We start from the raw sequence: 230,686 nt of genomic DNA, 5'->3' as shown, positions 1-230,686 counted from the left end.
CGACCGACTCACGGGTGTCGCCCAGATACTCGGCATGATCGACCCCGATACTGGTGACCAGCGCCAGATCCGCATCCACTAGATTGACCGCGTCCAGACGACCGCCCAGACCGACTTCCAGCACCACTGCATCGAGCCGGGCCTGCTCGAACAGCCAGAACGCCGCCAGCGTGCCCATTTCGAAATAAGTCAGGGTGACATCGCCGCGCGCCGCTTCGACCGCAGCGAAGGCGTCGCATAGTTCCAGATCGGTTGCCTCGGCGTCCTGCACTTTCACCCGCTCGTTATAGCGAATCAAATGCGGGGAGCTGTAGACACCAACCTTCAAGCCCTGAGCCTGCAACAAGGCAGCGACAAAGGCGCAGGTCGAGCCCTTGCCGTTGGTGCCCGTCACCGTGATCACCTGGCGCGCCGGGCGTGTAAGCCCCAATTGCAGCGCCACCTGTCGAGACCGGTCCAGGCCCATGTCGATGGCCGACGGATGCAGTTGCTCCAGATAGGCGAGCCAGTCACTCAGGGACGTAGAGGTCATATCGTCGCGGGTGCCGGCGGGACGACGATTGGCTCGATGACGGGTGCGACAAAGCGAGGGGTCGGCAGATTCATCATCTGTGCCAGCAGGTTACCCAGGCGCGGACGAAGCTCACTGCGCGAGACGATCATGTCGATGGCACCGTGATCCAGCAGGAATTCACTGCGCTGGAAGCCTTCAGGCAGCTTCTCGCGAACCGTTTGCTCGATGACCCGTGGACCGGCAAAACCGATCAGCGCCTTGGGCTCGGCGACGATGACGTCACCCAGCATGGCCAGGCTGGCGGAAACGCCACCGTAGACCGGGTCGGTCAGCACCGAGATGAACGGCAGCCCTTCTTCGCGAAGACGCGCCAGAACAGCCGAGGTCTTGGCCATCTGCATCAGCGAGATCAGCGCTTCCTGCATGCGCGCACCGCCGGAAGCGGCGAAGCAGACGAACGGGCAGCGATTTTCCAGCGCATAGTTGGCGGCACGTACGAAACGCTCGCCGACAATGGCACCCATCGAACCACCCATGAACGAGAATTCGAATGCCGAAGCCACCACCGGCATGCCCAGCAAGGTGCCGCTCATGGAAATCAGCGCGTCCTTTTCACCGGTCTGCTTCTGCGCAGCGGTCAGGCGATCCTTGTACTTCTTGCCGTCGCGGAATTTCAGACGGTCGACCGGCTCGAGATCGGCACCCAGCTCTTCGCGCCCTTCGACGTCCAGAAAAATGTTCAGACGTGCACGTGCGCCGATACGCATGTGGTGGTTGCACTTGGGGCAGACGTCCAGGGTCTTTTCCAGCTCAGGGCGATACAGCACCGCCTCACAGGACGGGCATTTGTGCCAGAGGCCTTCGGGAACCGAGCTCTTCTTGACCTCGGAACGCATGATCGATGGGATCAGTTTGTCTACCAACCAGTTGCTCATGCTTTATATCTCCAGTACCGGTGTGGCTCGAACGACTGACAAATCAAACGCCAGTCGCATGCCCTCGGATAAATTCGTATATGGACGACGATGAAAGGATAGCGATCGACTCATGGCCGGACCTGCGCGCCCCTCACCCCGATTTTTCACAACGACGGCGTTGCTCAGTGGCACCGCCGCTTACTCGATTCGACCCGTTTGCCTCGTGGCGGGAACAGGCTTATGGACGGCGGCCGATCAATAGCCGTCACATCAGGTGCCGTGCACCGCACTCATGAACGCCAGGATCTTCTCCCGATCCTTGATGCCCTTGCTCTTTTCAACGCCGCCGCTGACATCCACTGCATAGGGCCGGACTTGAGCGATGGCCTGCGCCACATTGGCGGACGTCAGCCCGCCCGCCAGGATGACCGGCTTGTCCAGGTCGTCCGGAATCAATGCCCAGTCGAAGGTTTCTCCGGTACCGCCGGGCACCCCTTCAACGTAGGTATCGAGCAGCACGCCGCGTGCATTGCGATAGGTCCGGCAAACCCCGGCAATGTCATCACCGGCCTTGACCCGCAGCGCCTTGATGTACGGGCGATGATACCCATCGCACTCATCGGGTGTTTCATCGCCATGAAACTGCAGCATGTCCAGCGCGACGGCATCCAGCGTCTCGTTGAGCTCACAGCGACTGGCGTTGACGAACAGGCCAACGGTGGTGATGAACGGCGGCAACGCGGCAATGATGGCACGCGCCTGCAATACCGTCACCGCACGCGGGCTTTTCGGATAGAACACCAGACCGATCGCGTCGGCACCTGCCTCGGCGGCAGCCAGTGCATCCTCTATGCGGGTAATCCCGCAGATCTTGCTGCGAACGGCTGACATGTCGTGAGTAACCTCAAGCCTTTCGGAAAGTCCCGGATGTTAGCAAATGCTGCCGGGATCGTCAGCCGTCCAATTCCGCAAAGCCCGTAAGAAAATGAGGACCGATATAGCGCTCGGGCAACGGGAACTCATCACGGTACTCGACCCCGACCAGGTACAGCCCGTAAGGATGGGCCGTGACACCACCGGTACGCCGAATCCGGCTTTCCAGCACCTCCCGCGCCCACTCGACCGGACGCTCGCCGGTGCCGATGGTCATCAGCACTCCGGCGATATTGCGCACCATATGATGAAGAAAGGCATTGGCGCGCACATCGATCACGATCATCTTGCCGTGGCGGGTCACGCGCAGATGGTGCAACTGCTTGACCGGCGACTTGGCCTGACACTGACCGGCGCGAAAGGCACTGAAATCGTGAGTACCCACCAGGTATTCGGCAGCCTGCGCCATGCGCTCGACATCCAGCGGGCGGTGGTTCCAGGTAATTTCCTGATTCAGGTGCGCCGGGCGGATCTGATCGTTGTAGATCACATACCGATAACGCCGGGCGATGGCCTTGAAGCGCGCGTGAAAGGTGGCCGGCATGACTCTGGCCCAGGTGACGCTGACATCATGGGGCAGATTGATATTGGCGCCCATGACCCAGGCCTTCATGGTGCGCTCGGCCTGGGTGTCGAAGTGCACCACCTGACCACAGGCATGCACCCCCGCGTCCGTGCGACCGGCACACATCAGTGACACCGGTGACGCGGCCACTTTTGACAAAGCGTCTTCAAGGGTTTCCTGCACGGTCAGCACGCCGGACGCCTGACGCTGCCAGCCGCAATAGCGCGAGCCCTTGTACTCGACGCCCAGCGCGATTCGGGAAAAGCCCTCGGCCGCCATCTCGGCGGCCGGGTTATCTATGTTCGCCAAAGTGGTACAGCCTGTCGGTTCGCGAAAAGTCGGCCATTATACGGCCGCAAAAAAAACACGCTACTCAAGCCGGACATCTGAAATGCAAACGGCCGCATAAGCGGCCGTGTGCAGGTTGCCGGGGTTGAATCAGGCCAGCCGCGAAAGCATCTCCCGCGCTTCGCTTTTCTGACCGTCATCGCCCTCGGTGACGACCTCATCAAGAATATCCCGAGCGCCGTCCGCATCGCCCATGTCGATGTAGGCACGCGCCAGATCAAGCTTGGTCGCCGCCTCGTCAGTACCAGCCATGAAGTCGAAGTCCGGCTCGTCATCCAGCGCTGCCGCATCCTCGGCGGTGAATCTTGGCTCATCGAGCGGCGGATGTTCAAGATTCTGCGAAAGACGCTCAAGCTCGGCGTTGACGTCGTCGATTTCAGTCGCGAATGCCTGGCTTGCCTGATCGGTTTCAATCTCGTCCGCCAGCGACAGGTCGAAATCCTCTGGAAGCTCGAGGTCATCAGTGACCGGTGGTGTAGGCGAGGTTTCACCCAAATCCAGCGGATCTTCGCCAAGGCCGAGCAGGAAATCATCTTCGCTCTTGAGGGCCGGGTCTTCCTCGGACAAGTCCAGATCGAAGTCGGCGAGGTCCTGCGGCGTTGCCGCTGCACGGGCCTCTTCCTGCTGCTGCATGACAGACTCGAAGCTCAGCTCTTCGTCATCCGCTACCGCCGAGACCTTGGGCTCGTCGAGCATCAGGTCATCGAGATCGTTAACGGTAGAGACTTCAGGCACAGACGGTTCTTCGAACTCGTCCAGGCTCAAGTCAAAATCGTTATCAAACGGGTCTGCCTCTTCGACAGGCTCTGCGGCCAGCGGAGCGGTGACTTCCGGCTCAGGCTCAGGCGTTGCAACAATTTCAGGCTCAGGCTCCTGCTCTGCCGAATCATCGGCCAGCAGCTCTTCAAGATATTTGGCATCGAGCTCTGCAACCAGTGCGGCCGTTGTAGCCGCCGCGGCGGCTGCAGCGACGGCAGGAGCAGCCGATGCAGTAGAGGTTTCAGAAGCCAGCGGCGCAGCAACAGGTGCCACCGGCTTCAGGGTCGAGTTAAGTTCTTCCCGCTGCTCGACCTCAGCTTCAAGCTTTCCCGCAGCCACCAGTTTACGTTCGTGGGCGGCATAGGCTTTGTTGTTACCCTGCTCGGCGTAGATTTCCATCAGTTTCAGACGGATATCGTCGCGCTTGGGGTCTTCGTTGACGGCTTCTTCCAGCAGCTCGATCGCCTGATTCATACGACCGTAAGCGATATGGATCTCGGCCTGAACCAGCGGATCGGCAGGACGTTCACGACCGGCAACGGCTGCTGCGGCGCCTCCCATGCGCACGTTGGGCGGCGGCACATCAAGCCCGTCGAAGCTGGCGGGCGGTGCATTCATGTCCATGTCCGAGACGAAATCCGACTCCTCGGCCAGCGCACGCGCCATGCGCTTGTGCTTCTCGGCTTCGGCCTTCGCCGCGCGACGACGCGCCAGGAACAACAACAGCAAGGCCAGAATCAGCAGTACCGCCCCGCCGATCAGGCCAAGCAGTACAGGGTTGTTGATGATTTTCTGCAGCGCGTCCTGGTCTTCGTCTGCTGCAGCAACCGGCTCCACCGCCAGCGGCTGCTCTGGCGCCGGCGTCGCAACTTGGGCAGCACCGGCAGGCAATGCATCTTCAGGCGCAATCTCGCCAGCCGGTTTGACCGGAGCACCGTTGGCATCGACCAGCGAGGCAGGCACCGCCGCGTTGGCCGGCGTTGCAGCTTCCGGGGTAGCGGCAGGTGGAGGCACGGCTGCGCCAGCGGCCTGCATCTTGGCCAACTGACCGTTTTTCAACTCGATCAGACGCTGCAGCTTGTCGAGCTGGCTTTGCAGGTCGTTCATGCGGCTTTTCAGCTCGGCATTATCACGACGTGTGGTATCCAGCGCTTCCTGAGCCACGGCCAGCTTGTTGCCCAGATCGCTGTCGCCCGCCGCACCTTTTGCCGCCGGCTTGCCGCTTGCCGAAACCAGACTGAGGTTATCGGAGGTATCGACTTTGGAAGGCGCAGCACCCGCGCGGTCACGACGGGTAGCATCGACCTGACGTGTACCGGCCGGCAGACGGCGACCTTCACGCCAGGCACTGTATTGCCGGGAAACTTCTGCCACTGCCTGTGATTGCGGCAGCGCGGTGGTCTGCTGCGGCGTCGGAAGGCGCAGCACCTGCCCTTTCTTCAGGCGGTTGATGTTGCCACCAATGAACGCATCCGGATTCAACGCCTGAATCGCCAGCATGGTTTGCTGGACAGTCCCGCCATTGCGCACCTTCGCAGCAATTTCCCACAAAGTGTCGTTATTGGCGGTGACGTACTGCGACTGCTTGTCGGCGGCTGGCGCCGGCAACGTGGATGTGTTGGCTGCCGGTGCTGGCGCTTCGGCTGCCGGCGCTTCAGCCGACGGGGCTACCGTTGCCAGTTGCGCAGGCGCCGCGGGCGCCGCAGCGGGGGCCGGAGCTGCAGCCGCAGCGGCTGCCTCGGGAGAGAATTTCGGCGGATCGAGCAGAAGGCTGTACTCACGCAGCAACCGGCCATTGGGCCAGAGCACCTGAACCAGGAACTTCACATAAGGCTCGCGCACCGGCTTGCTGGAAGTAATGCGCAGAACACTTTTACCGCTGGCATTGATAACCGGGGTAAAGGTGAGATCGTTGAGAAATGCCTGACGGGTCACACCCGCCTGCGCGAAGTCGGCCGTGGTGGCCAGGCTGGGCACAACTTGCGTTGCGTTGAGCCCCTGAGCCTCGGTCAACTCGATTTCCGCTACCAATGGCTGATTCAGGGTCGACTTGACCGACAATTCCCCGAGCCCCAGCGCCTGCGCCATACCCGATGACAGCGCTGATGCCGCAGCGATTGCTAATACCAGTTTACGAACCTGAACCATAGCCCATCCCTTGTTTAAAGATTCCCCGAGATCCGGGGAGGTAGTCCTGCATTTGGGTGTAAGGCGTATCGCCGCTAAAACAATTATTCAAATTGTTGCCAAGTATCTTTTACACATAGTCTTTTATCAACAATTCGCCAACCTGCACAGCGTTGAGCGCAGCGCCTTTGCGCACATTATCCGAGGTCAGCCACAGATTGAGCTGCTCGGAATCGTCGGTCCCCGCCCTGACGCGTCCCACATAAACCACGTCCTGGCCCACCGCATCGCCCACCGGCGTAGGGTAATCCCCCGCATCGACCAGTTCGATTCCGTCTGCAGACTCGAGTGCAGCATTGACCGCCGCCACGTCGACCGCCCCGGCCGTGCGCAACGCTACCGTGAAGCTGTCACCAAAGAACACCGGTACCTGAATGCAGGTCGCAGACACTTTGAGCGATGGCAGCGCCAGCAGTTCGCGCAGTTCTTCGACCAGACGCCGTTCCAGCGGCAGGTGCCCCGACGCGTCTGGTGTCCCTACTTGCGCCAGCAGGTTGAACGCCATCTGACGATCAAAAAACCGCGCTTCCAGCGGGCGAACATTCAATAGCTCGGTGGTCTGACGAGCCAGCTCACTGACGCCTTCACGCCCCAGTGCCGATACAGCCAGACACGCCGTTACCGCCACCGACTGTATATCGATCAGGCCGAGCAACGGCGCCAAAGCCAGGGCAACCGCAGTGGCAGAAGCACTGGGACTGGCAACCAGACAAGGAGCGACGCCACGGTTGTGCAAAAGCGTAGCATTTATTTCCGGCACGACATTAGGTGCCTGGACTGCGGTAAATGCGCCCGACAGGTCGATGACCGTGCACCCCGCCGCTACCGCCTTTTCGGCGTGACTGCGACTGACCGCAGGTCCTGCAGCGAAAAACGCCATGCGCGCCGTGCTGAAATCGAACTCGTCGACTTCACGTACGCGCACATTCTTGCCTCGAAACGGCACCGAGTGGCCTGCGGATTCGATGCTGGCCAGCAGGTACAGATTGCCGACCGGGAAATTGCGCTCCTCCAGAACCTGCACAACGGTTTCGCCGACAGTACCGGTTGCGCCGACTACGGCGATATCAAAGGACTGGCTCATGCAAAAACCTCAGGAAAATCAGGGAGCGGCACTTTAACCGCCGCATTGCCGACAGGCAATTCAAGCCGGCAATCAGGTGTGTATTTCAAGGCTCGAGCCCTATCGGGAAGAACACGCCATGGCTCCAGACGCCCAGCCAGCGCTGTTCATCTATATCGCGGGAAACGGCCAGCTCGACCAACTGATAAAAAACATTGCGGTGAATCAGCGCCTCCAGATTGCTCCGCACGTGAATGTAGGGCGCCGGTTCCTGGGTATCAGGGTCGGTTACAACGCGTAAAGGGTGTTCCGGTCCCGCCTCGGCCTGATCCTCTACATTGGTCAGAAAGCGCAACACCTGGCCCTCACCCTCCCCCAGCACCTCAAGGCTGACGGCGACAAAAGGCGCATCATCAACCGTGATGCCGACCTTCTCCACAGGAGTGATCAGGAAATAGTCGTCGCCGTCGCGGCGCATGATGGTCGAGAACAACCGGACCATCGGTTTGCGGCCAATCGGCGTACCCAGGTAATACCAGGTACCGTCGCGAGCGATACGCATGTCGATATCGCCGCAGAAATCCGGATTCCACAAATGAACAGGCGGCAACCCCTTGGTTTTGGGGATCTGTGCAAACAGATCACCCGCCTTGTTTGAATCGGTCACTCCACTCTCCTGATGCGAGCTTTAGCTCTAGCGTTCGACACCCAATAAGGTACGAGCGTAGTCCTCAAGAGGCGGCCCCAGCAAATCCTCGGGGCTTTTGTCGTAAAGCGTCAGCAATCCGCCACGGCTGCGAATGCGTGCGCTGTCGATGAGGTAGCGGGTGCCGGTCTCGATCAGCATCAGCTGAATGACGCCGCTGTCGACGCCCAGACGATCCACCGCTTCCTGATCGGCCCATTGATCGCCATTGCCGATTCGGTCGTCAGCCTTGGCGAAACGCGCATAGAGCAAATAATGTGCGCCCGCAGCACGCGCCTCGACCATGGCTTCATCCAGCCCCAATGGGCCTCGGGCACGACGGACCATCGGGAAGTACTCGATAAAGCCCTTGAAGGCTTCTTCAGCCACCACGTTGGGGCGCGGATAGGCATTGCCTGGCGGCACGAAGGCGCCCTGAGCGATGTAAATGAACGAGTCAGGCTGCACGCGCCAGTTGGCAGTACGACGGGTTTCGCTATGGTCGAGCAGACCTGCGTCGCTGAATTGCTCGCGAACACCTTCGCCCATGTCACTGACTTTCATGCAGCCACTCAACGCCAGAAGCGCGAGCAGCATAACCAGGCTACGCATTATCCCCTCCCAAATACCGGTGACGGAAAACCGGCGAATGGTCATCGGATGCAGCTTCCGCGCCATATCTGGCACAGCCGCCATCAAAGCCTTGAAGCTGGCGCTCAAGACCGGGCTGGCGGGTTATTCGGCGGCGGGATCCGGCGTGGGCTCAGCGCTGAAGTCGCCGTCGCGCTTGCGCTTATTACCCATGCGTACGCCGATATCCATGAGGAAGTGGAAGAAGCCTTCCTGGTCTTCCAGCACGTTGCTCCAGAACGGCGAGTGATACAGCGCAACGGCGCCATGCACCAGCGCCCAGGCAGCACAGTAATGGTAGTAAGGCGGGACATCTTCGAGCTTGCCTTCACTGATGCGGCCTTTGATCAGCAGCGTCAGGTGTTCGAAGTTGGAAGCGCGGATCTTGTGCAGCTCTTCGACCAGCTCAGGCACCTGATTGCCCTTGACCACCTTCTCTTCCAGGCGGTCGAACAGGCGATAGCGCTGCGGGTCACGCATGCGGAATTCGAAGTAGGCGCGCGAGAGCGATTCCTTGTCCTTGTCGACATCGGCCGAATGCAGCAGCTCGTTCAGGTCCCGCTCGTAGTCGAGCATCAGGCGCAGGTAAATTTCCGCCTTGGACTTGAAGTGCTTGTAGATGGTGCCTTTGCCAATGCCGACGGCGTCCGCGATCATCTCGACAGTGACGCTGTCTTCGCCTTGCTCGAGAAACAGCTTTAGCGCGGTGTCGAGAATTTCCTGCTCACGGCGGCGAAATTCACGGACCTTACGAGGTTCTTTCTGCATAGAGAGGTCTGTCAGGATCGAAATCGAAGCGGGGTATTATGCCCAATCGGCGCTAAATTGCACGGTTCATCCATACTTGTCGACCTGCATGAACGATTCGCACGGGAAATCCGCACCGGTCATCGCGCGCCCGCTAGCATTCCGCTGCGCTGGAAATCTAGTGCGCTGGCAACGCGGGGGCAGCGACGACAAATTCCAGATAACCCGTGATTACCACATACAACGTGAAGTAGGCAAAGATCAGCGCCGAGGCTATGTAAGACCAGCGCAACATTCGCTCGCCCATGAAACGCCCTCCCTGGTGAGCCAGCGCACACAGCGAGATCGACCAGACCACGCCTGCGGCGACGAACCCGGCAAGAAAGGTCGAAGCGCTGGCAAGATCAGAGCCTTGCCGGGCAATCAGCGCTCCGCCGACTGCGGCAAACCAGAGGATGGCGCTGGGAGAGGACATCGCCAGAAAGATCCCGCGCAGGAACAGCGCCAGGCTGGATTTTTCCGATGCAACGTCCTGGCTGCCGAGACCGGTGCTGACGGCGGTTGCACTCATGACCATCCTGAAGCAGAACCAGGCCAGCACCGCAGTGCCGCCAATCCAGAGCACGTAGCGCACGGCTTCATATTGCAGCAGCACGGCCATGCCGAGCATGGCCAGGATTGCGTAGGCCAGATCCCCAACGCAGGTTCCCAGGCCCAGCCACAGGCCTCTGGAAAAACCGCGCTGCATGGACAGCGTAATCATGGCGATGTTTGCCAGACCGATGTCCAGGCACAAGGAAAGACTCAGCAGAAAACCATTGGAAAACTCCACCCCACCACTCCATTACTGCGACACCTTGGTATTTCGCCCGATGAGAGTGTTCATCGAGCACTCAAGGATCGCTTTAGTATTCCAAAACTGTTTAAAAAACGACCAAAAGACACTGGACGCTACGCCGTCCTGAACAATACTTAAGCTGCTGACGCGTCATCATTCCCCAAATGACTCGGCAGTAGAGGTGCCAAAGGAAGAGCGCGCCTTTGTTTTACTCCTAATGGTCTTAACCCGGCTTCACCCCCCAGAATCCGGGTTTTTTTTGCCTGCGATTTGCCTGCCCGTCGACGTCCGTATCCGTCAGCGCTGAACGTGCGCCAGCGGAAACAGGCGAGCGAAATTGGCTGTGGTCTGCTCGGCAAAGCGCTCATAGGACTCGCCTCGCAGCATGGCCAGAAACTCGGCAACCTCACGTACGTACTGGGGCAGATTCGGCTTGCCCCGGTACGGGATCGGTGCGAGGTACGGGGAGTCGGTCTCGACCAGCAAACGATCGGCGGGCACCTGCCTGGCAACGTCGCGCAGGGCATCGGCATTGCGAAACGTCACGATACCGGACAGCGAAATGTAGTAACCCAGGTCCAGCGCGGCTTTGGCCATCTCCCAGTCCTCGGTGAAACAGTGCAGGACACCGGCGTGGGGCAAGGCGGCTTCGCGCAACAGGCTGAGGGTATCGGCACGTGCGCCCCGAGTGTGGATGACCACTGGTTTTTCAGTGATTCTGGCTGCCTCGAGATGAACCCGGAAAGACGCCTGTTGCAGCTCGGCCGCTTCAGGTTCGTAGTGATAGTCCAGACCGGTCTCGCCAATCGCTACCACCCGCGGGTGATCCAGTTCCTTGAGCAACCAGTCCAGGGGCGGCATTTCGCCGGGCTTCACGTCCAGCGGATGAATGCCCACCGAGCAATCGACATCCGCGTAGCGTTCGGCGAGTGCCTTGACCGCACTCGCATTGTCGGCGCTGACACCGATGCAGAGAAAATGCGCGACGCCTCTGCCACGGGCGGCATCGAGGGCTGCATCCAGAGAGCCTGCGTGCTGGGCAAGGTCAAGGCGATCGAGGTGACAATGGGAATCTACAAGCATGGGTTAAAACACAACTACATCGTATGGGTTGGACGATCGGACTTGAGAGCGCCGACCAGGTAAGTTTCGATCAGATTGCGGGCGGTGTTGTCGCCGTCATTGAACTGCACGCCCACGCCAGCGGTGCGATTGCCCTGGGCGCCTTTTGGCGTGATCCAGGCAACACGGCCGGCTACCGGAACCTTTTCCGGTTCGTCCATCAGATTGAGCAGCATGAACACTTCATCGCCCAGCTTGTAGCTTTTGCTGGTCGGAATGAACAGCCCGCCGTTTCTGATGAACGGCATGTACGCAGCGTAGAGAACGGATTTGTCCTTGATGGTCAGGGACAGAATGCCATTACGTGGACCTGTGCTCGGCGGCAAACTCATGACAACACCTCAACGGTTCCGGATAACGCAGAGTCTACGCCTGTCCCGGCAGGCCTGCCCACTGCACCAACAACGCTTCAAGCAGCAAGACCCTATTGAGGTTGGCCTTGGACATGACTTTCTGACGCTGCGCCAGAATCCAGTCCTGAATATCCAGCACTTTGGCGCGAGAAGACTTCTGCGCCAGGTACTGAATCACCTTGCGCATGTCACCCAGGCCAAGGCCTTCCTCGTCCTGCGTCATCTGATAGCGCAGGATCAGATGCGACCAGTCACAGAACCAGTCGAACAACAGTAACAGCGTAATATCCTTCCAGCCTTCGGCCAGCTGGGTAGCCGACTGTTGTTGCTTGAGCAGCTTCTTGACGCCGTCGACCACCAGCGCGCGCTGTTCGCGAACGCCCTGCGTATGCAGCGCCACCGCAGCCAGCGGCGAACCGGCGGCCAGCGTCAGCAACTCGAAACGCTCGTCCTGGGTACAATCGGGCAAGGCCCCGCTCAGCCAGTCGAGACTCATCTGCTCGCCAGGCAATGGGCAGGCCTGCTGCACGCAGCGGCTCTTGACCGTTGGCAGCAAACGACTCGGTTGATGGCTGACCAGCAACAGAACGGTATTGCCTGACGGCTCTTCCAGACTTTTCAGCAAGGCATTGGCGGCGTTGGTATTCATCGCTTCCACCGGCTCGACGAGCACCACCTTGCGCCCGCCCATCTGGGCGGTCTGCACCACGAAACTGACCAGATCACGCACCTGATCGACCTTGATCGGTTTGTCCGCCTCTTCCGGTTCAAGCACGTAATTGTCAGGATGGCTGCCAGCCGCCAGCAGCAGGCAGGACTTGCAGTGCCCGCAGGCATCAAGCCCTTCGGGCGTCTTGCACAACAGGCTGGCCATCAGCCGTTCAGCCAGGGCGCGCTTGCCGATACCCGCCGGCCCGTGCAGCAGATAGGCGTGAGCATGCTGGGCGCGACCGGCCATCTGCTGCCAGAGCGAAGCCTGCCAGGGGTAGGCTTCAGCCACGTTGCAGCTCCAGCAACTGAGGCAGCAAGGTATCGAGGGAAGCCTGAACATCGGCCAGGGTCTGTGCGGCGTCTACCAGACGATAGCGCGCAGGTTCAGCCTTGGCGCGCTCCAGATAGGTGCTGCGCACGGCGTCGAAGAACGCCCGGCCTTCCTGCTCGAACCGATCCAGCCGACCGCGTGCAGCGGCACGTGAAAGGCCGATCTCAACGGGCAGGTCGAACACCAGCGTCAGGTCAGGTCGCAGGTCGCCTTGAACGAATTGCTCCAGCGCTGCAATACGCTCATGGGACAGGCCGCGACCGCCGCCCTGATAGGCGTAGGTCGCATCGGTAAACCGATCACAGAGCACCACCTCGCCACGCGCCAGCGCTGGACGAATGACTTCGGCCAAATGCTGTGCACGCGCGGCAAACACCAGCAGCAGTTCGGTGTCGGCGCTCATGCACTCGTCGCTGGGCGCCAGCAACAGCTCGCGAATACGCTCGGCCAGCGGAGTGCCGCCCGGTTCGCGGGTCAGCAGTACCTGAATACCCTGCGCACGCAATTGCGCCGCCAAGTAGTCGCGGTTGGTGCTTTTGCCTGCACCTTCCGGGCCTTCAAGAGTGATAAACAAGCCAGTCACAGGTCATCCTTAATCGTCATCATTGCGCACTCGGCTCGGACCGCGGCGCATCCGGAGCATCCGCAGGCACGGTTTCCGAAGAGGGCGAGTCAGTTGCCGGTGCCGGTGTAGCCGGTGCTGCAGGTGCCGGGCTGGAGCGATAATCCGCGCGGCGCTTGAGCTGATAGTCACGCACGGCCGCATTATGGGCATCCAGGTCGTCCGAGAACACATGGCTGCCGTCACCCTTGGCCACGAAATACAGGCTGCTGCCGTCCACCGGATTGAGCGCAGCATGAATCGCTTCGCGCCCCACCAGCGAAATGGGCGTCGGCGGCAGGCCGGCGATCATGTAGGTGTTGTAGGGTGTTGCTTCCTTGAGGTTGGCGCGGGTCAGTTTGCCGTTGTAGCGCTCGCCCATGCCGTAGATGACGGTCGGGTCGGTCTGCAACTGCATGCCCAGCTTCAGGCGACGCACGAACACACCGGCTATCTGGCCGCGCTCCTGAGGTACGCCGGTCTCCTTCTCGACCAGCGACGCCATGATCAGCGCCTGGTAAGGGTTTGAATAGGGAGCCTCTGACGACCGCGCATTCCATTCCTCGTCGAGTACTTCTTCCAGGCGGCTATAAGCCTGCTTGAGCAATTCGGCATCGGTCATGCCGCGCACGTAGCGGTAGGTGTCGGGAAAGAAGCGGCCTTCTGGAAACACATCGGGATGGCCGATTTTCGCCATCAGCTCGCTGTCGGACAGACCTGTCAGCGTTTGATCGAGCTTGGCCTGCTTGGCCAGCGCAGCACGCACCTGGCGGAAATTCCAGCCTTCGACCAGTGTCAGGCTGTATTGCACGACCTCCTTGCGCTTCCAGACGTCGAACAGGCCCTTGACGTTCATGCCCGGCACCATGCGGTATTCACCGCTGTGCAGCGCCTGCCCGGACAGGTTGAAACGCCAGTAGAGACGCAGCCAGAAAGCGTCCTTGATCACGCCATCGGCCTGCAATCGATTGAGTACGCCGGTCGGCGTTGAACCAGCAGGAACGTCCAGCAGTTGTTCCTGAGCCACCTCAAGTGGCTGGTTCAGCGCCTGATACTGCTGCCAGAACGCAAAGCCGAGCAGCAAACCTGCCAGGACAACCGCTGTTTCCAGCAACACCAATATTTTTCGGATCAAAATCAGATATCCAGAAGGGTGCGGGCAATACCTTGCAGTTTACGGGTGAGCGGCCCGACCGGCCAGTTCAACGCTGCAAAGCTGCAAACCGGCCAGACGCCGTACACGCTATTGCATAGAAACACTTCGTCCGCCGATTCAAGGTCAGACATGTGCAGGTCACGGATATCGACAGCCAGCCCCAGCTTTGGTGCCTGATCCAGCAACTCGGCACGCATCACACCGGCGACCCCGCAGCGGCTGAGATCGGCAGTCAGCAGACGACCCTGACTGACCAGAAACAGGTTGCTGTAGACACCCTCTATCAGTCGCCCGGACGTGTCACGCATCAAGCCCTCGGCGTGCTCGCTGTCACTCCACTCGGAGCGAGCCAGTACCTGCTCCAGACGATTGAGGTGCTTGAGTCCAGCCAGAAGCGGCTGTTCCGCCAGACGCGTCTGGCAGGCAAACAGGCGCACGCCCTGCTCGGCATGCACACCCGGATAGGCTGGCGCAGGGCCGCCCTGCAGGATTCGACGCGATTGGGCATTGGGGGCTGGAGCGTAACCGCGCTGGCTGTCGCCGCGGGTAAGGATCAGCTTCATGACCCCATCGCCAAGCTCTGCAGCGAAGCGGGTCATTTCTGCACGGATAAGCGCATGATCGGTTGCGATCGACAAGCGCGCGCATCCGTTTTCGAGACGCTGCAGATGGCGCTCCAGGAGCAATGGCTGCCCGGCCTTGACGACGATGGTTTCAAACAGTCCATCGCCGTAGGCCAGCCCCCGGTCCTTGAGGGACAAGGCGTCTGCGGGGCAGCCATCGACCCAGGCGGGCATTACTCGGCGAACCGACGGAATACCAGCGAGCCGTTGGTGCCACCGAAGCCGAAGGAGTTCGACAGAACGACGTCGATCGGCATGCGGCGCGCTTCGTGGGGCACGAAGTCCAGATCGCAGCCTTCGCTTGGCTCATCCAGGTTGATGGTCGGCGGAGCCACCTGATCAACCATTGCCAGCACACTGAAGATCGCTTCGACAGCACCGGCGGCGCCCAGCAGGTGGCCGGTCATCGACTTGGTCGAACTGACTGCCAGCTTGTAGGCGTGATCACCGAATACCGATTTGATAGCAGAAGCTTCGGCCAGATCGCCTGCAGGCGTCGACGTACCGTGTGCGTTGATGTACTGCACCTGATCGGGATTGACCCTGGCATCACGCAACGCATTGACGATGCAGCGCGCAGCACCGGCGCCGTCATCAGGTGGCGAGGTCATGTGATAGGCGTCACCGCTCATGCCGAACCCGACCAGCTCTGCATAGATGGTCGCGCCACGCGCCTTGGCGTGCTCAAGCTCTTCGAGCACCATGGCACCGGCACCATCTGACAGGACGAAACCATCGCGGCCTTTGTCCCAGGGACGACTGGCGCGGGTGGGGTCGTCGTTGCGGGTCGACAGCGCACGCGCTGCACCGAAGCCGCCCAGACCGAGGCCGCAGGCGGCCATTTCGGCGCCGCCAGCGATCATCACGTCCGCTTCGTCATAGGCGATGTTGCGCGCGGCCATGCCGATGCAGTGGGTTGCAGTGGTGCAAGCCGTCGCGATGGAGTAATTGGGTCCCTGAGCGCCCAGATGGATCGACAGGAAACCGGAAATCATGTTGATGATAGAGCCAGGAACGAAGAACGGTGAAATCCGTCCCGGACCCTGCTCGTGCAGCAGACGACTGCTGTTTTCGATATTGGTCAGACCACCGATGCCCGAACCCATGGCAACGCCGATGCGCTCACGGTTTGCATCAGTGACTTCAAGGCCGGCATTACGCACTGCCTGGAAGCTGGCCGCGAGGCCATACTGAATAAAGAGATCGAGGCGGCGCGCTTCTTTGGGCGCGAGGTATTCTTCGACGTTGAAAACCTTGACCGAGCCGCCGAAGCGGGTGGTGAAGGCTGACAAGTCCGTGTGCTCGATAAGGCCAATGCCACTGCGGCCCGCCAGAATGCCTTGCCAACTGCTGGGCACGTCATTGCCCAGTGGCGAAAGCATGCCCATCCCGGTGACCACGACGCGTCTACGCGACACAGGACTCTCCTTCTCTCTTGTTTACGGAACAATCACAGCGTTTTTTAAAGAAAAAACCGCACGCCGATTAAAGCAGTGCGGTTTTCCCGTGACAGCAGTCAGCGACTACAAATCTTAAGCCTGATGGTTAGTGACGTAGTCGATTGCTGCTTGAACGGTAGTGATCTTTTCCGCTTCTTCGTCCGGGATTTCGGTCTCGAATTCCTCTTCCAGAGCCATTACCAGCTCGACGGTGTCCAGGGAGTCAGCGCCCAGGTCCTCAACGAAAGAAGCAGTGTTGACAACCTCTTCTGGTTTGACGCCAAGTTGCTCTGCAACGATTTTCTTGACGCGCTCTTCGATGGTGCTCATACCTAGTTTTAACTCCTAGTGGAAATGTTCAGGCATCTGGCCAGTGGGTAAGTGTATAGAAGAGGTTTTGCGAATTTCAAGCTTAACGCTCTCCCCTTATGCCCAACCGTACCTTCGCCCATTCATAGATTGCAGCTTTATAACGGATTTTAGACAGCTCGTATGACATTTTTTTGAAACAGGTCGTCACATTAGCTCATGTACATGCCGCCGTTAACAGGGATTGTGGCCCCGGTAACGTAGCCTGCGCCTTCGGACGCAAGAAAAGCGACTACGTGCGCAATCTCTTCGGCTTGCCCCAAACGGCCCAGGGGTATCTGGGTAATCAGTGACTCACGCTGAGCCTCAGGCAGCTCACGCGTCATGTCGGTGTCGATGAAACCCGGTGCCACCGAATTCACGGTGACCGCCCGCGAGCCCACTTCACGGGCCAGAGCCCTGCTGAAGCCTTCCAGACCGGCCTTCGCGGAAGCATAGTTTACTTGACCGGCGTTGCCCATGGCACCCACAACCGAACCAATGCTGATAATACGTCCCCAACGCGCCTTGGTCATGCCACGCAAAACGCCCTTGGAAAGACGGAAAAGGCTGTTCAGATTGGTGTTGACGACGTCATACCATTCGTCATCTTTCATGCGCATCATCAGGTTATCACGGGTGATACCGGCATTATTGACCAGAATCAACGGTGCGCCAACGCGCTCCTGAATGGTGGACAGGACCGAATTCACAGACTCGGCATCACAGACATCCAGCATCAGGCCAAAGCCTTCGATGCCGTTTTCCTTGAACGTCGCACTGATGCGCTCGGCGCCGGACTCTGACGTCGCGGTGCCCACGACAACAGCACCGTTGCGTCCCAATTCCAGAGCAATGGCTTGACCAATGCCGCGACTTGCACCGGTTACCAGTGCCACTTTACCTTGAAGGCTCATGCAGGCTTCTCCTAATCAGGCCAGTGCCGCGCGCGCGGCGGCAAAGGCGTCCGGGGTATCAAGGTTGTAGGTAATCACGCCGTCGGCGCAACGCTTGTTCAGACCGGCCAGCACTTTGCCCGGACCGCACTCCACAAGTTGGGTCGCACCGCGACTCGCCAGACATTGAATGGATTCGACCCAGCGTACCGGCTTGTACAACTGCTCCAGCAAATCACGCTTGAGCGTCGCCAGATCACTGACAGCACTGGCACTGACGTTTTGTACCAGCGCGATTTCCGGCGCCTGCCATTCGATGGCCTCAACAGCCTCGGCGAAACGTTCCGCGGCCGGGCGCATCAGTTCGCAGTGCGATGGCACGCTGACCGGCAACGGCAAGGCGCGCTTGGCACCACGGGCCTTGCACAGCTCCATGGCACGCTTGACGGCCTCGGCGGAACCGGCAATCACCACCTGACCCGGCGAGTTGAAATTCACGGCACTGACGACTTCGCCCTGCGCCGCTTCGGCGCAGGCTGCGATAACGTCGGCATCATCCAGACCCAGAATGGCGGCCATGCCGCCCTGACCCGCTGGCACCGCTTCCTGCATCAACTGGCCGCGACGCTCGACAAGCTTCACGGCGTCGGCCAGGCTCAGGCTTTGCGCGGCCACCAGTGCGCTGTATTCACCCAGGCTGTGACCGGCGACGAACGCAGGAACCGCACCGCCCTCGGCCAGCCACACATGCCACAAGGCAACGGAAGCGGTGAGAATGGCCGGCTGGGTCTTGTCGGTCTGATTGAGCAGCTCGGCAGGACCGTTCTGAGTCAATGCCCACAGGTCGTAGCCAAGGGCTTCGGAAGCCTGCTCGAAAGTGTCGAGGATCAGCGGATGCTGTGCGCCTTGCTCGGCGAGCATACCGAGCGATTGCGATCCTTGACCCGGAAAGACGAATGCGAGGGATGCAGACATTTGACAAGCCTCTGAATTATTGTCGCCAAAATGGGCGTCCGGACAGGCCGAACGCGAGAATTCTAATTTACATGACTGATCGGTTGGATGACTGACCAGTCTGATGCGTCACATTTTCAGGTTCGGCCGTCCTGAAACATCGCTTCAAGCCGCCCCTTCAAACGCTCTGGCAGGTTTTCACGGGACTCGACGACCGCTCGCTGAATCGCACTCTGAAAACCTGAAACACTGGCAGAACCGTGGCTTTTCACCACGACCCCCTGCAACCCGAGCAGGCTCGCACCATTATGACGGGCGGGTGCCAGATCGGTCTGCAAGCGCTTCAGCAAGGGCAACGCCAGCGCGCCGACTGCCCTGCTGAGCAGATTACGCTGGAACAGCGCCTCGATTCTGGCTGCAATCATGGTCGCCAGCCCCTCACTCGACTTGAGCAATACGTTGCCGACGAAACCATCACACACCACCACGTCAGCCTCCCCCCTGTACAACCCGTCGCCTTCTACATAACCAATGTAGTTAAGTCCCGACGCAGACTGCAAAAGACCGGCAGCACGTTTGACCTGCTGATTGCCCTTGATGTCTTCCGTGCCCACGTTGAGCAAGGCCACTCTGGGCGTTGCGACACCGAGGATCTCGGCAAGCACCGAACCCATCACTGCAAACTGATAGAGCGCCTCGGCACTGCAATCGACGTTCGCCCCCAGGTCCAGCAGTTGGCAATGACCCGAGCAAGTGGGAATGGCTGCGATCATTGCCGGGCGGTCGATCCCTGGCAAGGTCTTGAGCACGAACCGGGAAAGCGCCATCAGCGCACCGGTATTGCCGGCACTGACACAGGCCTGGGCCTGACCGCTGGCCACCAGCTCGAGAGCAACGCGCATGGAGGAGTCAGGTTTGCCACGCAACGCCTGAGACGGACGCTCGTCCATCGCAATCGTTTCACTGGCATGAATGACACGCAGGCGCGAACGGTCCACGGCTTCATGAGCAGAGACGAGTTCTTCAATAAGGGGAGCTTGGCCGACAAGGGCCAGGTGAAGCGAGGGAGTAGCTGTCAGGCACGCGAGGCTTGCCTGAACAATGTTGCGGGGACCGAAGTCCCCGCCCATTGCGTCGATCGCGATGATCGGAGCGGACAAGAAATTACTCGTCAGCGCCCTTGTCGATCACTTTACGACCACGGTATACGCCTTCTGGCGATACGTGGTGACGCAGGTGAACTTCACCAGTGGTCTTTTCTACCGACAGAGTGCTTGCCTCAAGAGCGTCGTGCGAACGACGCATGTCACGGGCAGAGCGGGATTTTTTGTTCTGCTGAACAGCCATAATTGATTAACTCCTAAACGTTTGGGTCACGCTTTAACTGCGCCAATACACTGAACGGGTTGGACCGCGTTACCTCGTCCACGCTCGGTTCGGGCTCATCGAGACCCGCCGGTTGCTGGCATTCTTCAGGATGATGAGCAGGCACAATGGGCAAGGCGAGCAATAGCTCCTCCTCGATCAATGCCAGCAGATCCAAAGGATCTTCGCCCAGTTCCAGCACGTCATAACCTTTCGGTAACGACTGGGTATTCGCACCCTCCTTCACCACGGCGTAACTGCATTCGCTGTGGATCGGCAGGGTCACCAGCTCAAGACAACGCTGGCAAACCATCTTGACCGGGACGTCTATCGAACTGTGGATAACCACAGAACGGCGTTCGTCACGCTCAAAAACGAATTTCGCCTGCACCGTACCGACAGTGTCGGCCAGCGGGTCGCAGAGTCTCTTCAGATCGCCCAGCAGCACTTCACCCTGAAGGGTAGTGCCGCGATCGGACAATTTGCGCGGGTCAACGTGAGATGGAATCGGGTCATTCAACATAGGCGCAGCATTCTAGGGATGCCCCCCGGGCATGTCAAAGGAAATTCAGGCCTGTTCGTCACTCCGGCCACTCTTTAGAATCAACGCTCAGCCTACGGAGAACCGCATGCCATCCCTGCTCCTCGCTTCCAGCTCCTCATACCGCCGCGAACTGCTCGCCCGCCTGCGCCTGCCATTCACCTGCAGGTCTCCGGATATCGATGAAAGCCGGCGACCGAACGAGGCCGCATTCGACCTCGTACAGCGCCTTGCCCGGGAGAAGGCCCAGGCGCTGGCCGCGGAACATCCACACCACCTGATCATCGGTTCCGACCAGGTCGCCGTTCTCGACGAACAGGTCCTGGGCAAACCGCACAGCTTCGAACGCGCACTGGAACAGCTGACGGCAGCGAGCGGCAAAAGCGTGACCTTCCTGACCGGTCTGGCCCTGCTCAACAGCTCGACCGGCGAGTGCCAGGTCGACTGCGTGCCTTTTACAGTACACATGCGCGAACTCGACCGGGCCAGCATCGAACGCTACCTGCATGCTGAACAGCCCTATGACTGCGCAGGCAGCTTCAAGGCAGAAGGCCTTGGCGTCAGCCTGTTTCGCAGCACCGAAGGCAGCGATGCGACCAGCCTGATCGGCCTGCCGCTGATACGCCTGGTGGACATGCTAATAAAGGAAGGCCTCAGCGTACCCTGAGACTCAGACAAAGAACCCGGCCATCGGCCGGGTTCTTTATTTCCGCATCAAGCCATCAACGCAGGCTTGGGCCGTTGAAACCGACCAGCATGGCAATTCGCTCGGCGATACTGGTGCCGAGTTTTTTCGAAAAGCGATCAAAAGGCGACTCTTCGACGGTGTACTCGACGATGTCCTTTTCCTTGATTACGTCACGCGCAACATAACTTGCACTGCCCAGACCATCCACCAGACCCAGCGCAACAGCCTGCTCGCCGGTCCAGATCAGCCCGGAGAACAGCTCCGGGTGATCCTTGTCCTTCAGCCGGTCGCCACGACCCTGTTTGACACTGGCGATGAACTGGCGATGAGTCGTGTCCAGCACACCCTGCCAGAACTGCGTTTCATCAGCCTTCTGCGGCTGGAACGGATCAAGGAATGCCTTGTGCTCGCCGGAAGTATAGGTACGGCGGTCAACGCCGAGCTTATCCATGGCACCGACAAAGCCGAAACCTGCTGCCGTCACACCGATCGACCCCACCAGACTGGCCTTGTCGGCGTAAATCTGGTCAGCGGCACTGGCGATGTAATAAGCCCCCGAAGCACCGAGATCGGTAATGACCGCATACACCTTGATGTCCGGCTTCGCCGCGCGCAGACGACGGATTTCGTCGTAGACATAGCCCGACTGCACAGGACTGCCACCCGGGCTGTTGATTCGCAGAATCACACCCTTGGTCTTTTCATCCTCGAAGGCCTTCTGCAGCGCAGTGACAATGTTCTCGGCACTGGCCGCTTCCTTGTCGGCAATCACGCCCTGCACATCGATCAGCGCAGTGTGGCTGGAACGACGAGAAGTGCCGCCCTCGAAATCCAGCATCGGGACGATCACTGCAACAAACAGGAACGCGAACGTCAGCAGCTTGAAAAAGATCCCCCAGCGACGCGCGCGGCGCTGCTCCTGAACACTGGCCAGCAGCGTCTTTTCAAGAAGCTTCCAGCTCTTCGCCTCTTCCCTGCCATTGATGCCCTCGTCCGCGCCTTGCGAAACGGGTGCCTTCCATTCGTCAGACATGTTCCAATCACTCCAACCCGAAAACTAGACGCTGCGCCCGTTCAACCAGGTGCGCAGCTCGGAAAAATGCTCGATAGCCAGCCGCGGCTCGAACTGACGCAGCGACTCCAGCGGCTGAGCGCCATAGCCCACCGCAACCGAATCCATACCGGCGTTGCGAGCCATCAGCAGATCGAACGAAGCATCGCCGATCATCAGCGAACGCTGCGGCGTAACCTCACAGTGCGCCATGATCTCGTTCAACATCAGCGGATCAGGCTTGCTGGCGGTCTCGTCGGCTGCCCGGGTGACATCGAAGTAATCCTGCCAGCCATTGGCCTTCAGCACACGATCAAGCCCACGACGCGCCTTGCCGGTAGCGACCGCCAGACGATAGCCGTCCTCGCGAAACGCCTGCATCGACTCCACCACACCGTCGAACAGCGGCGACGGCACGTTATCCATCGCCATGTAACTGTCCGCGTAGTGCTGCCGAAAATCGATCAGCTGGTTGCCGCTGATCTGCGGATACAGGGTTCGAATCGCCTCGGGCAGCCCCAGGCCAATAATCCCCTTGATCGCCGTATCGTCGCGAACTTCAAGGTCGGTCTCGATGGCCGCCGTGCGCATGGACAGGACGATGCGCCCGACCGAGTCGGCCAGTGTGCCGTCCCAGTCGAAAATCAACAGATCGTAATCACGGCGCACTCAAACGCTCCACTGTTTTGACCCACATGTCATCGACAGGCGCCTGCACATTAAGCTTGCTGCCATCGGGCATCGGCACCGTCAGCATGTAGGCGTGCAGAAACAGACGCTTGCCGCCCAGATCGCGAATTTCGCGACTGAAATTCTCGTCACCGTACTTGGTGTCACCTGCAATCGCATGACCCGCGTGCAAGGTGTGCACGCGGATCTGGTGGGTACGTCCGGTGACCGGCTTGGCTTCGACCATGGTGGCAAAGTCGCCAAAACGACGCAGCACCTTGAAAATCGTCAGAGCCTCCTTGCCCTGTTCATTCACTTCGACCATGCGCTCGCCGGAGCGCAGGTTGCTTTTCATCAGCGGCGCACGCACCTGCTTCAGGGCCGTTGCCCAGTTACCGCGGACCAGCGCCATGTAGCGCTTGTCGACGCCGTCGCCGCGCAGGGCTTCGTGCAGATGACGCAGCATGCTGCGTTTCTTGGCAATCATCAGCAGACCGGACGTGTCGCGATCGAGACGGTGCACCAGTTCGAGCTCCTTGGCATCCGGGCGCAACTGGCGAAACGCTTCGATCACACCAAAACTCAGGCCGCTGCCGCCATGCACGGCGATACCTGCGGGCTTGTTGAGCACGATAAGCGCCTTGTCTTCGTAAACGATCGCAGCTTCGAGACGCTGCAACAGTGCCTGCGCGACCGGCACAGGCTCGTCGCGCTCAGGCACGCGCACAGGAGGAATGCGCACGATATCGCCTGCCTGCAACTTGTACTCCGGCTTGATCCGCCCCTTGTTCACACGCACTTCGCCTTTGCGCAAAATGCGGTAAATCAAGGTTTTGGGTACACCCTTGAGATAAGTGATCAGAAAATTATCGATGCGTTGACCGGCAAGTTCCGGGGCAACCTCAACCAGCTGGACGCCGGGGGTTGGGGGGGCAATATTCGTCATGCCGCAAATGATAACAATTTTTTATGGATTTGAAGCACTTAATGATTGCTGCTATAGTCGCGAACGCCGCCAAAAGCGGCCGGACAGCGGACCAACGGTTGACAACCGGCCCTGACCAACGCAATTCACAAGGACGGGAGGCCGTCCTACGCAGTGTTCGGTGACAACGGAGCACGCTGAAAACGTAACAAGCGCAGGTGACATGAGGCCGGAAACACGCCTGACAGCAGAGCAGACAGCTCGCGGCCAGTGCGGACAGTTCATGGCCAGTTCACAAAGTGCAGTCGCTTTCAGACGCTACGAGCGAATGCTTCGGGAACAACGCCTCAAGCCATGATGCGCGACCTTCCCTATCGAAGGTCGCGGTAAATGCCAACCCGCTGCGGATTCTGCGCGCGGCAGCACCCGAATTATCAGGGATACGTGTAGGGTGGAGACGCACAACCATCGGACTGTGTAGCACAAGGCTTGTTCTAGACGCTTCATCTCGTCCGCTACCGATGGTCGATTCCTCCTCCTGACAAAGCTTTTGCTGAAAGGGGTGTCTTATGCCACCACAGCAAGCAGGAAACGTCGTCGCGACCCTCCGCCCCCTCTGGGCGAGGACCTCGCTAGACACTGGAGTGTCCAACCACTCCTGACGTGCCCTGACACCGACCGTGAGAAGTCGTGTGTGCCGAACGCCGTTTCCGGCAGCCCGGAAACCGACGGTACTACATGAAAAGAATGCTGATTAACGCAACTCAACCCGAAGAGTTGCGTGTTGCACTGGTAGACGGCCAGCGCCTCTACGACCTGGACATCGAGTCAGGTGCACGCGAGCAGAAGAAAGCCAACATCTATAAAGGCCGAATCACTCGCATCGAACCCAGCCTCGAGGCTGCCTTTGTCGATTTCGGCTCTGAGCGCCATGGCTTCCTGCCCCTCAAGGAAATCTCCCGCGAGTACTTCAAGAAAGCCCCTGAAGGCCGCGTCAACATCAAGGACGTTCTGAGCGAAGGCCAGGAAGTCATCGTTCAGGTCGAGAAAGAAGAGCGTGGCAACAAGGGCGCAGCCCTGACCACCTTCATCAGCCTCGCAGGCCGCTATCTGGTTCTGATGCCGAACAACCCTCGTGCCGGCGGTATCTCGCGCCGTATCGAAGGCGAAGAGCGCAACGAACTGCGTGAAGCCCTCAACGGCCTGATCGCGCCAGCCGACATGGGCCTGATCGTTCGTACTGCCGGCCTGGGCCGCAGCAGCGAAGAAATGCAGTGGGACCTCGATTACCTGCTGCAACTGTGGACCGCCATCAAGGAAGCGTCCCTCGATCGCTCCGCCCCTTTCCTGATCTACCAGGAAAGCAACGTCATCATCCGCGCCATCCGTGACTACCTGCGTCAGGATATCGGTGAAGTCCTGATCGACAGCATCGAAGCCCAGGAAGAAGCGCTGACGTTCATCCGTCAGGTGATGCCGCAGTACGCCAGCAAGATCAAGCTGTACGAAGACAGCGTTCCGCTGTTCAACCGCTTCCAGATCGAAAGCCAGATCGAAACCGCCTTCCAGCGCGTAGTCGAACTGCCTTCCGGTGGCTCCATCGTCATCGATCCGACCGAAGCCCTGGTGTCTATCGACATCAACTCGGCGCGCGCCACCAAAGGCAGCGACATCGAAGAAACCGCCCTGCAGACCAACCTTGAAGCGGCTGAGGAAATCGCCCGTCAACTGCGTCTGCGTGACATCGGCGGCCTGATCGTCATCGACTTCATCGACATGACGCCGGCCAAGAACCAGCGCGCCGTGGAAGAGAAAGTCCGCGAAAGCCTGGAAGCCGACCGTGCCCGCGTGCAGATCGGTCGCATTTCGCGCTTCGGTCTGCTGGAAATGTCCCGTCAGCGCCTGCGTCCATCGCTGGGCGAAAGCAGCGGCATCGTCTGCCCTCGCTGCAACGGCACCGGCATCATCCGTGATGTTGAATCGCTGTCGCTGGCCATCCTGCGCCTGATCGAAGAAGAAGCCCTGAAAGACCGCACTGCCGAAGTGCGCGCTCAGGTGCCGATTCCGGTCGCGGCTTTCCTGCTCAACGAAAAACGCAACTCGATCACCAAGATCGAACTGCGCACCCGTGCGCGCATCATCATTCTGCCGAACGATCAGCTGGAAACGCCGCACTTCGAAGTTCAGCGTCTGCGTGATGACAGCCCTGAAGCGCACAGCAGCCAGACCAGCTATGAAATCGCTGCTGCCGCTGCCGAAGTGGAAGAAATTGCACCACTGGCCGCCGCAACCCGCACCCTGGTTCGTCAGGAAGCGGCCGTCAAGACTGCTCCGGCTCGCGCCAATGCGCCGGTCCCGGTAGAAGCCGCTGCCCCTGCGGCAACGCCTGCACCGGCACCTGCCGCTCACGAGCCAAGCCTGTTCAAGGGTCTGGTGAAATCCCTGGTCAGCCTGTTCGCGACCAAGGAAGAGCCTGTCGCTCCGGTTGTGGTTGAGAAGCCTGTTGCAGAACAGCGTCCAGCCCGCAACGAGGAACGCCGCAACGGCCGCCAGCAGAGCCGTGGCCGCAACAATCGCCGCGACGAAGAGCGCAAGCCTCGTGAAGAACGCGCCCCCCGCGAAGAGCGTGCAGAGCGCGCACCTCGTGAAGAGCGTGCTCCGCGTGAAGAACGTGCACCTCGTGAAGAGCGCACCGTTCGCGAACCGCGTGAAGCGCGCGAGGAGTCGGCACCGCGCGAAGAGCGTCCAGCCCGTACCACCCGCGAGCGCAAGCCGCGTGAAGCGCGCGAAGATCGCCCGGTTCGCGAACTGCGCGAGCCTCTGGATGCAGCCCCTGCGGTGAACCTCGCTCGCGAGGAGCGTCCTGAACGCGCACCACGCGAAGAGCGCCAGCCGCGCGCCCCTCGTGAAGAACGTCAACCACGCGCCGAACAGGCCGCGGCTGCCGTGAGCGAAGAGGAAGTGCTGCTCAACGAAGAGCAGATCAATGACGAGAACCAGGAAGGCAACGACGGTAGCGAAGGCGACCGCCCTCGCCGCCGCTCGCGTGGCCAGCGTCGTCGCAGCAATCGTCGTGAGCGTCAGCGCGATGCCAATGGCAACGTGATCGAAGGCTCCGAAGAGAACGGCAACGAAGAAGAAGGCAGCGCCACCGACCTGTCGGCGGGTCTGGGCTTCACCGCCGCAGCTTCCGCTGCCAGCAGCGTGATCAGCGCGCCTGCCGAAGCCGACGCGCATCAGCAGGCCGAACGTGCCAACAGCAACGCCGCCGCTGCAGACGCCGAGCCAGCGCATCAGGCAGCTGCTGCCAAAGCATCTGCGACCGAAGCGCCTGTGACTGAAACGCCAGTAGCTGAAACGCCAGCCACCGAAGCACCGGCTGCCGAAAAAGCACCGACCGTTGCCGAACCGACTGTCGAGGCACCTGCCGTTGAAGCCCCTGTAGCGGACGATGCTCCTGTAGCACAGCCTGCTCCAGAGGTTGAAGTTCAGCCAGCAGCGGTCGAAGCCCCGGCCATTGCTGCGCAGTCCGAACTGTTCGAAGCACCTCACGCAGAACGCGTAGTGCCGTTCAAGCCGACGCCAGAGCCAGCACCACAGGCGCCGGTCGAAGCGGCGGCTCATGAGGAAGTGCCAGCCACCGAATCATCCGAACTGCCAACGCCTGCACCTGCTGCTGCCGTCGAGCCGGTAGCCGTGAAAGAAGAGCCTGCTCCTTACGTCGCGCCTCAGCCGGTCGTTGAAGAACAGGCACCTGCCCCACTAGAGCAGGCACCTGCGGCTGAAGAAGCAGCGCCTGCACCAGTGGTCAGCAGCACGGGCCGCGCACCGAACGATCCTCGTGAAGTTCGTCGCCGCAAGCGTGAAGAAGAAGCACGTCGTCAACAGGAAGCCGCTGCTGCCAGCGCTCCAGTCGTCGAGGCAGCGCCTGCTGCCGCTGAAGCAGAATCGGCCCAGCCTTCACCGGCAGCCGGGGAAAAGACCGAAGAAGCGGACACTGAGCAACCAGCAGTCAAACCGCAACATGAAGCCGAGAAAGAAAACGAGCCTAAACCACTCGCCTAATCCCGGCCCATGAAAAAGCCCCGCCTGTTTGCACAGGCGGGGCTTTTTCATGCCCGTTGATTGAGGGCTGCACTGCGTTCATCTTCAATACACAGCGCTTGATCTGATCCCTTCGCGAGCAGGATCGCCCCACAAGAGACCATCTTCAGGCTATCAGTAGAGGTTCGGCTCCATCTCCAGCTCGACACCGAAACGTTCGGCGATGTCGGTCTGGATACGGCGCGCCAGACTCAGCAGCTGCAAGCCACTGGCCTGCCCATAGTTGACCAGCACCAGCGACTGAAGCTTGTGCACGCCAGCATCACCATCGCGATAACCCTTCCAGCCCGCCTGCTCGATCAGCCATCCGGCCGCCAGTTTCACCCGGCCATCGTCCAGCGGGTAGCCTACGACACCTGGGTGTTGCTGTTTGATCGTTGCGTACAGTTCGGCAGGGATAATCGGGTTTTTGAAGAAACTGCCGGCATTGCCCAGCACCGCGGGGTCAGGCAGCTTTTCACTGCGAATGGCGCAGATCGCACGGCTGACATCGAACGGCGTCGGCCGATCAATACCCAGCTCGTCGAGACGCTGACGAACCGGGCCATATTCGAGGTGCAGGCGAGCTACGCGACTGAGCTTAAAACGCACACGCAGGATCAACCAGCGCGCGACCTGATGCTTGAACACGCTGTCGCGGTAGCCGAACGCACAGTCCTGCAGAGAAAACTCGCGCAATTCGCCGGTTTCACGATCCAGCGCAGTCAGGCTATGGAAGACATCCTTGATCTCGACGCCATAGGCACCGATGTTCTGCATGGGTGCCGCACCAACGGTGCCTGGAATCAGACTGAGGTTTTCCAGCCCCGCCAGCCCTAGCTCCAGACAGGACTGCACGAACGGATGCCAGGGCTCGCCAGCCTCTGCCTCGACAATCGACTCGAGACAGTCCTCATGCACGATGCGAATGCCGCGGCTGACCATGCGTACGACCAGTGACTGCACGTCAGCGCTGAGCAGCAGGTTGCTGCCACCGCCAATCACCAGCAGTGGCACATCGTGCTCGGCCGAATAGGCCAGCGCCTGGCGAACATCGTCATCGCTGTGCGCTTCGGCAAATAGCCGGGCTTGAACATCCACACCGAACGTATTGAACGGTTTGAGGGAAATCGCGGATTGCACCTGCAAGGTCATACCCTCGCCTTCCCGAACCAATGGACGCAGCGCATCAACCCTCCAGCAAGCGCCTTACGCGCTCCAGGTCTTCAGGCGTATCAACGCCACCGGGTGGCGCTTCAAGCGCGTCGGCAACGTGAATCCGCACGCCATTCCACAGCGCACGCAATTGTTCCAGGCTTTCAGTGTTTTCCAGCCAGCACGGCCCCCAACTGACGAAGTCATGCAGGAAGCCCGCACGGTAGGCATAGATACCGATATGCCGACGATAAGGCACACCGGCAGGCAATTGGTCACGATTTGCTGCGAGCGCATCGCGCGCCCATGGCAAGGGAGCCCGGCTGAACGTCAGCGCCAGGCCGTTGATGTCCGTAGCCACCTTGACGATGTTGGGGTTGAACAACGCGGCCACGTCGTCGATAGGTTCGGCCAGCGTAGACATGCCAGCTTCGGGATGGGCGGCCAGATTGGACGCCACCTGATCGATCACCGCAGGCGGGATCATCGGCTCGTCGCCCTGCACATTGACGACAATCGCGTCAGCCGCCAGGCCCAATTGCGCGGCCACCTCAGCCAGACGATCGGTGCCGGAGTTGTGATCGTCGCGCGTCAGCAGCACTTCGGCACCAAAAGCCTGACAGGCTTCGACAATGCGCGCATCGTCAGTGGCAATCACCACACGTTCGGCGCTGCTCTTGCACGCCTGCTCCCAGACCAGCTGAACCATGGGTTTGCCGGCAATGGTTTTCAGCGGCTTGCCCGGAAAGCGACTGGAGCCGTAGCGCGCCGGAATGACAACGGTAAACGCTGCGGTCATTTTTCCAGCCGCTCGTCGGTGCTCAGGGTACGAGCTTCGCTTTCGAGCATCACCGGGATGCCGTCGCGCACCGGATAGGCAAGACCTGCGCCCTTGCTGATCAGCTCGGTCTTGTCGGCGCTGAGCTTCAATGGTCCCTTGCAGACAGGGCAAGCGAGGATATCGAGTAGTTTGGTGTCCATAGGAGATCCTGAAGCAATCATGGAGAAAGACGTAGAAGTTGCTGGTCGAACCAACCGACAAAGGCATCGGAAGGTAGTGCATCCACTGCCAGATACCACCAGTCATCAGCGGCAAAGGCACGGCATTTCACCGCATCCTTCTCGGTCATGACCAAGGGCAACGCAGGTGCAAATGTCAGCGCCTCGGCGCTGTAGACAGCATGGTCGGCGAACGCGTGAGTCACCGGTTGCCAGTGTAATCCTTCGAGGGTATTGAAGAAACGTTGGGGATTGCCGATTCCGGCGACCGCATGCAGCGCCTGACCGGCCGGGAAATAATCCACCGGCTGACGTTCGCCACTGCGCAGATTGATCAGCGCCGAAGGCTTGAGCCTGAAGGCGTAGCCGTCGTTCCTGTCAGCCGTCGCGCCGTTATAAAGCAAGGCGTCGACACTGCTCAGCCGCTCGACCGGTTCGCGCAACGGCCCGGCAGGCAGACAACGGCGATTGCCCAGACCACGGGCGGCATCGATCAGCACCAGTTCCAGGTCGCGGGCCAGACGGTAATGCTGCAAGCCGTCGTCGGAAAGAATCACATCCAGTGGTTCGGCAGCGAGCAAGGCCTGTACAGCACGACTGCGATCCGGATCGATCATCAGTAGCACGCCGCAGCGCTGAACGATGAGCAGGGGCTCGTCCCCTGCCTCGCTGGCACTTTGTTCAGGCAGGACGCGCCACGGCAGGCTTGGCGGCGTGGCGCCGTAACCGCGGCTGACCACACCGACACGCAGGCCGCGACGGCGGCAGTGCTCGATCATCCAGAGAATCAACGGCGTCTTGCCAGTGCCACCGACGGTGATATTACCCACCACGATAACCGGCACAGGCGCGCGGTAGATATCCCCCTCGCCCGCCAGAAACCGCGCCCGTTTGCGCTCTACGACACGCCGGTAAAGGCCTTCGAGCGGGCGCAACAGCGACAGCGCAGGGTGGCCCTTGTACCAGGCGTCGAGCAAACGGTCAGTGAATGCCATCAGTTAGCCGGTGTGGCCTCGACAGTGGTCATGCGCAAGTGACTGAAGCCCAGCTTGCCCGCCGCATCCATGGCCGTGATGACCGACTGGTGCGGGGTCTTGCCATCGGCACTGATCGACAGCGGCAGACTGGTATCGCCCCCCGACTCGCGCTGCAGCGCTTCGATCAGCGTTGCCAGGTCGTTTTTCGGCAACAACTGATTGTTCAGCGAGAAAATCCCGTCGGCGTTGATGGCGATGTCCAGCTGTTTGGCGCTGGCGTCCACGTCCGGCGTTCCGGTAACGGCCTGTGGCAGATCCACCCGCAACTGGGTTTCGCGAGTGAAGGTGGTCGTCACAATGAAGAACAGCAGCAGGATGAACACCACATCAATCAGAGAGACCAGATTGATGTCGATGTTTTCCCGGGGTCTGCGACGGCGAAATTTCACTTCTTCTTGCCCCCGCCCGCTCTGGCCAGCGACTTGAGATCGATCTTGGCGTCGATCAGATCGACATCGCGGTCGCCCTGCACCACTTCAACCAGACGAATGGCCTGTTGCTCCATGCCGACCACCAGCTCATCGACGCGGCTCTGCAGAAAGCGATGAAAGAAGATCGCCGGGATCGCGACGATAAGACCCGACGCCGTACAGATCAGCGCCTTGGAAATACCACCTGCCAGCACACCGGCGTTGGCGGTGGCCCCGGAGCTGTTGAACGAGCCGAAGATATCGATCATGCCCAGCACGGTGCCCAGCAAACCAAGCAGCGGCGCCATGGCAGCGATCGAGCCCAGTGCGCTGAGGTAGCGCTCCAGCTCATGAATGACCCGCGCAGCGGCTTCTTCGATGCATTCCTTCATGATCTCGCGACCATGCCTGGAATTGGCCAGACCTGCGGCCAGGATTTCACCCAGCGGCGAGTCCGCGCGCAGCTGCTTGAGCTTTTCGCTGTCCAGCTTCTTTTCCTGAATCCACTGCCAGACCTGCCCGAGCAGGTGCGGTGGGGTGATACGGCTGGCACGCAACGTCCACAGGCGCTCGATGATGATGCCGGCGGCGGCGATGGAGCTCAGAATAATCGGCAGCATCATCCAGCCGCCAGATTTGACCAGTTCCCACACAGTGATCACTCCCTCGAAAAATTGGCGCCACTCTACCATAGGGTCGCCAAGTGCCGAACGCCGAGATCGATATCCATTCACTCAATCACGCCAGAAGCGCCGTTGCGCGCGCTCGGCCTGTGGCGTTCCGAACGTCCCCAGTTGCAGGCGGACCGCACCCAGCTCGGCACTGTCGTAACTGGCGATGCCCAGGCCTCGATAGCGCGCCATGACCAACGGATGCGGGTGACCGAACGCGTTATTGCGACCACGGGAAATCAGCACGCCTACCGGTGCCACGGCGCGCAGAAACGCTTTGGACGACGAGGTTCGGCTGCCGTGATGTGGCGACTGCAACCAGTGAGCACGAAGGTCGAACCCGCTGTCGATTGCCGCGCGCTCGGCGTTCACATCGATATCGCCGGCCAGCAGCAGACGCTCGCCCCCGGCGTCGACGCTGAGGATGCAGGAGGCTGGATTGCCATTAGGCCCCTGCTCCCAGCGCCACGTGGAAAACACCACGCCATCCCACTCCCAGCGTGCACCGCTCTCGCACAATCGGGCATCGAGTTGCGGCGCGAGTCTGGCCAGCTCGCCACCCAGCACCCGGCTCACCGGAAAGGCCTGATGAACCGCCGCCGCACCTCCGGCATGGTCTGCGTCGGAATGGCTGATCAACATCAGGTCAAGATGGCGGACACCTGCCTTGCGCATGGCGGGCACGACCACGCGCTGACCGATATCGAACTCACCGAAACGTGGACCTGCGTCATACAGGAGTGTGTGGTTGCGGGTGCGCAGGAGAATCGCCAGGCCCTGCCCCACATCCAGTTGCAACACGTCTACCTGGCTTTCAGGCACTGATTCGAGTGGCGGAAAAACGCACAGCAACAGCAACGGCCAGCCCAGCGGCCGCACGGGTATGCCCTTGGGCAGCAACAAGAGCAAGGCCCCGAGCAGGCTCAACCACCATGCCCAGATTGGCACCGCACTGGGTAACCAGGCCGGCAATGCGGCAGCCACCGCGTCGAGGAACACGAACAGCCACTGCAGCGCCCCGCCCGCCAGCCACAACAGACCTTCCCCGACCACAGGGACCGGCAGCAACAGCGTTCCGAGCAATGCCGGAGGCAGGACGATCACGCTGACCCAAGGGACGGCAAGCAAGTTGGCAAACGGCCCACTGAGGCTGATCGGCAGGTTCAGCGCCAGCAGGATCGGCAACAAGCCGACGGCGATCAGCCATTGCGCCCGTGTCCAGCTTTGCCACCAGTTCCAGGCGCCGAGACGTCCGCTGAAAATCAGGATCAGAATGCCGACCGCTGCGAAGGACAGCCAGAAACCCGGCTGCAGCGTCACCAGCGGCTCGAAGATCAGCACCGTGTTGAAGGACAGCAACAAGGGCCAGACCACGCCCAGATGGCGAAAACGCAAGCGCCACAGCAGCACCATCGCGACCATCACACAAGCGCGCCGGACCGGCACCTCGAAACCGGCCAGCAGTCCGTAGCCCAGTGCAGCGCTGAACGCCAGTGCACACGCCCACGGCAGCCAGGGCAAAAAGCGCGGCCACAGCCCCCAGCGCGCCAGGCCTGCGACCAAGGCGTAAATCACCCCGGCCAGCAACCCGATGTGCTGACCGGAAATGACCAGCAGATGCACAGTGCCGGTATCCTGCAACACCTGCCAGTCGGTGCTCGATAGCCCTGAGCCATCGCCCAGCACCAGCGCTGCCAGACCACCCTCCCGGCCCTGCGCATCGACCGCCAGCAGGCGCTGACGAATGGCATCGCGCCAGGCGGCACGCGCGGGTGCCAATAGCTGACCATCCACTACCGTGCCGGTCGCACCGATGCGCTGCGCCAGCAGCCAGGCTTCATAGTCGAAAGCATCCGGATTGACCAGCCCGGCCGGTCGCTTGAGCTTGACCGCCATACGCCAGCGCTCGCCGCTGCTCACCGGCTGGCCGCCGTACCAGGCCACCCTGATTCGCGCGGGCAGCCTGGCACGTCGTGACGTGGCACCTTCCAGCTCGAAACGCACCACACCTTCGGCGACACTCGGTAAACCGACCACCTTGCCCTGCACCCACAGCGTCTGACCATCGAGACGCGGCGCCAACCGGTCACTCAACGCCCACTGCGCCGACACGCAGGCCCAAGTGAAACCGAGCAGGAACAACGCCAGTGGATAGGTACGGAACGGCAGCAGCATCGACGCCAGTATCGGCATCAACAGCAATAGCCAGGTCGGCGGCAACGCCGGTAGAAAACGCAGGGCAAGCAGCCCGAGCGCGAGCGCGATCATCCCTGTGCGCATGACGGTTCCTTGCAGCGGAAAGCCTAAAGGATCAGCGCACCGGGGAAATGTCGGAAGAGGTGGTGTGTTGCAGAATCTAAACGGCCGCTCCCGGCCAGCGCTCGACCCGCCAGCCTGGCGGGTCGAAGCCAATGTGTTACTGACGCATACCGCGACCGCTCACCAGCAACCTGGCGCAGCCGATATACAGCACGAAGGTCGCCACGATCATGAACGCCAGAGCGATGCTGATCTTGATGTCGGAGACGCCCAGAATGCCGTAGCGGAAGGCATTGACCATGTGCAGGACCGGGTTGGCCAGCGACACGGTCTGCCAGAACGGCGGCAACAGGTTGATCGAGTAGAACACGCCACCCAGATAGGTCAGCGGGGTCAGGACGAAGGTCGGAATGATCGAGATGTCATCGAAGTTGCGTGCAAACACTGCGTTGATGAAGCCCAGCAGAGAGAAAATCGTCGCGGTCAACACCACCACCAGAATGGTCACGCCCAAGTGGTGCACTTGCAGGTCGGTGAAAAACATCGACAGCATGGTGACGATGAAACCGACCATCAGACCACGCAACACACCGCCCAGGGTGTAACCGACCAGAATGGTGTGCGGCGAGACCGGCGAGACCATCAGTTCTTCGATGGAGTGCTGAAACTTGGCACCGAAGAAGCTCGAGACCACGTTGCCGTAGGAGTTGGTGATCACCGACATCATGATCAGCCCCGGCACGATGTACTGCATGTAGGTAAAGCCGCCCATGTCGCCGATCTGGCGACCGATGAGGTTACCGAAGATGACGAAGTACAGAACCATGGTGATGGCTGGCGGCAGCAGGGTCTGCGGCCAGATCCGCATGAAGCGGTGCACTTCACGGTAAACGATGGTTTTCAGGGCAATCAGGTTGGGGCGCAACTCGCCGTTGGCTAAGGTCATACCGCCACCTTCGCGAGGTTTTTTTCCACCAGGGACACAAACAACTCCTCAAGGCGATTGGATTTATTACGCAGGCTCAAGACTTCGATGTTCTGGAAGGCCAACTGGCTGAACAGCGCAGTGATGCCGACGTTCTTGTCGACCTGCACTTCCAGGGTGTGGCTGTCGAGCAGGCGGCAAGGGAAACCGGGCAGTTGTGGCGCGGTCTGCCAGGAGGCCTTGAGATCGAGCACGAAAGTCTCGACGGTCAACGTGCTGAGCAGCTGCTTCATGCCGGTGTTCTGCACGATCACCCCGTGGTCGATGATGCCGATGTTGCGGCACAGCTGTTCAGCCTCTTCCAGGTAGTGCGTGGTGAGGATGATGGTGATGCCTTTGCTGTTCAGCTCGGTCAGAAAGGTCCACATCGAACGGCGCAACTCGATGTCCACGCCTGCAGTGGGTTCGTCGAGGATCAGCAGGCGCGGCTCGTGAATCAGCGCACGGGCGATCATCAGACGCCGCTTCATGCCGCCGGACAGCGAACGTGATGGCACATCGCGTTTTTCCCAAAGCCCCAGCTGCGTCAGGTACTGCTCGGCGCGCTCTTTGGCGATTTTCGCCGGGATGCCGTAGTAGCCCGCCTGAGTGACGACGATGTCCAGGGTCTTCTCGAACTGGTTGAAGTTGAACTCCTGCGGCACGACACCGATGCAACGCTTGAGCGCAGCGGGCTCGCGATCCAGGTCGTGGCCAAAGATGTTCACCGTACCGCTGGTCTTGTTGACCAGCGTCGAGATGATGCCGATGGTGGTGGATTTGCCAGCGCCGTTGGGGCCCAGCAAGGCGAAGAAATCACCTTCGGCGACGTCCAGATCGATGCCATTCAAGGCCTGGAAACCGTTGCCGTAGGTTTTGGTTAGCTGCCGAATGGACAGAGCGGAAGACATATCGGGAAAGGTACTCATCAGAAAAAGGAATTGAAGATGACTGTCACCAGCCGCCTGCCGTGACGACCCAGCCGCGCAATGGTGCTTGGCTGCGCCGTTCAAGTACAGACACATCTGTTAATAGTAAATATCGAGCGCCGGACATGCGCCCGATCAGCCCTATCACCTGTTCACATCACATGCTCAGGTTAAAGGGGTCATGACCGCCTTGCGATAAGCCGGGCGAGTCTTGAGACGCTCATACCAGGCTTGGAGGTGAGGCAGCGGCGGACGTTCAATCGGCATTTCAAACCAGCCGTAGGCGAAGCATCCCAAGGGAATATCACCCATGCCGAACGCATCGCCAGACAGATAGGGCTGTCGCGACAGCGCCTCGTCGGCCACCAGCAGCAGGCTGTGCAGCGTCTTGATGCCTTGCTCGATGGCCGGCCAGTCCTGTTTATCGGCGGGCGTGCGTATTACCCCCCAGAACACCGGGCTGAACGGCGCGGCGATGGTCGAGGTGGTCCAGTCCATCCACTTGTCTGCGTTGGCACGGGCCTGCAGATCTGCGGGGTATAAATCAGAATCGGGGGCATGGCGGGCGGCCAGATAGCGCACGATGGCGTTGGACTCCCACATCACGAAGTCGCCGTCTTCGATCATCGGAATCCGGCCGTTGGGGTTTTTCGCGCGATAGGCCGCTTCGTTGACCAGGCCGAATGCACCACCGGCGTCCTGCGTCTCGTAGGGTACGCCCACTTCCTCGGCAATCCAGAGTGCCTTGCGCACATTGCTGGAATTCTTCCGCCCCCAGATCTTGAGCATTGCGTTCCCCTCGCAGTCGCTGATAAATAAAGGCTCACAGTCTACCCCGAAGCGGCGGCAACTTCCTCGTCAACCAGGGGTCACTATCGATGTCGCCTCACCACTGCCCGGCGACCAGTTTGATCGCCGCCACAGTGGCGGTCATCACGGAGGAATATTTATGCTGTTGTTGTGGATTGTTGTGCTGGTCGTCGGCATTGCCTGGCTGGCTCATCGGCGAACCGCCCCGCTCCCGGCGCTTGGCGTGGTAGCTGTCTACCTGCTGGCCATGGGCATTTTCAGTCACGCGCCAGGATGGCTGCTGACGGTGTTCTGGTTGCTCTGGCTGGCAGTATTCATACCGGTAATGCTGCCCGATCTTCGCCGCAAGCATTTCACTGCGCCTATGTTCAGCTGGTTTCAAAAAGTCCTGCCGCCGATGTCGCAAACCGAGCGTGATGCGATCGATGCCGGCACGGTCTGGTGGGATGGCGAGCTGTTTAGCGGGCGCCCGGACTGGGACAAGCTGCTGGCCTACCCGAAAGTCCAACTGACCGAAGAGGAACAGGCCTTTATCGATGGGCCGACCGAAGAACTCTGCGCGATGGTCAGCGACTGGGAAATCGGCCAGGCCATGGACCTGCCGCCTGAAGCCTGGGCGCACATGAAAGCGCACGGTTTTTTCGCGCTGATCATTCCCAAGGAATTCGGTGGCAAGGGCTTCTCCGCCTACGCCCACTCCCAGGTAGCCATGAAGCTGGCCACCCGCAGCGGCGACCTGGCGTCCACGGTGATGGTGCCCAACTCTCTCGGCCCGGCCGAATTGCTGCTGCATTACGGCACCGACGAGCAACGCAATCATTACCTGCCACGTCTGGCACGCGGTGAAGACATCCCCTGCTTCGCGCTGACCGGTCCGCTGGCCGGTTCCGATGCAGGCGCGATGACCGACACCGGGATCATCTGCAAGGGTCAGTGGCAGGGCGAAGAAGTCATCGGTCTGCGCCTGACCTGGGAAAAACGCTACATCACCCTCGGCCCGGTCGCCACCCTGCTGGGTCTGGCCTTCAAGGCCCACGACCCTGAGCACCTGCTCGGCGAAAAAGACGATCTGGGCATCAGCCTGGCGCTGATTCCGACCGACACGCCCGGCGTGGAAATCGGCCGCCGTCACCTGCCATTGGGCGCAGCGTTCATGAACGGCCCCAACTCGGGCAAGGACGTGTTCATCCCGCTGAGCTACCTGATCGGTGGTCAGCCGATGCTGGGCAAAGGCTGGATGATGCTGATGAACTGCCTGTCGGTGGGTCGTTCGATCTCGCTGCCGGCAGTCGGCACCGGCGCAGCCAAGTACACCAGCCTGGTCACTGGCCAGTACGCGAAGGTGCGTGAGCAATTCAACGTGCCTATCTCGGCGTTCGAAGGCATCCAGGAAGCGCTGGCGCGTATCGGTGGCAATGCCTGGCTGATGGACAGCGCGCGCATGCTGACCGCCAATGCGGTCGACCTGGGCGAGAAGCCTTCGGTGCTCTCTGCAATCCTCAAGTATCACCTGACCGAGCGCGGTCGCGAGTGTATCGGTCACGCCATGGACGTGCATGGCGGCAAGGGCATCATCATGGGCCCGAACAACTATCTGGGTCGCAACTGGCAAGGTGCACCGATATTCATCACGGTCGAGGGCGCCAACATCCTCTCGCGCAACCTGATGATTTTCGGCCAGGGCGCGATTCGCTGCCATCCCTTCGTGCTCAAGGAAATGGCCCTCGCCGGGCGCGAAGACAAGCAGCAGGCGCTGATCGAGTTTGACAGCCTGCTGCTCAAACACATCGGTTTTGCGGTGAGCAATGCCGCCAGCACCTTCATCCTCAACCTGGGCTTCGGTCATTTCGAAAGAGCGCCGGGTAACGGCTTGAGCCAGGGCTATTTCCGCGCGCTCAACCGTCAGGCAGCAGCGTTCGCGATGCTCGCCGACTTGAGCATGATGCTGCTGGGTGGAGAATTGAAACGCCGCGAACGCCTTTCGGCCCGCCTGGGTGACGTGCTCAGCCATATGTACCTGGCCTCGGCAGCGCTCAAGCGTTATCACGACCTCGGTTCGCCGGACCATATGAGCCCGTTGTTCCGCTGGGCCATGGAAGAAAGCCTGGGGCATTCGGAACGTGCGATGGACGAGATCCTCAGCAACTTCCCCAACCGCATACTGGGTGGGGTGCTGCGTGCCGTAGTGTTCCCGTTCGGTCGCCGGCACAAGGGACCATCGGACAAGCTTGATGCGGAAGTTGCCCAGGTGCTGGGCCGCGCCAAGGGCGATCCGACGCTGGAAGAGTTGCTGGCAGGCTGCTATCGCCCGCAATCGGCAGACGATCCGGTCGGCGCGCTGCAACACGCCATCGACCTGCTCAGCGCTGCGTATCCGCTGCACAAGAAGCTGCAAGTGGCAATCAAGAGTGGTCAGGTCAAGCCGGACGCTGGCGAGCCTGTCATCGACGCCGCGCTGCGCATCGGTGTGTTGCAGGCCGACGAAGCGCAAACCCTGCGTACCGCCGAGGCAGCCCGCCGCAAGGTGATTGATGTGGATGATTTCGACAAGGAAGAACTGACCCTGGCAGCCGGCAAGATTCGCTGATAGTCAGGTCGCACCACACAGCAGGCGCGTAGAGCTTTATACTCTCGCGCCTGTTTTTGCATTTGAGGATTACCCAATGGCCGACGCCACTCTCGATCACCAACTTGGCCTGCTGGCACACCTGCGCAGCATTCTGGTCGCGCTGGGCGAGGCCGAGCAGGTTCCGGAAGAAAGCCACGCGCTGTTCATGGAGCGTTTCGACGAACTGGTCGAGCTGTTGCCGCAGGACCCCATCGAAAGCCAGTACCTGGGTCAGGACATCCTCTGCCAGGTCATCCAGCGCTACCCGCAAATCGCGCATCTGGTACCGCGCGACCTGCTGTGGTTCTTCGCCGGTGACTGCCTGCATTTCATGCCGGATGATGAAATCGAGCTGTATCAGGCGCTGGAAGAACGCCGCTACGAAGCGGAGCAGAACGAGGAACCGTTCGACTGGAATCAGGAGAAACAGCTGCTGAGCATGTCGACACAGGGCAGCAAGCACTGAGCATCCTCTGGCTTCAAGCCTGCCCCGGAGATCATTCCGGGCAGGCTGCCTGTCACTCCGCGCCACTGCGTCATGCAGCGCAACCTATCGACCAATACGATCATTCTGTCCCGGCATTCGAATAAATTTATCGAATGGACAGGCATACCATGACACTTCGTATCACCTGATAAGGAGTGCTCTGTCTCCCATGACTCAATTTCGTAAAGTCCTGTCCATTCAAGCGGGTCAACCAGCGTCCGATGGCGCGGGCGTCAAGCTGACGCGCGTCTTCGGCGGACGTGGCGTGGAGCAGTTCGATCCGTTTCTGATGCTGGACGAGTTCGGGTCAGACAAGCCGGATGACTACATCGCCGGTTTTCCACCTCACCCGCACCGTGGCTTCGAAACGGTGACCTACATGCTTGAAGGCCGTATGCGTCATGAAGACCATATGGGCAATGTCGGCCTTCTGCAGAGCGGCGGTGTGCAGTGGATGACGGCGGCACGCGGGATCATTCACAGCGAAATGCCTGAACAGGAAGAAGGCACCATGCGCGGCTTTCAGCTCTGGCTGAACCTGCCGGGCAAGAACAAGCTGAGCGATGCCAGCTACCAGGACATCCAGCCGGAAAACGTTCCGAGTGTCACCACCCAGGCCGGTGTACAAGTGGTGGTATTGGCCGGGCATTTCGACGATGGCCAGGTTCGCCAGGCCGGGGCAGTACAGCGTCCGGACACCGAGCCGTTGTACTTTGACTTTGATATGCCTGCCGGCAGCCGTATCAGCCCGCACGTACCCGAAGGGCACCTTGTGCTGCTGTACGTCTATGAAGGCAGTGTCGAGCTGGAAGGCAGCACCCAGCCGATCGGTAAACGCCAAATGGCACGCCTGTCCGACATCGGTGAGGTGCAGATCAGCAGCGCCGCTGGTGCGCGGCTGTTGCTGATTGCAGGCAAGCCCCTGCGTGAACCGATCGTGCAGTACGGCCCCTTTGTGATGAACACCAAGGAAGAGATCGAGCAGGCGATTCGTGACTTCCGGGAAGATCGTCTGACGGCGTGACAACTTCGCTCACTGAGCCCTGCGCACGCTGATCAAGAGACAGAGGCCCCGCCTCTGTCTCGCCGAGTTATTCCAGACGCAGAAAGCGCTTCAGTTCGGCACCCTGAGCAATCGCGTCGTGACGCCCCAGTTCGATCAATTCGCTGCAATAACCTGACTCGAACAGCAGATAGCTCAGCACACTGGCGCCGCTGCTCTTGGTCGCACCCGGCCCGCGCAGGAACGTGCGCAGTGCGGGGGGCAATTCGCGGCGGTGGCGGGCCGCAATCTCATCCAGCGGACGGCTCGGCGAAATCACTAGCACTTCCACCGGCTCCATGCCCGGCTGCCTGACCTGATCCTCGGGCAGCAACGCACTGGCGGTGTTCAAGCGTTCGAGCAGCTCGATATCGCTTTCCAGGTTGTCGATGAACGTGCTGTTGAGCATGTGGCCGCTGATCTGCGCCAGGCTTGGCTGAGCGCCGCGTGGCGCGCGGGGTGCCGGTCTTTCGGCTTTAAGGCCGCGCGGGTTGCCGCTCACGCCGACCACCAGAACACGATTGGCGCCCAGGTGCAGCGCCGGGCTGATCGGTGCCGACTGACGCACGGCCCCGTCGCCAAAGTATTCCTCGTCGAGCATCACGGGGGCGAACAGCAAGGGAATGGCTGAACTGGCGAGCAAGTGATCCACGGTCAATTGCGTCGGACGGCCGATACGGCGATGGCGCAGCCAGGGTTCGATCGTACCGCGGCCCTGATAAAACGTGACCGCCTGACCCGATTCGTAACCGAAGGCAGTCACCGCCACTGCACGCAAATGATGAGCGTCGATGGCGGCTTCGATTCCGGACAGATCCAGCCGCTCATTGAGCAGATCACGCAGGGGCGAACTGTTGAGCAAGGCAACCGGGATGTTTCGTCCAAACCCCAGCAGACTGCGACCGAAAAAACGGCTGGCCTGATGAATCACCCCGGACCAGTCGCTGCGCAGCACCTGATGGCTGCGAAATGACTGCCAGAATTCGGTCAATTGATGGATGGCAATCCGAAAATGCAGCGCGCCACTGGCCAGCTTGACGGCATTGATCGCGCCAGCCGACGTACCGACGATGACCGGAAAGGGATTGGGCGAACCGGGCGGCAGCAGGTCGGCAATGCCTGCCAGTACGCCGACCTGATAGGCCGCACGCGCCCCGCCACCCGATAAAATCAGCCCGGTTACAGGCTCGACACCACTTACTGCACTGCTCGTTACTGCGCGATCCTGCATCTACGACTGACCTCGGTGATCAACGACGCTTTTTATCTATGCTTCTCATATAGCTTCTGTTCACCGGCTGGTCGACTTTTAAAGCGTCGATGGGCCCAAAGATATTGTTCCGGGCATTCAGTGACGGCTTTTTCCACCCATTGATTGATGCGCAGGCAATCGGCTTCGTCGCTCTCACCCGGAAAGTTGTCCAGCGGCGGATGAATCACCAGCCCGTAACCGCTACCGTCTGCCAGACGCCGCTGAGTGAAGGGCACAACCTGCGCACGGCCCAGGCGGGCGAATTTGCTGGTGGCGGTCACGGTCGCGGCCTGGATGCCGAACAGCGGCACAAAAATGCTCTGTTTGGCGCCATAGTCCTGATCCGGCGCGTACCAGATCGCCCGACCGGCGCGCAGCAACTTGAGCATGCCGCGTACGTCATCGCGCTCGACAGCCAGTGAATCAAGGTTATGGCGCTCGCGTCCGCGACGCTGGACGAAGTCGAACAACGGGCTCTTGTGTTCGCGATACATGCCGTCAATGGTGTGCTGCTGGCCCAGCAGTGCCGCGCCGATTTCCAGCGTGGTGAAATGCAGCGCCATCAGAATCACGCCCTCGCCTTTTTCCTGGGCACTCTGCAAATGCTCGAGCCCTTCGACGTGGGCAAGCCTGGCCAGACGTTTTTTCGACCACCACCAGCTCATGGCCATCTCGAAGAAGGCAATCCCGGTGGAGGCGAAGTTTTCCTTGAGCAGACGCTTGCGCTCGGCCGCGGACAAATGTGGGAAGCACAGCTCCAGATTGCGTGACGCGATTTTTTTTCGATCAGTGGCCACACGGTACATGATGGCGCCCAGTGCCCGACCTATGAGCAGCAGAACGCGAAATGGCAATTGAACAATCAGCCACAAGAGCCCCAGCCCCAGCCATAGCGGCCAGAAACGGGGGTGAAGGAAACTGGCTTTAAGACGCGGGCGATCCATTTGGGCTTCCGTCAGAACAAAGGCCGCGCATTCTACAACGGTTCTGGCCGCTTGCGGCTCGCGGGCGTTCTCGCTATAAGTCTCGGCACTTTTAGCGACAAGCTGTTGTGTATATCAACCATGAGCCAGATTGAATCGCAAAACCCGGAACCTGTATTTCAGCTCAAGGGCAGCATGCTCGCCATCACCGTGATGGAGCTGGCCCGAACCAACCTTGAAGCGCTCGACAGGCAGTTGGCGGCCAAGGTGGCACAAGCCCCCAACTTCTTCAGCAATACGCCGCTGATCCTGGCTCTGGACAAACTCGCACCGAACGAAGGCCCGGTGGATCTACCGGGTCTGGTGCGTATCTGTCGCCAGCATGGCCTGCGCACCCTGGCGATCCGCGCCAACCGCATCGAAGACATTGCCGCAGCGATTGCCGTCGACCTCCCGGTGCTGCCGCCGTCCGGCGCACGTGAGCGCGTGATCGACCCGGTCGAGGCCGAAGCACCGAAAAAAATCCCGGAAAAACCGCCAGAGCCACTGATCAAGCCGACCCGCGTGATAACCGCTCCGGTACGCGGCGGTCAGCAGATCTACGCTCAGGGCGGCGACCTGGTGGTAGTCGCGCCGGTCAGTCCCGGTGCGGAACTTCTCGCCGATGGAAACATCCATGTCTACGGCCCGATGCGTGGCAGGGCACTGGCGGGAATAAAGGGCGATACCAAGGCACGGATCTTCTGTCAGCAGTTGAGTGCCGAGCTGATTTCGATTGCCGGGCAATACAAGGTGTCCGAGGACTTGCGCAGGGACCCGTTATGGGGCTCGCCGGTCCAGATCAGCTTGTCAGGTGATGTGTTGAACATCATTCGTCTTTAACGGATACTGCCGCAATTTTCAAAGCATCTCTGATTCGTCGCGAAATTGTCGTGAAGGCGGCAGGAAGTTCTGAAAAGCACTGCTTTTCAGCGGGTATATGAGTCGAAAGTAATAGCTTAGTGCTAGCTTTCCGGAATCAGACCCCAGGATTTCCAGAATGCTTCGGCGGGCGCGGCGCCAGGAGATGCCTTTCAGGGACTCAATGTCCTTTTCCTCTAGGGGTGATACACCTTGGCCAAGATTCTCGTTGTTACATCCGGCAAGGGTGGTGTGGGCAAGACCACCACCAGCGCCGCCATCGGTACCGGTCTCGCACTGCGCGGCCACAAGACAGTCATCGTCGACTTCGACGTCGGCCTGCGTAACCTCGACCTGATCATGGGTTGCGAACGTCGTGTCGTGTATGACTTCGTCAACGTGGTCAATGGCGAAGCCAACCTGCAACAGGCGCTGATCAAGGACAAGAAGATCGAAGGCCTGTTCGTGCTGGCCGCCAGCCAGACCCGTGACAAGGAAGCACTGACCAAGGAGGGCGTTGAAAAAGTCCTCATGGAGCTGAAGGAATCCTTCGAATACATCGTCTGCGATTCGCCGGCCGGTATCGAAACCGGTGCTCACCTGGCCATGTACTTCGCCGACGAAGCCATCGTCGTGACCAACCCTGAAGTCTCGTCGGTACGTGACTCCGACCGCATGCTGGGCCTGCTGGCCAGCAAATCGCGTCGCGCCGAACGTGGCGAAGACCCGATCAAGGAACACTTGCTGCTGACCCGCTACAACCCTGAGCGCGTCAGCAAGGGCGAAATGCTCGGCGTGGAAGACGTCAAGGAAATCCTTGCCGTTACCCTGCTCGGCGTGATCCCCGAATCCCAGGCTGTACTGAAAGCCTCCAACCAGGGCGTGCCGGTCATTCTCGATGACCAGAGCGATGCGGGTCAGGCCTATAGCGATGCGGTTGACCGCCTGCTGGGCAAAACACTTGAGCACCGGTTTCTGGATGTGCATAAGAAAGGATTCTTTGAACGCCTGTTCGGGGGTAATTAATGAATATTTTTGACTTCTTTCGTGACCGCAAAAAAGGAAGCACGGCCTCGGTCGCGAAAGAGCGTCTACAGATCATCGTTGCTCACGAACGCGGCCAACGCAGTACCCCGGACTACCTTCCTGCGCTGCAGAAAGAGCTGGTGGAAGTGATCCGTAAATACGTCAATATCGAGTCTGACCAGGTACAGGTCGCTCTGGAAAGCCAGGGCAGCTGTTCGATTCTGGAACTCAATATCACCCTGCCCGATCGCTGATCAGGCAGTCGCTCGCGGCGGTATCGGCGCACTTCTACGGAAGCTGCGCCCTTGCCGCCGTTGGCGTTTCTAGCGTTTCGAGGCCGTTGCATGCCGTTGTCGAACATCCGCATCATTCATCAGGACGCCGCCGTTCTGGTGATCGATAAGCCTACCCTGCTGCTTTCCGTTCCCGGCCGTGCCGACGATAACAAGGATTGCCTGATTACCCGCCTGCAGGAAAACGGTTACCCTGAAGCGCGTATCGTCCATCGCCTGGACTGGGAAACCTCGGGCATCATTCTGCTGGCCCGTGATGCCGATACGCATCGAGAGCTGTCGCGTCAGTTTCATGACCGTGAAACCGAGAAAGCCTACACCGCACTGTGTTGGGGCCAACCGTCCCTGGACAGCGGCAGTATCGATCTGCCATTGCGCTATGACCCCCCCACCAAGCCCCGGCATGTGGTGGACCACGAGGGTGGCAAACACGCGCTGACGTTCTGGAAGGTTGTCGAGCGGCATGACACTTACTGTCGCGTCGAGCTCACGCCGATCACTGGCCGCTCGCATCAGTTGCGTGTGCACATGCTGTCGATCGGGCATCCGTTGTTGGGTGATGGTCTGTACGCGCATCCGGAAGCGCTGGCGGCGTATCCGCGTCTGTGTCTGCATGCCAGCATGCTGAGCTTTACCCATCCGGGGACCGGCGAGCGATTGACCTTCGAGTGCACCGCGCCGTTCTGATCTGAATGACACGCTGAATATCGTGCAGATGCTCCGCGTCATACAGCTGCTCTGACTATCGTTCCCACGCTCCGCGTGGTAATGCCGTTCGTGACGCTCCGCGTCACGCAGCGGTTCTGCGACTTCAGGTGGATTTAGGGTCGACTCAGGTCACCTTTTCGCCCCTCGGCGAGTTACTTTGATGGGGCCAAAGTAACCAAAGCCCCCCGCTCCTGTTTCCGGCCCGACTTCGTCAGGCCCTTCGCGGTCGAAAAGCGTTTCTGTGGCAGCGGCAACGACTGAGCCAATGCGGTAAACTCGCGCCATTGCTGTCTGGAGCTATTTATGCGCGCAGAGTTGAACAAAGGCCTCATCGATTTTCTGAAGGCTTCTCCTACCCCGTTCCACGCCACCGCCACCCTCGTGCAACACTTCGAAGCCGCAGGCTTTCAGCGGCTGGACGAACGTGACACGTGGGCAGTAGAAACCGGGGGCCGTTATTTCGTCACCCGTAATGACTCTTCCATCGTCGCTTTCCGGATGGGTCGTCAGTCGCCACTCACGGGCGGCATTCGCATGGTTGGCGCACACACGGACAGCCCGTGCCTGCGGGTCAAGCCGCAACCGGAACTGCAACGTCAGGGTTTTTGGCAGCTGGGCGTCGAAGTCTACGGCGGCGCCTTGCTGGCCCCCTGGTTTGACCGTGATCTGTCGCTGGCCGGCCGTGTCACTTTCCGCCGCGACGGCAAGGTTGAAAGTCAGTTGATCGACTTCAAACTGCCGATCGCCGTGATCCCCAATCTGGCGATTCACCTGAACCGCACTGCCAACGAAGGCTGGGCGATCAATGCGCAAAACGAACTGCCTCCCATCCTGGCGCAGGTCGCCGGTGACGAGCGCGCCGACTTCCGGGCATTACTGACCGACCAACTGGCCCGCGAGCACGGCCTCAATGCCGATGTGGTGCTCGATTACGAGCTGAGTTTCTACGACACCCAGGGCGCCGCTGTGGTCGGCCTCAATGGGGACTTCCTGGCAGGCGCACGCCTGGACAACCTGTTGTCGTGTTTCGCCGGGATGCAGGCACTGCTCAACACCGAGAGCGACGAAACCGCCCTGCTGGTGTGCACCGATCACGAAGAAGTCGGCTCGTCTTCCGCTTGTGGCGCAGACGGTGCGATGCTCGAGCAGATCGTCCAGCGTCTGTTGCCAAGCAGCGAAGACTACGTGCGCACGATTCAGAAGTCGCTGCTGATATCAGCCGACAACGCCCACGGCATTCATCCCAACTACGCTGACAAGCACGACGCCAATCATGGTCCCAAGCTCAACGCAGGGCCGGTGATCAAGGTCAACAGCAACCAGCGTTACGCCACCAACAGCGAAACCGCCGGTTTCTTCCGCCATCTGTGCATGGCCGAAGAGGTCCCGGTACAGAGCTTTGTAGTACGCAGCGACATGGGTTGCGGCTCGACCATCGGACCGATCACTGCCAGCCATCTGGGTATTCGCACGGTAGACATCGGCTTGCCGACGTTCGCCATGCACTCGATTCGCGAACTGGCCGGTAGCCATGACCTGGCGCATCTGGTCAAGGTATTGAGTGCGTTCTATGCCAGCCACGAGCTGCCATAACGGCTGAGGCGATAATCGATAACGCGGGGGTGACCTGTTGCTCCCGCGTTTCGGTGTTGACGCTCGCTAAAGTGCCCATTGAAAGAAATAAAATGTCTCTCATCATAACGATAAAAAAGATACTTTTGCCTGCGCCATTTTGAACCACCTCGTACCGGACAACAGGTCATTTGTTTATAAAGGGACTTCATGTCCCGAATTCCATCGACGCGCCCTGTCGATGATTCAGTCGTGGAGTGCTTGAATAACGCGGGCTACTTTACCTCTATCCAGTCATCGTCCTCGTCGGGTTTATCGACAATATCGTCATCTTCGTTCACGTAATACGGTATGTCGGCCTCAACACCGTTCTCACCCGTTCTGGCGACCAGTTGCCTGTACCTCTTCCCGTCCCAGAGTCTGAAAATTAGTGTGGAGTCTTCTCCAGCCGAGAGCGTCGAGCCTTCACTGCCAATAAGTTTGCTACGAGCGCCTGCCGTCAAGACACTGTTCTTACCAGCGGTCAATCTGCTTTGGTCTCCCGCCATCAGGGTGCAGTCATGCCCGCCGGTCAGTTTGCTTCTATCGCCGGCAGTCAGATAACTGTTATTACCGGCCAGTAGTTTGCTGCGGTCACCCGCGGTCTGATTACTGTCTGCACCGGCAATCAACCGGCTGCGATCACCCGCCAGTTGTACACTGCCCGCACCGGCAATCAGCGTGCTGCGAAAACCTGCTGTCTGCGAGCTGCCCTTGCCGGCGATCAGCATGCTTTTATTTCCGGCGACCTGAATGCTTTCATGGCCTGCAATCAACGAGCTGCCGTAACTTGCAATCTGGTTACTGCCATAACCCGCAGTCAACGTGCTGCGAATGCCCGATGTAAGACTACTGCCATAACCGGCGATCAAAACGCTGCGAAGTCCGGCGATCAGCGTACTGCCATAGCCTGCCGTCAGAAAACTTCTGATTCCGCTGGTCAGGGAGCTGCCATAGCCGGCTATCAATGAACTGTCCTGCCCGGCCGTTGCAGTGCTGCCGTAGCCCGCAGTGAGTGAGCTTCCATACTCTGCAGTCTGAGTACTGCCGTAACCGGCCGTGAGGGTACTTTTATAGCCGGCTGTCTGCGTACTGCCATAACCGGCGATCAGCGAGCTGGCAAAGCCGGCTGTGGAGGTACTTCCGTACCCGGTGGTGAGCGAGCTGTTTTCCTGTGCGGTTTGCGTGCTGCCGTAACCGGCGGTCAACGTGCTCTCATAACCCGCAGTCTGCGTGCTGCCATAACCCGCAATCAGCGAGCTCGCATAGCCGGCGGTGGAGGTACTTCCATAACCTGTCACCAGATCACTGCGCTCCTGCGCGGTTTGCGTACTGCCGTAACCGGCGGTCAACGTGCTCTCGTAGCCTGCCGTCTGCGTGCTGCCATAGCCGGCGATCAAGGAACTGGAATAGCCCGCAGTCGACGTGCTTCCGTAGCCTGCGACCAGGTCGCTGCGCTCCTGTGCCGTCTGGGTACTGCCGTAACCGGCGGTCAGTATGCTTTTGAAGCCCGCCGTCTGAGTGCTTCCATAGCCGGCGATCAGCGAACTGTTTGACCCTGCCGTTGAAGTGCTGCCATAGCCTGTGACAAGGTCGCTGTGTTCTCTGGCGGTCTGCGTACTGCCATAACCGGCGGTCAGCATGCTTCTGTAACTCGCGGTCTGGGTGCTGCCATAACCTGCGATCAGCGAACTGCCCGAGCCTGCGGTTCCCGTACTGCCATAGCCCGCAATCAGGTCGCTACCGTCCCTGGCCGTCTGAGTACTGCCATAACCAGCGGTCAGGATACTTTTGTGGCCCGCTGTCTGTGTACTTCCATAACCCGCAATGATGAAACTCTCGTGACCCGCGGTACCTGTACTTCCGTAACCGGTGGTGAGGTTACTGGCAGCCCCGGCCGTTTGCGTACTGCCATAGCCTGATGTGAGTACGCTGCCCTGCTGTGCGGTCTGGGTACTGCCATAACCTGCCGTGAGCGAGCTTTCACTGCCCGAGGTTTGCGTGCTGCCGTAACCGGCGATCAGCGAGCTGTCAGCGCCAGCTGTTCCGGTACTGCCATATCCGGCCGTCAGGGTGCTGCCCTCACGGGCAGTCTGGGTACTGCCATAGCCTGCGGTAAGCGAACTTTCGCTGCCTGACGTCTGCGTGCTGCCATATCCGGCGATCAACGAACTGTCGGCACCTGCCGTGCCAGTGCTGCCGTAGCCCGCCGTCAGGTTGCTGCCTTCCTGGGCCGTTTGCGTGCTGCCGTAACCCGCTGTCAGCGCACTGTCACTTCCCGAGGTCTGCGTGCTGCCATATCCGGCGATCAACGAACTGTCGACACCTGCTGTACCCGTGCTGCCGTACCCCGCCGTCAGATTGCTGCCTTCCTGAGCCGTCTGCGTACTGCCGTACCCCGCCGTGAGCGAGCTGTCACTGCCCGAGGTTTGCGTGCTGCCGTAACCGGCGATCAGCGAGCTGTCGGAACCTGCCGTGCCGGTGCTGCCATACCCAGCAGTGAGATTGCTGCCTTTCTGGGCCGTTTGCGTGCTGCCATAGCCTGCGGTCAGGGCGCTGTCACTTCCCGAGGTCTGCGTGCTGCCGTATCCCGCGATCAGAGAGCTGTCGACACCTGCTGTACCCGTGCTGCCGTACCCCGCCGTCAGATTGCTGCCCTCCTGGGCCGTCTGCGTACTGCCGTAGCCCGCGGTCAGCGAACTGTCGCCTCCCGAGGTTTGTGTACTGCCATAACCGGCGATCAACGAGCTGTCCGAGCCTGCCGTGCCGGTGCTGCCATACCCAGCGGTGAGATTGCTGCCTTCCTGAGCCGTTTGCGTGCTGCCGTAACCCGCTGTGAGTGAGCTGTCCCCGCCCGAAGTCTGAGTACTGCCGTAACCGGCGATCAGCGAACTGTCCGAGCCTGCCGTGCCGGTGCTGCCGTACCCTGCCGTCAGGTTGCTGCCTTCGCGGGCGGTCTGGGTGCTGCCGTAACCCGCTGTCAGCGCGCTGTCCCCACCGGCGGTCTGGGTGCTTCCATAGCCAGCGACCAGCCAGCTGTCGGAGCCGGCGGTGCCTGTACTTCCATAACCGGCAATTAGATCACTGTGGTTGCCAGCGGTCTCGTTACTGCCATAACCGGCAATCAGACGACTGTGATTGTCGCCACTCAACGTGCTGCCGTAAGTGGCGGTCTGCACATTCTGCGGCGTCGTCACCGGCAGGGTGTTTACTGGGGCGGCAGCCGCGCTGACCGACGCGACATCGAACACTTCATGACGGGCCTGTTCGGCCACCGGTAACGTGACACTTGCTACGGCAGGCATGGGCGTGGGTATGGCAGTGGGCATTGGCGTTAACGTTGATGTTGATGTTGATGTTGATGTTGACGCAGGGTCGGCCTGACGTGCCGAAATGAAGTGTGATGCGCTGATCCTGTCGCCGACATGAACCACCTCGGCCCGCGGAAACTTGACCATTCCCGGCTCTTCCAGACTGATGATGTCTGCAACGGCAACTTCACAGACAATCCATCGAGCATCGGCATGCACGCTTAGAAAAGCGCTGGTTCCAGCGCCCCACAGTAAACCGACCAGACCATTCTCATGCCGCCTGGTTGACTGCCAGTATCTGGATTCCACCGTGCCGGACGCGGGCCATATAAGGCCGCAGTGATCGGCCATATTATTTGCACAGGTACGCAGCACCAACGCCTTGTCGAGAGTCATTACAGCATCCTCATAGATCCTTTAAATAAAAGCAGCCGCACTTATCAAGCATTGCTTTATAGGACAACTGCCATGTCAACCTTAATCCAAACATGGAACGATCGTGCAAATAAAACCAACTAACCAGTGCTTATCCTTCCACACCAAAAACCTACCACACCCCATTAACAAACATTAATTAATATTAAGATTTTTCTTAAATCCGCTGAAAACTAGAATAATTACTCTGGGACATTTCATCAAAAAAACCAACTAATTTAACGCCACCCCGCCAGCAAAAATAGAATAACGCTCATTAATTTTTTTTGTTAATCAAATGTATGCATTACACAAAACCTATTAAACAGGCTGTACATTGCACACATTCTTATCAACGAAATGAGTATTTATTTATAGAAAACAGCGAACTAACGGTGGCACAGACCGCGCTTGGGAAGTGGGTTTGCCACACCGGCATTCAGTCGCCGTTCACCTCTGCGCGCACATGAATAGCATCATGACGCCAGTATTCGAGGTCACAGTCGATCAACCGATCTTTCCGATCATAATTGACACGTGCAATGCGCAGGCCCGGGCTACCCAGTGAAACCTTCAGTGCAGCGGCTGCTTCGCTGTGCAGCGCCGTGGGGACCATGTCGAAGCGCACCCGACCGTAATGAATGTCATAGCGGCGGGCGTAGAGTTCACTGAGCGATTCGTTCAGGTCGTGTTCGAGAATGCCGGGGAACAACTCCGGTCTCAGGTAGTGCTCGACATACAGCACCAGACGCTGATCGATCCGTCGCGCGCGACAGATCTGGATCACGCTCGACAGCGCCGGCAGTTCCAGCATTTCGCAGATCATCGCTGAAGCAGGTTGCAGGCGTGCAGACAGAAGCCGGGTGTGCGGCACCCTTCCCTGGGCACAGACCATTGCGTGGAAATGGCTACGCCTGATCAGGTCATAGGCCAGTCGCGGCGGCGAGATGAACCAGCCACGCCGCTCTTCCCGATAGATCAACCCCTGCGCCTCAAGCTGCAACAGCGCTTCACGCAAGGTGATGCGGGTGGTGGCGAATACCTCGCTGAGCTTGCGCTCTGCAGGCAACTTGCTGCCATGCGGCAACAAACCATGTTCGATCTGCTCCTGCAGCGCATGGCAAATGGTTGTTACCGCCCGTGGCACATCTTCGCGCATTCCGGTATCCGTCTGGACTAGACCAGCCCTGTTACGAGGCATACATCAGTGCAGCCAACGCCGTTGACTCCCTTGCCGTGAGCCTAGGCCGGGGACATGACTGTACTGTTACAGGACAAATCACGTTGCATGCCAACTGCGCCGAAAAGAGCCCATAACCCCCTGCCCAACAGGCCCATTGCGATGGTCTACGCTTAGCGCCAGGCACTGCCGGGGCCCGTGAAAAACGCTTTTGTCCGTGCAACACGACACGAAAATGTCATGCAAAAAGCCTAACTTGGCTCAGGTATTGCTGATCTAGACCAAATAATCCGCAACGAACACTTTTCTCAAGAAGTGCACTAGGAGCTCCGAATGAAACATCTTTTGTTGGCATCACTCCTCGGTTCAGCCATGGCAATGAGTTCGCTGGTCATGGCTGCGGACACGGATCTTAAAACGCTGGAGGCTGCGGCCAAGGCTGAAGGCGCGGTCAACAGCCTCGGCATGCCGGATGACTGGGCAAACTGGGGCGGCATCTGGAAAGACCTGGAAGCCAAATATGGCCTCAAGCACATGGACACCGACATGAGTTCGGCCCAGGAGATCGCCAAGTTCGAGGCGGAGAAAGACAACGCCAGCGGTGACATTGGCGACGTAGGCGCAGCGTTCGGCCCTATCGCCACAGCAAAAGGCGTTACCCAGCCTTACAAGCCAACTACCTGGGATCAGATCCCGACCTGGGCCAAGGACAAGGACGGCCACTGGGCGCTGGCCTACACCGGCACCATCGCCTTCATCGTCAACAAAAACCTGCTGCACGGCTCTGAAATCCCGAAAAGCTGGGCTGACCTGAAAACCGGCAAATACAAGGTGTCCATCGGCGACGTGAGCACTGCGGCTCAGGCTGCCAACGGTGTACTGGCAGCGGCCATCGCCATGAAAGGTGACGAAACCAACATCGCACCGGGCCTAGCACTGTTCACCGATCTGGCCAAACAGAAGCGTCTGTCGCTGGCCAACCCGACCATTCAGACCATCGAGAAAGGCGAAATCGAAGTCGGTGTGGTCTGGGACTTCAACGGCCTGAGCTACAAAGCCAAGATGACCAAACCTGATGATTACGTCGTGCTGATCCCTTCGGACGGCTCGGTGATTTCCGGCTACACCACCATCATCAACAAGTATGCCAAACACCCGAACGCCGCCAAGCTGGCGCGTGAATACACCTTCAGCGACGCGGGTCAGATCAATCTGGCCAAGGGCAATGCACGCCCGATTCGCGTAGAACACATCAAACTGCCTGAAGATGTTCAAGCCAAACTGCTGCCGCAAGACCAGTATAAAAACGCCAAGCCAATCGAGAACGCAGAGGCGTGGGAGAAAACTTCCAAAGCGCTGCCGCAGATGTGGAACGAGCAGGTCATCATCGAGATGAACTGATCCTCTCCTGCGGCTCAGGGATGAAGTCGTGTACTCCGGGCGAGCCAGTCTCGCCCGTTCTTTCAAAGCGAGTCGCCCATGAAACACAACGTCATCCTGATCGTGCTGGACGGCCTCAATTACGAAGTCGCACGCCATGCGATGGGGCACCTGCAAGCCTGGCATGATGCGGGCCGGGCCGCGCTCTACAAGATGGAATGCGAACTGCCCGCCCTCTCACGCCCCCTTTACGAATGCATACTGACCGGTGTCGCGCCCATCGACAGCGGCATCGTGCATAACAACGTCTCGCGCCTGTCGAATCAGCGCAGCATCTTTCACTATGCTCGCGACGCCGGGCTGAGCACTGCAGCAGCGGCCTATCACTGGGTCAGCGAGCTGTACAACCGCACCCCGTTCGACCCGGCACGCGATCGCCATACGGAAGCCACGGATCTGCCGATTCAGCACGGACTGTTCTACTGGGCCGATCACTACCCTGATTCGCACCTGTTCGCCGACGCCGAAAGCCTGCGCCTCGGGCACGCCCCGAACTTTCTGCTGATCCACCCCATGAACATCGACGACGCCGGGCACAAGCACGGCCTCGACACTGCGCAGTACCGCAACAGCGCCCGCAGCGCAGACATCATTCTGGCTGACTACCTGCAACGCTGGCTGGATGCGGGTTATCAAGTACTGGTGACGGCCGACCACGGCATGAACAATGACCGCTCGCACAACGGGCTGTTGCCGGAAGAGCGTGAGGTGCCGCTGTTCGTCATCGGTGATGCCTTCAGCCTGAATGTCGACGCCGCGCCGCGCCAGATCGATCTGTGCGGCACCGTCTGCGAGCTGCTTGGCGTGCCGCACGACAAACCGGTCTGCCGGGAGATTCTCAATTGACAACCTTTTCCCGAGGCAAGTGGCTGGGGCTGTTGTGCCTGCTGCCCTTCGCCGTATTTTTCATCGTGTTTCAGATCGCACCGCTGCTGTGGGTCGCGATCCACAGCCTGCAAAGCGATGCCGGCTGGGGCTGGGAAAACTTCATCCGGGCGTTCAGCTCGAAGTTCTACCGGCAAGCCATTCAGTACAGCCTGGAGATCAGCTTCTGGTCGAGCCTGTTCGGCATCATCATCTCGATCCTGGGTGCCTATTCGCTGCGCAAGGTGGATTCGCGGCTGCGCGATTTCGTCAACTCGTTCGCCAACATGACCAGCAATTTTGCCGGCGTTCCACTGGCGTTCGCGTTCATCATCCTGCTGGGGTTCAACGGCGCGCTGACCCTGATCCTCAAGCAGACCGGGATCATCGATGACTTCAACCTGTATTCCAAGACCGGACTGATCATCCTTTATACCTACTTCCAGATCCCACTCGGCGTGCTGCTGCTCTACCCCGCATTCGATGCCGTGCGCGAAGACTGGAACGAGTCGGCAGCATTGCTGGGAGCCAGCAGCTATCAGTTCTGGCGCTACATCGGCCTGCCGGTGCTGACCCCGGCGCTGCTCGGCACGTTTGTCATTCTGCTGGCCAATGCGCTGGGCGCCTATGCCACGGTCTACGCGCTGACCACCGGCAATTTCAACGTATTGCCGATCCGTATCGCGGCGATGGTCGCGGGGGATATCACGCTGGATCCGAACATGGCCAGCGCGCTGGCGATGATTCTGGTCGGGCTCATGACCCTGGTCACCGTGGTCCATCAGTGGTTGTTGAGAAGGAGCTACCATGTCACGCGTTGAACGAGGGCCTGCGAGCATTTATCACAAGACGGTGGTCTACCTGCTGTTCCTGATCCTGTTGCTGCCACTGGCCGGCACCTTCCTGTACTCGGTCGCGACCAGTTGGTCGGCGACCATTCTGCCCAGCGGCCTGACCTTCAAATGGTACGTGGCGCTGTGGAGCGACCCACGCTTTCTGACGGCGTTCGGCCAATCGTTGCTGGTCTGCGTCGGCGCACTGGTCCTTTCGGTGGTGCTGATTCTGCCCCTGCTGTTCGTCGTGCATTACTACTTTCCGCGCCTCGACGGGCTGATGAACATCCTCATCCTGCTGCCGTTCGCCGTGCCGCCCGTGGTCTCCTCGGTCGGCCTGCTGCAGCTGTATGGCTCAGGCCCCATGGCGATGGTCGGTACACCGTGGATTCTGATTGGCTGTTATTTCACGGTCGCCCTGCCCTTCATGTACCGCGCCATCACCAACAACCTGCAGGCCATCAACCTGACAGACCTGATGGACGCCGCCCAGTTGCTCGGCGCCAGCACCTGGCAGGCGGCGTTCATGGTCGTGCTGCCCAACCTGCGCAAGGGCCTGATGATTGCCCTGCTGCTGTCGTTCTCGTTCCTGTTCGGCGAATTCGTGTTCGCCAACCTGCTGGTCGGCACGCGCTATGAAACCCTGCAGGTCTACCTCAACAACATGCGCAACAGCAGTGGTCACTTCAACAGCGCGCTGGTGATTTCCTATTTCCTCTTCGTGCTGGTGCTGACCTGGGCCGCCAATCGACTGAACAAGGACAAAGACTGAGATGAGTTTTGTCAGTATTGAAAACCTGCAGAAAAGCTACGCCAGCACGTCAGTGTTCAGCGACATCAACTGCAGCATCGCGAAGGGCGAATTCGTTACCTTGCTGGGCCCGTCGGGCTGCGGCAAATCCACGTTATTGCGCTGCATTGCCGGGCTGACCCCGGTCAACAGCGGGCGCATTCTGCTCGATGGCAGCGACCTGGTGCCGCTCACGCCGCAAAAGCGCAACATCGGCATGGTGTTCCAGAGCTATGCGCTGTTTCCCAACATGACCGTCGAGCAAAACGTTGCCTTCGGGCTGCGCATTCAGAAAGTCGGTGCCGACGAGAGCTCAAGGCGTGTTGCCGAGATTCTGCGCATGGTCGAGCTGCACGATTTTGCCACGCGCTACCCGCATCAACTGTCCGGCGGGCAATGCCAGCGTGTGGCGCTGGCGCGCTCGCTGGTCACTCGCCCGCGTCTGCTGTTGCTCGATGAGCCGCTATCGGCGCTGGACGCGCGGATTCGCAAGAACCTGCGTGAACAGATACGCGCCATTCAGCGCGAGCTGAGCCTGACCACTATTTTCGTGACCCACGACCAGGAAGAGGCACTGACCCTGTCAGACCGTATCTTCCTGATGAACCAGGGCCGGATCGTGCAGAGCGGTGACGCCGAGACACTGTACACCGCGCCGGTGGACGTTTTCGCCGCAGGCTTCATCGGCAACTACAACCTGCTGGAAGCCGACGATGCCACTCGCCTGATGCAGCGCCCGATCAACAACCGTGTGGCGATCCGCCCTGAGTCGATCCAATTGAGCCTGACGGGCGAACTGGAAGGCGAAGTACGCAGTCACAGTCTGCTCGGCAACGTCATCCGCTACCGGGTCCAGGCGCGTGGCGTAGACCTTGTGGTCGACGTACTGAACCGCAGCGCCGACGACCTGCACCCGGACGGAAGGCGTGTAACACTGAACATTGAACCGTCGGCACTCTGCGCCTTGAACTGAGCGTTGCCTTGAACTGAACGCGCCGTGAACTGAATTCGTTCTGCACGCATAACGCCACGCGCTTGCCGATCAAGACGCCATGCGTGAAGCTGACAGCCGACTCAACAGACTTTAGGAGAAACGCACATGCCCCTGGCAATTTTCGACCTGGACGAGACCCTGATCGGTGGTGACTGCGCCACGCTCTGGAGCGAGCAGATGGGTCGCCTGGGCTGGGTTGACTCGACGTCGTTCATGCAACGCAACGACGAACTGATGGCCGCCTACAGCGAGGGCAAGCTCGCGATGGAAGACTACATGGCCTTCAGCCTGGAACCCATGGCTGGCCGTACCCCTGAAGAAATCGACCATCTGGTCGGCCCTTGGGTCGAGGACGTCATCGAGCCGATCATCTACAGCGACGCCTGCACATGCATTGCAAAGCACCGCGCCAAGGGTGACCGCATTCTGGTGATCTCGGCGTCGGGCGTGCACTTGGTCAAGCCGATCGCCGAACGCCTCGGGATCGACGAAGTGTTGGGTATCGAACTGGACGTGCAGCACGGCGTCTACAGCGGTGCAACCGTCGGCGTGCTGACCTATCGGGAAGGCAAGATCACGCGCCTGATGGAATGGCTGGATGCCGAGGGGGAAAATCTTGAGGGTGCGAGTTTCTATTCGGATTCGCGCAATGACCTGCCGCTGCTGCTCAAGGTTGACCACCCTAACGTGGTCAACCCCGATGCCGTGTTACTGGAACACGCGCAGAAAGCCGGCTGGCCGGTGCACGACTGGAGCTGAGTCCAGAGGCACCGCCTGATCAGACCAGGCTTTCGTCGATGACCAGCACGATCTTGCCGGACACCGTGTTGGTCGCCAGCTCTTCGAACGCCGCCTCGGCATCCTTGATCGCAAAGGATTTCGCCAGTTGCGGCTTGAGGCGGCCCTCAGTGAACAGCGGCCAGACGTGCTGGCCCAGGTCGCTGAGCAGGTCGGCCTTGAACGTGTCGTCGCGACTGCGCAAGGTCGAACCCATCAGCCGGATACGCTTGCCCAGTACGTGAGCCAGATCCACCTGCGCCTCGCGACCGCTCATGACGCCGATCAGCACCCAGCGACCGTCCAGGGCCAGCAGTTTGACGTTGAGCTCGGCATAGCTCGCCCCCACCGGGTCGAGGATGACGTTGAACGGTGCAAAGTCGTTCAGGCCTTCAAGGCTTTCGCTGCGTACCACACCGCCCTGAGCACCCAGTTCGACGCAATAGGCCAGACGTTCGGTCGAGCCGACACTGACCCAGACCGGATTGCCAAACGCCTTGCAAAGCTGAATCCCGGCTGAACCAACCCCACTTGCGCCAGCGTGCAGCAAAACCTTCTCGCCAGGCTTGAGCCCGGCGAGCTCGAACAGGTTCAACCACGCGGTGGCATAGACCTCAGGAATGGCGGCCGCCTCGTGCAGCGACAGACCTTCCGGTACCGGCAGCACGTGTCGCCCATCGACCACCACCTCTTCGGCCATCGCCCCGCCCGCCAACAGCGCGCAGACGCGGTCTCCGACCACCCAGGAGGTACCCGGACCGACTTCGGCGATCACGCCCGAGCACTCCAGACCCAGCGTCTGAGTGACGCCGGGCGGCGGCGGATACTTGCCTTCGCGCTGTAACAGATCGGCACGATTCAAACCTGCCGCAGCCACTTTGATACGTACCTGCCCCACATCGAGGGCCGGACTCGGCTCCTCGACCCATTCCACATGTCCTTCAACGCCTTGCAATGCCTTCACGGTGCCTCCATAGTGAGTCCAGACTGAGCCCGTGGCTGTTTTGCCCGGGCTTTTGCATTATGCGGCCGGGTCCAAAGGAACCGGCGACCTCAAAGACGGCCTAATATGCGTTATCAATTGTCCTCGCGTCGAATCAGCATGAAGCAATTATTCCCCAGCACTGCCCTCGCACTGTTTGTCGGCCTTAGCGTTTTGCCGATGTCAGCCAGTACCTTTGCCGCCAACAGCTGGGATAATCTTCAGCCGGACCGCGACGAAGTGATTGCCAGCCTCAACGTGGTTGAGCTGCTCAAACGACATCACTACAGCAAGCCGCCCCTGGACGACAAGCGTTCGGCGATTATTTACCAGAGCTACATCAAGCAACTGGACCCCTCGCGCAGCTATTTCATGGCCAGCGACATTGCCGATTTCGACAAATGGCAGTTCCAGTTCGACGACTTCCTGAAAAGCGGCGACCTGAACGCCGGCTTCACCATCTACAAGCGCTATCTGGACCGCGTCAATGCGCGTCTGAATTTTGCGCTGGCCGAGTTGGGCAAGGGCGTCGACAAGCTCGACTTCAATACCAAGGAAACCCTGCTGGTCGACCGCAAGGACGCCGCATGGCCCAAGGATACTGCCGAGCTCGACGAACTGTGGCGCAAGCGCATCAAGGATGAAGTCCTGCGTCTGAAGATTGCAGGCAAGGACCCGGCGAAGATTCAGGAAACCCTGACCAAGCGCTACAAGAATCAGCAGGCGCGTCTGAACCAGACCCGTGCCGAAGATATCTTCCAGGCCTACATCAACACGTTCGCCATGTCCTACGACCCGCACACCAACTACCTGTCACCTGACAGCGCGGAGAACTTCGACATCAACATGAGCCTGTCGCTGGAAGGCATCGGCGCCGTGTTGCAAAGCGACAACGACAACGTGAAGATCGTGCGTCTGGTCCCGGCAGGTCCGGCGGCCAAGACCAAACAGGTCGCTCCGGCCGACAAGATCGTGGCCGTTGCCCAGGGCGACAAGGAAATGGTCGACGTGATCGGCTGGCGCCTCGATGAAGTGGTCAAGCTGATTCGCGGTCCGAAAGGCTCGGTGGTACGCCTGGAGATCATCCCAGCCAGCAATGCACCGAACGACCAGACCAGCAAGATCGTCGCCATTACCCGTGAAGCGGTGAAGCTTGAAGAACAGGCGGCCAAGAAGTCGATCCTGCACCTCAAGCAGGACGGCAAGGATTACAAGCTCGGGGTCATCGACATTCCAGCCTTCTATCTGGACTTCAAGGCCTACCGGGCTGGCGATCCTGAATACAAGAGCACCACCCGTGACGTGAAGAAACTGCTCACCGAATTGCAGGCCGAGAAGGTCGACGGTGTGGTACTGGATCTGCGCAACAACGGTGGTGGTTCGTTGCAGGAAGCCACCGAGCTGACCAGCCTGTTCATCGACAAGGGCCCGACCGTGCTGGTGCGTAATGCCGACGGCAAGGTCGACGTCCTGGAAGACGAAGCCAAGGGCGCGTTCTACAAAGGCCCGATGGCATTGCTGGTCAACCGCCTGTCTGCGTCGGCGTCGGAGATTTTCGCCGGGGCGATGCAGGATTATCACCGCGCGCTGGTGATCGGTGGCCAGACCTTCGGTAAAGGCACCGTGCAGACCATTCAGCCGCTCAATCACGGCGAACTGAAACTGACACTGGCCAAGTTCTATCGGGTTTCCGGTCAGAGCACCCAGCATCAGGGCGTGGTACCGGACATCACGTACCCATCGCTGATCGACACCAAGGAGATCGGCGAGAGCGCGCTGCCCGAAGCCATGCCGTGGGACAGCATCAAACCGGCGATCAAGCCGGCAATCGACCCGTTCAAGCCGTTCCTGGCTCAATTGCAGGCGCGTCATGAAGCACGTTCGGCAAAAGACGCCGAGTTCGTGTTCATTGAGGATCGCCTGGCGCTGGCCAAGAAGCTGATGAACGAGAAGACCGTCAGCCTCAATGAAGCCGACCGTCGTGCCGAGCATGCGTCTATCGAAAGCAAGCAACTTGCGCTGGAAAACACCCGCCGCAAGGCCAAGGGTGAAGAGCCGCTCAAAGAGCTGAAGAAGGAAGATGAAGACGCGCTGCCGGTAGAAGACGAGAAAACCAAACCCGAGGACGATGCCTACCTGGCAGAGACCGGGCGCATTCTCATCGACTATCTGGGTCTGAGTGCGGCTGTCGCGAAAAAGTAACGCAGGCTCATTGATGGCCAGTTAGCCGCAACGTCATCAAACAGTCATGAAGCTGTCGTGAAATACGGGGCTGAACGCGAAAGCGCTCAGCCCTTTTTCATTCTCTCCGAGACGACCATGACCATAACAGAGCAGCTGAGCGCACTGAGTTCCATTCTGGCTCGTGGTGATTTGCACAGCTTGTTCCAACCCATCGTCTCGCTGTCGGAGCACCGGATTCTGGGCTATGAAGCCTTGACCCGCGGCCCGTCCAACAGCGCCCTGCACTCGCCCCTGAATCTGTTCGCCATCGCCCGCCAGGCCGGGCGTCTGAGCGAGCTGGAGTTGAGTTGCCGAGACAGCGCCTGCCGACGTTTCAGTCAGCAGAAGTTGCCGGGCAAGCTGTTTCTCAACGTCTCCCCCGAATCGCTGCTCGAAAGCTCTCATCCTCCGGGTCGGACGCTGGAAATGCTGCGCCGATACCACATCGCGCCGAAGGACGTGGTCATCGAACTGACCGAGCAGATGCCTACCGACGATTTCGACCTGCTGTACAACGCCTTGCATCACTATCGCGACATGGGCTTCTCCATTGCGTTGGACGATCTCGGTGCCGGTTATTCGAGCTTGCGACTGTGGTCGGAGCTGCGCCCGGACTATGTGAAAATCGATCGGCACTTCATCGACGGCATTCATCAGGATGCGGTGAAGCGCGAGTTCGTCGGCTCCATGCTACAGATGGCCAAGGCTTCCAGAGCGACGGTGATTGCCGAAGGCATCGAATTGCCCGAAGAGCTGGCGACGCTGAAAGACATGGGCGTGAACCTGGTTCAAGGCTATCTGCTGGCGCGCCCTCAGGAGCGCCCGCCGCGCGACACTCGCGCCATGCTGCCCAGGACAGAGATCGCAGTGACGCCGCTCAACGAAGAAGCGGCCGACCTGTCTGCCCTGCTCAACCCGCAGCCATCGGTCAGCCAGTCAACTCCCACTGCTGAAGTGCTGGAAGCGTTTCGCAGGCAGGCCAACCTCAACTCTTTGGCGGTGCTGGATGACGACGCCCGACCGTGTGGCATCGTCCACCGGCACTCATTGTCCGAGGCCCTGCTCAAGCCCTTCGGCACCGAGCTGTTTGCCCGCAAACCGATCAGCCGTCTGATGAGCAGTGACTTTCTGGCCGTGGAAGTCAGCCAGTCGCTGCAACAGGTCAGCCGGCTGTTGACCAGCCGTGCCCGGCAACGCATCGAGGAGGATTTCATCATCACCTCGAACGGTACCTATCTTGGGCTGGGCCGGGTGATCGACGTGCTCAAGCTGATTACCGAAATGAAGATCCAGCAGGCACGTTACGCCAACCCGCTGACCCTGCTGCCCGGCAACGTCCCGATTCAGCAGTGCCTGACTCGACTGCTGCAGCAAGGCCGCGCATCGATGATCTGCTACGTGGACATCGACAGTTTCAAGCCCTTCAACGACATCTACGGTTATGCCCGTGGCGACGAGGTGCTGCTGTGTCTGGCGCAATGCCTCAACGACCGCATCGATCCGGCCAGGGACTTTGTCGGGCACATCGGCGGAGATGATTTTCTGATGGTGCTGGGCTTTGATGACTGGGAACGACGCCTGAAAAGCCTGCTGGATGATTTTCAGAATCAATGCCGTCGTTTCTACCGCGCAGAACACCTGGAAGCCGGGTGCTTCATCGCCCTCAACCGGCAGGGCCAACGCCAGGAATTCCCACTGCTGTCGCTGTCGATCGGCGTGGTGCACTTGCATGAAGAAAGCTGCACGTTGGTCGATGCCAGCCAACTGGCCGACCTCGCTTCACAGGCCAAGCACTTCGCCAAGGATGTCGCCGGCGCAAGCATTCACGTCATAGATTCGACGCGGCTGGATTTGTTGATGCAGGCGTGAGGGCCGGTGCCACTCCCCTACTGCGCTTCAACTTCCGGATAACTGTATTCGAACACCCGAACCACTTCCGAGGCATGCCATGAGGCTGCCGCGACGCCGTCCGAAGGTCCGGAGAAACGGCCCAGGCGTTCGGCACACTCGAAAAAACCAGGACGCGGCAGGCGGCTTGCGCCCTGACTGATGACCAGCGAACTGCGCAAGGGTTGTTCAGCGCGGGCATCCATGGCGGCGAGGTGCTCAAGAGCCGCCGTCAGGGTCTGCATGGCCGGACTGGGCAGTTGCAGGCGTTCCACCAGCGCGCGATAGGTCAGCAGATGCCGTTGGCGACGGGCCAGATCGAGCTCATTGAGCAGCCCGTCCCAATGCTGACGACTGATGCGCACGCTCACGACTCACCTCGCCAGCCCGGCACCCCAAGCTCCCACGCCAGGCTGCGCTTGATCGCGCCGTCCGGCTCACGAGTACCGTTCTCGATCAATTCCAGATAGGACGGGCTGATCCCGACGGTACGCGCCAGGCTCGCCGCTTCAAGGCCCTTGGCCTCGCGCAGTGCACGCAACTCATCGAACCCTGGAAGCTCACCGGCGGTAGTGCCGGAAGTCGATACAGCTGGCTCGCTGGACGGTTTGCCGGCCAGTCCGGCAGCCTTGAGCAGCGCTTGATACTGCGCCCAGGGCAGCACTGCATATTCAGGCTCCCCGTCACGGGATATCACTTGAAGATCCATAGAGTCACCTTGTACTACACGACCGCATACTGATCAGGCCTGATCCATAGGCAGGCATCTTAACAGCGGAACGCCAGGGCTGGTGTTCAATCCGTGAGACTTACACCTTACCCCGCTCTTGCTCCAGCAGTGCCTGAGTCTTCGGCAGTTGCTCGACCACGATGAGTTTCTCGGGCGATTGCTGCGCCCGCCATGCACGAAAGGCATCCAGTTCATTGCTCAAGTGCTTGGTAACCCATGCAAGCACGGCGATGTCATCGAGCATGCCGAGGCCGGGTATCCAGTCGGGGATCGCATCCAGCGGGCTGAGGAAGTACATCAGACCGGCGACGATGGACAGAATCGCTTTGGGGCTGATGCTGCGGTATTCGCCCCGCCAGTAAGCCAGGCACAAGGCCTGCAGCAAACGCAGGTCTTCCTTGAGCTTGCCGAGACGATTACCTTCACTGTTGCCCTTGCGCGCGACAGCGAACAATAGCCCTGGCAATCGCCCGGCTGCCAGCAGACGCCGGGCTCCGGGCAGATAACGGATAAAATTCCACGGTGCTTTCATACCCACTCCCGCTCAGCAAAATGTCGTTCGATAAAAGCAGGTCCGCTGGACCTGCCTGGCCAAAGCCACAAGGTTATCCACAATAATTGTGGATAACCTTGTGAACAGTGGCTTTTTTCCAGCCTCAACCCCCCGTTTTCGGGGGGCCACAGTCAAATCGGGCGTTTTTTACTCACAAAAAAACTACAAACGTGTGAACCCGACACCCTCTATGAGACGAGTGCCTTGATCCTGCCGGACTGTCGGACAATGCTTTTGCATGCATCCATGGTAGTGGGACTGCCCGAATGGCCAAGCGTTCGGGAAATAAGCCGGACACAAAAACGCCCTGTCGAGACAGGGCGTTTTCTGTAGCCAGGTAGAGCGTTACTTCTTGGCCGGAGCCGAAGCGGCAGGGGCTGCCTCTTCTTCTTCGTCGGCATCAGCACCTGCAGTCGGTGCCGCTGCAGGGTCTTTGATACCCAGCAGTTCGAGATCGAACACCAGTACCGAGTTGGCCGGGATCGCCGGGCTCGGGCTCTGTGCGCCGTAAGCCAGATCACTCGGGATGAAGAGTTTGATCTTCTCGCCGACGTGCATCAGTTGCAGGCCTTCGACCCAACCCGGAATCACACCGCCAACAGGCAGGTCGATCGGGCTGCCGCGCTCAACGGAACTGTCGAAGACCTTGCCGTCGATCAGCTTGCCTTCGTAGTGAACAGTCACAACATCGGTAGGCTTGGGCTGAGGGCCGTCGGCTTTCTTGATGATCTGATACTGCAGGCCGGAAGCGGTGGTGACCACGCCGTCCTTCTTACCGTTCTCTTCGAGGAATTTCTTGCCAGCGGCAGAAGCCTCTTCGCTCATCTTCGCCAGACGCTCTTCGGAACGCTTTTGCAGCGCGGAGAAGGCTTCAACCAGCTCTTCGTCCTTGAGTTTCTGATCTTTCTTGCCGACAGCGTCTTCGATACCCAGGGCTACAGCCTTGGAATCCAGATCATCCATACCTTCCTGAGCCAGGCTTTTGCCCATGTTCAGACCGATGCCATAAGACGCTTTTTGTGCTGGGGTTTTCAGCTCAACGGTGCTGGCTTGCTTGTCACAACCTGCGAGTACCAGACCGACCAGGGCAATCGCCGCTGCCAACCGATGCTGTTTCATGCTAATTCCTTGTTCATGCGCCAAAAGGGCAAACGAGTAAAGCCGCGAGCTTATCAGGCCGCCGCGATCAATGGCTACCGGCATGAGAGGGAGAAAACGCCGATAAGTTCAGGTATCCAAAGGTTTTCCCGGACCTGTACCGCATTGTTCAGTTGCAGTTCAGTTTGTGATTCGCGACGGCAAGGCGCCGGCACGCTGCACAGGGCTCAGCCCACGGGACTGATCACACCGGCATCGGGCCAGCGCTCACTGGTCTGCAGCACGCGCAGATGCCCGGCCCGCGCTACCCGAAGGACGAAATCCTGCACGCTGAGGGTACCGGCCGCGAGTTGCGCCTGAATGGACCCGCCCCCCGAATAGACACGCGATACGCTTTGCAACAGTTGAAACTCCTCGTCGGACTGGCTGGGTGTGTAACAAAGCAGTGCGCCGTCGGCTGCCGAGAAATAAACGGCGGACATTTCGAAACCATAGCGAATCGGCATGCCTTTGCGGCGCTGGGCCGGTTTGTGCCGATAGCTGAACATCCGATGCAGGTCATCCGGCTCGAAGAAATCGTTCATCACTTCACGCCCACCCTCGACGGCCAGATTGGCTGAACAAAAATACATACCGTCCACACGATAGCCGTCAGGCAATGCAGGCCGGTAATACGCATCGGGATGGAACGCCGAACACGGCGCATACACTGGCATGCCGTCATCGAGCGTCGGCTCGGCAATCCGATAGGCTCGGGTGACCGGATTGAACAGAAGAAAACCGATGATCTGTGAATGAATACGACTGCCGATACGGCCATGTGCGTAGCGTGCAGCCTCGTCGGCGCTGTCGAACGGCGCGCTGAGGCTCAAAGATCGGGGCGGCCATTGCACGTCGCAGCTTGCGGGCGATTTGACCGGCGCCGCGCGAACAGCGGTTGCGTCAGGATATGGGTGCCAGTCGGCCAACACTTTGCCCGCCCGCCCCCACAGGAGGCTGGGCACTATCACGCGCAGATCCCCGGCACCGGCCAGCAGACGAACCACATCACTGGGCATCATGCTGAGGTTCTGCAACGCCTGGTGGATCTGGCTGAGTTCACACAGGTGCGGCATGCTCGGCGGACCGGAGACGCGCGCAAACAAGGCGTCTTCGGCGGCAGAGCGAGACAGTGTGTATTTGATCAGGGAACCGTCAGGCCCGGAAAGATAGGTCGCCGAACACACCTTCTGATCATCGATCACTGCGTAAATGTCGCCGACTGAAAGGCTGTTCGGGTAAGTAACCTTTTCACTCTCCGGCCACTCGTCGAGCCCGGCCTGCAGTGACGGGTGAGAATGGTAGACCGCATAGTCGTCATGCCCATGCGGGTAGAGCACATAACCTTCCTGCTCGTTGCGCGGGAAGACTTCATTGGGATCGAAGCTGAACTGGCTGCCATTCATGGGTTCGGTCGCGATGTATTTGCCATCCCTGCGAACCAGAATGAAACCGCCGTATTCGCGATCACGCCGGTCGCCGATCCGCTCATGAGCATAACGCGCCGCATCATCAGGATGATCGAACGGCGCGCTGAGCGTCGGCATATCGGGGTGGTGATCGATGGATCGCTTGAAGAGTCTTTTTCTGGGGTGCATGCACGGTTCCTTGAAAGCCTGACTGATTGAGCCATGAGCGTAAGGAAACCCGAGACAGCGAGTGACATAGATGAATATGACGTTATGTAGATCGGCCAGCGCCGAACAACATGAAATTAAAGATAATTTTTAAGCGTTCCGGGATGTGCTTCGATCCGCGGCGTGGGTGAATCGGCCCAGACCCTGCGTCGACCATCGCGACTGGCGACCAGGGCTTACGCAGTTTGTCGTGCTCAGGAACATTTTTATGCAACCGACCACTCGTTTTCGCTCAACGCGCTCGACAGCTCGCCAATTGGCAAGCCTGGCCTTGATCGCCACAGCAGCCCTGTTGCCGGTCAGCGCAGCCTATGCCGCCAAGAAGCCGCCGTTGGTTGTCACTGAGGGCATCAAGGCCTACCGCCTGTGCACAGGCCCCGACAATCTGTCACACGTCATCGAGGGTTCGATCGATCAAAAAGCCATGACCGATGTCAGCACCCTGCACTTCAAGGAAACCCCGGCGCACTCCACCTATGACTGGCATCCGGCACCCGAAGAGCAGTACGTGATCACCCTGTCCGGCACTCTGGAATTTTCCACCACCGGCGGCGAGAACTTTGTCCTGCACCCCGGAGAAGTGTTGCTGGCGCAGGACACCACCGGCCCTGGCCATCGCTGGAAACTGATCGACGACCAGCCGTGGCGACGCGCGTACATCATCACCAAGCCAGGTGACAAAGGCGCGTTCGTGCCGAAAGACGGAGCGCCTGCGAAGGGCTGCTGATGCAGTGATGCAGCCGCCCTCATAGAGTGCGATTAAATCGACACATCCGCCGCTGGCTCGGAAATTTCGATCAGGTTCAGATCCGGATCACGCACATACACCGACCAGATCGGCCCGGTAGCACCGGTGCGCTCGACCGGGCCTTCGACGATCGGCCAGTCCTGCTCCTGCAGGTGCACAATCACCTGCTCCAGCGGGATGGTGGCGATGAAACACAGATCCAGCGCACCCGGAACCGGCAAATGGGCCTTGGGCTCGAACTCCTTGCCGCGTTCATGGACATTGATTTTCTGATTGCCGAAGCGGAATGCCAGACGCCCCTGACGAAAGCGTTCAGGGGTCATCCCCAGAACGCGTACGTAAAAGTCCTTGCAGGCGTCGATATCGGCAGTGGTCAGTACTAGGTGGTCCAGATGATCAATCACGGGATCAGCTCCGTTTGAAATAGAGTTCTTTTTTACGACAACGGCCACGTTTCGGATCAGATAATGCCAAGCCGACGCCATTCGGCACGTGTAGCAGCGTCTATACCATGCGCTTCAAGCACGGCATCGGTGTGTTGACCGAGTGTTGGCGCGGACGATGTTACCTGACCCGGCGTGGCTTGAAGTTTAGGCACAATCCCCGGAAGGGTGACGGGTGTTCCGTCGTCCAGCGTGCCCTGCAACAGCATGTCCCGCGCCTGATAATGCGGGTCACTGGCAATGTCGGCAGCGTCGTAGATCTTGCCTGCCGGAATGCGTGCTTCGTTGAGCGACGCAAGGACTTCGTCCATCGGGCGTTCGGCGGTCCAGGTCGAAATGGCCGCATCGATGCGCGCAACGTGCCTGACCCGCCCGTCGTTATGCTGAAGTTCGGGGTCGCTGGCCAGGTCCATGCGGCCGATCTTTTCCATCAGGCGCCGGAAGATGCTGTCGCCATTACCCGCGATCAGCGCGTACTTGCCGTCATTGCAGCGGTAGGCATTGCTCGGAACGATGCCAGGCAGACTGCTGCCAGCCGGCTCGCGGACAGTATCGAATACCGAATACTCGGGAATCAGACTTTCCATCATGTTGAACACTGACTCGTACAACGCGACATCTATCTGCTGCCCCTCGCCACCGTTCTGCTCGCGGTGACGAAGCGCCAGCAGAACGCCGATCACACCGTGCAGCGCAGACAGCGAATCGCCAATCGATACGCCGACACGTACTGGTGTGCGCCCTGCCTCACCGGACAGATGACGCAAACCGCCCATCGCCTCGCCGATCACGCCAAAACCCGGCCGGTCGCGATACGGGCCGGTCTGCCCGTAGCCAGAGACACGCAACATGATCAGTTTCGGATTGAGGGCGTGCAGCGCTTCCCAGCTCAACCCCCAGCCCTCAAGTGTGCCGGGGCGGAAGTTCTCGACCAGTACATCGGCATCCCGGATCAGCCGCCGTACCATTTCCTGCGCCTGAGGCTGGCGCAGATCGAGGGTCACGGACTGTTTGTTGCGGGACTGCACCGCCCACCAGACGGACGTGCCGTTATGCAGCAAACGCCATTTGCGCAGGGGGTCCCCGGTCAGCGGCGGCTCGACCTTGATGACCTCGGCACCGAACTCGGCGAGAATCTTCGCCGCGAACGGCCCGGCAATGAGCTGACCCAGCTCCACCACCTTGATGCCCTGAAGAGGCAGGCTCATGACACGTCCTTTCTTGTTGGGAGGTAGAGGAATGATCTGCGCAAATGCGCTGGATGGAAAGCCGGACGGTGCGCTGCCAGATCGGACCGCCGTAAAAAACCCCGCACCAGGCGGGGTTCATTGAATCAATTACTGCAGGCCAACTGGAAACTCATCGAGGCATCACCCGAGGCTCCCCGTTTGCCGACCATAAGCCCCAATACATTGACCTGCTCTGTTGTTGCAGCGCCGCCCAACTTGGCGTGCCCGTAGAACAACCGCTCATGATCACTGGTATCGATGGAAGATACCGAGCAAAAACCTGGAGACTTTTCAAACTGCCCTTCCTTGAAGAGCACTTTATAAGTCGCGAAGTAGTCTTTCTGACTGCTGTAACTTACAGACTTGATCCACGGCGACGACTGAGCAACGACATTGCCGTGCTGGTCGATGGTTGCGGTGTGCAGTCCTGGCGTGGCCAGCGCGCCCGCAGAGAGGATCAAGGCTGTGGTGCCTGCAAGCAGTTTAAAACGATTTTTCATAGTTATCCCTTAACTCACTACCGTATCAGACCGCCTCGATTCGGCGGTCGGCTTGGATTAATTATTCTGGGTAATCAAGAGCACTCCTGATGCCTGAATACCCGATCAACCCATGCAGCTAATACCAGCAAAGAGGATAAATCAAGCGTTCACCGGAGCTAACTAACAAGCCTGGTTTTAACTTCAATATTTAAGGAAATTACTTACATTCGCGAAGAGTAATTCTTACAGAACTTCAATAGAACTGCCGCAGGGGCATTGCACGAGGAGGGTTGGGATTTCCAGACGACAAAAAGCAAAAAGCCCGCACTAGGCGGGCTTTCTGTTTGCTTCAAGGAGTTCAAGGGCCTTGAAGCGGAATATGGCGCAGCGGACGGGATCATAACTCACCCTCTAAATCGTTGAAAGCTTTAGGTTTCCATAGTCTAGCGTGTCGCTGATGGACTTGATTATGTACTTCTAATGAGCGGCTGGCAATCTGAGGACCGTACCGTTTTTATGCAATGCCGAGTGTATCGAGAACCTCAAACCTCTATGGCGAGCACAATTCTGAATGAGCACGGCTGGGACCCGGAGTTGGTTGAGGTCGCGTTAGCGCATGTCGATAGTGACGAAGTTCGAAGCGCTTACAACCGAGCGGATTAAATCGAACGCCGGCGGCCGATGATGGCGTGGTGGAGCGAGTACATCCAGAAGGCGGCGAACGGCAGCCTGTCAGCGTCTGCCATCAACCGAACCAAGGAACGAAACGTCCTTTCAATACTCTAGGCGTGGATAGCTTGGCGACAGCGGGACAATCCGCGTAATCAGCGTGCTGTACCGCGACAGAGGTGGCGACTTTCGCCAAATCGCGCCCATGCGCACGCGGCACTCCACCCGGCAAGCCCTGATCCTGGGAACACCCATTGCTGGCTGAGCTACTGCGAAGCTAAGGGTATGAGGCCAAACATCGAGGACCTTCCGGCATCACAGGATAGCGTTAGCTTACCGCCACGCGACAGTCCGGCAACGCACGACCTTCTCCTTTATTATGACGCTCGAGGTGTTGAAGATGCCCGAGTGAGTCGTTCTGCGGAACGGTATCATTTCCCGCATAATCTTTCCGCAGGCAAAGGCCATCAATCAATTCTGCCGAGTTATCGCTTAAGGCCATGCTGACTGCTGTTACGAAGCGATTTAGCCCAGATTCAGACCGATTTCGACAATTGGATATTTTACATCCCGTTCCGGCCGCTAGTACTCACTGGAAAGAAATAGAATAAACCGGCTTTGCCCAAGGCGCGCGAGCCAACTCAAACAATTAAATGAAGAGTCATACGACGAATTTATTTACCATATTTTGCAGTTGAACGCCCAATCGGGCCAATTCCACACTCGACGATGCAGTTTCATTACTGGCGAAAGCGTTCTGTTCGGAAATATCCCTAACACTCAAAATACTGCGATTTATTCCTTCTGCGACCGCACTTTGCTCTTCGGCAGCCGCCGCAATCTGGACATTCATCGATTCGATGGTCGAGATCGAGTGGCTGATACTCATGATGGACGCTCCGGCATCGCGTGTCAGTTCTACGCTGTTGTCACTCAACGCTCGGCTGTTATCCAGGATTGCTGCAACCTGTTCCGTCCTGCTATGCAAACCACTGATCAGTAATGCGATTTCCTCTGTAGATAATTGGGTGCGTTGGGCGAGGCTTCTCACCTCGTCCGCCACCACCGCGAATCCTCGTCCGGCTTCACCAGCCCGAGCAGCCTCGATGGCGGCATTGAGAGCCAATAAGTTGGTTTGCTCTGCCACCGCCTTGATCACATCCAGCACCCCACCGATCTTGTTGCTCTGGGCTTTGAGATCGTCCATGGCGGTTTTGGAGTGACCAACCTCGATCGCTAGCCTTTCGATTCGTAGGATCGCTTTTGAAACAACGTCGCCACCCTCCCGAGCCTCCAGTGAAGCGCTGATCGCCGCCCGGGAAGCTTGCTCAGCGTTCCTTGCGACTTCCTGCACAGTGGCAGCCATTTCGTGCATGGCCGTGGCGACCTGGTCTGTTTCGCTCTTCTGGCTGTTGACGCCATGGTTAGTCTGCTCTGTCACCGTCTGAAGTTGTTCAGCAGCGCTAGATATCTGAACCACACCGTCACGCAGACCGCCAATCAACACGCGCAAGTTAGCCGTCATCTTATGCATGCTGGTCTGCAATCGCCCCAGTTCATCCTGACGAGTAGTGGTCTGTGTGTCTGTCAGGTCACCATTCGCTACCTGCTCCGCGACCTCTAAAGCATCGAGTAGCGGTGTAACGATCAAGCGGGTAATGATCCAAGCGATCAAGATGCTCATGACGAGAACGACGATCAGCCATAGGACAAGGTATTTTTCCGCCTGCCGGATATCACTGACCCGCAAGGCTTCCTGGTTCTCAGTCAATAGTGCAGTGGACGAAAGCAGGCTGGCAATATTCTGGCCGATACCGGTCTGGGCATCCTCGACAGCCACCTGCGCATCGCCAAACTGGGAAATTGCATCCTGATACGCATTTAACGACGTTTGGAGAGTTTTCACCGTATTCGCTTGTAATTCGAACCCCTCCAGATTGTTGATATACCCGATAGTCGTGGCGACGGAAGAACTCGCCACTTTTTTGGTCTCGGCATTCAGAGAGTAGGTATAACCGCGCACATCGAAACGCATTTTTTGAAACAGGCTGAGCGCCTGTGCCGTTGCAGCACGCTGAGCAATATTCCCTTCCGAGGAGTTCGCGAAATCGTCCAGGTCATTCAACGCATCGGTCGCTATTTCAGCCTGGCGCCCCGCCGCTGCACGATTGGCGACCATCGCGGCAGTGCCACGAATGATGTCGTTGTAGTAGTCCCGCGATTGTTTCAGGGCGGTGGTTGCTGCCTCCAGATGAGGAGCATCGGACTCGGAAACAAGTACTGAACGTACATAAACCAAATGGCTCTCCAGATTTTCTAGGCTGACCAGCCAACTGGCGGCATGATCAGCATCGTAGTTGATCGCGTAGGATAAGCGGCCAATCAACATGTCCCTCGTCAACACACCGAGCGTTCCAATGTCTGCAATTTTTTCGCTTCTCTGGCTTAACGTTTGAATACCGCTCCAACCGGTAAAGGCGACCAGAACGGTCAGGACGATAACCATCGTAAAGCCGAGTATCAGTTTCGACCTTACGGCGATATTCAGCAGCGCATTGGTCAACATAGCGCGTCCTTGCAGGGCGAACCCACGTTGACCCGGCTGAGTAGGCCCTGAACAGTTTCAGTTGAAAGACCCAGAGCCTCGATCAGGTCATTGGCCGTGAGCAACGCTTCGCCGACAATCAGCCCGGCTGTGGCAACAATGGCCTCTGTGGCTGGCATCGCGACGTTAGCGATGCGCCCAAGCGCCAGCGTAAATAACAGGCCGTAGGGAACGTCCTCCCAGACATAACGCGTCTCTATGCGGGTGGGGCCGGCGGGGCCGCCTCGTTTTCGGTGAAGTTCCTCGGCCACGTCAGCTAACTCGACCGATTCAATGTTGAAGGACTGGCGCAGCTTCTGGGCAAAGCTGGGGAGACTCCAACCAAAGACACTGGCGAGCGAACGGCGCTCGGCATCCAGCGCGTTGATCACCTCTGCTGTGCTGGACGTCATGTAGTAGTACTGCGGCCAATCTTCACCGCGTTCGATTCGTGTCCAATTGAACAAGGCCAGCGGTACATGGCCGACAGCACTGGTGTTGGAAAGCATCGAACTCAGAGGGTTTTCTTCAGTTTTAAAGTCACTCCCGAACAGTGATTTACAGACGTCCAACGCAAGCCCCCGTTGCGAAACGGGTAAACAGGAAACCCCTAAACTCGGGCGCTTCGTCATGATGTGGACATTTACCGGCCCCTTGCGTCGGGCCGTCAATGCAGTTGTACCAAAGCTCGCAACAGTGATCTCAATGCCACGCTTAAGCGCCCCCTCGTACAAATAAAGTGAGGAGAGAGAAGCCATGGAACTAACAATTACAATCTGCCCCGTTCGTAGATGCGGTAACAGCGCGTCCATGACTACGCGGTGCCCATTGAGTGGCAAGGCAATGATTATCACGTCAACGCCAGTGGCGAGTTCTTCTGCACTTAATGCGTAACTGACTTGAAACGCCTCCTCGAGCAATCCTGTTGCTCGCAACGGCTCACTTTGTAGCAATTGTGCACTGCCTGTCTGAGGCGACCAGACGGCAACATCATGTTGGCTATGTGAAATCCAGGCCGCATAGGCGAGACCTATCGCACCAGAGCCAGCTATTCCAGTTTTCAAGCGAAGCATTTATAGACCCCACAGTTCTGTGTCTACGATGCGTAGTACCGCGCTCGCACGGCACTACTTGCATCGCATCGTTTTAGATATGATTCGTTACTTCAGCTCAACTTGTCCTTGCGACTAAGTTTCATACACCGAACATCAATTCACTTCCACTCGTCTCCCGGCTCCATGTAAAAGTGATTGGGCCCGGCCTGATGGTAGGTCCTGACCGCAGGCTCGAAGTCATGTGACTTGTAGGGGGTATGCAGTTCGCGTGGAACCAGGTGTCGAGTCTGACGGCGCGCCGGATCAGGGACCGGGACCGCTTCGAGCAGACGACGGGTGTAAGGGTGTCGCGGATTGCTGAAGACCTCGGCGCGGGGGCCTATTTCGACGATCTCACCCATGTACATGACGGCAACGCGATGGCTGATGCGTTCCACCACGGCCATATCATGGCTGATGAAAACGAACCCCAGTCCCATCTCTTGCTGCAATTCCAACAGCAGATTGACGATCTGAACCTTCACCGATACATCGAGTGCTGAAACCGCTTCATCCGCTACGATCGTTCCAGGCCGCAACGCCAGTGCGCGGGCAATACAAACGCGCTGGCGCTGCCCGCCTGAAAACTCATGGGGCAGGCGCAACACTGCATCGGCCGGCAACCCCACCCTTGCCAGCAAATCCACTGCCGCCTGTTCGCAGTCGCGCGAACTGGCCAGCCCATGCACCCGCAACGGTTCGATGAGTGCCTGCGCAACACTCTGACGTGGATTGAGGCTTGAGTAGGGATCCTGGAAAACCATCTGGATTTTCCTGGCGCGCTCCATCGGGGCGATGCTCCCAATGTCTTGACCCTCGACCTTGATCTGGCCGCCCGTTGCGGATAACAGGCCTGTAATCAGTCGCCCTGTGGTCGACTTACCGCAACCGGACTCGCCGACGATAGCCAGCGTCTCACCACGTCGGAGATTGAAGTTAACGTTCTCTACCGCATGAACACGCCCGGTCACGCGCTTGAAGAAAGACGAACGAACGTCGAAACGCGCGACCAGGTTCGATACTTCCAGCAAGTACGGAGCGTCATGTTGAACGCTGTCGCTGACCTGTGGAACGGGGGCGGTCGCGCCGGTTTTGATGTCATAGATCGGGAACGGCTGGGGAAGATTGTGCGCATTCATGGAGCCCAATTCCGGAACAGCCGCAATCAGCGCCTTGGTATAAGCCTTCTGCGGGCGCGCAAAAATGTCAGCGGTGGCTCCGGTCTCAATCTTGTCACCGCGGTACATCACCAAAGTGCGGTCCGCGATCTCCGCTACAACTCCCATGTCGTGTGTGATGAACACCACTGCCATATGCTCTTGGGTTTGCAGTTCTTTGATCAGTTCCAGTATCTGTGCCTGGATGGTCACATCAAGCGCCGTGGTCGGTTCATCGGCGATGAGTACCGATGGGTTACACGCCAACGCCATCGCGATCATGACGCGTTGACGCATGCCACCCGAAAACTGATGAGGGTAATCGCTGAAACGCTGGTTACTTGCCGGAATTCGGACTCGATCCATCAGGCGCAACACTTCGGCGCGTGCCTCGGCGTGATTCAGTCGGCGATGAAGGAGCAGGGGTTCCGCAATCTGTTCCCCAATGCTCATGACCGGGTTGAGCGAGGTCATCGGTTCCTGAAAAATCATGGCAATCCGATTACCGCGCAGGGTCGCCATTTCAGGTTCTGAAAGGGTCAACAACTCGCTCCCATCCAGACATATACTTCCTTGGACGCGGCTGCTTTTAGGCGACAGAAGTCCCATGACCGCCATCGCTGAAACGCTCTTGCCGGAACCTGACTCGCCGACGATCGCAAGGGTCTCGCCCCGCGCAACGCTGAAATCCAGGCCATTGACGACTGAGGTCCATGCTTCGCCCCGGCGAAACGCTACATTGAGCCCGCTGACCTGCAGAACCGCTTTCTGGCGCCCGGCCGATGCAGTGGCGCTGATAAGAGTGTCATTCATAGGGGGCCGAATGCTCCGAGGGCTGGAGGTGATGATGCTGTGCGTATTCATGAGCGCTCCGATCGTGTTTTGGGATCTATGGCGTCACGTAGCGCATCGCCCAGCAGACTGAGCGCCAGGACCGTCAGTAGAATCGCGATGCTCGGGCAGACCGTCAGCCACCACGCATCCATAATATTTTCAAAGCCTTCACGGATCATGCTGCCCCATGTCGGCGTGGGTGGCGGCGCACCCAGACCAATGAAGCTCAGCGACGCCTCTGTGCGAATCGCGGTCGCCATCCACAGGGCGCCCAGCACGACGACTTCTGAAATCATGTTGGGCAGAATGTGGATACCCATCAGGCGCATCGGCCCGTATCCCAATGAGCGGCCCGCTTCAACAAAATCCCGTTGTTTCAATACAATGGTCGGTGCGCGGGCGACGCGTACGAAAGGCGCAATTTCGGTGATGGCGATCGCGATGATCAGGTTTTCCAGACTAGCCCCTAACATGGCAGCCACCATCAGGCCGAGGAGCAAGGTCGGAAATGAAAGCAACACGTCAACCAGCCCCATAATGAACCGGTCCAGTACCCCGCCTATATAGCCTGCGAGAACACCCAGTGCAGAGCCGATGATCATGGCAATCATGACCGCCACGAAACCGACAAGCAGTGACACACGTGCGCCATAAATCAGTCGTGACAGGACATCCCGTCCATAACTGTCTGTGCCCAACCAGAACTCTGCGGACGGAGGCTCAAGTCGATAAGCAATGTTCTGCTGCAAAGGATCGTAGGGCGCCAACAGCGGCGCAAACACGGCAATCAATATGATCAGTAACAGCAATCCGATACCGATCCATGCCATTCGATTGGTAGCCAAGGCCTGCCAAAGCCCATTCGGCCTGGCGGCTAATGGTACGGCTAAAGAGGTCATTTGAATTTCACTCGAGGATCAACCAACCCATAGACAAGGTCGGTCAAGATGTTGACGACAATGACACAGCAGGCAAACACCACCATCAAACCCTGGAGCAAGCTGTAATCACGAGTATTTAATGCGCCAAGAATCAACTTACCCAGCCCTGGTCGGTTAAACACAATCTCAGTCAGTACAGAGTTACCAATCAACGTACCGAAATATAATCCGACCACTGTCACGATGGGGATCAGTGCATTGCGCAAGCCGTGCCGCAAGACCAGGCGCATCGCGGGGACACCTTTGGCTTTGGCCGTTCGTATGTAGTCTTCACCCATGACACCCAACATAGATGAACGGGTAACGCGCATCACATAAGCCGTCATGATCAGGCCAAGGTTGAACGCCGGCAGTGCCAACGCATGCGACTGCGCCAGCCATCCCCCATCTACGGCACTGCCTATCACCGGGAACCACCGAAGATGAATGGCAAACACCAGCAACATCAGAATCGCTGATACAAACGCTGGAAATGACAATCCCACCAGCGACAGCACTCGGCCTAGGTAATCCGGCCAAGCGTTACGCCGCAGTGCCGCCCAGACGCCCAAAGGCAAGCCCAGGATCAGCCCAATCACAATCGACGCCAACGTCAGTTGCAGCGTCCAGGGAAGCACCAGGGCCACTTCTTGCGCCACGGTCCGGCCGCTGGACATGGATACACCGAAGTTGCCAGACAACATATCGCCAAGAAAATGCACGTATTGAATGTAAATCGGTTGATCCAGGCCGAGTTGAGTGCGCATAGCACTCAGTGACTCGGCGCTGGCCTGATCGCCGAGCATCACCGTTGCCGGATCGCCCGGGACCAAGCGCACCAATACAAACACCGCCGTCAACATGGCAATCAACGTAGGTATGGCTAGTAGGAGTCGTTTGATCGCAAATTGCATCATGACTTATCCTCATCGATATTAAGCGACGCCAACTCACCGAGCGTCAGCGGCTTCAACGGTGGGCGAATACGAAAATACCCCACTGTCGCAACAGACTGTTTTTGTTCCGCTGCAATGATGTTCGCGACCGTGTATCCGCACTGGCGGCCCTGACAGGGCCCCATGCCCGCCCGGGTAAACGCCTTGAGTTGATTGGGGCCAGGCAAAGCGATCGCAGCGGCCTTGCGAATATCGCCTGCGGTCAGCTCCTCACAGCGACACACAATGGTGTCGTTGGATGGCGCGAGAATGCTTGCCCGAGGTGGATACAACGCATCAAGCATTGGCCGCAAACGCAGTAACGAATCCAGCTTGTCGAGAAGTTTTGTTTTCCTGGCGTTCGCTGCGTCTGCAGTGATACGTCCGGCACGCATGCCAATGCCCAGCGCAACAATTTCACCCCGTACACACGCCGCTTTCGCACCGCCTATTCCCGCGCCATCACCGGCCACATAAATACCGGATTCGGTCGTTTGGCCCCACTCGTCAAGGTCAGGCGAGAGGCACGACTGTTGCTCGCTCCAACTATGTTTACAGCCCGACGCCTGCGTAATGTGGATGGAGGGCACAATGCCCTCGTGGGACAGCAGCACACTCGCCTCGACACGAACCGACTTACCGTCGGACTGGACGTATTCCAATGCCTCAAGGCGTCCTTCACCCAGCGCTCGCAGGGCAGTCGCTCCGCGCACCCGGCGAACGCCGGCGCTTCTGATTTCATATAACCATTTAAGGCCCTTGCCGATTTCCTTCAGGTCGGCCAGCGCTGCACCCGCCCAAGGTAATGCGCGGCGCCATCCACCCGGGGGCGAAGTATCAATCCACCCGGCGATACTCCCTCCTGCACGCAATAGCTGCGCCATATACAAGAGTGGCAGCGGACCGCAGCCGACCACCCACACAGGTTGTGAAGGCACCTGGCTTGAGGTCTTCAACAGGATCTGGGCTGCGCCGACGGTCAACACGCCCGGCAGCGTCCAACCAGGAAACGGCGCCGGTCGCTCTTGAGCGCCGGTGGCCAATACAACCTGTTCAGCACGCACCGCCTCGACCTGCCCGTCGCGCTTAAGGAACACCCTCCACGTTGGCTCAATCTTCCAGACCTGCGTCTGTGGTTCATAAACCGCGCCGCATCCTCGAAATCGCGCGACGAGCTCGGTACCGGCGCGGTACTCATTACCAAGAATCGCACCTGTCGGGGTGGGCGCAACGGCTTCGACTGCGCGCCAGATTTGTCCTCCCGGTGCAGGTTGCTCATCGACCACCAAAACGCCAAGGCCAAGCTCGCGCATGCCGATCGCCGCGCTCATGCCGGCGGGACCGGCACCGATCACGACCACATCAAATTTACGCGTCATGCCGTCACGCTCCGCCGACCATATTGGCGTTCCACCTGCATGCCCTCTTGCACTGTCACCAGACAGGATTGCGTGGAGGCGACACCATCGATGACCGCGAGGCAATCGAAGCAAACGCCCATCATGCAATAGGGTGCCCGTGGGGTGCCCTGCACCGGAGTTGTGCGGCTAGCCAGCGCTTCCTGCCGCAACAGCACAGCGGCGACCGACTCGCCTTCAGCCGCTGCAACGGGTTTGCCGTCAATAAACAGCGTCAACGTAGCGGCTGGCGACTCAGGCAGTCTTTTGAACATTGAAACGCCCATGATGAAAGATCTCCAAAGAGGCAGGCAGTACCCCGTCAACCAGCGCCTTGGCGTAGGCGCCCGCATGAAAGGGAGCCAAGGTCACGCCGGAATGGCATAGCGCGATATCCGCGCCTGGATGGCTGATAGATTTCGCATAGACAGGATTGCCGTCCGGTGTCATGACCCGCAGGCAGGACCATTGGCGGACCAACTTCGCTTTCGCCAGATCCGGAACAATCCTCAGGGCTTTGCGCACCATGCGCGCGGCACCCTCAGCAGTCGTGGCCAGGTCGAACCCAACGTCTTCCTGGGTGACACCGATCATGACCGTCCCTTCGCCTGTTTGACGCAGGCCGCTTGCGGGAACGGGCAGCAATGGGGCGATTCGCTCGGTCACCAGGATTTGCCCCCGCTGGGGACGCAATGGCACATCTAGCCCCACCATCGGCCCAAGCGCTGACGATCCGAGACCCGCCGCAATCACCACACGCTCAGCGCGCGCGCGGAGCGTCCCGGCCACCACTTCGAATCCGCCACCCGGCAGTTTGTGAATGGCCTTCACGGCCTGATTGCTGCGCAGTGTCCCTCCCCTTTGCAGGAATGCCTTGTGCATCGCCGCCATCACCCGAAGAGGGTTCGCTTGTCCATCCAGTTCACCAAAACTAGCGCCTGCCACCTCCTTTCCCAAACGCAGCGAGGGGAAGCGCCGGTTGAGCTCGGCCCGATCCAGCATTTGAGTTGTGGGGGCAAGCTCCGGGGTCTGGGCGTGCCATCTGGCAATGTGATGCGTGCGGGCGTAGAACTCATCCTCGCTCAGGCAGAAGTTCAATCCTCCGTTACACTCATACGCCAACTCCATGCCACTTTCCGCCTCAAGCTGCATGACGAACTGTGGCCAATCTCTTGCCGCCTGAAGTGACATGCGCTGGTAAGCAGGGTGACCGAAGCCTTTACCATGGGCCCATACCAAACCAAAGTTGGCCTTCGCTGCACGAAAATCCGTATCCGCCCCATCCAGCATGAGCACCCGGCGACTCATTCCGGCTAACCCATACCCAATGGCGGCACCGACCATTCCGCCGCCAGCGACGATCACGTCATATTCGAAGGACATTTAGCGCCCACTCCCGGTAACCGTCGTGAGTTCAGTAATCGGCGGTTGCAGGTTCAGCGCACCCTTCAAGTCGTAGCCGTAGTTCACGCGATCACTGTGCGCCCAAACTTGCTTCAGGCCAAACAGGGGGATGGCGCAAACATCGTCGTGAATCTGCGACTGGGCCTGCTTCCACAGGGCTAGTTGCTCCTGCGGATTGGCTTCAACGCGAGCTTTACGAATGGCCTCGTCAGCCACCGAACAGTGACCGAAGTTGGACATCGCTCCAGGAGCGCCAATCGAAGCCGAGGAGTCATAGAACTCGGTCAGCCAGTAATCGGCATTTGGAAACCGCGCAGCGCCGTAAAAGACAATCGCACTCTGATCCTGGCGACTCTTGGCTTGATAGGTCGCATGGTCGACGACTTCCATGTCCAGCTTGATTCCGACCTTGGCCAACTGCGCCTGGACGACTTCCATGATGGGTTGCTGGGCAGGCGCGTTGGATACCACCACTTTAAGAACAATGCCGCTCGCAAAGCCCGCCTCCGCCAACAGTTTTTTTGCGCGTTCCATATCGTATTTATAGCCATCCGAAGCGCAGTCCACACCGAGGTAGCCATTGGGTATGACCGAGCAGCCTTTGTCCGCTACATCCTTGCCCACATAGCGCACGATTTCGTCCAGGTTGACGGCGGCGGCAATTGCCTGGCGCACTTTCAGGTTGTCCAACGGCTTGATCGCTCGATTTAGGAACAGCGTTCGAAATTCGCCGGGTTCAAATACATCGACCTTCATGCCACGACTTCTTGCGCGCTCAACCCAACGTTGCTCACGTTTACCAGCGGTAAGGTCCAACTCGTTCGACGTAAACGCGAGATCCCGAGCACTATCTGAAGGAATCATCCGATAAGTGATCCCGCCGATTTTGGGCTTGCCCAGGAAATAGGCGTCGTTGGCTACCAGCTTTACGTATTGCTGAGTGACATGCTCACCGAATACGAACGGTCCGGTGCCAATGGGCGATTGGCCAAACTTGTCGCCCAATTTTTCCGCTGCGGCTTTGCTGATGATATTGCCGCCGTGATAGTTAGATACGCGACCAAGGAATGCTGCATCTGGGTACTTCAGGGTGATTTGCACCGTGTAGTCGTCCAACGATTCAACCTTGTCGATGATGGCGAAGTTAGCTGCGAAGCTTGAACGGCTAGGATCTCCGGCGCGCTGGATCGAATACACGACATCGGCCGCTTTTAGTTCGCCGTAGCCGCCATGAAACTGAACGCCTTTGCGCAGGTGAAACGTCCAGATCCGGTTATCCGCTGACGCCTCCCACTTCTCAGCCAGGTCGGCCTGCAATTCCTTGGGGTCGGCGCTTCCTGGCGGGAAACGAACCAAACCATTGAACAGTTCGGACACGACCCCTTTATCCCCCAACAATGTCGCACGGTGTGGATCGAGCGTAGTGATGTCAGAAGCGCCCGAGCTGACGGCGATAAGAGAACGGGCATCGTCCTGGGCGAACACCGCAGGACTTGAACCATACAACGCAAGCAGGACTGCTAATGCACTCGAACGAATCGTCAAACGATGAGATGTCATCGAAAGGCTCCTTGAATATTGATAAGACCACATCAGGACTTTCCGATGACTGCGTGGATAGCTTAGATAGCGATCAACTATTCCACGTACCGCAGCATCGTTAGCCTTACACCATGTTATTTTGCAATGCCCGGGCCATAGATATTTAACCTACTGATTAATAAGCATTTTTAATTTAGTATTACCGAAATATAAAGCCTAATGATATGAAAGCATGCTTAAATGCTATGTAGTTGCAATCCTATGGCTGAAAGCTTGCCCGACGGCGGTGCGCTTGCTACCCAATGTAGTGCAAAGCCTCTGCTACCGACCTTGATTCGCTACCTGAGGTAACACTCCGAAGCAGGTTGCGATGGATCAGATTCCGCCCCGCTGATACAGATGACCATGTGTCGAAATGCCGCCTTGCAGTAGTCGAACAGCGAATTTAATGGTGTGAAAACACAACAGCCCCGGACAATGACACACAGTGATGTGCCAATGTCCGAGGCTGGAGCCCTGCATTGCGAAGTTAGTTAAATTAAAAAATCAGCGTTACACTAGATGGATATCTTTTGCGCACTACCAAAGTGCATAGGTGTAATTTATATAGAACCGGGTTTGATCCTGATCCTTCACGATGGTCTCTGGAAGGTCAGTCCTGAAGTTTGCGCGACGCAGCGAGAAGTTCAAGTTCTTGAAAGGCCCACTCTGCAGGGTATAGTCCAACCGGACGCCCCGCTCCCACTCATCATAACGTCCAGTGGTTGCGTTACCCGTGCCGCGCACGTCTCGACCGCTCGCATAGTAGATGGACGGCTTTAAACCGGGCACTCCAAGTCCGGCAAAGTCATAGCTGTACATGCCGAACGTAGTGTTTTCGCCTGCCCTGGCAAAGCTGTTGATTGTCAGGTCGGTGTACAAATAAATACTGGCGCCCCCCTCACCCTCGTTACGCCCGCGGCCATCCACAACGTTGGCATTGTTAACGTACGCCATACCACCACTGTCGCTGACTCGCTGATGTCCCAACGTGAAAACGTTCCCGCCCAGAGTATAGATGAAGGCAGCAGACCACGTGTCATTGTCCACCTTACCTAAGCCGCCGGCGTTGTAGCCATTCTTGTATTGGTAGTTTACGTCGCTACCGTTTTTTCCATCTGATTTGCTACTGAAGTACCGTAAGTCTGTCTTGAAGGTTTGATTGGGTGCTATTTGGAAAACATGAAGCAAGCCAAAGAAATTCTGGCGATAGTAGTCTTCGAGTTGTGAATGGTAGTACTGCAGCGTGAGGTCCTTCGTCACCTTCCAGTCGGCGCCTGCGAACCGGAAGCTGTCAGAGCCCTTCCGACCACCCGCAGCGATGCCAGACCAGTTAGAGGATGCTCGCCCGATGACTCGATTCAGTTCACCGACTGTCAGAGTAACGTTATCAATCTCATCCGAGGTCAGAATGGCACCCTGAAAAGCGGTTGGTACAAGACGACTATCGTTCGCCACCAGAATCGGCAAATTAGGCGACAGCGCGTTACCTACGTTCAACTGGGTCCTAGAGTATTTGACCTTGGCGTTAGCGCCCACACGACCCCACGCACCAACGGGTGTGCCATCCGTATCAAGGGGAGAAACTGTGTTAGTCGTCGTAGTCCCGTGCGGTGAAGTGCCACCGCCCAGGGTAAAGCCCTGAACCCCTTGCAGATCTAAACCAAAGCCTACTGCTCCTTGAGTGAAGCCGGACAGAAAATCAAACTTGAGACCGGTGACCGTTTGGCGCTGATCAATACCGCCAGGGTCACGCTGATCGCTATCAAAATACAGAGTACGGGAACTGATGGAGGCTTTACTGTCTTCAATGAAGCCGGCGGCACTGACGTGTTGGGCAAGAATGCCCGTGGCAACAGCTAATGCCAGGGTGCTCTTTTTCAATTGTTATCGCTCCTATGTAAATTATTTTTTTAACGTGCTCCAGAGCAAGGCCTCAATGTGTCGCTACGCCACCATATCGAACCCTTGAGCCGAAACACCCGTATTGCTATGGCATCCACACCTCTATCAGTGTTAAATCTAATGAGGTTTGGTCCATACGATGCTTTTTAGCAATAGGGGTGCCATAGGTATTTATGCCATTGATTTATAAGCATTAATTATTTACAAAAACAGATTTAAATGTCGATATACTATTAGCCTATGTTGCAATGCTATTTACAAGGGAGAGATTTGTGGAAAATCGAATCACACTGCGTCACCTTGAGGCGTTTCGAGCCATCATGGTGCGAAAAACTGTTACGGGCGCAGCAGAGATGCTTGAAGTCACACAACCCGTCGTGACGCGCCTTATCGCCGACCTGGAAGACCGAATTTCTATTTCTCTCTTTACCCGTATCAAAGGGCGTTTGTTGCCTACGCCAGAGGCGGCAATTCTATTCAAGGATGTCGAGCAATCCCTGATTGGCATTGAGCGCATTGCGAATGCCGCATCCAACATCAAAACGTTGAAACTCGGTCGCCTTGAGATTGCTGCGGCACCTAGCATGGCGCTGTCTTTTTTGCCCAAGGCCATTGCGAGCTTCACGCTTGAGCATTCAGATGCTGTCGTTTCCATGCATATGCACAGTTCGGCAACAGTGCTGAATATGGTTCAGCAGGACCGATGTGATTTAGGTTTCGCAATGTTCCCTATGAGGGCCACACGACTCGGGAACAGTGAGACGCTGGTGACAGCGAAAATGGTAGGAGTGGTTCCCGTAAATCACCCGCTAGCGCGTAAGCGTGTATTGCACCCGGAAGATTTCGAAGGCGAGCGCTATATTTCGCTTCTCCCCCTAATGGAGATACGAATGAAAATTGACTCTCTTATGCTATCATATGGAGTGAAACGAAGGATAAGTGCCGAAACGCAAACAACCATAGCAATACTAAAATTAGCCGAGGCAGGATTAGGAGTATCGATTGTCGACCCATTGACAGCCAGTGGCTACACGGGAAACTTGCTAAAGTTTATTCCATTTGAGCCTGCAATCATAAATGACTACTCAATAGTAATCTCGCAGCGAAACTCATCCACGCTTATTTTAAAACCCTTCATAGATCATGCTCGACGAGAAATACGAAACATGGTTCCTGCCAATCTGATTGTCCGAGCCTAGTTCAAACTCTTAACTCCCAGAGCGAATCAATTTTTCGCATGCGCAAATCAAACACGAAGCTAGCTGCTACCTTCTCACTAGAGAGAACTACAACTCTGCTTTCCACAGACCGTCAAGGCTTTGGCATCGGAGATAGGCGTACAGCATGTTGCCCTATAATGAACCAGGTGATGATACTCGGAAAAAACCATCGTACCCCATCGAAAAATGGAGACATAGCTAAACCAATTTTCCAAATCATACTCGGCTTTTGAGTTGGCAAACAAATGTAGACACTGCAATTATGCTCCATCACAGATCGTGTCCCCGGAAGTGGTGTAACTGAACCAACCAAAGGCGCCCCGATGGCGAAAGAGGATGGTCATCGTGGTTCTTGGCTACTGTTGAGTTTGCGAAGAACAAACACTCACCAGAGAAACCACGATGACCAAGCCCACTATGGCATTGACCGAGTTGGTTGAGAAAGGGACAGACGCTGATCTGCTCAAGCAAATGATCCAGTTCGTCGCCCAGCGGATGATGGAATTCGACGTCGAAAGCCTGTGTGGCGCCGGCTTCGACGTCAAAAGTCTTGACCGTACAAACAGTCACAACGGTTACCGCGACCGCCTGTGGCAAACCCGTGCCGGCGACGTTGATCTGAAGATCCCCAAACTGCGCCAAGGCAGTTAACTTCCCAGGGTTCCTAGAGCCGCACAGAACCGCCGAGAAGGCAATGGCGGCAGTGATTCAGGAAGCCTATATACAGGGCGTTTCCACGCGCTCAGTCGACGAGCTGGTCAAGGCCATGGGCATGACCGGCATCTCGAAAAGCCAAGTATCCAGGCTCGCGGGCGAGATCGATGAACGCGTCAATGCGTTCCTGGATCGACCCCTTGAGGGCGACTGGCCGTACCTCTGGATCGACGCCACCTACGTTAAAGTGCGTGAGGCAGGCCGTATCGTTTCGATCGCGGTAATAATCGCCGTGGCTGTGAGCACCAATGGCGGTCGGGAAGTTCTGGGCATGCGGGTAGGACCTTCGGAGGCTGAACCGTTCTGGACGGACTTCCTGCGCAGTCTGATGCGTCGCGGTTTGCGCGGGTAAAGCTGGTGATCTATGACGATCACGAAGGCTTCAAGACGGCTGTCGCCAAGGTCTTCCACACGACCTGGCAGCACTGCCGGGTGCATTTCATGCGCATCGCGATGGCCCACGTCGGCAAGGGTCAGCGCAGCATGGTGGCGGCGTTGTTGCGCACAGTCTTCGCTCAGGACAGTCACGTTGAATGCCACCAACAATGGCGTCTGGTGGCCGTCAGTTGCGTGAAAAATATCCGAAAATCGCCGTGCTAATGGACGGCTGCGAGGATGAAGTACTGGCTCACATGGCCTTCCCGAAGGCGCACCGCCAGCAGCTACACAGCACCAACCCGCTGGAGCGGCTGAACGCCGAGATCAAGCGCCGCACCGATGTCGTGGGCATCTTTCCCAACGATCCGGCAATTACGAGGCTGGTCAGGGCGATGCTGCTGGGGCAGAACGACGAATGGTGCCTGCAAAGGCGCTACATGCGGTTGGAGGCCTTCGAGGCGGTCAGCGATAATCCGCAGGCCAAGCTGTCGGCCGTGATCAACTAAACGGCAAACTCAGTGGCCAGAGCCGTGATGAGTTACACCACTTCCTGGGACACGATCCCATCACAACAGATGGGCTATTAATCAGTCACATATTAAAATAACATCAAGTTATTGGAAAATGGCATAGATTGTCGAATCCAGATCTGAAACCAGTTATCAACCATTAGACAAACCCTTAATAATAATTTTCTTGTTACTTTGAACCCACTCAAAAATAAACTGTCTGCAAAAAATGCTCTGTAGGCTGCCGTCATATGAATTCTTGAACAACACAGGCTACAAGGGCCCATTTCCAAATTCAAAATAGGCTCTCGATAAGAAATATACGAAAACAACATCGAGCAATAGGTAAATGGAATGACCTCGCAACGCTAAAAACCCGAGTAAACAGCCACTGCCATCAGCTAGGTTGGTATACAGGTATTCGGCGAGAGGCCTATCCAATAGGAATGGAGGTCCATCGCTATCATGTCCTTTTATGCTTTTAATCCGCATTCCAAAACCTTCTATCGCCCAATCGACGCAGCATTGCGTTGGTGCAATCTCATCCATTACGAAGCACAGATAGTCCAAGCAACATGGTCACGTCCCGAAGAGCTTACCTCCCTATTTCCGCAATGGCCCTTTCAAACTTTGCGTTGAAGCAATTTCAGCAGTTACGTGACGAAACGGGATATACCGATTTTTGCTTTCCCGGCAACGCCGGTAATAATCATGTCGACACGAAAACGGTTAGCAAGCTTATTGGTGACCGTCAATGTCGTTTCAAAAAGCGTAAAAAGCCTCCTGTGGGGCGGCACCACGACGATTCATTAGTGCTCTCCGGTGGCGCGAAGGGCGAATGGACTCCCCATGACCTGCGTCGTACTGGTGCTACTACAATGCAAATGCTCGGTGTGCATCTTGAGATCATCGACCGCTGCCAAAACCATGTGCTCAGTGGGTCAAAAGTACGGCGACATTGTCTCCACCATGATTATGAGCACGAAAAGACACATGGTTGGAGGCTACTTGGCGACTATCTGGATTCGGTGTTGCAAACTGGTGGAACAACCAGTAACTCCAACCAATGATGGGTGCGCCAATACCATCCTAAGCGGCTGATTTCAATCAAATAATCTTAGGCTACGATAATCCACTAGCTTTTTTTCCGATCCTTGCCGAGGTCGTCCCTCAGTTCTTCATGCGCGGCTGGTTGCGGTCGTGGATTCGACCGATAGACAGACTGGGCTTATCGTATTCGGGGGATGGAACCGCAGACCATGTCCATCATCCTCCTAGTCTAGAACATTGGCTTCCCTGCCGGTTGCGGGCCACCTGGGCAATATCTTAAGCTATCGCGGTCAGTATCTGCGCCGCTTGGATGGCGTTCACGGTGATCGTCGCACCGGGCGCGAGAAATTCCTCGCGATCGAGCGTGTAGCCGAGCAGATACTCGTCCGGCTCGACCTGGCCACCGGTGTACTGGGCTACACCAATCCTGCCAATGGCCGCTGCGTTCTCAATACCCAATGCAACCTGGCGGCTGATGCCGGCATCTCGGCGCCGGTGCTGTGCCGTCTGCTCAAGACGCTGGATGAAGCCGGCTACGTTTACCATCGCATCGAGCGCGTGCGCCCGGATGAAAAAGACGAAAACGGTTTGCACTTGCTGCATAGCCGTACCCTGGTGCGGTTCACCAAACTGTCCTGGAAGGACCTAGGCCTGGCCTACGTATATGAACGCGTACAGAAGTCGGCCAAGAAGCGTCGCGAGGCGCAGCTGCGCGACATTGGTCAGATGCGCCTGGCTGAAATGGAGAAGCACTCCCTGGAGCTCAAGCATCGCGAGATGTCTCGCCAGCGCTGGCAGGCAAAGGAAGCGCGTGAAGCAGCCGAAGCCCAGGGCATGAAACCTGACGATCGATCGTCGCCGCCTGAACGCAGTGGCGCACCCAAGGCCGCTGGAGCCGTGCTCGGCGCGTTGGATCGCTTGGCCAGCTCGATGAAGGCCCGCAAGGCCAAGTAATACCTACCTTTAGCCTTTCTGCCTGTAAAAAATGCATCCACCTGCCCGGAGGCCTCGTCACGCCTGGGATTTATGGGGCATTTGGGCCTGAGCCCCGCTCGCGTGAAAGCGGGGCTGAGCGTTCAGAAGCCGTCAATTTCCAGCCACGGGCCCGCCGTTCGATACGCGCGCGCCGGCGGCGCCAAGAGCTTTTGGATTAGGTAGAATTTTATACCCCATTCAGTTACCCCTCCGGGTAATAACAGGGCTTTACGAGGTGAAACACCTCATACAACAGTAATACCCACGCATTTCGTGCCTACGGCACGGCGTGGAAGCGGCGCACACCCGAGCGAGCAAAAGCCCGTCTAAGCAGCGCAGGGCGATGAAGCCGCCCTGCGGGCCTACGGCCACCCTACGGGCGCTAAGACCCGGATAAATCGCCCAAGGGGCTCAACCGGGCGCGTGCGCGCGGGCTTGCATTATCGATGGCGACTGAACAACCGTCTTGTGCCTTCGGTGAAGGCATGCGTTTTGGCCACTTCCGCGTTGTGCCTATCCACCCTGCGAATAAGCGGCCTGCTTATACTGATCACTCCACTATCTGAGGTGCTGTATGTCCCGTCTTGCCGAATTTCGTCACCTGGAACTAGAACTGTCCCCGGCAAATGGCTGAGCTCGAGAAGCTGAAAAGCGATGAGGGCCTCAAGCGCGAAATCGAGTTCGAAACCAAACTGCGCGACCTGCTGGCCGAGTACAACTTCAGCCTGAAAAACATCATCACGCTGCTTGATCCACAGTCCGCCTCCCGTGGGATACAGAAGCAGCCTGAGCAGAAACCAAAACAGACGCGCCGACTGCGCAGCATGAAAGTCTATAAAAATCCGCACAGCGGTGAGTTCGTGCAGACCAAGGGCGGGAACCACAAGACCTTGAAAAGCTGGGAGGCTGAGTACGGGGCCCAGAAAGTTGATTCCTGGTTGCAGTGAATGCTCGAACAGGATCGCCAGGGGTTCAGGGCAACATTGGAAGAACCACGCAGCATCGGTGAATGTAATGAATGTCCCCTACCTTCCCCTGGCGCACTGGAACCGCTTATGGGAATTCGAGGACTTCGCGGTCGGTGCAGGACCTGCGGCAATCTCCAGCCGGCCTCCAAACTCCGCAGCCCTTTCATGCATCATTTGGACTGCAAGGCCCGCAGACCTGTGCAGCAGTATTTGCTGCGCGAGCAGCATCAGATATTTCAAGAAAAGGCACGGCTGGGATTCTATGAGGGAGGCCCCGCAGAATGAGCGACTATGAGTACGTCATGTGCCTTCAGTGAAGCCATGTGTTTTAGCGGCTTGGGTGCGATCAGGTCAAGCTCTGGAGCTACGGCTGTTGATAGATAGATGATTGCGCATAGCGTTTTGCCGCGATTCAAGCTCGACTAACCGTCGATGGGGATGTTGTCCCTCGGGATTCAACTCCAAGCTAGGTCTGCCGTTCGCCTTGTCGTGCAAGGTGACGTATTTGCACGCAATAAGCACCTTCAGTTCGTGAATCTCCGCGCCGCCGATTGCCGCCCACTGTTGGCTCCGTATCAGATTCATCAACCGCAAATGCTTCGAGTCGTAACTGTTCATTCTGATCGCTCGGGCCTGGAAAGTGGCATAGTGCCACTTTATCCCCCGCATCACCTTAGCAGCGACGAACAGCATCTACCGCCTATCTGGTGAGCCACCGAAAGCTGCATGGAGAACGACAGGGACGCATGGTCGAGCAGCCCAACCATTCACACCAGCCAACGTTGCGTGATCGCGTTCAGGTTTGATAAGTCACATAGAGCTCTGGTAGCATTGTCTACAGACATTGCTGCCTCGGCGCTCTGCGTAAGCGTTAACGTCAACCAACGCACACATGGGACTTCTTCGTTCCTTTGCTGTGCGTGGTATCCATGACTACTCCCTCAGCGGCCACTCGTGCCGGACATTCTGTTTTTAACGTTTCCTTGCTGATCGGTATTTTGCTCATTGCCGCTAACCTGCGCGCGCCTATTACATCCTTGGGCCCGGTGCTCACTGAGGTTCAGCAGTTCTTCGGACTGACCACGGCCGCAGCGGGGCTGCTTAACGCATTGCCGCTGTTGATATTCGCGTGTGCCTCGCCATTGGCGCCGTGGCTGACCCGGTCTTTGGGTCTTGAACGCGCCTTGTTCGGCGCCCTGTGCCTGATTGCGGCGGGATGCCTGATTCGTTCTTCTGGCAGTTACAGCGGACTCTGGTTGGGGACGCTATTGATCGGTACGGGCATCGCGGTGGCCAACGTGCTGGTGGTGCCGTTGGTGAAGCGTGATTTTGCGCATCACACCTCACTGTGCGTTGGACTATATGCGGCAACGATGGCACTGATTGCAGCTCTGGGAAGCGGGCTGGCAGCGCCGCTCTCCAAGATCGGCGGCTATGCCTGGAAGCTCTCGCTGGGTGTGTGGTTCGTGCTCGCGATGGCGGCCATGCTCTGCTGGTGGCCGCAGCTCAAGAGCAGCAGTGCACTGGCGGTCTCCCAGCCTGAAAGGAAGGGGCGAAGCGTATGGTTGAGCCCGATCGCCTGGCAGGTCTCGATGTTCATGGCGCTGCAGACGGTGGTGTTCTACACACTCATCGATTGGTTTCCAGCCATGGCTGCGTCGGCGGGCATCGGCGCCGCGCAGGCAGGTGCTTATCTGTTTGCTTATCAGGCCATTGCGGTCGTCGCCAACTTGTCTACGTCGGTTGCCATCAAGCGCCTGAGCGACCAGCGCCTGCTGGGGTTCATCTGTTCGCTGGCCATTGTGGTTGGGGTGTCCGGGTTGCTCTATGCGCCATCGCAGTCGCTGGTCTGGCTGCTCTTCGCTGGGACAGGGGCCGGAATGTCGATGGTCACCTGCTTGACCTTGTTTGGCTTGCGCGCCCGTGATCATCACCAGGCCAGTGCCTTGTCGGGGATGGGTCAATGCATTGGGTACGGCCTTGGGGCGAGCGGGCCTTTTTTCGCAGGATGGCTGCACGAAACATGGGGTAGTTGGAAAGCGCCTCTGGCGGTGCTCCTCGTTGCAGCATGCCTGCAGGGGTTCTTTGCAGTCCTGGCAGGTCGTGATCGATTTGCCAACTAGCGCACCCGCCAAGGCCTAGTGATCCTTCTGCGCTGATGTGGGTGCCCCCGATGATGCAAGCCAGGCCCGCCATGGGCTGGGTCACCCATCGCTATTTCACTCTCAAGTAAGCCACCGGCACGCCGATGCCCTTTGATGAAGGTCTACCGCTAAATCACTAACGAGTACAGCTCATGTCCTGGCTTACCGCCCTAAAATTGAAATCCAAACTGCTGATTTCTTTTGGTTTATGTGCACTGATCACCGTAGCCGTGGCGATTCTGGGACAGTTTGGCGTTGCCAGGCTCTATGGCCAAATGCAGGACTTGACCAGTAACAGCTTAGTCTCGATTCAGAAAACGGATGCTGTAAAACTCAATACCTTAGCTACCAACCGTGACTTGTTCAAGCTTATCGTGTTGACTGCGGCAAACGCCAATGCTGACGATATCAATGCTGCTATCCAGTCATACCGTGATAATCAAGCTGACGCCATGTCTTCATTCAAGGCGTATCGCGCGACCCCGCTGGAGAATGATGAACGAGCTGCCGGTGATGATTTTGAGCGTGACTGGCCACTCTACATTGCGGCGGCTGACTCAAGCCTTGCTGCTTTGAAAAACGGGGATGTGGGGCTAGCGCGAAAAATCGCGCTCGACACCGTGACGCCGGCGTACAAGAAGATTGGCAGTGAGTGGAAATCATCCTTGAGTCGAATTCCCGCCAAGCCAATGAGATGACCCGAAAGGCGGCGAGTACGAATTCGCAGGTTACCTGGATGTTAATTATCGGATGCCTGATTGCCATTGCTGGTGCCATCACACTCGGATTGATCGTCACAGGCATGATCACTCGCCCGATCTACCGATCGGTGGAAGGTGCGGGCAGGGTCGCCGGAGGTGATTTGACGCACTCCATCGAGGTGCGTGGGACCGACGAAACCGGCCAGCTGCTGCAGTCCCTTTTCGACATGCAAGGAAACCTCAAAGGCACGGTTAGGAAGATTGCTGATGCTTCAGACCAACTGGCCTCTGCTGCGGAGGAACTGACCACCGTTACTGAGAACAGTCAGCGCGGCCTGGTGACACAGAATGACGAAATCCAGCAAGCGGCAACAGCGGTCAATGAGATGACTGCCGCCGTGGAAGAAGTGGCCCGTAATGCAGCCAGCACCTCGCAGATATCCAGCCAAACCGCCGAGGATGCTTCCAAAGGTCAAAAACAGGTGCAGCAGGCAGTAACTGCCATCAATGCTGTGACTTTGGAGATCACTGATTCTACACAACGAGTGGAGGCGTTGGCCGGACAGATCCATGACATCACCAAGGTCCTGGAGGTCATCCGAGGCATTGCCGAACAGACCAACCTGCTCGCCCTTAACGCAGCGATCGAGGCGGCAAGAGCAGGTGAGCAAGGTCGAGGATTCGCCGTGGTAGCCGACGAGGTCCGTGCGCTGGCCCACCGCACATAGTCATCAACTGGTGAAATCGAAGCGATGATCAACCGAGTGCGGAACGGTGCCGACGAAGCCGTGCAAGCCATGGGTAAAAGCCGAACGCTTGTGCAGAGCACGCAGTCACTGGCCACTGAAGCCGGCTTGGCCTTGGAGCGAATCAGCGACGGCGTCAGTCAGATCAACGAGCGCAATCTGGTAATTGCCAGCGCTGCCGAAGAACAGGCCCAGGTAGCTCGAGAGGTAGACCGTAACCTGGTGAACATACAGGATCTGTCGACGCAGACGGCTGCGGGTGCGAAGCAGACGAGCGCTTCAAGCCAAGAGCTATCGCGGCTAGCCCTGTCCTTCAATACCTTGGTCGGGCATTTCAAACTTTAAAATGGGAGTTGAGCTGCACCCTGTCGTGCAGCTCTAAAATTCGCAGGCATTGCGCCGTCTGCTGGAGGTAGGCAACGGCGTCATGCCAGCCATTGATCGTACAAGGCCAATCACTCCCTTCATTGCATTCGTTCTAAAATCCTATTCCTTGCCCGTTGTAGCTTCGGAAATCGTGGATGTTTACGCTGACGAAAATATCCAGATCCAGTGATTGGACACTGCTGCAGCACACCACGTCAAAACCTTGGTCCAATGTAAAGTAGTGTTTCAGCCATGCCAAACGCGCGGTCAGGTGGTCAGGTGGTCAGGTGGTCAGGTGGTCAGGTGGTCAGGAGCAGACATCACCCCTGTGCTGATGACAACTATCTGAAACGCCTTGGCAAGCTCATGGAGAGCTTCGCGACTCCCGGATCGTGGGGCAGCGTGGGAAAAAGACAACGCTTGCCCGAACCGGGCCTCTTCCGTTTTGAGATAGCTGTCCGTTTGTGTCAGAGCACCATCCATGAACGAGCCCCATGAAAGACAGGACACCGTTCCCCCCTTAAGATAAGGGATAGGCAAACGGGTATGTATATGACTAACAGCAACGATAAGGGTGGCGAGTTGCTCGGCCAGGAACGCCGGCGCCGCTGGAGTACCGAGCAGAAGTTGGCCATGGTTCGCGAGAGCCTTGAACCCGGACAAAGTGTGTCCGTGGTGGCTCGACGCAACGGCATCAACGCCAACCAGCTGTTCCTGTGGCGCAAGCTGTATCAGGACGGAAGCTTGTCGGCGGTCAGTGCTGGCGAGGCCGTTGTACCTGCGTCGGAACTGACCGACGCGCTCAAGCAGATCCGCGAATTACAACGGATGCTGGGCAAGAAGACGATGGAAGCCGAAGTCCTCAAAGAGGCCGTGGAGATCGCCCGGTCGCGAAAATGGATTGCGCACTCACCCTTGTTGCCGGGGGACGACCAGTGAAACTGGTCAGCGAATGTCTCGGTGTGTCGCGCTCGCAATTAACGGTTCGGATCAAGCAATCGGTATCGCCCAAAGTACGGCGACGTCGGCTCGTGAACGATACGGAGTTGGTCGCTGAGATTAAGCGGCAAGTCAGCGAGTTGCCGAGCTATGGCTACCGTCGTGTTTGGGGCTTGTTGCGCCGCGAGCGTGAAGTCCAGTTATTGGCCCCGATCAATGTGAAACGGGTTTACCGTGTCATGCGCGACCACAATCTATTGCTGGAACGACGCATCAAGCAACCTGGCGTGCAACGCCGGCATGAAGGCCGAATTGCCGTTACTACCAGCGATACGCGCTGGTGCTCGGACGGCTTCGAGTTTCGCTGCGACGACGGTGCGAAGTTGAGCGTGACTTTTGCCCTGGACTGCTGTGACCGCGAAGCCATCAGCTGGGTCGCCAGCCCGACGGGCTACAGCGGTGACGACATCCGAGACTTGATGCTGGAAAGCGTGGAGAAGCGATTTGGCGATCAACTACCGAGCACGCCCGTCCAATGGTTGAGCGATAACGGTTCGGCCTATATCGCCGAGCAGACGCGTCTGTTTGCTCGCCATATCGGCTTGCAGCCGGTGACCACACCGGTACGCAGCCCGCAAAGTAACGGCATGGCAGAGAGCTTCGTGAAGACGATCAAGCGTGATTACGTGGCGCACATGCCTAAACCGGATCGAGAAACCGCGCTGCGCAATTTGACGATTGCCTTCGAGCATTACAACGAGCAGCATCCTCACAGCGCCTTGAAATATCGGTCGCCGCGAGAATTTAGGCGTTTGGCAGCAGCATCAATTTAACGGGGAGTTGGTGTCTGGTTTGGTAGGGGCAAGTCCAATCCATTTCTATGCCTAGCCGATATTTTCGCATCTGACACCCTTGCTATAAGGATTCAACACTACCTCTTGGGACTCTCAGCTAATCGTCCAAGAAGTTCTGATACTTGTATCAGGGCTTGGCGCTCATAGGGGGTCAGGACATCTTCCATGGCTTGAGTGAGCCATTGGTCTCGATCATGTCGGCTCTTGGCGAGAAGCTGATGGCCAGCAGGCGTTAGTACCAACCGAGTAACTCGACCGTCCTGCAGATCCGGGGTCCGACTTATCAAAGTGGCTGTTTCCAACGTGCGCAGGACTGCCGCCAGATTTGACGATCGCAACCCCTCCTGAGTAGCAATTGCAGTTGGGGTGGCTTCAAACCCAAGTCGGTCGATAGCGCTGATGACGAGCATTCGCGTCCAGGATTCAGGGTCGTTGTGCCCTTTTTGTCTCAACCGCCTCGATAGCCGCGTCAGATTGGTACGAAAACCTGTGACGTCATTCATCATTTACCTACTACCAAATAGCTATATTCTGATAGCCTAATCTCATAGAAGGCCGCCGTCCAGAGGGTTGCCACTGAGAGGTCAAGATGCCAAGCAAAAACCCCCTGTTCGATTGTGTTCTGCTCACGAACGATGATGGTATCCATGCGCCCGGTCTGAGCGTTTTGGAAAAAATCGCTACCGAGTTATCTCGAGAGGTCTGGGTAGTGGCGCCGGCTCATGATCAGAGCGGCGTTTCTCACGCCACTAGCATCCACGAGCCTCTAAGGGTGGAAGAGCTGGGTGAGCGCCGTTTCGCTGTCCGCGGCACACCAGGCGACTGTGTGATCCTCGCGGTGAAACACCTGATGAGTCGGCGACCGTCCTTGATTCTTTCCGGCATCAATAGGGGGGCAAACATCGGCATTGAAACCATTTTCTCCGGCACTGTCGGAGCAGCCATGTCTGGCATGCTACTTGAGGTCCCCTCCATCGCAATCAGCCAAGCCATCTCACCGCAAACGCCAGTTATGTGGGACACGGCCTTGAGCACCGGTCCCTCTGTTCTCATGGAGGCATGCGAGGCTCCTTGGGCTCGAAATTGTTGCCTGAATATCAACCTGCCGGCGTGTTCGCCCGGTAAGTTCAGAGGAATATCGTTCACTGCGCAAGGGCGTGGCAGACTCAACGACGGCGAAGTCCATGCTCGACGCGACCCGCGGAATCAGGAGTATTTTTGGCTCAATCTCGCTCGGACGGATAATCAGGACGACGCGGGGACTGAGACGTTCGGTGTTTTGAATGGGTACGCTACAGTTACGCCCTTGTCCTTTGAGCGCACCCACTCTGCTGCTCTTATAGCTATGACAGACCGTCAAAACGATTGATAGCTTTGAGCTTCACAGCTTGTGTCGGATGTTCGCCACGCTCGAGCGCGATCAGTGGATGCTGCATTTTTAAAAATGCTGCTGACGGTCATTCCCGGCCAATAACGTTTGCACAAGGCTCAGAAAAAATTGAGCATTCGTGTTCCATGTGGGTCAGTACATTACCGTTGCAGTCGACACGCAGCGGTATCTGCTCCAAATCTTCAGCGCCCCCGCCTACCCCCAGGTTTTTTTTTGGCCCGGTTTTTCCACCCGTCGCGCCGATTGCTCGAAAGTCATTCAATCCCTGTCCATTCAAGGAGATATGGCTGCAATCCGTCGTATTACATACTTACTCAAAAGGGCCAGGTTATGAGTTTGATCATCCTTGTTGAGGAAGAGCAGGATCTTCCCATGCTCATAGAAGAGATTTTGGTCATGGCTGGGTATGACGTGCGAACGTTCGACAAGGCCGGATCCGTTTGGGATTAAATCTGTCAGCGCGGCTTCTATGCCTACCTGCTGATCACGGATGTGGAACTGGCAGGGGAGCCGACCGGCCTGCAGCTGATTCACAAGCTACACCTGTTGCTCCCTGAGATCCCGGTGTTACTGACTTCTGGGTATGGCCGCGAATTAACGAACCTGGATCACCGGGTGTTTCGGTTACCCAAGCCCTATTCAATAGACCAGCTTGAGGCGATATGCCAAGAGCTGACGTCCAATGACTGAGCCCTGCAAGCGTTGGGCTTACCAGATTTCGCTGTGTCCTGATGCTCAAGGTAGCCTGCAGGCTAAGGGGTTCGGGGGGCCTGACGTGTATCGAGTTCGATCAGCGCAATCAGAGCATTTTGCTGACGTTGGGTCAGCAGGCGAAACTGCATCAGCAGCTCGCGTTCGTTGAGGGACAACTCGGCTTCGTTCAGCTTCATGAAGGCGTTATTCAGCATCCCGTCCTGAACCAGACTGGTCCAAGCGGATGACGATCTCGGAGTTCATGCTGCGGTGATTTCCCTGTGCCACCTGCGAGACGAGCTCACGCATTTCTTCAGGAAACCGCACCACGAATTTTTCTGATTCTCGAGTCATAACCGTGCCAGCCCTCGGCATATTTGCCTCCAATATTCGTATTCAAAGCCTTGTACTTAAGACGACGTTCGTCGGGAAATCCAGTGTGGTCTTTTTCAAAATGAAATCATCAGTCTTCTGAATGTCACAATTTTGTGAGGCAAATCAGGGGGCTAAGATCGAACGTACAAAAAATTTGTACGCTCATCAAACACATGACCGATGGGCAAATGAATTGAAAGAGGCCGTGGAAGCCTGGAGTGTGGCGCGCGATGCATTCGATGCCATGCCCAAGGATGCAGCGCTGAGTGAGCGGATGAGCGCGCTCAAGCGTGTCGAACGTATGCAGCTGCAGATTGCGCATCAGGCCAAGGTCCTGATACGCGGGCTTTCTTCAGATTAAACCTGCAGGCGGAGAAGAGGGTTATGGATTCGATTATCGTTGTCGAGGACGAGCAGCAGATTCTCGAGTTAATGGTCGATATTTTGGAAATGTACGGCTACAAGGTCAGAGCATTCTCAAACGCCGATGCGGCCTGGCGCTACATCGATGCTCACAGTGGGGAGCTCAAGCTGTTGATTACTGATTTACGCATGCCTGGCGACATCGATGGTGTGGACCTGGTGCAGCGGGTCCATGGAAAATTTCCAAACACTCCCGTCGTGGTCGCCTCCGGCTTCCACAGTGAGTCAGATTCACTGTACGGGGATCGGGTGTTCTGGTTACCTAAACCGTTCACGATCGACGAGCTGCACGTCACATGCTAGCAGCTGGCTCCTTTGAAATGAATCCTTGATCAATATCACTCGGTGAGCCTTCGGACAGGCATCGCTACTACTATCGCAGGCCTTTTCTATGGCGACTCACCCCAACAATGTCGGTAACCAGTTCACCGGCGACATCAGTGGCTCGGACCACAACATTTTCTTCGCCGCGGTCGAGACCACCCGCATGCCCATGATCGTGACCGATCCGAATCTGCCGGACAATCCGATCATCTTTGCCAACAACGCCTTCGTCAACATGACAGGTTATGAAAGCGAGGAGATCGTGGGAAGCAATTGCCGCTTCCTACAGGGACCGGAGACAGACCGTTCGATCATTGCCCAGGTACGCGCGGCCATTGCTGCGCGCCAGGAAATTTCGGTGGAGGTCGTCAACTACAAGAAAGACGGCAGCACCTTCTGGAACGCCCTCTTCATCTCGCCGGTGTACAACGATTCCGGCGAGCTCATCTATTTCTTCGCGTCACAACTGGACGTCAGCCGCCGGCGCGACGCTGAAGACAAACTGCGCCAGGCGCAAAAAATGGAGGCTCTGGGGCAGCTCACGGGCGGTATCGCGCACGACTTCAATAATTTGCTGCAGGTCATGATCGGCTACCTGGACATGATTCAGCGCAACGCCGAAAAGACCGAACCGGATCTGCAGCGCATCGAGCGCAACGCTACCAGCGCCCGTCAGGCCGCGGAGCGGGCGGCCACGTTGACCCAGCAGCTGCTTGCCTTTTCACGGAGGCAAACCTTGCAGGGTCGGGTGATCAATCTCAACAGTTTGATCAAAACCTGCGAGGAGATGGCTCAGCGGACATTGGTGGATACCGAGCTGAACTACCACTTGGAACAGGATCTGTGGAACTGTCGAGTAGACCCGACCCAAGCCGAGGTCGCGTTGCTGAATATCTTCATCAACGCGCGTGACGCGATGAAGGGCAAAGCCAAGCGTGTTTTGACGATCGAGACCCGAAACATCCATGTGCAGGAGGCCATGGTGTATGACGATTTGATGCCCGGACGGTATGTCAGCGTCGCCATTACCGACAATGGTTGTGGCATCCCACCTGCCATTATCAACCGGGTCATGGACCCTTTCTTCACGACCAAAGAGGAAGGCCAAGGTACGGGACTGGGTCTGTCGATGGTCTATGGGTTCTTGAAACAATCAGGCGGTACGGTTCGCATCTATTCGGAAGAAGGTCTTGGAACCACGCTGCGCATGTATTTTCCGGTTGATGATGGCCAGCTTAATTCTGCCATCAGTCCGCAGCTCGACCATGCGCGTTCGGGCAACGAGCGCATTCTAATTGTCGAGGATCGTCCGGACGTGGCCGAGCTCGCCAAGGTCGTGCTGGAAGAGTATGGCTACGACTGCAAGCTCGCGCTGGGCGCCGAAGAGGCACTGGCAAAGCTGGAAAAATATAAGTTCGACCTGCTGTTTACAGACCTGATCATGCCTGGTGGGCTGAACGGTATTATGTTGGCTCGGGAAGCGATGCGCCGCAAGCCTGGGATCAAGGTGCTGCTGACCACGGGGTACTCGGAAAACTCGCTTGAGCGTACGGATGCCGGCGGAAATGATTTCGAGGTGATTTCCAAACCGTACGTGCCGACGGAGCTGGCCAAAAGGATCCGCCGGATCCTGGACGGTCCCAACGGTATCAGCTAGACGTTAAAAAGCCACCCTGACAGGTGCTCACTTTTGACTATCAGAGCTTCTTTCAAGCCCTCATTCTGAGGGCTTTTTTGTCGGAACCAGGCAGGGAGCAAATCTTCAGCGTTGAGACATGTGTCAAATGGTACGGTGAAGCCACTCTATCAATGGGTCAATAGGAACAGTTGTGCCGGATATCTATGCAGCCCTAAACCGTCTTCAGCCGCCCATCAGCTACCAACTCGACCAAGAGGGGGAACTGTTCACGCTCATGTTGAGCGATACGAAGTTGGGGGTTCAGGCGATTCGGTCCATGAGCCCTCAGGAATACCAGAATCCTGATCAGCTACGCATCATCGTGCTGTATGCCATCAACGAGATGCGGGTGAAAGGCTCGGTAGTCCTGTTCGCGGCTCTTCCTTTTTGGGACTGAGCCCGGTAGAACTTTAGGCGCTCGGCAATCCCCTCAAGTATCTGCGGCGGAATCACCGCTCGAGAGTAGTTCCGCCTGCAGCGCATCGGCTTGGGCCATCGCTTTCTGATTGAGTTCGTGGCACGTCTGCTCCTGGATCAAACCGCAGTTGAGCAGGCTCTGGAAGTATCCCAATGCACCCAGCAAGGCCTGGTCGAGGGTATCACGGCTGGTGGCAGATCTAATCAGATCGCGGTATTCCTGCGCGTGCCGACGGGCCTCGGCTTCATCGGCAGAAGGTGAGTGACTTTCAGGTTTCATCGGTTCGGTCCCCGTCCGGCCTGGCGGCCGCGGCTAATGGATCGTTGCGAGTGGTTCGGGTATCAAGAGCGGCGTAGCGTGCGACGAGGGTTAGTCATCATTACCTGGAATGGTGGCATGCTTAGACATGGCGAGCTTCGATGGCAAGGCCACGCATGCAGATCAGATGCGGAGAGGTCATATGGCCTAGCCCTTAATGGAACTGTCTGAATAACCAGTATGAAGTAACATGGATCGCAAGTCGATTATGTCCAATTTGGTATTGCAGGCTTCAGTGCCTGGCTTTGTTCTGGCACTTTCTTGATGTGATCTGGGTGGCTATCTACGCGGTGGTTTACTTACAAGGATTGACCTTATGAACGACGAACATGGCTATTGACAGGCGTCGGGGCGCTGCTCGCCACAGTTCTGACCGCCGGACCCGCCGCCTTGGTGCTCTGGGCAAAGCTGTCGCCACGAGTGCTGCTGGCGCCAGTGCTGCTATTGGCGCTGCTGCAGGTCGCCGTGCATCTGCGCTGCTTTTTGAATCTGAGCCGAAAAAAGCCGCGAGCAAACCGTGCTGCTCGCCATCACGGCCTTGATCATCGTGCTGATGATCAAGGCACACTGGCGGTGCTTTTCGATCAGATGCAGCGCATGTAGCTCGGTCTTCCGAACGCATCGTGGCTGATCGCTTGCATCTAGGGGGCAAAACCGATCAAACCAACACCTTTCGCGACGGCTCAACTGCCAACTCTAAACAAGTCAATGGAGGCCTAAGATGAAGGTAGTGGTTTTTCACAACGTCGATGACACCCGGCTCGATAACGTTCCGCACCTGAGTCTCCAAGCGCCCACCGACGCCATCGTCCGCATCATCACTTCGGTCGTCTGCGGCACCGACCTGCATTTTATCTGCGCAAGCTTACTCGATATCCAGGTTTCGACAACGTCCCCATCGTAGGCACAAGTGAGCAGGCGACATGCCTTTGGATTTTCCATAATAGGTAAACGATACTTTCAGGTCTTGAAGCGCGCGACCATCTGATTCAAGTTCACCGCCAACTGCGACAGTTCATTGCTGGCGACCAGGGTTTGCTGAGTGCCTTCGCTGCTCTGCAGGGCCAGATTGCGGATGCTCACCAGCGCGCGGTCCACTTCGCGGGCCACATGGGCCTGCTCTTCCGAGGCGGCGGCGATCTGCTGGTTGCGGTCATTGATCAGTTGCACCGAGTCGGCGATGACTTTCAGCGACATCCCGGCTTCGTCGGCGGTGCGCTGCGTGTTGTGCACCTCGATCGTGCTGCTGCTCATCGAATCCACCACCTGTGACGTGCCCGCCTGGATGCTTGAAATCATCTGTTCGATCTCTAGCGTTGAGGTTTGCGTGCGGTGAGCCAGGGCCCGAACCTCATCGGCCACCACGGCGAAGCCTCGGCCTTGCTCACCCGCCCGGGCCGCTTCGATGGCGGCGTTCAAGGCCAGCAGGTTGGTCTGCTCAGCGATGGCGCGGATCACGCTCAGCACCTTGCTGATGTCCTGCGCCTGGCCGGCGAGGCCTTGCACCTGTTCGGAGGTCATTTCCACGCGGTCGGTGAGGCTGCGCATGGCATGCAGGGTTTCGCCGACTTTCTCGTTGCCGGTGGCGGCCGCGCGGGTGGAGTCCTTGGCAGCTTCGGAGGTGGAGTTGGCGTTGCGCGCGACCTCGTCGACGGCGGCGCTCATCTGGTTGACAGCGGTGGCGGCCTGCTCGATCTCACTGTTCTGCTGCTCCAGGGTGCGGCTGGCGCTCTCGGTGATGGACGTCATCTCTACCGCAGCGGAACTGAGCTGTGCTGACGCATCGGAGATCTGCCCGATGGTGCTGCGCAGGTTGCCTTGCATGGTGTTGAGGGCGCGCATTAGCCGCGCCGATTCGTCATTACCCTTGACCTCCAGAACAAGACGCAGGTCGCCGTCGGCGATTTCCTCGGCCATCTTCAGCGAGGCGCTCATAGGCTGGACGATGCTGCGGGTCAGCAGGGTGGCGAGCACCAGCGTCAGCACCAGCGCGGCGAGTACCACGCCGTCGACGATGGTGATGCTGTGGGCATACACCTCAGTGGCGGTCACGCCTGCTGCGGCGGCGCCGTCGGTATTGTGCTGGCGCAACTCATTGAGTTTGGCCTGATAAGCCCCGGCACGGTCGCGTTGCTCAGTGTTGGCGAAGGTTACGGCCTGGTCATGCTGGGTGGCCTCAAGGTCGACGATGCGCTGCAGGCCGTCGAGATAGGTCTTCATCTGCGCCGCCGCGGCCTCGAATTTGGCCCCTTCTTCAGGGTCGGAAATAAGGTTCTTGCGGTAGAAATCGGTGCGTTCGTTGAGCATGCGCTTGGCGTCTTCAAGGTGCTGCACGGCGGCCGCCTGCTCCTGGGGATTCGAAGTTGCCAGTAGACGGATGCTCTCCAGGCGCGCGCCGAGCAGCGCGATCTGGATGTCGTCGGCGGTCTGCACGCTGGCCAGCCAGTTCTTTTCGATGTCCTGTTCGGTCCCACGCAGCTTCCCTAGCTGCACGTAGGCGAAGCCGCCGAGGGCAATGACCAGCAGTGTGATCAAGCCGAAACACAAGGCCGCGCGGGGCGCGATGTTCAGGGAACGTAGATTCACGGTGCAACTCCGAAGGACAAACGCAAAGACTTTCTGCGTCCTGTACGGAGGCCATCGGCAACAAGACTCATATATTTAGCAAAAGATTCGATCAATAAGCCTGCGTATCTGGGATTAGGTGACCGCCGGTGCTGGCTGAGGGCATGTGCTTTTCCAAATACCTTGCCAAGGCTTCGAAGGTGTGGATCCCGAGCTTCTGACCGGGATCCACAAGCTCATGCTGGACATGCAGCAGAAAGGTCGCGAGAAGAATTATCTGAGCTGCTGGTACCTCGGAGCGGAAGAAAGCGAGGGCATATGGGAAGAGTTTGGCAAGGATGGCGTCATCCTGATCGGCCAGGAGTGGGCGCTGATGAGCGCGTTTGCCGAGCCCCTGGAACACGCCATCAATGGCGATGCAGTGACCTACAGTGACGAGCTCAAAGCTGGTGCGTTGGATGAACCCCTGCGTATGAAGCATGCAAAGTTTCATGCAGAGAAAGAGTTCCGCGTCGTCTTCAATCTCACCAAATACTCGATGCTCAGACGATCGTGCAAGCTGATCTCGAGCTCGATCTTTGGATAGGCCCTCATGAAGTCTGCCCACACAGGCGCAAGGTGCAAGATTTTAAGGCTCACAGGTGCATTCACTCTAAGCAGTCCGCTTGGCTCTGGCGCCGCTGACGACACAGCGTCCTCAGCCTCATCCAACATCGCCAGGACTTTTGTGGCCTGGTGATAGAACTGTCTGCCCTCGTTAGTCAGAGAAAGGGGGCGAGTTGTCCGGTGAAGCAACCGCGCGCCTACGCCCGCCGCTCATCGCAGGCTTAGGTATCGCCGCGTTCGCGCAACTGAGCGGCATCGAGATAATGATCTATTACGCCCCCACCTTCGTGAAGAACGCCGGCTTCGGCGCATCGGCGGCGCTGTGGTCTGCCCTTGGCGTGGCCGTGACCTATCTGGTGATGACTTTCGTGGGCAAGATAGTCATCGACCGCACCGGGCGTCGAACCCTGAGCCTGGAAATGATCCCAAGCGTCGTGGTGAGCCTGCTGGTGCTGGGTGCCGTGCTGCACTTCAATCTGGCAGGTGACAATCAGGCGTGGTGGATCATTGGTTGCCTGATCGTGTTCATAATTTTCAAATCCGCCGGCATTCAGGTCATTGGCTGGCTGACAGGTGCTGAGATTGCTATCCGAGACCAAGCCATCGGCCTGCACGCTGCGACGCTCTGGGGATCGAATCTGTTGCTCATCGGAACCGCGTTGACCATAACTACTGGCTGGGCGTCGGCGGCGCCATGTGGATATATGCAGGCCTGAACGCGTTGGCATGGGTGTTCATGTTCTTCCTGGTTCCCGAGACCGGCGGGCGCAGCCTAGAAGACATCGAGCGTAGCTTGCGCAATGGCACTTTTCTGCCCAAGCGCTCATGAAAGCCGAGGTGTGCTCCCCCGGCGACAACCGGTTACGCGAATAGCCCGCTCATCTGAGGTTGATAGCAAGGAGCTTGGCTTGGGCTCTTTGCATCAACCTACGCGTCGCCAGGGTGTTTACGTTAGTCGCCTGCCTTCAGATCCCCGACCAGTTGCAGAGAGTCATTAAGCCTTGCAGCGCTCAATTTGAAGTCAGCCGTGTCGGCCCACACGATTGGCGCAGTGGTATCCAGCACCATGTCCGTAATAGCCGGCGCCTCCCCTCCCTTGACCATCTCCAGAACCGCCGTGGTGATCAGCATCGCACCACCGGCCACCCCGGAAACCATGCCAATGACCAAGGCGGCTGCGGCTATTGCAGTGCCTCCGGACACGACCGCAAGCACCACCATCGCGACCAGCGCGATTACACCCAAGACCTCCTCGGCGATCGTGATTCCCTCGGAGGTGGTATTCCATTTGTTTTGAATCGATGGCCTGGCCTCAAAGAACGTGAGGGTCTGCTCGCCGTCAGGACGGTCAACCAGCTTAACGCCCAGGAAGTTCTGAGTTTGACAATAGGCCTCGATGCCCGGTGACACATCGCTTTTGGTGACCGCTGACATCTGCAGCTCAGTCGCCTCCACGGTTATCGTCAACGATTGCAGATGTGAGGACGTCTTGTCCTGCGAGCCATCTGACTTTGTCGTAGTCACAGTAAAGGGGATGCCCGCATCGCTGAGCGTCGAAATAGATTCACCATCGGCAGCCAATGAGAAATCTGCCAGATTGCTGCCCCCGAACACCTGAGGCATCGTCGGCAACACAAGATTGCTCAATAACCGCTCTTTGGATATCAAGAATGCGGCGGTCAAGTTCGCTGGAATGACCTGGGTCGACAGTTGCTGGATAAGCCCTGTCGCACTCCGTCCTTGGGTCATGCAGAGGACACCCAGAACGCCGTCACCAGGTGTTGTAGCATCGGAGTAGGCATATGCCACAGAAGTCGGTTGCAGCCACTGAAATTGCTTCTTGTCCGCCGTGCGATTGAGATCAACAGTCGCGAAGACGTGTTCAAAATCTCCAAGATTGGCGTTCAGCCACGTATCCAGCAAAGCGGACAGCGCCGCCAGGCCAGTAAACTCAGGAGGTGCCTGGCTGTATGAGACCGACAGTACTGAAACGACGGGGAACTGCTGTGAGACCGCGTCGGTTCTAACGCGCAGCTCGTGTACCGCCGTATCGATGGTCTGACGAGGCAGGAAATTCAACCTCACCTCGACCAGTGCAGTTGCGGCTCCTGAATAAGGGGCCGCCATCGGCACAGTCAGGTTCATCGAGCTGATCGGAATCGACAGTCGAATGAGATCTCCATCCCCGCCGGTCGTCACCTGCCACGGGTCGAACGTGCCTGTCACGTGGACGTCGTCCTGAACATCATCCACCTTAAATGCGCTTGGTGAGCTTCCTGCCTTGATGATCGCGCGATTCACCTCCCGGATGTGGATACCGAAAACGGTATCCCATCCGAAGGTGCTGGCGATATCTGTCGAAGAGAGATCGGCCATATGATCAGGCTCCCGAGTAGGTCAACCCAAACTGGCAGGAACCGTTCAGTTGAGCGGACGCGAGCTTGAACGAAGGCGTGCCGGCAGGCCAAACCACCGCCTTACCAATGGCATTATTGGTCAAGTCAGAGATCTTCGGCATTTCGTCGTACTTAAGATTGGCCACCGCATCGACGATCCCCATGATGGCGGCGGGCGTTCCCGTCAAGAACGACCCCAGCATCGCGCACTTGGCAATCATCGCGAATCGACCGCCCAGCTGAGACATTTCTTGGGGTGTACCAGAAATGATGCCTTTGAGAATCGACACGGTCGCGGTCGCTGCCTCCCCCTCCGCTTCGGCAGTGGTCACTGCAGCTTCGGTAGCACTGGTGACTGCAGACGTGGCCGCCTTGGAAATGGCGCCCCCGACACCACCGACGATGGCGGTGACAATCGCAACAACACCCAAGACGATATTGGCAATCTGAAAGCCTTCACTGACGACCACCGACCCCGACCCACTTTGGGTGGACACGGTCAACCCAAGGATGTCGTGCTCGGCGTCGTAGTTGAGAGTCTGTCGTCCCTCATAGTTGAGATGCACGTTGATGCCAGGGCTGAACTCGAACTGCATATCGCTGATGTTGATCACTAGTTCCGTGGTGTCAATCTGCAACGTGAAGTTAGAGGCTGACACTGTTGGGGTCACGACCTTTCCGTTTTCCAGCTTCGTAGGAACAAGGGTCAGATCGTTGGTGTTGATGATACGAGTGCCCGACGCGTCGATTTTGAAATTCTGCGATGGCGGGGTATCGGTAATACCCTTGAACATCAGCGGCGTACTCGCAAGAATCATGTGGGTCAGACACACCTGAGGGGATAGCAGAAACCCTGCGTCTGATTTATCCGGGATGGAGAAGGGAGAGACCTGCAAGGACAGCCCGCTCGTATCCGTCGAGCCATCTATTAACGTAAGCACCCCGAAGACGGAGTTCTCCAGAGTAGGGTTCAACTCAGGCTCTGCAACCGCGTATCCCAGGAGTGACGGCGTCAGCCATTCAAGCCCGGTGTCGAGCTGAGCATTGAAGTCAGCCACGGCAAATACGTGGTTGAATTCTTGAAGGTTCGCGTTGAACCAGGCGCCCAGCAATTGGCTCAATACCGCATTGGCCAAGTAATCGGTCTGGGCCGGCAACACGCTGCTCACGGTGACCGCTGGTGATGAAGCGCTGTCAGTCACGAGCACCAGATTCTTTTTCGCCGTATCAGTAGGTTGAGGTAAAAACTGTGCATGTACCTCGATGGTCGCGGTGCAGGGGTTCAAAGCAATCTCCTCCGTCCCCATCTTGAATGTGCCCGACTTGATCGGGACACTCATGTAGATGTTTTTCCCGGCGCCTCCCAGCGTCAGCAACCAGTCTCCAAAAGTGCCGGAAACTGCCGCCTGACCGTCTGGAGCTGCCTGACTGAAAGTTGTAGGCGAGGACTTCTGATTGATGATTGCCTTGTTGACATCGGAGTACTTTATTGCGGACACACAGTCCCACCCATTTGTATCGACATATGTATTTCCCATAACAACCTCCTGTTGAAATAGATATCAACGCATACAAGATGCAAACACATACAAGGTTTATCAAGGATGCAAACAACAAACAAGACGAAACTGATCTTATTTAACAGGCCCTTTCAACCACAAGGCACCCGACAACCCTGCCGTATTGGGGGAAAAGCCTCCACGACCACCCCAGCTGACAATATTTGACGATGCGCTCGATATATTCGAAGCACCTGTCATCTGGGATATACCGTTACCCAATTCATTTCCGATCACATTAGTAGTGACCTGAAGAACAATTTCAGCAACCCCTACCGATATGATGTCCAGAAGATGATCGTACCAAGGAATATCGACGTTTTTTGAAAACGTCGGAGTACCCAACACCGTCATCGAGATTTTCTGTGATATAGGGTCAAACTGAATTCCAATATTCGAACTACCGTTGAACGTCATTGAGATATTCATCCCCATGTCGCAGCTGCCCGACACACTCAGAGCCACATGATCAGCCTGCACCGACGCTGTCAGAGAATTGATCTTGGGATAGTAGGTTTCACCTGCTTTGCTGACCGAGGGAAGTCCAATGGTACCGTTATTGGAAAGATGGCCAACGTTGTCTACGGAAAACAACGATGCTGCGACCCCCCATGCGTTTGCGAGACCTGGCACGAACACATTGCGCAGGAAAATCCAAGGTGCGATGGCCAATCCCGCATCGCCGGGTTGGCAAAGGAGAGAATGGTCGACCTTGAGAGGAGCGTTACTGGGGCCGTCCGACGTCATGCTCAGGATAGCGAGCGAGGCACCCTCGCCTGTCGCCGGCGCATAGCAATAGGAGGACTGATGTGGCATCAGCCAAGGAGTAGCATTCGCACCGGAAGGCGTAATGTTAGCGAATACATAGGAAACTTTGGAAGCATTGTTCACTAGACAGGTGGCAACGGCAATGGCCACCACTCTTTCTTGCAGGGGCGTGAGCCTGTGATCAGGATCAATCACGCCGTTAGGACTAACAACACCGTTATCCGGGCTCGGACTGCCGCCAACAGATTTAAAATTGAAAGTTAGTGTTTGCCCTCCAGGTGAAGATGGGGAGGGCAACAACTGAAGTGCCACGCCAAGCTGGACAATTAACCCTGAAATATCGATCGATGATTGCCCAGGTGGCGTTAAGAGACTCGACTTCAATTCGATATTCAGCGCAAGGTTTTTCCCCGAGCCTCCAGCCGCAATAGACCAGGTGCCGAAGGTGCCTTTAGCGTCATAACCTTGCTCGTTGAAATCGAAATTTTCGATTAACGATGCTGTGTTGCTTTGCAGTGACTTATTGATAACTCCAATATCTGCTGCAAATACAATATCCCAGCCGTTGGTATCCATTCCACTGCTTCCTTTCGTGGGTAAATTGGCATGACAACTAAAAGATATGAGGTTTCAAGTGTATCGAGGATCAAAGGATTAGCACGACCATTAAACGGTGTCAAATTTCCCGAGGTAAATTTTTAGCTGACTCCTTAGACACGACATGGCTTTGTGCTATTAAATTTCTGATTATATTGAACATTCGGTGCAGCGACGTACGCATGGTTTTTTGTATCCGCAGGTCAGTGGGATACGCCGCCGAGCGTCCCAATCCCTCGGATCACTTCTGCCCGTCCACTCCGCAGAGTTTGTGCTTCTGGCTATCAGCTCATAGTGGCCACGCAATCAAGGCGTATCAAAGAGTGAGCTCCCTGTGGAAATCCGACGAATGAGCCTAGCCGCAACAACCGTTCGGGTTCTCCGCAAGGTTAGGTTGCGAAGCTTCGAAAAAGCTGTGCTGTATATAACAACAGTACTATTTTTGGATGCTTTTATGGATGCGGGCCGGATCGCCAAAGCGCTGGCGCAATGGAGGCGAGTCTGGATTCTTGCTCCGCCTAGCAAAACCTAGGAGCCCAGTATCGCTATCTGGTGCGCTACGCCGACAAGCTGGAGGCATGCAACGGCATTGACCCGCTGGAGCGATTCGACATGGTGGAAATGGCACAGGCCGCATTTAGCCATTTCGTCGGGGAGGAGCCTCAGGAGCGGAGGCATCCGGCATCCGAGTATGATGTTTACAACGATGCGGGCGCTCGGGTCGGAAGCCTGCGTGGGAGCAGGTACTTTTTGCATGGTCAAAGCGGCAGACCTGATCCAATGGAAACCTTTGCACAGATTTAGGAGAAGGACGGCGAGTACCTCTCATGACTCGAACGTATGCGCCTTATGGTGTACTGCGCGATCGCTACATCCACACTCACGTGGGTCAACGCCTGACGCTGGTGGAAACGGCTCGCATGATCAACGGCAAGTGGAGTGTCCGTATTGATGATCCGGACGTCTATCGAGGTGTGCTGGACGCGTCTCAGGTGGCATTGGAGCAGGAGAACATGGCGGTTTACGTTGACCTTTGGCAGAAGGAACACTTCTCGATCTTCACTCTATATGTTTGCCGTGCTGCGACCGCTTCTATTTTCGGGAAGATTGAACGTGTTGCGAGGGGCGCGGCTTCATCGAAGATCCGCAATGTCCGAGTAGGCCTCCGCCATCCGTGATCGCCCGCAAGAGCCCAGCAACCCATCGTCCAGCGCCGATAAACGATGAACCTGCTCCACACTGATCGCTCCAAAATCAGCACAGGACAAATCTCAGGTGAGCCATGAGGCTGGCCAAAAAGATGCATGAAACACAGGGGGAACGGATGAGCCTGAAACTGATTTTGTTCACCATGATTGCCGCCTGGATGAGCGCGGCAATGTAGTGGTCTACTAACCCCGGGCACCTTTTTAGGCAAAAATGATCGCCACATAGAGGTGTTTGATGAGCAGACAAAGACGTACCATCACCCCTGAATTCAAGCGCGAAGCTGCCGGCCTGGTGCTTGACCAGGGCTACAGCCACACTAATGCAGCCCAGTCGCTCGGGTTGGTAGAATCGGCCCTGCGACGTTGGGTCAACCATCTCTAGCAGGAACGAGGCGGTGCCACACCGACCAGCAAAGCGCTGACACCCAAACAGCAGAAAATTCAGAGCTGGACGCCCGGATCAGCCGTCTTAAACGGGAAAATCCATCTTAAAAACAGGCTACTACGCTCTTGATGTCCGAGGAGGACGAGCGCTTTCGTTAGTCGATCAATTGAGCTCGGAGGAGCAGGTATGTGTTGTGCTCAATCTTTGATGTCACTCGATACTGCTGTTATGCGTACTGCCGCAATTGGCGACCCTCAGATGCCGAGAGGGTAATTTGTCCAGCCTTGTAAACGACTGGTTACGCACAGCCACGGCGGTGAGGGAGCCACTGCATCATGTAGCGTAATGGATCACTTGACAATAATACGGAGATATACCAGCGCTCAGGTAGCTCCCGATCACATTGACGATCAAGCTCATTACAGTCACGTCTATTTAAATCTTAAAATATCATTCTATTATTATTGGGTGTACACGGCCAGCCACCAAAGACCGATATCGCGAAAGCGATCGGCTAATCACTGAAGCCCACCCTCGATGGGCAAGCTAAGCTGGGTTACCAGCAAAGTCACTTCAGCGAATTGAATAATGCCTCAATCTCGCCGTCCAAGTCGACTGACATCTCCGAATGGATGCTCACCCCGTGCAGCACCTCGCCAGAAGTTGAGGCAGCCGTAGAACTTCTCTTCAAGGAAGGCCGTCGGTTGCCGACAATGGCAATACAGTCGCCTTCCTCTACGACCTCTATGAATATAGAGAGTGGTGGGCCCGCAATATCTATGATTTTCATACGAAAGCCTTTCATGCTTAGTCTTGAAATGATCGAAAATTTCAAGGTTGCCAATAGAGCTCGGTGGTGTGCACCGTTGGCCAAGCATCAGCCGGGCGCAGGAGTTTGAGCGATCAACGATGTCCCACCCTGACAGCGGTTGGAGGCAATGCAAGCAATATAGCTAAGCCGCCTGCGAGCATGAGCAGTGCGATAGTGTATATGCCGTTATCCAAGCTGCCTGTCAGATCCTTAATAAAGCCGAGCAAAGCAGGGCTGACGAAGCCACCGATAACGCCAATCGAACTGACTAGACTGATCCCTACCGCCGCAGTCGCATTGTTCAAATACGTAGAGGGTATCGCCCAATAGGCGATGCCGGCACCGAACTGAAAAAAGCCAACAATACTCAAGACCGCGAGGGTTGCCACCAGCGAGTTATTCAAAAAAGGCGTAATGGCGAGGCCGATTGCGCCAAGTATCAATGAGCCGCCAACATGCCATCGACGCTCCCTCCGCCGATCCGAACTGGCCGAGATGAACAACACACCTAAGGCAGCAAAGATGTAGGGGATTGCTGACAGAACCCCGATGTGGGAAACCTCTGTTACACCCAGCCCTTTGATGATCGTAGGCATCCAAAACGTGAAGGTGTAATTCGCGCATGCGGTTGTAAAGTAAATGAACGCGAGCAGCCAGACCTTGATATCACTCAGGGCCAGACGCAGCTTGGTCAACACTCCGACATGACCATTAGCACTAGATGGATCGGTATCTCTTGCCATCGCTTTGATGACAATCTGCTTTTCGTCGGCGCTCAGCCATTTTGCATCTGCTGGACGATTGGCTAACAACAAGTAGCAGAGACATCCGATCACTATGGTCGGCAGCCCTTCGATCAGGAACATCCATTGCCAGCCCTCCAGTTCGTGCACCCCATTCATCGATGACATGATCCAACCCGAAATCGGGCCGCCGATGATACCTGCTACCGGGATGGCAAACATGAATTGGCCTGTAACCTTCCCGCGTCGAGTGCTTGGAAACCAGTAGGTGAGGTACAGAATGATGCCTGGAAAGAAACCGGCTTCGCAGATACCCAGCAAGAGCCTGACAAGATAAAACTGCTCAGGCGTCTTTACCAGCATCGTAGATGCTGACACCAATCCCCAGAGCACCATGATCCGGAGCATGGTGATTCGAACTCCGATGCGCTCAAGCCACAGGTTACTAGGCACCTCGAACAGCAGGTAGCTGATGAAGAAAATTCCTGCGCCGAGCCCATAGACGGCTTCGGAAAAGCCAAGGTCAGTACTCATTTGCAGCTTGGCGTAACCGACATTGATTCGGTCAAGGAAGGCCAGTAGATAAGCCAAGAACAGCAGTGGAACGAGACGGTAGGTGATTTTTCGGTAAACAGAGTTTTCGGCCTTGAGGCTTTCATCCAACGAATGAAGGTCTGGGGAAACTCCCAAAAGTGATCCGAGATTTGCCATGGTCAATCCTCGCGATAATTATTATTGTTTTAGGTAGTTGGAAACACTCAAGGACTCTAACCATAGTCCCCAATGCTTCCAGCGTGGAACGTACACAGTCGCGACCGCAGGCTTAGAAACCCACGTTGCTGGCCCCTTTCAAGCCCAGAATCTGACGTGCTTCATCAGGGGTTGCGATCTCGTACGACAGCTCTTCGAGGATCCGACGGATTTTCCTGACTTGCTCAGCGTTGGTCTTGGCCTTCACGCCTTTTTCCAGATAAATACTGTCTTCCAAGCCAACACGAACATGACCGCCCATAATCGCGCCGACGGTCAACAGTGACATCTGATGGCGACCTGCTCCCAAGATCGAGAACTCATAGCTGCTACGACCAAACAGGCGGTCAGCAACACCCCGGATCATGGCCAGGTTTTCTGGGTCGGGGCCGAGGCCGCCCAGAATGCCGTATATGGACTGAATAAAGAATGGCGGTTTGATCAGCCCTTCTTCGACGAAATACGCAAGGTTGTACAGGTGGCCAACGTCATAGCACTCCAGCTCGAACCGGGTTCCGGACTCACCCAAGTCCTGCATAATGTGCTTGATGTCCTTAAAGGTGTTTCGAAAAATCAAATCCTCCATGCCTTCGACATAAGGCTTTTCCCATTCATGCTGCCAATGGTCGATTTTGCGTGCGATGGGATGAATGGAGAAATTCATGGAGCCCATATTCAGCGAGCACATCTCGGGTCGTGCACGCAGTGGGTAGGCCAGTCGCTCCTGCAACGACATACGGGTACTGCCACCGGTAGTAATGTTGATCACCGCGCCGGTCTGACGCGCGATTTCGGGAACAAATTGATCGAACAATGCAGGGTCTGGCGAGGGCCGGCCATCAATCGGGTCGCGAGCATGCAGATGCACAATGGAGGCCCCGGCCTCAACGGCCTCAATCGCCTGCTGAGCAATCTGCTCCGGCGTGATTGGCAGATATTCCGACAGGGTCGGAGTGTGCATAGCACCTGTTACAGCACAGGTGATGATGATCTTGCGATTCTTATTGGTCATCATACGGACTCAACCACTAGCGTTTTAAGGGCAGGCGTATTGATGGACTCAATGAGTCGCAACGCCAACTGCATACGAACCTGGTCGGCTTGCTCCGGAGTCCAGGAACGAAGTCCTTGGCCCGTGCGCATCCCCTCACGACCTTGGGAAAGGAGCGTTTCCAGTAGGGGATTAGGTGCTTGGTCGTTGCACAAATCAGGAAAGATTACATGGTGTACTAGCTGGGTGAGCTGAAGCCCTACCAGATCAGCGTTTTCCATTGGGCCGAGGAATGGCATGCGCATACCGAAGCTTTGCTTAACTACGGTATCGATGGTTTGCGCATCGCAGACGCCTTGAGAAACTAGCGAGATTGCCTCTCTCCACATCGCGTGCTGAAGCCGATTGCCGATAAAGCCTGCGACATCGCGGTTTACTTTTACGGGGGACTTGCCCAGGCTCTGAAGAAGCTCAAAAGTAGAGTCAAATACCTGTGCGGAGGTGTACTCGGTGCGTACGACTTCGACAAGAGGGACAAGATGGGGGGGATTCCACCAGTGCGTTCCAACCAGGCGAGCCCGTGCATCCATTTCGAGCAGTTCGCCAATTGCAGTGATCGGGATGACAGATGTATTGCTCGCTAAGATCGCATGGCTGGGCGCGAATTCAGCCACCTCAGCAAACAGCTTTTGCTTCAGTTCAAGCCGTTCAGGCGCGGCTTCGATAATGATATCGGCGCCTGCAACAGCAGCCTTCAAGTCGCTAACTAGAGAGATATTGGCAAGAACAGATGCGGAGGCGAGCCCCATCTGATCAAGGTTGTGGGCAATGCGTTGGGGAGCAACGTCGAGGATCGCCCGATCAGGGTCATGGAGGATGACCTTGTGACCAGCCAGGGCAAAGACTTGTGCAATGCCATGCCCCATCAGCCCCGCACCGATGACACAGGCGTTAAGGATTTTTTGCATGATGACTCCGTTTTTATCGAGCCCGTTGGGCTTTCTTGTTGGAGTCATACTACGAGCGAGTCCATAAACTGGTAAGGTTTTGAAAGGACAGCTGCCAGTCTTAATCGGACACCTACAAAAATGGACTCGCCCATGCCTGCACCGAATCAGGTTTTCCTAAATCAGAAAATCTTTGCTCCTTACAAGATCGCCACGCTGGTCGAAACGGTGGCAGATCAAGGCATAACCCCCGACGTGGTTTTAATGGGCACACAGCTCGACGCAAATCAGATCAACGATCCCAACACACTCACATCGATTCATCAGTACATCGAGGCCTGTGACAATGTCATCAGGGCTTCAGCCGACGCCTCCACGGCTTTCCAAGTGGGGTCACGAATGCATCTCTCGGCGTATGGGATGTATGGCTACGCACTGATGTGTAGTTTGACCTTGCGCGACTTTTTCGACTTTGGCGTGAAATATCACGTTCTGGCTACGCCCACCGTGCTCATCAGTTGGCGTGAGGAAGAAGACGCAGCCATCTGGGAGTTCACAGAACTCTATCACCACCTGATGAGTGCAGAGACCCGAGAGTTCCTTATCCGCCAGCAGATGGCCCAGCACGTCACTCACCTCAGGGACGCTGCTGGCAATGAGTGCACACCGGTCAGGGCGCTATTCACATTCCCCACTCCGGCTGACAAAGCCAGGTATGAGCGATTCCTGGGCTGTGAGTGTGTGTTCGACGCTCAGGCAACCGAACTTCACTACCCGCGAGCCATTTTGTCCCAGGCGCCCCAGCTCGCAAATCGATTGACCCGCACTATGCTCCAGGAAACGTGTGACCGATTGATCGGGAGGGCGAAGACCTCCAGGGGAGTGGCCGGAGAGGTCTACCAACTGATGATGTTGACCCCTAGCCAGTTTCCGACCATGGGACAAATAGCTGTGCATATGCAGCTGACTACCCGGACGCTGCGGCGAAAGTTGCTGGCGGAAGATACGGACTACGGAGCGATCCTGGATGACGTCCGCAGTAGCCTGGCCATCGAGTATCTACAAACGACGAAAATGAGCACAGAGGATATTGCAGCAAAGTTGGGTTTCAGCGACAGCACCAATTTCCGTCGCGCCTTCAAACGCTGGACGGGCAAAACCCCCCGCCAATTGCGAGATGAAACGAGGTAAAAACACGTGTCCACTTCAGACCCCTTTGGTGTCACTGGAGACCTCGTATTTACCGGATGGGATTCGTAGTATGACGCAAGGCAGATCCCAAGAGGTCTACAAACCAAATGGCCCAGTCAAAAAATAAGAGTGCCTTCCCATGCTCATACCGGTTCGACGCATTATCACCTTTGATGACGCAAACGGTCGTTCCTCCGTCTTTATCGACGGCCCTGCCACTCATGTCATCGGTGGGTTGACCGAACTGTGGACTACTGGCAAAACACCCCACGACCATGACCTCAGGATTGATCGCGGTGAGCAGTCCAATTCACTGGAGCCCCCCGTCTTCGGGACTGTTTTTCGTTTCTTTCAGATCCCCCCTGAATCCAGCACGGCGCATCTAAGCCCCGATGAAATAGCGAAGGCATGGAGCGACTTGTTTGCCAGAATGAACGCCTCGCATGTTCAGCCAGACACGCGTCGGGGCCCTGGCATGCACAGAAGCGCCACCACGGACTACATCATCCTTCTCCAGGGTTCTATCACACTCATACTCGATGATGCAGAAGTGGACATGAATCCATTCGACGTCGTCATCCAACGAGGCACCAACCACGGTTGGGTCAACAGAGGCGAAGTGGATGCGCTTTTGATGGCCGTGCTGGTTGATGCGAAAGGCGACTAATCGGCATTAGTTCAGGAGACTGAACCATCTTCCCGGGAGTACACCCACCTTGAAATCAAAAGCTATAGGCGTGATCGGCGCCGGAACCATGGGAAACGGTATCGCTCAGGTGTGTGCCGTCGCAGGGTACGATGTTTTCCTGTTGGATATCAGCCAGGCCGCTGTGGATCGGGGCTTGAGCACACTGCGTAAGAATCTTGATCGGCAAGTAGCGAAGCAGGCACTAACCCAGCAAATTGCTGACGACGCCTATGCGCGAATCCAGCCGAGCACCGATTATGAGATTTTGTCTCAAGTAGCCATGGCTATTGAAGCTGCGACAGAAAGTTTAGAGCTGAAAGTTCGAGTGCTCAACCAGATCGCGACATATATTGATTGTGAGTGCGTTATTGCCACGAATACCTCCTCACTTTCGGTAACGCAGTTGGCTGCTGCTATTGATCATCCGGAGCGATTCATAGGCCTGCACTTTTTCAATCCGGTACCGATGATGAGGCTGGTAGAGGTCATTCGGGGGCTCCGGACTTCGGACGCCTGCCATGAGCGTGTGATGGAGGTTGGCAGAGAAGCTTGAGAAGACAGCGATTAACGCAAGCAACCGACCCGGATTCGTTGTGAATCGAATACTAATTCCAATGATCAACGAAGCGATTTTCGTATTAGAGGAAGGCCTGTCCTCGGCACAGGAAATCGATGCCGGCATGCAGCTCGGATGCAACCAACCGATAGGCCCGCTCGCACTCGCAGACCTCATTGGACTGGATACGATGCTCGCGATTATGGAGTCGTTTCAAGAGGGGTTCGGGCACGACAAATACCGGGCCGCACCGCTCCTGAGGGAAATGGTTGCAGCCGAGCTGCTAGGCAGGAAAACCGGTAAAGGGTTCTACGATTACTGCTCCTGCCAAACATTCGAAAAGTCGTAATGATTCAATCTGCCCTCAGCCGCGAAATGAGCATCCTGTCTCTCCAGGCGACCCAATCAGCGAGGCTTCGCGATCCTGCCTCTTTCCTGACGCCCGCAGACAAAACGGCTCTGGTTTCCTGATCAAGCACTGGAGTACCTAGATCAGCCCACCAACTATTGATAGAGGGTGCAAATTTATCCAAAAACTTATCCAGCCCCTGGTCTCCGGCGCCGAGATGGTAAAGAAGACACTGGCCCATTACGCTCCACCGCAGACCTGGGCCAAAACGCACAGCGGCATCCGCATCTTCCACTGAAACCACGCCCTCTTTGACCAAATGGGTGACCTCGCGAAAGAGTGCTGCCTGGAGTCTGTTTGCTACGTGGCCGACGATTTGCTTACGAAGCACAATGTTTTTCTTACCCATGGCCTCGTAAAAATCCCGTGCGGCGTTGATGGTTGCCTCGGACGTCTTGGGGCCACCGACCAGCTCGACCAACGGGAGTAGATGAGGGGGGTTGAACGGGTGACCAATCAGTGTACGTTCGGGGTGGCGCTGATAAGTTGCCTGGATGTCTTGAACGAGCCCCATGAAAGACAGGACACCGTTCCCCCCTTAAGATAAGGGATAGGCAAACGGGTATGTATATGACTAACAGCAACGATAAGGGTGGCGAGCTGCTCGGCCAGGAACGCCGACGCCGTTGGAGCACCGACCAGAAGCTGGCCATGGTTCGCGAGAGCCTCGAACCCGGACAAAGTGTGTCCGTAGTGGCCCGGCGCAACGGCATCAATGCCAACCAGCTGTTCCTGTGGCGCAAGCTTTACCAGGACGGGAGCTTGTCGGCGGTCAGTGCTGGCGAGGCCGTGGTACCGGCGTCGGAACTGAGCGATGCGCTCAAGCAGATCCGAGAGTTGCAGCGGATGCTGGGCAAGAAAACGATGGAGGCCGAAGTCCTCAAAGAGGCCGTGGAGATCGCCCGGTCGCGAAAATGGATTGCGCACTCACCCTTGTTGCCGGGGGACGACCAGTGAAACTGGTCAGCGAATGTCTCGGTGTGTCGCGCTCGCAATTAACGGTTCGAATCAAGCAATCGGTATCGCCCAAAGTACGGCGACGTCGGCTGGTGAACGATACGGAGTTGGTCGCTGAGGTTAAGCGGCAAGTCAGCGAGTTGCCGAGCTATGGCTACCGTCGTGTTTGGGGCTTGTTGCGCCGCGAGCGTGAAGTCCAGTCATTGGCCCCGATCAATGTGAAACGGGTTTACCGTGTCATGCGCGACCACAATCTATTGCTGGAACGCCGCATCAAGCAACCTGGCGTGCAACGCCGGCATGAAGGCCGAATTGCCGTTACGACCAGCGATACGCGCTGGTGCTCGGACGGCTTCGAGTTTCGCTGCGACGACGGTGCGAAGTTGAGCGTGACTTTTGCCCTGGACTGCTGTGACCGCGAAGCCATCAGCTGGGTCGCCAGCCCGACGGGCTACAGCGGTGACGACATCCGAGACTTGATGCTGGAAAGCGTGGAGAAGCGATTTGGCGATCAACTACCGAGCACGCCCGTCCAATGGTTGAGCGATAACGGTTCGGCCTATATCGCCGAGCAGACGCGTCTGTTTGCTCGCCAGATCGGCTTGCAGCCGGTGACCACACCGGTACGCAGCCCGCAAAGTAACGGCATGGCAGAGAGCTTCGTGAAGACGATCAAGCGTGATTACGTGGCGCACATGCCTAAACCGGATCGAGAAACCGCGCTGTGCAATTTGACGATTGCCTTCGAGCATTACAACGAGCAGCATCCTCACAGCGCCTTGAAATATCGGTCGCCGAGAGAGTTTAGGCGTTTGGCAGCAGCATCAATTTAACGGGGAGTTGGTGTCTGGTTTGGTAGGGGCAAGTCCATGTCTCCTATACGCAACCCCGAGGAGCTTGAGGAAATGATGGTATGTGCAGGGGCCAGCTCATCCAGTTCAGCGTACAAATCCAGTTTCCAATCAAGATTCTCGGGGCCGTTTTCTTGAATGAAGTCCGCTTTATTCACTGCCTCCGAAAGGTTCAAAGTGAAGGCAATATTAGCCATGGTACAATCGCTGGGAGCGCCCGCTAACTCGATCAGTGACGGCCATGCGTGCGCGATCGCCGAATGCAAGGCCTTCTCTGCGCCTGGCGCAGGATCCGTAACAATGACCTTATAGCCGTGTGCCAAAAACAGTGCAGCCCAGCTCGCACCGATGACACCGGCACCGACGACGCTGACCGTTTCAATTTTGCGAGTCATGTCTTTATGCCCTCAGGACGCCAGATCATTGTGGACGACTTCACCATTCTCAATGCTGAGATCTGCTACGAAATGCACTGCGGAAAGCACTTCCATTACCGGCAGCTCGTGCATGTCCGAGAAGCAGTGAGGATTCAATAGAAGCGAGGCGCGCCCCGACCATGCTTCCCGTACTTTTACTCGGCCAATCTTGCAGTTGACCAGTTCCAGCACGCGCTGAGTGCCATCCACGTGGGGAATCACTTTCACTAGAAACACCGGTTGGCGCAGTGACTGCTCAATGTCCGCAGGATCCAGTGCTGATGTTTGTAGGCCATGGTGCAGGTCGCTATGCGCTCGCCTTCGTAGTCCAGCGTCCCGACCAACGTGTCGCTGCGCATCTCAAACGTAAGCGTCCGAGCTACACCGCCTTGCAACTCAAACCTTGATCCGTTTAAACCACTGATTCACGCGCTCGCACTCAAATGCTGCTGGATCAAAAGCATCGCCATGCCATTCAACCATTGCGTCATGCTCCGGATGATCGGGGTTGGCCATCGCCTCCAGGAAATCCTCGTAACCAGGCCCGCCACCCACGTCTTCCGGGGGGCACGCATTGGCGCCGTCGATGCAATACGGAACCTGAGGACAGGCAATAGCGGGTAACGTTTTTTCGACCTTGATACTGTGATGCCAGCTGTCACCAAAGTCATAGAGATAATTAAATGTCCGCTTACCACTCAGCGCCCTGATCAGCGTTTTACGAGCTTCCGGGTTAACCGTCGGCCCCCAGCCATCGGGATCGGGCATACCATAACGCTCGCCGGCAATTTCAAACTCATGCAGATGGCTATCACTCCAGCCCATCACGACCTGGATGACATGATGCAGCTTGCCCAAGGTAATATTTTCAGGCACCGCGAACCGACGCCAGATCGTCGGAGTGATCCACTTCAGCTCAATGTGCAGCAGCAACAGGTCGGGGGCGGGTTTGGGTAAACGGACAGTTTTAACCATGAATCAGGCGGCCTCGCAGTGTTCGGTGTGGTTCAAGGACATGTTCCAAGGCAGCAACTCGCTCACCCGATTGATCGGGTGCTCGGCAATGTGCTCAAGCACATAGGTTAGATACGCCTGTGGGTTCAACCCGTTTAGCTTGGCCGAACCGACCAGGCTGTAAATCGCAGCCGCTCGTTCTCCGCCAGCATCGGAACCGGCAAACAGGTAGTTTTTGCGGCCCAGCGCGACGGCGCGTAGCGCCCGTTCGGCGGCGTTGTTGTCGATTTCGATTCGGCCGTCATCGCAGTAACGCGTCAACGCCTGCCACCGGTTGAGGGCATAGAGGATTGCACCGGCCAATGTCGATTTTTTCGACAGTTGAGTCAGCGTCTGGTTAAGCCATGCGTGTAGTTGTTCCAGCAGCGGACTTGCTCGGCTTTGCCGAACCGCTTTTCTTTGATCTGGCGGCTGTCCTCTGATCTCGCTCTCGATGGCATACAGGGCCGCAATCCTTTGCAGCGCCTCGCTGGCAAGTGGTGAGGCCTGGTCTTTGTAGACATCGTAAAATTTGCGGCGGGCGTGAGCCCAACAGGCGGCTTCCTGAATGGTGCCTGTCGCATACAGCTGAGCAAAGCCGGCGTAGCCGTCAGCTTGCAAAATCCCGCTGAAGCCCTTGAGATGAGCGCGGGGATGTTGCCCCTTGCGATCCGGCGAGTAGGCAAACCATACAGCCGCCGGCGTCGCGTAACCGGCAGGTCGGTCGTCCCGAACGTACGTCCATAGGCGAGCCGTTTTGGTTTTGCCGTTGCCTGGCGCGAGCACGCCAATCGGCGTGTCGTCGGCATGGATTTTATGACCGCTCATCACATGATGCTCAAGGGCGTTGATCAGCGGCCTGAGCAATTGGCTGCTCTGGCCGACCCAGTCGGCCAGAGTTGAGCGCTCCAGCTCCACGCCCTCACGGGCGTAAATCTCGGATTGCCGATACAGCGGCAAATGGTCAACAAATTTGGAGACCAGCACGTGGGCCAATAGCCCAGGGCCTGCAAGGCCTCGGGCTATCGGCCGACTCGGTGCCGGTACCTGAGCGATGTGTTCGCAGCAGCGGCAAACCCACTTGGGGCGAACATGGCGGATCACTTTGAAACGTGCCGGAACGTACTCCAGCACTTCGGACACATCCTCACCCAAATGGCGAACCTTCCCACCGCAGCCAGTGCATTGCGACTCGGGCTGATAGACGTGAGTTTCGCGAGGTAGGTGTTCAGGTAACGGCTTGCGCCGAGAGACAGGGCGAGGTGGCGGTTCGGGTGGCGGCGTCAGTTCAGTCTGACTGACTTGCAACTCTTCAAGACTCAGTTGGAGCTGATCGATCATCGCGTCCAGTTGCTCGGAGCTGCGACCGAACTGCATACGACGCAGCTTGGCGATCATCATTTTCAAACGCTCAATCTCTGCCCGCTGGGCAGAGACCAGAGCCTTCAATGCTTGAAGATCGTTAGGCAGGGAGTCGGTCGCGAGAGTCATGACCGAATGTTACTTGGGATTTTTTCAGCGTGGCAAGTCAGACCGCGAGGACGGGTGCTGAACGAATTGGCCTGCGCCAATCAATGCCTTCCAAAAGCATCGACAACTGCGCAGCCGTCAGCGACACGCTGCCGCTGGTTGCTTGCGGCCAGATGAAGCGCCCTTGTTCCAGCCGTTTGCAAAACAGGCACAACCCGTCGCCGTCCCACCATAGCAATTTGATCCGGTCACCGCGCCGTCCGCGAAACGCGAAAATCTGACCGGAGAACGGATCGGCTTCAAGCTGAGTCTGCACCAATGCTGCTAAACCGTCGAAGCCACGGCGCATGTCCGTGACGCCAGCAGCGATCCAGATGCGGGTTCCAGCGGGAGGAGCAATCATCGCAGTAACTTCTGCAGGATGATTTGCAGGGTATGTGGGTCAGGCGTGCCAGTGATGCGCAGCTTGGCTTTTCCCGCCTCAACAACGATCACGGAATGACACTCTGGCGGTGGCTGAATGACTTGCGGTAAATCCATTGGCGCCTCGATCACCTGGACGGGCAAAAGCGTTGTGCTCTGGCTGACGGCGCCGAATGCTCCTTCCTGATATTGATGCCGCCAGCGAAAGACCAAGTTGGCATTGACGTCATGCTCACGAGCGATCAACGATACGGAGGCGCCAGGCTGGAAGGTGGCCTCGACGACTTGGCGTTTGAACGCCAGCGAGAAGTTAGGGCGGCGGCCGGTTCGACGAACGGGGGCAACTGTATCCAAGATAGTGTCCACTAAAAAATGGTGTCCACTATCTTGGCCAATTTTGGAGGCCCTCAGCAGAGGGTGCTGGCCGGACGGTTACTCTCAAACTTCGGCTGCGCCAGTGTTTCAGGGAACCCGTACAGTTCGCGCCCCGAAAATACAGCTGGGGTGTTATTGAGAAACATCCGGTGGGTGTAGCTACCTGGCTTACCTTCGAATGTCACCGGAATCACCTGCCCTGACTCAACGTAATCACCCAGCCCGCTGGAATCGGGCATTTTAATGAACTCGTATTTCACGATAGGCTCGGCTGGCATGAGCGGGGCCGGTATTACCCTGGCCAGCGCCTCGGGATCCGTCCGATAGGTCACGATGAGGTATTCACGGTCTACAAACCTGAACGGGGCACGTGGGTAGACGTTCCCACCCAATGGGCTGCAATAAGCGATATCGCGAACTTGGTCTTCAGTCATTTCGGCAGATCTCATGTCGATGGAATTGGCCGATCAAAAGGATTCATTCGCAGCCCTTTGGATCGGTAAAAAAGTCATCAACATGTTCTGCCGCGAGCAGGGCTGAGTCAAAATCACAGCGCTTATACAGGTATCACTGGCAATTATGGCCACACGCCCTAAGGTCGATTTAAACCTGCTCGAATCCCTCCATGTGCTCCTGAGCGAGCGCAACATCACCTATGCAGCTGTCAAGCTTGGAATCACTCAGCCTGCACTTTCTGCACAGCTCAAAAGGCTGAGAGTTGCTTTTTGATGATCCACTGCTGGTCAAGGCTGAATCCGGGCGGGGAATGGTGCTTACGCCGCGTGCTACTCAAATGACTCGTTCACTGCAAAGCATCATCGAGATGCTGAATCAGGTCGCAGGCGACCAAGGTCAGCTTGAGACCGCGAAGGCTGCGAGGACTTTTAGAATCGCGGCAAATGATTACGCGCTTGATCGACTCGCTCGTGACGTCATCATCAAGGGGGCCGGAGGATCCGAGGCATCGAGAATAGTGTTTGTAGCCCCGAGGTATCCTTCATCCGTAGAGGCGCTGGAAAATGGGGACTTGGATCTCCTGCTGGACACCGATAGAAATATTCCTCAGGGGTTGAAGGCGCGGATATTGATACAGGATGCGTTTGTCGCTGCACACCGGCAAAACCATCCTAGAGGCACCGCCCCTCTGACCATCGACAGCTACTGTCAGATGAAGCACTTAGTGGTTTCAAGCATTCGAGAAAATCTACGTGGGCATATGGACGAAATTTTGATAGATATCGGACGGAGGCGCGAGGTGGTTGGTGTGATGGAAAGCTTCGCCACTATCCCGAAGATCCTAAGCCAGAGTGACTTCATCGCAACGCTCCCCGGTAGGATTTTCGAATCTCATGACCATGATCTCAACACATTCGAATTACCTTTCAAGTGCCCGCCCTACACATTGAGCATGGCTTGGCACCCACGTTCCGATAAAGACGAAGGGTTGAAGCATTTGCGCGAGATCCTCATCGTTGCGAGTGGTCACGCCCTCGGCGGCCTCGGCCAGCACTGAAACTGGACGATAGTGCCAGTTAAGAACCCGCACGCTGCGTTTACAGCACCACGACCGAGCAAGCGAGGAGCGACTGAGGCATCGAGGTGAGTAAGCTATCGACACCGGTAGCATTAGTTGGGGTATTTTACTGGGGCGATTCATGCCTTCTACCGCAATGGTGCACGCAGCGCTAAAGTGTTCGAGTAGCGTCACGCCTAAGACGTCAGCTCAATGGCTATTGGACTTGCCCCTACCAGACCGGACACCAACTCCCCGTTAAATTGATGCTGCTGCCAGACGCCTAAATTCTCGCGGCGACCGATATTTCAAAGCGCTGTGCGGATGCTGCTCGTTGTAATGCTCGAAGGCAATCGTCAGATTGCGCAGCGCTGTTTCTCGATCCGGCTTGGGCATGTGCGCCACGTAATCTTGCTTGATCGTCTTCACAAAGCTCTCTGCCATGCCGTTGCTTTGCGGGCTGCGTACTGGTGTGGTCACCGGCTGCAAGCCGATCTGACGGGCAAACAGACGCGTCTGTTCGGCGATATAGGCCGAACCGTTATCGCTCAACCATTGCACTGGAGTGCTCGGTAATTGATCCCCAAATCGCTTCTCCACGCTTTCCAACATCAAGTCTCGTATGTCATCGCCGCTGTAGCCTGTCGGGCTGGCGACCCAGCCGATGGCTTCGCGATCACAGCAGTCCAGGGCGAAGGTCACGCTCAACTTTGCACCGTCGTCGCAACGGAACTCGAAGCCGTCTGAGCACCAGCGGGTATCGCTGGTACTAACGGCAATTCGGCCTTCATGCCGACGCTGCACGCCAGGCTGCTTGATGCGTCGTTCCAGCAACAGATTGTGATCGCGCATGACGCGATAAACCCGCTTCACATTGATCGGGGCCAGTAACTGGACTTCACGCTCGCGGCGCAGCAACCCCCAAACCCGGCGGTGGCCATAACTTGGCAACTCGCTGACTTGCTGCTTAATCTCGGCGACCAACTCCGTATCGTTCACGAGCCGACGTCGCCGTACTTTGGGCGATGCCGATTGCTTGATTCGAACCGTTAATTGCGAGCGCGACACACCGAGACATTCGCTGACCAGTTTCACTGGTCGTCCCCCGGCAACAAGGGTGAGTGCGCAATCCATTTTCGCGACCGGGCGATCTCCACGGCCTCTTTGAGGACTTCGGCCTCCATCGTTTTCTTGCCCAGCATCCGCTGCAACTCTCGGATCTGCTTGAGCGCATCGCTCAGTTCCGACGCCGGTACCACGGCCTCGCCAGCACTGACCGCCGACAAGCTCCCGTCCTGGTAAAGCTTGCGCCACAGGAACAGCTGGTTGGCATTGATGCCGTTGCGCCGGGCCACTACGGACACACTTTGTCCGGGTTCGAGGCTCTCGCGAACCATGGCCAGCTTCTGGTCGGTGCTCCAACGGCGTCGGCGTTCCTGGCCGAGCAGCTCGCCACCCTTATCGTTGCTGTTAGTCATATACATACCCGTTTGCCTATCCCTTATCTTAAGGGGGGAACGGTGTCCTGTCTTTCATGGGGCTCGTTCAGCTATGATCATTGAGATCTCTAGTAGGGCCAACCTCATATTGCTCATCAGTAACCTTTTCAAGCCATTCAACGTTTTTGCCGTCCAAAGCTTCCTGAACTGCTATGTGGGTCATTGAGGTGGTCGGTGAAGCGCCATGCCAATGCTTGTGTCCAGGCGGGCACCAAATAACATCGCCTGCGCGAATCTCCACGATTGGCTCCCCTTCACATTGCGTCCAACCACAGCCAGCCGTGACGATCAGGGTCTGGCCAAGCGGGTGGGTATGCCAAGCAGTGCGCGCGCCAGGCTCAAACGTGACACTGGCCACAGAAACCCTGGCCGGTTCAGGCGGGAAATTTAATGGATCAATCCGGACGGTACCGGTGAACCATTCTTCAGGGCCTTTCATGGATGGCTGAGATCCTGGGCGTTTGAATTCCATATTGGTTTCCTTGAAAAGAGCAGAATATTGAAGCTAGCTCAACCTTGAGGCTGAGCTAGGGGCAGGATTTGGGGTTTGGGGTTACGCATGCCCCAGTGGGTGATCAGAACCTTTGCCAACCAAAGCCCCGAGGGCTTGAGCTGATGAGTCCACAGATCTTGCGCGCTGGCCGACGCCAAACGCACCATAGGGATACCCACCTGAAACAGGTACGCTCACCTCGTCCAATGCAGACGTTGCGTCCGAGCTCAGCACCAGTTCAACAGCGCCAAGGTTATCGGTAAGGTGCTTAAGCGTACGTGCGCCAACAATCGGCGCCGTTACACCCGGTCGATGGGAGAGCCAACTCAAAGCGACTTGCGAAGCCGGCACGCCCATTTCTTCTGCGATCTCTACGAGCTTGTCAATAGTCGCCCAGTTGCGATCTGAGTCTGCGTACTCGGCGGACGTCCATTGGTATAGCTTGTTGTCCGAACCCGCACGTGTATCAGAGTCCGGCCTGCCGCCGCGATTGTACTTGCCGGTCAGGAAGCCACCAGCCAGAGGTGACCAAGGCAACACGCCAATGCCGTTGTGCAATGCTGCCGGAATGACTTCCCACTCGATCTCACGAGAGAGCAGGCTGTACTGCTCCTGAAGCGTCACAGGGAGGTATACGCCCATAGCCTTAGCAGTAGATATCATCAACTGCAACTGCCAACCCGTGAAGTTGGAAAGCCCGATATAGCTGACTTTTCCCAACCGGACAGCGTCATTCAAAAACGCGAGCGTCTCCTCAACAGGGGTCAAAGGATCCCAGCCATGCATTTGGTAAAGATCGATCCGGTCGACGTTCAGTTGCTTTAGGGACTTGTCCAACGCACGCTGAAGATGGCGACGAGACAAGCCCACATCGTTAACATCCGGGCCTGTACCAAATCGTGCTTTGGTAGCGAGCACAACACGGCCTGTGACCTCGTCCGGCCGGTTGGCAAACCATCGCCCTACGACCTGTTCAGCAGCACCTCCGGCGTAAACGTTGGCGGTATCAATCAGGTTTCCACCTGCCTCGACATACGCATCGAGAATATCGAAAGCATCCTTCTCTGAAGTTTGGTCACCGAAATACATGGTGCCCAGACCGAGCGTAGATACTACCATGCCCGTATTACCTAACCTGCGGTACTTCATGGAAGCCTCCTAGTTGGTAGTTTGAATTTCGGAAAATGCCGCGAGCACAGATGCCCCTGGCTCCTCGGAAAAATTGGGTGACCATTTCGCCGCCAAGCTGATGATCGATGTGGGCAACGCCCCCGCCAGCTCCATTTGGCGTAGTGCCGCTGACTCCGTCCGAGAAGACGCGCTGCCGATAACATCGACAGGGACGTGCACGGTATAACCTGAATTGATAGCCCCCAATGCCGACTCCAATACAGCTACCTCCGTCGCAAATCCACAGATGATCAATGTCTGGCGGCGGTTGTTCGCCAGGCTCGCAACCATCGCCTCGTCAGTGAAGCTTGGAGCCAATAAGCGCTGAGAAGTGTTATGCGCATTCGAGTACGGCCGGAGTTCCGAAATGAGCTCACCAGGTTTTCCTTTGACAGGGACGAGGGAGAAAGTCATCGGTATCCCCAGGAGTCGGGCAATCTTTGCGAGCACTCCGGCATTGTTCCGAAGCGCAGCCGGGGTTATTGAACGGCTACCATGCGTCAACGAATCCTGCAGATCCACAAAGAGAATCTGCACATCTTGAGGCCGGGCCTCGAACCGGCCCATCGACGAGCTGGATCGGCCCGCTGAAGCCGATACGGGCTTGTTTTCAGAGTCTGTAGGCTCCGCCATGACTCGACTTGAAATGCCCGGTATCAAGGTTGCACCAAGCAATGCAGCAGTCACTTTGAGCAGCGATCGTCTCCCGGCTTGTCCACCGTCGGGCCTACCCTTAAGTTGATCAACTTGGTTACCGTGAAAATCTCTCATCAGCCTGAGCTCCTACCTGACGGACTGAGCCTCAGCCCGGTTTTAGATCAAGGTGCTTGCCTACTTCCGTAACCGGATACCAAGGCGGAGTATTCGTCGATCAGGTACCTCCATCACTGAGGCAGTGCGTATGCCACAACGTAGTCTCCCTTCTTCGTCGTAGCGGAGTTCCCGCCCGCGCTGATGACCAGAAATTGCCTGCCGGTTTTCGGCGAGATGTACGTCATCGGCGTTGCTTCTGCACCCACTGGCAAGCGTCCCTTCCACAACTCCTTACCCGTGCGCACATCGAATGCCCTGATGTAGAAATCCTGCGACGCCGCGATAAACACCAGGCCGGTCGACGTGGTGACTGGCCCACCCCGCGTCGGCATGCCGATAGGCATAGGCAGGTGGGTGGCTATACCCAGTGGGCCAGTGTCCTGCGTCGTGCCAAGCGGCATAGACCATGCGACCTTGCGTGTGGCCAGGTCGATAGCGCTTATGGTTCCGTACGGCGGTTCTTGGCAGGGGATCCCCAATGGCGACAGGAAACGCCCCATCTCGATCCCCCATGGTGTACCTGCCTGCGGAGCATTGCCCTCATGGCCGCCCCCTTTGACACCGGCCTCGTCGTAAGCTTTGCGAGGAATCATGCGATTCCAGATGGCGACACGGGTGTCGTTCACGATCAGGTAGCCGAGATTTTCCGCGACGGAGACCGAGCCCCAATTCATGCCGCCCAACCAGCTTGGGTATTGGATCGTCAGGCGCTCGCTGGGAGGTGTGAACTCACCCTCATAGCGAGCCTTGCGAAAATCGATACGGCAGATCAACTGATCGATCGGTGTCAGCCCCCACATGCGCTTCTCGCTGAGGGGCTCAGTGCCGATAGCGGGCATGCCTACGGAATACGGTTGGGTCGGCGAACTGCGGTCGTCCACCACGCCACCCTGGGGAACCTGACGCTCTTCGACCTTGGCGATCGGCGTGCCCGTTCGGCGATCGAGCATGAAGATCTGACCACGTTTGGTCGTCTGGATTAGGGCCGGCAAGGTACCACCGTGGCCATCCGGAACATCGTAAAGGGCCGGTTGCGACGGCACGTCGTAATCCCACCGGTCGTGATGAACAGTCTGGAAGTGCCAGCGCTCGCGCCCCGTGGCGATATCCAGCGCGACAATGGAGGAGGAATAGCGATCGTCAGCAGCAGATCTCTCGCCGCCCCAGAAGTCGGGTGTCGCATTGCCCGTGGGCAGATAGATCAGGCCCAGCGCGTCGTCAAACGCCGGTGTCGACCAGACGTTGGGCGTACCCGGCGTATAGCTCTGCCCTTCTGGGGGCTCGCGGGTAATCGCGGGATTTCCCAAGTCCCACGCCCAGACTAGCGCGCCGGTGCGGACATTGAATGCGCGTACCACTCCGGACGGCTCCCCGGTTTTCTGGTTATCCCAGACCAGTCCGCCGACGACGACCAAATCGCGAACTACAGTCGGCGCCGCAGTCGGAAAATAGAGCTCTTTGTCAGGGCTTCCCAAGCCGATACGCAAGCTTACGCTGCCATGGTCGCCAAAGTCGGTACATGCCTCCCCTGTTTGCGCATCCACGGCTATCAGGCGCGCATCGACAGTGGTGGCAATAATCCGCCGACTGCAAGCAGCAGGCGCTGAGCTATCCGAATCCGAATCCGATGTTTGCACGGTCGAATCGTGATAACCCACCCCGCGACAGCGCGGGTAGACATTGTTGGTCTGCACCTTCGGATCGTGGTGCCAGATCTCTTTCCCGGTTTCATCGTCCAGGGCAAACAGCTGGCTCGACTGAGTGCAACCGTAGAGCACGCCGTTGACGTGCAGCGGCGTCACCACATGGCCTTCGTTGCTACCTTTGGGTATTTCTCCAGTGCGATACGTCCAGGTGACCTTGAGGCCAGAGACGTTCTGCGCAGTGATCTTGTCCAGGACGGCGTGGCGAGTACCCGATGGGGTATGCCCGAAGTAGCGCCAATCGGAAGCAGGCTCAACGGTGCCAACGGCTTTGCCCGGCACTGGAGTCGGTGCTCCGTCGGCTGTTTGGATTGGCTGTGGCTGCAGCGCTGCGTAGAACGTGGCGGCGATGCCCACGGCCACCACCAATGCGCCCACATTGGAAAGCCTGGCTTGTAATGGCTTGACGCCAGAAAGCAGCGCAGGTATTGCCAGCAGTACCAGTAGAGCGAGAACGGCCAACGCTACCAAGCGAGAAAACAGTGGCCAGAATGTCAGGCCTACGTCCCACACAGACCAGGCTATCGACGCAACGAACACTGCCAGATACAACAAGGCCCCAGGCAGACGTCGGCGCGCCAAAAGTATCCCGGCAGCGGTCATGCCCAGTCCCGCCAATGCAAAGTACCAAGAGCCACCCAACGTGATGAGGTAAGCACCCGCAACGAGCATGAAAACCCCGGGAAGCAAGGTGATAATGCCTAGTGCGATCAGCAGCGTACGGGCTGTCCGTGATAGGTTTGTGTCCGACATAAATGACTTCCTTGATACTGTATTGGGCATTGATACTCTTGGGCGTGCCTGGGCATAGACGAGGAAAACTCAGCGTTCCAGATGGGTCAGCGCATGATGAAACCGCCATCGACGGAAATGGATTGCCCAGTCACGTAGCTAGAGAACTTGCTGCTCAGCCACAGCACTGCGTCAGCAATTTCTTCAGGCTGCCCATGACGACCCATCGGCACGGCTTTGGTCATGCCTTCGAGCGCCTCGCCCTGACCCGATGCGACCATCTGATCAACCATTGGTGTCCAGATCAGCCCGGGGCATACTGCGTTGACACGGATATCGCGGGCGGCATATTCAAGCGCGGCGCTCTTGGTCAAGCCGATCACCCCGTGCTTGGCGGCGTGATAGTTGGCGCGCTCTGCACCACCCACCAAACCACCCAACGAAGAGCAGTTGACGATGGTGCCGCTACCCTGCCGACGCATGTGCTCCAGCTCGAACTTCATGCAGGCCCAGACGCCACGAAGGTTGATGGACATGACGCGGTCATAGTCGTCGACGGTGGCGTCGGCGATTTCGGCCAAGATGTTCTGGATGCCTGCGTTGTTGAACGCCGCGTCGAGTTGTCCGAATGTAGCGATGGTCTCTTTGACCATGGACTCGACCTGATCAATGTCGGCGACGTCGCAGCGAAGGCCGATCGCCTTATGGCCGGCAGCGACCAGTGCCTGCGCCTGAGCCTGTGCAGCCTCGCCATTGACGTCTACAAGCGCTACCGATGCCCCTGCCTGGGCGAACGCCTTGGCGGTTGCCAGACCAATACCAGAGGCTGCACCGGTGACCAATGCAACTTTGTTTTCAAACGAAAAGCTCATCGAATATTCCTCGATTTTCAAATGTGATCAGATTTATGAGTTGCCAGCACACAGGCCGCACTAAGGAAGCAGCCAAGTCCGCAGATACCCACCACCAAGCCCATGGGCCAGGGAGTGCCATCTGCAAATGTGGCGACTAGAGCCGAGCCCAAAATGCCTGCGCCGTACTGCAGTGCACCGGCGAGAGCCGATGCCGTGCCGGAAAACTGGGGAAGGCACCCCAAGGCGCCCGTGATGGCGTTGGCGAGGACAAAACCTGTGGCAGCAACGAATACAAAACATCCACAGATCAGAAGTGGTAGCCCGCCCCAATCCGCCCATGTGGTGAATGCGATGACGCCTCCAGCAACGGCCGAAATGACGCCTCCAACTAGCAAAAGAGAGTCGATCTCATGGCGGTTTAGAAATCGCGCGTTGAGCTGGTTTGTCACCATCAGACCGACGATGCCGGCACCAAAAAGCGCGCCATACCACTGCGGATTGACGTGGTGATACGCGATGTAAGCAAAGGGCGATCCGGCGATGTAGGCAAAGGTGCCTGCATAGAAAAAACCACCCGTGGCGATGTACGCCATGAACTTGGGTGTGCGCAGTAGGACGCGATAGCGCTGCATGATCGTGTGCAGTGAAGTCGGGCTTCGCTGTTCAGGTGGTAGCGTTTCGGGCAACATCACCAGACTGGCCAGCGTGGCCAAGCCCATTACAACCAATGTCCAGAAGATCGCTTGCCATGAGAGCAGGTGTAAGATCTGTCCACCTACAGTGGGCCCGGCCAGCGGCGCAACGGCCATGATGGTCATCAATGTCGACATCATCTGTCCGGCACGACGGCCCTCATAAAGATCGCGCACCATTGCCCGAGCGAGAACAACGTTGGCGCACGCGCCCAACGCTTGCACAACCCTACAGCCGATTAACGCTGTTCCATCGGCGGCAAGCGCGCAGCCGGCTGAGCCCGCGATGAACAGGATGCACCCAAGCGCTACAGGCAGCCGGCGACCAAATCGATCACTGAACGGGCCCCAGAACAACTGCCCGGCACTGAACCCCGCTAGATAACCACTCACGGTCAATGCCATCGCGCCGTCGTCCGCATGCAGCGATGAAGCCATGATGGGCATCGCTGGCAAATAGAGGTCGGTGGAAATGGACGCGAACGCCAGCAAAGCGCTCAGGATCAACAGGATACGGATACCACGCTGCCGCTCACGCCCCGATCGTTGAACATCTTGCGAACGGTGCTCTGCCGTTGCTACGCCGATCTCACTCACTGCGAGCTGCCTTTGGGCAATATCCGAACAGTAGCTGCCCGTGAGCGCTCGCTGATCATAGGAACTAGGTAGCTGCTGGTGCTGTATTTCGCCCGGTAGGCATCGTCGATGCGGTCATTGAGGGCCCCGCCAACTGGCTCAAAGCTCACGTCCAGCTTCTTGCCAGCTGCGATGATCCTGCCCGCCTTTTGCTTCAACGCCGCTTGGTACCAGCGAGACTGGACGCCGTTGTAAGCCCGGACGTAAAGGTCACCCCCCACCTCGACACACCATATAAAGGTTGGCGTCCCGTAATTCACCATGTCCTCTCTGAACACGGAGATATGCAAATCGTCGGCCTTAACGATGGCGCTCAGTTCAGCTTGCTCCCACTTCATTGATGCCCCCTTTTGCGCTCGCGCATTCACCGTCTCTGCACAAACAGCACTGGGGCTCAGGCCGCTGTAGATAAGCAAGGCAGCGAACGCCGTGCCCGGAAGAAGTCGTGTGTTCATCTTCAAGTCCTCTTCGGTTGGGAGATCAGTGAACGCTGGCACTGAATGTTTTAAGTCCGCCCACGCTAATCAACCGGAACGGCCCTGAATACCGGGCAAACTTGGGATGTTCTACTGAGCAGCACTCATCAATTGGTGAGCGCGTCGATTTAAAGCGGATGTACGCATCAAAACGTGCGCGGACTGACATTACTGAGCAGGGCTCATCGGATCATGTTGGTTTTGGCTGGTAGTGCCAGCGCAGATCCTCATTTAGCGTGTCAGCTCCGCCCATTGAGCAGGAGCTTGTCCATGAGAGCACTCTTCAAAACGTCTTCGCTGGTAGCGATGATGTGCGCCGCTATATCTGCCCATGGCGCTGACATTCCAAAAGACCAGGCCATGGCCATCAGCCGCAATGGTGATCAAGCATCGACCATGGGAGCACCTGCCAACTTTGTCGGAAATGTCCGGATTGACCCGCTCTTCGCTGCTCGCGCGCCATCGACCGTTTCAGCAGGCGCCGTGACGTTTCAGCCGGGCGCACGGTCGGCCTGGCACACTCATCCAAGAGGCCAGACGCTGATCGTCACTGCGGGTACGGGTTGGGTACAGCAGGTAGGCGGCGAGAAGATAGTGATAAAGCCAGGGGACGTCATCTGGACACCGCCAGGCGTTAAGCACTGGCATGGCGCTACGGCCACCACCGGCATGACTCACATGGCGATTCAAGAAGCTGTTGATGGCAAAAATGTCGAGTGGATGGAGCCTGTGACTGAAGCCCAATACGAGGCTTCCCGGTGAAGTTCGCGAAAGCAGGTATTGCCTGCTCCACCCTGCTGCTGGCTGCCTGCTCGCCTACGAGTCACATGACCACAGATAGCTTGACGCCCGTTCCCACGCTGGATGACATGCGCGCTGTTTCTCCGGCGCTGGCCTATAACACTGAGTCCACGCTATTAGGTGAGGTATGGAAGCGCCCGGGGTTGTCACCGCGTGATCGAAGTCTTGTCACGCTGGCAGTTCTCATCTCCAAACAGCAAACGGTGGAGCTCGCCTACCACCTCAATTTGGCTTTGGACAACGGCGTCAAGCCTGCGGAAATTTCTGAAGCCATCAACCATCTTGCGTTCTACAGCGGCTGGGGCAACGCCACCGCGACGATCCTTATCACCAAAGATGTCTTTGCCAAGCGCGGTATCACCCCAGATCAATTGCCCCCTGTATCACCTTCCCTGCTGCCTATCGACCAGGCCTCCGAGAAGGTGCGCACGGCGTACGTCGACAAGAACGTCGGCCCCGTTTCGCCAGGACTCGTTCACTACACCAGCGCTTCGCTGTTCCACGACCTGTGGCTGCGGCCGGGATTGGCGCCACGAGACCGAAGCATGATCACCGTTAGTGCGCTGATCGCTACAGGGCAGGTCGCACAACTGGCGGCCCACCTCAATCGCGCCATGGACAACGGACTGACCCAGGGGCAAGCCTCGGAAATGTTGACCCAGCTGGCGTTCTACACCGGGTGGCCCAACGTGTTTACCGCCGTGCCGGTAGTCAACGACGTATTCACCAGCCGACAGAAATCTTGAGGAGAATGCGAGGATGATTGACGACAGCAGAATGGGTGAAGGGCCCGCGACCATGAGCCGCCGCAAGATCATGCTGGCAGGGGCCAGTCTCGCGGCTGCACCCTTGCTCGCTGGCGCCGGCAGCGCAGCGGCAGCATCGACTGAGCCGGCACCTCTCAAGGGCCCATTTGCAGTACGAGCCTACGCCACCAAAGGCGCCAAGTCGGGCTTTGCTCCGATGCAGATTCAGCGCAGAGCGGTAGGGCCCAAAGACGTATTGATCGACGTCGAGTATGCAGGGGTATGCCATTCGGACATTCACACTGCGCGTAGCGAGTGGTCTGAGACACCCTATCCCTGCGTGCCTGGGCACGAAATCGTTGGCAAGGTTGCAGCGATTGGCAATCAGGTGACCAAATTCAAAATTGGCGACTATGCCGGTGTGGGCTGCATGGTCGACTCCTGCGGTGAATGCGAGAACTGTTTGGCTGATCGGGAGCAGAACTGCCTGAAAGGTACCACCTTCACCTATGCCTCACCCGACAAGGTAATGGGCGGCATGACCTACGGCGGCTATTCCGAGCGCATCGTGGTCAAGGAGCACTTTGTCATTCGAATGCCGGCGGGTGCGAACCTCGCGGCCATGACACCGCTACTCTGTGCAGGTGTCACGACTTTCTCGCCAATGCAGCACTGGCAGCTTAAGCCTGGACAACGAGTGGGGATCATTGGCATGGGCGGGCTGGGCCATGTGGCAGTGAAGCTGGGCGTGGCTCGGCGCGCGGAAGTTACCGTCTTTACGACGACATCCAGCAAGCTCGAAGACGCTAAGCGGATGGGCGCCCATGACGCCGTACTGTGGAGCGACAAAGCGGCTTTCGCACGTTTGGCTAACCACTTCGATCTGATCATTTCGACTGTGCCAGAATCCTACCCGATGCAGCAGTTCGTAGATCTGCTGAGGCTCGATGCAACCTTCGTCAACGTAGGGGCACTCGGAAAGCTCGAAGGGCTCGACGGCATGCTCATGGCATTTGGGCGCAAGTCCTTTGCTGGCTCGTTGATTGGCGGAATTGCTGAAACCCAAGAAGTCATCGACTACTGCGCCGCCCGAAATATCACCGCCGATATCGAGATGATCAAGCCGGAGCAGATCGATAAAGCGTATGAGCGGGTCATCGGCAAGGACGTACGGTACCGCTTCGTGATCGACTTCGCTTCTGCCCGCAAAGCATGACAAATACTGGTACCTGCTGAGTTCTGATATAGGGCATTTTTCGCATCACCGACCACTGCGCCCATCACCTGGCTAATGGGCGCAGTGGTAAATCACGATAGTCCTTGCGAGCAGCCGAGGTCTGGTCTCAGATCAACTAAGCCGCTTATTACCATGCATAGGCCTGAGGTGCTTCACCTTGAGTGGGCCAGATCTCGTTCAGGCGTTCAAGGGTGCTGGACGAGAGATTTACGTTAAGGGCCTGCAGGTTTTCCTTCAGCTGTGCCACCGTCCTAGGCCCAATGATAGGCGCGGTGACCGCCGGTTGGTGAAGCAGCCAAGCCAGTGCAACATCGGCAGGTGACTCGCCAAGCTCAGCGCACAATGCTTCGTATTTTTCCAATTGCGGACGCAAGCGCTCGACCTGATTGGCGACCTTTGGCTTTGCACGCCGGCCCTCGGTGATCTTTTGCAAAGCACCACCCAAAAGGCCTCCTCCCAGAGGGCTCCACGGCACTACGCCCAGCCCAAGATGCCGACAAGCTGGGATGACCTCTTGCTCGATTGCACGATTTGAGAGGTTATAGATGCTCTGCTCTGAAACCAGGCCCATGAAGGAACGGCTGGCCGCTGCTGCCTGCGCGGTGGCGATGTCCCAGCCGGCAAAATTACTGCTGCCAACATAGATGATCTTGCCCTGTTGAACGAGCAACTCCATGGCCTGCCAAATCTCCTCCCAGGGGGTGTTACGGTCGATGTGGTGCATCTGGTAGAGATCAATATGGTCAGTCTTCAGACGGCGCAGGCTTTCCTCACACGCCTTCCGGATACGGTAAGCCGAGAGACGCCGATCATTCGGGCCAAGCTCCATCGGCTGATAGACCTTGGTGGCCAGCACAATCCGGTCACGACGACCACCTTGGGCAAGCCAGCGTCCGATGTACTCTTCCGAAATCCCATACCCTTTGGCCATATCCGGGGAATTAGGGCCCCCATAAACGTCTGCAGTATCGAAGTAATTGATGCCCGCATCGAGTGCTTCATCCATGATGTTGAAGCTAGTGGTTTCGTCCGTGAGCTCACCAAAATTCATGGTGCCTAGGCACAGCCTGCTGACTTTAAGTCCCGACCGACCAAGATGCTTGTATTCCATATCTACCTCGTGACTAAAGAGTTTTCTCCCGCACACGCCAAATCGGCTGTACCGGGCCCATTAGTTAGTACCTACGAGGGTTGCCAGGGATTCATGAGATCCGCTCACTGCGGCTCGCGCTTTAGGGGAAGAATAGATTTTGATGGCCACACCGTCATACAGGGGGCGACCCGTGGCTATTCGCCGAGAGGATGGATTTCTCGAATGAGATCTATCAGCAACCGCAGCCCCGTGGGCACCTGCCGGTGGCTGGAAAAATACATATGGTAGCCAGGCGCGACGCTAGCCCAGTCATCCAGAACGGTGACGACCTCACCGCAATCGATCAGAGGTTGCATGGCGGGCTCAGGGGCATACATCAGACCTGCGCCATAACGCACCAAAGCCAGCCCCACACGCGTTTCATCGATCGTGATCGCTCCAGGCACGGCAATCGCGAGCCGCTGCTTACCTTTTTCAAATTCCCAGTCGTACATCGCGCCGCTGCCCAGGCGAATACGCAGGCAGCGATGGTTATTCAAATCATTGGGGTGCCTGGGGATACCGAAACGCTTGAGGTAATCGGGCGTCGCGGCAACGACCCATCGAATGTCCGGCGATAAACGCTGGGCAACCATGTCTTCAGGGACTGTCCCTCCGTAACGTATACCGGCGTCGTGGCCTCCACCGATCACGTCGACGATCAGGTTCGTGACGGTCAGGTCTATCTCAATCTCCGGATAGCGCTCTGTGAATATCGGGAGCACAGGGCCAAGCAAGAGCTCAGCGGCGTCACTCAGAATATTCAATCGGATGCGACCTGTCGGCTCGTCGCGAAACTTGTTCAGGATCTCCATGGCATCGTCGATTTCCTGCATCGGCGCGCTGATTACCTGATGCAACCTCTCGCCGGCGTCGGTCAACGTCACACTCCTGGTGGTGCGATTGAGTAACCGTACGCCAATCCTGGTCTCAAGGCCTTTGATCGCATGGCTCAGTGCAGACGCACTGATGCCGACTTCCTGGCCTGCTCGGCTGAAACTCTGGTGCCGCGCGATGGCGAGGAAATAAACAAAATCAGCGAGATTCGCGCGGCTTACGCTCATGGAATATCCTTGGCGACCAGGTTGTCGGCGACCCGGGCAGGCCGCTTCGTGAGTGAATTTTACCTACCCAAGGTCGGGATATTGATGAGTCTTGCTCATTGCGTGATTGCATAATTCTCAACAATGCCTATCCGGTTCCCCACACTGGACAATAGGGCGCCTTGATGTAGGCTTCAGCTGGCTACCCTTTGAATCGCACAGCCTCCAAAAATGCACGAAACGCCGGAGATGCCTGTCTCCTGTTCGGATAATACAAGTGATATCCCTCGAAATGCGGGCACCAATCTGACAGCACCTCAATCAAGCCGCCACTCTGTAGGTGAGGCTTGGCAAGGTGGTCTGGGACGTAAGCTAGCCCGATTCCGTCCAAGGCTGCATTGAGCAAATGGATACTGCTGTTCGCAGTGAACTGACCTGTGACCCGGATATTGATTGCCTGCCCATCCTTTTCGAACTCCCATGCGTAGCAGGGCCCGTTGGACGAATGCCGGATATTGATGCACGCGTGCTCGGTCAAATCCCGAGGCTGGAGCGGCTGGCCATGCCGATTCAGGTATTCAGGAGAGCCTACAACTGATAACCGCCAATCCGGCCCCACCCTGGCAGCGATCATATCCTTGCTGATCGACTCGCCGAGCCGTATCCCGGCGTCGAATCGCTCGCTGACAATGTTGGTGAACCCATAATCGATACTGATTTCTACGTGTATGTCGGGGTATTGCTCAAGAAAAGCCGGCAGCATTGGCCGCAACGTGCTTTCCGCCGCATCGTCAGAGCAAGTGATTCGGATGACGCCTGACGGCTTGTCCCGAAGCACTCCAAGCGCATCGACCTCTGCCACTATCTGATCGAACAGCGGGCCAATGGAGTTTAGAAGCCGCTCGCCTGCGTCAGTCGGCGCTACGTTGCGTGTGGTGCGCGTTAACAAGCGCACACCCAGCCTTTCTTCCAGCCCTCTCACTGTGTGGCTGAGCGCTGATGCCGATACCCCCAACTTCACCGAGGCCTTCGTAAAGCTCTGGTCTCTTGCGACTGCCACGAAACACTGGAGGTCGTTAAGTTTGGGAGCGCTCATTACTGAATTTTCCTCAGCTCAATACTTAGATTATCGACGCTTATAATACTAATCGCATTCGCCTAGGCTGTGCTCAGTTTTCAAATGATGTGGCCATATCCGCCACGCCTGAACCACAGCAAAGGAATTCAACATGTCTTATCCGACCTACGATTTCAGCGGCCAGGTGGCTTTGGTCACTGGCGCAAGCCAAGGCCTCGGCTTTGCCACGGCAAAAGCGTTCGCTCAGAGCGGCGCATCGGTCGTGCTGTCCGACAGCAACACCGAATCTCTGAAGCTGGCTACCGAGCAACTGAAAGACCTGGGATTTGCCGTGCTCGCCGTCCCGTGTGATGTCACGCAGGAAGCTCAGGTGAAAGCACTGGTTGAAAAGACGGTCGCTGCCTTCGGCCGATTGGACATGGCGTTCAACAACGCGGGTGTCAGTGGCCCTACGGGCGCGATTACCGAAGAGAGCGAGGAAGGCTTCGATCAGGTGAATGCCGTTAATCTCAAAGGTGTTTGGGCGTGCATGAAGCATGAACTGATTCAAATGGAGAAACAGGGGTTCGGCGCTATCGTGAATTGTTCTTCGCTAGGCGGTTTGGTCGGCTTACCAGGTCGCACTGCCTACCACGGAACCAAGCACGGGGTGCTCGGAATCACCAAATGCGCAGCCCTGGAGTTTGCAACCAAGAACATCCGGGTAAACGCCGTTTGCCCCGGCACGTTCGATACACCCATGGTTGAGGGGATTGATCAGGATTCTATTGTTGAGTTTATGCGCAGCCAGCCTATTGGCAGGATGGGACGCCCCGAAGAACTGGCAGCGGCCGTACTGTGGCTATCCAGTTCCGCCGCCAGTTTCGTGATTGGAGCGGCGCTCTGCGTAGACGGTGGGTTCACCACTCATTAAGCCGTGGCGTCATCGCTGACAAGTTCGCGTACGCGCTTTTAAGCAGCTTACGCCGGCGCTACCCTCGGCAGCATCAAGGAGCTGTGCGCGTGCCTCTTCATGGGAGTTGATGAGGCCAGCTGACAAGGGCATCAAGGGGCGAATAGAGAAAACGGGAAAAATCGTACGTTAAGGCTTTCCGTGCAGCTGTAACGGCCACTAACGGCTTGGCGTTTGAAGTCTGCTCATTCGCCAGGCGTCCGGGTCTGAAGGATCCCCTCGTCCTCGCCCGCCTGAAACCCTGAACGACCAACATGCTGACCTTCGAGCCAGTCGTAGGCCTTCTGCAGCTGACGCAGCTGCAGCGCCGCGCTCTCGACCTGGGCCCGTAGCCCGGCGCTTTCCTCGCGGGCGTTCGAGCGCTGCACGCGCAGCTGGTCAACGAGCTAGCGGCTGTGGCCCAGTTCCCGGGTCAGCCGCTCGGTGTCCTGCTTGGCCGCATCGCGCACCCGGCTGGGTTCCATCATCAGGTGGTTGGTGGTGCTTTCGAAGATATCGGCTTGGCGGCTGACCTCGGCGCGCAGTGCGCCGTTCTCTTCCTGGTGCAGCGCCTGCAGCCTGGCCAGCTCGGCCGCATGCGTCTGCGCGAAGCGCGCCTGCTCGGCTTGGTGCGAAGCCAGCAGACGCTCGAGCTCAGTGGCATGCCGCTGTCCCTGCTGATGCTGCGTCATCACCTCGCGCAGCTCGCCGCGGACCTCTTCGTTCTGCGCCTGCACTCGCAGCGCAGTTGCTGTCGAAGGTCGATACCATGGGCCGAGAGAGCCGCCGCGACAAGACCATCATCGAGCAGCTCTCTCACGAGATCGCCATCCTCAAACGCCACAAGTTTGCCGAGCGCAGTGAGCAGATCGGACCGGCGCAAGGCAGCTTGCTGGATGACTTGCTCAACACCGACCTCGAAGCCATCGACCCCGAGTTGAAATCACTTCGTCCCGCCCCGGCACCGGACGAGGCACGCCAACAACCCAAGCGCGCCGTTACCAACGCAGTTTGCACGTACCGTCATTCATCACGAGCCGGAGTACACCGAGTGTGCCTGCGGCTGACAGCTTCAACGCATCGGCGAAGATGTCAGCGAGAAACTGGATTACACGCCGGGTTTGTTCCCTGTTGAACAGTATGTGCCTGGCGAGTGGGTCTGCCTTGAGTGCGAAACACTGACTCAAGCACCAGTGCCGGCCCAGGTGATGGTGATGGTGATGGTGATGGTGATGGTGATGGTGATGGTGGCGAAGTTCGCAGACCATTTGCCGCTGTACCAGCAGGAAAAGATCTTCGGCCGTGTCGGTCTGGCGATCCCGCGTTCGACACTGGCTCAGTGGGCCGGCCAAACTGGCGTACAACTGCAACCGTCGGTAAATGCACTGCGCGAAGCCGTGCTGGCACAGCGGTCGTCCATGCAGATAAAACACCGGTGCAGATGTTGGCACCGGGCGAAAAGAAAACACATCGAGCGTGCGTCCGGGCCTACTGCACGACACCATTCTCGGCACTGAGAGCAGTGGTCTACGACTTCAGTCCCAGCCATGCAGGCGAACATGCGCGCAACTTCCTGGGTACCTGGAACGGCAAGCTGATGTGCGATGACTTCGCAGGCTACAAGGCCAGCTTCAAGCGAGGCATCATCGAAATCGGTAGCATGGCCCATGCCCGGCGCAAGTTTTTTCGACCTGCATGTGGCGAACAAAACCCAGTTGGCAGAGCAAGCGCTGCACTCCATCAGCGGCTTATAAGAAGTCGAACGGCGGGCCGAAGAAATGGGCGATGAAGACAGCAGGCAATTACGTCAGAAAAATAGCGGTGCCTATCGCTGAAAAACTGTATGAGTGGATGCCGGCTCAGCGCGCTTGTGCCCGAGGGATCGGCCACGTCCAAAGCACTGGATTACAGCTTGAAACGCTGGGTAGCACTGAGGCGCTACCTGGATGATGGTGCTGTGCCCATCGACAAGAATGCCGTGGAGAACCAGATCAGGCCGTGGGCGCTTGGTGGGTCGAGCTGGCTCTTCGCTGGATCGCTGCACAGTGGTAAACGGGCTGCGGCGATCATGATTCCGATCCAGTCGGCGCGCATGAACGGGCATGATCCGTATGCGTATCTATACGCGCCCACACGCCTGAGCTACAGGGTGTTAAGCAGGTGAGCTCAACCCAGATTCAAACCATGCAACCATGGCTCATATCGGGCTTGTAGTGGTCTAATGAAACCGGACACCCATTTAGGCGAGAATGCTCGCCACAGAGAGGTGTCTGATGACCAAGCAACGTCGTACCTTTACCCCAGAGTTCAAGCGCGAGGCTGCGTGCCTGGTGCTCGACCAAGGCTACAGCCATACCGAAGCAGCCCGTTCGCTTGGGCTGGTTGAGTCGGCCTTGCGTCGTTGGGTGAACCAGCTCCAGCAAGAACGTGGCGGTGTTACTCCGACCAGCAAAGCCCTGACGCCTGAGCAGCAAAAAATCCAGGAACTCGAAGCTCGTATCAATCGGCTGGAACGGGAAAAATCCATCTTAAAAAAGGCCACCGCGCTCTTGATGGCCGAGGAACACGAGCGTTCGCGTTAATCGATCAACTTCGGGCTCACGAGCCGATTGATCTGTTGTGCTCGGTATTTGAAGTAACCCGATCGTGCTACTACGCGTACTGCCGGAAACGTCGGTATCCAGATGCCGAACGGGTGGTTTTGCGCAGCCGCGTGAACGAGCTGTTTACGCAAAGCCGAAGCGCTGCGGGCAGTCGAAGCATCATGCTGATGATGAAAGAGGACGGCATGCAAATCGGGCGATTCAAGGTACGTAAGTTGATGCGCGAGCTGAACTTGATCAGCAAACAACCGGGCTCCCATGCCTACAAGAAGGCCACCGTGGAGCGACCTGATATCCCGAACGTACTTGATCGTGAGTTCAGCGTGGAATCCCCGAACAAGGTCTGGTGCAGTGACATCACGTACGTTTGGGCCGAAGGTCGATGGCACTATCTAGCGGCCGTAATCGATCTTTATGCGCGCCGGGTTGTGGGCTGGGCGTTCTCAGCCAAGCCCGACGCCGACCTGGTGATCAAAGCGCTGGACATGGCCTATGAGCAGCGTGGCCGGCCTCAAAATGTGCTGTTTCACAGTGATCAAGGCAGTCAATACGGCAGCCGGAGTTTCCGCCAGAGACTATGGCGATACCGCTTCACACAGAGCATGAGTCGGCGCGGCAACTGCCATGACAACGCGCCGATGGAGCGGCTATTTCGCAGCCTGAAAACTGAATGGATACCGACGGTGGGCTACATGAGCGCTTCGCTAGCGCAACAGGATATTGGCCGGTTCCTGATGGAGCGCTACAACTGGCGGCGACCGCATCAGTTCAACGAAGGGCTAGCGCCTGCGGTCGCTGAGGAAAAACTCAATTCAGTGTCCGGGATCAGTTGACCACTACATAGTGGACATAGAACCGACCAGTCCATGCTGAGGATTGATCAGGAAGGTCACGACCCCGAGCTGGCTAAGATAGGAAAGCAGCTCATGAATCTGCAAAATCAGTTGTTGTTTCTGTGGCATTGCCGCCATGTAGCCATTGAGGCTATCAACGACAATCATAGAACTGCCGCGCTGCTCGACCTCGGCCGTGGGCAACGATGATGCCGAGGGTGGTCGGCTCCAGGCGCAAGCCATGGTCGACAAACTCAAGGGCAAGGGCGACGTCGTAATCATTCAAGAGCCGATCGGCCAGTCGGCGCAGATCGACCGCGAAAAGGGCGAAATGGAAGTCCTCAAAAAACACCCCGACATCAAGATCATCGAAATGAAGACTGCCAACTGGTCCCGTGCAGAAGCCCTCGCGCTGACCGAGGACTGGCTCAATGCGCACCCCAACGGGGGTATCTCCGGAATCATCGCGCAAAACGACGACATGGCCCTTGGCGCGTTGCAAGCCGTCAAATCCTGCGGCCTGACGCCTGCCGGCGTGCCGGTCACGTCCATCGACGGGATGCCCGACGCGATCCAGGCCGCGAAGAAAAACGAAGTCACGACCTTCCTCCAAGATGCTCAGGCGCAGTCTCAAGGCGCATTGGATGTGACCCTGCGCGCCTTGGCGGGCAAGGATTACAAACCGCAGTCGGTCATCTGGGAGCGCTACACCAAAGACGTGAAGTGGGGCGACGGCACTGACAAAAACTACATCCTGCCGTGGGTGCCAGTGACCGACAGCAATGCCGATGCGCTCTATCAGCAGGTCAGCGGCGGCAAATAGCGATCGCCCCCCTATCGTTGCCGCCGAGCGCGAGCAACGATCGATCTACCGGGCGCGACACAGGAGTCATCTTCATGTCTGAATTCTGGAACAGGGCCTTCGACCTGGACGGCCGCTGCGCGGTGATCACTGGCGGGGCGGCCGGCATAGGCTTGGCCTGTGCCGGCCTGCTGGTTGAGCGAGGGGCACGGGTTGTGTTGCTGGACCGTGATCCTGCATTCGTCGAAATCGCCGCCGGCCTGGGCACAGCGCACATCGGCCTCAGAGTGGATTTGTGCCAGATCGACCAGATCACCCGCACCATCGATACCGTCGCCGATCACTTCAAGCGTATCGATTATCTGGTCAACAGCGCTGGGGTCGCGGTGCTCGACATAGCGCTCGACGTCACCGAAAACGCTTGGGACACGACACTGGAGATCAATCTCAAGGCCAGTTTTTTCGTCGCTCAGGAAGCAGGGCTGCAGGTGCCCACGGATATATCCGTGGCAGGCTTCGACGATATTTCCATGGCCGCCTACTGCGATCCGCCGTTGACGACCGTAGAGCAACCGGCCGAAGACTTTGGACGCCACGCCGTACACAGGCTGGTCGCCCTGATCGAAAACAAGCCGTTGGCCGAACGCCACGTACAGCTGCCATTCACGCTGAAGATTCGTGCAAGTGCCTGCGCGCCAGCAGGGGCCGGTCGATAGCAGGGCAGCATGGCGTATGATTGGCGCTGCACTTTCAGCCACAGGACCTCCATGGCCACTCCCAATTCCGGGCTGCGCAGCCAACAAGCTGAAGAAACCCGCGCACGCATCCTCAAGGCCGCCACCAAAGTGTTCAGCCAGGACGGCTATTCGGGCGGCCGCATCGAAAAGATCTCGCGGCTGGCCAAGTCCAACGACCGCATGATCTATTACTACTTCAAGAGCAAGGAGCAGTTGTTCATCCGTGTCCTGGAGGGCATCTACGCCGACTTCAACGAAGCCGAAAGCCGCCAGCGCTTCGACCTCGCCCAGCCGGTCGCGGCCCTTGAGCAACTGGTGGGGTTCGTCTGGGACTACTACGGGCGCCACCCCGAATTCATCAGCATCCTGAACAGCGAAAACCTGCACAAAGGCAAGCACTCGCGCAAGTCGCCCCATCTGTTGGCGCTGTCGGGCGCGGCGCTGGATACCCTCGCGCCAATCATCCAGGCGGGGCAGGCGCAGGGACTGTTTCGCATGGATGTGGATGTGATCCACACTTACCTGATGATTTCCTCGCTGTGCTACTTCTATAACTCCAACCTGCATACCTTGGGCGCCTTCCTGGGCACCGATCTGAACAGCAAGGGCGCGCGCGAGCACTGGCTGGATTACGCTCGCGATCAGGTACTGCGCGGGCTGGCGGCAGGCTGACCGGATTCAGTGGCTGCCGGGATTGATGCGCAGCCAGGCCACTTGCTTGCCCAGAGGTGGCCAAGTGGCCTTGTCTGCCGCAAAGGTGCTGCGCAGATTTGATGGCGATCGGAACGTTAACCTAACCGGTCCATCCTTGAACGGCCTGCGACCATTGACATCCACGGCGAGGAAAGAAATGGCTCCATGGCACAAAGCGTCGCTGTCGCGAATCGCGCCGAAGATCACCAGCCCTCCCAACCGTCGCTGCACGGCATGAGCTACCATCAGTCGCCACCGATCGCGTTTTTAGATCCCCACCAGCATCCACCACGACGATGTCGCCGGGCTGCGACATGTCCATCGCCTTGTGCCTCATCAAGTTGAGGGTTGGGCCGACAGGCCGTTCCCGCCTGAAAAACGGGCGCTGGTTGCACCCCAGTTGGGGGCTTTCCACTTTCTGTAGTAACTAACTCCTACAAAAAAGCCAGCGCTGGGAGTGCCGAGTTTGTTACTTTTTGTTTCAGACCAAGCGCTGTCAAGAAAGTTACGCTACTAGGCCGCCCCCCTGAATTAAGGACAATCTAGGAATACGCATCTTACCTGTCCAATTTTTTGACACCTATCGCTGAGAGCATTGATCTTGAGCACTTGCTCCAGGCTCCTCCTTTTCCTACGCTTGCCCCTCCTGAATGGAGTTTATTACGGACGCCTGAGTCTGATATGGATTCGCTCATCGCCTGGGAGCAGTTCAGCAAGGGCCTTACAGCTGTTCAAGCTGCAACGAACGCCTTTTCGCTGAACGCGTACCAAGATCGATAGTAGCCACATTACTTTGCTTGGATTAGTTCACCAACGCGAAAGGCCATCCTTAGAAATAGGAGGTCCCATGTGCCGACAATGCTCGGATCCGCATTTCAAATTGCTTTACACCCCTATCGAAGCAGCACTCCGGTGGTGTGGGCTTCAGGCGTTCGAGACACAGATCACCCAAGCAAACTGGTTGTACCCCGAACAGCTGCTCAAGATCTTTCCCCGATGGCGCTGCCTGGCGACGCATGTCGGCATGATCCTGGATGCCGTGCAGCACCAGGAGCTACCGAATCACCCGCAGGCGTTGTTTACCGGGCTTGATGCCAATCTCGGGCCGAGCTCGCTGCGCATCCGCCACGGCGAACTGAAAGCGTGGATGAGCCTTTACCACCCAGACCAGAAACCGCCCTTCCTGTTTGCCTACGCAGCGGACGCGGAGGGCTCGGTTAAATGGGGGCACTATCTGGTACTGAAAGCTGACAGGGACATGCTTCAGGTTCTCTGCAACCGGCTGACAAAAGCTCACGCTGAAGTAGTGGAGCAACTCGCCACGCTTGGGGTCGAGGTGGAGCAGCTTCGCGCCACCGCCGAGGAGGAAAAGCCCGCGGATGCACGTACCGAAGCGGGCTTGCTGAATGTCATTGGCGCCCTGCTGAGGCTTTTGCTCAACGGAAGTCCTGGAGAAAAAAATAATCCTTTTTTTCCTAGCCAGGACGCGATCGTTGCCGCAATTCAGCAGCAGTTCCCCGACCATCCGGGCTTCAAAAAACGTACGTTGGATCAACGGTTTGCGGACGCAAACAAGCGCTTCAAATAGCGCGCCTGTACCAAATTGCAATGCAATCGTCGGCGATTGCATTGCAATGACAAGCTCGATTTACTGGTGTTGACTCATGTCACTTCCCATCGCAAGCCATCTGGCGCCAAGGAGTGACACGTATGCAAACCCAAACTGACGCGACCGTTAGCCCCGCCCAAACCGACCGCTACATCATGCGCCGTGATGAGGTCGAGAAACGTACTGGATTCAAGCGGGCGCACATCTACAACCTGATGAAGGAAGGCAAGTTCCCCCTGGCCCGACGCATTGGTATGCGCGCTGTGGGGTGGGACTCAGCCGAGATCGACCGCTGGATCGCCGAACGCCTCGGCGCGCAGGCGTGACGGTGAAGGTGCTCTCCGTAGTGTCGACCAAAGGCGGCGTTGGCAAAACAACCGTCACGGCCAATCTGGGCGGCCTGTTGGCCGACGCCGGTTTGAGGGTGTTGATGATCGATCTGGACAGCCAACCGACGCTGTCCAGCTACTACCCTCTCACCTGCGCCGGCACCGCGGGCAGTGTTGAGCTGATCGGCCATCGCGTAGTCGATCTCGATCAGATCGTTTCACGGACCTGTGTCGAAGGCTTGCACGTGGTCCTGTCCAATGATCCGCTTGGCCAGTTGAATACCCTGTTGTTGCACGCCCCAGATGGCCGATTGCGCCTGAAAAATCTGCTCCATGTCTTCGAGCCTATCTACGATGTGGTGCTGATCGACACCCAGGGCGCGCGCAGCGTCATCGTCGAGATGTCCGTGCTGGCCTCGGACATGATGCTCAGCCCCATCCCACCCGAAATGCTCGCGGCCCGGGAGCTGCACCGCGGCACGCTTGCGCTGCTGCAAAGCTTGGCGCCCTATGAACAGTTGGGCGTCCGCCCTCCCCCGGCACGGCTGCTGCTGAACCAGGTCAATCTGAGCCGCCGCGATACGCGCTTGATCATTCAGAGCCTGTCTGCAGACTTTGTCGCACATGACCAGGTCACCCTGTGTTCCGCGGTGGTGCTGGATCGCGTGGCCTATTTGAACGCGGCCTCGCTGGGCCTGCCCGTGCACCGGATCGACTATCGCCCTTCTCCCTCTGGCGGGTCGAGCGCGGCGCAGTCGATGCGGCAACTGGCGCTTGAGCTGTTTCCCGAATGGCACCGACTCATCGACCCGGCGTCAGCACCGGGTGTCTATGCCCGCTACTGAAATCTTCTAACCAACTTATTGGAGCTCGCCATGCATGAGCCACGCTGCGTGATCCCATCGCCATCAGTTTCTTGCCATCGCGAGGTAACAGAACCCTGTTATTGCACCGTGGTGTTCGACCTCCCGGGCGGTCACCCCGCTATCACCAAGCTGTTGCATGAGCTCAGCCAGCACTTCGAATTGCCGGGCACAGCCTTCGTGGTCAAGTTTGAAGTCGGCGACAAGCTACCGCAGGCGTAATTGAGGCCCATCATGATCAAACCCACCCAGGAACAGATCAGCGCCAGACTGCGCCCACAGATGTTGCTGCGCAGTCCAGGCGAACGCGTGGCGCCGGAGTTCGACCAGGAGTCAGAGATCGTGGTTACCCTGGAGCAATTACGGCCCTACGAGCGCAACCCCCGGTTCATCCGCAACCCTCTGTATGACGACATCAAGTTGTCGATTCGTGAACGCGGGCTGGACCAGGCGCCTTCCATCACCCGACGACCCAGCGAGACCTATTTCATCATCTTGAATGGGGGTAACACGCGCCTGTCCATTCTGAACGAACTGTGGAAGGAGACGCGCGACGAGCGTTACTTCCGGATCGCTTGCCGCTACCGGCCCTGGACCAGCGAGACCCATGCCCTGCTCGGGCATCTGGCTGAAAGCGATCTGCACGGACAGCTGGCGTTTATTGAACGCGCGCTGGCGGTGGTCAACGTGAAGGCATTGTTGGAAGATGAAGGCACGTCCCTTTCGCAACGCGAACTCGCCCAGGCGTTGGCATCGGGCGGGTATCCGGTCTCGCAATCGCAGATCAGCCGCATGTTCGACACCGTCGAATACCTGCTGCCGAGTCTCCCCAATGCCCTGTGTTCCGGGTTACCGAAGCCACAGATCGAGCGGCTCATTCTGCTGCGCAAACGGGCTGAGCAAGTCTGGAACCGCCTGCTGGCCCCGCTCGATCAACTGCTTGTGCTGTGGCAGCAGACGCTGTCCAATTTCGACACGACGTCCGACGAATTCGACTGGGACGAAGTACGCGGCGCCTTGTTGGCGCAGATGGCCAAGGTGCTGGACATCACGCCGCGGCTGATGGAGTTAGAACTGATGCAGAGCGGCTCTCACGTTATGCCGTCGAGTGACCCCTCCATCAAGGAGCGGCCCACTGCGACGGTAAACGAATTGCGAAATGCCGGCGCCAAACGCGCAAGCGCGCCCCCGCTGATTCACAGTCAGACACCGCCTCCTCCCTTCCCAACCAATCAGGTCCGGGACGATGACGACCCCGCCGACGAGGACCCGCTACGGTTGGACGATATTTTCGGTGGTCTGCGCCCAGGTAGCACAGAGGTGATCGAAGCACAGACGACCAGTACCGCATCGCTCCCTTCTCTGTCACAGCTGATGGATTCCATCGCGCCACTGGCCATCGCCGAACTGCGCAGCCTCGCCGCCGAATTGGCGCAGTCATTGGCCCAATACGCGGCACTGCCAGACTTTGTCGTGGGCGCAGAGCAGGGTCTTGGATTCACGCTCAACTGGCAGGCCGCAGAGGCCACCGCCCCCCAGGGCGTGGCCGTGCAGCTGCTGCTCACCTCCATTCTGCGCGCCCAGGACGGGGTCGAATGGGAACTCAAGCAGCAGCTTCCGCCGACACTGGTGGGCCAATTGCTGGTCGGTGACTATCTGACCCCGCTCGGTGGCAACTCCAGACTCACGTTCGAACTTCAGCGCCTGCCCGACGCGCAACTGAATCAGTGGATCCAGTTGGTGGTGCTGGCAAGACGTATCGTGGACCTGAGCCAGGCCACATCTCAGGACGATTCGGAGACACTCTCATGAACGCGATCTTCGCCCTGCTGAATAACACCATGCTTAACCAAGTGTTGCACGAGTTGCGCCAAGGCCACCTTCAGCGCTGTCGCGCGTTGGGCTTGGCCGAAGAGGACCTGGAGATCTTGCAATCCCTGCCACCCACCACGCTCTCTCGTTTAGCCCATGCCGCAGTCCCCTGGGTAGAAATCAAGGTCGATACCGCGGTGATGCGCCGGCTGATTGAGCAGGCCGACCGTGACGAGCAAAACGAACGCCTGATCAATCGCGCCCTCAAGCTCGGCGCGAGCTCGCTGATCATGAACAAGTGCTTTGGGCTGGACCACTCTGAAACCGCCATGCGCCGCCGGCTGCTGAAGATCGAAGTCAGCCGCGGGCGCCCGCAAAGTCTGACCGAAGCCCAGGAACATGCGCTTTGGCAGCGCTGGCGTCAGTTGAGACAGCAGGACGGCACCGCCGACAAGCTCGACACCATGATGATGCTCGCCGAGGAACAGGGCGTCACTCTGACCATGGTCTGGCAACAGTTGCACCTGTACGGAGAGCAGCTATGAGGCACGGTCTCAGCTTGGAGGATCTAAAACGGGCCATGCGCCAGTGCGCCCAATACATGCAGGACAACCCTCACCTGTTTCCACTCCCCTCACCGCCCAAACCCAAGCCACCGCCCGACACCTCGATCCAGTTTCGCTACATCGGCAAACCCCAGAACATCATGCCCCGCTCTCTGCTGCTTGATACCCGGCTCACACCGCTGGAGCGTAACGCCTGGCAGGCCCTGCACTTCATGATCGTAGAGCGCGGGCTCAAATACCCCCGCTACGAGGACTTGCAGCCGTATCTGTCCGCGGTCCCCTGCGGCGAGAAAGCTTCACGCGAGACAGTAGCGCGTGTACTGCAGAATCTACGACTGACCCGTTGGCTCAGCCTGGTCACGCATCTTCGCGACGATCAAGGTCGGTTGCGGCCACCCATCTATGTCCTGCACGACGAGCCGCTGACGCCGGCCGAAGCACTGCAGTTGGACGAGGGTTATGGTGATCTGATCAAGCGCAGCCTTAAGCACGCCGCCAAGGGCGTACGCATCACCGCCGGACATGTGCTGGGGGAATTGCGGCGTGACCAAACGGTACCGGCGGCCTATGTACCCAAGGTGCTCGCCCTGGTGCCGTCGGCGCCTGAGCAACACTCACTCGAACTCGAGGCGCCCTCTCCTGCTCACGAATCCGAACAGCCTTCGCTGGATGTCGCTTCCTTGCCCTACCCGGTACAACATCAATCCGAACGGCCGGCGAAAGCCTCGGATTTAGCGGTGGTTCGGATTCCGAATCCCCCTAGTACTGTACAAGAGCGTATAGAGCAAGAGAGTACGGTACGAGGGGCTGGGGGAACATCCGAACTCGAGTGGCCAGCGAACCTGCCCATCAGCGCAAGTGATCGGCAGATCGCCTTACAGGCCATGACCCCATTGCCCGACGCGGCCAGGGTGGCCGTCCTGCAGGAGGCCGTGGCCCGGTGCACAACGGGGGCCGTGCGGCGCCCAGCCGCTTACCTGATGGGGTTGATCAGGAAAGCGATCGAGGGAGACTTTCGATTGTGGGCCGCCAGAGACATCGCGACCAAGGTGCCGCCCCCCAAAGCGATGCGGGTCCAGCAGGCGGTGCCAGAGCCGAACAGCGCTGAACGCAGCGGCGCGCCGCGATCGGCGTCCCCCGTGGCACGGGCCTGCCTGGATCAGCTGCGTCGACAGTGTGGGGTGATGAGTAGCGCTTAATGGATTTGATGCCTGGGGCATCAAATCCATGGACGTCCAGTCGCCCTGTCCTGTCGCAGGCGTTGATCCGAACCTGAAGCTCGGCTTCGCGCGTGTGCGGTAATGAGCACCAGCCTTCAGTGGATTTGATGCCTCAGGCATCAAATCCATACTGTTCCAGTCGCCATGGCTTATCCGAACACAGGTCCTTCAGGTTTTCAGCAGTCACGCTGGTATTTGCCCGACACCGTGTCCTCACCCGCCGACTTGAGGACCTGCCCATGGCCGACCATTTCCAGCTCAACCTGGGCTCACTGCGTAGCACCATCACCCTGACCTTGCACACCCATCACGCCGCTCGGCTGTGGCAGGGCCGCCTGGCCCGCGAGGGCAGCCATCCGATCATGAGCATGGCGGCCTACATCAACATCACCAACATCCTCAAGCAAGCAGCAGCGCAGGACGACCCTTTCGCTGACTGGTTCATGCTGATGCTCGAGGACAAGGTGCTGCGCGCCAAGGCGCAGATGGGCCAGTTGATGGAGCAGGTCAGCCATCTGGAAAAACTCCTGCCCTCGCAGATCGACGTGGGTGACAACCTCAACATCCACCCCGTGACCCTGCCGCTGTTCATCGCCAGCCAGCTGGGATTTCTGGCGGTGTACCTGCTCACCGACTACGACACACTGGTCAGGCGCGTGCTGCTGGCCCATCACACGGCGCTTATCGGCCGGCCGGACATGGAGGGATGGATCGACCAGGGCGCCCACCAGGTACGCAGCTTGTTTGGTATCGCCCATCGATGCCGCGTGTCTGGGGTGACCCGCAGCGATGTAGCCGCCGACAATGCTCGCTTTCGGGAAGCGGTCGATAAGTACGGTCGCCCGCCTCAGGACGTGCTCAACGGCGAGCGGCGCTCGCAATTCGCGCCGCCCATTATTGCGGTGGCGGAGTCGATGGCGAGTACGCCGGCCAGTACAAGTGATGACGTTCCGGCGGACGACGAGACGGCCGCTGCGGATAAGCCGTCATGACCCCACAGGACTTCCCCGCCGATCTGACCCTCGCACCCACTGCCTATCGGGACATCGAACACGCTGCCTCCCTAAAAGGCCTTTTAAAGCCTTTTAAGGGTAAGGGGGAGATGGTCCAGTTGACGAACGTCACGAGGGAGCTTGAACAGCGTGTGGCGCAGCTCATGGGCACCCAGGTGGCGATCATGGCGCTGCCGCCCTTGTCGTTGCTGGGCATTCGCCTGGTGCTGCAGAACACCGGCGCCGGCACCACCTTTCTGCGCTGGCGCACTCAGGACTTTTCCCGCATGGGCGCCCAGGTCTGGGAGCGGCTGATGCGCAATCCGCGCCTGCACCCAGACCTGCGCACTGCCCTGTTCCAGCTCGAATGCAACCGCATCGCGCTGAACCTGCAGATGAGCGTGCTGCATTCCCTGCAGCGCCAGGCGCTCGACTGCAGCCACAAGATGGCCAACGCCGAGAGCGTGCTGCGCCAATCCCCATCCGGAACGGAGACATCATCATGAGCACTTTTTTTGTCGGCGAAGGCAACATCGGCAGCGCGCCGGACTTTCAGGAATTCACTTCGGGCAATGATGAGCCGCGGCGTCTGCTGCGCCTGAACGTATACTTCGACAACCCGGTACCGCGTGAGGGCGGCTACGAAGACCGAGGTGGATACTGGGCCCCGGTGGAACTGTGGCACCGGGATGCCGAGCATTGGAGCACGTTGTTTCAAAAAGGCATGCGCGTGCTGGTCGAGGGGCGCACGGTGCGCGATGAATGGGAGGACAGCGAGGACAACGCACGGGTGACCTTCAAGGTCGAGGCGCGGCGCATCGGTATCCTGCCCCATCGGCTGGCCAGCGTGAGCATGCGTGAGAAGCCCTCCGACGCCGCACCGTCGGGCCCGGCCGACAAAGCGAGCACCGGCAATAGCCGCAAAGGCGGTCGAGCCAAGAGCTGACCAGTGGACCTTACTGGAATGAGCGCCTCACTGCGCGGCGCTCATCCAAACCCCACGCCATCGACGCGCGTCACTTCAATGCCGTGTCGAACCCGCACTGTATTGCAACAACATCGCCTCCAGTGCCGTCTCCAGCACGTCCGGATCCTCAGCGACTTTCGCCAGCGCCTGCCCCAGTTCCCGAAACGCCTGCCGGTGCGTAGGGCATTGTTCCAACCACTGCGCCAAGGCGCTGAGCTTGTCCTTGTCTTCGGGTGATCGATGAATCTCCAGAAAGCGTCGAAGCGCCTGCAACCGCACCTGGCCTTTCAGCCCATCGTCCGCTGTATCCACGTAAGTTTCCTTGTACGTCAATACGCGCCTCGCGCGCGCAGCGACCGCCACTGATTCTTGCCCATTTTCAGCATTCCACACACTCAATTGAACAAATACAACCCATATCGCCCAGAGTCAACCCGATGGGTTGTTCATCTTGCGAGGTCTTTGTTCGACCATTCAGGTTGAATGGGAGACCCGCACAGTTGCCGAAAATCATCGCCGCCGCCGATAAGCAGATTGGCCAAATGATCGCCAAGCGTCGCCGCGCCCTGGGTCTGACTCAGGACCAGTTGGCCGAACGCCTGTCGATGGGTCGTGAGGCCTATTCCCGGCTCGAACTGGGCAAGACGTCGCTGTCGGTCCCCAAGCTGATCCAGCTGTCGGGCGCGCTGGATTGCGGGTTGGCCGAGTTGGTGACCGACTTCAGCCCACGCCCCAGTGACCAAGGTCATAAGATCGGCCTGCTGCTAGCGCCCCTGTCCGATGCCGATCGCCAGTTCATCCTGTCTTCGACCGAGCACCTGATTGCCCACCTGAAGCAGCGTTAGTCTGCCGCCACCGTCCAATTGGACCCCGCATCTTCAGTTTTAAGCTGGCTCTCTTCCCCCTGAGCGTCACCCTGCTTCAGTCATCCGACTGGAGCGAAGACATGCAATTGTTCATCTGCGAAAAGCCCTCCCAGGCGCGCGACATCGCTCGCGTGCTGCAGGCCGGCCGCCGTGCCGAAGGCTGCCTGGTGGGGGAGCGGGTCACCGTCACCTGGTGTGTCGGGCACCTCCTGGAGACTGCGCCACCTGAAACCTACGGCAGCCACCTCAAACGCTGGGCCCTGGAAGACCTGCCGATCCTGCCCCAGCAGTGGAAGGTGCTGCCAAAGCCCAAGGTCGCTTCCCAACTCAAGGTCATTCGCGGCTTGCTGAGCCGGTGCGACGAGGTGGTCATCGCCACCGACGCCGATCGCGAAGGCGAGATGATCGCGCGCGAAATCCTGGAACTGGAAGGCTACCGCGGGCCGGTGCAGCGCCTGTGGTTGTCGGCGCTCAACGATGCCTCGATCCGACAGGCGCTTGCGGCGCTCAAGCCCGGTGCGGAAACCTTGCCGTTGTATCACTCGGCCTTGGCCCGTTCGCGGGCCGACTGGCTGGTGGGCATCAACCTCAGTCGATTGTTCACCCTGCTTGGGCGCCGCGCGGGTTATGACGGAGTTCTGCCGGTGGGGCGCGTGCAGACGCCGACACTGAAGCTGGTGGTATCCCGCGATCGGGCCATCGCGAGCTTCGTGGCGCAGCCGTACTGGACGCTGGATATTCGCCTTGCTGCGGGGGCCGCAGATTTTCAGGCTCGCTGGCAACCGCCCCCTACGGTCTGCGATGACCAAGGCCGTTGTACCCGCCAAAGTGTCGCACGGCAGGTGCTGAAGGGGGTGCTCGAGGCCGCACAGGTGCACATCGACAGTGTCGAAACCGAGCGGGTACGGGAGTCCGCCCCGCTACCGTTCGACCTGGGCACGCTGCAGGAAATCTGCTCGGCCCGGCTCGGCCTGGGTGCTCAGGAAACACTGGAATGCGCCCAGGCCTTGTACGAGACCCACAAGGTCACCAGCTATCCTCGAAGCGACTGCGGCTACCTGCCTGAGAGCATGATCGACGACGCGCCAGCCGTGCTCGAGGCGCTCACTCAAGCCGATCCGGCGCTTCGGGATCGGCTTCAGGACCTGAACCTGTCCGTGCGCTCGCGCGCCTGGAACACTGCCAAGATCTCCGCCCACCACGGCATCATCCCGACGGCCGTGGCGTTCCGGATCGACAGCCTGCCCCCGCGTGAACGTGCGGTGTACGCGTTGATCCGGGCCCGGTACCTGGCGCAGTTCTGCGCGCTGCACGAGTACCTGAAGACCGAAGCGTTGTTCATCGGGGCCGGTGAAACCTTCAAGGCCGCGGGCAAGCAGATTCTGGTACCTGGCTGGAAGCCCTGGATCAACGAAGCCGACCCCACCGGCCAGGCCGAAGCCTCGCAGGCGCTACCCGCGTTGCACGTAGGCCATGCCGTGACCGTGTGCTCGGCCAAAGTCGATGCCCGCACCACACAACCACCCAAGCCCTACACCGAAGGCACGCTGATCCGGGCCATGAAATCCATCGCCAATCAGATCGAGGATCCGCGCCTGCGCCAACGCCTCAAGGACAGCATCGGTATCGGTACCGAAGCCACCCGGGCCTCGATCCTACAGGGGCTGATCGACCATGGTTACCTGGTGAAAAAGAAGCGCAGCCTGTCGGCCTCGGCGGCCGGCCACACGCTCATCGAGGCCGTGCCGCCCGAGGTGGCTGATCCGGTGATGACGGCATTGTGGGAACAGGCGCTGGAGCATATCGAAACCGGCCGGCTGACCGTGGACGCCTTTCTCTTCAAGCAGGGCGAATGGCTCAACCAACTCATCAAGCACCACGCGACACTCAAGCTCAATGTGCCGGCGGCGCGCGGACCGGGCTGTCCGATCTGCAAGACGGTGATGCGCAAACGCACCGGGCGGACCGGCACCTTCTGGTCGTGCTCGCGTTATCCCGACTGCAAGGGCACCAAGCCCTTGGCCAAGCCCAAGACGTCGAAGCCCAAATCCACGGGACCGTGACCCTCACCGTGCACTTGACGGGTCTGGTCGGGGCTGTTGTAGTGAGGACGCCCTTCGCCATTGGCGAGCCAAGACCGATTCGCTCCGGGCAGTTCGGTCGGACTCCATGAGTTCGGAGCCGCTTTTTCCTGCAACCTGGTTGCCCTTCACTGCCCTGCAAGTCGTTGCAGCGAATGACCCGTGCCGCTTTTCACCAGGCCGCAGGGGTCATTCGCTTCGGCGATGACGATCAGCTCCGGTGCCCGCCGGCGAAACACTGGGCGCCTTTTGTGCGCGGATGCGTGCCAGAAAATTCCGACCCAGGCCACGACAAGGGTCGGTTGGTCAGGTCCTGCCAACGTGTGCTTGTCACGAGGAGCGACGTTGTCGCGATTGGCCAAGGGTGGTCCCTTTTTATCCCCAGCCCGATGACCGTCGGGCTATTTTTCGCCCGCGACGTTTCCACTGTGTGCCACTCGAATCTGGGCTAACAGCCTCTGTTCGATTGGCTGTTGACGTCCCATTGATCGCGTTTTATAGATGGGCTGCACTTGCTGTCGATGACAGCGCCCAGGCAGCTCGAACCTTCAAGGCTGCGCCATTTCGATGGTGGTTCTCCCAAGTGCGATTCGCGTTCGGCAGCTCGCACGGTCATCGATTCGTCGGTGATGAGCGCTGATTGTTTTCTCAGCCCTTCTGGGCCTACTTGTCATCCCCCTGCGGAATTCACCTCCCGCCGGGACGGTGGGTTTCCGCGTTTCTTGCAAACAGGAGATTCACCATGACTCAGTCCACTGCCCCAAACCAAACCCAAGCTACCAGCTACTTCAACCTGCACACCCAAGGCATCGGCTATCTAAACCGCGTGCGTGAAGTCACGGTTCGTCGTGGTCAGCCGTTCATGGCCTGTGATATCGCCGCTCTGCACGGCGCCAGCGATGACGTGGAATACACCCGCTTCGACTGCAAGGTCGCCGGTGGCGAAGCCGAAAGGCTGATCCGCCAATACATGGCCGACCTCCAGGCCGAACGCAAAGTCCTCTTGGGCTTTCGTATCGGTGATCTGTGGATCGACGCTTTCATCTACGAAAAAGGCGAACGTCAGGGTCAACCCGGCGCCAGTCTCAAAGGCCGCTTGATCTTCATCGAGTGGATCAAGGTCGACGGTACCCTGGTGTACAAGGCCCCGGCCCGCACACCCGTTGCCGCCGATGCTGAGCAACCCACCGCTGATGCAGATCACGCACTCCATCAGGACGAATCGCAGGCACGGCAAACCGCCTGATCCGTCCGCTATCCCGCAACAGGCGCTCACCCGAGCGCCTTTTCTTCTACCGCAGGAGGCTCCCATGGAATCCTTCTGGCTCTGCCAAACCTGCCTGTTTGCCGTCGCCTATGACGACTTCAGCGCGCTGTCTTTGTATTACACCGATGAGGAACTCGCGCAGCGCATGGCCGCAATCCATGAGGGTGTTCGAGAACTGATGCCCTTGAGCGCCGATTTCGACTCGGAGACCGGCCTAGGCATCGACGACTTTTCCACGTCACCCTGTGATGCGTGTCACTGCTCACTCCCCGGCGCCCGCCACCGTTTCACCCGATTGTGATTACTGAAATCCAAAGCTCTTTCACCCAACCCATCAGGGGCCATCACGCCCTTGGGGTGTGCCCCTTTGCTACTGGAGGATCACACCATGCACGCTCCCCTCACCTTGATCGACGGTACCGATGTCTTCCGCCGCGGTGCAGAAGACCAGATGATTGCCGAAGCGCTTGACCTACTGGATCGGCGTTACTTCACCCGTGGTGAATGCCTGTTCAGTCCGACTGCGGTGGCCAACTACCTGAAGCTGCAACTGGCCGGGCATCACCAGGAGGTCTTCGCCATGGTCTGTCTAGACGCACGCCACCGGACCCTGAGTTTTGAAAAAGTGTTCTTCGGCAGCATCGACAGTGCCAGCGTGTACCCGCGAGAGATCGTGATTCGCGCCTTGGCCTGCAATGCCGCCGCGGTCATTTTTGCCCACAACCATCCTTCAGGGTGCGCCGAACCTAGCCAGGCAGATCGCAACCTCACCGCACAGCTCAAGAACGTCCTGGCCTTGGTGGAAGTTCGCGTTCTGGATCACTTCGTGGTGGGTGAGGGAAAACCCGTGTCGCTCGCTGAGATGGGTTGGCTCTGACTTCAATCGCAAACGCTTCACCCTGCCGGGGAAAATCTCTTCCCCGCTGGGGAGGCGGTAACTCCGGTTTCACTCAACCGAAACAGGAGAATCACCATGGAACTGTCCATCAATGATCTGGCGGGTCTCTAGTTTGTGGAAAACCTGTACGCACCCGACACCCTGCTGCGACGCGACGTGTTCGAGCGTCAATTCGTGGTGATGGGTCACGGCGAGATGATCTTTTCCAAAAGCAGCTTTTGCTCCCAGGCCTTTCAGGAACGAGCGCTGGTGGTGCTGGGCTACTGCGGTCAGATCACCGAGGACATGGGCGACTGTTCACGATTGCCTGTTTAGCGAGACCTCTGGGCTGCGTGCTTTAGAGCAGGCGTGCGCGGTAGATTTCAGAATCCACCAGGTCAACATTGTCGACCTGCACCAGCGCACCGTGCTGTCGGGCGTTGTCCGTGAAGCAAGCATCGAGTGGCTGTCGCCCTGTGTGACTCGAACCGAACGGATGTACGCCAGACTGACCGCTCAGGATCTGTTGAATCGGGCACAAGTGCATACCCACGACGGTCTGCACGATGCCGCGCAGCAACTTCGCACCGAGGCCGAAGAGTGGCAAGGCCGGATGATCGCCGAACACTGGATACCTCACGCGCTGCAAGCCCTCTCGCACTGACCCAAACCCGACCGGGGAGTAACTCCCCATCGGGCGGACTCTCCCGGTTTTTCGATCAACTTGGAGAGACAGCATGAACCTTCATGTACAGCACTTCGATGGCGTCGCTTTCGTTCACAACCCCTATCTCGCTGGTACAGCTCTGCGCCAGGACATCTTCGAACGTCAGTTCCGGGTGCTCGCCCACGGCCAGGCAGAACTCGCCGATGATGATGGCTTTGCTCACACCTTCTGGATGCCGCTGACAATCGAGCTCGCACAGTGCGGCTTGCTCGAGCAGTGCCTGCTCAAGGCCCTGCATTATCTGGTCTCGGGCAACGCTGGCTTCATCGGCGATGCAGTGCTGGACTTTCGGCCGGAGCGCATCTCGATTCAAGATCGCGATGGTCGAACCGTAATGTCCGGCGTCGTCAGGCAATCCACGCTGACCTGGTTGCCACCCTACCGCACCGGTGACGAGTTGCTCTTAGCCGAAGGGCAAATAAGGCGCCTGCTGGCAGAAGCCATCGACGAAGATCGTTGGGACAACCACAGCACCGCAAACAACCTGCGGCGTCAGGCAGACCATCTCCAGGCCCGCATCATCCCCACTCGCTGGCTACCGCACGTGCTGAAGCTGCTGAACATCTGACTATCAACTCACATCCCTTGGGGGCCTTTTCCCCCTTGGGGCTGGGTCCTCCTCACCTTGTGGAGAACCCGAGCATGAACACCACACCTGAAAACCCTTTCGCCCGTGGCTACCTGGCCATGGTCAGCGAACGCGTGTTGGTGATCATCTACGACGACAAGCAGCCGCCCTGCTACCGCACACTGCACCCGTCACAGCTTCATCTGAGCGATGAGCACATCGAGCACCTTGCCTGCCGTTTCAACGACGACATGGTATGGGTCGGTACTGATCCAAAGCCAGACCCTGATCTGGAAGCGCAATGCATGTCCGAAGGCACCGTCGCGGCAGTGATCTACCAGGTAACGGCTGACCATTTCGGTAGCGCTGTGCACCTTGGGGATTTCCCCACCGAGGCTGCTGCGCAATCGGCGATCCTGCAGATGGCGTTTGAGACCGGCCACTACAGCCGCAGTTGGGAAATCAGCAGTGCCCACGTGCCTCAGCCGGACCTATGGACTTTTTGCTTTCCGGCCAGCAGCGGGCGATCGATGGGCTACTTCGAGTGCTTCAGCCTGCCGGGCAGTACCGCGGTCGGGTTCAAGCTCTACTCGACTCCGTGGTCGGCAAATCCTTCTCGACGTTCGTTCGATACCAACAGTAGCGATGTCGAAGCGCGCCTGCGCAGCGAAGGTGTGCCCGAGGCGCTGATCAGAATTCTGATGCTGGCAGGTGAGGCCGATGTGCGTTTTTTGTTCCTTGATCCTGACGCTGCAGCAGTGCCTGGATTACCTATTTTTCCTGATGATTGAACCAAAGGCGCCCATGATACGGGCGCTTTTTTTCTGCGTGGCGCACCCGCAACCACTTGAGGCTAACGCATCCTGTAGTTCAGAAAAGTGGCCAGGTTGAATTCGGGTTTCTGGTAAGTGCAGTGTCATCCTGACTGCCATGGTTAGCCCTCGCAAATGCCGGGAGTTCATCATGAACCTGAATCTTCCCATCAGTCTCGCGTTGGCCATTGCACTGACGGGGTGTACCTCCGCCCGCACTGACGCTACACCTGTGCCCAAGACGGCAGCGCCTGGCGTATCCAGCGCGATCAATCCCAGGCTCAAGCCGAAGTCAGCTCCGGAAATCGCCCAAGGGCGCTACGGCCTGGTGAGCACCCAGCCAACCGTGGAACAACGTGATCCATTGCTTCAGATCATCGACGTCCATATCACGCCGACGCTCAACGCCACGGTCGCCGATGCCTTGCACTTCGTCCTGCAACGATCCGGGTACTCCCTGTGCGCCGCTACCCTTAGGGTCCAGACGCTGTTCAGTCGTCCACTGCCGTCGGTCCATTACCAACTCGGCCCCATCTCGCTGATGGACGCCTTGGACGTATTGGGGGGCGAGGCCTGGCAATTACAGACGGATCCGGTGCTGCGCACCGTGTGTTTTACCCAGCGGCAGGTCGTTACCAACGACCCAGCGCTACCAGCCGAGGGCCAGCCATGAAATCGACTTCCTTTCAGGCGCTGGTTGTCGGCGCCTTGTGCCTGTGCACGTCGGGACTCGCGGCGGTGGCCGTTAATCAGCATCGGCAGCTACAAGCGTTGCAGGCCAAACCGCAAAACGAAATGACGGTCTCCGAGTACCAACGCCAATGGCGTGAGCTGAACGACAAGCAAGGCTTGGCTGATACCGCCATCGCGCAACTGCGTAGCACGTTATCCAAGCTGGCCTCGACACAAACCGAGCACGGTGAACAGACGGTGCAACTGGCCAGCGACATCGAATCCCTTAGGGTCGCCAAGCAAGCACCAACTGCCAATCTTGACCTGCAGCCTTTGGAGCTACGGCTCTCGCTCATCGAGGAGCAACTGGCTCAAGTCCGTCTGCAAGCGGCGCCTCAGCCGAAGGCGAGACCCGCCAGCGTTTCAAGCAGGTCGCCGGCCGTCCCATGCCCACAACCGCCAACGCCCCCCTTCTCGATCATGGGCAGCGAACGTCGCGGACCCGAACGATTCCTGTCTCTCCTGCCACTAGGCGACCGAATGCTTAGCTCGGTACGCCTGATTCAAACTGGCGAGACCTTTGGCGGATGGCGACTGGACAACTTGAACACGAGCACTGCCGTGTTCTCGATCACCGGCCAGGCTCAAACCCTGCCAATTCCATAGAGAGGTGCCATGAAAACCTTCGTGTCGTTATCCGCCTGGTCGATGGGCTGTTTCTGCCACCTGGCCCTGGCCACCCCTGACATCTCGACCACAGACCACACTGCACCTGAGCGGCAAGCATTGCGGGCTTCAGCCCAGCACTCCCAGGAGATATGGGGGCTCACCGAACAGGAATGGGCCAAATTCGAATCCCTGCAAGCGGGTCCGCGCCGCTACTGGAGCCCGCAACTCGATCCTCTGACCACCCTCGGCGTCGAGGCCGAGACGGACCAGGAACGCCAGCGTTATGCTGAGCTGCAGGTTCGCCTTGAGGCCAAGCGTGCCGAACGCGAGCTAGCCTATCAGAAGGCCTACACGCAGGCGTGGGCCAAGCTGTACCCCGATTTGATGCCAATCCAGGGCATGGCGACCACTGCCAGTACCGCCTCGCAAACCGCAGCACGCAGCGCGCTCTTCGTCAAAGACGATTGCGACAGCTGCATGAGCGCGGCGAAGCGCCTGCAGGACCAGGGTACGGCGTTTGATCTGTATCTGGTAGGTAGCGACGGCGATGACGATTCGGTCCGTCGCTGGGCCAAGGCAGCTAGGATTGGCCCAGCCAATGTTCAACGTCGGCAGATCACCCTCAATCATGACCGCGGTCGCTGGTTCAGCCTCGGTGCCTATGGCTCGCTCCCCGCCCGCTTCGAACAGGTCGATGGCCAATGGCAGCGCATCGAATAGCCTGGCTGGCCGTGCTGCTGCCGGTGCGGCTGGTGCTTGCTGAGAGCATCCCGCCGCCGGCTTACCAACTCGCCGCAGCGCGCTCCGGCGTCCCGGCGACCGTGCTGTTCGCGGTGGCGCTGCAGGAGAGCGGGACGCTGCTTCGCGGTCAGCGCATCCCCTGGCCCTGGACACTGAACATTGCCGGTCAGGGGCAACGCTATCCTACGCGTGATGCAGCCTGCCAAGGGATACACAAGGCTGCGAGGCAACACGATCTCAAACGTATTGATGTCGGCCTGGGGCAAACCAACCTGGGCCATAACGGCGCACGCTATTCATCCCCATGTGCCGCCCTGGATCCGCAGCAAAACCTCATCGTGACCGCCACGCTACTGCGCGAACACTACGAGCTGACCGGCGATTGGGTCCTAGCGGCCGGCCGCTACCACCGTCCAGCGGGTGGTGCGATCGCCGCGCGCTACCGCGCCCAGTTTCAACAGCAGTTGCAGCAGTTACAGGCCTCGACTTCTTCCACCTTGGAATCCTCACCATGATTGGACATGACCTCAATCGCCTTTTGCGGTCTCTGGGTATCGCTGCGCTGTGCGCTGCACCCGCGGGGGCGCAGGACAACACCGGAAAGCTCAACCTGGTATCGCCGTCGATCATCCATACCGACCTGCCCCTGCCTTCGGGACTGCATTGGATCCTGCCGGTACGCAGCCCCAAGCTAAGCCCAGGCAATGTTGAAGCGAGAACGCTGCATATGCCGGGCCTTAAACCTTTCTTCCTGGTCGGGGAGGATGCGACCTCACTGGAGTGGCTGAGCAGCAATGCCACCCGCCTAATAGAGCTTGGCGCCGCCGGACTCGTGGTCGACGTGACCGATGCCGGGTCGCTGCGACGCATCCAGTCGTTGGTACCCGAGCTGACCGTCATGCCGGTGAGTGGCGATGATATTGCGGAGCGATTACAGCTCTCCCATTACCCGGTACTGATCACCGCCACTGCCCTGGAACAGTAAGGTACCCGTCATGGTCGATCACGTGATGGAGTCGTTGCTGCGCCCCGCCGTCGAGCTGTACACCGTGGCGGTCTGCGGAGGGGCCGCTGCACTGTGCCTGCACTCCCCTTGGGCTGTCGCTCTCTCCCCGGAGATCGGCGCCGGGATGGCTATGGCCTACACAGCCTTCGGGCTCAAGCGGCTTAATGAGGCACGCATGGTGCTGCGCTACCGGCGCAATATCCGGCGCCTGCCCCGCTACGAGCTGACCAGCCGCCAGATACCGGTGAGCCGTAAACGGCTGTTCATGGGCAGAGGCTTTCGCTGGACCCGCCTGCACACGCAGCGCCTGGTTGAAGCCCAGGATCCGGATGTCGCCCGTTACGTGAACCAATCGTTGCCCCATCGGATCGCCAGGCACCTCGAAAAGCGCCTGGAATCGGCGCCCTACCCGCTCACCCTGCTGGGCCGCGCCACTGCCTGGGACAGCGCCTTCAACCCCATCAGGCCGCTGCCGCCGGTGGGCGGCTCGCCGCTGCTGCATGGGGTCGAACCCAACGAAACCGAAGTCAGCCTACCGCTGGGTGAACGCGTGGGACACACCCTGGTCCTGGGCACTACCCGGGTCGGCAAGACGCGATTAGCAGAGGTGTACATCACCCAGGATATCCACCGGAAAGCGCCCGAAGTGGTGATCGTGTTCGATCCCAAGGGCGATGCCGATCTGCTCAAGCGTATGTACGTCGAGTCGCGCAGGGCCGGTCGTGAAAAGGAATTCTATGTCTTTCACCTGGGCTGGCCTGACATCTCTGCGCGCTACAACGCAGTGGGTCGTTTCGGCCGCATCTCTGAAGTGGCCACCCGCATTGCCGGGCAACTGAGCGGCGAAGGCAACTCCGCAGCGTTTCGCGAGTTTGCCTGGCGCTTCGTCAACATCATCGCCCGCGCGCTGGTCGAGCTAGGTCGCCGGCCTGACTATCTGCAGATCCAGCGACACGTGGTGAACATCGACGCCTTGTTCATCGAATACGCCCAGCAGTTCTTTGCCCGGCATGATGCCAGCGCCTGGGAAGCCATCGTGCAGATCGAGGGCAAGCTCAACGAGAAGAACATCCCGCGGCACATGGTCGGGCGCGAAAAGCGTGTGGTAGCGATCGAGCAATACCTGGCCGCCAAGCGCATCTTTGATCCGGTCATGGATGGTCTGCGCTCGGCGGTACGCTATGACCGCACCTACTTCGACAAGATCGTGGCTTCCCTACTGCCATTGCTGGAAAAGCTCACCAGCGGCAAGACCGCGCAGTTGCTAGCCCCCAACTACACCGACCTCGAGGATCCGCGGCCGATCTTCGATTGGATGCAGATCATCCGCAAACGCGGCATTGTTTACGTCGGCCTGGATGCCCTCACCGACGCAGAAGTGGCCGCGGCAGTCGGCAACTCCATGTTCGCGGACCTGGTGTCGGTCGCGGGTCATATCTACAAACATGGCGTTGACCATGGCCTGCCGGGCGCCGATGCCTCCGGGCAAAAACTCCCGATCAATCTGCACGCCGATGAGTTCAACGAGCTGATGGGCGATGAGTTCATTCCGCTGATCAACAAGGGCGCTGGCGCCGGTATCCAGGTGACAGCCTATACCCAGACCTTGAGCGATATCGAAGCCAGGATCGGCAATCGCGCCAAGGCCGGTCAGGTCATCGGCAACTTCAACACGCTGCAAATGCTTCGTGTGCGCGAGACCGCGACCGCCGAGCTGCTCACGCACCAACTGCCCCGGGTCAATGTGCAGACACGCACCCTGGTCTCGGGCGCCACTGATACCGCGGATCCCGATGCCCATACCGACTTCACCTCGTCCTCCCAGGATCGCGTCAGCACCACTGCCGTGCCGCTGATCGATCCCGCGCACATCGTCAGTCTGCCCAAGGGCCAAATGTTTTCCTTCCAGGAAGGCGGACAGCTCTGGAAGGTGCGGATGCCCCTGCCTAAACCGGCGGATGACGATGCCATGCCCAAGGACCTGCAGGAACTTGCCACCCGCATGCGTGCGGCGTACAACGCCCACGCGAACAAGTGGTGGACCGCCAGCGGCGGTGGTCCGACCGTGGACTATGACCCAGAGCAACCCCCGCCTGGAAGCCGCCGTGGATAGCGGTATTGCACAGTCCCTATGCAAGCGGCTAGTACCGTGAGCGCCGATCCGCCGCGGCAGGCCCCACCGCAGCAACGTCCTGGCCTGATCATGTCGTTCATTGCCGGCGTGCTAAAAATCATCGGACTGCTCTTCATGTCCTTGCTGGCGTCGATCATCATGGAATACATAGGGCTGATCTGGTTCTGGCCGGAGCAAGGCTGGCACCACAGTTATGCGATGCTCGACAGCGAGCTCGCGTGGCTCAGCAGCCACTTCAAGAACTCGCTCATTGTTGAGCAACCGGGAGCAGCGACGTTGAAGGTTTTAACCCTTCTGGAGGAGTGGCTCATCGAGCGAACCGGGCTAGCACACCTGGATGCTCGCGCCGGCGAGATCGGTCAATCCGATAGCTTCTGGGCGTGGGTCGGTAGTATGTATGTGCTCACCAAGGACTATATCCTCGCTGCGGTCTACACGACGATGACTTTTGCGGTGCGCCTGGCGGTGCTGACCTTGGCGACACCGCTGTTTTTGCTCGCGACGCTGACGGGGCTGGTCGACGGACTGATGCGCCGGGACTTGCGAAAGTTCGGCGCCGGACGCGAAAGCAGCTTCATCTACCACCGGGCCAAGCGATCTCTCGTTCCGCTGATGTTCATGCCCTGGATTGTCTATCTGTCTCTGCCAATCAGCGTGAACCCGCTATGGGTATTGGCCCCCTGTGCAAGCATGCTAGGCGTCATGGTGGCAATTACTGCCTCCACGTTTAAAAAGTATTTGTGACTTCAAACTTGGCCACGTACGGGTTATAAATTGGCATCCGCGAAGTGCGACTGTCTCTGGTTACTTATAGCGAGCATCGACGTCAGGGCGGCAGCTTTTTCAGTCGTGGATGCCATGGAGCTGTAGAGTTATGCTAAGGAGCCTTGAATGTTTTGGAAGCGAAACGACCCCATCCGAGTGGAGCTGATCAATGCTCCTACCATCATCGCTGAATCCAAGCCAGCAGCGAATGAGCGAGCCCGTGCTCCCGAGAAGAATCCATCGATAAAATTCCTGACCTGGGACCAGTTCTTCAAACTCCGGGCGCGAAAGCAGTTTTGTCTATCACCGCGCCAAGCGAGCAGTGGTACCATTACTGATCGTGCCTTGGATAATGTATCTGTCCCTGCCCTTTTCAATCAGCCCAATGGCGGTATTCCTGCCTTGCTCCGTATTGCTTGGGGTGATCATCGCAATCACGGCGGCGACGTTCAAAAAACATATCTAAGTGCAACACAAGTGCTAATTTTTTTTCAGTCGATATGACAACGCGCGTGTTTGGTGGCCGCAGCCTTACTGCCGGTTGCCTATCCTCCAATACTCTTCTACCGCCCAGAGCGAGCACCCTCCTTGCAGGACTTTGATAGCCCCGATGTATGCGTCATAGGTGGGCTTATCAAAGTCAGTCCAACGCGTTCTCATAGCGCAAGCTACATCCCATTTTTCGCGAAAATCCTCATGCAAAACTTCGCACATTTGCTTCCTGCTCGCAATGCTCAGCGATGCCCCGCCTCGCGGTCTTCCTGGGGCTATTATCGCCGAGGTCACTAAATATTCAGAAGACAGCAAAGCAGTGGGAGAATTTGTGAGCCTTGCAATGACCATCTTCAGCATGACTATTTTTTCATCTACTACTGACAGCGTCTCTGATGCCATTACTTCGAGGGTCTGTTTGGCCATAGAGATCTGAGGATTACGGAAGGGTTGTTGTAATCTTGTAAGACTTTCGCGCTTACAACTTTTGACCTTCAGCTTCCCCCTTCTTATTGCTCGGCCGGTCTGAACCAAGGGTTAATTTTAGTAATTATAACGCCATCTTGTGAGGTACAAGATCACCACCGGCCGAGTTTTCTGGGTACTATCGATTAATGAGTCTTGAAGCGATTTACGAGTGAGATGAGGCGATTATTAGAGTCTTGCAGCATGTCAGTGCTGCGATTAGCGCTCTCACCGTTTGCGACCAATTTTTCGACTATCTGCCGTATTGAAACCATATTGTGGTTTATCTCTTCGGACACCGCGCTCTGTTCCTCGGCTGCGGTAGCGATGTGATTGCTGAGATCGCTGATATCAGTAACTGAACTTGCCATCTTATCTAGGTCGGAGTGGACTTTGGTCGTCTTGTCGGCGGTGATCTGGCAACTGATTTTAGTTTTATCCATAGCGTTGACAGCCGCGCTTACACCCTGTTGAAGGCGCAAGAGCATCTCATTGATTTCAGAAGTGCTCTTTTGAGTACGTCCTGCCAAGGCTCGTACTTCATCTGCCACAACGGCGAACCCCCGCCCTTGCTCGCCAGCACGAGCCGCCTCGATCGCCGCGTTCAACGCAAGGAGGTTGGTCTGGCCTGCGATTTCGCCAATCACGCTCAGCACATCATTGATGCGGTTCGTGTCTTGCTCCATCAACTGGACTTTTGCCGTGGCACTTTCGACTTCACCGATAAGGGCGAGGACACTGGAAGAGGCCTCCTGCACCACGAGCTTGGATGTCCTGGCGTGCTCGTTGACCTGCTGTGTAAAACTCGCCGTGTCGCTAGCATTCTTGGCAACAGATTCGGCAGTTGTACTCATCTCGGTGACCGCTGTTACTGCTTGGTCTGTTTGCGAAGCGTGTTGCGCGAGAATTTCGTTGGAGTGTTGCGATTGTTGCTTGAGTAGAGCGATCTCATCGGAAATCTGCTCTGTGGCGCTGGATACGTCGCTGATCATATCGCTCAAGTAAGCAATAAAGCGATTGACGGATTTCCCCACGTCGTCCACTTCATCCTGTCCCTTGACTGGAATTCGCCGAGTCAAATCAGCATTACCAGCTGATAAAGAGTCAATGTTGGACTTCAAAATCGCTAGGCGATTAATCAGTTTCTTTAAAGCGAATACCATCAGCAGTAACAACAAGAGCACTACTGGTACCTGGAGCATGGTCAAGGTCCTAAGTAAGGCATCTCCATGCACGGTCAAAAGACGAGTTGGCTGCGAAGCGGCCAGTAACCAGGGCGTGCCGGATATTCTGGTCAGAAGGAATGTGTGGTCCTCCCCCTCTGTTCCTATGTAGTGGTTCTGGACCAGCTCTGAGCCCTTTGGTGGGGCTTTCAGGGCAGACTGAATCGTTGCGATGAACGGCGATTTACCAGCCAGGTCGGAAACGTTCTTCAGTACAACATTACTGTTTCCACTCGACTCATTGCTAAGGATCGTGCCATCGGATTCAACCACCATTACATGACCGCTGATCTCTTTTTCTTTATCTGCGACCAGTTGATTGAAGAAGTTCAAAGTGACATTTATTGTTGAAACACCATATACCTCATTATTTTTGAAGATGGTCATGGCGCAGGCAGTGCGCGGTTCTGGGCTGGCGGCATCATTAAAGGCTGCTGACCATCCGCACTGCCCTCGCAGAGCCTGCACACCACCTTGGTACCACGGTTGGTTAAAGTATAGCGGGGACTCAGGGGTATTCCAAAAGTGGTTGGCGATCATCTCTCCCGAAGCATCGCGTACGTAAAACGTACTGTGCTTTTCTCGGCCAGGAGTGCGCTTCTGGGGAAGCGGCCAAATGCCTCCACCAACAACTTTTATATCGCCGTACTGATCAAGTAAGGCCGGTAGTACCTTATCTATGGTGTCGCTGTCTAACACCGTTGTGGCTTGGGTGATACTGCGCGACTGTGCTTGTACCTTAGACAATTCCATGGTGATTTTATTGCTGATTTCCTCAACCTTGGCGATCAATACTTCCTGGTCAGTCGTCATCAATTGCGGTGTTATGAAAAGCTTTATTCCGACGATAGTTAGTGCAACGATAGAAATGATGAAAAAAATCAATGTAAAAGTATAGCGAGTCTGAATTGTTCTAAATGCACTCATAATATCGCCTTCTATGTTGTTGGTTTGATCGGCCTTATTTGTAAAAGGCTTATTTTTAGCAGTAAGAAAGTTTATTGCTGTTGGCTGAGGTATCACTCCAATATTGTTCAAGCTTGTCAAAGTTTGGAAGGCATTCGCCAGCAACGACTGTATCTGATTAGACGAGTGATCTTTATGTCTTGTCTTCAGTTAGACTTGGCGCGTTAAGCAGGCTCTAAGTTTAAAATCAATCTTAGTTGACGCGCTCTCCAAAACGTCAGCGAGGCCGGTCCGCGAGAGTGAACCGGCTGTTTCACTTTTTATGGGCTGCCCCAAGGAGTTAGAGGGGAGCTGCCGAGGTGTTTCGTGTTATGAAACACTTGCCAGCGGTGGCGAGGCGGTTGTGTATTCATCGTTCCTATGACAGTGAAATTTCTAGGGCGAGTTCAGGCCTCAATCTTCAAGCATTCGCATTTTCACGGAAGTAGATTTGGATGGGTTGTCTAACAGAGCCCGCCAAGCCACGGACGTCATTAACCAGATTGAGCGCAGCAAGTCCTGCGGCATGCACCACCCCGCGGGCGTCCTGATCAAGTACTACGTCCATCCCGCCAGCCGTCAGTAATGCACGTGTCGAGTCAGAAATGCCGTGCCCGATGAATACGATCGGTGGTTCTGCGGGCAAGTCTTTCAACGCCTTTGCTACACCTGCTGCGCCATCTCGTGTTACATAGACCCCGGTAACGTTGGAGTAGCGGGGAAGCGCGTCTCTTAACGCTACATAGGCTTCTTCGTCGTCCGTGGGGAAGTCGGGTTCCACCGCCCAGCGCAAATGTTTGAAATCCTCTTCCAGAATTTGTTCGAAACCGGTCCTGCGTTCGCTCTGGTCCGGAAGACGTGATGAATCAGACAGAATGATGACGGTGCCAGATCTGCCTGCAGTGAACTTGCCCATCAGCAATCCAGCGGTTCTCCCCATCATCCGGTTGTCAGCGCCTAGAAACAGTGCGCGTCGGCTCGCCGGTCGATCCGAAAAAACCGTTATCACCGGTATTCCTACCTCGCAACACGTGTCGATGAACTGATCCACCCACGGATAATCCAGTGGTAAAAGCACGACCGAGTCATATCCGCGCAAGGACTCTGAGAGTTGTGCGGTCTTCAAATTATCGGAGAAATCACAACGGTAGAAGGATGGCGTAATCCGGTGCTCTCTAAAGAAGCTGGCTGAGAGGGCAATATCACGTTCAACCTTGTCGACAAATTTTGACCTGATTACAGGCACAACGAACGCTACTTTTATGGACGTGTGTTTGGCGGGTCGTCCTCGGCTGGCTCGGGTATTACGCAAACTGTCCAAAGCAGCTTGGACACGCTCGACAGTTTCTGGACGGACCGCAGAGTCGTTGCGAATGACCCGATCGACTGTTGCCACGCTCACGCCAGCAAGCCGGGCAATGCTCACTCGAGTGGCTGCCATCAGTCCCCCTGCTTTGTCGGGGTTGAGAGGGATTTGTCGATTGGTTGCATTTTCATTAAAAGGCTTCGGTTATTCGGCCTGAAAGTGATCGAAACGCTAGCTGTCTTCGTTCGGACTTTCGTGGGCTGATGTGGAAATGATGAATCTTCAAATATAACACCATCGTGTGGCGCGACAGCATCGCAGCCCCCCATCAGGAACTGATCAAGTGGGGAGCGCAACGATGCATGGAAATGCCACCATTTACCAATTTCTAAATGTGCACTTCGTACAGCAGGGCCGCCAGCGCACCACCTACGAGCGGACCCACCACCGGGACCCAGGCATAACTCCAGTTGCTTCCTTGCTTACCCTGGATCGGTAACAGCGCATGCAAGATGCGAGGCCCGAGGTCGCGGGCTGGATTAATGGCAAAACCTGTTGCCCCACCGAGAGATGCGCCTATTCCCATCACCAGTAACGCAACAGGCAAGGCATCCAGTGCGCCAAGCCCGATACTGGCACTCGCCAGTTGCAGAATGCCGAAGACAAGAACGAACGAGGCTACCGCTTCCGATATGATGTTTGCAGGGAGGTTACGCACTGCGGGGCCGGTAGAAAATGCAGCGAGCTTTATACCTGCATCCTCGGTCTCGCCAAACTGTTTGTAGTACGCGGCCCAGACAAGCAATGCGCCAAACGCCGCGCCAACTGTTTGTACACCGATATAGGGAAGAACTTCGGCCCAAGGGAACCTGCCAGTCATGGCGAGTGCGACAGTTACCGCTGGATTGAGATGCGCGCCGCTGTTGTAAGGTGCAACGCAGAATACCGCGATAAATACAGCCATTGCCCAGCCAACCGTGATAAGGAGCCAGCCACCGCCTAGCGCCTTCGAGCGAGCCAATATCACGCTAGCAACGACGCCGTTACCGAGAAGCACGAGCAGTGCGGTTCCGATGAATTCTCCAAGCAAGGATGTCATGTCGATATCTCCAATATTGTTGTTGTTTTACGGGTTTAAAGATCTCCAGCGCTAATGAGTTTTTACTCGAAGGCGCCATATACTTTTACGGAGAGGAGCTGGGTTAAAAGCCTAAGCACCCCATCGCAACGCAGCGGTGTGCACAGGACTGTCCCAGTGTTCCTTGGTCATCTCATCCAATATGCAAAGCGTGAACGATGCGCCAGCCATCTCGAGAGCAGTCGTATAGTTACCAACAAGCGAGCGGCTCACTGACAGCCCTTTTTTGTCGAGCCACTTCTGTGCGCAGTTGAAGAGCAGATAGAGTTCGCTGAGGGGGGTAGCGCCGAGTCCGTTGACAATCAGCAACACTTCAGAACCCTGAGCGGGTTGTAGATCATTGCAAATGGCTTCCAGTAGCTCGGCAGTAATGGCGTCTGCAGACATCAGTTTGTCGCGACGACGCCCAGGTTCGCCATGTATGCCCACACCGATTTCGACTTCATCGTCACCGATTTCGAATGTGGTGGTTCCTGCTTCCGGGACGATGCAACTTGTCAGAGCAACACCCAATGATGCCGTATTCTTGTTGACTCGGTCCCCAAACGCTTTGCAGTGCTCCAGATCCGCTCCAGTTTCGGCTAGGCTTCCGACTAGTTTCTGCACGATGACGGTACCGGCCAAACCACGCCGACCGGTCGTGTAGCTTGAGTTTTCTACAGCAACGTCGTCATTGATCAGTACCGTGGCCGTTGCCAAATCGGACATATCGGATGCCATTTCAAAATTGACCAAGTCGCCGGAGTAATTCTTCACAATGAATAGAACGCCCGCGCCGGTATCGACAGCTTGAGCAGCTGCCATCATCTGGTCAGGAGTGGGCGAGGTGAACACTTCGCCAGGGCACGCAGCATCCAGCATGCCGCGGCCGATAAAGCCGATATGAAGGGGTTCATGACCGGATCCTCCACCCGAAACAAGGGCGACTTTGCCAGGGGTCAGGACCTTGCGTTCAAGGTATGTCGGATGTAAGTTCAGGGAGATAAGGTCCGAGTGTGCAGACGCGAAGCCAGATAGGGTTTCGACGAGGAAATCGTCGACGTTGTTGATAAATTTTTTCATTATTTTTTTTATCCTTGGAGTGACTTCGTCATCTGTTGACGCACGACTGAAAGGCAGCCAAGCGACCGCTCACCGAGAAATTATGCAATCCCTTTCTTAACAAGCATGTCTCGCATTGACCACATGCCGTGTTTCACTTCCATAGCCTGCTCAGCAAGGCCTCACATAAGAAAATCGCCGTTGGTCGCTACCTCATCCCAGTTCCCAGTCGTTCTAAAGACGAGGAGGCAATGCGCTCATTATCCTGGTGATGCCTTTACTACTTTCCTGCGCCTCCATCAGCCCCACAGTGCATGCTGCGACTGCTAGGGCTTTCAAGCCGCTACCTTTCACGTGAAATGATGGCTTAGTTTTTTTGATATTACATCATTCGTCATCAAATACAATCGCGCGGATCTGATTTTTTGGAGGGCGCTTGTTTGGCTGATATAGATCAGATACCGGTCAAGTCGAGAGTCGTCGGGTGGATTGGGTGAAGCGGCTGTCTGAGTAGCTCGCGCTCGGGCGCCACTGCGGCCTAGCCGATCAGCCCACGATTGGCGGCGCGTCCTGCCTCACAGCAAAGCTCACCCTCGTTTCGCAGGTGGCACATCCACGTCGATGACCCGCCCTGTAACGATCCGGTTGCCCAGGAGTTTACGTAGGTAGACAGTAGGTCCGAAGGAGATGATGACTGAATGATGGTGTTTGCACCTAAAATGATTTGTTTTTCTAAATTAAATGCGTCATTGTTGTGTTCGGCGATACGTTGATTGGCTGTGGAGATCTCCTTTAGATCTCTTGGCGATGGCAAGTTCGAACATGATCCTGTCTCAATTCGAACGCTGCACGAACCTCGAGTCGAGTAGTAGGCGTTTTTTCCAGTCCTCATCGCGCGCTGTGGCTAGCTTTGCAGCGGATGTCGTTGGTCGATGCAGCTTGCCATGCTCAAGCTTGCATCGCTTTAAGGTATCTGCAGGATCAGCAGTGGTTTGTTGAGCCCGCCGACTAATAAAAAATTGGTCACCTCTGGTGATTGCTCTGCCCGGCGACTGCCTACGTAGTTCCCCGGATCGGCATAACCAGGTGAGTGACAGTCAACCGGATAACCTCCATGAAAAAACTCATCAATGACCCTAATTCCGTCGTCGAGGACATGCTGGAAGGCGCTGTGTTGGCCAACCAGAATCTAATGCTCCTGGAAGGTGAAAACATCGTAGTCCGTAGAGACTTTCAGGCGCTTGCAGCTGCCAATAAGGTAAGTATTGTTTCGGGTGGCGGAGCGGGTCACGAGCCTGCTCATGCCGGTTACGTGGGGCATGGCATGCTCACCGCGGCGGTCGCCGGGCCCGTATTTACCTCGCCGAGCGTGGACGCAGTTCTAAGCGCAATTATGGCTGTCGCTGGCTCTGCTGGCGTGTTGTTAATCATCAAAAACTATACTGGCGATCGACTCAACTTCGGCCTGGCCGCGGAGATTGCTCGTACCGCGGGCGTCCAGGTTGAGATGGTCGTGGTGGGTGATGACGTCGCCTTGGACAATGATGGCGGTTTGGTTGGTCGTCGAGGCATCGCAGGCACTGTATTTATTCATAAAGTGGCGGGGGCCGCCGCCGAAGCCGGGCTTTGCCTCTCTCAGGTGAAGAGTGAAGTTGAAAAAGCCGCCGCCGGGCTGTTCAGCATGGGCTTGGGCTTAAGCGCCTGTACCGTACCGGCCGCCGGTAAACCTGGCTTCAAAATCGAAGACGACGAAGTTGAGTATGGTCTTGGTATCCACGGCGAAAGCGGCGTACGCCGAGGTCCTATCCAGCGTGCCGATGAAATGGTTAAGACGCTGTTGGACAGAATTATTGACCAAGGGCGTTTGCAGGCGGATGAGCGCGTGGTGCTAATGGTCAATAACCTGGGTGCCACGCCTGCACAGGAGTTGGACATTGTCGCCCGTCGAGCACTCTTGGGATGCATTAAGCACGGTATCAAGGTAGAAGGGGTCATGGTCGGCACCTTTCTCACCGCACTGGAAATGGCGGGCTGCTCGATTTCCCTTATGCGTGTCGATGACCCCCTTATGTTGCGTCTGCAAGCGCCTACTGAAGCGACGGCTTGGCACGGAATGACAGAACCGGTCCGGACCATTTCGCGTCAGCCTTGTAGAGGTCCCGTTGCAGAATCCGCTTCGATCGGAGGCACCTGGTCCTGCGACAATGCCAGGCAATTCAAGACCATTCTGCAGTCGGTCACCCTAGCCTTACGCCAACAGGAAGAAGTCTTGACGGAGCTGGACTCCGTGGTCGGTGATGGCGACATAGGTATCAGCCTGGCCCGCGGCGCACGCGCAATTGAAGATTCACTCGGCACCTTGGACCTTGAACGGCCCGCAATTGCTCTCCAACAAATTTCGGCCATTCTGCGCCGTGCATTGGGTGGTACGTCCGGCCCCTTGTATGCGGTCTTTGTTTTGCGGGCCGGAGTTGCGTTATCCGGGGCCGGTAATCTGAACGCTGCGTCAAGCTGGGCCAACGCCTTCCAGGCGGGCTGCGACGGAATTGTCAACCTCGGAAATGCCAGTGTTGGCGACAGGACGATGTTGGATGCGCTATTGCCAACAGCCTTGGCTTTGCATGCATGCGCCGATGAGCTTGAGGCTGTGGACGTTGCAAAAAAGGCGGACGCCGCCGCCTCGAAAGGTGCAGAAGAAACACGGAATATGATGCCCCTAAAAGGTCGCTCTTCGTATATCGGTCAACGAGCTCTGGGGCACGTGGATCCCGGTGCCTACGCCGTGACCGTCTGGACTAAAGCCATCGTATCGGCCCTGGAAAGCTTCGGTCGTTGATCATTTAGGGAGAAAACCATAGCGCCCCTTAAATCGTTTAGGGGCCCTTCGCACCTTCAATGGGTTAGCGAAGCAGGGCTTCGGATTTTTACGGGGCGCTATTCATACGAACGTTTTTGAAGTGGTGGCGTATGCATGCGGCCAAGTCGGGGTCGCTTCAGAAAACGGAAAATAAAGCACGTTAAGCCGATCGCAGTGGCCGCAGTGGCCTGAACTTGCTCGATCCGACCCTTGCAGTGCTGCGCCATAGATAATCCCCAGTCAGGTTGATATGTTCCCAGCCCAACGGCGACAGATACCTTAACAGCGTGTCATCAACACCTTGGCCGTGGTCACGCACAGCGTTTGCGGCGCGCTCTAAATAAACGGTATTCCAAAGGACGATGGCTGCCGTCACCAGGTTGAGGCCACTGGCTCGGTAACGTTGCTGCTCAAAACTACGGTCGCGGATTTCTCCCAGACGATTGAAAAACACCGCCCTGGCCAGCGCGTTGCGGGCCTCGCCCTTGTTCAGTCCAGCATGCACTCGGCGACGCAGCTCGACATTTTGCAGCCAGTCCAGGATAAACAGCGTGCGTTCGATACGTCCCAGCTCTCGCAGGGCTACGGCCAGGCCGTTCTGGCGTGGATAGCTGCCAAGCTTCCTGAGCATCAGCGACGCGGTGACAGTGCCCTGTTTGATCGAGGTAGCCAATCGCAAGATTTCGTCCCAATGGGTGCGAATGACCTTGATGTTCAACCTCTGACTGCTAATCATCGCCTTGAGCGCACCGTATGTGGCCTGATCCTTCGGGATATACAGTTTGGTGTCACTCAGGTCACGGATGCGTGGGGCAAAGCGAAAGCCCAGCAGGTGCATCAAGGCAAAGACATGATCGGTGAACCCCGCCGTGTCAGTGTAGTGCTCACTCATCAATACGCAGGTCAGATTCGTGATACAGCAGACCATCAAGTACATAAGTTGAATCACGCACGCCGACATTGACGACCTTGATATGGTATGGCGCGTACTGATCGGAAATGTGGGTGTAAAAAGTCCGTCCGGGACTACTGCCATATTTTGGATTGATATGCCCCGTGCTTTCAGCCTTGCTTCTAGTACGAAAGTTCTGACCGTCGGACGATGACGTACTGCCATCCCCCCCCAATGTCCTGCAAAGACGTGCTGAAATTGCGTATTGACCAGCTCGGCCAGCGCAGCAGAGTAGGTTTCGTCGCGGATATGCCAGGCTTGCAGCCAAGCCAACTTGGCGTAGGTCATGCCGGGACAGGACTCGGACATTTTGGATAAGCCCAAATTGATCGCATCAGCCAGAATTGTGGTCAGCAACCGATGTTTGTCTTTGGGCCCGTCGCCCGACTTGAGGTGGGTGAAATGACGGGTGAAACCTGTCCATTCATCCACCTCCAACAGCAGTTCGGTGATTTTGACGTGTGGCAGGCTCATTGCCGTCTGATTGATCAACGCCTGCACGGTGTCGGGAACCGCTGCATCCAGTGGTGTGATCTTTAAGCCTGATGCGGTGATGATGGCATCTGGCAAGTCGTTAGCCGCCGCGAGTTGATCGACCCTAGCGAGCTGTGTTTCCAGGAGCGTTAATCGCTCGTGTAGGTACTGATCACAATCAGTGTCCACAGCCAGCGGCAACTGGCCGATTTGCTTGAGGCTAGCGAACTTCTCGGGCGGGACTAGGTAGCCTTCGAAGTCCTTGAACTGGCGTGAACCCTGTACCCAAATATCACCTGAACGCAGTGAATTCTTGAGTTCCGACAGCACGCCCAGTTCGTAGTAACGCCGGTCAATGCCAGCCTCAGTCATCACCAACCTCTGCCAGCGCTTTTTGATAAAGGCAGTCGGTGCACCAACTGGTACTTTGCGGCTGTTATCGGCATTCAGGGTACGCAATAGGTCGATGGCCTCAAGCACATCCATAGCGGCAGGTGCCGCTCTCAGCTTGAGTATATTGAGAAGCTGCGGCGTGTAACGACGCAGCGTGGCGTAGTTCTCACCAATGAGGTGCAGAAAATCAAAATTTTCAGGCTGGGCGAGCTTCTGCGCCTCGGTGAGGTTTTCGGCGAAGGCGTCCCACGATATGACGGCCTCGATGGCCGTAAACGGGTCTAGCCCCGATACCTTCGCATCGAGCAGCGCTTGGCCGATACGTCCGAACAAACGCACTTTGGCGTTGATGGCCTTACCGGACGCCTGGAACTGCTGCAGGTGCTTTTTCTTGGCAGTGTTGAACACTTTGCCGATGATGCGATCATGAAGGTCGATAACTTCGTCGGTGACGGTAGCCATGCCCTCGATGGCAAGTGCCACCAAAGTGGCGTAGCGGCGATGCGGCTCGAACTTGGCCAAGTCGGTAGGTGTCATTTGGCCACCTTCACGGGCGATCTTGAGCAGTCGATTCTGATGCGCTAACTTCTCGACGCCAGAGGGTAGGTCGAGTGCCTGCCAAACCTTGAGTCGCTCAATGTGTTCAAGCATATGTCGCGAGTTCGGTTTGGCGGGAGATTGCCGAAGCCAGGCCAGCCAAGTCGTGTTTCCGCTGTCTCGGCGCTTCAACAGATCATCAAGGCGACGCCGGTGCACGTTCGATAACGGCTCGGACAGCGCTTCGTGGATACGGCGCGGTTAGCGCGGGTAACCGCATCGGCGCCGGCCCGTTCAACGGCGTTGAGAGCAGGCAGAATGATCAATTGCTGCCGCAGACGCTCAATCAAGGCATTGACCAAGACGATATCTTTGTCGGTTTGCATGGCCAACTCAGTCAGCCATTGAGCGGCTTGCCGGTAATGGCTCATGGTGAAGGGCTCAAAACCGTATACCGTTTTCAGCTCGACCAGATGCTCGCGCCGAGTCTGCTCTCTCTGTCCATAGGCGTCCCAACTATCGACGCTTACCTTGAGCTGATCAGCGACCAGTCTTAATAAGGATGGGGGCGGCGCTCATCGGCACCCAGGACGATGCCCGGGAAGCGTAGGTAGCAAAGCTGAACCGCGAAACCCAAGCGATTCGCCGCGCCACGACGTTGTCGAATAATCGAGAGGTCAGCGTCGCTGGATGTGTAGTGGCGGATCAACTCGTCTTGGGTGTCTGGCAAGGCGAACAGACCTTCGCGCTCGGCGGCAGATAGGATCGAACGACGCGGCATGTATGTAGCCCACTTCTCTTGTGATCTGTGATATGTCGAAGCAGATTGCATATCGAAATCACGACCACGCAAATAACAATCAACGCCATTCGTCGGCAAAATATGCATTTGTGCATTTTTAGGGTTGCTCATGAAGTTTGTATAAATATACAGTATTCGAAGGTGTTCAGATCTATCTCAGCAAGACCCGAAGATACAAACAGTTAGGCAAAGATATATGAACATAACGACGGCGGCTATAAGCCCTTGGTTCAAATAGAAATTTGAAGATGCAAATTAGATAAGGACATGAATTATGAGCGATGTAATACAACTTCCAGCAACTAGTATAACTGCTATACAATTTGGATATCCAGAAACGCGGTCAAATGGGGGCGGTCAAATTCAGAGCCCAGCGGTCATTTTTTAGCTCAGCAGCAGTCTCGTAATCCTTACTATGCTCAAGGTCTTTGGCGCGAGATGTTAATCAAACTTGCCAATGACCAGATTGGTGGCGTTGCTCCAGGATTCACATATGACTTACAAGTGGTACCATTTGCTGAAAATTATATTTATATGAATCCAGGGTTTGACGTAAATAGTTCACTGTTTTACGCCAGTTTGCATTATGTTGCAGGTGGCGTACCCTTGTCCCCTGGTTTGACAGGTAATCAACTAAAACCCGTTTCTGCTTTAGGGCATTTTGTATATGGAAAAGGTGCTGCAACAGAAACTGCTATCGCAAGCTTCGGCTTGAACTCTTCAAACTTTTCCAGCCAGCTTCTTGATGCAGCCATAGCAGCCGCACCAATGGGTGTGGTCACTCCAATTCTTGTAGAGAATATTCCTGCACTAGGCTCAGTTAAAGACTGGCAGTTACTGACCTGGATAGAAAACGCTTCCTTCAAGGTCGAAGGGAGTATTAATAAAGACGCCGTAGAAAACTACTAGTTCGATGGTAAAATTTCTGCTGGCAACATTACCTACAACGCTATCCCAGACAACCTCAAAACTGCGGTAGGCGAACAGACGGCAGCTCAGCTTCAATACGTCGCGCAAAATCTGAACGCTACACCGTTTGAGATCGTAGTCAAAGGCGAAGGCGCACTTGCAATTACTAAACAGCTGACGCCAGAAGAAGTCGCTGCTGTTGAGCAAGCACGCCTTGCAGCGGAAGCAGAAGCTAAACGCATTGCCGATGAAGCCGCAGCCGCTGAGGCGGCGAGACTTGCGGCTGAGGCAGAAGCTAAGCGTATCGCTGATGAGGCCGCAGCAGCAGAAGCTGCCAGGTTAGCCGCCGAAGCTGAAGCCAAGCGCATTGCTGATGAAGCGGCCGCTGCAGAGGCAGCAAAAATCGCTTCTGAAGCTTAGGCATCCGAGCAACCGCCCGTCACGCCGCTTGCTCAACAACGACCGTTCTCAAAATCCGAGATCAGCTTGAACAAGCTAAATAACCAATTTATATGGGTTATCTGGCGCAGCGCCGTCCGACTTGATGAGTGCTAGATCAGGCCTTTGCGGCCGCTAAAATCGGCTTAACGTGCTTTATTTTCCGTTTCCTGAAGCGACCCCCACTGGGCCTTCTTAAGTCGGTTTTCAACAGTCACAGACACAACGGAAACTACGATGCCCACCAAAGCCTCCGTAACGCCACTGGCTGAACGAGTATTGGATGCCGAGACGAGGGTGAGCCAGCGGCTTGCCGATGGCAATGAACTCTGTGTAGAGTGGCGCGGCGATTTTGAAAACAACGAGATTAACGCTCTTCATGCGGTATGCTTTGAGCATCCAATAAGTGACTACGATTGGGCGGCAAAGCTAGACCGTTTCAGCCTCGGTTGGACATGTGCCCGTCAATCGGAAAAATTGGTCGGCTTCGTGAACGTGGCTTGGGATGGTGGAGTACACGCTTTCATCCTGGACACGATGGTGGACCCATCACTTCAACGTCATGGTGTTGCCAGAAGATTGATTACGCTCGCTATCGATGGATCAAGGCAAGCTGGCTGTGACTGGCTTCATGTCGATTTCGAAGCCAGCTTGAGACCATTCTATCTCGAAAGTTGCGGTTTCAGGCCGACAGATGCGGGCGTTTTGCCACTAAAGTAAGATCGCACTACAATGTCCGCTCCGGGTGTTCGGTCCATACTTGTAATGAAGCTGTGCGCGGGCGATCCGGCGCGGCTTGGCGATATAGCGAGAGGGCTCTACCGTTGCCGCAACAGAAGGATACGATGGGTTCTCTGGTACAGCGGCGCCGCCGGCCTCGAACTTGGTCTCGTAGCCATAGAAATAGGGGTCGGTTCCGGCTGGGGGCGAAATGACACTCTAAGGGCTTACGGCTTGGGCCAGAGATATTCGCCTGTCAATAATATGTGCGCCCAACCTAGCGGAGAGATGTGCGCCAGAAGTTCGGGCGGCATATCTAGCCCTTCCCTTTGTCGTTCGGCGACCGCGTTACCGATGTGGATGGTGTTCCAGTAGATGATGATTGAGGTGAGCAGGTTGAGACCAGCAATCCGGTAATGCTGCCCTTCGGTGGTGCGGTCACGTATTTCGCCCTGGCGGCCGATGCGCAACGCATTCTTGAGAGCATGGTGACCCTCACCCTTGTTGAGGCCGATCTGGGCGCGCCGCTGCATGTCCGTGTCGAGGATCCACTCTATAATAAAGAGTGTTCGCTCCACACGACCCACCTCACGCAGCGCAACCGCCAGATCGTTCTGGCGTGGGTAGGAGGCGAGCTTGCGGAGCAACTGACTCGGCTTGATCTTTCCGACGGCCATGGTAGCCGCGCAGCGGAATAGGTCAGGCTAGTTAGCAACAATCAGCTCCTCTCGTATTTTGCCGCCGAATAGCTTGCGCAAATCCTTCGGCGTCCCTGCCGGATTGAACATGTAAAGGCGCTTGGGGGGCAAATCGCGGATGCGTAGTAAGCGTACGGGGAATACGCCTTGCGTAGGTCAGCCCAGCATCCACTGATGTGGCAGGAGCTGCTCGATCTCACTAGCCTTCTGCGTTGGCAACCGCATCAGCACATCCTTGAGATAAGCATACGGATCATGCCCGTTCATGCGCGCCGACTGGATCAAGCTCATGATCGCCGCTGCTCGCTTACCGCTGCGCAGCGACCCGGCGAATAGCCAGTTGGAACGGCCAAGTGCCCACGGCCTGATCGTGTTTTCGCAGGCGTTGTTATCGATGGGCACAGCACCATCGTCCAGGTAGCGCGTCAGCGCTACCCAGCGTTTCAGGCTGTAATCCAGTGCCTTGGCCGTGGCCGAGCCTTCGGGCACAAGCGCGCGTGGAGCCAATCAAAGCGCGGTGGCGGCGCAGGCTTTACTACGGATCGCTCAATTGTACGAAATCGAATCACGGGGAAAAATGTTGACCTGTGATGCACGCAAGCATCTGCGCACCAGCGAGGCGCTGGCCAAGCTGCAAGACATGCATGAGTGGATGCTATCGACCCGCCAAGGGGTAGCGAACGGCAGCAGCTTGGCCAAGGCGATGGACTACAGCCTCAAGCGCTGGGTGGCGTTGTCACGCTATGCCCGCAGCGGTGATTTACCTATCGATAAAAACGCAGTTGAAAATGTGATCAGGCCCATAGCGGTGGGTAAGAAGAACTGGTTATTTACTGGCTCTGAGCGAGCGGGATGCCGCGCAGCTGCGATCCAGAGCTTGCTGGCGACGGCGAAACTTAATGGGCTTGCCCCGCATGGCTGCGCGATACGTTGGAAAAGCTCCCGACATGGCCCAACAGCAGGATTGATGAGTTGTTGCCGTTGCGATGAGCGGCTGTTTGCAAGGAGGCTGGGCTGGACGCTTACGATCAAGGAGCTCGTCGAGCGAGATCTTCTGCTCAAGATGGTCGGCTGCTGGGGACGGGAAGCCAGCCGGCACGCGGTACGAGTAGAGTCGAAGCTGGGCATCGGAAGTAGAAAGCGGGCCAAGGATGGTGACCATGATGCTGAATTCGCAAATACTGTGCATACATACAGTTGACTTTGATCCCGGTTACCGGTCAACCGTTTGCGTACAATTGCGACGAAGAGAGGCGACAGCAATTTCGTCCAAGTTGATGGCCTAGCAGCCCACCTGCTCAATCTGCGCCCCAAGTCAGCTATCCACCACCGTCAACATCAGGCTGGATGGGCGAGACTATCCGGAATGCCGCTTCAATCGCTATTGGATGTGAATGGTTATCCAAGCGGCTTGGATCGGGCCGCTCAAATCAAGCTTCGGGCCGCACCCTGACCAAGCCTGGGCTACTGCGGTAGAAGTGCAGGAACTGTGCTGAGAACTCCTCAGTGAGCATTTGCTGTGAGGATTTATTGGAGCGGATGACGAGAAAACCAGTATCGATCTTGACTGAGAGAGGACGCATTTCCAGCCCCTTCCCAATGAAGTCCAAGGCGGTGGGTGGGTCTACGATGCTGACGCCAAGACCTTGAGAAACCAATGCACACGCCGTATAGGTCAGACTTGTTTCGAGGCGGGTAAGGCGCGGAACCTGGGCAAGGGCTAATTGCACGCCTGAAGAAAAAATAGACCCTGGCCTTAGCCCAATGAACCTTTGCCCTTGAAAATCGATTGGCACCACAACCTTCAATGCACTCATTGGATGATCAGATGGCATTACCGCCACAGCATCCATATCGATGGCCTGCATTTCAACGCCATGTGGGTTCAGGGGGCCCTCGGCATAACCGATATCGACCTGTCCGGCGGATACCATTTCAACGACCTGATGCGAAGGCACCCCAAGAATGCTGATTTGCAAATCAGGGCGTACTTGCAGGAACTCAGCGAGAAAGCGGGGCAACAGGGTGTTTGCCACGGCGGGCATCGCGGCGATTCGTATCGACCCAGCGGTATGCTCCCGTATCCCAGCAGCAAGACGCCCAATACGTTCCAGCCCAATGAATGACCGCTCTACTTCAGGGATCAGCGCCGCCGCCTGAGGCGTGGGGATGAGCTGATTCCCCCTGCGTTCGAACAGGGGCAAACCGATTGCGTCTTCAAAGTCACGGATAAGCCGGGTCACCGCCGGCTGGGTTATGGACATAAGGTTCGCAGCCCCCGTCATGCTGCCTGTGCGCATAACCGCATGGAACGCCTCGACCTGACGCGGATTGATACGCATGTCACCACCTATCATATTTGCACATACTGAACACAGTGATTCTTGATTTTGAATTATGGCGAATTCATGCGAAATTGCAAAAAAAGCGTAACCAATAAGAAAAACGAACCGATCTTAGCACTCTTGGCTTCACCTACCTGCCGAAAATTAACCACTGTTTAGCGCTAGTCGCCCGTGGAGTTAATCCGTGAATTTCTTCCAGATAATGAGCTTCGGCGACCAAGGGTGGGCATCCGACATGCTGCTCGCAGCGTTGATGACCTGCGCAATATCAGTGTGTGGATTTTCCTCAGGTCTGGTCATTGGCTGCCTGGGTTGCTGGGCGAAATTATCCCGATTTGTATTGCTGCGCGTAGTTGCAGATCTTTATACGACCATCCTGCGTGGTGTTCCCGATCTATTGGTTATTTACCTTTTTTATTTCGGCAGCACCATGGTTCTTACCCAAGTCGCCCAATCCATAGGCATTCAAGGGTTCACAGGGATTCCAGGTTTTCTTGTAGGTGTAATTGCCATCTCGGTTATAAGTGGAGCCTATCAGCTTGAGGTCTTGCGAGGAGCAGTCCATAGCGTCCCTTTAGGCACGATAGAGGCAGGCCGATCCTTGGGCCTTGGGAATTTCAAGCTTTTTGCATTGATCGTCGCCCCCCAAGCGCTACGAATTGCTCTGCCAGGGCTTGGCAATGTTTGGTTGCTCGTACTGAAAGACTCCGCCTTGATAAGCGTTGTGGGCTTGGTTGAGCTTATGCGGCAGTCAGGAATAGGTGCTGGGGCCACTCACCAACCTTTCATATTCTATGGCACCGCCGCCGCCCTCTATTACGCCATAAGCACTTTTAGCAGCCACCTCATTGGCCGGCTGGAACACAAGCTAAACCAGCCGATGAGGAGATCGTAATGGACTTCGGATTCATGCTTGATTGTTTCAAGCGCTTACTGACTGGCGTCCCGCTTACTCTTGGGCTCTCGATGTTCTCCTGTGCGGTTGGCTTTGTCTTGGCGTCTTGTCTCTGCGCCATGCGGTTATCAAAAAAAGCGTGGCTTGATTATCCAGCGCGGATCTTCGTCTCCATCTTTCGGGGTACGCCACTGCTAGTTCAGCTCTATGTTATTTATTACGGGCTTGGGCAGTTCCCATGGCTCAGAGAAAGCTTTATGTGGCCGTACCTACGAGAGGCTTACTGGTGCGTGCTGGCGGCTCTTGCGCTCAATACAGCGGCCTACACAAGCGAAATCCTTCGAGGCGGCATCAACTCGGTTGATCGCGGCCAAATTGAATCGGCTGTATCGATTGGGTTGCGGCGAGACCAGATTTGGCGGTGTGTGATATTGCCCCAAGCTTGGCGCCAAATGCTCCCGGCTTATGGAAACGAAATAATTCTTCAAATCAAATCTACTTCTCTCGCTTCGATTGTGACTCTGATGGAAGTGACCGGGATAGCGGCAAAATTGGTCTCCCAAACCTATAGACCCATTGAAGTGTTTGTCTGTGCTGGAGCCCTGTACCTATTTTTCAATTTTGTGGTAACGCGCGTCGTGAATCTAATAGAAGCCCGACTCACACGGGGCATGCGGCGCGCTCGTAGTTGATTGCATAAACCTGCCCAATCCAAAATGAGGAAGCTCACTATGCGGTTTAAAAGTCTGATGTTGAGCGCAGTAATGCTCTCAGGTGTATGCGCAGCTACGGCCAATGCAGATGAAACGCCATTGGTAAGAATTTCTACTGAAGGTGCTTACGCCCCTTGGAACTTCATCAAGCCAGGTGGACAGCTGGATGGTTTTGAAATCGATTTGGCTCACGATCTCTGTGAGCGAATGAAGGTTCGCTGCGAGATCACCGCGCATGATTGGGATGGACTGATTCCCTCGCTCAACGCGGGTCAGACCGACGCGATCATCGCGGGCATGAGTATCACCCCCAAGCGGCAAGAAGTGATCGGCTTCAGCCGTGCCTACGCTGCCCCAGTTAATGGCTTCCTGGTCGCCGACGGCAGCAGCCTCGCGAGCCTTCCAGGTGCTGGAACCAGCATCAATCTCGACAAGGATGAGGCAGGCGCTGAAACCTTGGTGGCAAAGATGACTCCTCTGTTGAAAGGCAAGGTGATGGGCGTTCAGGGCTCTACAACCGCCTCGGCATTCGCTGAAAAGTACCTATCGAAGATTGTGGAGGTGCGTGAATACAAAACCGTCGATGCCCACAACATGGATTTGATCAGTGGTCGTATCGACGCAGTCTTGGCTAACGCTGTGCTTCTGAATTTGGCAAAACAAGAGCCGTCCATGCAGGGCGCCAAGATGGCTGGGCCATTGTTCTCCGGTGGCGTTTTCGGCCCCGGTATCGGTGTGGGTTTGCGTAAATCTGACACTGAATTGAAAGCGAAATTTGACGCCGCGATCACCAGTGCCGTGAAGGACGGGACAGTCAAGAAGCTTTCTGAGAAGTGGCTGAAGTCTGACGTCACGCCATTGGAATAAGCGATTAAAACTTCCAGGTTGAGCGGAGCGGCATGTGATGAGTGGTGAAACTATCGTCGTAGGGGGTGGCCTAGTCGGTTTGGCAACAGCCTACGGTCTAGCCTGCAAGGGAGTGTCTGTGCGGCTGCTGGATCAGGGCGACATCGCCTGGCGAGCTGCACGGGGAAACTTCGGTCTGGTATGGGTTCAGGGTAAAGGATATGGAAGGCCCGCCTATGCTCGATTGACACTTCGCTCAGCTGCCGCTTGGCCCCGACTGGCTCAAGACCTTCTGGTCGAGACTGGCGTTGATGTTCATTTGCGCCAACCTGGCGGATTTACCCTTTGCCTAAATCAGGAAGATTTAGCCGAAGAGACACGGCAGCTCCGTTGGCTGAAAGAGGCTCTCGAAGGGAATTATCGCTTCGAGGAGTTGAGCCCAACCGAGCTGCGTCAGCGATTGCCCAGTGTCGGGCCGGACGTAGTTGGCGCTTGTTTCTCGCCTGATGATGGTCACGTGAACCCACTGCTACTGCTTCGCGCGCTAACCATGGCCGTGCAGCGGCGGGGAGTGAAAATCGAGTCAGGTTGTGAAGTCCACTCGATTGAACACACTACCGCCGGCTACAGGCTGTCAGGCAATGGTCGAAGCTGGAATTGCGAGCGGGTGGCTCTGACTGCCGGATTGGGCAATCGAGCGTTAGCTGACCAGGTTGGGATATCGCTTCAACTGGAGCCTAACCGAGGCCAGATTTTGATTACCGAGCGATTGCCTCCGTTCCTCGACTACCCAACGAACTACGTTCGCCAGACGGGGGAAGGGAGTGTCCAGCTTGGATATTCAAACGAAGCGACAGGCCTCAACGATGCCGTCAGCGCTAACGTGATGTCGAAGATCGCCCAGCAAGCCGTTTCCTGCTTCCCAGTGCTCGCCAACGTCCAGCTTGTAAGGGCATGGGGTGCACTTCGCGTTTTAACTCCGGATGGGTTTCCGATCTATCAGGAATCGACAAGCTTTCCTGGAGTATTTGCGTTGACTTGTCACAGTGGCGTGACACTCGCTGCAGTGCATGCCTATGAAGTTGCTCCATGGATTTGTGGCGGAGCTGCGCCAGATGAGCTTGAGACGTTCAGCGATCAGCGGTTCAAGAAAGTCGCACATGAGGTAGCCCAAAATGTCCACTAAACCGCTATTTCGAAGCGTAGATGATCAGGGATCTGGAGTCGTCATCGAATTTGACGGGCAGAAAATCCAGGTTCCTAACAATGCAAATCTCGCAGCAGCACTTCTTGATGCCGGTATTTCTACTACCCGAAAAACTCCCGTCAGCGGGGCCCCTCGCGGTGCCTATTGCATGATGGGCGTTTGCTTCGAATGCCTAGTGGAGATCAACGGTATTTCTCGTCAGGCCTGTCAGGTGCGGACGGAGCCAGGGATGAGAATCAAGACTCACTTTCCAGTAAAGATCGAAGGTAGCGGAAATGTCTGATCACGTTCAGGTCATCATTTTAGGTGCGGGCCCCGCGGGCATTGCAGCCGCTCTGCATTTGCATGCAAAGGGTGTCAGCGTCCGTGTACTTGATGAACAAGCTACCCCTGGTGGTCAGATCTACAGGGAAGTAAGCCTCGCCTCTGAGACGCGTAAGAGTCTTCTGGGTAAAGATTACGCTGCCGGCAGCAGTGCAGTCGCAAGATTTCTGGACAGCGGAATCGACTATGTCCCCAATGCTTCGGTCTGGCTGCTGAACGCTGAGCGAGAGGTGCATTACCGAGTCGGCGGAAAGAGCTATATGGCCACCGCCGACCGGATCCTTCTCTGCAGCGGTGCCTATGAGCGCCCAATGCCAGTACCGGGTTGGACGCTTCCAGGCGTCATGACCGCTGGCGCCGGGCAGATTCTTCTCAAAACCGGCGGGCGTATTCCAAATGGTGCGGTGGTACTGGCAGGAACCGGCCCTCTGCTTTATTTGCTCGCTACCCAGTATTTGCAAGCAGGCGTGAAGATCAAAGCGTTGGTCGATACCAGCACGCGGCCCGATCTGTGGGCATCCCTCCGTTACCTGCCAGCGGCGATTCCAGCATGGCGGCAACTTTGGAAAGGTATCGGCCTGATGGCGCGCTTACGCCGCGCTGGCATCGACTGGTATCAGGGCGTGACCGATATCCGGATCGAGGGAGAGAGCGGAGCAAAGGCCATCAATTTCAGCCATAACGGTTCGAAGCGCCAAATTGCTTGTGACCTTGTTCTGCTGCATCAAGGTGTTATTCCAAATACACATCCAACGCTGGCAATTGGCGCAACCCACCGCTGGGATGAAGGCCAGGTCTGCTGGGTAGCAGATCAAGACCGGTGGGGAGAGCTGAGCGTTCCGGGCTTTTTTATCGCTGGCGATGGCGCCGGTGTAAACGGCGCTGAAGCTGCCGCCCTCCAAGGACGTCTGGCTGGTATTGGGATCGCCATGTCGCTCAAGGTTGTCTCCGAAACGGATGCCGAGGCAGAGGCGCAACCGGTGCGCAGCGAATGGAATAAATACCGCTGCATCCGACCAATGCTGGAAAGACTCTATCGACCCACCGCTGATCTGCAACTCCCTGCAGATGACACGATCATCTGTCGCTGTGAGGAAGTCACTGCCGGGGCGGTTCGTCAGTACGCTGCTCTTGGCTGCTTGGGCCCGAATCAAACCAAAGCATTTGGCCGCTGCGGTATGGGGCCTTGCCAAGGTAGACAGTGTGGCTTGGCTGTAACACAGATCCTAGCATCCGCCCGGCAGGTGAGTCCGGGAGAGGTTGGGTATTACCGAATTCGCCCTCCATTGAAGCCCATAACACTTCTGGAACTGGCGACCGAAAAATAGATATGGAGCGCACAAAATGACTTCCATCGTTCGACAAGAAAGTAATGCACGCCTGAGCCGTGCGGTGATTCATAACGGAGTAGTTTGGCTCGCTGGCATCACGGCTGCCGACTGCTCGCAGGATGTCCGAGGCCAGACTCGCGAAGTGCTTGCCAAGATCGAGGAACGCCTGATCCAGGCGGGCAGCGACAAGGATCACATTCTCTCGGCTCAAATCTGGTTGGCTGACATCGTCAGGGATTTCGATCCTATGAACGAAGAGTGGGCCAACTGGCTGGGATCAGATGGTCGTCCTGCCCGAGCAACCTGCCAAGTAGCTTTTGACGACCCGCAACTCTTGATTGAGATCATCGTGGTTGCCGCAGTTCGCTGAAGCTAACTCATCAAATAGCGATCTCATCGAAACACTTTAGCAAAGTACCAATCACCATCGAGCGCCTTGCAGGACGTGTTGAGCGCTGAGATAACGAACAAGGTGTCTAATGTCCATATCCTCAGAAGCCACATCCCGTCTTTTGGCCGACGAAATCTCAGTTACTGGCCCTAGTGTCACTTCACCGATACTGAGTATCTCGGATCTTCATAAACACTATGGAGATCACAAGGTACTTCGCGGGATCTCGCTGGATGCTGAGAAAGGCGATGTAATCAGCCTGATTGGCGCCAGTGGTTCGGGGAAAAGTACCCTTCTGCGTTGTGTGAATTTTCTGGAGCAGCCGGATGCTGGGAGAATCCAGCTTGGTGATTATCGACTAGAAATAGGTGGCTCGGACGGCGCACACCGTCTGCCGAAAGCGAAGGAGCTCCAGAAACTCCGGTCTCGTTTGGCGATGGTTTTTCAGCACTTTAACCTGTGGAATCACATGACTGTGCTGGATAACGTCTGTCTGGGCCCGCAGAAGGTGCTCGGTGTCTCAAGACACGAAGCTGTCGAACGCGCGGAGCACTATCTCGCCAAAGTGGGGCTACCTCCGCGTTCGTCTGCTCAGTACCCCTCGTTCCTCTCTGGAGGCCAGCAACAACGGGTTGCCATCGCTAGGGCCCTCGCCATGGAGCCTGAGGTATTACTTTTCGACGAGCCGACTTCAGCGCTTGACCCTGAGTTGGTCGGAGAGGTTTTGAAGGTAATCAGGTCTTTAGCCGAGGAAGGCAGGACTATGTTGATGGTGACTCATGAAATGGCGTTTGCGAAGCAGGTCTCCAGCAAAATCGTTTTCCTCCATCAAGGGCTGGTGGAGGAGGAAGGTGGAGCACAGATTCTTGAAACTCCCCAGAGTGAACGGTTGCAAAAGTTTTTGTCGAACTGTCTCAAATAATCCAGAGTTTAACAGCGGGATCGTAATTTCATACCTGGTTATTTCCCCAAAGCGGGTCTTGGCCATTTGAGCCTTGTGAGTTAAACATTCATTTTCAGATACTTGCTGATTAATCACGAGCATAGTTTCGCTACTTTGCTTCATGGCCGGTCGCCGATTATTTGTGGAAAAAAGACATGTCAGATATATACGAATACATAACCCGCGCTGATTTCGATCAAGTAATGACACCTAATTACTCTCCTGCCGGTTTTATTCCAGTACGAGGGCTGGGCTCGCGAGTATGGGATCAAAGTGGACGAGAGTTGGTAGATTTCGCAGGTGGTATTGCCGTGAACTCGCTTGGACATGCTCATCCGGTGCTAGTCCATGCGCTCACCGAGCAGGCGCAAAAGCTGTGGCATGTCTCCAACGTTTTCACGAATGAGCCAGCACTTCGGTTGGCCAAGAAACTGACCGATGCTACCTTCGCCGACAAGGTCTTCTTTGCCAACTCAGGCGCGGAGGCCAACGAAGCGGCTCTCAAGCTGGCCCGCCGATATGCTCATGACCTTTGTGGTGCAGAGAAATACGAAATTATTTCGATGACCAACAGCTTTCATGGTCGAACTCTTTTCACCGTGAACGTCGGAGGCCAAGCCAAATACTCTGATGGCTTTGGCCCAAAAATCGAAGGGATCACACATATCCCATTCAATGACCTAACCGCACTGAGTGAAGTCATTTCGGCTAAGACATGCGCTGTGATCATCGAACCAATTCAGGGTGAGAGCGGCGTTCAACTGGCTGACAAAGCATACTTGGAAGGCGTTCGCCAGCTTTGTGATGAGAATAGCGCGCTGTTGATTTTCGATGAAATCCAAAGTGGTTTCGGGCGCACCGGTCATCTCTATGCCTATCAGCACTATGGCGTGACGCCCGATATCCTTACCAGCGCTAAAAGCCTGGGGGGCGGATTTCCAATCGGTGCAATGCTCACCACTTCCCAGATCGCCAAGCATCTAGGTGTCGGCACCCACGGCACTACTTATGGCGGTAACCCCTTGGCATGTGCCGTATCTGGCGCAGCGCTGGACTTGATCAACACACCCGAAATCCTCGCGGGGGTGACCGCGAAGCACCTGAAATTCAAGTCCCGTCTTGAACAGATAGGTCGGCAGTACGGCGTTTTCTCTCACATCCGGGGCATAGGTCTGCTGATCGGTGCAGTTCTTTCGGAATCATGGCGGGGTCGGGCTAAGGACGTATTCAACGCAGCTGGAAGTGAAGGCCTGATGGTCTTGCAAGCAGGGCCGGACGTGGTTCGATTCGCGCCAAGCCTCGTTATCGCCGACGCCGATATCAAGGAAGGTCTCAATCGCCTGGAGCGCGCCATTTCCCGACTGACCCAAAGCTAACCACCTAGTCACACAGCAGGCTACCCCCTCTCGCCGAGTTCGGTAGCGCTCAACTGTGTTGTGAAATCCCAAGAGCATCGCCGCCAGCGCTGTCTCTTGGGCCTGAGGACATTGTCGTGTACCTAAAACTGATCAAAGGAGTAACACCATGTTGGTGATGCGCCCAGTTCGACTGGCTGACCTGCCTAATGTGCAACAGTTGGCTGTTGACAGCCCCGTAGGTGTTACCTCCCTGCCAGATAACACCGACCGCCTCCGTGAAAGGATCTTGGCCTCGGAAGCATCCTTCGCCGGTGAAGTACGCTTTCACGGCGAAGAAAGCTATCTGTTCGTCCTTGAGGATACGGACAGCGGATCGTTGGTCGGTTGTTCAGGCATCGTAGCCTCTGCTGGATTCTCCGAACCGTTCTACAGCTTCCGTAATGAAACGTTCGTTCATGCTTCACGTGAGCTCAGCGTTCACAACAAAGTGCATGTGCTTTCCCTTTGCCACGACCTGACTGGGCACAGCCTTCTCACCGGCTTTTACATCAAGCCTGAATTGGTGGCGGGTCGTTTTGCCGAGCTGAATTCGCGGGGGCGGCTGCTCTTTATTGCCAGCCACCCAGACCGATTTGCTGATGTCCTGGTAACCGAGATTGTGGGATACAGCGATGACGCCAATGAATCGCCATTCTGGAATGGGGTCGGCCGTAATTTTTTCAACATTTCCTATCCCGAGGCAGAGGAGTTATCCAGCCGCAAGAGTCGGACTTTTCTCGCTGAAGTGATGCCCCATTACCCTCTGTACGTACCGCTTCTGTCAGGCGGCGCTCAAGAGGCAATGGCATCTGTGCATCCCCGCGCACAAGCCAGTTTCGACATCTTCATGCGAGAGGGATTTGAGTCTGACCGTTACATCGACATCTTCGATGGCGGCCCAACCCTACAAGCCCGTACTGCGGGTATCCGATCCATTGCCCGCAGTAGCGAAGCGAACGTTCTGGTCGGCAATACGATTCACTCCACCCGCTCCTTTCTAGTTATCAATGGTGAGGTCAGCGACTTCCGAGCGGTGGTTGCAGAGCTTGATTGGGAGCCTGGCGCGCCTGCCACGCTGACCCCAGAAATCGCTGACGCCTTGGCGGTTGGTGAAGGTGCCAGCGTCCGCTTGGTGGCGCTTTAACTAGGCAGGCATGCGCCTGAACGGAGTAAATATGATTGTTCGTCCTGTCACCAGCGCAGATTTGCCCAAGCTTCTTGAGCTTGCACGCAGCACCGGCCCTGGACTGACTACATTGCCCGCTAATGAGCAACGTCTGGCACACCGCGTAAGTTGGGCAGAAAAATCTTTCAACGGCAAAGTCGAACGGGCTGATGCAGACTACCTGTTCGTTTTCGAGGATGACGACGCCAACGTTGTTGGGGTCAGTGCAATTGCAGGTGCGGTGGGTCTACGTGAGCCTTGGTACAACTACCGGGTTGGCCTGACGGTGAGTGCTTCGCAAGACCTCGGCATTCACTCCGAAACCCCTACTTTATTCCTGGCTAATGACCTCACGGGTCACTCTGAGCTTTGCTCGTTATTCCTTCATGCCAATCACCGCAGCGGGATCAGTGGTCGCCTGCTTTCTAAAGCACGCTTTCTTTTCATCGCCGAATTTCGTGAGTTATTCGGGCCAAAAGTCATTGCCGAGATGCGCGGAATGTCTGATTCCCAAGGGCGTTCGCCATTCTGGGAAAGCCTTGGCAGGCACTTTTTCAAGATGGAGTTTGATCAAGCCGACTATCTGACGGGCGTGGGCAACAAGTCGTTCATCGCTGAGCTGATGCCGAAATTCCCCCTCTATACCTGCTTTCTGTCAGAAGAAGCCCGGAGCGTTATCGGTCGGGTGCATCCACACACTGAACCCGCACTGGCCATGCTCAAGGGGGAAGGTTTCAGCTATCAGGGCTACATCGACATATTTGATGGAGGGGCTACCATCGAAGCGTCGACCGACAATATTCGCGCGATTGCAGATAGCCAAGTGCTCGTGCTCGCGATAGGTGTACCTGGCGAGGATGCCACGCCCTATCTCATTCACAACCGCAAACGCGAAAGCAGCCGGATCACAGCTGCTCCAGCCAGAGTTGCCGCAGGCTCTTTGGTGGTCGATGCCCTCACAGCCAAGCGTCTGTACTTGCAGCCAGGCGCCTCAGTTCGTGCAGTCACTTTGTCCGCCAGAAAACAAGCCTGATCCTTTGCGGATCCTAGGAGAAAAAATGACAACTCACTACATCGCAGGGCAATGGGTGGACGGGCAAGGCATGTACCTGGAATCTCTTGATCCGGTTAGCCAGGAGGTGGTCTGGAAGGGGAATGTTGCAAGTGATGTGCAAGTTGCCGCTGCAGTCAATGCCGCGCGCGGTGCATTCCCAGCATGGGCGCGTCAGTCCCTGGAAGACCGCGTCGCCATCGCCGAATCTTTTGCCTCAATCTTGAAAACACGAAGCGCGGAGATCGCACACGCCATTGGTGAAGAGACGGGCAAGCCGCTGTGGGAAGCGGCAACCGAAGTAGCCAGCATGATCAACAAGGTTGCCATTTCGCTACAGGCATATCATGAGCGCACCGGTACCAAACGCAGTGTATTGACCGATGCCTCTGCAGTGTTGCGGCACAAACCTCACGGTGTAGTGGCAGTGTTTGGGCCCTATAACTTCCCAGGCCATCTTCCCAATGGACACATCGTTCCTGCGCTACTGGCCGGCAACGCGGTGGTATTCAAACCGAGCGAGCTGACACCTAAGGTGGCCGAACTCACCATTCGTGCATGGACGGATGCGGGCTTGCCAGCGGGTGTAATGAACCTTGTCCAAGGGGCTCGTGAAACCGGCGTCGCCCTGGCCGCCAATACGAGGCTTGACGGTCTTTTCTTCACGGGCTCAAGCAGGACTGGAAATCTGCTACACGCTCAGTTTGCAGGCCAACCTCAGAAGATTCTGGCGCTGGAGATGGGTGGTAACAACCCACTGATCGTGGACGAGATCAATGATGTCGACGCTGCGGTATATACGATCATCCAATCCGCCTTCATCTCGGCAGGCCAGCGATGCACATGTGCACGCCGACTACTTGTTCCTAAAGGAGCTTGGGGGGATGCGCTGCTTAGCCGACTTGTAGAGATTACCTCGAACCTCAAAGTGGGGAGCTTTGATGAGCAGCCTTCACCATTCATGGGGTCGGTAATTTCACTGGAGGCCGCGACACACTTGTTAGGCGCTCAGCAGATATTGCTGTCAAAGGGGGCGGTAGCATTGCTGGCCATGACTCAGTTGCGCAAGGGGACGGCATTGCTGAGCCCAGGCATCCTCGATGTCACTGCAGTCAGCGAACGCATCGATGAGGAGTTTTTTGGCCCACTGCTGCAGGTCATTCGATACAGCAACTTTGAAGAGGCTGTAGCCGAAGCCAATGCCACACAATTTGGTTTGGCAGCGGGCTTGCTATCAGACTCGCGCGAGCGTTTCGAGAGTTTTCTGTTGGAAAGTCGGGCCGGGATCGTCAACTGGAATAAGCAGCTCACGGGGGCCGCCAGCAGTGCGCCCTTTGGGGGTATCAGTGCCTCAGGCAACCACCGCGCCAGTGCGTACTACGCCGCCGATTACTGCGCCTATCCAGTGGCCTCGCTTGAAAGCGAGTCGCTGAGCTTACCTGAAACCCTAACACCCGGAGTGACGCTGTAATGACTGCCCATGAGATGAATTTTGATGGCTTGGTAGGGCCAACACATAACTATGGCGGTCTGTCCTACGGCAACGTAGCATCCCATAGCAATAGCCAGGCAGTGTCCAATCCGCGAGAGGCCGCAAAACAGGGTCTGGCGAAAATGAAGGCTATGATGGAAATGGGTTTCAAGCAAGGCGTACTCGCACCGCACGAGCGACCCGCAGTGGCCTCGTTAAGGTCTCTGGGGTTCACTGGCTCAGATTCCGAGGTCATCGCCAAGGCCGCCAAAGATGCTATGCCGCTACTGTCTGCCGTTAGTTCGGCATCGAGTATGTGGACGGCGAATGCCGCGACCGTCAGCCCAAGCGCTGATACATCAGATGGTCGCGTCCACTTCACTGCAGCCAATTTGAACTGCAAGTTTCACCGCGCCATTGAGCACCCTGTCACCAGTCGCATTTTGGGCGCGATGTTTCGCGACGACGCTCACTTTGCTCACCATGCGGCCTTACCCGCAGTGGCCCAATTTGGCGACGAAGGGGCCGCTAATCACACCCGTTTTTGCCGTCAGTATGACGACCCCGGAGTGGAGTTCTTCGTATATGGACGGAGTGCTTTCGACAGCCGCTATCCGATGCCGGAAAAATACCCGGCGCGCCAGACGCTTGAAGCATCACAAGCCGTAGCACGGCTGCATGGCTTGAGCGAAAGCGGCGTGGTGTTTGCGCAGCAAAATCCGGCAGTGATCGATCAAGGCGTGTTCCATAATGATGTGATTTCGGTCGGTAATGCAGAGGTTCTGTTCTATCATCAGGACGCATTCCTGAACACGGAGTCGATGCTCTCAGAGTTGGATAGCAACTTGGAGCGCCTCGGTGGTCGGTTCCAGGGAATCTGTGTGCCCCGGGATCAGGTCTCAGTTTCTGATGCTGTTCGCTCCTATCTGTTCAACAGCCAACTCCTGACGAAGTCCGATGGCTCGATGCTCATCATCGTCCCCGATGAATGCCGCCAGAACCAACGAGTGTGGAGCTACCTTACGCAGCTAACTTGCACTGGAAGCCCGATCCAAGAAGTCAAAGTATTCGACCTCAAGCAAAGCATGCAGAACGGGGGAGGCCCTGCTTGCCTGCGGTTACGTGTGGCGCTTAACCATGCTGAGTTGGCGGCGGTAAACCCTGGTGTAGCCATGACACCTGCTCTGTACGAACGCCTCGTGGCGTGGATAGAGACCCACTACCGAGACCGTCTCTGCGACCTCGATTTGGCCGATCCACTATTACTGGTTGAGAGCCGGACAGCCTTGGACGAATTGACCCAGATTTTGGCGCTAGGGTCTGTTTACCCCTTCCAGATTGACTGACGACGTATTTATGGCCTGCGCTGGAAGTTACGTAGCTTAGCCCACCGTACGTCCACCATCCTGCGGCCTACTAGGAGACATAAGCATGCTATCTCTGGGTAACCTCCTTGCCATGACCCTTGATGGCCATGAGCCGGTGGAAAAGATTCAGCACACATGCGACGGCACTCGACTACGCTGGCTAACGGAGGGGGCCCTGGAGGTTTCGCCAGCTCCAGGGGTAGACAGCGGCGTTGATCTGCTAGTCTCGACTGGATTGCACGGCAACGAGACAGCTCCTATTGAGCTGGTCGACTTGTTCGTCCGGCGAATAGCGTCTAGCGACCTCAAACCGGCAGCGCGAATCCTCTTTCTGCTGGGTAACACCGAGTCCATGCGGGCCGGCGTTCGATATCTGCAAAACGACATCAATCGTTTATTTTTTGGCCGGCACAATGGCGTAGATGGACGCGAGGCAACTCGCGCGGGCGAGCTGGAAAGGTTGGCCTGCGAGTTTTTCTCTAACACTGACCGTTATCAGCTTCACTACGATCTTCACACTGCTATCCGAGGCTCGAAGATTGAGAAATTTGCTCTCTACCCATGGGCCGAAGGCCGCAAACGTTCCAGGGTCGAGCTAGCCCGTTTGCATGGCGCGTCCATCAATACCGTGCTGCTACAAAATAAACCTGGGATCACGTTCAGTGCCTACACTTATGGGCACTTGGGCGTCGAGGCGTTCACTCTGGAGCTGGGTAGCGCTCGACCATTCGGCAATAACACCGATGTTGATTTGAGCGGGATTCAAGCAGTGCTGGAGCAATTAATCGAGGGGCAGGAGCAGTTGTGGTCAGATGGCGCCGTCGAGCAAATGCAACTGTTCACGGTGTCTCGAGAAGTGGTCAAACGCAGTGATGAATTCCGGCTGAACCTGGCTGATGACGTTCAGAACTTTACTGAGCTTGAGGAGGGGCTATTGCTGGCAGAGGATGTTGGTGGAGCACTCTGGATCGTTGAGGAGCGTCAGGCTCGCATCATTTTCCCAAACCCTCATGTCAATGTCGGGCTTCGTGCTGGGCTCATTATCGTCCCGCTGAACGGAGAGCTAGTATAGCCGGTTTGCTGATGCCTTTATCCCGGATTCAGATCGTATCTCATATACTGAAATTAGATGTTCAACAGACGTCCGCTACCATCAAACGACCACGTAGGAAGCACAATGTCCAAGCTTGCAGAATTCCGTCAACTTGAACGCCACCTCGCTGAACAGCTTGCAGCTCTCGAAGCTATGAAGGTCGACAAAGGCCTCGAGCAAGAAATCGAATTTGAGAGCAAATTGCGCACTCTGCTGGGCGAGTACAACAAGAGCCTGAAAGACATCGTCTCGATCCTGGATCCTCAGGGTGGTTTTAAGCCAGGCAAAGCTGCCGCCACCGCGCCGGTGAAGGGTACTCGTAAGCCTCGTGCTATGAAGCTGTACAAGAACCCTCATTCGGGCGAGGTGCCCTAATGCCCCAACCACTATCCAAAGGTTGAAGTGCCACATAGCTGTAAGCTCTGTAAGCGTCCGGCCAAGTCATCTTCCGAACCTCCACGGCGCTCTCGCATCCAAGCTAATCAAGTGATAAACACCATATATATCCAATGCCACGGCAAGCAATAGGCGATCAGATGGCGCGATTTTCGATTTATAGCGGATTGATTTTGGTTGGCTATTCGTCGCTGGAGAGTGGAGATCCTCCCATGGGCGTTGCTTTCGGCCAGTTCGAGCCAACCACTGGGTATCCTGCTATTCAAAACGAGTGCTGCACAAATCACTTCGACCAGTCCGGTTTGGCCCTTTCAGTTAAAACCGAAGCAGGCTTGGTTATTCCATCTATGGGAGTCACCATTCTGGATTACGCTGAAGAGCTTCTGCCCGATTGCATCGAGATAAGTATCCTCGGCATTCCCACTGCTTTTTATGAAGAGTTTTTTCCTGCCCATGTGATCAAGTACACGCACCAATTCGCTAGGTGAGCCGCTCTATGGCGAGCAAGATGGGCCGTCTTTAGCAGGGAGGTGTGATCCTTGAGTTATCGGAGACCGCAAAAGCTACTGACTGGAGCAATTGGCAGAGCCTCAAGAGCAGGGTCAGGAACTCAGCATTGGTTGCCTCAGACCAGGCTCGCCCGTATCTGAGAGTAAGGTGTATGGTGGTCACTGGGTCTCCATTCTGAGCAGACTCGAGCGAGTAGCGTTCACCATCCGAAAATGCACCTTGGGCACATCCAGGGTACACCAACTCCAGAAATGTGATTACGGCCTCAGGGCATCCAATATCTAGCACGTCCTCGACGTTGGACAGATCGTTTTCACTGAGGTCAGTAGGCTTCAAAATAATAATGTCAAAGCTCATTGCTGCGGGCTCCCATCTTGTAATCCATTTGGCATCGGCATTCCCTTTTATATGTCCGGCTATCACTCCTCGCGTAATTAAATCGGCGACCATTTATGTGGCAGCAATTGATCGATTTCACTCGCCCGCTGCGTCGGCAGGCGTGTGAGAACGTCTTTCAGATATGCATACGGATCATGACCATTGACCCGCGCAGACTGGATCAAGCTCATGATCGCCGCCGCCCGTTTGCCGCTGCGCAGTGATCCAGCAAACAACCAGTTCGACCGCCCAAGCGCCCATGGCCGGATCAAGTTTTCGATCTGGTTGTTGTCGATGGGCACAGCACCGTCCTCCAGATAGCGGGTCAGCGCTACCCAGCGTTTGAGGCTGTAATCCAGGGCCTTGGCCGTAGCCGAGCCCTCGGGCACAAGTTCGCGTTGGGCCAGCATCCACTCATGCAGTTTTTCAGCAATGGGCATCGCTGTTTCCTGGCGCAGTCGCCAGCGATCTTCATCGCTCATTTCCTTGGCGTGTCGTTCGACTTCGTACAGCCCGCCGATTGAGTGCAACGCCTGCTCTGCCAATTGGCTGTTATTCGCTACGTGCAGGTCGAAGAACTTGCGCCGCGCATGGGCCATGCAGCCGATTTCGGTGATGCCCAACTCGAAGCTGGCCTTATAGCCGGCGAAGTCATCGCAGACCAGCTTGCCGTTCCACGTGCCCAGGAAGTTACGCGCATGTTCGCCAGCACGGCTGGGGCTGAAATCGTAGACCACTGCCTTGAGTGCCGAGAATGGCGTGCTGCTGTAGGCCCAGACGTAAGCGCGGTGGGTTTTCTTCTCACCTGGCGCCAGCATTTGTACCGGCGTTTCATCGGCGTGGACTACTCGCTGTGCCAGCACTGTTTCGCGCAGCGCATCGACCAGCGGCTGAAGCTGTACGCCGGTTTGGCCCACCCACTGCGCCAGTGTCGAGCGCGGGATAGCCAGACCGGCACGGCCGAAGATCTTTTCCTGTCGATACAGCGGCAGGTGGTCGGCGAACTTCGCCACCATCACATGCGCCAGCAGCCCGGCAGTGGGGATGCCCTTGTCGATCACCTGCGGCGGCACCGGGGCCTGGATCAGTGTTTCGCACTGCCGACAGGCCCATTTCCCACGAACGTGCTGCTCAACCGTGAACACGCCCGGCGTGTAATCCAGTTTCTCGCTGACGTCTTCACCGATGCGCTGAAGCTGGCAGCCGCACGCGCACTGAGTGTTGTCCGGCTCGTGATGGATCACAGTGCGTGGGAACTGCGGTGGCAACGGCGCACGCTTGGGTTGCTGGCGTGGCTCTGCCTGCGCGGATGCGGGATGAAGTGCTTTTAACTCGGCCTCAATGGCTTCGAGGTCGGTATTGAGCAGGTCATCGAGAAAGCTGCCTTGCGCCGGGCTGATCTGCTCACTGCGCTTAGCGAACTTGTGCCGCTTGAGAATGGCGATTTCGTGAGTGAGTTGCTCTATGATCGTCTCATCACGATGGATCTTTCTGCCCATGGTGTCGACCTTGGACATCAACTGCGCAGCCAGCGCGCGCAGTTGTTCAGGGGGCATTTGGTCGAGATCGGGCAAGGAAGTCATGCCGTGGATTTTACCAAAGCAGTCCTCCGGTCACAGCTAAAAGCCAGGTATTAGAGCAATGTAATTGCGCCGCCTGCACCTACTCGCTGCCAAGGCAATCCAAGTACCAGCGCCTGAAGTTGTTCGGGGTCGAGTTCGACCTCCGCGCCACGATGGATGCCCGGCCAATGAAACTTGCCCTGATTCAAGCGTCGCGCCGCTAGCTAAATACCAACGCCGTCATGCACCAGCACCTTCATGCGGTTTGCCCGGCGGTTGGCAAAGAGGTAAGCGCAGTGCGGCTTAGCCGCACCGAACACGGCAACCACCCGGGCCAGTGCAGTGTCAGTGCCGGCCCGCATGTCCATGGGCTGGGTGGCGAGCCAGATGGAGTCGATACGAATCATTGGGCCAGGCCACGAATAAAACACGCGCAGCCGTCCGGATCTGAGGCTGGCCATTTTACGGTGACGGATTTATCGCCCAGAGCCAGTGAGATGATCACCCTCTCTTCTGTTGCGCGCTTGGGTGCAGCTTGTACGGGGATGAAGGCCGGCAGAGTTGCGGGTGATTGATCCCGGTAAATCGGTAGTGTAGTGGTCTAATGAAACCGGACACCCATTTAGGCGAGAATGCTCGCCATAGAGAGGTGTCTGATGACCAAGCAACGTCGTACCTTTACCCCTGAGTTCAAGCGCGAGGCGGCGTGCCTGGTGCTCGACCAAGGCTACAGTCATACCGAGGCAGCCCGTTCGCTTGGGCTGGTTGAGTCGGCTTTGCGTCGTTGGGTGAACCAGCTCCAGCAAGAACGTGGCGGTGTTACTCCGACCAGCAAAGCCCTGACGCCTGAGCAGCAAAAAATCCAGGAACTCGAAGCCCGCATCAATCGGCTGGAACGGGAAAAATCCATCTTAAAAAAGGCCACCGCGCTCTTGATGGCCGAGGAACACGAGCGTTCGCGTTAATCGATCAACTGCGGGCTCAAGAGCCGATTGATCTGTTGTGCTCGGTATTTGAAGTAACCCGATCGTGCTACTACGCGTACTGCCGGAAACGTCGGTATCCAGATGCCGAACGGGTGGTTTTGCGCAGCCGCGTGAACGAGCTGTTTACGCAAAGCCGGAGCGCTGCGGGCAGCAGGAGCATCATGCTGATGATGAGAGAGGACGGCATGCAGATCGGACGATTCAAGGTACGCAAGTTGATGCGCGAGATGAACTTGATCAGCAAACAGCCGGGCTCCCACGCCTATAAAAAGGCGACCGTGGAGCGGCCTGATATCCCGAACGTGCTTGATCGAGGGTTCAGCGTGGCGTCCCCCGACAAGGTTTGGTGCGGTGACATAACGTACGTTTGGGCCGAAGGTCGGTGGCACTATCTAGCGGCGGTAATCGATCTTTATGCGCGCCGGGTTGTGGGCTGGGAGTTCTCGGCCAAGCCCGACGCCGACCTGGTGATCAAAGCGCTGGACATGGCCTATGAGCAGCGTGGCAGGCCTCAAAATGTGCTGTTTCACAGCGATCAAGGCAGTCAATACGGCAGCCGGAGTTTCCGTCAGAGACTGTGGCGATACCGCTTCACACAGAGCATGAGTCGTCGCGGCAACTGCCACGATAACGCGCCAATGGAGCGGCTATTTCGCAGCCTGAAAACTGAATGGATACCGACGGTGGGCTACATGAGCGCCGCGTTGGCTAAACAAGATCTCGGTCGTTTCCTGATGGAACGGTACAACTGGCGGCGACCGCATCAGTTCAACGAAGGGCTAGCGCCTGCGGTCGCTGAGGAAAAACTCAATTCAGTGTCCGGGATCAGTTGACCACTACAGTAGCCACTTGCGGATCACGTTGGCGTTGATGCCGTGATGGATGGCTACGCTGGAAATCGTCGCTCCAGGTTGCAGGCATTCCTGGACGACCTGGGCTTTGAATAGTTTGGGGTAAGAGCTGCGTTGGCGCATGGAAATCCTGGCGATAAGGGTGATCGCGTCCGCTTAAAAATACGCGGACACCATCGCCCTAAATACTGGAGTTCGGTAGGTGTGTTCGCCATCCGCTTACTAAGCTCTCATCTCCAGTATCTCCCCAGAAAAAGCGATTTATCCGACCTCAGGTTTCTTACTGAAGAATTCGACCTTTGACTTGACTCTGCTCCCATATCCATATGGGCCCGCATCATGCCAACTACCGTCTTTCGTTGCTTGTTACTACTCTCGCTGGCTGTCGTCGATGGCATCTGCTATGCCGCATCTGCTCATGAGGAGGATCAGCTCAGCCTAGTCCAGCAGCAGCTCGACGTTATCGAACGCCTTGCAACTCAAACTGCGGCAACCAGCTCGACTGAACACTACGAACGCTATCTCTTCGACTACCCCCGGCTAACTCAGGACATCCAGCGCATCCGTCGAGGTGTGAAGGATTACTTGTCTCCGCCCCGCGCCCAGCCTCGTGACTCCAGTGAAATAACTGGCGATTACCGCCTCGACACTCTTTCCCCAGAGCCGTCGCCATGAGCATGACTGACGCCCAAACCTCAGCGTTCCAAAACGCCTCCGGTTTCTCACCGCAGAGCAGTTCGACGCTCTGGCTATCCCTGGTTCTCGTTCTGGCTTTGCTTTGGTGCGCCTGGGTGATGTGGACGGCCTACCGGGGTTGGGCCACCGGCAGTGTGCGTTTTGGAGCCTTCGGCGGCAGCGCCGCGCGTGTACTGCTCACCTTGCTGATTTTGATGTTCTTCACCCTGTCCTAACACCGGAGATCACCGTCATGCTCAAGTGCCTTATCCCTCTAAAAAACAACCTGCGTGATCGTACGAACCAGCGCGTGATCGGTCTGCTGCTGGTGCTCGGTCCAAGCCTGGCTTTTGCTGAGCTTCCGACCATGGAAGCCCCTTCGCGCGGAGAAGGCTCCGGGTTGATCGAAACGATCAAAAACTACGCCTACGACGGCGGCATCCTACTCGGTCTGCTAATCGCCCTGCTCGCTTTCTTGGGTGTGGCCTGGCACTCGCTGACGGTGTATGCCGATGTACAGAACCAGCGCAAGACCTGGAAAGACCTCGGCGCGGTGGTTGGCATCGGCGCCCTGCTGGTAGTGATCATCATCTGGTTCCTGACCAAGGCTGCCGCGATTCTGTGAGGTCGACATGAACGACACTATCGAACGCCTTGCCGATGGCACCTTGGTTTTTCTGCCCGAGCGACTCAATCGAGATCCCGCCGTTTTACGCGGTTTGACCAATGATGAGATGTGGATGGCACTCGGTGCCGGCGCCGTCATTGGTCTGCTGCAGGGCGTTCCTCTGGCGATCGCCACCGCCTCCATTGCCGTGGCGCCGACCAGCATGATCGCAAGCATGGCCGTGGTGTTATTGGCCGGTGGCACAGTACTGCGTCGGGCCAAACGAGCCCGCCCCGAGACCTGGCTGTACCGCAAGCTTGAATGGGTACTGGCCAGCCGTTGGCGCTTGGGTCGCGGCAGTCTGATCCTCCACTCCGGCGCCTGGACGGTTCGCCGTTCGCGTCGACTGCGTCCTGCCCTGTCCCGGTGGCAGCCATGAGCCGATTTCGGAACAAGGTGGATGCCCAACAGGCCCATATCTTCAGTCTGCGTCTGGCCGTAATGATCCTTGCCCTGGTCTGCGCCGGACTCTGGTACGGCTGGCGCTCAGCACCGACCGATCTGACCGTGCATGTCCCCCCGGATCTGCGCTCGGGCAGCACGCGCAAGTGGTGGGATATCCCCTCGGAGAATGTCTATGCCTTTGCCCTGTACATCTTTGGCCAACTCAACCGTTGGCCCTCGGATGGCGAGCAGGATTATCGCCGCGCCATCTATGGCTTGCAGTCTTACCTGACACCCGCCTGCAAAGCCTTCCTCGACGGCGACTACGAGTACCGCAAGGCCGCCGGCGAACTGCGCCAGCGGGTGCGTGGTGTCTACGAAATTCTGGGTCGAGGTTACAGCGAGGATCCAGAACTCAGGGTTAAGCAACTCGATCGCGACAGCTGGCTGGTCAAGCTCGACCTTAATGCCGATGAATATTACGCCGCCGAACCGGTGAAACGAGTGGTGGTGCGTTATCCATTGCGCGTGGTGCGTTTCGACCTGGACCCCGAACGCAACAAGTGGGGGCTGGCACTGGACTGTTATCAGGGCACTCCGCAAAAAATCTCCCTGCCTGGAGGTGAGCCATGAAGCGGATTTTTACTCTGGGACTCATCGTCGCACTGATGTTATGGGGAGCTGCAGCGCAGGCCGTCGAGCTGATGCACTGGGAACGCCTCCCCCTCGCGGTCCCACTGGTGATCAATCAGGAACGAGTGATCTTTGTCGATGAGGCTGTTCGAGTCGGCGTGCCCTCAACCCTGACGGGCAAGCTGCGCGTGCAATCAACCGGAGGCACGCTGTACCTGCGCGCGTCGGAAGTCATTGCACCGACCCGCCTGCAGCTGCAATCGGTCGTAACGGGCGAGATCATCCTGCTGGATATCGCGGCCACGCCTGGCGATCAACCGCTGGAGCCCGTACGTATCCTCAAGAATGCTCAGGAGCAAGCTGCCGAGACGGAATCTAGCACCGTCCCTGTTCCAGAACGTACACCGATCCCGGTCGCTTTGACGCGCTACGCCGCGCAAAGCCTGTACGCTCCGCTGCGCACCGTGGAGTCCCTGCCCGGCGTACGCCGCGTGCCGCTAAAGCTGCGCACCGAATTGCCGGCCCTGCTGCCGACCAAAAACGTGTCCAGCACGCCCATCGCCGCCTGGCGACTCGGTGATTACTGGGTGACGGCGGTGAAGTTGCGCAATCGTGGCTTAGAGACGGTGCAACTCGATCCGCGCCGGCTTCAGGCCAAGCTATTTGCCGCGGCCTTCCAGCATGCTTTCCTCGGGCCTGTCGGCAGCGCTGAAGACACCACGATCGCCTACCTTGTCACCCGCGGTGCCGGCCTCGAACACGCTGTGCTGCTTCCGCCCGTTGCGCGAGGTGCTGGCGATGAAGGCTAACGCACTGCTCAAATGGCTGGTACCGGCTGCGCTGCTGGCCGTGGTTTTGATCATCCTGAAAAGCTGGGTCGCGGGTAGTACTCCCTCTCCAGAGCACCCTGTTAATCAGGGCAACATTCAGTTATCCGCCGAACAAGCCAAGTCGCTCGGCATTGCTGGCGATACCCCACGCGACACGGTCGCCACCCTGGTCGGGCAGGTGAAGGCCATGCGCAGCGACATGCTCGGTTTGAAGAAACACAACGATTCACTGCAGTCGGAGAACAACCGCCTGCGCGAACGAGAAAACAGCGTCGATTCGCGTATCCAGACGGCGCTTGGCAGCGTGACTCAGCAAGTCGACGAAGGCCGCCGACAAGCCAATGAGGCCCGACTCAAAGCGGAACAAGACAGTCGTCAGGCTCGCGGTCTGCTGACGCAATTGCAGGAACAGTTGTCAGGGCTGACCGGCAAAGGCAAGGACATGCCGATCGGATTGGGGCTTGAGTCCGGCGACGGTGCTCAGTTTGAAGGGCAGCACTCTGCCAATGATGCGCTGCAGTGGATTGAACCTTCGGATGCCCCGTCCACCGACGCCCGAGGCAAAACCAAGACTTCCACCGCACTGAGTCTGCCTACCGCTTTCAACTCACTGGAGGGCTTGAACGATAACGCTATTGATCGCAGCCAGAAACAGCTGCGTGCAGTTACCCAGGGTGGGCGCGACCTGACGCAATCCGTTGATCGTACCGAAGGCGCGAAGCCGGTCTACACGATCCCCGAAAACGCCACGCTGATGGGCTCGGTCGCCATGACCGCGCTGATCGGCCGAGTCCCGGTGGACGGCACCGTGAATGATCCCTATCCCTTCAAGGTGCGGGTCGGTCCGGAGAATCTGACGGCCAACGGCATTGACCTGCCGGACGTCGCGGGTGCCGTGATGTCCGGCACGGCGTCCGGTGACTGGACCCTGTCCTGCGTGCGTGGGCAGGTCGAGTCAATCACCTTTGTGTTTACCGATGGCACCATCCGTACGGTGCCACAGCCGAAGGCGGTCGCCAGCCGCAATGCCTCCACCACCCAGAGTTCGAACACCGACAAGATTCGTGGTGGACTCGGTTACCTTTCCGATCCGTATGGCATTCCTTGCATTGCCGGCGAACGTCGCTCGAACGCCCAACAATACCTCGGCAGCCAGAGCCTCATCACGGCGGCCGGCGCCGGTGTCGCCGCCTTGCTCGGGGATGAGCAGAACAACAGCAGTGTGATCAGTTCGGGCGGCAGTACGCTCGGGGTTACCAACAGCACAGGCAACAGCGCACTGAATTCAATCCTCAGTGGTGGGGTCAGCGACATCCGCGAGTGGGTCAAAAAACTGTATGGCGAAGCCTTTGCTGCCGTGTACGTGCCACCGGCCGCACAGGTCGCACTGCACCTTGACCATGAGATTACCATCGACTACGAGCCCAAGGGCCGGAGCGTTCGCCATGAAAAAGACCATGCCTCTCTGCCTGACCTGGATTAGCGTGTTGTGTTGGGTCCTGGCGGGGTGTTCCACGGACAAGGAGATGCTGCTGCCCCATGGCGAGCAAACCATGCTGGACATCTGGAACGGCGCCGGTTCGCAAGGCACTCAGCAGCAACTGCTGGAGGCTCGGCAGCAGTTACGCCGCCCGCTGGCTCAGGCGGATTTCTCCTCTTCTCTCCAAGAACCGTACACGCGCACGGCGGCGAACGAGAACCGTAACCTGTTCCCTCGCCTGCCCAATCCCGATCTGGTGCTGTACGTGTATCCGCATTTGAGTGGTACCGAGCAGGCGCCGGTCCCGGGTTACTCGACCGTCTTTCCGTTCTACCAACGGGTGCAGTACGCATTGCCGGGTGAACGTCAGGAAGACTTGTAGTGCGTGCCGGCGATTCGGGTAACCGCACTGCCGCGTGGAAAGCCTGGCGCCACCGATTGCGCCCTCGCGCCACCTTGGCCGATGAAGCCGCACTCTATGCGCATAACCCCAGCTTCACCGATCATCTGCCTTGGGTCGAATACCTCGACACCGAGCAGTGTTTTCTGCTCGATGACAATCGCTCGGTGGGTGCGGTGTTCGAGTTGCTGCCCATCGGCACTGAAGGGCGCGAGCCCGATTGGTTGATGGCGGCCCGCGATGCCCTTGAGGATGCCCTGCAAGACAGTTTTGATGAACTGGATCAGGCGCCTTGGGTGGCGCAGTTTTTCTGCCAGGACGACAACGACTTCACCCCCTACCTGAAACGGCTGACTGGCTATATTCGAGATAGTGCGCAAGGTACTGTCTTCACCGAGGCGTATTTGGAGCTCAGCCGCCGTCATCTGAAGGCCATCGCCAAGCCCAGTGGGCTATTTGAGGATAAGGTGGTGACACGCCTGCCCTGGCGCGGCAACAACCGACGAGTGCGCTTGGTGGTCTATCGCTGGCTTGAGTCTGACGCAGAGGAGACGGGACTCACCCCGGTGCACTCTTTGCAACAGGTTTGTGAACGTATCGCGGCTTCATTGCAAGCGTGCGGGGTGCAATCGGCGCGAGTCGATGGGCGAGGTTTGTATGCCTGGTTATTGCCCTGGTTCAATCCAGCGCCCAGGCTCACCGATGAATCGCCCGAAGATTTCTATCACCGCGTGGCCTATCCAGAGTTGGGCAACGGCGAGTCGCTGGAACTACCTTTCGATCACGACTTCGCCGAACGGTTGTTTTTCAATGAACCGCGTTCGAATGTGCAGCGCGGACTCTGGTACTTCGATGGTCAACCCCATCGGGTCATGGTGGTGGACAAGCTGCGGCGGGCACCTTTGATTGGCCAACTCACTGGCGAAACCCGTAAGGGTGACGCGGTGAACGCCCTGTTCGACCAGTTGCCTGAAGGCACGGTGATGAGTCTGACCCTGGTGGTCAAACCCCAGGATGTGCTCGAGGATCAGTTGAACCGCCTGGCGCGCAAAGCTATCGGTGAAAACCTGGCCTCGACCCAAACCCGCCAAGATGTTGAAGAGGCTCGTGCGATCATCGGTCGCCAGCACAAGCTGTACCGCGGCACCCTGGCGTTCTACGTGCGCGGTCACGATGAACAGCAACTGCACCAGCGCTCGGTCAGCCTGGCCAACGCGCTGCTGGGTGCGGGGCTGCAGCCGGTGCGGGAAGGCGACGAGGTCGCCGCCTGCAACAGTTACCTGCGTTGGTTACCGATGACTTACAAACCGGCCCGCGACACGCGCAACTGGTACACCCGCCTAATGTTCGCCCAGCACTTAGCGAACCTGGTTCCGGTCTGGGGCCGCAGCACCGGCACCGGCCACCCGGGTATCACCCTGTTCAATCGTGGTGGCTCGCCGTTGAGTTTTGATCCATTGTCACGTCTGGACCGGGCCATGAATGGTCATCTGTTGTTGTTTGGCCCCACCGGCGCCGGCAAATCAGCGACCCTGGTCACCTTACTGATGCAGATCATGGCCGTATACCGCCCTCGCCTATTTATCGTCGAGGCCGGCAACTCATTCGGCTTGCAGGGCGACTACTTCGCCACACAAGGCCTGTCGGTCAACAAGGTCCAATTGAAACCTGGCGCCTCGGTCAGCCTTGCGCCCTTTGCCGATGCCTGGCGCCTGGTCGAGCAACCGGATCAAGTGGCGAGTCTGTCGATCGATGAGTGGGACGAGGATGCGGTAGCCAGCCGCGAGGACCAGCGCGATGTTCTCGGTGAACTGGAAATCACCGCCCGGCTGATGATCACCGGCGGCGAGGCCAAAGAAGAAGCCCGCCTGAGCCGGGCCGATCGCAGCTTGATCCGCGAGTGCATTCTGGATGCGGCGCAGACCTGTGTCGCGGCGGGTCGCCAGGTCCTGACCCACGACGTGCGCGACGCGTTGCTGCGCGTCGCCGCCGACCCGCACTTGCCGGAGAAGCGTCGCGAGCGTGCCCAGGAAATGGGCGAGTCCATCGACCTGTTTTGCCAGGGTTTCGAGGGTGAACTGTTCGATCGCGAGGGCACGCCTTGGTCCGAGAGCGATGTGACCATTGTCGATCTCGCCACTTACGCGCGCGAAGGCTACGAGGCACAGATGTCCATCAGCTACATCAGCCTGATGAACACCGTGAACAACCTTGCCGAGCGCGACCAGTATCTAGGCCGACCGATCATCATGGTCACCGACGAGGGCCATATCATCACCAAGAACCCGCTGCTGGCGCCATTCGTGGTCAAGGGGACCAAGATGTGGCGCAAGCTCGGCGCTTGGTTCTGGCTCGCCACGCAAAACCTTGCCGATTTTCCCACGGCTGCGCAGACCATGCTCAACATGATCGAATGGTGGATTTGTTTGAACATGCCACCGGCCGAAATCGAAGAGATTGCTCGTTTCAAGAAACTCACGCCGGCGCAGAAAGCATTGTTGCTCTCCGCCAGTAAGGAGCTGGGTAAATACACTGAGGGAGTCGTGCTATCGAAGAAGCTCGAAACGCTGTTTCGGGCTGTGCCGCCTAGTCTTTATCTCGCCCTGGCCATGACGGAACCCGAGGAAAAAGCCGAGCGCTGGACGCTGATGCAGGACAACGGCTGCTCAGAGCTGGACGCGGCTTACCGGGTAGCTGAACGGATCGATAGAGCGCGAGGAATAGAACCCACATAGGGGAATCTATTGAGGCTTTCGCTCTAAAGCGAGTGACCAGTTATTGCGGTACGCACCGGAGCCGCTGCTGAATCCTCAACAGGAACCCAGCCTCAAAAGCATCCTGGCAGTCACCGACAGGAAAGGTCTTGCGGGTTTGCGCCAGCGCCCACCACAGTGGAGTCTCCCCGGGCGTATCAAGCCAAGCCTGAGCACATTGCACGCCACGTTCGATCATCGAGGCAAACTCGCTGCCCCAAGGCGTCAGAAGACTAGAGCATCCATCCGCCGCCGGAATTGAAATGTAGTTTTCGTCCATATACACCCTAGATGTCTGAATTATTGTTAGATGTGGAATCCAACCTCGGAAAGCTTAACGACACCAAATGAACGCTCGATAACAGGCATGAACATCAAATGGCCTAGTTGGATGCTAATGTAGACTATATCCCGTGGATTGAGAGTCCCTCAAGGCGCAGTTTGCGCGCATGACTCAAAACTACGAACAGCTTCGTCTGCATCTGTCGGAAAACATCCGCTTGATGAGACGCGTGAAAAATCTGACCCAAGAGCAACTGGCGCTCATGGCCGAGGTGGATCGCACCTACGTCAGTCAAATCGAACGATGCACGGGCAATCCATCGCTGTTGGTCCTGTGCAAACTCGCCAATATTCTCGAAATCACCACAGATCAACTGCTTGCAGAACCCTACACCCTGCGCAGCGCCCTTCACGTCAAATAATAGTCTCACAGCTCACAAATCCGATAGATCCGCCTTCATAATTTCCACTGACAGTCTTCCGCCCGAAACCGAACCTGACCTGGCCATTTACCTTATTGAGCCTGGATCATGCTTGCTGCCTGCTCGTCAATCACGCCCACAAAGCTACGGCCCTTGGCGCTGAGCATCCTGCTGGCGTGCGGCCCAAGCATGGCGCTGGATACCGGCAGAATCACCGCCTCTGTGCTTTCGCCAAATTGCCTCGCATACAAGGTCGTCGGTATTTGTTTCTGGCTCCTCTGCACGCCCTTCGGCTGCACAGTCAAAACCTCAACCAAGGTTCGTCATTTCATTCCTGAACTCGTGGTCTCGAGCTACGCCACCACCGGCAATAACCCCTGGACCGAAATGACCACCCTCTCTTCCCCCATCAGCGGCGCGGAGGGCGGCGGCAACCTGATCACGCCGAACACCCACCGCGACAACCTGCCCCGCTTCAAGAACGTCGATGGTATCGGCCACCCCGGTGGCTGGGCCGCAACGCAACTGGCGTCGCAGTCCGGCTACGCCTGCACCAGCGGCGCTACTGCGTTCATGCCCTACTACCTGAGCACCCTGGACTCACTGGCCTGGCGCCAGGGCATACCGGAAAGTTTTTACCCCGAGTCGCTCGTGCCGGGGATCCGTGAAATTGGTCGTCAGGCTTTGGGAAACATGTGGGGCAACGTCTATCCCCGGCAGGGCTTTATCGTACAACCCGACGACTTCAAGGCGGCCGTAGTCATGGCGCAACGGGCTGGCGATGTGATTACCCGCAACGGGCAGCCGCATGTGTACTTACCCCTCACGCCCGCCAAACGCGACGGCTACTGGCCGCCTGGCCCGATCATTGAAAACGACGCTTCGACCCACAAATGGCAATTGCTCTACCCCCAGGTGCAGCCCACATGCGCCATCTTCCCCAGCGATCCGGTACAGAGCGCGGATGGCGGCTACGCCTGGTCGCTGTGGCGTCCCTATAGCTGCTGCAAACGTGAGGGGCAGACCTTCCTGTTCAGCATCGACTTCGAAGGCGGTGCTTCATGAGCCGGCTTCACGCGCGACCCTGGTTGGGCACGATGAGTCTGTTGCTCTATGGACTACTCGCCATGGCCACGTATGCCGACGCCGCCGAAGGCGATTACCGCCTGGGTACTCAGGGCGAAGTACTCGACGACCGAGTGATGTACACCGTCGGCGGCGGCTCGGCAGTCGGCTCACCGAGTTCGCTCTACCGACCCAGTGGTATCGGTGTCGGCGGGTCATGGCGAGCGAACATGATGTGCGGAAACATGAGCCTCACCAACACCCTGCAAAACCAACTGAATGGCGCCACCGAAGGTTTCCAGCAGATCATGGGCAGCATCGTGCAGAACGCGACCCAAGCGGTGATGTCGCTGCCGGCGTTGATCATCCAGCGCGCCAACCCCGGTCTCTATGAGTTGCTCAGTAACGGGGTGATGCAGGGGCGCATCGACTTCGACCGCTCCAAGCTGACCTGCCAGGCCATGGCCGAAAAGATGGCGGACAAGGTCGGTCAAGCCGGTTGGGGCGCGCTGGCCAAGGACCAAGAAATGCAAGGCAATCTGGAGCAAACCGGCGGTGATGCGGTGGCTGCGGTGAAAAACACCGAGGCCCGAAACGGCAACAATGGGGTGTCCTGGGTCGGCGGCTCAAAGGCCGGAGGGAACGGACAGACGCCCATTCACGTGACTGCCGACGTGGTGCGCGCGGGCTATAACCTGCTGCATAACCGGTCGGTGGATGACAGCACCTCGATCAGTAGCAGCGACTGCTTAGGCGGGGCTATTTGCCAGACCTGGGCTTCGCCCCAAGAGGAATCCGAATGGGCTGTTCGGGTGTTGGGCGAGACCGAAGTCTCGACCTGCGACACCTGCGAAACCCTGCGTGCTACCGCTGGCAGCGGATTGACGCCGCTGATCCAGGAGGCCTACAGCGAACGTCTCAAGACCCTGCAAGGGCTGCTGTCCGGCTCTCTGCCGCCTACCCCTGACAATCTGACTAAAGCCTCGAGCCCAATGCTGCCGGTGACCCGTGGTGTGATTGAAGCCCTGCGCGACGATCCCGACCAGGTTCTGTTGGCACGGCGCCTGGCCAGTGAGACGGCCTTGTCCAGCGTACTCGACAAGGCACTGCTGCTACTGCGCACCCTGCTGGCGGGCAGTCACGAACCGAACATTGCCTCCGCCGAACCGGCCCAGATCGCCTTGACGAAAAACATCGACGCCTTGGAGCGCGAAATTCGCCTGCTGCAGACCGAGCTGCAGGTCAGGCAGATGCTGACGACCAATACCGCCAGCCTGGTGCTCGACCGGCATGCCGGTGGCGCTGATGCTTCGCGCACCGTCGAGCAAGGCGACCCCGAGCCCGGTCGACTTAATGACGCTGACGCCAGGCGCAAGTGAGCCATGAAACGCTCACCGCTATTCACTCTGCTTTCAGGTCTAGGGATTGCCGCGGTGATGATCCTCACCGCCGCACTGGTCGCCTGGATCGGCCGCACTGCGCTGGGTAGTTTCGAGGTCTGGCAGCAGGCATTCGAATCTGTACGGCCCTATCTGCTGTGGTGGCGTGCCCTGCTCTACGGGGCCCTCTTTGCGCTCTGGCGGGATCTGCTTCGACGCTACCGACATCGACCACAGGATCGACTGCGCGTGAAACGCCTCGGGACATTAGGGCTCGTGCTCTTTATCTGCGTCGAACTCACCCGACTGTGAGGTCACCACCATGCTCATGAGCACCAACAGCTACCTGGAATTTTACCTCTCCCTGCTGGCCTGGATCATCAACAACGGCCTCTGGAGCGTCCTGTCCGATACTGGGCTGTTTGCCGCGCCCTTCGGTGCAATCATCTTGCAGGAATGGTTGTCTGCTCGTCAGCAAGGCGCGGATGAAGGCAACAAGGGACTGCTCTCGGTGCCACGGATCGAGAACCGGTTGTGGCTGGCCTACATCGTCGTCTTGTTCGGTTGCGCCCCCGTCTTTCCGTTGAGTCTTGCATCAATGGCGTTCGACGATGCGGCGAGCCAGCGCTGCGGCGTGAGTGTGGCCAAGCCTGCGGAAACCGCCTGGGGGACGACCTTCAATACCATCGGCGAACGCTCTGCCAACGTGCCGATCTGGTGGTTTCTGGTGCATGCCTTGAGCAAAGGTGTGACTGCGGCGGCCACCGCCTCCATCCCTTGCGCACCGGATATCCGGCAAATGCGCATGGAGATCGACAGCTCGCGCATCGACAGTCAGGTGCTGCTGCAGGAAGTCGCCGACTTCACTCGCGACTGCTACGGCTATTCCCGTTCTCGGTTGTTTACCAATCGCCCGCAACTGGACAAGTCACAAAGTCACGACGCATCCTGGATCGGCTCAAGCTATTTTCTCGACACACCCGGCTACTACGACACCGATCGCTCACGAACGCCGCGAGTCAGTTGGCCGTATGACGACAACCGCGATGTTTCCCTGCCGCGGCTGGAGAATGGCGCGGGCTACCCCACTTGCAAACAGTGGTGGAGCGACAGCGGTGTCGGGTTGCGCGAGCGCTTGATCGAGCAAGTCGATCCTTCGCTGCTAACTCAGCTAAAAGGTTGGTTGACTGGCCGATCGAGCAACGAGATCGAGGATGCCACCCTGCGTGAGCTGGTCAGTCCGCGCCAGCAATCGATGACCATGTCGCCCGGACAGGTGTACCAGGACTATGGCTCCAGCGCCCGTGGCGGCTCGATCAATCAGGGGCTCAATAATCTGGCCACCAATACCGGGTTAGCACTGGGCTCCTTCAGCAACTTCCCGGCGCTGAATGCGCTACGCGCCGCCCTACCGATGGTGCAGGCGTTCCTGATCATGGGCATCATCATCAGCTTGCCGCTGATTCTATTGGTCAGTACCTACCAATTGAAGACCGTCATGACGGTGACGTTCGCACTGTTCACACTGCATATGCTGAGCTTCTGGTGGGAACTGGCCCGCTGGGTCGACTCCAGCATGCTCGATACCTTGTACAACCAGGTTTCGGCGTCCAATCAGATGCTGTTGTCGCTGCCCACATCCGGACTTATGGATGGGACGGTCACCGCGCAGGTGATCGAGTACGTGATGGGGGCTATGTTCGTCGTGCTTCCGATGTTGTTTTTGGCTGCAATGAGCTGGGCAGGATATAGCGTTGGCTCAATTGCCGACGGCATGCTTAGCAAAGGAGCAGCTCAAGCGCAGGACGCTGGTGCAAGGGGCGCTGGAGCTCTGATGTCTGCTGGAAAGGCCTTAAGGAAGGGGTGAAGAACTCGACTACAGGTCTTTTAAATCAGGCTGACCGGGCGCGCGGCCATACTCATACTCACCATATGGGTCGCCATATGCCTTGTACCGGAGAGCATCCTTAGGTTTGATAGGCGTTCCATTGGCGATGGCCCAACACAAGACAATAAGGATCATCACCGACACTGTGAACCATAAGCTAACTAGAAGGAGTCCGGCGGCTATTGCCAACTTGATAACTAGAAAACCCCCGCGAACAAGTAATTTACCTGCGGGCATTCCTGCCGTCTCCGCACCCTCAACCACGCGGGACTCAAGCGCTTTCAACTTACGGTAACCACGCTTCACCGACAGACCACAGGCGTACGCCCAGTGGTGGGCACGTGAACTTTGAACAGGTTGCTGAGTCGGCATGGTCTCGCCCTCTTCTGAGCGTTTTCATGGTTGAGGCAAGAGTATTAGCCTACTACTGAAAGCGGTCCATATCTGACCGTTTATCAGTTTGATCAGACGGCGCCGCGAGCGTTGATATGGGCTGCGCGTTGAAAACAGCCCCCATATCCTAATCCGCCAAGAATAGGACCCGTAAACGGCTAGTAACCTTTCGGTATGCGATAGGTCTTGCCCTTTTTTGTGCGGTCTTCGAAAAAGTCCGCATGCTCCGATTCGTCCGTGCGTATGCAATCGCGCGTCTGACCATTCCCAACATTGCATTTCGACCACTCAACCCGACTGCCTAATTCGTCCAGCCTCGCCACCTCGCCTCGCCGCGCTTTTATTTCGTCTAACGACGGCACCCACAGATAGAGAGACACTACTACCAATGTAAGGATCGTAGCCTGCGCCGACAGGAAGTAGAGCCAACGCCTGCTATTCAATTTCTTTGCTGCCATGTTGTACAGTTCAGCAGCCCGCTGAGCGGCAGCATCTGCCTCCGTGAATCTCTTGCTCAACAGCTCAGCGGCTTGATTCGCAGTTGACTGTGCAGAACTCTCGATGCTCTGTTTGACGCCCGCCTCCAGTCGAACCAGCTTCTTTTCGACGCTATCCTGCAGCTCACGCAACGCATCAGTAGCCCGTCGAGACTTGCTCTCATCGATCTCTACAGCTTCGAGAACTTTGCGAGCCGCGCCAAAGAGGGCCTGAAAATTTCGATCGTGCGCTTGCTCTTGACTTGTTCCGGCCATCAATATCTTCCTAAAGTTGGACGTTTTAGATCGGGCATCTCGTGATCTGGTTGCTTCATCTCTCTCTGAAGGGAAAGATATCGCTCCTGGCTGTACTCGATCCATTGTTTGTGGGACAGGTTCAAATCCATCAAATCCTGTAAGGCGGCGAAATGCAGACCTCCACCGCTGCCGGCCACCAGCACCAATCCGCCTGTTCCGGTCTCCTCTGGCCCTTGAGCAAGCCGCACCAGATCGATGTAGTCGCGCTCAGCCCTTGTGATCTCAGCCGATCTGCGTTGCAGAATGCCAGCAGCCAGCTCCTCGATAAAATTTTGGAACCTCTCGCTTGACTTAGGCCGTTGCCTGGCGCCTTCGCCAAACGCATCGAGATAGGGCTCAATGCGTGCCGACAGTGCAGCGCTGGGAAGAGGCGCCGTTTCGATGTACCAATGCACCCGCCGCGAGGTACCTGGCAGGTCAGGCAATTCGTCCAATTTTTCGGAAAAAATTCTAGATAGAAACTGGTGACGACCAGCCTCTTTTTTTGACTTGTTAGCCTCAGTCTTAAACTCGATCAAACGTACTGTGCCAGGGAATGCCATCAGCAAATCCCCCAATCGTTTATCGTCTGGCGTCTGTTGAAGCAAGTTCACCATGCTTGGTAACTGACCGGATCTCAGCTGTGAACCAAGAGCGAACCCCAGCCCGTAGAGAAAATTTCCGATAACCACATTTTCATACAACTTCATTGAACATCATCACCCTAGTATTACGCCCTTTAGAAGCTTGCCGGTAGCGCTCCAAGCCTAACCGTTTGTCAGTCAATCCGGTCGAAAAAACAAGGCTGGCTTTCAGTAGACTCAGTTCGTCTAACGCGTTGGTTTATCTCGTTGCTATTCACGAACAGCTCGGCTAAACCCGAGGTACGGATCGCTGTTATCGACAGCACTTTCCCAGGTAGCCAGAACCTTCAAGGCTACGTTACTTCGATGATGGTTCTCCCCAAGTGCGATTAGCGTTCGGTGGCTCGCACGGTGACCGTTGCTACGGTGATGAACGCCTACTGCTCTCATGAGCGCCTTTCGAGCTCTGTTCGTCAGGCAAACCTTCTTGTTTTTCTTCAACCCACCGCGGGGAAGTTCTTTCCCCCACGGGACAGGTTTCTTCGCGCTTTCAACGGAGGCACACCATGTCCGACTCACTTACACCGGAAGCACTGAACACCCTTCGGTTGCCCATCGTGTTCACTCCTGGCGCTTGGCAACGCGCAGTTCTGCTCGAACTCTCAGGTCCTCCTGAGAAGCTGCAGATCGATCGGCTGAGCCACGTATTGCGCGCAGCCTTCGAGGCTCACCTCGCCTCTCCACACGAGCCCTATGTACTGTTCAAGGTAGTAAACATTCAACCAACAGATCACTTACACCACGATCCGTTGCTGCAATTGAGTCTCAGCCTGCTCCAAGGGCCGGACCAGCCTGACGCCTTACTGATAGCGCTTGCAGGAGAGGCCAACGCTAAACGCACATAACCGTACTCGGCACTCAAAATCCACATTCGGACAGTATGCAAGTCCTGCATCAATCCAACCCATCACTTACCGGGGAACCCTCCCCGACGGGCAAGGCGTTCCCCCGTTTTCTCTCGAGGAAAATGCCATGCGCGATATCTACCAAGACGTGACTGACAAGATCGTTACCGCTTTGGAACAAGGCGTAGCCCCCTGGATCAAACCCTGGTCCTCAAGTGGCTCAGCTCACGTCGGTCATCATCACCCCTACCCCATTAACGCCATTATGCGGCGTCCCTATTCGGGCATCAATTTACCGCTGCTCTGGGCCGAGGCCAGGTTGCAGGGGTTCACTCAAGATCGTTGGCTGACCTTCAACCAGGCCAAAAAAGCCGGTGGGCACATCCGCAAGGGTGAGCACAGCACTCTGGCGGTGCTCTACAAGCCGATGGAGCGCGAGGAACAGACCGAGTCAGGCCAACCCGTACTCGATGAAAACGGTCAGCCCAAGGTCGCTCACTTTGGCATCCTCCGGACGCATTTTCTATTCAACCTCGAGCAAACGGAGGGGCTCGAAGCGCTCAATGAAACCCTGTTCGAGACGGAACCGAGTGATCCCTTCCAGGCCAACAGCTCTGCGGAAAGTCTACTGTTAAGTTCAGGTGCACGCATCGTTCATCGGCCTGCCGACGAAGCCTTTTACCACCCGATCAGGGATCTCATCCAACTGCCGACAAAAGCGCAATTTCACGATGAAGGTGGGTACTACGCCACCGCACTGCACGAGCTGACGCACTGGACCGGGCATCACACTCGGTTGCAGCGCGAAGGCGTGACGTCAGCCTGTCCGTTCGGCTCGCCAGGCTACGCGTTTGAGGAGTTGATCGCCGAAATGGGTGCTGCGTTTTTATGTGCCTACGCCGGTATACAGGGGGAGCTGCGGCACGAGGGCTACATCGACTCCTGGCTCGGCCTGCTCAAGGCTGACAAACGCGCGATCTTTCGCGCCAGTGGTCACGCCCGAAGCGCCTCGGAGTATGTACTCAACCTGGAGCAGCAACTGAAACAGACGGTAATGGATGACTCACGATGCATGAACGATGGAGTTTGATCGTTACCTCACCGCTGCAATCGCATCACAGGGCCCAACGCGAGTTGGGCCCTTTTTTCTGCGCCCAGAAACCCCCATGCCGCGGGGCTCTGATGCAAAGAGTCAGGGATGGGCACACACCCGCAGCCTGTCATTCCGCATCCAGGTTCTGCGCCAGAAAATCCACCAACTCGAGCGGACTTCGGCTATCGATCACCTTGTAGATCAGATCACGCTTACTGCGCGGCAACTTCTTGACCACGCTCTTCGCCGAGGCCCGGACGGCTTCGTCGGTCCCATGGATACGTGCCGCGAGCAGCAGCACAAGCGTGGCGTCAGTGAGGTTCATGGCAAGACCTAAAAAATATGCACCGCAGTGTATCGATTCTTTTCTTTTCCGTACTAGCCCCAAAAAATGATGCCTAGGAGAATCCATATTCCGATTGCCGCACAAAGGGACACGAGCCAAAAAGGACGGGTAAGGGTTGGAAGGGAATGGGCACTCAAGGGTAAGAGCGCTATCCGAAAAGGCTAAAAGGCCACTGACCCAGCCACTTCCCGGAGGTCACGATGCTCAGTCTGTTTCGCCACAAAAGGCAGAAGCCCCCTCCGCCACCGACACACAGCGCCACCGAAGGTTACCTGCCCATCGAGTCGGCCCACAGCTTGTTAGCCGCGGAGCACCGCCGCCAGTTGCTCGATCGCATCTGGCAGTACACCGCCCTCTCCCACTCGCAGTTCATCCAGCTTTATTTAAATCCGATTCATCGCTACGCCGAGCAGGTTCAGCAACTCCCGGCCAGCGAGACGCACCACCATGCGTATCTCGGTGGCATGCTTGACCATGGCTTGGAGCTGGTAGCTTGCAGTTTGAAACTGCGTCAGTCGTATCTACTTCCCACCGGCGCCGCGCCCGAAGACCAAGCCGCCCAGACCGATGCCTGGTCGGCTGGCATCGCCTATGGCGCCCTGCTGCATGACATCGGCAAGATCGCCGTGGACCTGCAGGTCGAACGCCAGGATGGCCGTGTGTGGCATCCTTGGCAGGGTGCCCTGGATCAGCCCTACCGTTTTCGCTACCTCGAAGGCCGCGATTACCACCTGCACGGTGCCGCCGCAGGCTTGCTCTACACCCAGATTCTTGACCGACCTATCCTGGATTGGCTCAGTGGTTTTCCGCCGCTGTGGGCGAGTCTGCTGTATGTCCTGGCGGGTCAGTACGGACGTGCCGGCGTGCTCGGTGAGTTGGTGATGCAGGCCGACCGCGTTTCCGTCGCACAGAACATCGGTGGTAACCCGAGCAAGGCGCTGCAAGCGCCGGTTCATTCGCTGCAACACCAGTTGATCAGCGGACTGCGTCACCTGGTTCAGCACGAGCTGAAACTCAACCAGCCCGGTGCCGCGGGATGGCTGACCCAGGACGCGCTCTGGCTGGTCAGCAAGACGGTCACGGACAAGCTACGAGCCTATCTGCTGTCGCAATCGATTGAAGGTATTCCTTCATCCAACATCGCCGTGTTCGACGAACTGCAATCGCATGGACTGGTCGAATCTACCCCGGAAGGCAAAGCCATCTGGAGCGCCCTTGTCATGCAGGGCGACTGGCAGCAGAGTTTCACTTTTCTGCGCCTTCAGCCGGCTTTGATATGGGGAAGCGAAGATCGACCTGAGGCTTTCAGCGGAACGGTGAGCGTTTCCCTTGATGACAATCAGTCCAATGCTCCCGTATCACCACTCTCCCCTAAGGTAGTCAGTTCAAGGCCAACTCAAGGCCGATCGCAGCCCGACCAAATCACTATTGAAGATGCAGACTACTTAGGATCGTTGCTGGATATGTTCGAGGTAGAGAAGCCGGAGGCCAGCGATGAACCGTCCGAAGTCGCTCTAAAAATATCAAACCCTCCTGTGAAGAACGCTGGTCAGGTTTTCCTGAATTGGGTTAGGGATGGCATCCAGAGCCACAAGCTGATCATCAATGATAGCAAAGCGAAAATCCACACGGTGGGTGGCAGCGTATTTCTGGTGACACCTGGCCTCTTTCAACGCTATGTGAGGGAGTTTCCTGGAGCCTCCCAGAGGACCGATCACGAAAGTGAAGAATGGCGATGGGTGCAGAAGGAGTTCGAAAGTTTAAAACTACATAAAAAAAGAGATAACGGACTAAATATTTGGAGCTGTAAGATTGAAGGACCCAGAAAATCCTCGAAACTTAAAGGATACTTGATTGAAGACACACAAATAATCTTTGACGAGTGCCCAAGTGACAATTTTTACCTGTCACTCGAAAAAGACTAGCTCCTCACACCACCATCACACCAGGCAGTAAAAAGATGTACCTTCCCTACACCGCTAGATCTGCCATGAGAACGACGTGGATAATCGTATCGAACGGAGACACCACGATGTTCAGCTGCAAATAAAGCAGCCGCGATCGCTGCAGGCTTAGTGCCAAGCGGAGCAACTTCGAATGAAGAGCTACAATCCCTCGACCTATAAAGCATCGACAAGACCTCATAGCATGAATATGGATTATTAGCACCAGCATAAAGAATTTCTTCAACCTGCTGATCTAACAGAATTGATGCATTTTCCATCAAAGAATGAGTTTCCCATTCTGTTTTAAATGGAGGGATACCGAAAACAACATTAAACCTCTTTAAAACCTCAGGTTCCGAATCAGCGATTAAATTACGTAAGCGTGCACCTTCGAAACCGACAAAAACAGTAACACTTCCAACGCTATTAGGGTTTATTTGCAAATTTATAAAACCCGGAATAGGATAGTAATCAGACGCATAGCTGTCACTCAACTGGAACTCATGCCTAGTTTTAGAACCACTAGCGCCATTATAAGAGTTCGGCTCAGCATAAAGAAAATAAAAAGTAACTTCTTCTCCAAGCAACAGATATCCTCGAATTATCAGTAACAAGTCAGGAAAATCTAAAGTAGTCGCATCAAAAAGAATATTTTTAGCCGGAAACTCGAGTGCAATATTTTCGACCTCATTCGCCCTCCAGCTTTTTCCACCAATGTGAATTTTATACTCCGAAGCGGCATAGTTTACATTTAGCGTTCTAATTGCAGCTCTAGTCGCTATCGATAGGCAATGGTCGCCTCGTTCATCCACGACCGCGCCGACAAATGCCACATCGTATGATGCACTTTTAAAAGCATCATCCGCACACACTGACACCCAACTAAAATTCATCATACTCAAAACAACTTATAATTTATTCCGACTTCTGTCTCAGTCGGTTCTTCCCATTTATCCACGTAATCCTTGAGAAGAGCTTTAAACTGCTCCCCAGAGCCGACATATAAAGTATTAACCTCGCTAGCAGAGAGTGAAAGCTTGCGCTTCTTTCTATAACTTATTCCAAAATACGGAGCAAAAATCGGGTTCGGAACATAGTCGTTTTGCATGATATCATAATCACTCTTATTTTTAGTATCAGAAGTTTCATACAAAACAGACCACATAAGCCCATCCTTAATTAAAGAAACCACCTCACTATCTAATGCAACTCGTTGGCTATCGTTGATAGAAAAGTGATTTATCTCGGGCTCGCTCTGACTAGGTCGCCGCTGAGCAGACTCGAATATACTACCCAAACGCATAATCATGCTGTGTAGCTTTTTCCCGCTTGTCCCTGCTCGCTCTACCTCATCAAGCAATTTGCTACTTACCGCAAACGCAGCCGATGCCTGAGTTTTTGAGGTTATTACCAGCGCCGACGAATCTGACATCTCGCCATTAGCATTTGCCTCAAGTAAGGTTTTATGACAAAGCTCCTGAAAATACCGCAAGTTAGGTTTCGAAAGCCCACAGAATCTGCCAAATCCGGCATATAATAGACAGTCTTTCTGGGGGAGGCCTTTATACAGATACAGTAAAGATCCGAACAATGTATTCTCAACCCAACCACCCTCTTTACAAAATAGACTTAACGCCCTTGTTTTATCATTTTTTGTTTTTTTCAATTCTTCCAAAATTACCGCAGTCGAGGTTGAGTTCCGACTTAGGATACTAGCGGATACGACGGAAACATCAGGAGTTATCCCTTCAAAAAATTGCTCTATAGGAATACCTTCGTCCCCTCGCTTTACTAGCGCTTTTTTAATAGTAGTAACAATCCTATTTTTCAATGCTTTATCTGAAACAGAAAGATTAGCTACATCTCGAGCAGACATTTGGGGAAAAATTTGTCTGGCTTTTCCCAAGACCGCTGCCTTGTAAACGGCTGTATTTCTGGCTTCAATATGGCCGGGATCAAACAGAGACTCTTTATTAAAATCGCCCAGTGCCAGTTCATATCCTTCGTTCTGTAGCCGTAACAGCATCACCTCTGCGGCTAGCAGATCAAAACCTTGATCACTACGACCCAGCTCTAGTTCAATATTAATAGTTCTGTAGTCATGCGGTTCAATTAACTGTTCCTGTGTACTAGTCAAAAATTCGGAAATTGCATGAGAGCGAACCGAAAAATTAATGCAATATTGGTCATCCGGCTGCTTGACGTAATCGTTAATAATTACCTGTTGCGCAACCTGTAGATTCTCAAACTCATCAACAAAGACCCTAAAGAAGCATCCTTCAAGGCGAGGATCACTTGAGGAGATAGAAGCTATCAAGCTCTTAAATACGCTTTTAAAACTAAACATTATCGGCCGACTAAGAGACGGATTTTGAACCCACAACTCGAACTCGGCGAGCTTCTCCTCTACAAAATCTCGGATATCATAAAAAGTTTCAACACCTTCGCCTAAGTATCGTTTTGCTGCAGCTGGAATACTCGCGCCTCTAATTTCCAACACACCAGACTCCAGTGAAGCATGAGAAATGCTCACCAGACTTTTCTCAAGTTCCCCCAAAACACAAAGGGCAAAATAATAAGAAAAAACAGTGTCCGCATCATCATCTAACCACGCACTTGTTAACAACTTACAAAATCTAATATCAGGCTTCCAGTACAGACCTATAAACTTTAGAGACTGATCAGGAACGCTAGCCCTATTTGCACTAAACACACTGGGATGACACAAATAACGCATTAGCATAGTTTTTCCGCAGCCACGCCCACCTTCAATTTTTACTGCTTTTTTTTCTTTAAAAATACTTAAGGATGAAAAAAAATGTGGAACAATGAATTGACCCCAAACATCATCTGGTAACAGCTCAGCTCTATTGCGCAAAAAAGCATCAACAATATTTTTGTCCATTACTTAGCCCCGATTAATCAGCGGACACCATTGTCCTTTGGATGTCCAGTAGGCAGCGAGCGTGTTGTTCGGTATAGTTCTATTGAAAGCAATCGTCAAGTCCAGATCAAACTCGGATCGCTTTAAAACTACTCCCTTTGACAACAACACATCATTATAATAAAAATCTTTGACATCCTTAATACTATTATATTCATCTCTTCCCCACATTACGCCATTCGGTATTGATGCGAAAAACCCATGGGATCCGGATAAAACTTCTGCACAGTCAAAATTCACAAAAGAATAATCTTTTGTGATTTTATCCACACCCACCGAATGTGCCATAAATGAAAGCAGAATTACGTTACGACTTACAGCCCATTGTTCTACGCCATAGTACTTAAAAAATTTTTCCGCTTGTTTTCCAGTGCCCACAAAATCATCAACCAGCACCAACCACTCAATGTACTTCGGTAATTTGGCCACATCCTCTGGTCGAACCGTTATTCCCTTGTTCACCAATCCATCTTCCCTGAAATTTCTAAGTAACGCTGCACCACTTTTGCCAGGAGTTTTATCAAACCCGCCGTCTACAGAGACAAACCTAATCGGCAAATCAAAGTTACCTTTCTTTAATCCGTTTAAAAAATCATCTACGGTTATCGGCACCTTATATCCCGAGCGCTGTAAAGCAGTTGCCAGCTGCATTTCTAGCATATGCCGCCTCATACTCTTTAGCATGTCAGGAGATCGATATATGAACGCATCAAGAAGATGCGCCGCAAGATAAAGAGCTCGTGGACTTGAGAAGTTGTTCAGCCAGCCCTGCAACTCATAGTGTTTTATTCCAGAGAGAATATTTTTACGGATGAGTAGCTCAACTTTTTGCTTAGTATCACTGAAAAACCGCTCTTTCCCTGGGGGAATTTCAAATGACATTACCTTTCCCTCACTCGCTGTTCCTTTAGACAAACTAGATCTGCACCAGACCCATATAGCCAAAACAATGGATTTCTTATCTATGGAGAAAGTTTGACAATCGCTACGAAACAGCTCTTGCTTTATACATTATTAGCATCCTGTGAAGTATTTCTTTTTTGCCCTTTTGGCTTACGTTCGGGTAAATTCGCAATTTCAGGCTTCAATGCAGAATAAAATTTTTCATAGGCGGCGCGTAGCGTCATTGACTTATAAACATCCTCTTTAGAGCTGAATATTTTATAATACTTACTGAATCTCTTCTTATCCTTTGCATATACCCAAAGCCATTCAGCCTCATAACATACGCCACCTGAGTCATCTCTATTTTTTACGGACCGCTCAAGCAAAAACTTAAACACATAGTTGTTAATTGATCGCACAAAGTTATCAACTATGAATGCAATCTTATCCACATCCTCTGCCAACAACAAGATTGGTTTCTCTAGCGACTTAGTATGTGCTGCCAACCCAAGCCGTATTGCATTTTTTGACCCCAACTTGCCAAATCGATGCACGCAGCAGTGACGAAGCTCACAGACCTTCTTGAACTCTTGAGATGGAAGAATCAATGGGTTTGGGCGATTACCCTTCATCCCTATGAGCTCTTTGAGCGTTTCAAAAACGTTATAAGGACTAGCAAGAGAAAAATCCTCTAGAAGAGCCTCTGGCAGAATTTCTTTTTTATGGTGTAAAGCTGCCGCATACGATACGCTTTTCTCAGAGACTAGTGCCGATATATATTCATCACAATGAATTAATTTTCGTATCAGCGCCCGGATATAACTTTCAGCTGCAGAGACATAACCAAGCAATATCAAATTACCTAGGACTGGACTATAGTCACTAGTAACCAATTTATTTAACTGTTTAGTATTGGTTATGAATAGATCGATTGGTGATAGATTATTATCACTATGGCCAACATCAAACTTACTACTCGTCTCAAATGGTGAGGTTATGGCTTCTAGTTTACATAGCTCAAAAAATTCTTTTGAAGCTATTTCTGTTGCACTTTCCGACGTGGTTGCTCCTTCTGGCAACACACCTCCTAGTTTTCTTCGCAAACTCATCGCTCATCCCTTTGGAAGCTAATCCATAACCATCACAACAACTAGCCTAAGGCTCTCACAGTCACGACAAAAACTCATCAACGTAAAGAAGTACATTACTAATTATTTTATCTGCAGTTTTACGCCCGACCCTGCGCAGTTTCCTTAGCTCAGTCCCAGGATCTTGCATAGAAAGAATATCCCCTACAGTTTTCGCCCCATCTAAACCAGTGATAACTTTACTTTGCCACGATGTCAGCCTTGGAAGATTTGACAACTCTAACGCCATGCATTTATTAAATGTTGATTCGTCAACAAGCAAGCTACCACACTGATGGCAAAAGCGTTGCGTGTCAGTCAATCGGATAGCACTGCACTTTCGACATGGGGGTAAAGTAAGC

218 protein-coding genes and 21 pseudogenes (2 of these 239 running past the window's edge) are annotated in these 230,686 nt (G+C 57.1%); 122 read left to right on the top strand and 117 right to left on the bottom strand.

What is annotated here, in order from left to right:
* The 23 genes from folC to LCH65_RS10995 all read right to left on the bottom strand — a co-directional run.
* Window positions 1–532: the 5' end (the start) of a bifunctional tetrahydrofolate synthase/dihydrofolate synthase gene (folC, locus tag LCH65_RS11105; RefSeq protein ID WP_226439457.1), read on the bottom strand. The gene continues 773 nt to the left of window position 1, outside the view; 532 of the gene's 1,305 nt are visible here — the first part of the coding sequence; the start codon lies at window positions 530–532; its stop codon lies off the left edge, out of view.
* Window positions 529–1,449 (bottom strand): acetyl-CoA carboxylase, carboxyltransferase subunit beta, encoded by a 921-nt coding sequence (gene accD / locus LCH65_RS11100; protein WP_003318491.1) that lies wholly within the window; start codon window positions 1,447–1,449, stop codon window positions 529–531. The genes folC and accD overlap by 4 nt, the downstream gene beginning before the upstream one ends.
* Before the next feature lie 252 nt (window positions 1,450–1,701).
* Window positions 1,702–2,322 (bottom strand): phosphoribosylanthranilate isomerase, encoded by a 621-nt coding sequence (locus LCH65_RS11095; protein WP_003368435.1) that lies wholly within the window; start codon window positions 2,320–2,322, stop codon window positions 1,702–1,704.
* 61 nt (window positions 2,323–2,383) lie between these two features.
* Window positions 2,384–3,208 carry a tRNA pseudouridine(38-40) synthase TruA gene (gene truA, locus LCH65_RS11090; RefSeq protein WP_003368434.1) on the bottom strand — a complete coding sequence of 275 codons (825 nt, stop codon included), beginning with the start codon at window positions 3,206–3,208 and terminating at the stop codon, window positions 2,384–2,386.
* 159 nt (window positions 3,209–3,367) lie between these two features.
* On the bottom strand, window positions 3,368–6,184 hold the full coding sequence (locus tag LCH65_RS11085; protein ID WP_226439456.1) for a FimV/HubP family polar landmark protein: 2,817 nt from the start codon (window positions 6,182–6,184) through the stop codon (window positions 3,368–3,370).
* Between the two features lie 109 nt (window positions 6,185–6,293).
* Entirely contained in the window at window positions 6,294–7,307 is a 1,014-nt protein-coding gene (locus LCH65_RS11080) for an aspartate-semialdehyde dehydrogenase (RefSeq protein ID WP_226439455.1), read from the bottom strand.
* An 85-nt stretch (window positions 7,308–7,392) separates the two neighbouring features.
* The gene (locus LCH65_RS11075) at window positions 7,393–7,953 is read right to left on the bottom strand and encodes a DUF1285 domain-containing protein (protein WP_003431001.1); all 561 of its coding nucleotides are present in this window, start codon (window positions 7,951–7,953) and stop codon (window positions 7,393–7,395) included.
* A 27-nt stretch (window positions 7,954–7,980) separates the two neighbouring features.
* On the bottom strand, window positions 7,981–8,583 hold the full coding sequence (locus tag LCH65_RS11070) for a DUF4823 domain-containing protein (RefSeq protein WP_003318496.1): 603 nt from the start codon (window positions 8,581–8,583) through the stop codon (window positions 7,981–7,983).
* Window positions 8,584–8,706: 123 nt separating this feature from the next.
* Window positions 8,707–9,369, bottom strand: coding sequence for a TetR/AcrR family transcriptional regulator (locus LCH65_RS11065; protein ID WP_226439454.1), 663 nt, complete (start codon window positions 9,367–9,369; stop codon window positions 8,707–8,709).
* A 157-nt stretch (window positions 9,370–9,526) separates the two neighbouring features.
* Window positions 9,527–10,180, bottom strand: coding sequence for a LysE family transporter (locus tag LCH65_RS11060; protein WP_044309967.1), 654 nt, complete (start codon window positions 10,178–10,180; stop codon window positions 9,527–9,529).
* A 303-nt stretch (window positions 10,181–10,483) separates the two neighbouring features.
* On the bottom strand, window positions 10,484–11,269 hold the full coding sequence (locus LCH65_RS11055; RefSeq protein ID WP_096128387.1) for a TatD family hydrolase: 786 nt from the start codon (window positions 11,267–11,269) through the stop codon (window positions 10,484–10,486).
* A gap of 14 nt (window positions 11,270–11,283) precedes the next feature.
* A complete protein-coding gene (locus tag LCH65_RS11050; RefSeq protein WP_003368414.1) occupies window positions 11,284–11,640 on the bottom strand; it encodes a PilZ domain-containing protein in 357 nt (118 codons plus the stop codon).
* A 34-nt stretch (window positions 11,641–11,674) separates the two neighbouring features.
* Window positions 11,675–12,661 (bottom strand): DNA polymerase III subunit delta', encoded by a 987-nt coding sequence (locus tag LCH65_RS11045; RefSeq protein ID WP_226439453.1) that lies wholly within the window; start codon window positions 12,659–12,661, stop codon window positions 11,675–11,677.
* Window positions 12,654–13,286 carry a dTMP kinase gene (gene tmk / locus LCH65_RS11040; RefSeq protein WP_054080809.1) on the bottom strand — a complete coding sequence of 211 codons (633 nt, stop codon included), beginning with the start codon at window positions 13,284–13,286 and terminating at the stop codon, window positions 12,654–12,656. The genes LCH65_RS11045 and tmk overlap by 8 nt, the downstream gene beginning before the upstream one ends.
* A 19-nt stretch (window positions 13,287–13,305) precedes the next feature.
* Window positions 13,306–14,439, bottom strand: a complete 1,134-nt coding sequence (mltG, locus tag LCH65_RS11035; RefSeq protein WP_054080808.1) for an endolytic transglycosylase MltG — start codon at window positions 14,437–14,439, stop codon at window positions 13,306–13,308.
* 2 nt (window positions 14,440–14,441) lie between these two features.
* A complete protein-coding gene (pabC, locus tag LCH65_RS11030; RefSeq protein ID WP_003430992.1) occupies window positions 14,442–15,257 on the bottom strand; it encodes an aminodeoxychorismate lyase in 816 nt (271 codons plus the stop codon).
* Window positions 15,257–16,501, bottom strand: a complete 1,245-nt coding sequence (gene fabF / locus LCH65_RS11025; RefSeq protein WP_226439452.1) for a beta-ketoacyl-ACP synthase II — start codon at window positions 16,499–16,501, stop codon at window positions 15,257–15,259. Before fabF ends, pabC begins: the two co-directional genes overlap by 1 nt.
* Window positions 16,502–16,615: 114 nt before the next feature.
* Window positions 16,616–16,852 carry an acyl carrier protein gene (acpP, locus tag LCH65_RS11020; RefSeq protein WP_003368401.1) on the bottom strand — a complete coding sequence of 79 codons (237 nt, stop codon included), beginning with the start codon at window positions 16,850–16,852 and terminating at the stop codon, window positions 16,616–16,618.
* Window positions 16,853–17,043: 191 nt separating this feature from the next.
* The gene (gene fabG, locus LCH65_RS11015) at window positions 17,044–17,787 is read right to left on the bottom strand and encodes a 3-oxoacyl-ACP reductase FabG (protein ID WP_003318510.1); all 744 of its coding nucleotides are present in this window, start codon (window positions 17,785–17,787) and stop codon (window positions 17,044–17,046) included.
* Window positions 17,788–17,802: 15 nt separating this feature from the next.
* Window positions 17,803–18,741, bottom strand: coding sequence for an ACP S-malonyltransferase (gene fabD / locus LCH65_RS11010; RefSeq protein WP_025990978.1), 939 nt, complete (start codon window positions 18,739–18,741; stop codon window positions 17,803–17,805).
* Window positions 18,742–18,857: 116 nt separating this feature from the next.
* Window positions 18,858–19,880 carry a phosphate acyltransferase PlsX gene (gene plsX, locus LCH65_RS11005; RefSeq protein WP_003430984.1) on the bottom strand — a complete coding sequence of 341 codons (1,023 nt, stop codon included), beginning with the start codon at window positions 19,878–19,880 and terminating at the stop codon, window positions 18,858–18,860.
* Window positions 19,881–19,884: 4 nt separating this feature from the next.
* Window positions 19,885–20,067: a 50S ribosomal protein L32 gene (gene rpmF, locus LCH65_RS11000; protein WP_003179396.1), complete on the bottom strand. Its 183-nt coding sequence runs from the start codon at window positions 20,065–20,067 to the stop codon at window positions 19,885–19,887.
* A gap of 13 nt (window positions 20,068–20,080) precedes the next feature.
* The gene (locus LCH65_RS10995) at window positions 20,081–20,608 is read right to left on the bottom strand and encodes a YceD family protein (protein ID WP_002552687.1); all 528 of its coding nucleotides are present in this window, start codon (window positions 20,606–20,608) and stop codon (window positions 20,081–20,083) included.
* Between the two features lie 106 nt (window positions 20,609–20,714).
* On the opposite strand from LCH65_RS10995, the gene LCH65_RS10990 reads away from it, so the two are divergent.
* Window positions 20,715–21,293: a nucleoside triphosphate pyrophosphatase gene (locus tag LCH65_RS10990; RefSeq protein WP_003430981.1), complete on the top strand. Its 579-nt coding sequence runs from the start codon at window positions 20,715–20,717 to the stop codon at window positions 21,291–21,293.
* A 55-nt stretch (window positions 21,294–21,348) separates the two neighbouring features.
* Here the strand turns inward: LCH65_RS10990 and sppA are convergent, their stop codons facing one another.
* The 3 genes from sppA to rluC are packed head-to-tail and all read right to left on the bottom strand — an operon-like array spanning window position 21,349 to window position 23,980.
* A complete protein-coding gene (sppA, locus tag LCH65_RS10985) occupies window positions 21,349–22,347 on the bottom strand; it encodes a signal peptide peptidase SppA (RefSeq protein WP_003368394.1) in 999 nt (332 codons plus the stop codon).
* A gap of 24 nt (window positions 22,348–22,371) precedes the next feature.
* On the bottom strand, window positions 22,372–23,034 hold the full coding sequence (locus LCH65_RS10980; protein ID WP_003430979.1) for an HAD-IA family hydrolase: 663 nt from the start codon (window positions 23,032–23,034) through the stop codon (window positions 22,372–22,374).
* Window positions 23,024–23,980, bottom strand: a complete 957-nt coding sequence (gene rluC / locus LCH65_RS10975; RefSeq protein ID WP_161428649.1) for a 23S rRNA pseudouridine(955/2504/2580) synthase RluC — start codon at window positions 23,978–23,980, stop codon at window positions 23,024–23,026. The genes LCH65_RS10980 and rluC overlap by 11 nt, the downstream gene beginning before the upstream one ends.
* Before the next feature lie 726 nt (window positions 23,981–24,706).
* On the opposite strand from rluC, the gene rne reads away from it, so the two are divergent.
* The gene (gene rne, locus LCH65_RS10970; protein WP_226439451.1) at window positions 24,707–28,024 is read left to right on the top strand and encodes a ribonuclease E; all 3,318 of its coding nucleotides are present in this window, start codon (window positions 24,707–24,709) and stop codon (window positions 28,022–28,024) included.
* A 153-nt stretch (window positions 28,025–28,177) separates the two neighbouring features.
* On the opposite strand, the gene murB is transcribed toward rne, so the two are convergent.
* From murB to LCH65_RS10920, 10 genes are all read right to left on the bottom strand, one after another.
* Window positions 28,178–29,197: a UDP-N-acetylmuramate dehydrogenase gene (murB, locus tag LCH65_RS10965; protein WP_003430975.1), complete on the bottom strand. Its 1,020-nt coding sequence runs from the start codon at window positions 29,195–29,197 to the stop codon at window positions 28,178–28,180.
* 34 nt (window positions 29,198–29,231) lie between these two features.
* Complete coding sequence (gene kdsB / locus LCH65_RS10960) at window positions 29,232–29,996, bottom strand: 3-deoxy-manno-octulosonate cytidylyltransferase (protein ID WP_003317470.1); 765 nt, start codon at window positions 29,994–29,996, stop codon at window positions 29,232–29,234.
* Window positions 29,993–30,178 carry a Trm112 family protein gene (locus LCH65_RS10955; RefSeq protein WP_002552679.1) on the bottom strand — a complete coding sequence of 62 codons (186 nt, stop codon included), beginning with the start codon at window positions 30,176–30,178 and terminating at the stop codon, window positions 29,993–29,995. The genes kdsB and LCH65_RS10955 overlap by 4 nt, the downstream gene beginning before the upstream one ends.
* A gap of 17 nt (window positions 30,179–30,195) precedes the next feature.
* Window positions 30,196–31,191, bottom strand: coding sequence for a tetraacyldisaccharide 4'-kinase (lpxK, locus tag LCH65_RS10950; protein WP_226439450.1), 996 nt, complete (start codon window positions 31,189–31,191; stop codon window positions 30,196–30,198).
* Complete coding sequence (locus LCH65_RS10945; protein ID WP_003317468.1) at window positions 31,191–31,622, bottom strand: biopolymer transporter ExbD; 432 nt, start codon at window positions 31,620–31,622, stop codon at window positions 31,191–31,193. Before LCH65_RS10945 ends, lpxK begins: the two co-directional genes overlap by 1 nt.
* Window positions 31,619–32,335, bottom strand: a complete 717-nt coding sequence (locus LCH65_RS10940; RefSeq protein WP_063613806.1) for a MotA/TolQ/ExbB proton channel family protein — start codon at window positions 32,333–32,335, stop codon at window positions 31,619–31,621. Before LCH65_RS10940 ends, LCH65_RS10945 begins: the two co-directional genes overlap by 4 nt.
* Window positions 32,336–32,377: 42 nt before the next feature.
* Complete coding sequence (locus LCH65_RS10935) at window positions 32,378–34,594, bottom strand: DNA internalization-related competence protein ComEC/Rec2 (RefSeq protein ID WP_226439449.1); 2,217 nt, start codon at window positions 34,592–34,594, stop codon at window positions 32,378–32,380.
* 136 nt (window positions 34,595–34,730) lie between these two features.
* Window positions 34,731–35,519, bottom strand: a complete 789-nt coding sequence (locus LCH65_RS10930) for an ABC transporter permease (protein ID WP_096105609.1) — start codon at window positions 35,517–35,519, stop codon at window positions 34,731–34,733.
* On the bottom strand, window positions 35,516–36,448 hold the full coding sequence (locus tag LCH65_RS10925; RefSeq protein WP_003317464.1) for an ABC transporter ATP-binding protein: 933 nt from the start codon (window positions 36,446–36,448) through the stop codon (window positions 35,516–35,518). Before LCH65_RS10925 ends, LCH65_RS10930 begins: the two co-directional genes overlap by 4 nt.
* Window positions 36,449–36,631: 183 nt before the next feature.
* Window positions 36,632–37,255, bottom strand: coding sequence for a glutathione S-transferase (locus tag LCH65_RS10920; RefSeq protein ID WP_003368376.1), 624 nt, complete (start codon window positions 37,253–37,255; stop codon window positions 36,632–36,634).
* 160 nt (window positions 37,256–37,415) lie between these two features.
* Between LCH65_RS10920 and LCH65_RS10915 the strand changes: the two genes are divergently transcribed.
* The 3 genes from LCH65_RS10915 (at window position 37,416) to LCH65_RS10905 (ending at window position 41,395) form a co-directional block, all read left to right on the top strand.
* A complete protein-coding gene (locus LCH65_RS10915) occupies window positions 37,416–39,863 on the top strand; it encodes an acyl-CoA dehydrogenase (protein ID WP_003430971.1) in 2,448 nt (815 codons plus the stop codon).
* 76 nt (window positions 39,864–39,939) lie between these two features.
* Window positions 39,940–40,350 (top strand): PA2817 family protein, encoded by a 411-nt coding sequence (locus tag LCH65_RS10910; RefSeq protein ID WP_003317460.1) that lies wholly within the window; start codon window positions 39,940–39,942, stop codon window positions 40,348–40,350.
* Window positions 40,351–40,540: 190 nt separating this feature from the next.
* A complete protein-coding gene (locus LCH65_RS10905) occupies window positions 40,541–41,395 on the top strand; it encodes a pirin family protein (RefSeq protein ID WP_003368372.1) in 855 nt (284 codons plus the stop codon).
* A 67-nt stretch (window positions 41,396–41,462) separates the two neighbouring features.
* On the opposite strand, the gene LCH65_RS10900 is transcribed toward LCH65_RS10905, so the two are convergent.
* Both LCH65_RS10900 and LCH65_RS10895 read right to left on the bottom strand, forming a co-directional pair.
* The gene (locus LCH65_RS10900; RefSeq protein ID WP_054080800.1) at window positions 41,463–42,644 is read right to left on the bottom strand and encodes a patatin-like phospholipase family protein; all 1,182 of its coding nucleotides are present in this window, start codon (window positions 42,642–42,644) and stop codon (window positions 41,463–41,465) included.
* 32 nt (window positions 42,645–42,676) lie between these two features.
* Window positions 42,677–43,609 carry a lipid A biosynthesis lauroyl acyltransferase gene (locus LCH65_RS10895; protein WP_226439448.1) on the bottom strand — a complete coding sequence of 311 codons (933 nt, stop codon included), beginning with the start codon at window positions 43,607–43,609 and terminating at the stop codon, window positions 42,677–42,679.
* Window positions 43,610–43,729: 120 nt separating this feature from the next.
* Here LCH65_RS10895 and minC point away from each other — a divergent pair, with 120 nt between their 5' ends.
* The 5 genes from minC to LCH65_RS10870 all read left to right on the top strand — a co-directional run bounded on the left by minC (window position 43,730) and on the right by LCH65_RS10870 (window position 48,108).
* Window positions 43,730–44,470, top strand: coding sequence for a septum site-determining protein MinC (minC, locus tag LCH65_RS10890; RefSeq protein ID WP_003368369.1), 741 nt, complete (start codon window positions 43,730–43,732; stop codon window positions 44,468–44,470).
* Window positions 44,471–44,701: 231 nt separating this feature from the next.
* The gene (gene minD, locus LCH65_RS10885) at window positions 44,702–45,514 is read left to right on the top strand and encodes a septum site-determining protein MinD (RefSeq protein WP_003317454.1); all 813 of its coding nucleotides are present in this window, start codon (window positions 44,702–44,704) and stop codon (window positions 45,512–45,514) included.
* On the top strand, window positions 45,514–45,768 hold the full coding sequence (gene minE, locus LCH65_RS10880) for a cell division topological specificity factor MinE (protein WP_003317453.1): 255 nt from the start codon (window positions 45,514–45,516) through the stop codon (window positions 45,766–45,768). Before minD ends, minE begins: the two co-directional genes overlap by 1 nt.
* A gap of 90 nt (window positions 45,769–45,858) precedes the next feature.
* Window positions 45,859–46,494 carry an RluA family pseudouridine synthase gene (locus LCH65_RS10875; protein WP_003368367.1) on the top strand — a complete coding sequence of 212 codons (636 nt, stop codon included), beginning with the start codon at window positions 45,859–45,861 and terminating at the stop codon, window positions 46,492–46,494.
* Between the two features lie 324 nt (window positions 46,495–46,818).
* Window positions 46,819–48,108 (top strand): M18 family aminopeptidase, encoded by a 1,290-nt coding sequence (locus tag LCH65_RS10870; protein WP_003368366.1) that lies wholly within the window; start codon window positions 46,819–46,821, stop codon window positions 48,106–48,108.
* A 254-nt stretch (window positions 48,109–48,362) separates the two neighbouring features.
* Here LCH65_RS10870 and LCH65_RS10865 read toward each other — a convergent pair whose 3' ends face one another.
* Window positions 48,363–51,833, bottom strand: coding sequence for an Ice nucleation protein (locus tag LCH65_RS10865; RefSeq protein ID WP_226439447.1), 3,471 nt, complete (start codon window positions 51,831–51,833; stop codon window positions 48,363–48,365).
* A gap of 457 nt (window positions 51,834–52,290) precedes the next feature.
* Window positions 52,291–53,010: a UTRA domain-containing protein gene (locus LCH65_RS10860; protein WP_003368362.1), complete on the bottom strand. Its 720-nt coding sequence runs from the start codon at window positions 53,008–53,010 to the stop codon at window positions 52,291–52,293.
* Between the two features lie 354 nt (window positions 53,011–53,364).
* On the opposite strand from LCH65_RS10860, the gene LCH65_RS10855 reads away from it, so the two are divergent.
* The 6 genes from LCH65_RS10855 to LCH65_RS10830 all read left to right on the top strand — a co-directional run bounded on the left by LCH65_RS10855 (window position 53,365) and on the right by LCH65_RS10830 (window position 58,711).
* The gene (locus LCH65_RS10855; RefSeq protein ID WP_003368360.1) at window positions 53,365–54,432 is read left to right on the top strand and encodes an ABC transporter substrate-binding protein; all 1,068 of its coding nucleotides are present in this window, start codon (window positions 53,365–53,367) and stop codon (window positions 54,430–54,432) included.
* 78 nt (window positions 54,433–54,510) lie between these two features.
* Entirely contained in the window at window positions 54,511–55,317 is an 807-nt protein-coding gene (locus LCH65_RS10850) for an alkaline phosphatase family protein (protein WP_003430952.1), read from the top strand.
* Window positions 55,314–56,156, top strand: coding sequence for an ABC transporter permease subunit (locus LCH65_RS10845; RefSeq protein ID WP_003430949.1), 843 nt, complete (start codon window positions 55,314–55,316; stop codon window positions 56,154–56,156). The genes LCH65_RS10850 and LCH65_RS10845 overlap by 4 nt, the downstream gene beginning before the upstream one ends.
* Window positions 56,143–56,940 (top strand): ABC transporter permease, encoded by a 798-nt coding sequence (locus LCH65_RS10840; protein WP_054080796.1) that lies wholly within the window; start codon window positions 56,143–56,145, stop codon window positions 56,938–56,940. Before LCH65_RS10845 ends, LCH65_RS10840 begins: the two co-directional genes overlap by 14 nt.
* A gap of 1 nt (window position 56,941) precedes the next feature.
* A complete protein-coding gene (locus LCH65_RS10835; RefSeq protein ID WP_226439446.1) occupies window positions 56,942–57,931 on the top strand; it encodes an ABC transporter ATP-binding protein in 990 nt (329 codons plus the stop codon).
* 126 nt (window positions 57,932–58,057) lie between these two features.
* Entirely contained in the window at window positions 58,058–58,711 is a 654-nt protein-coding gene (locus tag LCH65_RS10830; RefSeq protein WP_003368346.1) for an HAD family hydrolase, read from the top strand.
* 19 nt (window positions 58,712–58,730) lie between these two features.
* On the opposite strand, the gene LCH65_RS10825 is transcribed toward LCH65_RS10830, so the two are convergent.
* On the bottom strand, window positions 58,731–59,693 hold the full coding sequence (locus tag LCH65_RS10825; protein WP_044309986.1) for an NAD(P)H-quinone oxidoreductase: 963 nt from the start codon (window positions 59,691–59,693) through the stop codon (window positions 58,731–58,733).
* Window positions 59,694–59,831: 138 nt separating this feature from the next.
* On the opposite strand from LCH65_RS10825, the gene LCH65_RS10820 reads away from it, so the two are divergent.
* Both LCH65_RS10820 and LCH65_RS10815 read left to right on the top strand, forming a co-directional pair.
* A complete protein-coding gene (locus LCH65_RS10820) occupies window positions 59,832–61,913 on the top strand; it encodes a carboxy terminal-processing peptidase (protein WP_003430942.1) in 2,082 nt (693 codons plus the stop codon).
* Window positions 61,914–62,030: 117 nt separating this feature from the next.
* Window positions 62,031–63,803, top strand: a complete 1,773-nt coding sequence (locus LCH65_RS10815) for a GGDEF domain-containing protein (protein WP_042930573.1) — start codon at window positions 62,031–62,033, stop codon at window positions 63,801–63,803.
* 17 nt (window positions 63,804–63,820) lie between these two features.
* Here the strand turns inward: LCH65_RS10815 and LCH65_RS10810 are convergent, their stop codons facing one another.
* The 5 genes from LCH65_RS10810 to LCH65_RS10790 form a co-directional block, all read right to left on the bottom strand.
* Entirely contained in the window at window positions 63,821–64,192 is a 372-nt protein-coding gene (locus tag LCH65_RS10810) for a hypothetical protein (RefSeq protein WP_003430937.1), read from the bottom strand.
* The gene (locus LCH65_RS10805; RefSeq protein WP_003368334.1) at window positions 64,189–64,530 is read right to left on the bottom strand and encodes a helix-turn-helix transcriptional regulator; all 342 of its coding nucleotides are present in this window, start codon (window positions 64,528–64,530) and stop codon (window positions 64,189–64,191) included. Before LCH65_RS10805 ends, LCH65_RS10810 begins: the two co-directional genes overlap by 4 nt.
* Before the next feature lie 100 nt (window positions 64,531–64,630).
* Window positions 64,631–65,083, bottom strand: a complete 453-nt coding sequence (locus tag LCH65_RS10800) for a YkvA family protein (RefSeq protein WP_003430931.1) — start codon at window positions 65,081–65,083, stop codon at window positions 64,631–64,633.
* A gap of 366 nt (window positions 65,084–65,449) precedes the next feature.
* Window positions 65,450–66,223, bottom strand: a complete 774-nt coding sequence (locus LCH65_RS10795; protein ID WP_003368330.1) for an FKBP-type peptidyl-prolyl cis-trans isomerase — start codon at window positions 66,221–66,223, stop codon at window positions 65,450–65,452.
* A gap of 206 nt (window positions 66,224–66,429) precedes the next feature.
* Window positions 66,430–67,839, bottom strand: a complete 1,410-nt coding sequence (locus LCH65_RS10790; protein ID WP_226439445.1) for a DUF4329 domain-containing protein — start codon at window positions 67,837–67,839, stop codon at window positions 66,430–66,432.
* 247 nt (window positions 67,840–68,086) lie between these two features.
* Here LCH65_RS10790 and LCH65_RS10785 point away from each other — a divergent pair, with 247 nt between their 5' ends.
* Entirely contained in the window at window positions 68,087–68,605 is a 519-nt protein-coding gene (locus tag LCH65_RS10785) for a hypothetical protein (protein ID WP_003430928.1), read from the top strand.
* Between the two features lie 32 nt (window positions 68,606–68,637).
* Here the strand turns inward: LCH65_RS10785 and LCH65_RS10780 are convergent, their stop codons facing one another.
* From LCH65_RS10780 to LCH65_RS10770, 3 genes are all read right to left on the bottom strand, one after another.
* Complete coding sequence (locus LCH65_RS10780) at window positions 68,638–69,030, bottom strand: VOC family protein (RefSeq protein WP_003368327.1); 393 nt, start codon at window positions 69,028–69,030, stop codon at window positions 68,638–68,640.
* 56 nt (window positions 69,031–69,086) lie between these two features.
* On the bottom strand, window positions 69,087–70,277 hold the full coding sequence (locus LCH65_RS10775; protein ID WP_226439444.1) for a CoA transferase: 1,191 nt from the start codon (window positions 70,275–70,277) through the stop codon (window positions 69,087–69,089).
* A 125-nt stretch (window positions 70,278–70,402) separates the two neighbouring features.
* Complete coding sequence (locus tag LCH65_RS10770) at window positions 70,403–70,798, bottom strand: hypothetical protein (protein WP_226439443.1); 396 nt, start codon at window positions 70,796–70,798, stop codon at window positions 70,403–70,405.
* A 531-nt stretch (window positions 70,799–71,329) separates the two neighbouring features.
* On the opposite strand from LCH65_RS10770, the pseudogene LCH65_RS10765 reads away from it, so the two are divergent.
* Window positions 71,330–71,566: pseudogene (locus tag LCH65_RS10765) on the top strand (integrase); the annotation flags it as partial.
* Between the two features lie 544 nt (window positions 71,567–72,110).
* Here LCH65_RS10765 and LCH65_RS10760 read toward each other — a convergent pair.
* The 10 genes from LCH65_RS10760 to LCH65_RS10715 form a co-directional block, all read right to left on the bottom strand.
* Window positions 72,111–74,015, bottom strand: coding sequence for a methyl-accepting chemotaxis protein (locus LCH65_RS10760; RefSeq protein WP_226439442.1), 1,905 nt, complete (start codon window positions 74,013–74,015; stop codon window positions 72,111–72,113).
* Window positions 74,009–75,106: an NAD/NADP octopine/nopaline dehydrogenase family protein gene (locus tag LCH65_RS10755; RefSeq protein WP_226439441.1), complete on the bottom strand. Its 1,098-nt coding sequence runs from the start codon at window positions 75,104–75,106 to the stop codon at window positions 74,009–74,011. The genes LCH65_RS10760 and LCH65_RS10755 overlap by 7 nt, the downstream gene beginning before the upstream one ends.
* 140 nt (window positions 75,107–75,246) lie before the next feature.
* Window positions 75,247–77,148 (bottom strand): ABC transporter ATP-binding protein, encoded by a 1,902-nt coding sequence (locus LCH65_RS10750; protein WP_226439440.1) that lies wholly within the window; start codon window positions 77,146–77,148, stop codon window positions 75,247–75,249.
* Window positions 77,145–78,017 carry an ABC transporter permease gene (locus LCH65_RS10745; RefSeq protein ID WP_226439439.1) on the bottom strand — a complete coding sequence of 291 codons (873 nt, stop codon included), beginning with the start codon at window positions 78,015–78,017 and terminating at the stop codon, window positions 77,145–77,147. The genes LCH65_RS10750 and LCH65_RS10745 overlap by 4 nt, the downstream gene beginning before the upstream one ends.
* Window positions 78,014–78,955, bottom strand: coding sequence for an ABC transporter permease (locus LCH65_RS10740; protein ID WP_226439438.1), 942 nt, complete (start codon window positions 78,953–78,955; stop codon window positions 78,014–78,016). Before LCH65_RS10740 ends, LCH65_RS10745 begins: the two co-directional genes overlap by 4 nt.
* Window positions 78,952–80,352 (bottom strand): NAD(P)/FAD-dependent oxidoreductase, encoded by a 1,401-nt coding sequence (locus tag LCH65_RS10735; RefSeq protein WP_226439437.1) that lies wholly within the window; start codon window positions 80,350–80,352, stop codon window positions 78,952–78,954. The genes LCH65_RS10740 and LCH65_RS10735 overlap by 4 nt, the downstream gene beginning before the upstream one ends.
* A complete protein-coding gene (locus tag LCH65_RS10730) occupies window positions 80,349–80,645 on the bottom strand; it encodes a (2Fe-2S)-binding protein (RefSeq protein WP_226439436.1) in 297 nt (98 codons plus the stop codon). Before LCH65_RS10730 ends, LCH65_RS10735 begins: the two co-directional genes overlap by 4 nt.
* Window positions 80,626–81,753, bottom strand: coding sequence for an FAD-dependent oxidoreductase (locus LCH65_RS10725; protein WP_226439435.1), 1,128 nt, complete (start codon window positions 81,751–81,753; stop codon window positions 80,626–80,628). The genes LCH65_RS10730 and LCH65_RS10725 overlap by 20 nt, the downstream gene beginning before the upstream one ends.
* Window positions 81,754–83,334 (bottom strand): ABC transporter substrate-binding protein, encoded by a 1,581-nt coding sequence (locus LCH65_RS10720; RefSeq protein WP_226439434.1) that lies wholly within the window; start codon window positions 83,332–83,334, stop codon window positions 81,754–81,756. It lies immediately after the preceding gene.
* A 561-nt stretch (window positions 83,335–83,895) separates the two neighbouring features.
* The gene (locus LCH65_RS10715; RefSeq protein WP_226439433.1) at window positions 83,896–85,239 is read right to left on the bottom strand and encodes an OprD family outer membrane porin; all 1,344 of its coding nucleotides are present in this window, start codon (window positions 85,237–85,239) and stop codon (window positions 83,896–83,898) included.
* Window positions 85,240–85,532: 293 nt separating this feature from the next.
* On the opposite strand from LCH65_RS10715, the gene LCH65_RS10710 reads away from it, so the two are divergent.
* From LCH65_RS10710 to LCH65_RS10675, 8 genes and pseudogenes are all read left to right on the top strand, one after another.
* Window positions 85,533–86,459: a LysR substrate-binding domain-containing protein gene (locus LCH65_RS10710; protein WP_226439432.1), complete on the top strand. Its 927-nt coding sequence runs from the start codon at window positions 85,533–85,535 to the stop codon at window positions 86,457–86,459.
* Window positions 86,460–86,882: 423 nt separating this feature from the next.
* Window positions 86,883–88,078 (top strand): annotated as a pseudogene (locus LCH65_RS10705) (IS256 family transposase).
* A gap of 617 nt (window positions 88,079–88,695) precedes the next feature.
* Window positions 88,696–89,151: pseudogene (locus tag LCH65_RS10700) on the top strand (integrase); the annotation flags it as partial.
* A gap of 217 nt (window positions 89,152–89,368) precedes the next feature.
* Window positions 89,369–90,085: a hypothetical protein gene (locus LCH65_RS10695; RefSeq protein WP_226439431.1), complete on the top strand. Its 717-nt coding sequence runs from the start codon at window positions 89,369–89,371 to the stop codon at window positions 90,083–90,085.
* A gap of 595 nt (window positions 90,086–90,680) precedes the next feature.
* A pseudogene (locus LCH65_RS10690) lies at window positions 90,681–91,053 on the top strand (histone-like nucleoid-structuring protein, MvaT/MvaU family).
* A gap of 941 nt (window positions 91,054–91,994) precedes the next feature.
* Complete coding sequence (locus LCH65_RS10685; RefSeq protein ID WP_226439468.1) at window positions 91,995–93,197, top strand: MFS transporter; 1,203 nt, start codon at window positions 91,995–91,997, stop codon at window positions 93,195–93,197.
* Between the two features lie 173 nt (window positions 93,198–93,370).
* Window positions 93,371–95,010, top strand: a pseudogene (locus LCH65_RS10680) (methyl-accepting chemotaxis protein).
* A 573-nt stretch (window positions 95,011–95,583) separates the two neighbouring features.
* Window positions 95,584–96,803, top strand: a protein-coding gene (locus LCH65_RS10675) for an IS3 family transposase (RefSeq protein WP_226439430.1) whose coding sequence is annotated in 2 segments (ribosomal slippage) — window positions 95,584–95,929 and window positions 95,929–96,803 — 1,221 coding nt in all. Because the reading frame shifts where the segments join, the coding sequence is not laid out codon by codon here.
* A gap of 98 nt (window positions 96,804–96,901) precedes the next feature.
* On the opposite strand, the gene LCH65_RS10670 is transcribed toward LCH65_RS10675, so the two are convergent.
* The gene (locus LCH65_RS10670) at window positions 96,902–97,234 is read right to left on the bottom strand and encodes a MarR family transcriptional regulator (RefSeq protein WP_226439467.1); all 333 of its coding nucleotides are present in this window, start codon (window positions 97,232–97,234) and stop codon (window positions 96,902–96,904) included.
* Window positions 97,235–97,413: 179 nt separating this feature from the next.
* Between LCH65_RS10670 and surE the strand changes: the two genes are divergently transcribed.
* On the top strand, window positions 97,414–98,193 hold the full coding sequence (gene surE / locus LCH65_RS10665; protein WP_226439429.1) for a 5'/3'-nucleotidase SurE: 780 nt from the start codon (window positions 97,414–97,416) through the stop codon (window positions 98,191–98,193).
* A 294-nt stretch (window positions 98,194–98,487) separates the two neighbouring features.
* On the opposite strand, the gene LCH65_RS10660 is transcribed toward surE, so the two are convergent.
* Together LCH65_RS10660 and LCH65_RS10655 are read right to left on the bottom strand one after the other, a co-directional pair.
* A complete protein-coding gene (locus LCH65_RS10660) occupies window positions 98,488–98,748 on the bottom strand; it encodes a hypothetical protein (RefSeq protein ID WP_226439428.1) in 261 nt (86 codons plus the stop codon).
* Between the two features lie 218 nt (window positions 98,749–98,966).
* Window positions 98,967–99,282: pseudogene (locus tag LCH65_RS10655) on the bottom strand (Arc family DNA-binding protein).
* A gap of 205 nt (window positions 99,283–99,487) precedes the next feature.
* On the opposite strand from LCH65_RS10655, the gene LCH65_RS10650 reads away from it, so the two are divergent.
* The 4 genes from LCH65_RS10650 to LCH65_RS10635 all read left to right on the top strand — a co-directional run bounded on the left by LCH65_RS10650 (window position 99,488) and on the right by LCH65_RS10635 (window position 102,104).
* The gene (locus tag LCH65_RS10650; protein WP_226439427.1) at window positions 99,488–99,643 is read left to right on the top strand and encodes a hypothetical protein; all 156 of its coding nucleotides are present in this window, start codon (window positions 99,488–99,490) and stop codon (window positions 99,641–99,643) included.
* Between the two features lie 23 nt (window positions 99,644–99,666).
* Window positions 99,667–100,008 (top strand): response regulator, encoded by a 342-nt coding sequence (locus LCH65_RS10645; RefSeq protein WP_226439426.1) that lies wholly within the window; start codon window positions 99,667–99,669, stop codon window positions 100,006–100,008.
* An 88-nt stretch (window positions 100,009–100,096) separates the two neighbouring features.
* Window positions 100,097–101,686 carry a histidine kinase famiy protein gene (locus tag LCH65_RS10640; protein WP_226439425.1) on the top strand — a complete coding sequence of 530 codons (1,590 nt, stop codon included), beginning with the start codon at window positions 100,097–100,099 and terminating at the stop codon, window positions 101,684–101,686.
* A gap of 172 nt (window positions 101,687–101,858) precedes the next feature.
* Window positions 101,859–102,104 (top strand): hypothetical protein, encoded by a 246-nt coding sequence (locus tag LCH65_RS10635; protein WP_226439424.1) that lies wholly within the window; start codon window positions 101,859–101,861, stop codon window positions 102,102–102,104.
* Window positions 102,105–102,137: 33 nt separating this feature from the next.
* On the opposite strand, the gene LCH65_RS10630 is transcribed toward LCH65_RS10635, so the two are convergent.
* Window positions 102,138–102,404, bottom strand: a complete 267-nt coding sequence (locus LCH65_RS10630; protein ID WP_226439423.1) for a hypothetical protein — start codon at window positions 102,402–102,404, stop codon at window positions 102,138–102,140.
* A gap of 266 nt (window positions 102,405–102,670) precedes the next feature.
* Between LCH65_RS10630 and LCH65_RS10625 the strand changes: the two are divergent.
* The 3 genes and pseudogenes from LCH65_RS10625 to LCH65_RS10615 all read left to right on the top strand — a co-directional run.
* A pseudogene (locus LCH65_RS10625) lies at window positions 102,671–102,763 on the top strand (cytochrome o ubiquinol oxidase subunit III); the annotation flags it as partial.
* A 16-nt stretch (window positions 102,764–102,779) separates the two neighbouring features.
* Window positions 102,780–103,046 carry a cytochrome C oxidase subunit IV family protein gene (locus LCH65_RS10620; protein WP_226439422.1) on the top strand — a complete coding sequence of 89 codons (267 nt, stop codon included), beginning with the start codon at window positions 102,780–102,782 and terminating at the stop codon, window positions 103,044–103,046.
* Window positions 103,047–103,164: 118 nt separating this feature from the next.
* Window positions 103,165–103,347, top strand: a complete 183-nt coding sequence (locus LCH65_RS10615; protein WP_226439421.1) for a hypothetical protein — start codon at window positions 103,165–103,167, stop codon at window positions 103,345–103,347.
* Between the two features lie 56 nt (window positions 103,348–103,403).
* Here the strand turns inward: LCH65_RS10615 and LCH65_RS10610 are convergent, their stop codons facing one another.
* Window positions 103,404–105,029, bottom strand: a complete 1,626-nt coding sequence (locus tag LCH65_RS10610; RefSeq protein ID WP_226439420.1) for a methyl-accepting chemotaxis protein — start codon at window positions 105,027–105,029, stop codon at window positions 103,404–103,406.
* Window positions 105,030–105,210: 181 nt separating this feature from the next.
* Here LCH65_RS10610 and LCH65_RS10605 point away from each other — a divergent pair, with 181 nt between their 5' ends.
* Window positions 105,211–105,594 (top strand): hypothetical protein, encoded by a 384-nt coding sequence (locus LCH65_RS10605; protein ID WP_226439419.1) that lies wholly within the window; start codon window positions 105,211–105,213, stop codon window positions 105,592–105,594.
* Here LCH65_RS10605 and LCH65_RS10600 read toward each other — a convergent pair.
* Window positions 105,552–105,815 (bottom strand): annotated as a pseudogene (locus LCH65_RS10600) (LysR family transcriptional regulator); the annotation flags it as partial. The gene LCH65_RS10605 and the pseudogene LCH65_RS10600 overlap by 43 nt on opposite strands.
* Between LCH65_RS10600 and LCH65_RS10595 the strand changes: the two are divergent.
* Window positions 105,788–106,330, top strand: a complete 543-nt coding sequence (locus LCH65_RS10595) for an MFS transporter (RefSeq protein WP_260523822.1) — start codon at window positions 105,788–105,790, stop codon at window positions 106,328–106,330. The pseudogene LCH65_RS10600 and the gene LCH65_RS10595 overlap by 28 nt on opposite strands.
* A 235-nt stretch (window positions 106,331–106,565) precedes the next feature.
* Here LCH65_RS10595 and LCH65_RS10590 read toward each other — a convergent pair whose 3' ends face one another.
* The 3 genes from LCH65_RS10590 to LCH65_RS10580 all read right to left on the bottom strand — a co-directional run bounded on the left by LCH65_RS10590 (window position 106,566) and on the right by LCH65_RS10580 (window position 110,913).
* Window positions 106,566–107,990, bottom strand: coding sequence for a TULIP family P47-like protein (locus LCH65_RS10590; RefSeq protein WP_226439418.1), 1,425 nt, complete (start codon window positions 107,988–107,990; stop codon window positions 106,566–106,568).
* A 4-nt stretch (window positions 107,991–107,994) separates the two neighbouring features.
* Window positions 107,995–109,548 (bottom strand): TULIP family P47-like protein, encoded by a 1,554-nt coding sequence (locus tag LCH65_RS10585; RefSeq protein ID WP_226439417.1) that lies wholly within the window; start codon window positions 109,546–109,548, stop codon window positions 107,995–107,997.
* 96 nt (window positions 109,549–109,644) lie between these two features.
* Window positions 109,645–110,913: a TULIP family P47-like protein gene (locus tag LCH65_RS10580; RefSeq protein ID WP_226439416.1), complete on the bottom strand. Its 1,269-nt coding sequence runs from the start codon at window positions 110,911–110,913 to the stop codon at window positions 109,645–109,647.
* An 848-nt stretch (window positions 110,914–111,761) separates the two neighbouring features.
* Between LCH65_RS10580 and LCH65_RS10575 the strand changes: the two genes are divergently transcribed.
* Together LCH65_RS10575 and LCH65_RS10570 are read left to right on the top strand one after the other, a co-directional pair.
* On the top strand, window positions 111,762–112,112 hold the full coding sequence (locus LCH65_RS10575) for a hypothetical protein (protein ID WP_226439415.1): 351 nt from the start codon (window positions 111,762–111,764) through the stop codon (window positions 112,110–112,112).
* 265 nt (window positions 112,113–112,377) lie between these two features.
* A pseudogene (locus LCH65_RS10570) lies at window positions 112,378–112,672 on the top strand (transposase); the annotation flags it as partial.
* Between the two features lie 758 nt (window positions 112,673–113,430).
* Here LCH65_RS10570 and LCH65_RS10565 read toward each other — a convergent pair.
* The 3 genes from LCH65_RS10565 to LCH65_RS10555 all read right to left on the bottom strand — a co-directional run bounded on the left by LCH65_RS10565 (window position 113,431) and on the right by LCH65_RS10555 (window position 116,790).
* Complete coding sequence (locus LCH65_RS10565; RefSeq protein ID WP_226439414.1) at window positions 113,431–114,792, bottom strand: MFS transporter; 1,362 nt, start codon at window positions 114,790–114,792, stop codon at window positions 113,431–113,433.
* Between the two features lie 112 nt (window positions 114,793–114,904).
* On the bottom strand, window positions 114,905–115,843 hold the full coding sequence (locus LCH65_RS10560; protein WP_226439466.1) for a 3-keto-5-aminohexanoate cleavage protein: 939 nt from the start codon (window positions 115,841–115,843) through the stop codon (window positions 114,905–114,907).
* Complete coding sequence (locus LCH65_RS10555) at window positions 115,843–116,790, bottom strand: 3-hydroxyacyl-CoA dehydrogenase family protein (protein WP_226439413.1); 948 nt, start codon at window positions 116,788–116,790, stop codon at window positions 115,843–115,845. The genes LCH65_RS10560 and LCH65_RS10555 overlap by 1 nt, the downstream gene beginning before the upstream one ends.
* Window positions 116,791–116,922: 132 nt before the next feature.
* Between LCH65_RS10555 and LCH65_RS10550 the strand changes: the two genes are divergently transcribed.
* The 3 genes and pseudogenes from LCH65_RS10550 to LCH65_RS10540 all read left to right on the top strand — a co-directional run bounded on the left by LCH65_RS10550 (window position 116,923) and on the right by LCH65_RS10540 (window position 119,553).
* Window positions 116,923–117,960, top strand: coding sequence for an AraC family transcriptional regulator (locus LCH65_RS10550; protein ID WP_226439412.1), 1,038 nt, complete (start codon window positions 116,923–116,925; stop codon window positions 117,958–117,960).
* Window positions 117,961–118,099: 139 nt separating this feature from the next.
* Window positions 118,100–118,627 carry a cupin domain-containing protein gene (locus LCH65_RS10545; protein ID WP_226439411.1) on the top strand — a complete coding sequence of 176 codons (528 nt, stop codon included), beginning with the start codon at window positions 118,100–118,102 and terminating at the stop codon, window positions 118,625–118,627.
* A gap of 88 nt (window positions 118,628–118,715) precedes the next feature.
* Window positions 118,716–119,553 (top strand): annotated as a pseudogene (locus tag LCH65_RS10540) (3-hydroxybutyryl-CoA dehydrogenase).
* A gap of 4 nt (window positions 119,554–119,557) precedes the next feature.
* Here the strand turns inward: LCH65_RS10540 and LCH65_RS10535 are convergent.
* The gene (locus LCH65_RS10535; RefSeq protein ID WP_226439410.1) at window positions 119,558–120,127 is read right to left on the bottom strand and encodes a 3-hydroxyacyl-CoA dehydrogenase NAD-binding domain-containing protein; all 570 of its coding nucleotides are present in this window, start codon (window positions 120,125–120,127) and stop codon (window positions 119,558–119,560) included.
* Between the two features lie 56 nt (window positions 120,128–120,183).
* Here LCH65_RS10535 and LCH65_RS10530 point away from each other — a divergent pair.
* A protein-coding gene (locus LCH65_RS10530; RefSeq protein WP_226439409.1) for an IS3 family transposase occupies window positions 120,184–121,403 on the top strand; the annotation gives its coding sequence in 2 pieces (ribosomal slippage) (window positions 120,184–120,529 and window positions 120,529–121,403; 1,221 coding nt in all).
* Here the strand turns inward: LCH65_RS10530 and LCH65_RS10525 are convergent.
* The 7 genes from LCH65_RS10525 to LCH65_RS10495 form a co-directional block, all read right to left on the bottom strand.
* On the bottom strand, window positions 121,400–121,816 hold the full coding sequence (locus LCH65_RS10525) for a 3-hydroxyacyl-CoA dehydrogenase NAD-binding domain-containing protein (RefSeq protein WP_226439408.1): 417 nt from the start codon (window positions 121,814–121,816) through the stop codon (window positions 121,400–121,402). The genes LCH65_RS10530 and LCH65_RS10525 overlap by 4 nt on opposite strands.
* Window positions 121,817–121,828: 12 nt before the next feature.
* Entirely contained in the window at window positions 121,829–122,140 is a 312-nt protein-coding gene (locus tag LCH65_RS10520) for an acetoacetate decarboxylase family protein (RefSeq protein ID WP_226439465.1), read from the bottom strand.
* A 93-nt stretch (window positions 122,141–122,233) separates the two neighbouring features.
* Entirely contained in the window at window positions 122,234–122,812 is a 579-nt protein-coding gene (locus LCH65_RS10515; RefSeq protein WP_226439407.1) for a plasmid pRiA4b ORF-3 family protein, read from the bottom strand.
* Between the two features lie 3 nt (window positions 122,813–122,815).
* The gene (locus LCH65_RS10510; RefSeq protein WP_226439406.1) at window positions 122,816–124,321 is read right to left on the bottom strand and encodes an IS66 family transposase; all 1,506 of its coding nucleotides are present in this window, start codon (window positions 124,319–124,321) and stop codon (window positions 122,816–122,818) included.
* 37 nt (window positions 124,322–124,358) lie between these two features.
* Complete coding sequence (gene tnpB / locus LCH65_RS10505) at window positions 124,359–124,703, bottom strand: IS66 family insertion sequence element accessory protein TnpB (protein WP_226439405.1); 345 nt, start codon at window positions 124,701–124,703, stop codon at window positions 124,359–124,361.
* Window positions 124,700–125,077, bottom strand: a complete 378-nt coding sequence (locus LCH65_RS10500; RefSeq protein WP_226439404.1) for a transposase — start codon at window positions 125,075–125,077, stop codon at window positions 124,700–124,702. The genes tnpB (LCH65_RS10505) and LCH65_RS10500 overlap by 4 nt, the downstream gene beginning before the upstream one ends.
* Window positions 125,078–125,130: 53 nt before the next feature.
* Window positions 125,131–125,532: an acetoacetate decarboxylase gene (locus tag LCH65_RS10495; protein WP_226439403.1), complete on the bottom strand. Its 402-nt coding sequence runs from the start codon at window positions 125,530–125,532 to the stop codon at window positions 125,131–125,133.
* Window positions 125,533–125,816: 284 nt separating this feature from the next.
* Here LCH65_RS10495 and LCH65_RS10485 point away from each other — a divergent pair, with 284 nt between their 5' ends.
* A complete protein-coding gene (locus LCH65_RS10485; RefSeq protein WP_226439401.1) occupies window positions 125,817–126,611 on the top strand; it encodes a LysR substrate-binding domain-containing protein in 795 nt (264 codons plus the stop codon).
* Between the two features lie 258 nt (window positions 126,612–126,869).
* Here LCH65_RS10485 and LCH65_RS10480 read toward each other — a convergent pair.
* The 8 genes from LCH65_RS10480 to LCH65_RS10445 all read right to left on the bottom strand — a co-directional run bounded on the left by LCH65_RS10480 (window position 126,870) and on the right by LCH65_RS10445 (window position 135,658).
* Window positions 126,870–128,089, bottom strand: a protein-coding gene (locus LCH65_RS10480; RefSeq protein ID WP_226439400.1) for an IS3 family transposase whose coding sequence is annotated in 2 segments (ribosomal slippage) — window positions 126,870–127,744 and window positions 127,744–128,089 — 1,221 coding nt in all. Because the reading frame shifts where the segments join, the coding sequence is not laid out codon by codon here.
* A gap of 67 nt (window positions 128,090–128,156) precedes the next feature.
* Window positions 128,157–128,582 carry a cupin domain-containing protein gene (locus LCH65_RS10475; protein ID WP_226439399.1) on the bottom strand — a complete coding sequence of 142 codons (426 nt, stop codon included), beginning with the start codon at window positions 128,580–128,582 and terminating at the stop codon, window positions 128,157–128,159.
* A gap of 81 nt (window positions 128,583–128,663) precedes the next feature.
* On the bottom strand, window positions 128,664–129,752 hold the full coding sequence (locus LCH65_RS10470; RefSeq protein WP_226439398.1) for an aldo/keto reductase: 1,089 nt from the start codon (window positions 129,750–129,752) through the stop codon (window positions 128,664–128,666).
* A 9-nt stretch (window positions 129,753–129,761) separates the two neighbouring features.
* Entirely contained in the window at window positions 129,762–130,544 is a 783-nt protein-coding gene (locus LCH65_RS10465; RefSeq protein WP_226439397.1) for an isochorismatase family protein, read from the bottom strand.
* Between the two features lie 113 nt (window positions 130,545–130,657).
* The gene (locus tag LCH65_RS10460) at window positions 130,658–133,042 is read right to left on the bottom strand and encodes a membrane-bound PQQ-dependent dehydrogenase, glucose/quinate/shikimate family (protein ID WP_226439396.1); all 2,385 of its coding nucleotides are present in this window, start codon (window positions 133,040–133,042) and stop codon (window positions 130,658–130,660) included.
* 86 nt (window positions 133,043–133,128) lie between these two features.
* Window positions 133,129–133,893 carry a glucose 1-dehydrogenase gene (locus tag LCH65_RS10455; RefSeq protein ID WP_226439395.1) on the bottom strand — a complete coding sequence of 255 codons (765 nt, stop codon included), beginning with the start codon at window positions 133,891–133,893 and terminating at the stop codon, window positions 133,129–133,131.
* A gap of 17 nt (window positions 133,894–133,910) precedes the next feature.
* Window positions 133,911–135,164, bottom strand: a complete 1,254-nt coding sequence (locus LCH65_RS10450) for a multidrug effflux MFS transporter (RefSeq protein WP_226439394.1) — start codon at window positions 135,162–135,164, stop codon at window positions 133,911–133,913.
* The gene (locus tag LCH65_RS10445) at window positions 135,161–135,658 is read right to left on the bottom strand and encodes a DUF2255 family protein (RefSeq protein WP_226439393.1); all 498 of its coding nucleotides are present in this window, start codon (window positions 135,656–135,658) and stop codon (window positions 135,161–135,163) included. Before LCH65_RS10445 ends, LCH65_RS10450 begins: the two co-directional genes overlap by 4 nt.
* Window positions 135,659–135,949: 291 nt before the next feature.
* On the opposite strand from LCH65_RS10445, the gene LCH65_RS10440 reads away from it, so the two are divergent.
* The 3 genes from LCH65_RS10440 (at window position 135,950) to LCH65_RS10430 (ending at window position 138,442) form a co-directional block, all read left to right on the top strand.
* Entirely contained in the window at window positions 135,950–136,441 is a 492-nt protein-coding gene (locus LCH65_RS10440) for a cupin domain-containing protein (protein ID WP_226439392.1), read from the top strand.
* Window positions 136,438–137,226, top strand: coding sequence for a carboxymuconolactone decarboxylase family protein (locus LCH65_RS10435; RefSeq protein ID WP_226439391.1), 789 nt, complete (start codon window positions 136,438–136,440; stop codon window positions 137,224–137,226). Before LCH65_RS10440 ends, LCH65_RS10435 begins: the two co-directional genes overlap by 4 nt.
* A gap of 217 nt (window positions 137,227–137,443) precedes the next feature.
* Complete coding sequence (locus LCH65_RS10430) at window positions 137,444–138,442, top strand: NAD(P)-dependent alcohol dehydrogenase (RefSeq protein ID WP_226439464.1); 999 nt, start codon at window positions 137,444–137,446, stop codon at window positions 138,440–138,442.
* Window positions 138,443–138,590: 148 nt separating this feature from the next.
* Here LCH65_RS10430 and LCH65_RS10425 read toward each other — a convergent pair whose 3' ends face one another.
* The 3 genes from LCH65_RS10425 to LCH65_RS10415 form a co-directional block, all read right to left on the bottom strand.
* Window positions 138,591–139,574 (bottom strand): aldo/keto reductase, encoded by a 984-nt coding sequence (locus LCH65_RS10425; protein ID WP_226439390.1) that lies wholly within the window; start codon window positions 139,572–139,574, stop codon window positions 138,591–138,593.
* Between the two features lie 176 nt (window positions 139,575–139,750).
* Window positions 139,751–140,659, bottom strand: a complete 909-nt coding sequence (locus LCH65_RS10420; RefSeq protein WP_226439389.1) for a LysR family transcriptional regulator — start codon at window positions 140,657–140,659, stop codon at window positions 139,751–139,753.
* Between the two features lie 181 nt (window positions 140,660–140,840).
* On the bottom strand, window positions 140,841–141,734 hold the full coding sequence (locus tag LCH65_RS10415) for a LysR family transcriptional regulator (protein WP_226439388.1): 894 nt from the start codon (window positions 141,732–141,734) through the stop codon (window positions 140,841–140,843).
* A 133-nt stretch (window positions 141,735–141,867) separates the two neighbouring features.
* Here LCH65_RS10415 and LCH65_RS10410 point away from each other — a divergent pair, with 133 nt between their 5' ends.
* Complete coding sequence (locus LCH65_RS10410) at window positions 141,868–142,629, top strand: SDR family oxidoreductase (protein WP_226439387.1); 762 nt, start codon at window positions 141,868–141,870, stop codon at window positions 142,627–142,629.
* Between the two features lie 224 nt (window positions 142,630–142,853).
* On the opposite strand, the gene LCH65_RS10405 is transcribed toward LCH65_RS10410, so the two are convergent.
* Window positions 142,854–143,036 carry a hypothetical protein gene (locus tag LCH65_RS10405; protein ID WP_226439386.1) on the bottom strand — a complete coding sequence of 61 codons (183 nt, stop codon included), beginning with the start codon at window positions 143,034–143,036 and terminating at the stop codon, window positions 142,854–142,856.
* 18 nt (window positions 143,037–143,054) lie between these two features.
* The gene (locus LCH65_RS10400; RefSeq protein WP_226439385.1) at window positions 143,055–143,384 is read right to left on the bottom strand and encodes a hypothetical protein; all 330 of its coding nucleotides are present in this window, start codon (window positions 143,382–143,384) and stop codon (window positions 143,055–143,057) included.
* Between the two features lie 11 nt (window positions 143,385–143,395).
* On the opposite strand from LCH65_RS10400, the gene LCH65_RS26240 reads away from it, so the two are divergent.
* The 4 genes and pseudogenes from LCH65_RS26240 (at window position 143,396) to LCH65_RS10390 (ending at window position 146,083) form a co-directional block, all read left to right on the top strand.
* Window positions 143,396–143,782, top strand: a complete 387-nt coding sequence (locus LCH65_RS26240; protein WP_260523821.1) for a hypothetical protein — start codon at window positions 143,396–143,398, stop codon at window positions 143,780–143,782.
* A gap of 79 nt (window positions 143,783–143,861) precedes the next feature.
* Window positions 143,862–144,164, top strand: a complete 303-nt coding sequence (locus LCH65_RS26235; RefSeq protein WP_260523820.1) for an IS66 family transposase — start codon at window positions 143,862–143,864, stop codon at window positions 144,162–144,164.
* Window positions 144,089–144,811, top strand: a pseudogene (locus LCH65_RS26230) (transposase). Before LCH65_RS26235 ends, LCH65_RS26230 begins: the two are co-directional and overlap by 76 nt.
* A 109-nt stretch (window positions 144,812–144,920) precedes the next feature.
* Window positions 144,921–146,083 (top strand): IS3 family transposase gene (locus LCH65_RS10390; protein ID WP_226439384.1). Its coding sequence is split into 2 segments (ribosomal slippage): window positions 144,921–145,173 and window positions 145,173–146,083, totalling 1,164 coding nucleotides; the frame shifts between segments, so codons are not numbered across the junction.
* Between the two features lie 3 nt (window positions 146,084–146,086).
* Here LCH65_RS10390 and LCH65_RS10385 read toward each other — a convergent pair.
* Window positions 146,087–146,251, bottom strand: coding sequence for a hypothetical protein (locus LCH65_RS10385; RefSeq protein ID WP_226439383.1), 165 nt, complete (start codon window positions 146,249–146,251; stop codon window positions 146,087–146,089).
* A gap of 28 nt (window positions 146,252–146,279) precedes the next feature.
* On the opposite strand from LCH65_RS10385, the pseudogene LCH65_RS10380 reads away from it, so the two are divergent.
* From LCH65_RS10380 to LCH65_RS10370, 3 genes and pseudogenes are all read left to right on the top strand, one after another.
* Window positions 146,280–146,906 (top strand): annotated as a pseudogene (locus LCH65_RS10380) (substrate-binding domain-containing protein); the annotation flags it as partial.
* A 74-nt stretch (window positions 146,907–146,980) separates the two neighbouring features.
* Window positions 146,981–147,601: an SDR family NAD(P)-dependent oxidoreductase gene (locus tag LCH65_RS10375; RefSeq protein WP_226439382.1), complete on the top strand. Its 621-nt coding sequence runs from the start codon at window positions 146,981–146,983 to the stop codon at window positions 147,599–147,601.
* Between the two features lie 51 nt (window positions 147,602–147,652).
* On the top strand, window positions 147,653–148,294 hold the full coding sequence (locus tag LCH65_RS10370; protein ID WP_226439381.1) for a TetR/AcrR family transcriptional regulator: 642 nt from the start codon (window positions 147,653–147,655) through the stop codon (window positions 148,292–148,294).
* 6 nt (window positions 148,295–148,300) lie between these two features.
* Here the strand turns inward: LCH65_RS10370 and LCH65_RS10365 are convergent, their stop codons facing one another.
* Window positions 148,301–148,561: a hypothetical protein gene (locus LCH65_RS10365; RefSeq protein WP_226439380.1), complete on the bottom strand. Its 261-nt coding sequence runs from the start codon at window positions 148,559–148,561 to the stop codon at window positions 148,301–148,303.
* A 601-nt stretch (window positions 148,562–149,162) separates the two neighbouring features.
* Here LCH65_RS10365 and LCH65_RS10360 point away from each other — a divergent pair.
* The 10 genes from LCH65_RS10360 (at window position 149,163) to LCH65_RS10320 (ending at window position 156,652) form a co-directional block, all read left to right on the top strand.
* Window positions 149,163–149,903, top strand: a complete 741-nt coding sequence (locus tag LCH65_RS10360) for a hypothetical protein (protein ID WP_226439379.1) — start codon at window positions 149,163–149,165, stop codon at window positions 149,901–149,903.
* A 122-nt stretch (window positions 149,904–150,025) separates the two neighbouring features.
* Window positions 150,026–150,250 carry an AlpA family transcriptional regulator gene (locus LCH65_RS10355; protein ID WP_226439378.1) on the top strand — a complete coding sequence of 75 codons (225 nt, stop codon included), beginning with the start codon at window positions 150,026–150,028 and terminating at the stop codon, window positions 150,248–150,250.
* 2 nt (window positions 150,251–150,252) lie between these two features.
* Window positions 150,253–151,098 carry a ParA family protein gene (locus tag LCH65_RS10350; protein WP_226439377.1) on the top strand — a complete coding sequence of 282 codons (846 nt, stop codon included), beginning with the start codon at window positions 150,253–150,255 and terminating at the stop codon, window positions 151,096–151,098.
* A 111-nt stretch (window positions 151,099–151,209) separates the two neighbouring features.
* A complete protein-coding gene (locus tag LCH65_RS26225; protein WP_260523819.1) occupies window positions 151,210–151,338 on the top strand; it encodes a hypothetical protein in 129 nt (42 codons plus the stop codon).
* 12 nt (window positions 151,339–151,350) lie between these two features.
* Entirely contained in the window at window positions 151,351–152,928 is a 1,578-nt protein-coding gene (locus LCH65_RS10345) for a ParB family protein (protein ID WP_226439376.1), read from the top strand.
* Window positions 152,925–153,473 carry a DUF2857 domain-containing protein gene (locus LCH65_RS10340; protein ID WP_044321336.1) on the top strand — a complete coding sequence of 183 codons (549 nt, stop codon included), beginning with the start codon at window positions 152,925–152,927 and terminating at the stop codon, window positions 153,471–153,473. Before LCH65_RS10345 ends, LCH65_RS10340 begins: the two co-directional genes overlap by 4 nt.
* A complete protein-coding gene (locus LCH65_RS10335; protein ID WP_226439375.1) occupies window positions 153,470–154,693 on the top strand; it encodes an STY4528 family pathogenicity island replication protein in 1,224 nt (407 codons plus the stop codon). The genes LCH65_RS10340 and LCH65_RS10335 overlap by 4 nt, the downstream gene beginning before the upstream one ends.
* Before the next feature lie 260 nt (window positions 154,694–154,953).
* Window positions 154,954–155,706: a PFL_4669 family integrating conjugative element protein gene (locus LCH65_RS10330; RefSeq protein WP_226439374.1), complete on the top strand. Its 753-nt coding sequence runs from the start codon at window positions 154,954–154,956 to the stop codon at window positions 155,704–155,706.
* Window positions 155,703–156,212, top strand: a complete 510-nt coding sequence (locus tag LCH65_RS10325) for a DUF3158 family protein (protein WP_226439373.1) — start codon at window positions 155,703–155,705, stop codon at window positions 156,210–156,212. The genes LCH65_RS10330 and LCH65_RS10325 overlap by 4 nt, the downstream gene beginning before the upstream one ends.
* Complete coding sequence (locus LCH65_RS10320) at window positions 156,209–156,652, top strand: single-stranded DNA-binding protein (RefSeq protein WP_226439372.1); 444 nt, start codon at window positions 156,209–156,211, stop codon at window positions 156,650–156,652. The genes LCH65_RS10325 and LCH65_RS10320 overlap by 4 nt, the downstream gene beginning before the upstream one ends.
* A gap of 75 nt (window positions 156,653–156,727) precedes the next feature.
* On the opposite strand, the gene LCH65_RS10315 is transcribed toward LCH65_RS10320, so the two are convergent.
* On the bottom strand, window positions 156,728–156,985 hold the full coding sequence (locus tag LCH65_RS10315; protein WP_226439371.1) for a DUF4880 domain-containing protein: 258 nt from the start codon (window positions 156,983–156,985) through the stop codon (window positions 156,728–156,730).
* Window positions 156,986–157,215: 230 nt separating this feature from the next.
* On the opposite strand from LCH65_RS10315, the gene LCH65_RS10310 reads away from it, so the two are divergent.
* From LCH65_RS10310 to LCH65_RS10230, 17 genes and pseudogenes are all read left to right on the top strand, one after another.
* Complete coding sequence (locus tag LCH65_RS10310) at window positions 157,216–157,518, top strand: helix-turn-helix transcriptional regulator (protein ID WP_226439370.1); 303 nt, start codon at window positions 157,216–157,218, stop codon at window positions 157,516–157,518.
* Window positions 157,519–157,619: 101 nt separating this feature from the next.
* Window positions 157,620–159,602: a DNA topoisomerase III gene (locus LCH65_RS10305; protein WP_226439369.1), complete on the top strand. Its 1,983-nt coding sequence runs from the start codon at window positions 157,620–157,622 to the stop codon at window positions 159,600–159,602.
* Between the two features lie 760 nt (window positions 159,603–160,362).
* Window positions 160,363–160,866, top strand: coding sequence for an STY4534 family ICE replication protein (locus LCH65_RS10300; RefSeq protein WP_226439368.1), 504 nt, complete (start codon window positions 160,363–160,365; stop codon window positions 160,864–160,866).
* A gap of 64 nt (window positions 160,867–160,930) precedes the next feature.
* The gene (locus LCH65_RS10295) at window positions 160,931–161,188 is read left to right on the top strand and encodes a hypothetical protein (protein WP_226439367.1); all 258 of its coding nucleotides are present in this window, start codon (window positions 160,931–160,933) and stop codon (window positions 161,186–161,188) included.
* Window positions 161,189–161,275: 87 nt separating this feature from the next.
* Entirely contained in the window at window positions 161,276–161,764 is a 489-nt protein-coding gene (gene radC, locus LCH65_RS10290; protein WP_226439366.1) for a DNA repair protein RadC, read from the top strand.
* Between the two features lie 135 nt (window positions 161,765–161,899).
* Entirely contained in the window at window positions 161,900–162,100 is a 201-nt protein-coding gene (locus LCH65_RS10285; RefSeq protein ID WP_226439365.1) for a hypothetical protein, read from the top strand.
* Between the two features lie 160 nt (window positions 162,101–162,260).
* Complete coding sequence (locus LCH65_RS10280) at window positions 162,261–162,428, top strand: hypothetical protein (protein ID WP_226439364.1); 168 nt, start codon at window positions 162,261–162,263, stop codon at window positions 162,426–162,428.
* 73 nt (window positions 162,429–162,501) lie between these two features.
* Window positions 162,502–163,059, top strand: coding sequence for a hypothetical protein (locus LCH65_RS10275; protein WP_226439363.1), 558 nt, complete (start codon window positions 162,502–162,504; stop codon window positions 163,057–163,059).
* Window positions 163,060–163,133: 74 nt separating this feature from the next.
* Complete coding sequence (locus LCH65_RS10270; RefSeq protein ID WP_226439362.1) at window positions 163,134–163,850, top strand: hypothetical protein; 717 nt, start codon at window positions 163,134–163,136, stop codon at window positions 163,848–163,850.
* A 172-nt stretch (window positions 163,851–164,022) separates the two neighbouring features.
* On the top strand, window positions 164,023–164,544 hold the full coding sequence (locus LCH65_RS10265) for a PilL N-terminal domain-containing protein (protein ID WP_226439361.1): 522 nt from the start codon (window positions 164,023–164,025) through the stop codon (window positions 164,542–164,544).
* Complete coding sequence (locus LCH65_RS10260) at window positions 164,541–165,209, top strand: hypothetical protein (protein ID WP_226439360.1); 669 nt, start codon at window positions 164,541–164,543, stop codon at window positions 165,207–165,209. Before LCH65_RS10265 ends, LCH65_RS10260 begins: the two co-directional genes overlap by 4 nt.
* Before the next feature lie 9 nt (window positions 165,210–165,218).
* Window positions 165,219–165,932 (top strand): TIGR03759 family integrating conjugative element protein, encoded by a 714-nt coding sequence (locus tag LCH65_RS10255; protein WP_226439359.1) that lies wholly within the window; start codon window positions 165,219–165,221, stop codon window positions 165,930–165,932.
* Entirely contained in the window at window positions 165,914–166,468 is a 555-nt protein-coding gene (locus LCH65_RS10250) for a transglycosylase SLT domain-containing protein (RefSeq protein WP_226439358.1), read from the top strand. The genes LCH65_RS10255 and LCH65_RS10250 overlap by 19 nt, the downstream gene beginning before the upstream one ends.
* Entirely contained in the window at window positions 166,465–166,938 is a 474-nt protein-coding gene (locus LCH65_RS10245) for an integrating conjugative element protein (RefSeq protein ID WP_226439357.1), read from the top strand. The genes LCH65_RS10250 and LCH65_RS10245 overlap by 4 nt, the downstream gene beginning before the upstream one ends.
* A 10-nt stretch (window positions 166,939–166,948) precedes the next feature.
* Window positions 166,949–169,072 (top strand): type IV conjugative transfer system coupling protein TraD, encoded by a 2,124-nt coding sequence (traD, locus tag LCH65_RS10240; protein WP_226439356.1) that lies wholly within the window; start codon window positions 166,949–166,951, stop codon window positions 169,070–169,072.
* An 18-nt stretch (window positions 169,073–169,090) separates the two neighbouring features.
* Window positions 169,091–169,837: a TIGR03747 family integrating conjugative element membrane protein gene (locus tag LCH65_RS10235; protein ID WP_260523818.1), complete on the top strand. Its 747-nt coding sequence runs from the start codon at window positions 169,091–169,093 to the stop codon at window positions 169,835–169,837.
* Window positions 169,838–170,135: 298 nt separating this feature from the next.
* Window positions 170,136–170,324: pseudogene (locus tag LCH65_RS10230) on the top strand (DUF4400 domain-containing protein); the annotation flags it as partial.
* A gap of 637 nt (window positions 170,325–170,961) precedes the next feature.
* On the opposite strand, the gene LCH65_RS10225 reads toward LCH65_RS10230, so the two are convergent.
* From LCH65_RS10225 to dhaK, 4 genes are all read right to left on the bottom strand, one after another.
* Window positions 170,962–172,965, bottom strand: a complete 2,004-nt coding sequence (locus LCH65_RS10225) for a methyl-accepting chemotaxis protein (RefSeq protein ID WP_226439462.1) — start codon at window positions 172,963–172,965, stop codon at window positions 170,962–170,964.
* Between the two features lie 439 nt (window positions 172,966–173,404).
* On the bottom strand, window positions 173,405–174,424 hold the full coding sequence (locus LCH65_RS10220; protein WP_226439355.1) for a LacI family DNA-binding transcriptional regulator: 1,020 nt from the start codon (window positions 174,422–174,424) through the stop codon (window positions 173,405–173,407).
* 253 nt (window positions 174,425–174,677) lie between these two features.
* The gene (locus LCH65_RS10215; protein WP_226439354.1) at window positions 174,678–175,388 is read right to left on the bottom strand and encodes an MIP/aquaporin family protein; all 711 of its coding nucleotides are present in this window, start codon (window positions 175,386–175,388) and stop codon (window positions 174,678–174,680) included.
* A gap of 111 nt (window positions 175,389–175,499) precedes the next feature.
* Window positions 175,500–176,489: a dihydroxyacetone kinase subunit DhaK gene (gene dhaK, locus LCH65_RS10210; protein WP_226439353.1), complete on the bottom strand. Its 990-nt coding sequence runs from the start codon at window positions 176,487–176,489 to the stop codon at window positions 175,500–175,502.
* 1,093 nt (window positions 176,490–177,582) lie between these two features.
* On the opposite strand from dhaK, the gene dhaL reads away from it, so the two are divergent.
* A complete protein-coding gene (dhaL, locus tag LCH65_RS10205; RefSeq protein ID WP_226439352.1) occupies window positions 177,583–179,304 on the top strand; it encodes a dihydroxyacetone kinase subunit DhaL in 1,722 nt (573 codons plus the stop codon).
* A gap of 181 nt (window positions 179,305–179,485) precedes the next feature.
* On the opposite strand, the gene LCH65_RS10200 is transcribed toward dhaL, so the two are convergent.
* Window positions 179,486–181,900, bottom strand: coding sequence for a Tn3 family transposase (locus tag LCH65_RS10200; RefSeq protein WP_345945908.1), 2,415 nt, complete (start codon window positions 181,898–181,900; stop codon window positions 179,486–179,488).
* Window positions 181,870–182,462 (bottom strand): annotated as a pseudogene (locus LCH65_RS10195) (DUF4158 domain-containing protein). The gene LCH65_RS10200 and the pseudogene LCH65_RS10195 overlap by 31 nt, the downstream one beginning before the upstream one ends.
* Window positions 182,463–182,921: 459 nt before the next feature.
* On the opposite strand from LCH65_RS10195, the gene LCH65_RS10190 reads away from it, so the two are divergent.
* The 3 genes and pseudogenes from LCH65_RS10190 (at window position 182,922) to LCH65_RS10180 (ending at window position 184,550) form a co-directional block, all read left to right on the top strand.
* Window positions 182,922–183,392, top strand: coding sequence for a hypothetical protein (locus tag LCH65_RS10190; RefSeq protein WP_226439351.1), 471 nt, complete (start codon window positions 182,922–182,924; stop codon window positions 183,390–183,392).
* Window positions 183,393–183,808: 416 nt separating this feature from the next.
* Window positions 183,809–183,895, top strand: a pseudogene (locus tag LCH65_RS10185) (resolvase); the annotation flags it as partial.
* Between the two features lie 172 nt (window positions 183,896–184,067).
* The gene (locus tag LCH65_RS10180) at window positions 184,068–184,550 is read left to right on the top strand and encodes a GNAT family N-acetyltransferase (protein ID WP_226439350.1); all 483 of its coding nucleotides are present in this window, start codon (window positions 184,068–184,070) and stop codon (window positions 184,548–184,550) included.
* A 227-nt stretch (window positions 184,551–184,777) separates the two neighbouring features.
* Here the strand turns inward: LCH65_RS10180 and LCH65_RS10175 are convergent.
* Together LCH65_RS10175 and LCH65_RS10170 are read right to left on the bottom strand one after the other, a co-directional pair.
* Window positions 184,778–185,371: pseudogene (locus tag LCH65_RS10175) on the bottom strand (Tn3 family transposase); the annotation flags it as partial.
* Between the two features lie 33 nt (window positions 185,372–185,404).
* Window positions 185,405–185,755 (bottom strand): annotated as a pseudogene (locus LCH65_RS10170) (transposase); the annotation flags it as partial.
* Between LCH65_RS10170 and LCH65_RS10165 the strand changes: the two are divergent.
* A pseudogene (locus LCH65_RS10165) lies at window positions 185,751–186,238 on the top strand (transposase); the annotation flags it as partial. The pseudogenes LCH65_RS10170 and LCH65_RS10165 overlap by 5 nt on opposite strands.
* Window positions 186,239–186,263: 25 nt before the next feature.
* On the opposite strand, the pseudogene LCH65_RS10160 reads toward LCH65_RS10165, so the two are convergent.
* Window positions 186,264–186,410 (bottom strand): annotated as a pseudogene (locus LCH65_RS10160) (peptidase S24); the annotation flags it as partial.
* 268 nt (window positions 186,411–186,678) lie between these two features.
* Window positions 186,679–187,590: a LysR substrate-binding domain-containing protein gene (locus tag LCH65_RS10155; RefSeq protein WP_226439349.1), complete on the bottom strand. Its 912-nt coding sequence runs from the start codon at window positions 187,588–187,590 to the stop codon at window positions 186,679–186,681.
* 187 nt (window positions 187,591–187,777) lie between these two features.
* On the opposite strand from LCH65_RS10155, the gene LCH65_RS10150 reads away from it, so the two are divergent.
* The 16 genes and pseudogenes from LCH65_RS10150 (at window position 187,778) to LCH65_RS10075 (ending at window position 202,671) form a co-directional block, all read left to right on the top strand.
* Window positions 187,778–188,488 carry an ABC transporter permease subunit gene (locus LCH65_RS10150; RefSeq protein WP_345945907.1) on the top strand — a complete coding sequence of 237 codons (711 nt, stop codon included), beginning with the start codon at window positions 187,778–187,780 and terminating at the stop codon, window positions 188,486–188,488.
* The gene (locus LCH65_RS10145; protein WP_275967454.1) at window positions 188,488–189,180 is read left to right on the top strand and encodes an ABC transporter permease; all 693 of its coding nucleotides are present in this window, start codon (window positions 188,488–188,490) and stop codon (window positions 189,178–189,180) included. Before LCH65_RS10150 ends, LCH65_RS10145 begins: the two co-directional genes overlap by 1 nt.
* A gap of 39 nt (window positions 189,181–189,219) precedes the next feature.
* Window positions 189,220–190,068: a lysine/arginine/ornithine ABC transporter substrate-binding protein gene (locus LCH65_RS10140; protein ID WP_226439348.1), complete on the top strand. Its 849-nt coding sequence runs from the start codon at window positions 189,220–189,222 to the stop codon at window positions 190,066–190,068.
* Between the two features lie 37 nt (window positions 190,069–190,105).
* Window positions 190,106–191,233 carry an FAD-dependent oxidoreductase gene (locus LCH65_RS10135; protein ID WP_226439347.1) on the top strand — a complete coding sequence of 376 codons (1,128 nt, stop codon included), beginning with the start codon at window positions 190,106–190,108 and terminating at the stop codon, window positions 191,231–191,233.
* Window positions 191,223–191,537 (top strand): (2Fe-2S)-binding protein, encoded by a 315-nt coding sequence (locus tag LCH65_RS10130; RefSeq protein ID WP_226439346.1) that lies wholly within the window; start codon window positions 191,223–191,225, stop codon window positions 191,535–191,537. The genes LCH65_RS10135 and LCH65_RS10130 overlap by 11 nt, the downstream gene beginning before the upstream one ends.
* Window positions 191,530–192,906: an NAD(P)/FAD-dependent oxidoreductase gene (locus tag LCH65_RS10125; RefSeq protein WP_226439345.1), complete on the top strand. Its 1,377-nt coding sequence runs from the start codon at window positions 191,530–191,532 to the stop codon at window positions 192,904–192,906. The genes LCH65_RS10130 and LCH65_RS10125 overlap by 8 nt, the downstream gene beginning before the upstream one ends.
* A gap of 16 nt (window positions 192,907–192,922) precedes the next feature.
* Window positions 192,923–193,279, top strand: a complete 357-nt coding sequence (locus LCH65_RS10120; protein ID WP_226439344.1) for a RidA family protein — start codon at window positions 192,923–192,925, stop codon at window positions 193,277–193,279.
* Window positions 193,280–193,388: 109 nt separating this feature from the next.
* Complete coding sequence (locus LCH65_RS10115; protein WP_260523817.1) at window positions 193,389–194,222, top strand: ATP-binding cassette domain-containing protein; 834 nt, start codon at window positions 193,389–193,391, stop codon at window positions 194,220–194,222.
* A gap of 176 nt (window positions 194,223–194,398) precedes the next feature.
* Complete coding sequence (locus LCH65_RS10110) at window positions 194,399–195,619, top strand: aspartate aminotransferase family protein (protein WP_226439343.1); 1,221 nt, start codon at window positions 194,399–194,401, stop codon at window positions 195,617–195,619.
* A gap of 148 nt (window positions 195,620–195,767) precedes the next feature.
* Complete coding sequence (aruF, locus tag LCH65_RS10105; protein ID WP_226439342.1) at window positions 195,768–196,784, top strand: arginine/ornithine succinyltransferase subunit alpha; 1,017 nt, start codon at window positions 195,768–195,770, stop codon at window positions 196,782–196,784.
* 31 nt (window positions 196,785–196,815) lie between these two features.
* Window positions 196,816–197,838, top strand: coding sequence for an arginine N-succinyltransferase (gene astA / locus LCH65_RS10100; RefSeq protein ID WP_226439341.1), 1,023 nt, complete (start codon window positions 196,816–196,818; stop codon window positions 197,836–197,838).
* Between the two features lie 25 nt (window positions 197,839–197,863).
* A complete protein-coding gene (astD, locus tag LCH65_RS10095; RefSeq protein WP_226439340.1) occupies window positions 197,864–199,327 on the top strand; it encodes a succinylglutamate-semialdehyde dehydrogenase in 1,464 nt (487 codons plus the stop codon).
* Window positions 199,327–200,673, top strand: coding sequence for an N-succinylarginine dihydrolase (gene astB, locus LCH65_RS10090; RefSeq protein ID WP_226439339.1), 1,347 nt, complete (start codon window positions 199,327–199,329; stop codon window positions 200,671–200,673). Before astD ends, astB begins: the two co-directional genes overlap by 1 nt.
* Window positions 200,674–200,758: 85 nt before the next feature.
* Window positions 200,759–201,766 carry a succinylglutamate desuccinylase gene (astE, locus tag LCH65_RS10085; protein ID WP_226439338.1) on the top strand — a complete coding sequence of 336 codons (1,008 nt, stop codon included), beginning with the start codon at window positions 200,759–200,761 and terminating at the stop codon, window positions 201,764–201,766.
* A gap of 105 nt (window positions 201,767–201,871) precedes the next feature.
* Window positions 201,872–202,156 (top strand): annotated as a pseudogene (locus LCH65_RS10080) (histone-like nucleoid-structuring protein, MvaT/MvaU family); the annotation flags it as partial.
* 167 nt (window positions 202,157–202,323) lie between these two features.
* Window positions 202,324–202,671 carry a hypothetical protein gene (locus tag LCH65_RS10075; RefSeq protein ID WP_226439337.1) on the top strand — a complete coding sequence of 116 codons (348 nt, stop codon included), beginning with the start codon at window positions 202,324–202,326 and terminating at the stop codon, window positions 202,669–202,671.
* 456 nt (window positions 202,672–203,127) lie between these two features.
* Here LCH65_RS10075 and LCH65_RS10070 read toward each other — a convergent pair whose 3' ends face one another.
* Together LCH65_RS10070 and tnpB (LCH65_RS10065) are read right to left on the bottom strand one after the other, a co-directional pair.
* Entirely contained in the window at window positions 203,128–204,654 is a 1,527-nt protein-coding gene (locus tag LCH65_RS10070; protein ID WP_017850076.1) for an IS66 family transposase, read from the bottom strand.
* A gap of 50 nt (window positions 204,655–204,704) precedes the next feature.
* Window positions 204,705–205,040: pseudogene (gene tnpB / locus LCH65_RS10065) on the bottom strand (IS66 family insertion sequence element accessory protein TnpB).
* Between the two features lie 249 nt (window positions 205,041–205,289).
* Here tnpB (LCH65_RS10065) and LCH65_RS10060 point away from each other — a divergent pair.
* The 10 genes from LCH65_RS10060 to LCH65_RS10010 all read left to right on the top strand — a co-directional run bounded on the left by LCH65_RS10060 (window position 205,290) and on the right by LCH65_RS10010 (window position 214,274).
* A protein-coding gene (locus tag LCH65_RS10060; RefSeq protein ID WP_226439336.1) for an IS3 family transposase occupies window positions 205,290–206,452 on the top strand; the annotation gives its coding sequence in 2 pieces (ribosomal slippage) (window positions 205,290–205,542 and window positions 205,542–206,452; 1,164 coding nt in all).
* 357 nt (window positions 206,453–206,809) lie between these two features.
* Complete coding sequence (locus LCH65_RS10050) at window positions 206,810–207,145, top strand: RAQPRD family integrative conjugative element protein (RefSeq protein ID WP_226439334.1); 336 nt, start codon at window positions 206,810–206,812, stop codon at window positions 207,143–207,145.
* A complete protein-coding gene (locus LCH65_RS10045; protein ID WP_226439333.1) occupies window positions 207,142–207,381 on the top strand; it encodes a TIGR03758 family integrating conjugative element protein in 240 nt (79 codons plus the stop codon). Before LCH65_RS10050 ends, LCH65_RS10045 begins: the two co-directional genes overlap by 4 nt.
* 17 nt (window positions 207,382–207,398) lie before the next feature.
* Entirely contained in the window at window positions 207,399–207,770 is a 372-nt protein-coding gene (locus LCH65_RS10040; protein ID WP_054092828.1) for a TIGR03745 family integrating conjugative element membrane protein, read from the top strand.
* Window positions 207,771–207,777: 7 nt separating this feature from the next.
* Window positions 207,778–208,191, top strand: coding sequence for a TIGR03750 family conjugal transfer protein (locus tag LCH65_RS10035; RefSeq protein WP_226439332.1), 414 nt, complete (start codon window positions 207,778–207,780; stop codon window positions 208,189–208,191).
* Window positions 208,188–208,829 carry a PFL_4703 family integrating conjugative element protein gene (locus LCH65_RS10030; RefSeq protein WP_016978885.1) on the top strand — a complete coding sequence of 214 codons (642 nt, stop codon included), beginning with the start codon at window positions 208,188–208,190 and terminating at the stop codon, window positions 208,827–208,829. The genes LCH65_RS10035 and LCH65_RS10030 overlap by 4 nt, the downstream gene beginning before the upstream one ends.
* Entirely contained in the window at window positions 208,826–209,638 is an 813-nt protein-coding gene (locus LCH65_RS10025) for a TIGR03749 family integrating conjugative element protein (protein WP_226439331.1), read from the top strand. Before LCH65_RS10030 ends, LCH65_RS10025 begins: the two co-directional genes overlap by 4 nt.
* Window positions 209,628–211,142: a TIGR03752 family integrating conjugative element protein gene (locus LCH65_RS10020; RefSeq protein ID WP_226439330.1), complete on the top strand. Its 1,515-nt coding sequence runs from the start codon at window positions 209,628–209,630 to the stop codon at window positions 211,140–211,142. Before LCH65_RS10025 ends, LCH65_RS10020 begins: the two co-directional genes overlap by 11 nt.
* Complete coding sequence (locus LCH65_RS10015; protein WP_226439329.1) at window positions 211,105–211,521, top strand: TIGR03751 family conjugal transfer lipoprotein; 417 nt, start codon at window positions 211,105–211,107, stop codon at window positions 211,519–211,521. The genes LCH65_RS10020 and LCH65_RS10015 overlap by 38 nt, the downstream gene beginning before the upstream one ends.
* Window positions 211,521–214,274: a conjugative transfer ATPase gene (locus LCH65_RS10010; protein ID WP_226439328.1), complete on the top strand. Its 2,754-nt coding sequence runs from the start codon at window positions 211,521–211,523 to the stop codon at window positions 214,272–214,274. The genes LCH65_RS10015 and LCH65_RS10010 overlap by 1 nt, the downstream gene beginning before the upstream one ends.
* A gap of 40 nt (window positions 214,275–214,314) precedes the next feature.
* Here LCH65_RS10010 and LCH65_RS10005 read toward each other — a convergent pair whose 3' ends face one another.
* Entirely contained in the window at window positions 214,315–214,572 is a 258-nt protein-coding gene (locus LCH65_RS10005; RefSeq protein ID WP_226439327.1) for a LasR-specific antiactivator QslA, read from the bottom strand.
* 169 nt (window positions 214,573–214,741) lie between these two features.
* Between LCH65_RS10005 and LCH65_RS10000 the strand changes: the two genes are divergently transcribed.
* The 5 genes from LCH65_RS10000 (at window position 214,742) to LCH65_RS09980 (ending at window position 219,307) form a co-directional block, all read left to right on the top strand.
* Window positions 214,742–214,996: a helix-turn-helix transcriptional regulator gene (locus LCH65_RS10000; protein WP_226439326.1), complete on the top strand. Its 255-nt coding sequence runs from the start codon at window positions 214,742–214,744 to the stop codon at window positions 214,994–214,996.
* Between the two features lie 108 nt (window positions 214,997–215,104).
* Window positions 215,105–216,061, top strand: coding sequence for a TIGR03756 family integrating conjugative element protein (locus LCH65_RS09995; protein WP_226439325.1), 957 nt, complete (start codon window positions 215,105–215,107; stop codon window positions 216,059–216,061).
* On the top strand, window positions 216,058–217,440 hold the full coding sequence (locus LCH65_RS09990) for an integrating conjugative element protein (RefSeq protein ID WP_226439324.1): 1,383 nt from the start codon (window positions 216,058–216,060) through the stop codon (window positions 217,438–217,440). Before LCH65_RS09995 ends, LCH65_RS09990 begins: the two co-directional genes overlap by 4 nt.
* Window positions 217,441–217,443: 3 nt before the next feature.
* Window positions 217,444–217,752, top strand: coding sequence for a hypothetical protein (locus LCH65_RS09985; protein WP_226439323.1), 309 nt, complete (start codon window positions 217,444–217,446; stop codon window positions 217,750–217,752).
* Window positions 217,753–217,762: 10 nt separating this feature from the next.
* Complete coding sequence (locus tag LCH65_RS09980) at window positions 217,763–219,307, top strand: conjugal transfer protein TraG N-terminal domain-containing protein (RefSeq protein WP_011334426.1); 1,545 nt, start codon at window positions 217,763–217,765, stop codon at window positions 219,305–219,307.
* A 9-nt stretch (window positions 219,308–219,316) separates the two neighbouring features.
* Here the strand turns inward: LCH65_RS09980 and LCH65_RS09975 are convergent, their stop codons facing one another.
* The 3 genes from LCH65_RS09975 to LCH65_RS09965 form a co-directional block, all read right to left on the bottom strand.
* Window positions 219,317–219,700: a DUF3742 family protein gene (locus tag LCH65_RS09975; RefSeq protein ID WP_226439322.1), complete on the bottom strand. Its 384-nt coding sequence runs from the start codon at window positions 219,698–219,700 to the stop codon at window positions 219,317–219,319.
* A gap of 179 nt (window positions 219,701–219,879) precedes the next feature.
* The gene (locus tag LCH65_RS09970) at window positions 219,880–220,473 is read right to left on the bottom strand and encodes a hypothetical protein (RefSeq protein ID WP_011334427.1); all 594 of its coding nucleotides are present in this window, start codon (window positions 220,471–220,473) and stop codon (window positions 219,880–219,882) included.
* Window positions 220,473–221,204, bottom strand: a complete 732-nt coding sequence (locus tag LCH65_RS09965; protein WP_226439321.1) for a hypothetical protein — start codon at window positions 221,202–221,204, stop codon at window positions 220,473–220,475. Before LCH65_RS09965 ends, LCH65_RS09970 begins: the two co-directional genes overlap by 1 nt.
* Window positions 221,205–221,644: 440 nt before the next feature.
* Between LCH65_RS09965 and LCH65_RS09960 the strand changes: the two genes are divergently transcribed.
* Complete coding sequence (locus LCH65_RS09960) at window positions 221,645–221,983, top strand: hypothetical protein (RefSeq protein WP_011334429.1); 339 nt, start codon at window positions 221,645–221,647, stop codon at window positions 221,981–221,983.
* Between the two features lie 127 nt (window positions 221,984–222,110).
* Entirely contained in the window at window positions 222,111–223,073 is a 963-nt protein-coding gene (locus LCH65_RS09955; RefSeq protein ID WP_226439320.1) for a zincin-like metallopeptidase domain-containing protein, read from the top strand.
* A gap of 130 nt (window positions 223,074–223,203) precedes the next feature.
* Here the strand turns inward: LCH65_RS09955 and LCH65_RS09950 are convergent, their stop codons facing one another.
* A complete protein-coding gene (locus tag LCH65_RS09950) occupies window positions 223,204–223,401 on the bottom strand; it encodes a hypothetical protein (protein WP_007901093.1) in 198 nt (65 codons plus the stop codon).
* A gap of 221 nt (window positions 223,402–223,622) precedes the next feature.
* Between LCH65_RS09950 and mobH the strand changes: the two genes are divergently transcribed.
* The gene (gene mobH / locus LCH65_RS09945; RefSeq protein ID WP_226439319.1) at window positions 223,623–225,347 is read left to right on the top strand and encodes a MobH family relaxase; all 1,725 of its coding nucleotides are present in this window, start codon (window positions 223,623–223,625) and stop codon (window positions 225,345–225,347) included.
* On the opposite strand, the gene LCH65_RS09940 is transcribed toward mobH, so the two are convergent.
* The 5 genes from LCH65_RS09940 to LCH65_RS09920 form a co-directional block, all read right to left on the bottom strand.
* Complete coding sequence (locus tag LCH65_RS09940; protein WP_226439318.1) at window positions 225,344–226,264, bottom strand: hypothetical protein; 921 nt, start codon at window positions 226,262–226,264, stop codon at window positions 225,344–225,346. The two genes, mobH and LCH65_RS09940, sit on opposite strands and share 4 nt — an antisense overlap.
* A 2-nt stretch (window positions 226,265–226,266) precedes the next feature.
* Window positions 226,267–228,273: a hypothetical protein gene (locus LCH65_RS09935; protein ID WP_226439317.1), complete on the bottom strand. Its 2,007-nt coding sequence runs from the start codon at window positions 228,271–228,273 to the stop codon at window positions 226,267–226,269.
* 3 nt (window positions 228,274–228,276) lie between these two features.
* On the bottom strand, window positions 228,277–229,194 hold the full coding sequence (locus tag LCH65_RS09930) for a hypothetical protein (protein WP_226439316.1): 918 nt from the start codon (window positions 229,192–229,194) through the stop codon (window positions 228,277–228,279).
* Window positions 229,195–229,316: 122 nt separating this feature from the next.
* On the bottom strand, window positions 229,317–230,306 hold the full coding sequence (locus LCH65_RS09925) for a hypothetical protein (RefSeq protein ID WP_226439315.1): 990 nt from the start codon (window positions 230,304–230,306) through the stop codon (window positions 229,317–229,319).
* A gap of 61 nt (window positions 230,307–230,367) precedes the next feature.
* A protein-coding gene (locus LCH65_RS09920; protein ID WP_226439314.1) for a zinc ribbon domain-containing protein crosses the window boundary here: on the bottom strand, window positions 230,368–230,686 show its final stretch. It continues 1,403 nt past the right edge of the window; only the last 319 of its 1,722 coding nucleotides appear in the window; its start codon lies off the right edge, out of view — the gene reads right to left on this strand; its stop codon occupies window positions 230,368–230,370.

Source organism: Pseudomonas sp. MWU16-30316 (assembly GCF_020515645.1).
In the GTDB taxonomy this organism is placed as follows: Bacteria; Pseudomonadota; Gammaproteobacteria; order Pseudomonadales; family Pseudomonadaceae; genus Aquipseudomonas; species Aquipseudomonas cerasi.
The sequence above is the reverse complement of the archived record's forward strand: the minus strand, read 5'-3'. Positions and strand labels throughout refer to the sequence as shown.

Coding starts and splice junctions, on each gene's coding strand:
- accD (WP_003318491.1), bottom strand. CDS start 1,449: ATGAGCAACTGGTTGGTAGACAAACTGATCCCATCGATCATGCGTTCC.
- LCH65_RS11095 (WP_003368435.1), bottom strand. CDS start 2,322: ATGTCAGCCGTTCGCAGCAAGATCTGCGGGATTACCCGCATAGAGGAT.
- truA (WP_003368434.1), bottom strand. CDS start 3,208: ATGGCGGCCGAGGGCTTTTCCCGAATCGCGCTGGGCGTCGAGTACAAG.
- LCH65_RS11085 (WP_226439456.1), bottom strand. CDS start 6,184: ATGGTTCAGGTTCGTAAACTGGTATTAGCAATCGCTGCGGCATCAGCG.
- LCH65_RS11080 (WP_226439455.1), bottom strand. CDS start 7,307: ATGAGCCAGTCCTTTGATATCGCCGTAGTCGGCGCAACCGGTACTGTC.
- LCH65_RS11070 (WP_003318496.1), bottom strand. CDS start 8,583: ATGCGTAGCCTGGTTATGCTGCTCGCGCTTCTGGCGTTGAGTGGCTGC.
- LCH65_RS11065 (WP_226439454.1), bottom strand. CDS start 9,369: ATGCAGAAAGAACCTCGTAAGGTCCGTGAATTTCGCCGCCGTGAGCAG.
- LCH65_RS11055 (WP_096128387.1), bottom strand. CDS start 11,269: ATGCTTGTAGATTCCCATTGTCACCTCGATCGCCTTGACCTTGCCCAG.
- LCH65_RS11050 (WP_003368414.1), bottom strand. CDS start 11,640: ATGAGTTTGCCGCCGAGCACAGGTCCACGTAATGGCATTCTGTCCCTG.
- pabC (WP_003430992.1), bottom strand. CDS start 15,257: ATGCCCGCCTGGGTCGATGGCTGCCCCGCAGACGCCTTGTCCCTCAAG.
- acpP (WP_003368401.1), bottom strand. CDS start 16,852: ATGAGCACCATCGAAGAGCGCGTCAAGAAAATCGTTGCAGAGCAACTT.
- fabG (WP_003318510.1), bottom strand. CDS start 17,787: ATGAGCCTTCAAGGTAAAGTGGCACTGGTAACCGGTGCAAGTCGCGGC.
- fabD (WP_025990978.1), bottom strand. CDS start 18,741: ATGTCTGCATCCCTCGCATTCGTCTTTCCGGGTCAAGGATCGCAATCG.
- rpmF (WP_003179396.1), bottom strand. CDS start 20,067: ATGGCTGTTCAGCAGAACAAAAAATCCCGCTCTGCCCGTGACATGCGT.
- LCH65_RS10995 (WP_002552687.1), bottom strand. CDS start 20,608: ATGTTGAATGACCCGATTCCATCTCACGTTGACCCGCGCAAATTGTCC.
- LCH65_RS10990 (WP_003430981.1), top strand. CDS start 20,715: ATGCCATCCCTGCTCCTCGCTTCCAGCTCCTCATACCGCCGCGAACTG.
- sppA (WP_003368394.1), bottom strand. CDS start 22,347: ATGTCTGACGAATGGAAGGCACCCGTTTCGCAAGGCGCGGACGAGGGC.
- rluC (WP_161428649.1), bottom strand. CDS start 23,980: ATGACGAATATTGCCCCCCCAACCCCCGGCGTCCAGCTGGTTGAGGTT.
- rne (WP_226439451.1), top strand. CDS start 24,707: ATGCTGATTAACGCAACTCAACCCGAAGAGTTGCGTGTTGCACTGGTA.
- murB (WP_003430975.1), bottom strand. CDS start 29,197: ATGACCTTGCAGGTGCAATCCGCGATTTCCCTCAAACCGTTCAATACG.
- kdsB (WP_003317470.1), bottom strand. CDS start 29,996: ATGACCGCAGCGTTTACCGTTGTCATTCCGGCGCGCTACGGCTCCAGT.
- LCH65_RS10955 (WP_002552679.1), bottom strand. CDS start 30,178: ATGGACACCAAACTACTCGATATCCTCGCTTGCCCTGTCTGCAAGGGA.
- lpxK (WP_226439450.1), bottom strand. CDS start 31,191: ATGGCATTCACTGACCGTTTGCTCGACGCCTGGTACAAGGGCCACCCT.
- LCH65_RS10940 (WP_063613806.1), bottom strand. CDS start 32,335: ATGGTAGAGTGGCGCCAATTTTTCGAGGGAGTGATCACTGTGTGGGAA.
- LCH65_RS10935 (WP_226439449.1), bottom strand. CDS start 34,594: ATGCGCACAGGGATGATCGCGCTCGCGCTCGGGCTGCTTGCCCTGCGT.
- LCH65_RS10930 (WP_096105609.1), bottom strand. CDS start 35,519: ATGACCTTAGCCAACGGCGAGTTGCGCCCCAACCTGATTGCCCTGAAA.
- LCH65_RS10925 (WP_003317464.1), bottom strand. CDS start 36,448: ATGTCTTCCGCTCTGTCCATTCGGCAGCTAACCAAAACCTACGGCAAC.
- LCH65_RS10920 (WP_003368376.1), bottom strand. CDS start 37,255: ATGCTCAAGATCTGGGGGCGGAAGAATTCCAGCAATGTGCGCAAGGCA.
- LCH65_RS10915 (WP_003430971.1), top strand. CDS start 37,416: ATGCTGTTGTTGTGGATTGTTGTGCTGGTCGTCGGCATTGCCTGGCTG.
- LCH65_RS10910 (WP_003317460.1), top strand. CDS start 39,940: ATGGCCGACGCCACTCTCGATCACCAACTTGGCCTGCTGGCACACCTG.
- LCH65_RS10905 (WP_003368372.1), top strand. CDS start 40,541: ATGACTCAATTTCGTAAAGTCCTGTCCATTCAAGCGGGTCAACCAGCG.
- LCH65_RS10900 (WP_054080800.1), bottom strand. CDS start 42,644: ATGCAGGATCGCGCAGTAACGAGCAGTGCAGTAAGTGGTGTCGAGCCT.
- LCH65_RS10895 (WP_226439448.1), bottom strand. CDS start 43,609: ATGGATCGCCCGCGTCTTAAAGCCAGTTTCCTTCACCCCCGTTTCTGG.
- minC (WP_003368369.1), top strand. CDS start 43,730: ATGAGCCAGATTGAATCGCAAAACCCGGAACCTGTATTTCAGCTCAAG.
- minE (WP_003317453.1), top strand. CDS start 45,514: ATGAATATTTTTGACTTCTTTCGTGACCGCAAAAAAGGAAGCACGGCC.
- LCH65_RS10875 (WP_003368367.1), top strand. CDS start 45,859: ATGCCGTTGTCGAACATCCGCATCATTCATCAGGACGCCGCCGTTCTG.
- LCH65_RS10870 (WP_003368366.1), top strand. CDS start 46,819: ATGCGCGCAGAGTTGAACAAAGGCCTCATCGATTTTCTGAAGGCTTCT.
- LCH65_RS10865 (WP_226439447.1), bottom strand. CDS start 51,833: ATGACTCTCGACAAGGCGTTGGTGCTGCGTACCTGTGCAAATAATATG.
- LCH65_RS10860 (WP_003368362.1), bottom strand. CDS start 53,010: ATGCGCGAAGATGTGCCACGGGCGGTAACAACCATTTGCCATGCGCTG.
- LCH65_RS10855 (WP_003368360.1), top strand. CDS start 53,365: ATGAAACATCTTTTGTTGGCATCACTCCTCGGTTCAGCCATGGCAATG.
- LCH65_RS10850 (WP_003430952.1), top strand. CDS start 54,511: ATGAAACACAACGTCATCCTGATCGTGCTGGACGGCCTCAATTACGAA.
- LCH65_RS10840 (WP_054080796.1), top strand. CDS start 56,143: ATGTCACGCGTTGAACGAGGGCCTGCGAGCATTTATCACAAGACGGTG.
- LCH65_RS10835 (WP_226439446.1), top strand. CDS start 56,942: ATGAGTTTTGTCAGTATTGAAAACCTGCAGAAAAGCTACGCCAGCACG.
- LCH65_RS10830 (WP_003368346.1), top strand. CDS start 58,058: ATGCCCCTGGCAATTTTCGACCTGGACGAGACCCTGATCGGTGGTGAC.
- LCH65_RS10820 (WP_003430942.1), top strand. CDS start 59,832: ATGAAGCAATTATTCCCCAGCACTGCCCTCGCACTGTTTGTCGGCCTT.
- LCH65_RS10815 (WP_042930573.1), top strand. CDS start 62,031: ATGACCATAACAGAGCAGCTGAGCGCACTGAGTTCCATTCTGGCTCGT.
- LCH65_RS10805 (WP_003368334.1), bottom strand. CDS start 64,530: ATGGATCTTCAAGTGATATCCCGTGACGGGGAGCCTGAATATGCAGTG.
- LCH65_RS10800 (WP_003430931.1), bottom strand. CDS start 65,083: ATGAAAGCACCGTGGAATTTTATCCGTTATCTGCCCGGAGCCCGGCGT.
- LCH65_RS10795 (WP_003368330.1), bottom strand. CDS start 66,223: ATGAAACAGCATCGGTTGGCAGCGGCGATTGCCCTGGTCGGTCTGGTA.
- LCH65_RS10790 (WP_226439445.1), bottom strand. CDS start 67,839: ATGCACCCCAGAAAAAGACTCTTCAAGCGATCCATCGATCACCACCCC.
- LCH65_RS10785 (WP_003430928.1), top strand. CDS start 68,087: ATGCAACCGACCACTCGTTTTCGCTCAACGCGCTCGACAGCTCGCCAA.
- LCH65_RS10775 (WP_226439444.1), bottom strand. CDS start 70,277: ATGAGCCTGCCTCTTCAGGGCATCAAGGTGGTGGAGCTGGGTCAGCTC.
- LCH65_RS10770 (WP_226439443.1), bottom strand. CDS start 70,798: ATGAAAAATCGTTTTAAACTGCTTGCAGGCACCACAGCCTTGATCCTC.
- LCH65_RS10760 (WP_226439442.1), bottom strand. CDS start 74,015: ATGTTGACCAATGCGCTGCTGAATATCGCCGTAAGGTCGAAACTGATA.
- LCH65_RS10755 (WP_226439441.1), bottom strand. CDS start 75,106: ATGCTTCGCTTGAAAACTGGAATAGCTGGCTCTGGTGCGATAGGTCTC.
- LCH65_RS10750 (WP_226439440.1), bottom strand. CDS start 77,148: ATGAATACGCACAGCATCATCACCTCCAGCCCTCGGAGCATTCGGCCC.
- LCH65_RS10745 (WP_226439439.1), bottom strand. CDS start 78,017: ATGACCTCTTTAGCCGTACCATTAGCCGCCAGGCCGAATGGGCTTTGG.
- LCH65_RS10740 (WP_226439438.1), bottom strand. CDS start 78,955: ATGATGCAATTTGCGATCAAACGACTCCTACTAGCCATACCTACGTTG.
- LCH65_RS10735 (WP_226439437.1), bottom strand. CDS start 80,352: ATGACGCGTAAATTTGATGTGGTCGTGATCGGTGCCGGTCCCGCCGGC.
- LCH65_RS10730 (WP_226439436.1), bottom strand. CDS start 80,645: ATGTTCAAAAGACTGCCTGAGTCGCCAGCCGCTACGTTGACGCTGTTT.
- LCH65_RS10725 (WP_226439435.1), bottom strand. CDS start 81,753: ATGTCCTTCGAATATGACGTGATCGTCGCTGGCGGCGGAATGGTCGGT.
- LCH65_RS10720 (WP_226439434.1), bottom strand. CDS start 83,334: ATGACATCTCATCGTTTGACGATTCGTTCGAGTGCATTAGCAGTCCTG.
- LCH65_RS10670 (WP_226439467.1), bottom strand. CDS start 97,234: ATGCTCGTCATCAGCGCTATCGACCGACTTGGGTTTGAAGCCACCCCA.
- surE (WP_226439429.1), top strand. CDS start 97,414: ATGCCAAGCAAAAACCCCCTGTTCGATTGTGTTCTGCTCACGAACGAT.
- LCH65_RS10645 (WP_226439426.1), top strand. CDS start 99,667: ATGGATTCGATTATCGTTGTCGAGGACGAGCAGCAGATTCTCGAGTTA.
- LCH65_RS10640 (WP_226439425.1), top strand. CDS start 100,097: ATGGCGACTCACCCCAACAATGTCGGTAACCAGTTCACCGGCGACATC.
- LCH65_RS10630 (WP_226439423.1), bottom strand. CDS start 102,404: ATGAAACCTGAAAGTCACTCACCTTCTGCCGATGAAGCCGAGGCCCGT.
- LCH65_RS10615 (WP_226439421.1), top strand. CDS start 103,165: ATGAAGGTAGTGGTTTTTCACAACGTCGATGACACCCGGCTCGATAAC.
- LCH65_RS10590 (WP_226439418.1), bottom strand. CDS start 107,990: ATGGCCGATCTCTCTTCGACAGATATCGCCAGCACCTTCGGATGGGAT.
- LCH65_RS10585 (WP_226439417.1), bottom strand. CDS start 109,548: ATGGGAAATACATATGTCGATACAAATGGGTGGGACTGTGTGTCCGCA.
- LCH65_RS10580 (WP_226439416.1), bottom strand. CDS start 110,913: ATGGATACCAACGGCTGGGATATTGTATTTGCAGCAGATATTGGAGTT.
- LCH65_RS10575 (WP_226439415.1), top strand. CDS start 111,762: ATGACTCGAACGTATGCGCCTTATGGTGTACTGCGCGATCGCTACATC.
- LCH65_RS10565 (WP_226439414.1), bottom strand. CDS start 114,792: ATGGCAAATCTCGGATCACTTTTGGGAGTTTCCCCAGACCTTCATTCG.
- LCH65_RS10560 (WP_226439466.1), bottom strand. CDS start 115,843: ATGACCAATAAGAATCGCAAGATCATCATCACCTGTGCTGTAACAGGT.
- LCH65_RS10555 (WP_226439413.1), bottom strand. CDS start 116,790: ATGCAAAAAATCCTTAACGCCTGTGTCATCGGTGCGGGGCTGATGGGG.
- LCH65_RS10550 (WP_226439412.1), top strand. CDS start 116,923: ATGCCTGCACCGAATCAGGTTTTCCTAAATCAGAAAATCTTTGCTCCT.
- LCH65_RS10545 (WP_226439411.1), top strand. CDS start 118,100: ATGCTCATACCGGTTCGACGCATTATCACCTTTGATGACGCAAACGGT.
- LCH65_RS10535 (WP_226439410.1), bottom strand. CDS start 120,127: ATGGGGCTCGTTCAAGACATCCAGGCAACTTATCAGCGCCACCCCGAA.
- LCH65_RS10525 (WP_226439408.1), bottom strand. CDS start 121,816: ATGACTCGCAAAATTGAAACGGTCAGCGTCGTCGGTGCCGGTGTCATC.
- LCH65_RS10515 (WP_226439407.1), bottom strand. CDS start 122,812: ATGGTTAAAACTGTCCGTTTACCCAAACCCGCCCCCGACCTGTTGCTG.
- LCH65_RS10510 (WP_226439406.1), bottom strand. CDS start 124,321: ATGACTCTCGCGACCGACTCCCTGCCTAACGATCTTCAAGCATTGAAG.
- tnpB (WP_226439405.1), bottom strand. CDS start 124,703: ATGATTGCTCCTCCCGCTGGAACCCGCATCTGGATCGCTGCTGGCGTC.
- LCH65_RS10495 (WP_226439403.1), bottom strand. CDS start 125,532: ATGACTGAAGACCAAGTTCGCGATATCGCTTATTGCAGCCCATTGGGT.
- LCH65_RS10475 (WP_226439399.1), bottom strand. CDS start 128,582: ATGGAATTCAAACGCCCAGGATCTCAGCCATCCATGAAAGGCCCTGAA.
- LCH65_RS10470 (WP_226439398.1), bottom strand. CDS start 129,752: ATGAAGTACCGCAGGTTAGGTAATACGGGCATGGTAGTATCTACGCTC.
- LCH65_RS10465 (WP_226439397.1), bottom strand. CDS start 130,544: ATGAGAGATTTTCACGGTAACCAAGTTGATCAACTTAAGGGTAGGCCC.
- LCH65_RS10460 (WP_226439396.1), bottom strand. CDS start 133,042: ATGTCGGACACAAACCTATCACGGACAGCCCGTACGCTGCTGATCGCA.
- LCH65_RS10455 (WP_226439395.1), bottom strand. CDS start 133,893: ATGAGCTTTTCGTTTGAAAACAAAGTTGCATTGGTCACCGGTGCAGCC.
- LCH65_RS10445 (WP_226439393.1), bottom strand. CDS start 135,658: ATGAACACACGACTTCTTCCGGGCACGGCGTTCGCTGCCTTGCTTATC.
- LCH65_RS10440 (WP_226439392.1), top strand. CDS start 135,950: ATGAGAGCACTCTTCAAAACGTCTTCGCTGGTAGCGATGATGTGCGCC.
- LCH65_RS10430 (WP_226439464.1), top strand. CDS start 137,444: ATGCAGATTCAGCGCAGAGCGGTAGGGCCCAAAGACGTATTGATCGAC.
- LCH65_RS10425 (WP_226439390.1), bottom strand. CDS start 139,574: ATGGAATACAAGCATCTTGGTCGGTCGGGACTTAAAGTCAGCAGGCTG.
- LCH65_RS10420 (WP_226439389.1), bottom strand. CDS start 140,659: ATGAGCGTAAGCCGCGCGAATCTCGCTGATTTTGTTTATTTCCTCGCC.
- LCH65_RS10415 (WP_226439388.1), bottom strand. CDS start 141,734: ATGAGCGCTCCCAAACTTAACGACCTCCAGTGTTTCGTGGCAGTCGCA.
- LCH65_RS10410 (WP_226439387.1), top strand. CDS start 141,868: ATGTCTTATCCGACCTACGATTTCAGCGGCCAGGTGGCTTTGGTCACT.
- LCH65_RS26235 (WP_260523820.1), top strand. CDS start 143,862: ATGGTGATGGTGATGGTGATGGTGATGGTGATGGTGGCGAAGTTCGCA.
- LCH65_RS10385 (WP_226439383.1), bottom strand. CDS start 146,251: ATGATTGTCGTTGATAGCCTCAATGGCTACATGGCGGCAATGCCACAG.
- LCH65_RS10375 (WP_226439382.1), top strand. CDS start 146,981: ATGTCTGAATTCTGGAACAGGGCCTTCGACCTGGACGGCCGCTGCGCG.
- LCH65_RS10370 (WP_226439381.1), top strand. CDS start 147,653: ATGGCCACTCCCAATTCCGGGCTGCGCAGCCAACAAGCTGAAGAAACC.
- LCH65_RS10365 (WP_226439380.1), bottom strand. CDS start 148,561: ATGGTAGCTCATGCCGTGCAGCGACGGTTGGGAGGGCTGGTGATCTTC.
- LCH65_RS10360 (WP_226439379.1), top strand. CDS start 149,163: ATGTGCCGACAATGCTCGGATCCGCATTTCAAATTGCTTTACACCCCT.
- LCH65_RS10355 (WP_226439378.1), top strand. CDS start 150,026: ATGCAAACCCAAACTGACGCGACCGTTAGCCCCGCCCAAACCGACCGC.
- LCH65_RS10345 (WP_226439376.1), top strand. CDS start 151,351: ATGATCAAACCCACCCAGGAACAGATCAGCGCCAGACTGCGCCCACAG.
- LCH65_RS10340 (WP_044321336.1), top strand. CDS start 152,925: ATGAACGCGATCTTCGCCCTGCTGAATAACACCATGCTTAACCAAGTG.
- LCH65_RS10335 (WP_226439375.1), top strand. CDS start 153,470: ATGAGGCACGGTCTCAGCTTGGAGGATCTAAAACGGGCCATGCGCCAG.
- LCH65_RS10330 (WP_226439374.1), top strand. CDS start 154,954: ATGGCCGACCATTTCCAGCTCAACCTGGGCTCACTGCGTAGCACCATC.
- LCH65_RS10325 (WP_226439373.1), top strand. CDS start 155,703: ATGACCCCACAGGACTTCCCCGCCGATCTGACCCTCGCACCCACTGCC.
- LCH65_RS10320 (WP_226439372.1), top strand. CDS start 156,209: ATGAGCACTTTTTTTGTCGGCGAAGGCAACATCGGCAGCGCGCCGGAC.
- LCH65_RS10310 (WP_226439370.1), top strand. CDS start 157,216: ATGATCGCCAAGCGTCGCCGCGCCCTGGGTCTGACTCAGGACCAGTTG.
- LCH65_RS10305 (WP_226439369.1), top strand. CDS start 157,620: ATGCAATTGTTCATCTGCGAAAAGCCCTCCCAGGCGCGCGACATCGCT.
- LCH65_RS10300 (WP_226439368.1), top strand. CDS start 160,363: ATGACTCAGTCCACTGCCCCAAACCAAACCCAAGCTACCAGCTACTTC.
- LCH65_RS10295 (WP_226439367.1), top strand. CDS start 160,931: ATGGAATCCTTCTGGCTCTGCCAAACCTGCCTGTTTGCCGTCGCCTAT.
- radC (WP_226439366.1), top strand. CDS start 161,276: ATGCACGCTCCCCTCACCTTGATCGACGGTACCGATGTCTTCCGCCGC.
- LCH65_RS10280 (WP_226439364.1), top strand. CDS start 162,261: ATGTACGCCAGACTGACCGCTCAGGATCTGTTGAATCGGGCACAAGTG.
- LCH65_RS10275 (WP_226439363.1), top strand. CDS start 162,502: ATGAACCTTCATGTACAGCACTTCGATGGCGTCGCTTTCGTTCACAAC.
- LCH65_RS10270 (WP_226439362.1), top strand. CDS start 163,134: ATGAACACCACACCTGAAAACCCTTTCGCCCGTGGCTACCTGGCCATG.
- LCH65_RS10265 (WP_226439361.1), top strand. CDS start 164,023: ATGAACCTGAATCTTCCCATCAGTCTCGCGTTGGCCATTGCACTGACG.
- LCH65_RS10260 (WP_226439360.1), top strand. CDS start 164,541: ATGAAATCGACTTCCTTTCAGGCGCTGGTTGTCGGCGCCTTGTGCCTG.
- LCH65_RS10255 (WP_226439359.1), top strand. CDS start 165,219: ATGAAAACCTTCGTGTCGTTATCCGCCTGGTCGATGGGCTGTTTCTGC.
- LCH65_RS10250 (WP_226439358.1), top strand. CDS start 165,914: ATGGCAGCGCATCGAATAGCCTGGCTGGCCGTGCTGCTGCCGGTGCGG.
- LCH65_RS10245 (WP_226439357.1), top strand. CDS start 166,465: ATGATTGGACATGACCTCAATCGCCTTTTGCGGTCTCTGGGTATCGCT.
- traD (WP_226439356.1), top strand. CDS start 166,949: ATGGTCGATCACGTGATGGAGTCGTTGCTGCGCCCCGCCGTCGAGCTG.
- LCH65_RS10235 (WP_260523818.1), top strand. CDS start 169,091: ATGCAAGCGGCTAGTACCGTGAGCGCCGATCCGCCGCGGCAGGCCCCA.
- LCH65_RS10225 (WP_226439462.1), bottom strand. CDS start 172,965: ATGAGTGCATTTAGAACAATTCAGACTCGCTATACTTTTACATTGATT.
- LCH65_RS10220 (WP_226439355.1), bottom strand. CDS start 174,424: ATGGCAGCCACTCGAGTGAGCATTGCCCGGCTTGCTGGCGTGAGCGTG.
- LCH65_RS10215 (WP_226439354.1), bottom strand. CDS start 175,388: ATGACATCCTTGCTTGGAGAATTCATCGGAACCGCACTGCTCGTGCTT.
- dhaK (WP_226439353.1), bottom strand. CDS start 176,489: ATGAAAAAATTTATCAACAACGTCGACGATTTCCTCGTCGAAACCCTA.
- dhaL (WP_226439352.1), top strand. CDS start 177,583: ATGAAAAAACTCATCAATGACCCTAATTCCGTCGTCGAGGACATGCTG.
- LCH65_RS10190 (WP_226439351.1), top strand. CDS start 182,922: ATGTTAATCAAACTTGCCAATGACCAGATTGGTGGCGTTGCTCCAGGA.
- LCH65_RS10180 (WP_226439350.1), top strand. CDS start 184,068: ATGCCCACCAAAGCCTCCGTAACGCCACTGGCTGAACGAGTATTGGAT.
- LCH65_RS10155 (WP_226439349.1), bottom strand. CDS start 187,590: ATGCGTATCAATCCGCGTCAGGTCGAGGCGTTCCATGCGGTTATGCGC.
- LCH65_RS10145 (WP_275967454.1), top strand. CDS start 188,488: ATGGACTTCGGATTCATGCTTGATTGTTTCAAGCGCTTACTGACTGGC.
- LCH65_RS10140 (WP_226439348.1), top strand. CDS start 189,220: ATGCGGTTTAAAAGTCTGATGTTGAGCGCAGTAATGCTCTCAGGTGTA.
- LCH65_RS10135 (WP_226439347.1), top strand. CDS start 190,106: ATGAGTGGTGAAACTATCGTCGTAGGGGGTGGCCTAGTCGGTTTGGCA.
- LCH65_RS10130 (WP_226439346.1), top strand. CDS start 191,223: ATGTCCACTAAACCGCTATTTCGAAGCGTAGATGATCAGGGATCTGGA.
- LCH65_RS10125 (WP_226439345.1), top strand. CDS start 191,530: ATGTCTGATCACGTTCAGGTCATCATTTTAGGTGCGGGCCCCGCGGGC.
- LCH65_RS10120 (WP_226439344.1), top strand. CDS start 192,923: ATGACTTCCATCGTTCGACAAGAAAGTAATGCACGCCTGAGCCGTGCG.
- LCH65_RS10115 (WP_260523817.1), top strand. CDS start 193,389: ATGTCCATATCCTCAGAAGCCACATCCCGTCTTTTGGCCGACGAAATC.
- LCH65_RS10110 (WP_226439343.1), top strand. CDS start 194,399: ATGTCAGATATATACGAATACATAACCCGCGCTGATTTCGATCAAGTA.
- aruF (WP_226439342.1), top strand. CDS start 195,768: ATGTTGGTGATGCGCCCAGTTCGACTGGCTGACCTGCCTAATGTGCAA.
- astA (WP_226439341.1), top strand. CDS start 196,816: ATGATTGTTCGTCCTGTCACCAGCGCAGATTTGCCCAAGCTTCTTGAG.
- astD (WP_226439340.1), top strand. CDS start 197,864: ATGACAACTCACTACATCGCAGGGCAATGGGTGGACGGGCAAGGCATG.
- astB (WP_226439339.1), top strand. CDS start 199,327: ATGACTGCCCATGAGATGAATTTTGATGGCTTGGTAGGGCCAACACAT.
- astE (WP_226439338.1), top strand. CDS start 200,759: ATGCTATCTCTGGGTAACCTCCTTGCCATGACCCTTGATGGCCATGAG.
- LCH65_RS10075 (WP_226439337.1), top strand. CDS start 202,324: ATGGCGCGATTTTCGATTTATAGCGGATTGATTTTGGTTGGCTATTCG.
- LCH65_RS10070 (WP_017850076.1), bottom strand. CDS start 204,654: ATGACTTCCTTGCCCGATCTCGACCAAATGCCCCCTGAACAACTGCGC.
- LCH65_RS10050 (WP_226439334.1), top strand. CDS start 206,810: ATGCCAACTACCGTCTTTCGTTGCTTGTTACTACTCTCGCTGGCTGTC.
- LCH65_RS10045 (WP_226439333.1), top strand. CDS start 207,142: ATGAGCATGACTGACGCCCAAACCTCAGCGTTCCAAAACGCCTCCGGT.
- LCH65_RS10040 (WP_054092828.1), top strand. CDS start 207,399: ATGCTCAAGTGCCTTATCCCTCTAAAAAACAACCTGCGTGATCGTACG.
- LCH65_RS10035 (WP_226439332.1), top strand. CDS start 207,778: ATGAACGACACTATCGAACGCCTTGCCGATGGCACCTTGGTTTTTCTG.
- LCH65_RS10030 (WP_016978885.1), top strand. CDS start 208,188: ATGAGCCGATTTCGGAACAAGGTGGATGCCCAACAGGCCCATATCTTC.
- LCH65_RS10025 (WP_226439331.1), top strand. CDS start 208,826: ATGAAGCGGATTTTTACTCTGGGACTCATCGTCGCACTGATGTTATGG.
- LCH65_RS10020 (WP_226439330.1), top strand. CDS start 209,628: ATGAAGGCTAACGCACTGCTCAAATGGCTGGTACCGGCTGCGCTGCTG.
- LCH65_RS10015 (WP_226439329.1), top strand. CDS start 211,105: ATGAAAAAGACCATGCCTCTCTGCCTGACCTGGATTAGCGTGTTGTGT.
- LCH65_RS10005 (WP_226439327.1), bottom strand. CDS start 214,572: ATGGACGAAAACTACATTTCAATTCCGGCGGCGGATGGATGCTCTAGT.
- LCH65_RS10000 (WP_226439326.1), top strand. CDS start 214,742: ATGACTCAAAACTACGAACAGCTTCGTCTGCATCTGTCGGAAAACATC.
- LCH65_RS09995 (WP_226439325.1), top strand. CDS start 215,105: ATGCTTGCTGCCTGCTCGTCAATCACGCCCACAAAGCTACGGCCCTTG.
- LCH65_RS09990 (WP_226439324.1), top strand. CDS start 216,058: ATGAGCCGGCTTCACGCGCGACCCTGGTTGGGCACGATGAGTCTGTTG.
- LCH65_RS09985 (WP_226439323.1), top strand. CDS start 217,444: ATGAAACGCTCACCGCTATTCACTCTGCTTTCAGGTCTAGGGATTGCC.
- LCH65_RS09980 (WP_011334426.1), top strand. CDS start 217,763: ATGCTCATGAGCACCAACAGCTACCTGGAATTTTACCTCTCCCTGCTG.
- LCH65_RS09975 (WP_226439322.1), bottom strand. CDS start 219,700: ATGCCGACTCAGCAACCTGTTCAAAGTTCACGTGCCCACCACTGGGCG.
- LCH65_RS09970 (WP_011334427.1), bottom strand. CDS start 220,473: ATGGCCGGAACAAGTCAAGAGCAAGCGCACGATCGAAATTTTCAGGCC.
- LCH65_RS09965 (WP_226439321.1), bottom strand. CDS start 221,204: ATGAAGTTGTATGAAAATGTGGTTATCGGAAATTTTCTCTACGGGCTG.
- LCH65_RS09960 (WP_011334429.1), top strand. CDS start 221,645: ATGTCCGACTCACTTACACCGGAAGCACTGAACACCCTTCGGTTGCCC.
- LCH65_RS09955 (WP_226439320.1), top strand. CDS start 222,111: ATGCGCGATATCTACCAAGACGTGACTGACAAGATCGTTACCGCTTTG.
- LCH65_RS09950 (WP_007901093.1), bottom strand. CDS start 223,401: ATGAACCTCACTGACGCCACGCTTGTGCTGCTGCTCGCGGCACGTATC.
- mobH (WP_226439319.1), top strand. CDS start 223,623: ATGCTCAGTCTGTTTCGCCACAAAAGGCAGAAGCCCCCTCCGCCACCG.
- LCH65_RS09940 (WP_226439318.1), bottom strand. CDS start 226,264: ATGATGAATTTTAGTTGGGTGTCAGTGTGTGCGGATGATGCTTTTAAA.
- LCH65_RS09935 (WP_226439317.1), bottom strand. CDS start 228,273: ATGGACAAAAATATTGTTGATGCTTTTTTGCGCAATAGAGCTGAGCTG.
- LCH65_RS09930 (WP_226439316.1), bottom strand. CDS start 229,194: ATGTCATTTGAAATTCCCCCAGGGAAAGAGCGGTTTTTCAGTGATACT.
- LCH65_RS09925 (WP_226439315.1), bottom strand. CDS start 230,306: ATGAGTTTGCGAAGAAAACTAGGAGGTGTGTTGCCAGAAGGAGCAACC.